The organism is Teretinema zuelzerae, assembly GCF_021021555.1.
GTDB lineage: Bacteria > Spirochaetota > Spirochaetia > Treponematales > Treponemataceae > Teretinema > Teretinema zuelzerae.
Window position 1 is genome coordinate 286,994 of sequence record NZ_JAINWA010000001.1, and the last position, 230,686, is coordinate 517,679.

The window sequence follows — 230,686 nt, forward strand, 5'->3', positions numbered from 1 at the left end:
GAATCCTTCGTAGAAGGAAAGATTTACTGCGCGAATTGCATTCACTGCAAACTCGTTCCGTCTCCGGGAAACTCCGTAGGGCAATTCTACCTGAGGGTGCGCTGCGACGCCGGCAAATGGAAAAAGAAGCTCGGCGAGGAAAAGATATATAAATACTTCACTGTTACCAGGCGCAGCATCGATTGTTGTGATTCATACGAACCCATGGGCGACGCAGGCGAATTCATCAGCGACCTGAAACGAACGCTTCCCATTCGGGACGAACTCTACCGCAAGGAATAGAACTATAATGAAACATCGGAAACAATTACTCCCGTTAGCCGCGGCGCTGGGAACCGCGCTCGCGGTTGTGTCCTGTTCAAGCGTGCCGGACGCCAGCGCTCTCCCGCCTGAAATGTCGGCGATCGAGCTCAGCCAAAAGGGGCAGGAAGCCCTGGACCGCAACAAGTACGCGGCCGCCCGAGTGTATTATCAGACGATAATCGACCGATACGGCACCGATAATTCGTTGTTGACGGGAGCTGAATTCGAAATAGCGCATATTTTCGTGAAGCAGAAAAAATGGGACGAAGCCCGGCCAATGCTCGAAGCGATTATCGCCAGGTACGAATCCGCGGGAGGAGCGGCGCTGCCCCCCGAATATCTCGTTCTCGCGCGGAACGATCTCGCAAAGATTCCGCTGGATCAATAAACAGGAACGAAATTTTAGAAAGATGCTGATTCGCGCAGTATGCAAAACGCCCCGGAAACGCTCGGTTTTCGGGGCGTTTTTTTTTATTTTCAGTACGTTTCGCCGTGAGGAAGGATGATTACGTTCAGCTGAACATCCTTCTCGAAGGCGAGGCGGCTCACGCTTTCGTTTGTCACCCTGCCCCGCGGCTTAGGATGGGGAGGGGCGTCGCCGATAAGGATGATTTTCCGGTCGGCGTCGGGATTCCACTTCAGGGCAAGCGCCCCGTCGAGGGCCTCGTACACCGCTTCCGGAATATCCCGGCCGCCCTGCACCCTGAAAGACACGAGAGACTTTTGGAAGGCCTTCAGATCCGTTGTAAACGGGCAGGCCGACTTGACGAGAAAGTCCTCGAAATAATCCTTGTACAACACCAGAGCGACCCGCCACGCCGGATATTGCGGCAATAGCTCTGCGAGCATCGGCTCCAACAGCTCGCGCACCTTCGCGATGTCGTCGATCATGCTTTCGGTCGAATCTATGACGAAAACGACGTCGAGAGACTTCTGGCCCGGAGGTTCGAGAATCGTTCGGATCATGGGGACGATATCGTCCGGGCCCTTCGCGTAGAGGGTTTTTCCCTTGAACCGGTCCGCAAGATCGGAAAAGGTAGAGACGGTGTCCTTCATGTACGAGACGCCGACTTCGGGAGAGGCTTTAACGACAGCTTTCTGCGTGACCCTCAACCGGAAGGGATTGTCCGCGAAGGCGCCGGAGTAGTCGCCCCAGGGTTTTGAAAACGCGCGGATATTGAGGAAGGTGCCGTCGAGGACCTGCACATCCCCGCTGCGGGTCCATTCGTACCCGTAGCGTATGATGTAGGGTATCCAGATATGGAAGGCAGTCCCTATCGGCGTGTCGCGTTCGGGCGTCGAATCGATGAGGCTGTAGATTTTCTTTTCCGGAGGAATGAAGCCGCCGTCCAGAAGGCGTTTTTCGTCTCCGTTTATCGGGTTCCACTCGAGAGCGCGGTAAGCGTAGTTGTCCGCACGGAGCTTGGGATCCCGGGTGGTCTCGGTAAGAAGGACCGCCTGTATGTCGCTCTTTGCCTTTATGTACAAATGATATCCGCCCTCGGGACTCTGGAGGATGCGCACATCATCCGGTCCGAGGGATAGATCCAAGGCCTGGAGAGACAGGGAAGCCAGAAAAACCGCCAATACGCACAGGGATTTCTTCATATTTCTAGTATCGGCCTCCTGCCCTTCCCTGTTTACCGCGAATTTACGCCTGAGCTTGCGTCGTTTATCGCTCCGGCGTATCATCTGGGGTATGGGAAAGACGAATAAGCCGCACAGAGCTGAGCATGCCCGGCGCATTCAGCCGTTGTACCGGAACGTGGGCGAATCGGGGGCCGGGGTGTCGCCGGGAACGCCGGTGTACATCGGGGACCGGGAGCCGGCGGAATCGACCTATACGCTGATACAGTACACGCCGCGCTCGGTGACGGTGGCGACTCCGAAGACGGTCGAAGAGCTCATGGCGATGATCGAGCCGGACGCGATAAACTGGATAAACGTGAACGGACTTGCGAGCGAGGCCGACTATAAATGGCTGTGCGCCCTGTTCAAGCTCGACCCGCTCACGATGGAAGACATGCGCAATACGGAGCATCGGCCGAAATTCGAAGACTTCGGCGAATACATCATGCTTATCACCAAGATGCTCAAAAGGCACGAACTGGGCGCGACCGAGTACGAACAGGTGAGCTTCGTATTGACGAAGAATACGGTCATCACCTTTCAGGAGGTGAGCGGGGACTGTTTCGATCCGGTGCGGGAACGCCTGAAAAGCGGCGCCGGAAGGATCAGGAGGCTGGGAAGCGACTACCTCGCGTACGCCCTCCTGGACGTCATCGTGGATAATTATTTCGCGGTCCTGGAGGACATCGGCAGGCGGCTTGAGCACTTCGAGGACGAGAGCACCCAGGACAGGGAGTCTACCCGTTTCATGGCGGGATTGCAAAACGTCAAGCGGGAGCTCAACACCATGCGGCGCATCCTCTGGCCGGTGCGGGACGTCGTGAACGCGGCCCTCCACAGCGAGTCCGCGCTGATCACGGACGAACTCAGGCCCTTTCTCCGGGATCTTCTGGAAAACTGCGTGCAGGTGATAGAAGCGATCGAGAACTACCGCGAAACCGCCTCGGGGATTCAGGAAGTGTTTCTTTCGACCGTCTCGCTCAGAATGAACGAAGTGATGAAGATGCTCACGGTGATATCGACCATTTTTATTCCGCTGACCTTCATCGCGGGCGTATACGGAATGAATTTTATGCACATGCCGGAGCTCGGCTCCCGATGGGGATATCCCGCGGCATGGCTCGTCATGGCGGCGATCGCGTCAGCCCTGATATTGTATTTCAAGAAGAAAAAATGGCTCTAGAAAAGCGCGCATACGTCAGGAGTTGAACATGGCCAGACCCAGGAAAGACCCGGTAAAAGAACAGCTGATCGCGGAACTCTCGGAAACCCTGCCCCTTCTTGATTCCGAAGGGCTCGCGTTTCTGCTCAGGCAAGCGCGGGTGCATCTGCATAATATGGAAGTAATCCGGCAGGAGGAAGAGCTCGCGAAGGAGCTTGAAGCCGGGGAGGGAACAAAAAAGGCGGGCGCAGGAAGGGCGGGAAAGGCCGCATCCGGAGCGGGAAAAGCCGGAACGGACAGAAAAAAAGCCGGCGGGAAGGCGGCAAGGGATCCGGAAAAAACCGCAGAAAAGTCCGATTTCAGAATAGAAAAGTCTCCGAGCGGGGCGAGCTATCATATTGTTTCCGGCGGAAAGTGGAAGATGTTCAGCGAGGCGGAAATGCTCGCAATGGTGAAAATCGCGCAATCGAAGGATCCGATAGCCGAAGTGTCGGCGCGGCTGTGGAACTGGCTCGACGCGGAGCGGCCGGACGCCTTCGAGGAGCTCGATATCGGGGGCGAACGGGACCCGCGGGTGAGGGAGCTCGTCTCGATCTTCCGGAAGAAATTCGCGGTGCGCAAAGCGTGAACCGGCAACCGCCGAAGGAAGCGTCTTGAATCCTTGAGCCCGATGATGGTATCATCGGTGTTACTATGGATAATAACGGAAAAAAACGGATTCTTACGGGAGACAGACCCACCGGCCGCCTCCATCTTGGTCACTATGTCGGTTCCATCGCGAACCGGGTCCGACTCCAGGACGAATATGAGTGTTTTTTCATCATCGCCGATCTGCATACCCTTACGACGAAGCCTGAGAAGGAACACATAGAAGAGCTGGCCGACAACGTGCGCCAGATGGTGCTGGACTACCTCGCCTGCGGCATCGATCCGGCGAAGTCCACCATTTATCTGCAGTCGGCGGTTCCCGAGGTTACCGAGCTGGCCCTCTTTTTCAACGACCTGGTGAGCGTGCCCCGCCTCCAGAGGATTCCTTCCATCAAGGAAATGGCGAAAAACGCCAACCTTTCCGAGTTGCCCTTCGGACTGTTAGGATACCCGGTGCTCCAGGCGGCGGACATCCTTATGCCGCGGGCGACCCTGGTTCCCGTCGGAAAGGACAATGAAAGCCATGTTGAACTCACCCGCGAAATCGCCAAGCGCTTCAATTTCATGTACGGGGACGTGTTTCCCTTGCCGGAAGTGATGGTCAGCGATTTCGGGTCGCTTGTGGGAACCGACGGCCAGGCGAAAATGTCTAAGAGCCTCAACAACGCGATATTCCTTTCAGACGACGAAAAGACGGTGCAGAAGAAGGTGAACGGCATGTTCACCGACCCGAACCGCACCAGCGCCGACGTCCCCGGCCGCGTGGAAGGAAACCCCGTATTCATTTATCACGACGCCTTCAACCCGAACAAGGAAGAAGTGGAAGACCTGAAAGCCCGCTATAAGACGGGAAAGGTCGGAGACGTGGAAGTGAAGCAGAAGCTCGCGGTCGCGCTCAACAACTTCCTGAATCCCATCCGGGAGCGGAGAAGCCATTTTGAAAAACAATCGGGCTACGTGGACGAAGTGATCTACAACGGAACGCTCCGCATGCGCGAAGAAGCCCGCGAAACGCTCTCCCTCGCCAAAAAGGCGATGGGATTGTCTTCTGTTTGGAACCGGATCAGCCGCAAGGCGGAAGAAACCCGGAAAAAACGGGAAAAGGGAGAATAACCGGTGGCGGGAAACACCTTCGGAACGCTTTTTAGAATCACTACCTTCGGCGAAAGCCACGGAGCCGCTCTCGGAGTTACGATCGACGGCTGCCCGGCAGGCTTGCCTTTGAGCGAGCTCGCGATCCAGAAAGAACTGGACCGCCGCCGCCCAGGAGCGCACGCGAAGGACAGCGACGGAACCGAGCGCAGCGAAAAGCTCAATCCGGCCGGAACGGCGCGCAAGGAAGCCGACGAATGCGAAATTCTGTCCGGCGTATTCGAGGGAAAAACGACCGGCACCCCGATCGCGGTGATCGTGCGCAACACGAACCAGCAGTCGGCAGATTACGGCGATATTAAAACAAAATTCCGCCCCGGCCACGCCGATTACCCGTTTTTCGAGAAATACGGGATCAGGGACTACCGCGGCGGCGGACGCTCCTCCGGACGCGAAACCATCGGCAGGGTGGCGGCGGGAGCCGTCGCCAAGAGATTCCTCGCCGGGCGCGGCATTACGGTGACCGCCTGGACGAGCGAGGCGGTCGGGATAGCATGCGAAACCTTCGACGCAGGGGAAATCGAGAAAAACGAAATGCGCGCCTGCGACGGAACGGCGGCGAAAAAGATGCTCGAGCGGGTGATAGAACTGAAGGCCGAGGGAAACTCGGGCGGCGGGGTGATCTCGTGCAGGGTGAGCGGCGCTGACGGACTCCCGGTCGGGCTCGGAGAGCCGGTATTCGACAAGCTCGACGCCGAACTCGCCAAAGCGATCCTTTCCATCGGTTCGATCAAGGGAATCGAGTTCGGAGCGGGCTTCGAAGCCGCGCGCATGACGGGCAAGGAAAACAACGACCCCATGCGCATGGACGGCGCAACCGGCAAACCGAGATTTCTAAGCAACAATGCGGGAGGGATTCTCGGCGGGCTTTCCACCGGGGCGGACATCGTGTTCCGCGCGGCGGTAAAGCCGGTATCCTCAATCAGCCTGGCCCAGCAAACGGTTGATTCTTCCGGAAACGACTGCGCCATCGAAGTGCGCGGCCGCCACGACGTGTGCCTGTGCCCGCGCATCGTGCCCGTGATAGAAGCCATGACCGCCCTCGTTCTGGCCGATCTCATCCTCCGCGACGAAGCGTCCCGCCTCTAATTCTCCGCCCGGCCGTACGGGACATTTTCTTTACGGTTCGGGCGAAAGCGTGCTATTCTTTATCAGTTATGAATATTCTAGAAGCGCAACAGGCCCTTCAGGCAGACATGATAGCGGACACCGCCCGGGCCGACATTGAAATCGCCTCCGCGTGCGGGGCCGACCTCATGAGCGACGTGATGGCCTTCGTGAAGGATCAGGTTCTCCTGATGACCGGACTCATCAACATTCAGGTAATACGCACCGCCATCCTGATGGATATTCAGGCAGTCTGCTTCGTCCGGGGGAAGACTCCGAACCAGGACATGATCGACATGGCGAAGGAAAACGGCATCGTCCTGCTGACGACGCGGCTTCCCCTCTTTCTGGCCTGCGGCCTCCTCTACGAAGCGGGAGTCCGCCAGGGCGGCGTGCGGGAAATCGGGTAGCGGGCAGTTATGACATACCGCTTCGACGTACCGGGAAACGATTTTACCCAGGCAGGAAACGCGTCGGCGGAGATGAAGAAAATTCTCCTCCGCCTGGGCGTAAGCGGAGACGTAATCAAGCGGACCGCGGTCGCCATGTACGAGGCTGAAATCAACATGGTGGTGCACGCCGGAGGCGGAGAGGCCGAGATACGGCTCGAACCGGGCGAAATCGTCATCGTCATGACGGATCACGGGCCGGGGATTGAAAACCTCGAGCTCGCCATGCAGGACGGCTATTCCACCGCTCCCGAACTCGTCCAGCAGCTGGGATTCGGCGCCGGAATGGGACTGCCCAACATGAAGCGCAATTCGGACGAACTGGCCATCGAGACGGCTCCCGGAAAGGGAACGACCGTCACCATGAAAATACGCATACCGGAGGCCGGATGAACCGCAGATGGCACTCGGTCTACCTCGACGAAGACGCGTGCAAGGGATGCACGATCTGCGTAACCACCTGCCCGACCGAGGCGATCCGAGTACGGGACGGAAAAGCCCGCATTATCGAGGAACGCTGCATAGACTGCGGGGAGTGCATCAGGCGATGCCCGCATCACGCCAAAAAAGCGCGGAGCGACGACCCGGCGATGATCGCGCCTGCGGACTCGGCTGCGGCCGCCGACAGCGGACTATCCGCGCTGTACGAGCTGAAAATCGCGATACCGGCGCCCTCCCTCTACGGCCAGTTCCCCGTAAAATATTCGATAAACGAAATCCATCGCGCGCTCATAGACTGCGGCTTCGACATGGTATATCCGGTGGCGGCCGCTACCGGCGGAATCGCGGGAGCTTCGGCAGCCTTCCTCGACCGCGCGCGCTACCCGGACCTCCCGCGGCCCCTCATCTCCTCGAGCTGCCCTACAATCATCAAGTTCATACAGATCCGCTTTCCTTCGCTCATAGAAAACATCGTGCCGGTAATCGCTCCCATGGAGCTTGCCGCCCGCATGGCCCGCGCTGAAGCGAAGCGGCTCTTCCCGAACCGCCCGAAAGCCGGCGTATTTTTCATCTCGCCCTGCGCGGGAAAAATAACAGAGGCGAAAAGCCCGCTCGGGGACGAGACCTCTTCCGTGGACGGCGTGTTCAGCATGGCCGACTTCCACCTTCCCATGCTCGCCGCCCTCCAGAAAGCAGGCGAAGGGGACGGAGCCCCGCAGCCGCTCAGCCTGTATCCCGAAGACATCGCCTGGTCCCGCGCAGGCGGGGAAGCCGAAGACACCGGAGCCGAGAAAGGAACGGCAACGCTCGCGGTGGACGGAATGGACCAATGCGTAAAGATCCTTGAAGCGGTGGAAGACGGAAAGCTCGACTCGGTAGACTTTCTGGAGCTGATGGCCTGCGCCTCAGGCTGCGTAGGAGGCCCGCTCACGGCCCTTACCCCGGCGCTCGGCAAACACATCGTAAGCGAACGAGAAAAAGAGCTCGCCGCACGCCCGGAAAAGACGGAACAAACCCTCGTCGTCCGCAGAGAGCTTCTCGCGGAAGCAGCCGCGATAACCGACGTTCGCTCGAAAGCGGACGAACGGTCCGCGACGGCCCGGCAGGAAGGAACGAAAACAGCCGAACCGGCGTCCGAGACGGCGCGGAATGCAGAAGCCGCGCGCGCGCGCAGGCTCGACTGCGAGCGATGCCTCCGCACCGAACGATTCCCGCCCCGCCCTGCCCTCCAGCTCGACAGCGACTACCGGCGAGCCGTAGAACTGATGGAAAAAATGGAAGAAATCCGCGCGGAGCTTCCGGGACTCGACTGCGGCTGCTGCGGAGCCCCCAACTGCCGCGCGCTCGCCGAAGACATCGTAAAAGGCCTTGCCCGCAAAACGGATTGCGTTATTATTCTAAAAGAACAATACCGCAAACTGCTGGAACGCCGCGGGGGAGAAGACGCATGAAACATGAACTGCGCCGCGAAATGAAGAGAAAACTCCAAGCTCTCGGCGAAGGAGAGGTATTCAGAGTCGGCATGAGCGAGGAAGTTCTTCCGAAAACGACAAAAACGCTGTTCACCTACCTGCCCTTCGGGAACGAGATAGATCCTTCCGGGCTCGCCGGCTGGGCCCTCGATGCCGGAATCGAGGTAGGAGCCCCCTGCGTGCGCGGAGAGGACCTCGAGTTCAGAAAAATCGAATCCGCTGACGGCCCCTTCCGGTCCGGAGGATTCGGCATCCGCGAACCCCTTGCCGACGCTCCCCTCCTGTGGAGTCCCGCGGCCGAAAACCGCGGAGGATGCCCGAAACTCGAGAGTCTCCTCCCCCTCGCCGTACTCGTTCCCGCGCTCGCCTTCTCCCGCTACGGGCACCGGCTTGGACGCGGGAAAGGCTGCTACGACCGCTTTCTCTCCGCCCTCCTGAAGGCGGCAGGCGACCGGAGAAAGGAAATAACGCTCATCGGAACCTGCCACGACTGGCAGATACTGAGCCATGTTCCCGCCGAATCCCACGACATCCCGGTCGATTGCCTTCTCACCGGCAGGGGATGTATAGTATGCGCAACAGAATAAGAAAAGGGGACCGACATGGGACACATTAAATCCGCGCTGGAAATAGCGCTTGAAAAAACAGCAGACATCGCGGTCGACAAAACCGCTATCGACAGCAGAGACCTGAAAAACCGGGGGAAAAAGGGAGCGAGCGAGTTCCTTTCCGCCCTGGCAAGCATAGCGGCCGCACGCTCAGCCGCAGCCGAGAAGTCAAACGCCGACGAACCGGCAGCCGCGGCGGCGGAAAACGCAGCGGAGACCGAACGCCCGGCAGTCGACTCGAACGCCGCCGATACCGGAGAACAAACAGCCAAAGCCGCCGCAAAATTCCTTGAAGCCCTCAAGGAAGCCGACGCAGAGCGTATGCGCCTCGTAGCCGAAGGCGCCGCCTCCATCTTCATTGCATCGCTTAATCTTCCTTCTTCTGAAGACGACATCACCCGATTCCAGTCGACCGGAATCGGGCTCGAGCTCCTTCTCCCCGGAGCCGGCATGGGACAACTCTTCGAGCAGCTCGCCCAGATACTCGAGCAATACCTCCAGGAGCGCGGACAAACCGAGCAGGCCATGCAGCAGCAATACCTTCCCCGCCTCCGCGCGAAGCAACAGGAAATGGCCAAACGCTACGGCCAGAACATGCCGCTCGACCCGCGGCAGGACCCCGAATTCATGGCTGCGCTGAACAAAAACATGCGCATGGTGGAGCAGCGCTACGAACCCGTGCTCGAAGAAGTGCGCTCCCGAATCCGCGAAGCGGTCGGCATGGAGGAAAACTGAAAACGCTTTTTTTTAGTTCGCACCCCGTTGACATTTTTTGCTAAAAGCGGTAAGTTATTCTTCGTCAGGAACGCGCAAGCGAACCTGCACATTCCCCTGTAGCTCAGTCGGCAGAGCAAGTGGCTGTTAACCACTTTGTCCGGTGTTCAATTCACCGCGGGGGAGCGACGGTCGAAAGACCTCAGGAAAACCCGATTCGTAAAAGTATCGGGTTTTTGCTTTTTAAACACATGGTCTAAAACCGAGGCAGACCGCCCGCCGGCGCATTCGCGCCGGCTCCATCAGGCGCGAAAACTTTATGCGCGGAGCCCCCGCGAACGAAGGTCCTTGCAGGGGCGGATAATAAACGGGAGCAAAAAAAGCCGCCCCGGAAATTCGGAGCGGCTTCGTGAATCGGGATATTTTTAACTACAATATCGATTACTCTTTCCGCAGCCTCATCCAGCTTGGCAATGCAAGCTTGAATTTGCCGCTCCCGCGCACCCACACGACGACGCTTTGCAAGACAATGAAAACGTAGAGGAGAAGTCCGCTTACAATTGCCTGAAAGTTGGAATTGACGCCCGCCGCGCGGATGAGTTCGTTGATAGTAAGAAGCGTGAGCGCGCCGATCGGAGAACCGAAGAGGTTTCCCACGCCGCCGGTGAGCATCGTGCCGCCGATGATGGAGGCGGCGATCGCTTTCATCTCGAAGCCCGAGGCGTTTCCGACGTTGCCCGCTCCCGTCGTCATAATATAGACGAAGCCCGCGATTCCCGAAAGCGCTCCGCACAGGAGATACGACATGAACTTCGTCTTGCGCACATTGATGCCGAGCATCAGGGCACTCTGACTGTTGCCGCCGACCGCGTAGAGGTTGCGACCGAAGCGGGACCACTTCATGAGAGCGACGAGGATGACGATGAGGACCAGTGCAACCATTGTGCCGAGTTTGATCTGGAGCGGGATGAAATTTCCCAGCCGGTTATTATTGCCGAGGAAGGGAATGACGATGTTGTAATCTCTGAGCGCGACGAAGCCTTCGTGCGACACGTTGATCGGGTCCTTGTGGATCGTGGTCAAAAGTCCGTTCGCGAGGAACATGCCGGCGAGAGTGATAATAAACGGCTGAATCTCGAGGTACGAGATAAGAAAGCCCTGCAAGACGCCGAACGCGAAGCCGATGGCAAGAGCGAGGATCATGGCGCCGCCGATGCTGCCGCCCTTCGATTGAAGGAAGACCGCGCAGCACATGGTCACGAGGCCTGTCACCGCGCCGACAGAAATGTCGATGCCGCCGCCGATCATGACGATGCTGATGCCGAGCGTCAGGATGATAAGCGGGGCGTTCAGGCTGAAAAGGTCGAAGAAGGTCTGGAACTGCAGGAAACTTCCCGGATAGCGCACAATGGCGAATCCATACATCAATACGAATATGACCGCGGCGATGATGAACAGCAGATTCGAATTCGAGAGCGCTTCCTTTGCCTCAGGATTTTTCAACGTTGCCACATTAAGCCTCCTTCTTCGCCGGCGCATCTGGCGCAGCGTTTTTTCTCGCGATGTCGCCGAAGGAACCACCGCCCGTCCGCATCCTCGCACGGGCGAAATACTCGCGGACTGCGGGAGAGGAGATTATCATGAGGATAATGATGAACACGGCCTTGAAAGCTTTGATCGTCTCGGTGCCGACCTCGAGTCTGAGCAGCGTCCTGCTCAGCATCTCGATAGTGTACGCGCCGATGATCGAACCGGTGATGCTGAACTTTCCGCCGGACAGGGCGTTGCCGCCGATGGCGACGGCGAGGATCGCGTCCATCTCGACGAACTTGAGGATGTTGACGCTGTCGTGGCGGCCGGCTTTAGTAACCGCGATGAAGCCTGCGACCGCTGTACAGATTCCGAGAAGCATGTAGGACAGGAATTTGATCCGTATCGGGTTGATGCCGTTAAGCCGCGCCGCCTTCTCGTTGATTCCAACCGTCTCCGAGTAGAGCCGGAGATTGGTCACCTTGAGGAAAACCGCGACGATCACGATAAAGATAGCCGTCAGAAGGATCGGCGTCTGTATCGGCAATCCCGGCATGATCCCGCCGATCTGGCTCGTCAGTTCATTGGCGAGAACGGGAGAGAGCTTGCCGTCGATCATAAACGAGATGGAGCGCCCCGCGGTAAACAGGATCAATGTCGCGACCATCGGCTGCACCTTGAATATTGCGACCAGAGAGCCGTTGAACGCGCCGATGACGATGCCGACGCCGCAGCTTATAAGGAAACCGAGAAAGATGGTCATCCAGGTGATCTCGCTCGATTGGAGGAGAAACTGGACGAACACGGCGGACGTGATCGCGGCGGCAACGCCGACGCTGATGTCCTGCCCGCGCGAGGACGCGGTGACCAGCGTCATGCCGATCGAAAGAATTACAAGCTCCGAAGCGCCGAAAAGCATGTTCGGAATGTTCCCGTACAGAGCCCCGTTAATCATCTTAACGCTGAAATAATCGGCTCCCTTGATCAGGTTTATCACGACAAGGATCGCAAGAACCGAGAGAGGGAGCAGGAGATGTGAAAAGTGCTGAGCGATTCTGTTCTGTTTCATTTGTGTCCCCCCGCTATGACGTGCATAACGTCTTTTTGCGTCAAATTCGCGCCGGTCAGCTCGCCGGCGATCTGGCGGTCCTTCATGACGATGAGGCGCGAACAAGTCCGGAGCATTTCCTCTATTTCGGAGGAAATGAACGTAACGCTGACGCCCTCTTCGGCGAGTTTGAGCATCAGTTTCTGGATTTCCACCTTGGTTCCGACGTCGATGCCCCGCGTCGGCTCGTCAAGAATCAGGTACTTGGGGTGCGTCAAAAGCCATCTGCCGAGGATAACCTTTTGCTGGTTGCCGCCGGAAAGCTGCTTGATGGGCGTATTGACGGATGCGGTCTTGATGCTCAGGCGCTTTACGTACTCGTCCGCGAAAGCTTCCGCCTGTTTCCGCGAAAAGGGCCTGAAAAATCCCTTCATGACCTGCATTGCGAGAATGATATTATCGCGCACCGAAAGGTCGGCGATGATTCCGTCGCCCTTGCGGTCCTCGGGGAGGTAGCCGATGCCCTGCCTCATCGCATCGATAGGCTCGTCGATTTTTGCCTTCTTGCCGTTGATTTTTATCTCGCCGCCGGTAACCTTGTCCGCGGCGTAAATCGCGCGAACGCTCTCGCTGCGGCCGGATCCGAGGAGCCCGGTGAATCCGTTTATCTCTCCCTTCCGTATTGCGAAGTCAAAGGGCTTCACTCCCGCATCGCTCGAAAGGCCAGAAGCCTCTAAAACAGGGACGCCGCCATCAAGCGTGCAGGTCTCGCCCTTTTTCAGGTTTTCCACGTCCTCGAGCGCCTTGCCCATCATCTTCGAGACCAGCTCGAATTGGGGAAGCGAAGCGGCTTCGTATTCTCCGATCAGCTCTCCGTTGCGGAGGACCGTGATTCTGTCGCTTATTTCATATACTTGATCGAGAAAGTGGGTGATAAAAACGATTCCCACGCCTCTCGACTTGAGTTCGCGCATAAGCTCGAAAAGTTTCCGTACTTCATCCTCGTCGAGAGAGGATGTCGGCTCGTCGAGGACGAGAATTTTGCAGTCCATGTCGACTGCGCGCGCGATCGCGATCATCTGCTGCACCGCTAGCGAACAGCTCGAAAGCTGTTGGGTCGGCCTCGACGGAATGCTGAGCGAGTCGAGCAATTTCTTCGCTTTCGCGTTCATGCTGTTCCAGCTGACGAATGCATGCCTGCCCCGGCCGATGAACATGTTTTCCGCGACGGTCAGATTGGGACACAGGGTTATTTCCTGGTAGACCGTGCCTATTCCATTGTCTTGCGCCTCTTGCGGCGATTTGAAGTGAACCGGCTTTCCTTCAACGGTTATTTGACCGGCGTCTTTTTCGTATACGCCCGTCATTACCTTAACAAGCGTGGACTTGCCTGCTCCATTTTCACCCATGAGTGCGTGGACTTCGCCTTTTCGCAACGTAAAGTTAACGTTCGACAGAGCCCGGACCCCGGGAAAGGTCTTGCAGATTCCCTGCATTTCTAGCACCTTATCCGACTGCAATTAGAGACCTCCTTCGGCTTACCGCGCATATTAAAAAAGCGGTGCGGCAGACCGCACCGCGCGATGCGGCGGCCGGAATCAACCGGAACGCCGCGCCGCCCTTTCAAAACGACTGATCGTGCATAAACGCCTGAAGGACGGTTACTTTGTGATCACGCCCTTTCCGGGATCGGCATTGAGGCCGAGTTTGGTGATGATGTCGTCGGTGATCGTCGCGGTGTCCGCGAAGATTTCTTTCTGGAAGACGATTCCGGTCGGTAGCGTACCGGACTTGATCCACTTGGAAATCTCGCCTGCCTGGCGGGGGCTGCACTGCACGTCGCAGTCCCAGTATCCGGCCTGCACGTTGCGGAGAGCGAAGCGGTTAAAGTCGAATCCGAGGATTTTGACCTTTCCGTCCTTTCCATGGGTAATGCCGGCAGCGTCGAGAGCCTGAACGGCGCCCTGGGCCATGCCGTCATTTTCGGCGTAGATCACGTTGAAGTCTTTCTTCGCGGCGATCGCGGCTTCCACCACTTTGCGGGCTTCTTCGAGGCTCCAGCTGTCTCCGCCGGTACCGTCGGCGACCAGGTTGATCTTGCCGTCGGCCTTGGCCTTGAGCACGGCGGCGGAGCGGCCGAGTTCGGCGGCCGAACCAAGCTGTCCGCGGATGAGGATGAGATTAACCGTGCCGAGATTCTGGGCGAGAACCCAGTTCATAGCGGTGTTTCCCTCGGTCGCCATGTCGGAGACGAGAGCTGCCTGAAAGTTCGAGGCATCGGTATCAATGAGGCGGTCAAAGAGGAACACCTTGACGCCCGCGGTCTTCGCGGATTTAAGGACGTTGTCCCATCCGGACGCGTTCGCGGCAGAAATAAGGAGATAGTCGACGCCGTCGCGGATGTAGCCCTGAGCGGCGGCGATCTGCTCGCTGTTGTCGCCGGTGTTTGTCTGCTTCGCGTCGTAGCCGTTCGCTTTCGAGAAGACGGCGTTCATGTCTTCGACGTTCGCCTGGCGATATCCGGACTCTTCCGGCGGCAGGTTAACGATACCAACCTTTATAAGCCCGCCAGCCCTCGGTGCCGCATCGCTCTTTCCGCCGGCGAATACCGGGGTTGCCATGACCATGGCCAAAAGGGCCAAAATGGCGATCTTCGTGATCTTTTTCATCTTTCTTCCTCCACTTTCATTACGTTACGGAGCGTATGCCCCTATATCCATTAGGGGGCCGTTTTGCCGCGGGCGCTACCTACATCCTTTCGCACTTAATATGATTTTTTTGGGCTAACAAGTTCACTCGCGGATATATCTAGACTTTTTTACGGGACTACTACGTTTTTATTCGATCTGCACCGGGCAGTCCGTTTTTTATTGCGCTCCCCGGCAGGTATGATACAATGAGGGTTCTGGAAGGGTATCGCATGGTTCGCCACGTCCGAACATTTTTTGTTATTCTCTGTATATTGACCATTTCCGCGTGCAAAGAAAGCAGACAGAACGACGGCGCGGCCGATCCTGTCGTGCTCGGATATTCCCAGCTCGGCGACGAGAGTACCTGGCGCACGCGGAACAGCTTTTCCATCACGACCGCGGCGCAAAAAGCGGGAATCAAGATCATGTTCGAAGACGCCATGCAGGATCAGGCGAACCAGATCAAGGCGCTCCGTTCCTTCATCGCCTACAAGGTAGACGTGATAGCGTTTTCGCCGCTCGTCGAGACCGGCTGGGACACGGTGCTCGGAGAGGCGAAGGCGGCGGGCATCCCGGTGATTCTCGTGGATCGGATGATCAAGACCTCCGACCAGAGCCTCTATGCCTGCGCTCTCTGTTCGGACTTCAGGCGCGAGGGCCGCAAAGCCGGGGAATTCCTCGTGAAAAAGTACAAAAACGTTTCGGGTCCCGTCAACATCGTGGAGTTGGCGGGGACGGAGGAATCGACCCCCGCCATAGGGCGTTTCGAAGGCTTCAGGGATATTATTTCCGCGCATCCGAAATTCAGGGTGATATTCAGCGAAGACGGCGACTTCATGGCCAGCAAGGGCCGGGAACTCATGAACAAGATACTGGATCTCTACAAACCCGAAGAAATCAACGTGATCTATTCGCACAACGACGACATGACCTTCGGGGCCATCGAGGTGATGCAGGCGTCAGGAATCAGGCCCGGAAAGGACATCGCGATCATATCGGTCGACATGACCCAGCGGAGCGTCGATTACCTCAAGCTTGGCGTCGTCAACTGCATCATAGAGTGCAATCCAAACAGCGGTGCGCAGGTGATGGAACTCGCGCGGAAAGTAGTCGCGGGGGAACCGGTGCCGAAAAGAACGTATATCGACGAGCAAACGTTCGACGAATTCGGCGCCGTGGGAAACATTCCCAACCGCGGATACTGACGGCGAAGGCATAAGATGATGCGCAGCGACAGTATCAGGAAAGCGCTCAAATTCACGAACATCGTCATGATCCTCGCATCCATCGTCCCTTTTATCATCAACACGCTTTACTACAACATCACCCTGAACCAGTACGAGGGCATCATCGAGAACGTATACAGCGCGAACAGCCTTTCCAGCAACCTCAAAAATGATATTTACACCACCATGTGGAACATTGTGACCGGCAAGACAACGTTCAAGGATAACACGCAGTACGCGCTCATCGGCCGGATCAGGGAAAACCTCGACGAGCTCGAAAAAAACGCGAACAGCGAGGACAACGGATATCTTGTGCAGGTCGCGCGCAATACCCTGGAAACAATGGAAAGCTATGTGAACAGTATCGGCGACAATATCGCCCGGGAACGTCCCGTCCGGGAGAACGAGGAATTACTTGGAGAGATCGCGTCTGTGAGCGATCTTCTCTACGACGTCATCCAGAAATTCGTCGCGGCGGAAATGGAGCTCGCGCATATCCAGAACGCGAAAATCCGGCAATCGATGGACTTGATGACGCTTACGCAGGTTCTCCTCTTCTTCGCTATTCTCATGTTCCTGCTGCGCAATTACCGGCAGCTCAACCGCAGAATCAACGAGCCGATCTGGCGGCTCAAAACCATGGCGTCCCGCATCGCCCAGGGAGACCTTTCGATCCGCGTCGAAAAACCCGAGATCAGCGAGCTCGACGAACTCACGGACAGCCTCAACACCATGGCAGAAAAGCTCATCAAGCTCATCGACCAGAACGTGCAGAAGCAGCGCAACCTCCAGAAGGCCGAGATGAAAGCCCTGCAGGCGCAGATCGCCCCGCACTTCATGTACAACACGCTCGGAACCATCCTCTCGCTCGCCGAGGACGGCCAGACCGAAAACGTCGTAACCACGACGCTTGCACTGTCGAGCTTTTTTCGGCTGTCGCTCAATAAAGGAAGGGACTGGGTCACGGTCGCCGAAGAGAAAGCCCACGTCGAAAATTACCTCGCGATACAGAAGATGCGGTACGGGGCCATTCTGGAATACGACTTCGATTTTTCCCCGGAGATACTGAAAGAATCGATGCTCAAACTCCTGCTGCAGCCCCTCGTCGAGAACGCGATATACCACGGGATTAAGAAGACGCGGCGGCGCGGTCACATCGCGGTGAAAGGAACCGCCGAGGGCGATTCCATGATCTTCACGGTCCAGGACAACGGACTCGGGATGACGCCTGAGGAACTGGAGAAGCTGCAAGCGAACCTCTTGAACTACGACGTGTCGAGCCCCGGTTCGGGTTTCGGACTCTACAACGTGTACAAGCGCATCGAGCTCTATTACGAGACCGGCGACGGACTGACGGTTGAAAGCGAATACGACAAAGGCTGCACCATCACCCTGCGGCTGCCCATAGTGCGGACGCAGGCCGCGCAGCCGGCGCCCGACCAGACTCAAGCGGCGCCGACGGAAGGAGCTTAAAAACATGTATACTGTTTTTCTCGTCGAGGACGAGCCCCTGATCCGGGCGAACATGCGAAACGCGATCGAGAACAGCGGCGAACCCTTTAGCTGCATAGGCGAGGCTGGAGACGGCGAACTCGCGCTTACGATCATACAGGACCTGAAGCCCGATATCCTCATCACCGACATCAAGATGCCCTTCATGGACGGACTCACCCTCGCGCGGCACGCGAAGGCGATTATTCCCTGGCTCCGCGTCATCATCGTGAGCGGATACGACGACTTCGACCTCGCGCGGCAGGCTATCGACATCGGCGTCGATCAGTACATCCTGAAACCTACGCCGAACAAGGATCTCTTCGCGGCGCTGCACGTCGCGAGCGAAAAAATCGCCGAGCATAAAAAACAAAGCGTCTCGTTCTTGAAGCACCAGTCGAACGACGAGATGGTGAAGAATACTCTCATCGGTTCGTTTCTGGAACAGCTCTGCAACGGCGAAATCGGCGCCGACGAGGCGCTGCGCCGCGCCGACGAACTGGAGACAGGACTCCTGAGCAAGAGCTACGCGGTGGCGATCGCGCAGTATGAGGGAAAAAACGGTTACCCAAATCGCCTGACGATCACGTCCAAGGCGAAATACGCGCTGAGGAATGACCCGGAGGTCCTTTTTTTCATGAGCGGCGCGGACCACGTCGTGCTGATCGTCAAGGGGCCGACGGACATCGACGCCACCGGGAAGGCCTACCACGCAGCCCAGACGCTAAAGCACGAGATCGAAGACGACGGGTCGACCAAGCTCACCGTCGGCATCTCAGCCGTGACAAACCGCATCACGGGCATCCACGACGCGTACCGCGAGGCAGGCGTCTTGCTGAAGACGTTCGCCCAGACACACCGCAGCCGAATATTCTGCTCGGGCGACCTCTGCCGCGGCGACGCATCCGTCGTCCCGGCCATCGACGACCTCTTCGACGCCGACGTGGAAAACAAACTCAAATTCGCCACTCCGCAGGACGTTCCCGCCATCGTCGCAGAGTTCGCGAAAAGCATCGACACCGACGAGATGCAGAGCCTCCTCTACCGATATTACATTCTCATGGATCTCACTGCGGCCGCGACGCGCATCATCCGCAACTTCAACCCGTCGATGGCACAGGCCGAGCTTTCCCGTCACTTCGCAAGCCGCAAGGACGTGTTCTCTTCGGCCATTTCCGCGCAGGAGTTCACCGATCTCGCGACAAAGATTTGCCTGAAGTTCATAGAGCTCCGCGACAGCGGCAACAGCTGCCATCACAAAAAAATCGTTCAGAAGGCCTGCGACTTCATCAAAGAAAACTTTAATACCCCCGATATTTCGCTCAATACCGTCGCAGCCCACGTCTCTTTAAGCCCGACGCACTTCAGCACGATCTTCGCGCAGGAAATGTCCGTGACATTCATAGACTATCTGACCGGGGCCAGGATGGAAAAGGTAAAAGAACTACTCGTGACCACCGACGAAAAAATCGTCAGCATCGCTTTCTCTGTCGGCTACAACGAGCCGAATTACCTCAGCTACATCTTCAAAAAGCGCGAGGGACTGACCCCGAAGGAATACCGGACAATGAAGAAGGCGAAAGCGGAGTGATTTTTTTTTGGGGGGGGTGATGAACGCCGTCGCTGATTACAACAGATCGAGCCAATCGCGCCGGCCGTCGCTCCCGCACAGGAAAGCCCATGCAGGGGCGGATCAGGTTTTCCACTCCAGATCAACCGAAACCGTTCGCCATTGCGTAATGAACATCGCGATATTTATTGCCATGATAAAGGGGGCGTACGCCAGGTAATACAGAACGAAAGACAGCGGATTAAAACGGAAACGGGCGATGGCCGAAAAAGAACCGTATACCGCGAAAGTAAATGCAAAGCCTGCCAGCGTGCTGATCAAGCCGTCTGAAAGCATCGCGTGATGGGAGAGCCACAAGAACAAACCCGCCGGAAATTGGAAGGATTGCGCGATCATAAATATCAACGGATTCAGGAAGGATAGTTTTCCCACTGTCAACGATGCGAAGAGCAGCAGCGAAACGACGGAAGGAAGCGCTATAGCGAGAAGAGTCGTCAAAATCGAAGGCTGCCGAAAAACGCTTTTCGCCATATAAAGAAAATTGTCCTTAAACCACAACACATTTATCAGCGTCCAGCGCTTTCGTTGCTTGATCCAGTCATCCAGCGTGTCGGGCATTCCGGTGCGCACTTTCAGGGAAAGGTCGTAGGCATAGCGGGCATGGAGACGGAACGCGCGCGCGCCGAAATCGCCGTCCTCGTGCACCACCCGCTTAAACCCGCCCAAACGATCAAAAAGGGACTTGCGGACCGCGAACGCCGCTCCGATCACTCCCGGAGAACGGTGGACCAGCCTCGAAAACAAAAGACTTGCCATGGCGAGACTTTGATATTCGTGGGCGATCATCGCCGAAAAAACCGACTCGACGATCACCTCTTTCGGCATGTCCACGATATCGAACTCGACTAATTTGGATGCCAACCGGCTGATGAAGGTCGGATCGCGCGGCAGTTCGATATCATTATCGAGAAAAAGAAACGCATCAGTCTCGATCGAAAAAGCTGCGCGGTTAAGAGCCTCGGCCTTCCCTACATGCTCATCGGGGAAGACTACCTTCGCCGAATCGCCCGCTTCGGAAAGCGCGTGACTGATGGAATCCGTCATCGGACCGTCGACAACAGCGACTATTTCCAGATCTTCATACTCGTTCAAACGCAGAGAACGAACCATAGGGACAAAAAACTTCGGTTCCTTGTACAACGGTATAAGCACAGATATTTTCATGAATGACGCTCCGCGGTATTTTCAGCACCCCTATAAAACAAAAATAGAAATATCTGGTTTCATTTTTTTGAAGCAATTGAGAGCGGGAAGGTCGACGCATACAGAACACATACCGAGGCAGAACGCCCGCCGTCGCTTCGCGCCGGCTCCATCAGGGGCGCCGTTCAACGCGCGGAGCCCCCGCGTGCGAAAGTCCGTGCAGGGGCGAATCAAGAAGACGAGTCGGCTCGATTCATAAATCACCCATTTTCGAGATAATTCACATTTTGCAGAAAGTGTAGCGGGATGCGGGGTAGGCTATACAACGCCTGCCCGTCCAGTGGATCCCATTCTTAAACTAAATCAATAAGGATTATTTTTTCGAGGGCGGCGAGAACGGTTTGCCAAGGGATTAATTCCTGTTCGAGGCGGGGAATGCCGTTCAAGGGATACGAATCTAGAGGGACGAGGCGGTTTTCGAGAAGGTCGCGATAAAGAAGGTTTTCATCGACGGTAAGCCGGGTGAGGCTGCGTCGGGCTGGGGCGGGTTCGGTGACCCATTTGTCGCGGTTGGCGAGAAGGGTTTTGCGGTCCATAAGGAAGGACCGGGCAGAGGGAAAGGCGGAGCGGAGTTGGTCGAGAATTGCGAAGCCGTTGGTGTCGAGATCGCCCCAATACCATATATTTTTGTCAGCTAGCCACCGGCTTTTCGCGAGGCTAGTGAAGCCGTAGCCCCGGCCGAAAATGACGGCGGTGTCGGGAAGGCTCGGCAGCGAGAGGGCGGTGATGTCGTTTTCGATGATGAGGATGCGGGACTGGGGCAGGGTTACGGAGGCGAACTCATCGGCGGGAACCGAGAGGTCGGTGTAAGGCGTGAAGGTTGAAAGCGGGTCAAGGATGCGGAAGCGGATGAGTTCCGGTTTGGCGCGAAAGCCGAAGCGGTCTTCGAAGGAGAGGGCGGGGCTCGCAGGCTGACCGTCGCCTGACACGCTGACGAGCGCTTCCGGGTCGAGCAGATTCCACCACTGTTTGAGTAATCCGCGGTTTCGCTCTATGAATTTGGTGTCTACCCCGGGTACCGGAACCTGACGAAGGTATAGGCCGGATTTCCGGTTAGCGAGATACCAATCTGTAAGGTTAAGGAGCATCTCGAGGATAGGCGCATTCTCCAGAAGGGTGAGAGGGCGTTTGCGAACCCAAGGTTCGAGGGCCGGATAGCGCACGAGCGCGAGAGCGCAGACGGCGCGCCAAAGGTCAAGCTCTTTCCGTTTGCCGAGATAGAGGGCAAGATCGTCGAGCTGGAAGAAGATTACCGCTTCGGGGATGCGGTTTTTTCCGAGCTGGCGGTGATCCCATTCCTTCCATACAAGGGTCAGTCCGCTCCTGGCTTCCTTGTCCGCATGCAGCGCCCACGCTTCGGTCCAGCGGCGGACCGTATCGAAGCCTTTGAGGGATTCTGAAGCGGTGGGACCCTTGAGGGGAAACCGAAGGTTGGGCGGTTCGGAAGCGGCATAATCGGGGCATGAGTTTTCACTCACCGGCTCGGGCACCGTGAAATATTTCCCTTTACGCCAAGCGTCGAGTAGTTTCGCCTTCAGGTCATCGGGGAAGGAGAGATTCACTGATCGTTCTCCGGAGAAGCTGATTCGCCCGAACCAATGTCGGAGCCCGCTTGCCCTGCGGCACGTTCCGCTTTCTTGGCGCGGTAAGCCTCGATCGTGAGGGTCTGAAGACGGGAGTCGCGGCCTTCATCGTTGTAGACGAAGCCGACGGTGGACACATAGGGCTCGATGATATGGATTTTTTGCAGGGGTGTGACGATGAGGAGCTGCAGGTTGAGTTCCTTAAAAAGGCGCAGTCCGTATCGGCTTGATTCGTCGGACCCCCGGCCGAAGGCTTCGTCGATCATGACAAAGCGGAAGCTGCGGGATTTGGTTTCGCCCCGCTCCAGGCCAAACTGGTAGGCAAGGCTCGCGGCGAGAATCGTGTAGGCGAGTTTTTCTTTCTGGCCGCCGGATTTTCCGCCCGAGTCGGCGTAATGCTCGAACTCGGTGTCGTCTTCCCGCCAGCGCTCGGAGGCAGCGAAGCCGAACCAATTGCGTACGTCGGTAACCTTTTCGGTCCAGCGGCGATCCAGCTCGGCATACCCTTCCCTGCCCCGGAACCGCTGGATAATTTCCTTCACCTGCAGGAATTTCCGCTCCCCATAGAGTTCGTCCTGGGTTTGGCCCAGAGTGCCTTCGGTGCAGGAGCGAAGCTGTGCCCGGAACTCCCTGATTTCCGCATCAACTGAACTTTGATGCTCGAGCAGAATATATCGCCCCGGATTGTAATCGATGGCGGCGAGAGACTTGTTGATGCGGTCGATACGCTCGCGGATCAGGCTTCCTTCGGCGTCGAGCTGGGCGCGGAAATTCGCTACCTCGCGGATGGTATTTTCGTTCAACAGGGTTTTAAACTTCGCCTCGAAGGCGGGAAGGTCGTCAGCCAGGAGCTTCGAAAGCATGGAGCGGTATTCCTCGCCTGCGGCCACTGATTCGTCCAGTTCCCGGGTTTCCACGGGATAAGCCAAGCGGAAATCTTTCATGCGGCCGACTATTCTACCGGTAAGGGTTTCAAGCCGTTTCCCTGCGGAATCAATTTTACCCTGAAGGTAATCCCGAAAGGTACGCTCCTGCAGATCAAGATTCATCAAGTTCGGAGAATGTTCGCCCGGGGCTTCTTTTTGCAGGGGCTCCAACAAGGAGGCTAGATCGTCCCGGGGAGCAAGAGCCGGGTTCTTGGGAATATAGGATTCGAGGGCGCTCAAAATCGAGGTTTCACAGGTTCCCAAATCGGCTTTTTTATCCTCCTCCTGCTGTTCCAGCCGGGAAAGGGCATCGCGCCGGGAGTTGAGCCGGTTTTCCTGCTCGTCCAAACGACTCTCGGTTTCGGCTAAACGACGGGTCAGATCTTTGAGGATGTCGGAAGAGCCTTCCAGGACACGAAGGGCTTTTTCAACTTCGGCGATCTTGAGAGCAGCTCCCTGCCAGTCGATATCCTCGAAGCGGAGAAAGTTTTCCAGGGCGGACACGGCGTCGCGGACGGAGCGGAGAACGTCGAGCTCTTCAAGGAGGGAGTTCCGTTTTTCCGCCAGGGCGGCCATTTCACTGGCCAGCTCCGAGGCGGTTTTTTCGAGGACCCTGATTTTTTCTCGGTTAGTCCAGCCGAGAACGTAGCGGCTCCGGTCCCGAAGGTCGTAGCGGTCGTCCTTCTCGTGCCGGGCGCCCCCTTCCTTGGTTTGTCCCGAAGGTGTCACCGCCTTCTCGTTCCGTCTGAAGTCCGTAAGGCTGCGGCAGCACACGTGGTCAAACCGACGCTCCAGCTGGGCGGTTACCCAGGGCGCAAAGGCAGGGTCGCGCTTCACATCGATCTTCGACGCGAGAGAGTCGGTACTGGCAGACATCCCGCCCGAGCCGCTCCCGCTGCCCATTTCCTCCCGCACCCGGAAGTACACCAAGCGGCCCCGCAAATTGGTACGATCCACGTATTCTGAAACCCGCTGATAGCGCTCCTCGCTCACCAACAAGGACAGGGCAAAGTTGTGCAGAACCCGCTCGGCGGCACCTTCCCACTCTTCCTCCCCTTCTTTTATGCGCAAGAGCTCGCCGCAAAAAGGCAGGGCTTCCGGCAGCAAATCCAGGGCGCGGCAAAGGTCGTCGCGAATCTCCACTTGCCGGGCGGGTATATTGCTCGCCCGCTTTTTCAGCGAGGCAATTTCCGCATTAACCGCCTGCTGTTTTTCCCGGAGCCCATGAATGTTTACATCTATCTCGGTTCGGCTGTTTTGAATCGCCGCTTCTTTCTCGGTAAGGGCCGCGTTCGCCTCCCGGGCAAGGCTGAGGTTTCGGGCAAAGGATTCCGCGTCGCCCGCTGCAGGAAGTTCCGCGACCTTCCGAAGATCGTCATACCGTTTCCTGTTTTCCTTCAGTTTGTCCCGGCTCGCTTCCAGCTGTATTTTTTGGGTGCGGAGCCGCTCAATCTCGTTACCACCCTGGGCGGCGATGGATTCCTTGATCCGCTCCCGCTCGAGCCGCGTATCGTTGAGCTCAGAGGTCACCGTTTCAAGGACGGTCCGCTTCGAATTGATTTCTTTTTCGAGCTGGGCGATTTTTTCGGCGAGCAGGTCGCGGCGGATAAAACCGTAATGCAGGCTCAATCCATTCCGGCAAGAAGTCAGGTTTTCCCTCAAGGCCGTTTCTTCGGCATGGGAACCAAGATCGGCTGCCAGGGGTTTCAGCCGGTTAATCTGATCACGGGCGCGAAGGATCGCCTCATGGGCCCGGTCAAGATCGTCAAAGTGATGAATAAGAGCTTCGATCTTCGGACCGCTTTCAAAGGCTTCGAGCATGTGGCGCTGGACGAAATCCGTCAGGTCGCCTACTGATTTCATGGACACTGTCTGGTGAAAGAGCTCCAAAGCCTGCTCGTTCTGAATGCCGAAAATACGCCGCCACTCAAGGCCGTAACTTTTAAAGTCGTCAAAAAGCGCGCAGGAAGGAAGAGATTTCAGGTTTTTCCTCAAAGCCCCGATTTCGCTTCCGAAGCCCGTGAAATGATCCCGCACATTCAAGTCAGATTCGGATACAAGGTAAAACCGCGCAGGCTGGCCCTTCACGTCTTTTTGCCAAAACACCTGGGCCAGGGTCACGGTCTGGTTGTAGCCCTCGTTCCGGAACACCCCGAGAATCACCGAATAATCCTGCGTTCCGCGCAGGGCCACCGAGCGCGAAGCAAGGCCTTCATCGCTCCGCTCGGACTTGAAATACCCGAGCACGTAGGAGCGCAAATCCCGCTCCTTTGTTCCCGCCCCGGCAGCCCGGTTATAGGCGATCCGGTTTGCCGGAATCAACAAAGTGGTCAGGGCGTCCACCAGGGTGGATTTACCAGAGCCGATGTCGCCGGTCAACAGGGCGTTTTTTCCCTCCAGGGGAAAGGTCCACACCCGGCCGTTAAAGGTTCCCCAGTTGTACACCTCCAGCCGGTCCAGACGGAACCCCGCCAGGGTGTCGCTTTCCGCAAAATCAAGGAAGCCGTCATTCACCGCGATCATTGTCCTGGCCTCCCTTTGTGCCGTAATCGAACTCGCCGTATTCAGCCAGGCGTTTGTCGAACTCCGAAAGCCATTGAGCATCCACAAAGACCTTCAAAACCCGGCGCACCTCGATCTTCTTCCCGTCATCTCCCAAATAGCGGATAAAACCCAGGTCGTGCACCCGGTTCAAATAGTTGTCGAACCGGGTAAGCCACTGAACCTCGTTGTTGCCCTTTTGCAAAAAGGTCTCGGTCAATTTTATCAGCTCTTCCCGGTCAAGGATCAGCCGGGGGTCTGACCCCGCCGCGTCGTGCTCGGCAAACTTCCGCCGGAGCAGGGCCAAAATCAGGCTCACGGGATAGCTCAGCTGCCGGCGCGGTATGAGCTTCGGAATATCCGCCGACTCCTCGTCGGCGGTGGACTTCAAAAAGCCGTAGCCCTCTTCCTCGGAAAGGACGAGGTCAAGGCCCAGGAGGTTGAAATGGTCCATCACCGACCCCTGACGCTTCAAAAGGCTTTGCCACAGGCCCTCGTCATCTTCCCGATACACGATACCTTTCAAAAGGCGAACCAGCACCCTGGAATAGTCAATGTCTTTTTCTTTCATTTTGAACTCCGGCAAAAGAGAATGAGCGGTGATCGCGCTTCACGCAGCACCTCGTTATCATCGACCCAGGAAACCCGCTCCCGGCCCGTCTCGTCGATAATGCTCAGCGGTCGCTCCGAGGCGATCTGTACGTAGGCCACCAGCTCGGATAAGCCTTCCTCCAAGGGAAAGCGCGAAAGCACCGCTGCAAGGCTTACCTGAGCCGAATCGGCCAGGCAGGAATCGATATTCGCCTCGAGCCGTGCGCGGTCCACAAAAGCCTGATCCAGAAGAAGGCTCATGTCCAACTCTTCCGAACCGGTTTCCGGCAAAGCGCTGTCCAGGGACACCGCCAAGGGGGCATGAAAAGGGGATAATCCATGGGCAGGGTTATATCGCAGCGACTCCCGGAAATTTCCATAAAAGCGGCGTCGCTCGGCGGTTCTTCCGCATGCCCTACCGCCTTGTGCTCGATGCTCCTCAGCAGGTCCATAATGCGCCGGTTTTCCCAAAAAGCCTTGTCGTCAAGATACCGGCGAAGCTGGCTCGAGAGCTGGGCCACCCGGCGCTGGGTTTGCTCCCCCGCGAAAATCCAGTCAAAATGCACCCGACGAAGCCGTCGGTCTTCAAGAAGGTCCCCCAGCTCGCGGATATTCCACGCCTTGTCCAACAAGGCTTCCAGCTCATCCCGGCTCGCGGGATGCATGATAAAATCCCAAAAAGCGCGAAAACTCATGCCCTCGTCGGAATCGGTAATCTCGTCGTGACGGTCAAGAATGCGCCTGAGAAGGTCGCTCTTTTCCCCGTCCCACAGGGTAATCTCCTCGCGGATGGACCGGTCCAGATCCATAAAGTTCCGCTCCACCGCGCGAAAATCCCCAAGCAAATCCCGGGCGGTCTGACGGAACTGCTGAAACCGCTCCCTCAGTTCCCGGTCGGTAAGCCCCGTAAACTCGCCCTTCTTCAGCCGCTCAATCTCGGCCTCGACCTCTTTCTTCTGCTTCTTCAGGGCCTTCATCCGGAGCTCCCGATTTTCCTCGGTCCCGTGTACCACCTGCCGCAAAAGGTCAAAACACAAATTGAGCCGCCCCTCGGTCCCGAGAAACCCCGACCCCGAAAGCTGCTCCATCCACGACAGGGCCTTCTCCGCCTCAGGCGTCAAATCGTAATGGGGAGTGTCCGAACCTTGGGGGTAAAATTTGCGAAGCCAGCCCCGGGAATCGGACGTCCACTCGGTCAAATACTCCGCCGCAGTACGCGGAAACGGATCCCCCTCCAGCCGCTCGGCTAATGTCCGCTGATAATCGTCCAGCGCAAGAATTAAATCGGTCTCGCTCACCTGCCGCACATTATTTTCCCGAAACGTCCGGTCCAAAAAAGAGGCCACCATAGCCGCATTGTCCGCCATAAAAAGCCGCCAGGCCGGGTGATTTTTCCTGTGATGCGCGAGGGTATCAAAATCTAATGCCATTCATGTTACCTTAAGTCGAGGATTATACCATAAAGAGGAAAGATTGAGGCAGGGGGATATTGATAAGGGATGAGGCAGAAGGCGTCATGCGGGTCGAACGGTGTACGGCGGAGCCGCCGCCGGGAGCGGACTTTTTACTGCGACTTAAAAAAACCCACCTTTTTGCACTGATTTTCACCGTTGACCCGGGTCTATCTTCTATGGATCGCAATCCCGATTGACCAGAAAGCTGCGCGAAAAGCATCGTGGTAAAAATAAGACCAACTGGAAAATCCCTTGGAGCCTTTCTCGGTTTCATGTAATTGTACCAGCTGTTGGAATTGAGATATTGGAATGAAATCTAGCATTTGGACCAATAGCATGTTAGTATTATTCAAGTCTGATTTCCTTCTGCGGTAACGGTTTTTGTATGGTAACTTTAATCATGCAATGGAAATCAAACTCTCTATTTCAAATTATTTTTTGGACACTGGTGTCATTACATTTATTTTTATAGCCCGCTTATTCAGGCCTTTTCTCTGCATACTAACCGAAAAAAACACTGTGCGAAGTTTACGCAGGTTCGACTGGTATAATTCTCATAGACCACTGGTATAATTCTTAAAGACCACTGGTATAATTCTCATAGACCACTGGTATCCAGAAATTTTCATCACTGTATCTGGTCTCCATTCACCGCGGATGAGGGATGTTAGAAAGGTCGTTAGGAAACCCGTTTATACAAGACCGAGGCAGAACGCCCGCCGGCGCATTCGCGCCGGCTCCATCAGAGGCGGAATTCAACGCGCGGAGCCCCCGCGTGCGAAGGTCAATGCAGGGGCCTAAATCATTCCGATTACCAAACCTCTCACCCTTTATAGAGATTTTTCACATTTTGCAGAAAGTGTAGCGTGATGTGAGACAACTTCATGGTAGAATAATATAAAAGGCATAACAAATTTCTACGGAGGATCTATGAAAAAGCTCGCACTGGTTTTAATTGCAGGACTCGTACTACTAGCGCAAAACATCTCTGCACAGGATCAACAAAACAGAAGCTTATACTTCGATATCGGCATGGGGACGGGCGCCGTCAGCTACGGAGAAGAACTCGACGATGTCATGAAAATCCTCGACGGACTCGGCGCGGACAGAACGACAATCTACGCGGATATAGCAGCCGGGATAGCGGCAACGCAAAAGATGTACGTCATTTTCTCCGCAGCCGCATTCGCCGACGGCTTGCACTATCAGAATGAAAGCATAATCATGACCTCAATATTGGCAAGCGGCGGAATACGCTATTATCCGTTCGTGACCGGCCTGCAGATCGGCGCTGAGATGGGAATGGGCACTATTAAAATCGAAGTTACAGGGGAAGAAGAAATCGAAAGCGATCCGGAGATTGGAGGAAAATTTACAGCCGCCTACGATTTCGATTCGACAAAAACCGGAGCTGCCTTGCAGATTGGAGTATCGCTTCTTTATAGCATTTTCGAGGAGGATACTATTTCCGGAGGGGCGCTGTTTGCCAAGTTCGCATACAAGTAAAAAGCAATGAGAATAGACGCTGTCGGCCTACGGGATACCCTTCTACGAGAAGGACGACTACGCCGGAAACACGAGCTCGAAAAGGTGGTTCATCGATCCGGCGGAATACGAGAAAACGATTCCCGTCAGGCTCGACTCGATGGAACGCATGATGCTCCGCTCGATAGTCGAGCGAACGAGGGTCTTCGACAAAACAAAACTGAAATGCAGAATGGACCGATTGCGAGCGAAGCTCAATGCAACCATCCTCCACGACAAAGTGCGGCCTGTGCAGAGCACGGTCTACACTTTCAAGGGCAGCATCTCCTACGAGGGCAAGGAAGACATCATCGACCTCCTGTGCTCCTGCATCGAAGAACGCGCGCGCGCGGCCGTAACCTACCGCTCGCCCTCCTCCGCCGAAGATAAAACCTACGACATCGAACCGCTCACTCTGGTGGATCACGGCAACGCCCTCTACGTGATCGTCGCCATCCCCAAGCACAACCGCAACATCCGCATACTCGCCGTAGACCGCATCAAAAAGCTGGTTAAAACCGGCGAAGTCTTCGAGATACCGGACGGTTTCGACCCCCACGCCTATCTCACCCCCTCATTCGGCATCACCGTGGAAGAACCCCTGAACGTACAAATCCGCTTTACAGCGGAAGCCGCCTTCTACATCCGCGAACGAGTCTGGGGCCAAAATCAAAGCATTCAGGAATGCAAAGACGGCTCGATCATCCTGTCCTTTAGCGCCTCCGGCATAAAAGAAATCGCCGCCTGGATCCTGTCCTGGGGCAAAGGCGCCCGCGCCCTCGAACCGGAAGCCCTGGTAGAGCGCGTACGGGAAGAGCTCGCAGGAGCGGCCGCGGGGTATGGGGAGGGGTGACTGAAAAAACTCAATAGCGGCAGGGCGGCAATTATGATGCCAAGAAATTGATCATGCTTTTCGTTTTGACGAAACATACCCCCTTTAACGCTTTTTAACTCGGATATATCGAAGAACCTGTATTCGACCTGCGAACCTGCGACCGACGATAAGGCAGCGGTTTAGTTCGTTCGAAAGTGCTGCGTAACTCCGCCTTGGATCTAAGTTCTTTCCATCCTTTCTCCCTTCCCCCGCCCCTGCATGGACCCTCTCCCGCGGGGGCTCCGCGCGTTGCCGTTGCGCGCTTCTTTTCGCGTTCTGCCTCGGTCTCCTGTCTTAAAAAAAGCAATTCTTTTTCTGATGTTGCGCGGCGGATGTCGTGGTACCATTCAGGGGAGGCGCTCGGGCGCGGAGGGGATTTCGCGGATGTATATTTTCAGCATACAGTCGGAGATCGGCATGGATGAAAAGGTCCTATTATCAGGCGAGGTTCACGGGGTTCCGGAGGATGTCGCGGAAGCGTTGAGCGCCCAGGACGGATTGATCGGCATCTGGAACGCTTTGACTCCGCTCGCGCGCAACGAGTGGATTTGCTGGGTCGAGAGCGTCAAGCAGGAAAAGACGCGGAGGGAGCATGTCGAGCGGCTGGCGGCCGAGCTCCGCGAGGGAAAGAAGCGGCCCTGCTGCTGGCCTGGTTGCCCGCATCGAGCGAAGAAGACGCAAAGGAAGGCAGGAAACCCGAATCAGGATGAATCAGGGACGAAGGCAGGCGACAACCGCGGAGAAAGCTCGAAGGAAGCAGATTCGATCGACCGGTTCATCGAAGCGAAGGTGCCGGATCGATATAAACCGGTCGTCGAAAAATTCCGCCGCTTTGTCGCCGGGGAGTTTCCGGAACTGCGGGAAGAAATGCGCGGAGGAACCGACAAGTATTACGGAGTTCCCGTATATCGATACAAGAGGATTGTCCTTACCCTCAGCCCGACTCAAAAAGGAATTACCTTTTCGTTTTCCGAGGGCAGGAAGTTCGAAGATCGGTACGGCCTGCTTGAGGGCGAGGGAAACAAAACGCTGAACCTGAGAATCGGCGGCGAAGGAGAGTATTCCGAGGACGTTCTGAGATATTACCTCAGGCAGGCCGTCGAGTTCGATTCCCGATAAGCGCCCGGCATCGCCCTATTCCCAGAGCACGGCGATCGATCTTTTTCCCAGGATGCGGTCGTCGAAAACGATCTTTCCGGCGCGTTCCGGGCTTCCGGCCGCGCCGAAGCATGCGTGGAGGGGCAGTAAATGTTCTTCGCGGGGATGGCAATACCGGGCGCCGGGAAAACGCTCCCATTCGATAAGGTCTTTTTCCGCGGCTTCTATTGAACCGGAGCGCGTACACGCTTCGACGAGGCGGTTTTGAAAGAGGTCGTTGCGCTCGTCGATTCCGTCGCCGCCGCTGAAAAACGCGTTCATGTTATGGAAAGAAAATCCCGACCCCACGATGAGCACGTTTTCGCTCAGCAAGGGTTTGAGCGCTTTGCCCATGTGAATATGACGCGCCGGATCGAGACCCGCGATAAGGGATATCTGCACCGTAGGGATGGGCGATTCAGGATACATGAGCATGAGCGGAATGAATACGCCGTGGTCGAAGCCGCGGCTTGTTTCGAGTTCCGATTCGATGCCCGCCGCGGCGAAGGAGTCCCGGATTGCACCGGCAAGAGACGGATTGCCGGGCAGCGGATAGCTCAACGAATATGCCTCCCGGGGAAAACCGTAGTAATCGTAGAGCAGCGGAGGATTCGCGCTTGAGATGATCGAAGGGACGCGTTCTTCCCAATGCGCGCTGACGACGATAATAGAGTCGGGCCTTCTGCGCGAGCGGGCGAATTCTTTCATGAAACGAACCATTTCAGCGTGCTGTGCGTCTCCCAGTATCGGAAGAGGGCCTCCTCCGTGGGAGAGATATATCGCCGATCCCTGTTTACCGTTGCCAGCCATTTCCGCGCCTCCTGTTTTCCGACGTTCGTGCCGCGCGCAAATGCATGCGCGCGGTTCCGACATGAGTATACTGCCGTTTCCTCTGAAAGTGCGGAGAATCGATGCATTCCCTGCAAAGACTCTCGTACGCGGGGGCTCCGCGCGTTGAGACCGCGCCGGTCTTTAAGCGTTCTGCCTCGTTTTTGATTTTCTGTACTTATGCCTTTCTCTTGCAGTTTCATAATCGAAGGCGAATACAAATCTGTTCATATATTAACTTGACTGCGCGTAAAAGCGGATTTATCCTGATACAACGATTTTCTGTGAAAAGCTTTTCATAGAAATGACGAGACCGATGGCATTTCGAGAGGAGCAAGTATAATGGTCAAAAAAAGAATCGGGGCGGCGCTGTTCGCGGTAGCGATAGCGGCGGGGCTCTGGGCCGCGCCGATATAGTCGAGGGGAAGATACAACACCGCGTAGCCGAACGGCTGCAGTGGTTCCGGAGAACAGAGATGCGGCATTCCCGGAGGAATGGCAATGAACTGATCTTCGACGAGCTCCGATTTCCAGTTGCCCAGCGAAACGCGGGTCGCGCCGCGAAGAACAATGCTTAACGACCAGGATTGATGAATATGCGGCCGGCTCGAATACTGGTTCATTCCGGTTTTCACTTCGATGCCGGGATTCAGGCGATTGAGGCTCATCTTCGCGCGGGCCGCTGTCGCGGCGGTAGTATGGAGGGGCATGGTTTTGATGCGCAACTGTAGCCGATAGATCCGCGAATGACAAGGGACAGGGATCGATGCGGAATGCCGGACGGACTCCTGGGCCGGCCGGCATTGGAGCGGAGAGCCCGGCGCCGACCGAAGGGCGGCGGTCCCCCGAAGTTGTTTGCTTTCCCCGGGCCGAGCTAGTACATTTGGTAGCATAAGGGAGAATATATGAAAAAGAGCGCGAAATTTTTGGCGGCGGCTGCGATGTGCATCTTGGGAGCGGGGGGCGCGTTCGCGCAAGCCTTCGCGGATATAGAATACGGGGCGGCGTTCACCGGATATAATAATGTCGCTATTCCGGCGGATACGGGGACGAAGATTTCATTGAAGGACGATACGAATTCTGCGCTTGCCCAGGCGCTGCGTTTGAGGCTCGGATATACGATAGCGGACCGGCATACGGTTTCGGTGTTGATCGCGCCGCTGACTGTCTACGGAACGGGCAAGCTCGACAGGGAGGTCGAGTATCAGGGGATCGTGTTTCCGGCGGGCGAAGAAGTGAGCTCGACCTATCGCTTCGATTCGTACCGACTCACCTATAGATATTCCATCATCGACTCTGAGGATTTCAAATTGGCTTTAGGCTTGAGCGGGAAGATCCGGAGCGCGGACATCGCGCTGATGTCGGAGAACGGGTACGCCCACCGCAGCGATCTTGGCGTGGTGCCGCTGGTCAACTTTTCCTTCCTGTGGAACTTTAACGGACCGTTCAGTTTGCTCGTCGACGGCGACGCGCTCGGCTCGCCTTACGGACGCGCGGAGGATGTGCTCGCGGCCATTCAGTATGCGGCCGACGATCGGGCGACGTTCAGGCTGGGATATCGGGTTCTGGAGGGCGGATCGGACGGCGGCGGAAACGTATATACATTCGCGCTGTTCCACTACATAACAGCCGGCCTTACGATCGGCTTGTAAGGCGGACCTGAGTGAAGACCAGAAACGCTCTCGTGATCGAGCATATCTGCATCGGCTTCAAGAATATCATTCAGAATACGAACTTTGCGGATTGCCACCAGAGTTTGAGTCCCTTCGGCATGAAATGGGGAAGAGGCATTCTCATCAAGGGAAGCAATTATCTTGAGGCAGTGACCGGGCCTTACGGGATTTCCCATTCATCGCTGAAGGAAAACCTCGGCAAAGACGAGCAGACGGCGGGAGCGTTTTATTTCGGTTTTAACCAGGCGAACAAAACCCTGTATCTGGAATACGCCTCCGACACGAATTTCGATTTTCACGACGAAAAAATCATCAACGCGATAATGGTGTCCCTCAAGGAAGAAAACGGCCCCCTCAAGGGTTTCAAACTTTCCACCGAGTCCTGAAGCGCGCGGGCCGCTCAGGGGCGATGAGCTTTCACGCTGTGCGCGCCGTCGCCCGGGGTGTAAGCGTTCACGCTGTGGGCGCGGGCCGCTCAGGGGCGATGAGCTTTCACGCTGTGCGCACGGGCCGCTCAGGGGGGATGAGCGTTCACGCTGGGCGCGCGGGCCGCTCAAGGGGGATGAGCTTTCACGCTGTGCGCCCAGGCCGATCAGGGGGGACAAGCTTTCACGCTGGGCGCGCCGAGGTTTTCATTGACAGACGGCTTTTGTGCGTGTATCGTGTATTTGTTGTTTACGGAAACATATAAAGAGGGTACGCACATGAAAAGAGTTAATTCGCTATTAGTCGTCGGTTTGGCCGTTACCGCGATAGCGCTCGCAGGTTGCGCGAAAACGCCGCTTGCGAAGCACGGAAAGCTGTCCGTCCAGGGGACGCAGCTGGTGGACGCCAAGGGGAAGCCGGTTCAGCTGAGAGGATTCAGCACGCAGCATATTGCCAAGACGGACATGTTCGTCTCCCCTCGGTATCTAAAAGAACTCAGAGACGATTTTTCAAGCGATGTGATCCGCGTAGCCATGTATACCAACAGGCGCGAATACGGCTATCTTCTTTCGCCCGAGCTGAAGGAAGTGGTCAAACGAGTGGTTAAAGACGCAACAGCGGAAGGAATGTACGCCATCATAGACTGGCACATTCTCGCGGACAAAAACCCGATGGATCTTGTGGAAGAGTCGAAAGCATTCTTCGACGAAATGTCGAAAGAATTCAGCTCGTATAAAAACGTCTTCTACGAACTGTGCAACGAGCCGAACGGAGACGACGTAACATGGGGCGATCACATCAAGCCGTACGCCGAGCAGGTGACGGAAGTGATCCGCAAAAATGATCCGGACGGCATCATTCTCGTCGGGACCCCGCGCTGGTCTTCAAGGCCGGACGAAGCGGCGGCCGACCCCTTGAGCGATCCCCAGACGATGTATGTATTCCACTTTTATCCGGACTTCGCCCGGGACGGCGCCCGCGATCTTATTGGGAGAGCTCACGAAACGATCCCTCTGTTCTGCACCGAATTCGGCGTGTCGGAATCGAGCGGAACGGGAAAGATATATCCCGCCGAGATCGGCAAGTGGATGGATTTCATGGACGAACGGGGCATTTCCTGGTGCAACTGGAATCTATCAGCCCTGCATGAAAAAAGCGCCGCCCTTCAGCTGTCGTTCAAAGTCGGAACCGAAATGCGCCTCCAGGACAAGCTGTCTCCCTCGGGCGAGCTCGTCCGCTATTACATGAGGCGCGGCCGGGTCGCGGAACAAGATCTTGCGAAACCTGACTTTCTCGGCGAAGAGATAGTGCGCTAACCGCGATTATGCATCCCCGAAAGCCCCTTCGGGCAACGGGGATGTTTGCGTTTTCGCCGGCGACCTCCTACAATTAAAGAATCATTTCTTTTTTTGAGGAGTCGACATGGCCAGGAAAATGTCCCTGCAAATCAAAATTTCCGCGATTTTTTCGGTTTTCATCACAATTCTGATCGGATTTATTATCCTCATCATCGGATTGCGAATGAGCCGGGAAGTCAGGCAGGTTGTGATAGCCGGCAATGAACAGATTTCCATCGCCCGGGCCCAGGAGCTCGGGGAAATGATGGACAAGTTGAAATGGCAGCTCAAAATCATATCTTCGCGCGATGTATTCATCAGCGGAACAGAAGAGCGCATTGTACAAGAGATGGGAGAACAGGGGAAATATATTTCGCCTGAGGTTGTCGGAGCATTCTATATCTGGCCGGACGGAAGATACGTCACGACGGGAGGAGCCTGGGGAAGCGTATCAGATCGGGACTACTTCCAGGAAGTGTTTATCAACGGCAAGCCTGAAGCAGTCGGCAAGGCGGTTATCTCACGATCGCTTCAAGTGCCTATTGTTTCAACAATCGTCGCGATTCCAGATGCCCAGGGAAAAAACAAGGCTGCTGTAGCATTTCAGTTCAAGCTTGAACAACTGTCGAACATAGTCGGGGGGATCAAGGTAGGAAACACCGGCTACGGCTGGATTGTCGACCGGGACGGCATGGTTATCGCGCATGAAAATCCGGAAGCGGTCATGAACCTGAATATCCTTAACGCCGATAAGGACGGATACCGGGGCATGGACGCCCTTGGAAAGCTCATGACCACTGAGCGCAAAGGTATCGGCACATATACAAACACGGAGGGTGAGGATATTACAGTCTTCTTTGTGCCTGTTCCTAACTCCGCGGACTGGACGCTGGGAATCAGCGTTCCCACCAGCGAAATAAACGAAGCGACGACTCGCCTCATCGCTCTTCTCGTCGCGGTAGCCTTCCTGGGAATCCTCGTCGCGGTGGCAATTTCTTTCGCCATCGCCCGATCTATTTCGAAACCGATCATTACAATCTGCAACGCTATGGGAGATTTCGCGAAGGGCGACTTCACCCTGGTTTCCGTCAACGAAAAAGACCGTCTGAAAATTAATGAGCGGAACGACGAGCTGGGGGATCTCGGGCAGAGCCTCGAACAGATGATCATGAGTTTGAAGAACGTCGTGACCCAGGTCATAGAATCCGCGCGCCAGGTTTCCAGCGGAAGCTCGCAGCTCAGCGCGAGCTCGCAGCAGATCTCGCAAGGCGCGACCGAACAGGCGGCGTCCGTCGAAGAAATTTCCGCGTCAATGGAAGAGATGAGCTCCAATATCAAGCAGAACGCGGAAAACGCGAAGATGACCGAATCAATCGCGCGGAAGTCGGCCCAAAGCGCAGACATGGGCGGAAAGGCGGTCATGCAGACGGTCGACGCGATGAAGCAGATCGCCTCGAAGATCGGCATCATCGAAGAAATCGCCCGCTCGACGAACATGCTGTCGCTCAACGCTTCGATCGAAGCGGCACGCGCCGGCGAGTTCGGCAAAGGATTCGCGGTCGTCGCCGCAGAGGTCGGAAAACTTGCGGAGCGGAGTTCACGGGAAGCGTCGGAGATCAACGCACTTTCCACCAGCAGTTTGAAAATCGCAGAAGAAGCGGGAGTCACGATAGCGGAGCTGGTGCCGGAAATCAGGCGCACTGCCGACCTCGTTCAGGAGATCAGCTCGGCGAGCAACGAGCAGGACGCCGGAGCGAGCCAAATCAACTCGGCGATTACGCAGCTCGACCAGGTGGTTCAGCAGAACGCATCGATATCGGAAGAATCAGCCTCGATGTCGGAAGAACTCGCCGGCCAATCTGAAGTATTAATAGAAGCCATCAGTTTTTTCAGAATGTCTGAAACTGAAAACGCGGGAGAGACCGCTCTCCGCGGCGACGAAGATTAACAAGAACGAAACGAAAACCCTACGGCTCCCGCGCATCGGCGGGGGCCGATTTTTTTTCCCGGCCTCTTCCCAGCGCTATTAACGGCACGCACAAAAGAGGGATCGCGGCAAGAATGGATAGATCGGAAAATGCGCCTATGCAGAGGAATCCCAGAAGGACCCCGAGTCCGAAACTGAGAATGACGACGCAATAATTGAAAAACGAGTCGAGATATTTCGCCTCTTTCGTCCGCAGGAAAAAGCCCGCGTTGATCATGGCGTTTTTCAGATTGCCGGTGATCATGGTCGTGGCCATCTGGTTCCCCTTCAGCCTGTCGAAGGCCGAAACCTGCATCGCGGCGACGAAGGAAATCAGGCAGTTGACGGCGAAATGCGGAACGCGGGGGCCGAGCAGTCCGATGAGCGCGCATAAAAAAGCTTCGATGACGAGTACGACTCTTAGTCTGAAAACGGCGGGGTCTTTTGTTCCGAATGCTCTGTGCTTGAAGGATTCGGCGACTAAAATACCCGCGGCGAAAGTGAGAACGGGAATCAAATACCGCAGCATGTCCCGGAAGGCTCCTCCGCCCATCGCGAGAAACATCAGCACGACGTTTCCCGTCTGAGCGTTTGCGAACACGCCGCCTTTGAGCAGGTACGAATATGCGTCGAGAAATCCGCCCACCAGAGAAAGAGCGACTGCGATTATCGTCCGCTCGTGCGGAGCGTGGACTTGCGGCGAGTTCATGAGCCTCAGTATACAGAAATCCGCGGATTCGGCAAAGAGCTCACACGTCGAAGAAACCGACCTGATCGTCGATCGTCTTCATGTTTTCCGCGTTGCGCGAGAGAAGCTTCATTGACTCTTCCGTATGATTTTTCACCGTGCGCGCTTTATCGACGACGCCGGACGCCGCGGAATTGACCTGTTCGGTCATGTCGAGCAGGCCGGAAACGCCGGAAAGAATACGCGAGTTCCCGGCGAGCATCTCCGCCGAACCGGACTGCACGTCCCGCGTTATGTCGTTCATAGCGGTGAGCGCGCGGAGAATCTGGGTGCTTCCGCTCGACTGTTCCTCGATGGCGTGCTTGATCTCTGATTCGAGGATCGTTACGGTTTTTACCGAGGAGATAATCGAGTCGAAGGACGAGCCGGTTTTTCCGGCTATCGAAACGGCTTGGTCTATCGTCTTCTTCAGCACCTGGAGGCTTTCCGAAATCACGCGGGATTGCTGGTTCGAAACCTCCGCGAGCTTGCGGATTTCGTCCGCGACGACGGCGAAGCCGCGGCCCTTGTCTCCGGCGTGGGCCGCTTCGATTGCGGCGTTCATCGCAAGCAGATTGGTCTGGGCGGCGATATTCTGAATGATCGAGTTCGCCTCGAACACGCTGTCCGATTGCGTGCTCAGCACCGTCACATGGGTTTTCAGGTCTCCGACCGTTTCATGTCCTGTTTTTATCACCGACTGGAGCTTGTCGAATTCATTCGAACTCCGCTCAAGGGACAGAGCTATCGATTGTATATTGGCGATCAACTCCTCGATCGCCGAAGAACTTTCGCCGACGCTTCTCGATTGGTCGGCAATTTTATCGTCCTGCTGTTCGACAGTGCTGCTTATCTGATGGATAGTCGCGGTTACCTCGCGGATTATCGCCGATTGTTTCGCGACCGATTCGCGGACTCCGACCGAATATCGGTTGATTTCGTCAGCGGATTCGTCTGATTCTTTCATCGCAGAAGAAAGGGAAGCGACGAGGGTTTTCGTTGATTCTACGCTCGACTTGATATCGCGGACGATGCGGGACAGTTTTTCCACGACCGAATTGAAGGCGCTGGAGGAATCGCCCAGTTCGTCGTTCGCGTACCGGGGAATCACCGTGGAAAGCCTGCCCTTCTTGAGCGACTCGGCGCCGGTCCGCAATTGCAACACAGGCATTTTTACCGATCGGGAAAACAACAGCGAAATGATGATGGTGTTGACCACCCCGAGGCCGCTGATGAGGCCGGTGTTCGCGATCGTTTCCTGCAGCGTCAAGCCGCAGATTACGCTCAGGAAAAGGGCTCCCATGTTGTTGAGAATCAGAGTGCCTATGATGATGAGGCATACGATGAGCAGTTTCGTGGTGAGCGGAATGCGGAGGGTTTTCTTCGGTTCGGGAAGCGCCATTATCTGGGGCAGTTCCAAAAAAGAAGCCGCCGCTCTTTCCGCGACCAGCCAGGTTATCGGGAGGGACATGAGGCCCGAAGAAAGGGACAGCATGTTGCAGACGATGAAATCCGCCGCCGATGCTTCCAGAAACATAAAGCTCGGTATGAATACGAAAAGGTTGAGCAGGACGACCCAGCCGAAGAGCATCACCGCCGAAAGCCGCGCCGGAAGAGCGTAGGCGTCCTTCTTCATCAGCGAGGTTTCAAAATCGGCGATCAAAATCTGATTGTCGCCCTTCAGAAACAGACTGATTCTTTTCAGCGTCCTCGATTGTACGAAGCAGGCCCCGGCTACGGACAAAGCCATCACCAGGGCGAACAGAGGAAGCGTCACGCTCATATGGTCTTTTACCAGACTGATGTAGTTGATGCTGTAGTACGCCATCGGTAAAGCCAACACAAGATACACGACCGAATACATTTTTAAAATCGACAGTTTAAATGCCCGAATAACACCAGTATGCATGCCTGATCCCCCGGTGCATCCATTCTACACTTACTTCCTGCAAAGCAACAACAGACTTTTTCGCCGGAACGGCAGAAAGCGGAATGCTCAGCCTAACTTAATGTACTTGGTGTACAGCTTGGTTTCCTCCCGTTGAATACGGTCCTTCAGGAGGGCAAACAGAGCATCGAACTCCTCGCGGAATCGGCTCGACAGTCCGTTTTCCAGCCATCCGTCGATCAGTCCTATCGCTTTTCCGGTTATCGCTTCCATCTCAACGCCCATGATTTTCAGCGTTTCCCGCAGATTCTCGTTTTTCTCCGCGGCTGCTCTCATCGGCGGATAAAACTCGCGGTCCTCCTTGCCCAGATGCAGCGTCAGTCCCTCCTTGATATCGCCAAGAAGCCGAGGTATCCCGGCGTCGGTTTCAGGCAGGGATTTAATCTCTTCCATCTTGGAAAGCAGCAGGGCGTGATCGGCGTTGAGTTCCTTTATAAGATTCAGTTTCATATCGTTTCCTCCATACATACGAGCGGGCCGTTTATGAAAGAATACGCTTTCCGCCGGAGCGGGTCTGTGACAGATGTCACGCTCCGGGCGAATTAAAACAACCAGGATCATTCCGGCGACTGATGTTTCTTTACTCCAGCTCGAGATATAAGTCCAGGCGCAGGTTGCCGCTTTTCTGCGGTTCGAGTTCTTCTTCGTACCAGCGGGCGCCCTCCTTCACCCGGTAGGCTTTTTCTGCGATCATCGCGTTCATGCGCTTCCAGCCTTCCTGGATGAATAGGCCGTCCGGATCGTTTTCGAAGCTTCCTTCGATGCCGGTTACGGCGAAGCGGCCGGCCTTCAGAACGATCGAACGCGGTTCTGCCGCCGCTTCCTCGGGAGAGAGGCTGACGAAAAACGAGTAGCCGGCGCAATCGGGACTGTTCGACATGGCTGAGCCGGCGTCGACATTATGCCCGAAAATCCGCCGCGGCCTGCCCGCCGCCGGATGAGAAGCGACCCATGCATTTAAAAGTTTTTTCGCCTTGTCTTCGGCGCCGGGATGAAACGCGGTGAACGGAAGAACGGTTTCTTCCGGAAAATCCTTGATGACGATGCCCATATAACACTCCTTGTATAGTACAATCTTGTCCAGCAACTTCAGGGCCGGCCGGCTCTTCCTGAAATCCCGGGGCGAAACTGAAAACGATTTCCTGAAAGCGCGGGTGAACGCTTCATGGCTTTCGTAGCCGCACGATAGCGCGATGTCCAGGATGGAAGCGGCCGATTCGGAGAGGTCCTCCGCAGCCAGGGCCAATCTCCGCCCGACCACGAAATCCCGATACGAATAACCGGTAACCATCCAGAAGTATTGCCTGAATCCGCGGACTGACATGCCCGCCTCCGCGGCGGCGTCCTCCTCTTTCAAGGGAGTTCGCAGGCGGCTTTCAATCAGGAAAAGAGCTTTCTGTATCTGTTCGTATAGCGTCATGACGATTCTTATACTACCGCGGAAACGGCGATGAGTCTTGATTTTTTCGGCAAAAGAAGCGAAACTGAAAAAAGCTTACAGCAGTCCTTTCATCCGCAAAAGGCCGAAGGCCGCGACAGTCGTCGCGTCGCGGATCGTTCCGTCGAGGATCATCCGCTCTACCTCCGCGACGGGAAAGGCGCGGCACACGAGGTCCTGTTCTTCCGGATCGAGATCCCGCTCGCCCTGCGCAAGGCCGGTCGCGAGAAATACGCGGTATTTTTGATTCGAGTATCCGTACGCGGTGAACAGCTCTCCGGCTTCAAGAACGCAAGAGGCCGAAAGTCCAGTCTCCTCCCGCAGTTCCGCGCGCGCCAGCTCGAGCGGGCTGTACTCCCCTTCTTCCTTCGACCCCTGGGGAAACTCCCAAAACCGCCCGCCGACCGTATACCGATATTGTTCTACAAGCGTGAGCCCCTCGCTCCCGAGCGGAACCACGACGGCGAAATCCGCCTTTTCGATCACGCCGTACAAGCCCTCCGAGCCGTCGGAGCGGAGTATCGCGTCCTCGCGCACGCGCATCCACCGGTTGCGGTACACCTCTTTTGTGGACAGCGTTTCTATCTCGCGCCGCTGCGCGTTTTCTGCGTTCATAAAACGCAAAGCCCCGAACGCGGGTCGTAGCCGCGGCGATACGAAGAAATGACGGCGCGGCGCACCCGCGAAACAGTGCGGCGCACGGCTGCCGGGAAGGGAACTCCGATGAGCAGTTCGCCCGAGAGGCTCGAGGCGAACAGATCGCCGGTGCCGGGATAAGAGACGGGGACGCGCTTGTGGGGGAAGAGGCCGAAGCGGCCGGACTCCGCGTCGTAGCAGGCGACCGCGGTGAACTCCGGTTTTCCGTGGACGGGCGCGCTGGTGACCGCGACGAGCCGGGGACCGAGCTTCGAGAGAGCGGCGCACCACTCCCTCAGCTCGCCCTCAGTCGCGGGAATCGAAGCGGGATCCGTACCCAGCAAAAGAGCCGCTTCCGTCAGATTCGGCGTGACCAGATCGGAACACGCGAGAAAACTCCGCATCCGCGAAACGAAGGAACCGTCGAAAAATGAATAGAGCTTGCCGTTGTCGCCCATGACCGGATCGGTGACGTTCAAACCGCCCTGGGAACGTACGAGTTTTTGCAGGGGCGCCAGCAGATCGAACTGGGCTTCGTCCGCGACGAAACCGGTCAGAAAGGCCGAAAATTCCAGCTCGAGGCTTTCCAGATGAACGATCGCCTTTTCCAGAAAATCGGTCTGACCCTGGAGCACCGCTCCCGGATAGGCGCCGTGGGTCGAAAGCAGGGCGGTCGGAAGCGAACACGCCTGAAAGCCCATCTTCTCCAGGACTGGAATCCCGACCGCAAGGGCGACCCTCCCCCATGCCGGTAGATCGCTCGCGATGAGCACTGGTTTGCGCGCTGTCTGACTACGGGGTAAAAACTCTTTCATGGAGGCAATGATAGGTCGGCGGACAGGCGAAGGTCAAGCGAAAAAACGGCGGACCTGAGGCGCTATCGAAACGAGGGGGGTTGGCGGAACGAGCCGAGCCGACGCTCTACAAACGAAAAGAAATACTGCACGGCAACTCCCATCGCTATGTAAATGATGAAAATGTCGATATAGGCTTCAATGTAATTGTAGCCGTAGGACGCTTCGATGCGGGCTATCGCGGTAACGTCCTGCAGAGTCATAAGGAAGGCCAGGGACGTTCCCTTGATCAGATTGACCGCCGTGTTCGACAGGTTCGGAAGGGCTACCAGAAATGCCTGCGGGAGCACGATGCGCGTCCAGGCCTGCAGGGGAGAAAGTCCCGCCGCGAGAGCGGCTTCGAGCTGGCCGCGCTCCACGGTTAAAATCGCGGAGCGGAATACCTCGGAAAGGACGGCCGCCGTGTTCAGCGTAAAAACGATGAGAGCGTACCAGAACGGCGAAATATCGAATACGCGTACGCTCCATCCGAAGCGGACGGCGGCGGAATTGACCAGGCTCGGCAGCATGCTGTACACGATGAGGATCTGGAGAATGATCGGCGTTCCGCGCACGAACGACACCCAAACTGCCGTGAGCTGATTGAGAATCCTGAGCCGGTGCATCCTGATCAACGCGAAGACAAGGCCCGCGGGAGCGGCGAGCAGGAGGGCGGAAAACGAAAGACCCAATGTGACGGGAACGCCGCGGAGCGCGAGCGCAAAGGTGCGAAGCAGAAAATCGACGTCGAGGTTCATCGATTCACGCTCCTTCTGCCGCGGCCCAGACGGCGCTCGGCGGCTAAAAAGCCGCGTTCGACGAGCACCGTCAAACCCCAGTATAACACGGAGAGGGCAAGGTAGGTCTCCAGAGCGCGGCCTCCGTAGTTTCTGGAAATGACGAGGAAGCCCTGGCCCATCGCGTCGATCAACCCGACCATGTAGGCGAGCGCTCCCTCCTTCATCAATATGATCAGCGCATTGCCGAAATTAGGCAGGGCGCTCACCGCCGCCTGCGGAAGCACGATTCGCAGCTGCGCCTGCAGCGGGCTCAAACCCGCGCTCACGGCGGCTTCGAACTGCCCCCTGTCCACGGAAAGCCAGGCCGATCGGAACACCTCGGAGAGGGAAGCGGACATGATAAGGGCAAAGGCGGTTACGACGAAGACGCCCTTATGCCAGAACTCGATGCGGAAGCCGAACAGAGAGCGCGCGAGTTCGGGCAGGCCGTAGTAGACCAGGAACAAGAGAACGATCGAAGGAGTGCAGCGCAGGACGGTCGTGTATCCGGCGGCAAGATTCTTCCACAGCGGGGAACGGGAAAGCCGCATCCGCGCGACGGCTAAACCGAGCACGCTTCCGGCGAACGCGGAAGCGATGGTTACGGCGAGCGTAACCGCGAGAAAGGGCAGCAGGGCGGGAATGACCGAAAATGCGAATGCGATGTCGAAGGGCCGATTCATATCCCGCTCCGTCCGTTATTGGTTGACGTACTGGAAAACGTCCTCGCCGAAATATCGTACGGAAAGTTCCTCAAGCGTTCCCCGCTCGCGCAATACGGCGATTGCCCGGTCGTAGGCGGCGGCGAGCTCGGTCTCGTTCCGGTTGAACAGCGGCCAGGTCGGAATTCCCTTATAGGGAACGTACGACAGACGGTCCGCAAGGGAATGGAAGGCGCCCGTTTCGGAGACGACAGATTTCTGATACGAAAGCTTGATGTCGAAGAAGGCGTCGTAGCGCCCTTCGAGCACCCACAGGTACGCGTCGTTGATGATGAATACGTCGGAGGGAACGAGCTTGATCGGCGCGTCCGGATTCGCCGCGTTGTACGCCCCGACTACCGCGAACTGGGCGCTCTGCGGCGATATGGGAACGAGCTTGCCGCTGTACTCTGCGAAGCTGCGGAGATCTCGGATTTTTCCTTCGTCGGCCTTGCGGAAGGTTATTCCGATGATGCTCGCGGCGATAGGATTCTCGGGAAACAGGAATTTCTTTTTGCGTTCTTCCGTTACCCAGGCGCCCTTGGTGCCCATCGAGTAGCGGCCGGACTCGATGCCGATCAGCAGGTCTTCGTCCGAGGTGCCGGCGAACTCGAACTCGTATTCTTCAAGCAGTTCGTCCACGGCGCGGAGAACCGCGATCTCGAAGCCCTCGGAGCGGCCGTTTTCATCTATATAACCGTAGGGTACATACGACTGCGTGTGGGCTGACAGAATTTTCCGGGGTCCGGAGGCCGACTCGGCCTTGCCGCCGGCAGAAAGAGAGCCGAGTACGAAGAGGCTTAAAAAGGCGACGCAAAGCAAGTTCAATGATTTCTTCATGTGTTTCTCCCTGACGTAACTATATCGATTTTTCGCTGAGCGAAACAGCCCCTTTCAAAGAAAATACTCGAAGCTGGGACACCGGGTTGAAACGATTAAAAAATAGTGCATCGAGCGAATTCGGACTATACTGAATGCGTGAGGTAATCGCTCATGATAAAAGTAGTTTTCATGTCGTGTTTCTTGTTCGGACTGCTCGCCGCTTCGCAAACGGCTTCCGCGATCGAGGCCGGGCGGTTTTCCCTGGAAGGCGGACTCTCGCCGAACACGGCGCTCGGACTGAACGTCTACGCGGAAGGAACGTTCCATTGGAACGACAGGTTCAGCTCTGCCCTGCTGTTTTCCCGCAAAGACCACACGAAGGTTTCTTCCGACCGCGAATACACGGAGATAGGCGGAGAGGAGTCGACCCGCGCCGCCTTCCAGCCCCTCTGTATTTCCATTCCCCTTTCTTCGAAGGACGGACGGAAAAGAGGCCTCGAGCTTTCCGCCGGGGGCGAATGGCAGTCCTCCAAGAGAATCGATCAACTGACGGAAATCTGGGTCGACGAATACACCGACGATGCGCTGACCGACCATCAGTTCGATATCGGAATCATCGTGAAGCGCTGACGGCCCGGGCGGAGCGATCCGCCCCTGCGTCATCCTTCGGACGCGCCGGCTGCGCGGAACGTCGTTCGCCCCGCCTTTATCTTTCTGCCTCGTTTTAAATTCCTCCCTTCGTTTTCCAAACTCCGCCGATCGTGGTATGCTGAACATCAATCGAGATTTCTAAAAGAAGGATGTTCACATGACGGAAATAATCGCGGGAGCCGCGGCTCTGTTCGCGCTCGCTCAATTCATAGTACTGCTGATTGTGCTCCGCAACACCGCCGAAGCCGGCAAGGGCGGATCGGCAAACGGGGAGCGGGCTATCGAGGAATTCGGAAGACGGCTCGACCGGATGGAAGGAATTCTGCGGGAGGAATTTTCGCGGAACAGGGATGAGTCGGCCCGTTCTTCGAAGACGGCGCGGGACGAGCTCAACGGATCGTTCATGCGCTTCGCCGCCCTGCTCGAGCAAAAGCTCGCCGGGGTGCAGGAGGCGGTGAACGTCTCGGCGAAGCACAACCGGGACGAGCTTGCGCGATCGCTTTCGTCGTTCGAGGAAAAGATCGGAGCGAAGGTGACCGAGCTCAACCGCGACACGAGGGAGAACTTCGACAAGATCCGCGACTCGGTGGAGAAAAAGCTGCAGGCGATCCAGACGGAGAACAGCGAGAAGCTCGAAAAGATGCGCGAGACGGTCGACGAGAAGCTCCACAAGACGCTGGAGACGCGGCTCGGCGAGTCGTTCAAGCTGGTGAGCGAGCGGCTCGAGCTCGTGCAAAAGGGCTTGGGCGAGATGCAGACGCTCGCGACCGGAGTCGGAGACCTTAAAAAGGTGCTGGCGAACGTGAAGACGAAGGGCGTTCTGGGCGAGTATCAGCTGGCCGGAATTCTCGAGCAGATTCTCACGCCCGCCCAGTACGAGCGGAACGTGAAAACAAAAAAGGGTTCGAACGACCAGGTCGAGTTCGCGGTGAAAATTCCGGGAAAGGACGAGTCGAACAGAACCGTGTGGCTTCCGATCGACGCGAAGTTCCCCACGGAGGATTACACCCGGCTGATGAACGCCTACGACTCCGGCGACGCGCCGGAAAAGGACGCCGCGGTAAAGGCGCTTCGAACCCGCATCATGGGCTTCGCGAAGGACATCAGTTCGAAATACGTCGATCCGCCGAACACCACCGACTTCGCGATCATGTTTTTGCCCTTCGAGGGGCTTTTCGCGGAAGTACTCAGAATCGCGGGGCTTTTCGAGGCGGTTCAACGCGAGTACCGGGTCGTCATCACCGGCCCCACGACGGTGTCGGCCTTTCTTTCGAGCCTGCAGATGGGATTCCGGAGCCTCGCGGTTGAAAAACGGACGAGCGAAATATGGGAGCTCCTCGGCGCGGTAAAAACCGAGTTCGGCAAGTTCGGGGAAGTGCTGGAGCGGACGAAGCAGAAACTCGATCTGGCGAGCAAGGAAATCGAAAACGCCGGAACCCGCTCCCGCGCCATCGAGCGGAAGCTCCGCGACGTCCAGGAACTTCCCGGCGCGGAACAGCCCCCCGCCGCCAAACTGCTCGCCGACGAGATCTGACGGTACGCGCGAGAGCTCACGGTACGCGCGAGATCTGACGGTATGCGCGAAATCTGACGGTACGCGCAAGCGCACACGGTACGCGCGAGCGCACACAGTACGCGCGAGATCTGACGGTACGCGTCGCAGCTTAGAGGCGGCCCATCAGGCGATAGGCGACGAAGCCGGCGACCTCCCTGAACACGCGATAGGTGTTGTCGAGCGCCTCCGTGTCGGGGAAAAACGCGTTCGGGAAGGGAACCGCCATCAGGTTCGTATCGACGGCAAAGGGCTCGAAGCCGATCCCCTGTTTTTCGAAGACGGCTCGGGAGCGCCGCATATGCAGGGCGGACGTAACTAGCAGGCAACGTTCAAGGCCCGAATCCGAAAGGATTTCCTTCGTATAAAGAGCGTTCTCGTAGGTGTTTCTGGAAGCGCCCTCGATGCGAACTGCCTCAGGGGGAACCCCCATGAGCTCGAGCATAGCGCGCATAAGCGGGGCCTCAGCCCTCGTCTGATAATCGGGATTGCCCGATCCTCCCGTCGCGATTACCAATGGCTCATGCCCTTCCCGGGCAAACGCATGATAGAGCCGCGCGGCGGCCGTCAGCCGCTCCATTGTCCGTCCCGTTTCGATATGCCAGCCCTCGCTCAGTTCTACGCTAACCGAACCGCCGAGAACCACAATCGCCTCGAACGGATAAGAGGAGCTTTCGCTCAGGGATGCGGGATCGGTACGCGGCGCTTCCCACGCCCGAACAAGCGCGTTCGAGACGGCGGGAAGAGAGGCGGCGTATAAACCGCACAAAAGCGCGAGAGCTCCGGCTGCAAGCGCCCGCGTCTTTCCGGCGAGCCGGGCGGTCTTCAAAACCGCCGCCAGCGCGATGATGGGAACGAGAAGTCCGATAGTCGCGGGAGACAACAGCGGATTGATCAATTTTGAAAAACGGAATAAGAGGGTCTGCATGACCGGAATAGTATCCCGGTCCGGATTCCAAGGCAAGAGCTTCCGATTTTCCGGCTAGCGCAACAAATGAGGGAAAGATCGCCCCGCGATACTGGCGTTTTTAGAGATGCTCGCCTATACTTTGAAGGAGTATGGGCGAGATTAACTACGACATTGCGGCTATCGTCGTTCTTTTATTCAATATAGTTTTATTCTTCTCTCGCCGCAGGCTCAACATTCTGCAATCAGCGGTCTTCCTTGCCCTGCTTCTGGCCACCCTCGGAGCGACTTCCGCCGACGCGGCAACCGTGCTATTCTATGTAAACACGGATATTCACAGTCCGGCAACGCAGTACGCCGTAAACACCCTTTATTACCTCTTTCAGAACACCATCGCTCCCCTGTTTTGCGTATTTCTCCTGGTAGTCGATAATTCCTGGTACGGATTCAGCATAAAAAGAAAAACAGCCCTTCTTCTTCCCTGGTTCGCGGCAATTGCAACGATCCTGTCCAACCCATGGACCCGGTTTGTGTTTTCCTTTACGGATGCTATGGAATACCGGAGAAACGACGGTCTTGTCTTTCTATACCTCATTTCGCTTATGTACGCGGTTATTTCCCTCGTCAGCCTCGGTCGAACCAGAAAAAAACTCTCGGGACGCACGGTACTCGCGTTGCTGCTGTTTCTGCCGTTCACCCTCGGCGCCTTCATTATCCAATTCTTCAATCCGCAACTGTTGATAATCAATTTCGGCATTTCCCTTTCCGAGCTCATTATTTTGCTTTCAATCAACGATTTCGACGTATTCATCGACGGACAGACAGGCTTATTCAACCGGGCAGGACTGGCGCTGTACCTCGAAAACATCGATCTCACAAAAGCAAAAGCGTCAGTGTATCTGGTGCATATCGACAACAAGCAATTTCTCGGCTACTCGGTGAAGCCCGAAGAGGCGATCGCCCTGGAAAAACGAATGATCGACGAAATTTTCAACGCGCCCTGCAGGAAAAAATTCATAGCGCGGTTCGATTTCGGAGAATACGCCCTGATTTGCAGACATCGCGATCCGGAAGAAATCACGGAAAACAAGGAACGGATGCGCCGCTGCTTCTCCCGCCCGTTCATCGTCGGCGAAAAACGCTATCCCCTGCACGCCAGGCTCTGCCACATATCGGTACCCGAAGACGCGTCGAACGGCCGGATCGTGTTCCAGGCTCACCGGAGCCTCTCCGTTTCGGATTGGAGCTATCCCCTGGACGCATGGCTGGGCCTGTCTGAAATCTCGCTGGCAAAACGCCAGATCTCCGTTTCAGAGGCCACCAAAGACGCCCTGGAGAACTTCGGCCTTACGGTCCATTTTCAGCCGATAGTAAGCGCTGAAACAGGATCCATCGTCGCAGCGGAAGCGCTGGTGCGTCTTACCAGCAAAACGCTGGGACCGATCGGCCCGGGCGAGTTCATCCCCGTCGCCGAACGCAGCGGCCTGATCCACGCGATAGGAGACTTCGTCCTCGACCGTTCCTGCGCTTTTTTATCCGCGATTCGCGCGGAAGGATTACCGCTTCGCTACCTCGACATCAATCTCTCTCCCGTACAATTCGCCCAGTTCAATCTGGCGGACCGCATATACGCTGCCGCCCGCAACTACGGGTTGAAGGGACAGGATCTCTGCTTCGAGATTACCGAAACTGCCGCGGCCCTCTCTCCGCTCGCTATGATGCGCACGACGGAAGAACTTCAGGCAAAGGGTTTCTCGGTGGCGATAGACGATTTCGGTGTAGGAAATTCGAACATAGTCAATCTGCTTCAGATACCGTTCGCGTCGATCAAGCTTGACAGAAGCCTCGTCATCGCCTCCAGCGAAAGCGATGCCGGCAGAGTAGAACTGTCAAGCTTCGTGTCGATCTTCAAAAGAATCGGCGTAGCGGTGGTTGCCGAAGGGGTCGAAACCGCCGAACAGCTCGAGTTTCTGAAAACCATCGGGGTCGATCACATTCAGGGATATTACTTTTCCAAACCCCTATCGGCCGGAGACTTCAAAGATTGGTGCAGGGGGAAACGCGCATGAAGTACATACTCGACTTCGATATCGCCGCGGTCTGCATTTCCTGCATTACCCTGTTCCTCTTTTATGAGCGCAAGCAGCGTCGTTTCGGACCGGGCGAAAGCTACGGAAGAATCGCCTGGACGGTCTTGCTCAGCTCCGTATTCAGCGCCGCAAGCTCCTACTTTGCCAACGCCCTTCCCGGAACTTCAGGAGCCGCGACGATGGCCACGGTCACCCTCTTTTATCTATTCCATAACTCGATCGCTTTTTTCGCCGCCGTGTACATCCTCAACTACGGCGGACTTCTTCCTGTAAAAAAAACAATGCGCGTCCTCCTCGCCCTCCCCTGGGCGATCGCAATCGCCGCCGTTGCCTCGAATCCTATTACACGGTTGATTTCGTACGTCGATTCCGCGAACGTCTACCGCCGCGGTCCTCTCTTTTTTATCCTCTATCTGTTATCGACCCTGTACTTTCTTATCATCATAGCGGCTCTTTTTTTCAAGCGTTCGCACTATCGAAAATCCCATCAGCGCGCATTTTTGGCGGCGGCTCTCGCGCCCGTCCTAGCCGCGCTGATCCAGGGATTCAACAGGGGCCTTATGCTCGAGTGTTTCGGCGCCTCAGTCAGCGCCCTGTTAGCGCTCATCACGATCCAGAACGCGAGCGAATTGATGGACGGACAAAGCGGACTCTATCATCGAGAATCGTTCATCGAATTCCTTGCGGGAGCTTTCAAGAAAAAAGAGCCGTTCACGGTTCTCATCGCGCACTCGCCAGAGCTCGCTGATCTTCAGGGCAGCCTGGAGATGCAAAACTACCGCGCCCTCGTTGCGCAGGTGTCGAAATGGATGTTCCAGGCGAGCGGAGCGGGAGCGGCTCCGTCGTGGGTCGGCACAGGCGTTTTCGGTCTTCTTTTCAGCAGGAGATTGAAGTCGAATCCTGTAGGAGATCTCGCTCTGAAAATTCTCGACCTGGCTGACGCCTCATGGAGCGTCGGGTCTTTGCATGTGAAAGTTCCCTTTAAGGTTACCATTCTGCAATGTCCTGAAGACGCCGCGGACATATCGGACGTTGTCGACTGCATAGACCAAATAGCCGAGGTTGCCCGGCATTCCGCCCACAAAAAGATCTACACGAAATTCGATTTTTCGGTCGGCAAGCACAAGAGAAGCTCTGCCGTAGCGGCTGCGCTGGAGCGCTGTCTGGAAAGAGAGAGCCCGGAGCTGTTTTATCAACCGGTGTATTCGATCGCGCGCAGCAAGCCCTTTGCGCTTGAAGTCCTGCTCGGACTCTCGCTCGTCAACAACGAACAGGCGTTCCAAAGCGAAGTCCTCTCGACGGCGGAGAAGATGGGAGTCAGCAGGCAGCTCACCGAATTGACGCTCAAAAAAGCGTTCGAGTGGCATGCGGCGAATAAACAGGAACTAGCGGGCATCGACCAGCTGCAGCTCAGGCTGGTCTCGTCCATGTGCCTCGATCTCGACTGGCCGAGGACGGTGCTGAAAACGGCTGCAGACGCAAGAATGGATCTTTCCAAAGTCTGTTTTGAAATAACCGAAACCACCGTATCGCGGTTCGGGAACGACCTCGCGATGAACATGGAACTGCTGACCGGCAAGGGAGTGTCTTTCGCGCTGGACGATTTCGGATCCGGCTATACCAATTTGGTCAAGCTCGCCCCGATGCCGTTTTCGATTATTAAATTCGACAAGAAAATAATCCAGCCGGGGCTGCAAAGCAATAAGGGCCGGCAGCTGTTGGAAGGCATGGTCGACATCTTTAAAAGACGCGAATGCGCGGTCGCCGCCGAAGGCGTTGAAACGGAAGCGCAGGCGGGCATGCTCGCATTGATGAATTTCGACCACCTGCAGGGGTATTTATTCGGCAAGCCGATGAGCGGGCAGCGCATCGTGGAAGCGTTGAAAAACGGCTAAACGCCGCTACGGGAGGATTCATGAAGGTTGCACGATACGCCTTGATAGGCGCGGGTTTTTGTTCGCTCGGATTCGGAGTCGCGGGAATCTTTCTTCCGGTTCTCCCCACCACGCCATTCCTCCTGCTGTCCGCGTCCTGCTTTATGAAAAGTTCGGACCGGCTGTACGCGTGGATCAGGTCGCACCCGATTCTGGGAAAATACATAACCGATTATCTCACCCACAGGGCGATCACGAAAAAAAACAAGATCGTTTCGATCAGCTTTCTATGGGCTATGCTCGGCGCGACGGCAGTGTTCGCGACAGAGTCCCTCGTCGTCCGCTTGATTCTCGCCTGCGTCGGAGCCGGGGTCACCATTCATCTGTCGCTGATGAAAACGCTCAAAGAAGCGGATGCCCCGAACACGCAGAACGAACCCGAACACGCAGAGTCAGAACAGACGGTAGCCGGCCCTCAAAACCGGCCGTAAAAAGCCCGCGGCGTTTTCTCCCTGAAACACCTGCACCCAGTCGGCCCCGATTTCCAAATGGATTCGTTTGGGGAGAAAAACCTGGGCCGCGAGTCCGCCTGAAACGCAGGGGCTGGAAAATTCCTCGACCGGACCCGGACTTCCCGAATAGTCGAAGGCATGGGAACTCACCGAGACTCCTCCGCCGGCGCGGGCCTGAAGATGAACCGTCTTATTGACGCGGTACTTGTACAGAAGCGTCATGTTCGAGACGAGATAATCGCTCGCCACTTCCGCCATATCGAGGCCGCCGGTGAGCCGGTGAGCCGACGAATCGAAGCCGAAGCCCAGAAAGCCCCAGGCCTTCTTCATGAAATACAGCGAAAAGGCCGTGTCCGCCCCGAGAAAGTACGTTTGGTCGCTCCACACTTCGGTGAACCAGGAGTCTCCGGCAAGATACACGGGTGCGTATCCGGCGGAGAGCAGGATGTCGACAGGGCGCTGGTACAGGATGCGGATCGCCTGCGGACGATTGATGTAGAGTCCGCCCGGATTCACGACCGAAATATCGAAGGTGCCCGGAACATAGGCTTCCTCGGGGAAGCGCACGACGACTTCCGACTCGCCTACCCGTTCCTGCTCGATTCCGACAATGCCCCGCCCGGGCTTGGCGTCTTTTTTTCTGAGCATGACCCGCGCGCCTTCCTGGATGCGCTGGCCCTTCACCGTTACAAAGGCGTTGAACGAATCCATGAAAATGAAACCCGGAGAAAGATCCTGGACCTCCGGCATCTCCGCGCGGAGGATCGACAATTGCTGAAAGCCGGTTTCCACCTCGCTCTGCCCTAAAAGATTGACCGTAACGATATTATAGGAATACTCCCCCGGCGGCAGGCTCAAGGCGAGGCTGGTTCCTTCCTGCCTGCTGCGGAGCAATTCGGTTCCGGCGGCGTCGAGCACGACGACCTCGTACTCCAGAGCGTAGGGATCTCCGTCCCAGGAAAGAGTCTGGGTATATACCGGATTTCCGTCCTCCCCTATTTCGTATTGATAGCCGACCGAGCTCGTATCCAGAAAATCCTGTTCGAGAGATTCTGCTGAGCCGGAAGGCCCGGAGGCGGCATCGCCGGCGAATAGAGGCGCCGAAAGCGCTGAGGAAAGCGCTGACAGGAAAACGAGGGCGGCAATACGCGCGTCAACGGCCATAGAGAGATCCTCCCGTTTTGGAAGCGGCTTGTCTGGCCGGCGGCAGGTCTACCGTGAAGGAAGTTTCCCCCGGCAGCCCCGGCTGTTCGACCACTCCGTCTTCCGCCGTCCAGCTCGCTTCAACCCGAACGCGGTTCTTTCCGCGGGATAGAGCGGTTAAATCCGAAAGAGTAAACCGGGTTTCCGTAATTCCGCTTTTCGTGAACGAGCTTTCGCGTTTTCCTTCCGGATAAATCGAAAGCGTGTATTGATTCGAGCCTTCCACCGGCGACCAGGCGAAATCGATTGTTCTCGAGTTTCTAAATTCCTGCACGCCGAACACCGCGCCGGCCGCCGGAGCCGACACGACGGGAGCCGGAAGGGGCGGAACCGGAAGCACCGTGAACCGCCGGGTTTCCTGCGCCGAAATATCGAAGCCGGCAAGCGTTCCGCCGACAGTCCAGAGATAGCTTCCGGGAACCAGACGGCGCGCGGTAAAGAGTTCTCCCTTCGAGGAACTCCGAGCGGCTTCCGTCTCCGATCGGCCATCGATACGGGTAAGCGTAAATTCCTGCGCTTCGGGAGGATTCGCCGAATTATAACGCAGCTCGACGCCGCGCCTCAGGGCTTCAAGGCCTTCGAAGACAGCGCCGTCCTCGGGAGATGCGAGCTTGAGATACTCAAGCCGCCGGTACGAAAGGAACGACTCTCCGATGTATCCGATGATCCTCGTCGATTCTTCGGACTCTGAAGCGAAGCCCTGGATGCGGACCGCGTACCTGCCGCTCCGGAAGTTTCCCATCGGGATCTCAAGCGCGTTTTCCGTAAGGTGCGTGCGTTCGAATACCGGTTCGGCGTAACCGTCCTCGGGGGAATAGAGGGCCAGGTTGCAATAATCCGCGCCGGGAACCGGATTCCATTCTATAACGGCGGAATCTCCTTCGCGCAAATACAGGAGGGACGAAACGGCGGGCTTGGTTACCGCGGTTCCGGGGAGCGGATCGAGTATCGTAAAGGAGCGCACGGGCGTCTCGATGAAGACGGAACCGTCAGCGTTGAGGGTGCGGATTTTCCAGTACCAGGTGCCGCTCTTCCATGCCCTGCCGAACAGGGTTTCCGCCGCCGCCTTCTCCTGCAGGAACACCGTGGAAAACGACGGATCATCGGACAGAACGAAGAAGGTGTCCGCCGCAATGTTCGACTTCCAGGTGAAGCGGATATTCGAAACAAGAGAATCCGCGATCCGGTAGCCCTCCGGCGGAAACACCGGCCTGAGCGCGATCGAACCGTCGATACCGATTATCCTGCGCGGCTCGCTAACCGGAGAAGCGTTGCCCTCGTTGTCGATCCACCGCACCGCCCAATAGCGGGTTCCCGGCTTCCGCAAAACAGCGGCGGCGTCGCCCGAGAGCCTGATGTAGGGAGTAAGGGAGGAAACCGTAAAGGACGCATCGGAAAAGGATTCAGCGTCCGAAACGACCAGCTCGTAGGAAACAGCTTCGGCATGGGGAAGCCAGGCGAAGGCCAAACCCTTTTCGTCGATCTCCTGAATTTGATAGAGAAGGCCGTTGAAGGGCGTGCTTGAAGCTATCGGCTGCATGGCGCCGCTCTTTTCTATCCGCAGGGTTCTCGCGACGGGCTCGGGAGCGTTCAGGGTTTCGGTATATCCGTGCACCGGCGTTACGCGCCAATACCACAGGCCCGCCCCTATCTCGGAAAGGGAAATATTCGAGCCTGAAACCCGTGTGCGGATTTTGCTCTTGGTAAAAGCGGGAGAGTCGGATAGTTCGAACACATAGGCCGAAGCTTCCTTCATAGCAGTCCACGCGAATCTGATTTCCGGGAGTCTCTTCCGGTAGCGGTATTCGGCTCCGTCTTCGGGGAAGGCCGGGCGGGGAAAGGAATCGAGCTCGTAGCTGAACTTCCGCGCAGGCGAAAGCCGGCCGGCCTCGTCTCGCACCCGCCAAAACCAGGTTCCCGGAAGCACCGGAAGAAAGGCGGATAGCCCTTCCGCCTGATGAGTCGCGGCAATAGCGGAAAAATCTTTCTCGGCAGAAATCTCTAGCGTAAACGCCGGAAGAGCTCCCGAGTCTGCGGCGGAAGATCCGGCCCCGCCGGCCTCCAGCTGCCAGACGAACTCGAAAAGCTGCGCGCCCGCCTGCTGCCCGGCATCGACTCGCGCGCCGGATTCGACTCGCGCGCCGCCGCCGGCAAACGTTGAACTTCCGGCGGCTCCGAGAATCCGGGCGTTGCGCGCCGGCTTCAGGGGAATGATGGGGCGGCTCACGAAGCGCGAGCTGCCGTCTGCGGCGTTCACCTCGATCGCCTGGTTTTCTTTCACTTCCTGCGTGCTTCCGTCCGCTCGGGTAAGCCTGGCAGTTCCCTTATTCACCTCGACGCCGATCACGTTGTTCGTCTCGTCGCGGCTGAAGGTCGCGCTCGAATCGGCGCCCACGGAAATAGTGCCGGCCTTTGAGGATATGACATAGTCCGACCCCGAGGCCGAACCGCCCACGGTGATCTCGCCGTCCAGGAATTCCAGGTTGCGGGTCGGTCCGCCGAAGTCGAGCTTGAGCATGGAGTTCGCGTCCAGCTCGAGCGAGGTTCCGTCGTCGAAAAAGATGGCGGCCTCGGAGAGCGTTCCGGTCCTCAGCGTGTCCGCGTTGTACACGGGGCTGTCGTTCCGCATCCGCTCCCAGCCGAGGGCGTCCGAGGGCCGGCGCGTAGCCGTCATCTTCTTGAAGACGACCGTGCCCAGCGGCTTTTCGTTCGCGCGGAAGGAGACGGTGCCGATATCGAGGGCGAACAGCCACAGAAGGGCGCAGGAACCGGCGAACGAAAGCGCCGAAACCAGGGCGTCGCTAGCCGACAATTTCATATTTTACTTCTTCCTTGTCCACTTCTATCTTTTTCCCGGGATCGGCGATTCCGAGCTTCTCTCTCAATTCGGAAAGAGACCCGGGTCCTTCATCCCCCTTCATCTTCACCACGGCATATATCGTAAGCGGCGCGGTTTTGCCCTTTACCGTTATCGCCGGCATGGGCTCCGCGATCACCGCGTCCTTGACCAGATCCCAGGTGTATTCGGAAATGAGCACATCGGTTCCAAAGGGCTTGTTGAGCGCCTCGATGCGGCTCGCGAGATTCACCGCGTCGCCGATTACCGTATACTCCATGCGCGAAAGCGAGCCGATCTGCCCGGCGATCACCGGACCGGTGTTCACGCCCGCGCCGTTATGAATAAAGGGCTTCTCGGGAGTGCCGCGGCCCTTGTTGAACTCGAGCAGCTCGTCGCGCATCATGAGCATCGCGCGCACCGCGGCGAGCGCGTCGTCCCGCGGAGTCCCGGCGGAAACCGGCGCGCCCCACACGCCCATGATCGCGTCCCCGATGAATTTGTCTACGACGCCGCCGGTCTTCTCGATGCAGGCGACCATGCGCGTCATGTACTCGTTCAAAAATTCGACGACAGCCTCAGGAGAGAGGCGCTCGGAAATCGCGGTAAACGAGCGTATGTCGGAAAAAAAGATCGTCGCGGTTTTGCGCTGTCCGCCGAGCTTGAGTTCGCCCTTGAGCGCCTGCTCGGCGATCTCCTTGTTGACGAACTTGCCGAAGGTCTCCTTTACCCGCTCACGCTCGGCGAGCCCCTTGCCCATTTCCACGAAGGACTCGGTCAAGAGTCCGAGCTCGTCGCGCGTTTCCGGCAGAATGTCGAGCTCGAAGTCCCCCTCCTCTATCCGGTGCGCCGCGCGCACAAGGGAGAGAACCGGTCGCGAAATCGACTTGGAAAAAAACCACACTGCCAAAACCGAGATAAGGAGAACCACGCCGGAAAGAAGAAAGTTGCGCCTGAGCACGTCCGTCGCTGCGCGGTACACGAGGGCTGTCGGAGTCGAGCTCGTTACCGCAAGCGCGCCGACGGAAAGCCGCCTGAACGCGCCGAGGTAGCGCGTCCCGTCCACGTCGCGGTAGCGTATCTGCAGATTGTCGGAAGGGCTTTCAAGCGCCTTTTTCACCAGCTCGCGGTCGGAAAAGTTCGCCCCCATTTTCACGAGGTCGAAATCCGGGTGCACGATGAGCCCGCCGTCCCAGCCGACCACGTAGTTGATTCCGGCTGAGTCGGTCTGCACCATCTGAAGGAATTCCTCCGTGGAAAAAACAATCACGAGGGCGTTGCGCGTGCCCATGTCGCGGTAGGGAACGAAGAGGGCGGCGGCGGGAATCCCGACCGAGGGGCTCGCGTTTGCCACGAGGCTTTCGCCTTCCTTCGCGCGTTCTATCAAGCCCTTTGCCGATTCCAGAAAGGGCTGCAAGGCTGCCGAGTCGAGTTCGTTCGCCTTGAAGAATTTGTCGTTGCGTATTTCTTTTTGTCCGGGAACGGAGACGAGGGCGACCGACGCGTTGCGGTCGAACCAGTTGGAGACGGCTGCCCGTTCGAGCGAGCGGTTGCCCGCGTTTTCGCGCAAAGTGTCCAGGAGAGAGAGGGTTCCGGAGTGCGTGGACTCGATCCTGCCGGTTATCTGCGCGGCGAGGACCTGGCTCACAGTGAGCGTGTTTTCCTCCGCCCGCGCCCGCGAGTCTTCGGAGAAGAACCAGGACGCGATTCCGGTCACGAGCGCCATCGACACCACCACGATTATCGATATGATCCCGATCAATTTTATTACCAGCGGAAACCTCACCCGCTTTTTTCGTCCGCCGCCCTTCTCGTCCCTTCCGTCTTTCATTCCCGTCCATCCTTCGCGCAAATAACGTTCACTTTTTTTTACCATAATCAAAATCGAGCCCGACAATCCCTCATCCTTCGAACATCATCGTTCGGAGGCCCCTCAATCGCTCGTCCCTGCAGAGGCGGAATCTCCCCTCCCTGACCGCCAGCGTGTTACGCTGATCTGCACATTCGCCGCCGCGGTGTTTCGCCGCATCGCCGCTTACGGATCCATAAGCGTCTGTATTTCAGCCTGACTCTTCGCCGTATTGAAAATCTTCAAATCGCTCATCGCCCCGTTGAAGGCTCCGAAGTAAAACTCAGAACCGGGTCCGGTCGCGCCGCTGTATGCGCCGGTTGTATTGCCCACCTGTACTCCGTTAACGAATTGAGATACTGTTTTGTTTTTATAGACCATCGCTACATGGCACCAGGTATCAAACTGGATGTCTGGCGGATTTGCAATACTGACTCCGCTACCGCCCTGTTGTGTAATCTGAGCAATAAACTTCCATGGACTTTCAGAGTTTTTACTAAGAATCACTCCGTAGTTGCTCACACCTGAACCCGACTTATAGAAAAGATATGTATAGCCTACATCGACTGAAGTAATCTTGAACCAGCCCATGATTGTAAAGTCGTTTTCGCCGGTAAACAGAACCGAGGAATCGGTAGTCAATAGTTTTTGATCTGCTGTCGTTTGATACGCGGCATTCGGAACACCATTCCTGTTGGGAATTAACGTTATCCCGGCACTTTTGGTAAAAGCCAGCTCGTTTCCGTTCAAATATCCTCCAAGAAACGGAGGGGACCGGGTGTCGCTTCCAAAGCACTGCAAGTAAGGATGGCCGTTATTGATCGCACCGGTCGTATCAATTCCCCATATCTTTGAATTATTTAATCCAGAATCGATATCCCAGGTTGCGCCGGTGAAGGTTGAGGGGTCAAGCATTTCTGTCGTTGTTTTCGGTGTACCTTTGTCGGTATCAGACATCCCGGTGGTAGTTGCGTTGTAGAAACTCTTAGAAATAATTGAGTTTTCATTATAACCAACTAAGCCACCAGTATTTGCAGAACCTGTAACTTTTCCAATGGCAAAGGATTTCTCTACAACCGGGATTATATTAGTTCCCGGATTTTTCCAGGTATGGCCGACTAATCCTCCAACATTTTCTCTTGTTGAAGTTACTGAACCGGTCGCGTAGCAGTTACTTATAAAATTCTCATTCCTACCGACAAGTCCGCCAACAGAAAAACTGCTAGCTAAAACGGGAACTGTACTGTAACTTTCAGAAATTAACCCTCTGTTGATGCCTACCAATCCACCGACATAGATTACGCCTTGAACAGGTGAGGAACCAGAAACCGAACAATGACGAATAACACCATTATTTTGGCCAGCAAGTATGCCGCAAGAATCGGAGGAGCTTTTAATGGAGGCATTCTCTATATTCACATTCTCAATCGTTCCATTATTAATACCAAAAAGACCGGCAGACGATTCATTATAATCAACAGTTAATCCACTAATAGTGAATCCGTTCCCGTTGAAAATTCCTGTAAATGGATCAGCTCCACTTCCCAGTGGGGTCCAATCATCCAGAAGCGTGATGTCGCCGCTTAGAGTGTACTTAGCGGAATGATCGCTCATTGCACCCGAAAGTGTTTCTGCGTACATATCCCCCGATGGCAGAGTAATTGTGTTCTGCGCACCGAGCGCATTCAGATAAGGATACCCATCGTTAAATAATCCATTCGAATTATCAGTATCGATCTCCCAGACAGTAACAAAATCCCAGCCGGTAAAGGCTCCAGAGTCTTTCATATCCGCCGTCGTTTTAGGTTCACCCTTACCGGTATCGGACATCCCGGAGGTAGTTGTATTGTAGAAACAATTAATTAATGAAGAGCCAGAAACACCAACAAGCCCACCAGTATCGTCAACACCAGAAACCTTACCGGTTGCATACGAGTTCTTTACAATACAAGAACTCCACACATCCCCGATAAGACCTCCAATTTGTTTTCCGTTTAGTGACGTTACTGAACCTGTCGCATAACAGTCGATGATTGTACCGCCGTTTGTCCCGACGAGACCGCCTACATACCAGGATGTGGCTTCAACTGGAATAGACGTATAGCTTTCTGTAATCGTTCCGGTATTTTTTCCAACCAATCCGCCAAGCCGGCCCATGGCCTTCACCGGTTTTAAACCAATTACAGAGCAACGACGAATTAGACCATTGTTCTGCCCGGCAAGTCCACCGCTGTAATCATTAGTTGTAATTACTGAAGGATTCTCTAGTTTCACATTTTCGATTATTCCGTTATTTACGCCGAACAACCCGACATTTTGTATTTCCAAGGATACGTTCAATCCGCTTATGGTGTGCCCGTTTCCGTTGAAGGTTCCAGTGAACGGCAAGTCTACGCTTCCCACAGGAGTCCACGGTGTGGAAATAGTGATATCTCCGTTCAATACATAATCAGCAGAAAGATCAGATAGAGAATCTAGAAATTCATCGGCAGTTACAGTGCCTGCATTTAAAGAAACATCGGAGGTTGGCATGATAGAGAGAAGATACGGAAATCCCGAATTTATAGCAGAATTAATCGCCCAAACGATTGACTTATCCCAAGCTGAAAATGCCGTTGCATTTCTCATCTCATCGACAGATTTCGGAGTACCGCGATCAGTGTCAGAAAGTCCGGACAACGGTTGATTATAATAACTGCCGGAGACGAGCCCGCCCTCGTCCTTTGCTCCGACTAATCCGCCGGAATTGGTACTTGCAGTTACAGTTCCAGATGCATAACAGTTTGCAATCGAACCAGTAGATGCCTGACTCGCGACAAGTCCGCCGGCAGTATTTTGTGCGCTTACATTGCTGCGGGCGTACGAATTCTCAACAATTCCCCAGTTACTGCCAACCAGACCGCCGGCAATAGTGGATGTTGAGGTAACAGTCGCAGTGGAGTAACATTCTGAAATTCTACTCTGAAAATCATATGTAGACTCAGCCCGGTTATTTCCGACCAAGCCTCCTACCCCATGATGCCCTGTTACGTACCCTGAAACAGAACAGCGTGTTATAGTTCCGCCGTAGTTCTCTCCAACCAAACCGCCGATTCCGTCGTCTGTTCCCCCGCCGGTGATCGAAACATTCGTCAGCCTCACCCCGGTGATGTACGCACCTTTGCCTATTGCGGCGAAGAACCCTGCATCGCCATTTGTAGTCGTCAAATTAAGACCGGATATTGTATGTCCGCCGCCGTCGAAAGTACCAGTGAACATAAATGACTGATCAACATACACTCGTGAAGGATCAGGACCGATGCTTCCCACCGGAGTCCAATTGCCTGTCCCGGTCAACATAATATCATCTTCCAGAATCACATTATTATTGAGCAGCTCATTGTTTTTTGCGGATAATGCGCCGGCCAGGGCAGTTGCAGTTTTGACGCGAATGGGAGATCGCATGGTAATGGAATACTTGACTGGAGATCCGCCGGAAGGAGAAGACACATCTAAAATCAATGTATTTGCACGATTTTCGCTTGTGAAATCATCCACAACATTAGCGTTCATCGGAAGCGACAAAGGCACTCCGGATATACAGGAGATAGATGAACTACCATTCCATGAATACATCATTGCTTGGCCGATTTCTCCCACGAGCGGGACAATTGTAACAGTGGTAGACAGAGCGGCATTGTAAGAGGATGGAACTCCCGAGTCATTTAAAGCGATTATTGATGAATTTCCTCCTGCCATGACCAGGATTGAAGAACCAGTTCCGGTGCTCGCAATTTCGGCTTCCGTAAAAGTACGAACCGATACTAACGATCCGTTTTGCACGACATGAGAGCTCGTTGCGTTGTCGCAGATATACACAGCCTCATACGCGTAACCGACATGGGTAGTGCCTAAAAAAAACTCAATAATGAGATAATGAGAACCGCTGGACAGGCCTGATTTATCAAGCTTTGCGCTTCGCATACCGACGGATGGATTACCGTACTCAATCGACGGCTCAGCCGATGCATTACCATCGAGATACCACTTGATCGAATCAGCCGCGAAATCAGGCCACTGAACAGAAAAAGACAGATTTCCGCTTCCGGTTTCGGTATTCAGGTACGACAGAACTATCGACACAGCTGCAGAACCGTCCTGAACCAGATTAACGTTGGCCGAACCCTGTGCAATCAATCTGTCGGAGGTATGAACTGTTGCATCTGAATACGCCCGGGCAGTCACCGTAAATGAACCGGCCGGCAGATTTTTCAGAACGCATGAATCAAGGGAGGTTATCACCACACTGGCTACTTCTTTGCCGGATGCATCGGAACAGGAGACGACATATGCTTTTGCGTTTGCTTCAAGAGAAGGAACAACTGTTCGGTCGTTTCGGGAAGATATTGAACCATCAGTGCGAGCCATCGCATCTTCGTAGACCAGGGAAACAGATAGAGAACCTGCGCCGCCGGACGAAGAATGATCCTTATCGATGAAAAAAAGAGAACAGGAGGAAGCCATCACACTTCCCGCTAACACAGCAATGAAAACAAAGGTCGAAACTGTTCCATGCATTTTGTGAGTATTCATCATTTTACTATTGTCCTTGCAAGTCTGAATCCGGAATCAGAGGCCGCAGTTGTCGCTGCCGAGGCGTCGCGATGTCCGATCGTGGACTTTCCCGCCGGCGGAAGGGAAGCAAACGAGCCGCCCTTCACAATGATCGCATACGAAGAAGACACAGTGCCAGAATACGTTGTGCCAATGTAATCGTTGAAAGGACCATCAGGAGGATTATTACATACATCGAAACACGCTTCCCACATATTGCCGCTCATGTCGTAGAGGCCCCAGATATTCGGCGCTAATGAGCCGCAGGGGGTTATTACACCTGTTTTTGAGTTGGCCCAATCGCTATACGTTGCAGAATTTCCGGCGGAAAAAACGGCACTGCCACCGCTTACGCTGTTAAATGGATAATACCCCCCGCACGAGGCCGCAAAATGCCACTCGCCTTCGGAAGGAAGGCGGTAACCGTCCGCAGCGAGATCGGCGTACGCCGCGGTATACAGAATGCCCGATTCGGCTAGAGCTTTCAGATACGAAGTACTCCGCAAAACAGAAGCATCAGTTTTATCGGTGGTCGACGTATAATAACAGGGAGTCAGTCCTGACATCTCGCTGTAGGCATTGCACCAGACGAGAGCATCGAAGTAGGACACCTGCGTAACCGGATAATCAACGCCGGCTGAACCACTCCCTCCCGCGGCACCCTCGTTCCCGATCACGTAGCCGTTAGCCAGAGCCCAATCGCGCACAGGCTTCCAGAGACTGTAACTCACCTCGTATTTGCCCAGACTGTACGGCCGTGTAAGCGTATGGTCATAGGAAGACGGAGCGCTTTGATAGAGATCGCTGTCATATGTCCAGGATACCTGGGCATATGACGCATTTTTCCCGTAAGGGAGAATCTCCACCATGTAATCGTTCGTTACCAACACAGACAGGTCTCCGGAGTATACGACTCCGTCATACTCAAATACTGCCGTTATGGTTTTACGACCCGCTCCATTCAAGCGTGGGCTAAAAATCAAGGTTCTATCGCTTGATAACCAATCCCGGGCATTCAGCAACCATTCGTAGCGCGCCCCGCCTTCCGGCATCGACAGCTCGAGGGTCGCATCAATGTCCATTGTAATAGAGGACACTTCGTTCCCGAATTGACGGAATGAAATATGTTGAAATTCAGGAGCAGAGATCGTCACAGCGATTATTGAAGCAGACTCGACCCACTTCGCGTAAAGGGCCGCGTCTCCGGTTACCGTCCGGCCTCCCGAGCCGAAGGTCCAGGGCGTTGAAAGAGAGGAGTCAGCGTACCAGCCGGAAAACGCGAAGCCCGAATACTCGGGATCGGCGGGGCGTTCAACCGTGCCCCCGTTCGCGACTATTAGCGGCTCGATATAGCTGCCGCCTGAAACGTTGAACGACACTTCCCAGGAGCGGATCACACGGACTACATAGGTTTGAGTTGTCTCGCCGTCGGGAGCAGTTACGGTTATGGTCAGGAGATTGGAACCGGAGGTTGCGAGCGCGGGAGACGCGACGAGCGGCGAGGCCGAGCCTTCGACCGCCATACCGGCTTCCGGAGCCCACTTCCAGCGATATGATTGGCCGGCGATCGCCCCGGAAAGAATAAACGAAATCGAGTCGCTGTCTCCGAGCGTGATCGAATACTCGAGCGTGCCGGAGGAAAGCGGAACCTGCACTCCTCCCGCGCTGAGAGAGGCAAGGCCGGCGGCGGACACTCCGAGCTCGTCCGCGGAATATGTTCGTGTTTCCTGCAGGGTTCCGTTTTGGTCGATCCAGCGGTTCGCCGCCGCTCCCGAACGGATATTGACCGCTTCAATGATTCTTCCTATCTGCGTTCCTCTTCTCAGAAACGAGACTGACAGGGTACACGCGCCGGCAGGAATTTCCGAAGCATGTAACGTAGCGGTTCCCTCGCTGTAGTCGGCGGAACCTACCCAGACGGCAGGATATGAGGAATCAATACTCCCGTCCGTACCGATAAAGCCGGCTGTAATCGAATCGATGTCCTTGTCGACGGGAAAAGCGATGTTCAAGTCGAGCGAACCGTTCCCGGTTCCCGCGTCCGCGAGAATAAGAGGAACTTGTACGGAAGCCGCCTGTCCTTTAACGACGGTCGCCGAAACCGTGCCGGATGCCAGAAGGCTGGTTTTCTCCGCGTCCGCGTACACGAAAGCGGACACCTCGGCTTTTCCCGGATACACGTCTTCTATCTGCGCTCCTGCCGAGGGTAAATCCGCGGAGGAGGCCGAATACTCGTGCGTTATTCCGGCCGAGTCCGTAACAGAAATTGAAACGGCCTTCATCTGCGATAACACGCCGGGTACAAGCGCCCGTGCGGAAAAGAGGGCATCGCCGGACGCGGCGTCGGTCAGGCGTATCGAAAGCGAGCCGGTTTCGCCCGCTCCGGAAGATCCTCCGCCTGAATCGATGAGCGATCCCGGGCAGGAAGCAAAGAGAAGAATCGCGGCGCACAGCGAACTGATGCGGATTGCCGCGGAACGGATCGGCTCTGCGCGGAACCGTGTTCCGGTTGTGTGTAGTTTCGTCATAGCGCGGTCCCCCGAATAACGACTTGATCTGAAGCAAGGCCTTCGCGGTCCACGGCGCGGAGCGTAAACTCGTATTCTGTTCCGCTTTCCAGGAGCTTGATGACCGTGCTTCCCGTTCCGGACGCCGTGCCTGAATCTGCGCCGACTTTCAGCGTTACGCTGCCGTACTTGATTTCTATATATGCAAGGTCCGCCGCGTCCGGCTCTGTCCAGCTCAGAGCGATTTTCCCGTCCCCGGCTAGAGCGGCCGCGTCCGTTACGGCGGGCGGCGCGACGTTCCGCCATGAAGCGTAGAGCGTCAAGCTCGACTCCAGGGCTTCTGTCGTATCGCCGTCGGCGTACGCCGCGGTGCCTTCCGCGCCGTCTTCGGGGCTCAAGGCCCAGCCGGCGAACTCATAGCCGCTCTTGCCGAAATCGCCGCCGACAGCAGTAAGCGAGACCGCTTCTCCGTACGCGAATTCTATAGCATCAGGGGCGGCGCCGGACGTATTTCCGTTTCCGTCGAAGCCGACCGAGGACGTTGCGTATATGTTAACCGTCAACGTACCCGAATAGGTCACCCCGCCGTCGACCACGGAACAGTACACCGTGTGGCGGCCGAGAGACGCGCCGGAGGTGTTCCACTCGAAAGAGCCGTTTTCTCCGCCCGAGGCGGCCGCTCCGTCGAGTCTCCAGGACCAGACCTCTCCTTCGGCCGGAGACGCGGCTGCGGATATAGTAAGCGTTTCGCCCCTCACCGCCGAAACCGCCGCCGGTTCGAAATTCAAGGCCTCGTATTCCGGTTCCGAAAGTGAAACCGTCGCCGTGGAAAGGGGCAGCCACTGCGCATATAAAACGGTATTCGAGGCTGGAAAAACAAAGGATTCTCCGGGATTCCAGGTTGTTCCGGTTCCGTCCGCCTTTGTATTCCAGGTCAGAAACACATGGTGCGGGTACTTCACGCTCGCGGCGTCGGAGATCGTGGCGACGGTTGTTTGGTTATAGCCGAATACAGCGCCGACGGTTCCAACCTTGTTTTTGTATTCGCCTGAAGCGTTCGTATCGTAGGCTAAATAGAGTTCGTTTCCCATGATGGAAATCGCAGGGCTTACTGCTTCCGACATTTTTCCTGATTCGTCGATCAAAGCAAGGGTAAAAGTATACGGATTTCCGATAATAACGTCGGAAGGAAAGAAATAACGCACATACTCGCCTGAGTCCGAATCCAGCAGGGCAGGAAACGGAACATCGGTTAAGCCCGTTCCTTCCCGGCTCACCTCTTCGGTCACCGTCCGGGAAACGTTTGTCGAGTCGTTTATATAGGTAATCTTAACAGACGCGATATCCGCGTTCAGGTAGTTTTCAGGAAGGGTGAAGCCGATGGACGCTTTATTTTCCGATGTAACGCCGCCGACAAGATTTTCGACGATTCCCGGAGGACTGTCGCAGCGGACGCTAAAGCGGGCCGGTTCGAACACCCTGTTTATCGAAGGAGAACGAAGTCCGAGGGTAAAGGGGATGGAGCCGTGCTCCGCGGCCTCGCTCGGGATAAAGGTGAATGATACCGTGGTGCGCTGGTTATCCGCTCCGGCTGTTCCGCCGGGAGCAGTCGCGCCGGAAGCGATCAGGCCGGAACCGGCTTCAAGGGTATATTCCAGATCGAGCGATTTTGGATTGTTAAGTCGTATGAATACGGTTACTTCCTCGCCGGAACGCACATCGTCGCCGATATCGCCCAACGCCCGCCGATACGAGGATGTATCCAGATACACGACTGACAAACCGGTTTCAATAAAATCCTTCAGGTTTGAATTCCAACCGGGAAGGGAGCAGGAACTAGAGAATCCCGCGAGCGCACAGAGCAGGACGACGATATATTTCCTTATATTATACATTTTCCAATCCATATTACGTAATGCGAACCATGGTACATTTTTTATCACGCTTCAGACTGATTATCCAGTTTTTGTACATATCTTACAGTGTAAAATATTTCCACTGAGGCGTATCCTGCAGAGTTTTACGCAAAACCGATCATATCATGTTTTCCCGTTTTTCATATACGGCTCGAGCCTGATTTTATCGCAAAAATGCGTGCGCATTCCGCTCCGTCTTGCCCTGAGGCCGGAGAAAACGGTATCCTGAACGACATGAGCGCTCATCTCGATTCCGGAACGATCCGGGCAATGGAACATCTTGCGTCTTTCAGAAAAAACATCATCGGGAACGATGAATCGGTGCCGGGACCCTACGGATCGCACCGGCTAGTATACGCCGACTGGATAGCGAGCGGGAGATTGTACCGCCCGATAGAAGAGCGGATGACGGAGCTTGTCGGGCCCTGGACGGCGAACACGCATTCGGAGTCGAGCCACCTCGGCCAGGCGATGACGATCGCGTATCGGGAAGCTCGCGAGCGGCTCAGAAAAGAAGTAAACGCCTCGGCGGACGACGTAGTTCTTCCAGTCGGATCGGGAATGACCGGAGCGGTGAGCAAGCTTCAGCGGATGCTCGGGCTCAAGATTCCGGAAAACCTTTCCGGCCGCCTTGCGCTTGCGGAAAACGAACGGCCGGTCGTCTTCATCACCCACATGGAGCACCACTCGAACCATACCTCCTGGCTTGAAACCCTGGCGGACGTTGTCGTCCTTCCTCCGGACGAACAGCTCCTCACCGATCCGCGCGAACTTGAAAAGGCGCTCGACAAATATCGGGACCGGCCGCTGAAAATCGGCAGCTTCACCGCAGCGTCGAACGTTACCGGAATCCGTGTTCCCTACCGCGAACTCGCCCGCATCATGCATCGGGCCGGCGGCTACTGTTTTGTGGATTTCGCGGCGAGCGCTCCCTACGACCGCATCGACATGCAGGGCGGAGACCCTTCCGAGCGGCTGGACGCGGTGTATTTTTCGCCGCACAAATACCTCGGCGGACCCGGAAGCCCCGGAATTCTCGCCTTTAATAAAGAGCTCTACCACAACCGCGTTCCCGACCAGCCGGGCGGCGGCACGGTGCTGTGGACGAATCCATGGAAAGAACATAGCTATATCGCGGATATCGAAAGCCGGGAAGACGGGGGAACTCCCGCTTTTCTGCAAACCATCAAGGCTGCCCTCGCCTGCTCCCTCAAGGAATCGATGAGCGTAGACGCCATACACAAGGCTGAATCTGTTCTCATTCCCCGGGCCCTCGAAGGACTCAAGGCGATTCCGAAGGTGCGCGTGCTTGCCGGCGATAAAACCGACAGAATCGGCGCTATTTCCTTCTATATGCAAGACGTGCATTTCAACCTCGCGGTTAGGCTGCTCTCGGACCGGTTCGGCATCCAAACACGAGGAGGCTGCTCCTGCGCCGGAACCTACGGCCACTATCTGTTGGCGGTGGACCGGGATACGAGCCGCCGAATCACCTGCAGCATCAACGCGGGCGACCTCACCGAAAAACCCGGCTGGATACGCGCATCCATCCACCCGACGATGAGCCTCGCCGACATCGATTTTCTCGTTTCCTCGATCGCGGAGACGGCTGAGCGCGCGGGCGAATGGGCCGCCGACTACCGCTTCCTACCGGACGAGGCCGACTGGCGCCATGCGTCCTGGGATAGCCGGAAGGCGGCCGCGATCAAAGGGCTCTGGAAGCCGTTCGACTAAGGCCGCCGGAGCGCCTCGCCCGCGCCGGAAAACGCTTTACAGATCGTCCTTAAAGGCCGCGGCCTTGGAATAGGCCGTGGATTTCGCCTCGAAAAAATCGGTCTTCACCAGGTTGGCGTTGCTGTAGCTGCTTATCCACGAAGTCGACTCGGGTTCGGTCCGCCCGCCTTCGTACAGAAGCCCGAGGCCGAGAGCGGACGAACGGAGATTCCCCAGATACCGGATGTATTCCCCGATCATCTGTTTGTTGAGTCCGGGTATTTCGTCGCCGATCGCGTACTCGCCCCACAGGATTTCCTCTTCCACTCCGGTTCGGATCATTGCCCGGTATTCCTCCTGCAGCGCTTCTGTAAAGAGGTCAGGCCTCTCCTTTCGCAACTCTAAAAGTATCGATCTAAAAAGATACAGATGGGTATTCTCGTCCCTGTTGATGTAGCGTATTACCTGCACCGAGCCGCCCATCTTTCCGTTCCGCGCCAGATTGTAGAAAAACATGAAGCCCGAATAAAAATACACGCCTTCCAGGATGTAGTTCGCTACCGCGGCGCGGGCCAGGCTTTCGGCGTCCTGATGAATCCTGAAATCTTCGTAGAGGTCCCCGATGAACCTGTTCCGTCTTAACAGGCGCTCGTCGTCCTTCCATTGGTACAGGATCGAATTCCGCTCCTCCGGAGAACAGATGGTGTCGAGCATGTAGCCGTAGCTCTGCGAGTGCACCGCCTCCTGAAAAGCGTGGATGGTGAGGCAGAGATTCACCTCGTTCGCGGTAATGAAGGTCCCCAGAGACGGAAGATTCGCGGTTTGTATGCTGTCCAGGAAAATGAGAAAGGACAGTATCCTGTCGTAGGCGCGGCGCTCGGGAACGGAGAGAGCGCGGTAGTCTTTCACGTCCTGCTGCAGGTTTATCTCTTCCGGTATCCAGAAGTTGTTCATGCTCTGCCGGTACCAGTCGCTCGCCCATGCGTATTTGAGATTATTAAAATCGTTGAGATTCGTCGTGTTCCCGCCGATCATTCGCCGCAAATCGGCGTCTATGTCTCCCTTCTCATTGAACAGGGGTTTGGGCGTCAGTTTTTCTCCCATCGGTCTCTCCTTTTTCCTGATCTTTTTTCTGTTACGTCCCCGAGCCCGTTCAACTCGAACAGGATTCGCACTCCTCTACTTCCAGGGACTGGGACCGCACATAGTACAGGGTTTTCACGCCCTCCTCCCAGGCTTGAATGTAGAGCGCCAACAGGTCGCGAAATGATTTATCGGTGGTCACATAGAGATTAACGGACTGGGACTGATCGATATGGCGCTGCCGCTTTCCGGCGGCCCGCAGGGACCAGCTCTGGTCGATCTGATGTGCGTTCTTGTAAAACCACATGGTAGACAAGCTCAGCTCCGGAGCGGCGCGCGGAACGGTTCTGCCCTTTTTTTCCTCCAGGAAAAACTTTTTCATCACCGGATCGACTCCCGCGGTAGTTCCCGCGATTATCGAAGTCGAGCTTGTCGGCGCAACCGCCATAATCCAGCCGTTGCGCAGACCTTTCTCGCGGACGAGGCTGCGAACCTCGTCCCAGCGAGGGCCTGCGTATCCGCGCTTGCGGAAGTATTCGCCGGTCGCCCAGTCCGATCCCGCGAAATGGGAATATGAACCGCGTTCGGCAGCCAGCTCGGCGCTCGCCCGTACCGCCGCGCGATTGATCCGCTCGAACAGGGCGTCTGCGAATTCGAGATGGGCTTCGCTCTCCCAGGGAATCCCGCGCTTGGCGAGCAGGTGGTGATACCCGCTCGTGCCCAGGCCGATCGCCCGCCACGCGGAATTCGTGATCTGCGCGTACGGCAGGGGATACATGGTCAGATCGATCACGTTGTCCAGCATCCGCACCGCGGCTGCGACCGTCCGCTCAAGCTGCACTGGTTCGTCGATATCGATGTTCCCGAGCGAGAGGGAGGCGAGATTGCACACCACGAAATCCCCCGCACGGGTCGTCTCCACCACCTGAACCGAGCCGCCTTCCTGCAGCGTTTCGCTCGAAACAGTTTCCATCGCGCTCATGTTCTGCGCGATCTCGGTGCACAGGTTCGAGCAGTAGATTATTCCCTTATGCGAGTTCGGATTCATCCGGTTAACGAGGTCCCGGTTAAAGACGAAGGGAGTGCCCGTTTCCACGGCGGAGCGGAGCACCAGGCGAACGATTTCCTTCACCGGCAGGGAGCGCCTGGAAATGCGGTCGTCCTGGACGCATTCAAAGTAGCGTTTTTCCCATTCCTCGCCCCAGAAATCTTCCAGGGCCCACCCCTTCGCGGTAAGTATTTCATGCGGGCACATGAGATGCCACAGAGAATCGATGGAGTCGCGCGCGAGGCGCCAGAACAGATCCGGATAGCAGACGCCCGGAAACACGTCGTGAGCCTTCATGCGGTCGTCGCCGTTGTTGGTTTTCATCTGGAGAAATTCGGGAAGATCCTTGTGCCAGACGTCGAGCCATACCGCAACGGAGCCCTGTCTCATGCCGAGCTGGTCCACCGCGACGGCAGTGTCGTTCGCGAGCTTCACCCAGCGGAGCACGCCGCCGGCCGCTCCCTTGAATCCCCGGATCGGGCCGCCGACCGCGCGGACTTTGCCGAAATACATGCCCATCCCTCCGCCGAATTTCGACACCTGGGCGAAGCTGTCGAGGCTGCGGTAAATGCCTTCGAGCGAATCGGGAACGGTGTCGATAAAGCAGGACGAAAGCTGATGAAAGGGCTTGCGCGCGTTGGAGAGGGTCGGCGTCGCGAGAGTAAGGCGCAAGCTGGAAAGCTCGTCGTAGAACCTGAAAGCCGCCTCAGTCCGGTCGGCGCCTTCCTTCATCGCAAGATGCATGGCGATTCCCATGAACATTTCCTGAGGCGTTTCAAGCGGAATTCCTTCGCGCGAGCGAACGACGTACCGGCGAACCAGGAGATCCAGGGAGCTCCAGGTGAAAAGCGAGTCCCTGGAAGGATCGATCCGGGCCCCAAGCTCTTCGATCTCCTCCCGGCTCCAGGATTCGAGGACATAGGAGCCGTACAAACCGTCTTCCGTCAGCTTCTCGATCAGCCGACGGAAAGCCGCTCCCGCTTTGCTTCGCGCATCGCCGTCCGCGGAAAAGTCTTGCTCTCCCCGGGTTTTCCGCACCCCTGCGTAAAAAGACTCGAGTTCGAGCCGCGCGGCTATGTACTCCCACTTCGGCGCGTCCATCGATGTCAGTTCGACCGCCGAACGGATCAGGGCCGAATAACGCTCGGAAGGGACCGAGGCGCCCGCTGAAAGAGACAGATATCGTTCCTTCAATCGCTCAAGGCTGTATAGAGGCTCCGGAAAACGCCGGGAAATGTCGGTCAATGCGGAGGCCGCGGCTTTTGCGTATCCGTCTAACCCCCGCTCGCTCTCTAAAAACCAGCCGAGAAAGGAGGAATCTCCCTCCGCGCCCGGTATATGTCCAGAAGAATTCATCGCGTGATCTCCTTTATTCCGAAGATAGCACACTACAGATAGAGCATCAATATGAATTAAACGCTATATCTAACAGAGAATTCAAATTTGTCGCAGAACAAACAATCAAGCCGAAAAAAAAAACGCCGCCCGAATCGGCGGCGTTTCAGCAAAACAAAAGGCGGCGATTATTTCTCCGCTGCGACCTTTTGGAAGCCTTTCAGGTGGGAGAACAGCTCGCCCGTATAGGGGTTCCGCTTCCTGGTAACGGCTGTCCAGATCATATAAACCAGCACCGCGACGTTGGACAACAGCGCGAGGGCGCTGACCGTCATCAGGGCGGCGGCCGAATGCGAAGACTCGACGGCAAAACGGGAGGTCGACACGAAGGTCGGGAAGGCCATCGTGAACATCATCCAGAACGCGAGCGTCTGGGCGCGATGCTGCAGCCAGGCGCCCTTCTTGATGAAGAAAGCGGGAATCGTGCAGGAAATGAGCAGAGCCGCTCCTGCATAGAACGAATGGTCACCGACGCAGTTGTAAACATAGGCGAAGTTCCACAAATCGTAGGCGATGACCCAGAACCACAGCATATCCGGCCACAGCATGTCCTTCTTCTTTCCCTTCGCAACGAAGATGCCGACCCATCCGGTAATCGTGATAATATTGATGAGCCCCGCGATGCCGTTCATGACGTTCCAGGGACCGCTGAACATAAAGACACCGTCGACGATGCCGTACGCGCCCATCTTCCACACTTCGAAGTCGCGGATGCACGCTTCAAGAATGTTAAACGCGAGAATCGCCGGGGGGAAAAACTTGGCGAAGCCGCTCTTCCCCACCTTGTCGATGTGGCGGATCGCGAGAAAACCGAGGCATCCTGCAAGAGCGGAATACACCTTGACCCAGTGAAACCAGGTTCCGGTGCTGGAACCGGCGCCGGCGGTCTTCGGCCATACGAAGATGGTCAGAATAAGGGGAAGCACAATGAACAGGGCGAGAGAGGCCGCCTTGCTTAAGCGGGCGATCTCGTTGAGCAAAATCAAGCCCCCCAGAACAGCGAACCACATGAGCACGGTATACCACTGCAGGGATTCAAAAAGAAACATACTGAAACTCCTTTCTGCCGCAATTTTCTGTTTACGGCGCATTTCATCATACCTCTCCCATTTGGTAAAAACAAGCTCATTTTTTTACTAAAAAACACAACATCTGCTTGATTCTTTTTTTGTTGACTTAAAAAACAAATAGATTAATACTACGTTAAGGAGGATTTTGCATGAAAAAGATTATGGGCGTACTTATTCTCGGATGCGTACTCGGCGCTCTGGGCGCGCAGGAATTCAAGAATTTTGAAAACTGGAAAACCTTTTCAGACGAGGCCGACGGCGGGGACTCGAAAATAGCGACTGAATCTTCATTTATCAAGTTGAACGGAAAGGAAGTACTCACCGTACGAGCGACCGGAAAAGTTACGACAAAATTCCAGTACGGATTTGCCGGTATGAATGCGGAACCGGATCCCAAGACCGCTGAAGTCCTGAAATCCGGTACAGGCGTTTCCTTCTGGACAAAGGGCGACGGAAAAACCTACCGCGTCAGGGTTGAAACCTCCAACATCACAGACTACGACTATTACGGCTTCGTTTTCACCGCGGCGAAAGGCAAAGACATCGAGATCAAGGTTCCCTACAAGTCCCTGAAACAGGAAGGCTGGGGAGGGAAGAAACCCTTTGATCCGACAAAAATCACCAAAATCAGTTTCCAGACGGTCGGACAACCCCTCGAATCCTTCGAGCTGATCCTCAGCGGACTTGCAGCGTACTGATTCCGCGTACCTATTTCTAGCTTCGTAAATCGAGACTGTCTCCCCGGAGGCAGTCTTTTTTTGTGTCCTTCCTCCTTTTCCCATGACAAATGGAAGTTTTACCTATAGAATTATCGTGACGAGGACAGCCCCATGACACATACGCTCATCGCTCTTCAATGGTTCACGCAGGTAAACATTTTTACGACCCTCTCGCTGATAATCGCCGTTATGGCCTTTTGCATCGGGTTTTACGCCTTCGGAAAAACCCAGAAAACGAAGGGCAGCGTGCTCATGCTCGGGCTGTGCGTAACCATCGGAATCTGGGTATTCGCTTCAGCCTTCATATTCAGCGCCGATCCTGAAGACAGCGTCTGGTTCTGGTACTACATCCAATCCTTCGGCTTTATTCCCATGTGGCCGATTCTCATCCACTTTTTTACCGTCATATCAGGACTCGACCAGATGCCCGGCCGAAAAACCGCGATAGCAGGAGTCGAGTTCAATCTCAACTTTCCGAATATATCCGTCATCGTCCAATACGCGATAGCCATTGCCCTTCACCTCTGGATACTCGCCGGAGCGGGAGAACCCGCGGCCTATGTCCCCACGCCCCTCGGGCTTCGCGACACACCGGCGATGGACAAGCTGTGCGTGCAGATCTTCGTCTTCATGACCCTCTTCTGGTACTTCGAAGGAACGCTTCTGGTCATCATATTCTGGAAAAAATCTCATAAAAAAAACGTCAGCGTAGACATGCGCAAGCAATCCGAAGTCATCACCATAACCGGAATCGGATTCGGCGGCGTAACGCTGGTATTGAACATCATCCTCCCCATCTTCGAGCTGCCCATACCCGCATTCGGCTCCCTATTCATCGGGATGTGGATTATGTGCATAGCCTACGCGGTCGCCCGCTACAATCTGGGGGCGAAGGACGAACAGATCATCGGGCAGAAAGCGTTCGATCTTTCCGAAGAGCCCATGGTCGTCACCGATAAAGAGCTGAATATCCTTTTCTTCAACCGCTCGTTCACCAAGAACTTCGGAGCACTTCCGGCGAACCATACCAGAAAAGTGCCGGACCTTTTTCCGAACGAGGAAGGCGAATATCCGGAAGAAGACCAGTTCCACAAGGAAGGGTTCATCGCGGCGCTTTCGGTCCCGGGATGGGACGGCATCCGCCGCTTTTACAATGTTCAATCGTCCTACATTTACAACAGGCGGGAGCTGGACAGGATCCTCTTCATCTTCAGCGATATAACCGAAATCACGAACCAGAAACAGATACTCGAATATCTGGTAGACGAACGCACCGCGGAAATCAACCGCCAGCTCGTCATCACGGAAAAATACACCCGGCCCTCGCTCGTCCAGGTCATCCAGGCCGGCGGAGACCCCACCAATTTCGAACCGGCGAACCGGAACATGGTGATCATGTTCGCGGACATCAGAGACTTCACCCTCGTTTCCGAAAAACTCTCGTCCTCGGATACGGTCAGGCTTCTCAACTCGTACTTCACCTGCATGAACGAATGCATCGTGCAGGAAAAAGGAGAGATAGACAAACTGATCGGCGACGGCATCATGGCTCTGTTCGAAAACTCGGACAGCGCGGTGCACGCGGCGATCAACATGATCTACAAGCTCCAGAATTTCAACGCGTCGCAATGCATCGTCGACTCGATCATACGCAACGGCATAGGCATCAACTACGGGCCGGTAACGCGGGGAAACATCGGGTCGAAGGACAAGCTCGACTACACGGTCATCGGCGACTCGGTGAACGCGGCGAGCCGCTTCGAATCGCTGACCAAACGCTATCGTCTGCCGATCGTGATTTCCGAAGACGTAGTCGGACAGCTCCGGCACAACTACAAGATCCGCTTCATCGACAACGTCCTGGTCAAGGGGCGCGCCGTTCCCACCAAGCTCTACGAAGTGTTCGACTACAACAACACGGAAATGATCGACATCAAGCTCGGCACAAAAAACAGGCTGGAAGAAGCCTTCGCGGCCTATGCGGAGGGAAATTTCACCTTCGCGCTCGAATTGTACCAGGAGCTGGAACGCCAAAACGGACAGAAGGATCCCCTCATCCAGTTCTACATACACCGAACCCAGGAGCTGGACGCGCTGCAAAAGCTCGGCAAGCTCGAATCCTGGAACGGCATCTACCAGTTCGTGGAAAAATAGACTCGCGACAACGCATCGCAGAAGAAAAGAGGAAACGCAGCTATGAATGAAAACAAGCCTACCGCCCGGCGCGTAATGATCATCTCTATCGTTGCCCTCGCCCTTTTCTATATCGCGGGCGACTGGGCCGTCTACCTCTTCGGGAAAAGCAAGATCGCACTCGCTCCCGCCTTCCTCTGCGCCGTCGCTACGGCCAAATACGCGGCGAGCTGCCTATCATTCGCCGTCGTTTGTTCCACGCGGGAAGACAGGCTCGACAACCGCGACTGGTTCTGGCTGTTCTTCGCCTTCGTCTTTCTCATACTCGCGGACTTCTGCATGGTCTTCCTCTATCCGGTTCTCGCAGCCCTGGACATGAATCCTCCCGCGGAGCTTCAGACAGCGGGAATCATCTGCTTCATGGCCGTGCAAACCTGCCTGATCGTCAGGCATGCCCGCAATGTACGGAATCACTACCGCATGATCAGGAACAGCCCTGAACGGAGCGTAGCGAAGTCTCTTTCCGTCGAGGCAGCCGTCCTCCTTATCGCGGCGATTCCGGTCGTCGCGGCCGCCTATGCGGCAAACAGGAACAGCCTCCCGGTAATGATCGTATACGGTATATACGTTGTCCTTTCTCTCGCGGCGGCCTGGACCGTCTTTTTTCACCGGTTCTTTCCCAAGAAAAACTCATGGATGATAGCCCTGGGCGTAAGCTGCTTCTTCCTCTGCGACGTAAACGTCGGGCTCTCGTTTCTTTCGCCCTTCGCAACCACACTGGTGTGGATGTTCTACACGCCGACCCTCCTCCTCCTGTCCTCGAGCGGAATCGACTTCGACAAGCGGAGAATCATTTCTATGCGGCGCCGGTATTTCAAGGCCTCATGATGCGCGTGTAATGCGTTAAGCCGGCTGTTCATTCGGTAAAAAACTCTAAAAATCATCCCGCGGCTTTTGCAATCGCTCTTTCCAACTCCTATACTGGAATCGGGTGCACCTCATCCTCATTCCGGTTTCTTAAAAACATACGGTTGATAAAAGTGACGAAAACAGTGAAAGCGCATACTGACAATGCCCTAACCGAGCTCAAGCGTATTCCGGTTCTCCCCCTGGCCGCAGTGATGGCGGCGATACTCGGCATTTCAGCCTTGACCGCATATGTCTATCTGGACGCGGTCGTCGCGGACTCAAAAGAAACCCTCATGGACCAGCTGGATAGATCCGCGAAGCTGTCGTCTAGCTATCTGAGAAACCGTCTGCGCTTCGTGCGCATTCTCGCGCAGGAAGCATCGACGGAACTTTCCGATACACCGACGGAACGCGAACTTCTCGACCTTTCACGCAAGCTCCAGCTTATCAACACCGCCGGAATCTTTGCCGACGTGGGTTTTATAGACTCCCGATACGACTACTACACGTGTAAAGGCGAAAAAATTCCTCTGGAGGAGCTCCCGGGGATAGAGAGGGCTTTCAAGGGCGAAACAGGAATTTCATTGCCGTTTCACGATGCGGCCTCGAATGAACGGCGGATTATCTTCTTTTCGCCGGTCGTCGTCGACGGCTCTGTCCGCGCAGTGATCGCAGGCAGCCAGCCGACAAACATTCTGGAAGAACAATTCACCCAGGATTTTATGAAAGGAATGGGCCGATGCTACTTTATCGATTTTCAAGGGAATATCATTCTATACTCCCGATCGTCTCCCTACCGCGATAAGAAAGCTCTCTTCGATATTCTGGCGGCCTACACGGAGGTTCCTGAAACAGGCTATGAGGAGCTTCGGAGGCAGGCTCTCGATTTTCGCGATTCGAACGACCGGATAACCTCCGTCGCGAACAAAAAAGGCGGCTCGCTTATCCTCGGGTATAAGTCCTTTCCCGATTATCCGGACTGGAAGATCCTCTGCATCATCGATCAGGACTCCATATTGCGGGGCAGTTTCACCCTGCTCGGGAAGATTTATCTATTCAGCGCCTTCCTGCTGACAGGCGTACTCATTCTTCTCGCGATCATCTTCCTGCAGCGGAGCAAGAGCCGCAGCCGCCTCTATCAGGTCGCCTTCATCGACGAGGTAACTGATGGATGGAACTACACCTATTTCAAGAAAAACGCGTCCTCTCTCATCGATGCGGACGACAGATACTTCATTTTCAGGCTCGATATCGCGCATTTCAAGTACATCAACCGTTCGCTCGGCAACGATACGGGAAACCTCGTGCTCAAGGCGGTCTACGACTGCATCCGCTCGCATGAGGGCTCTAATCCCTGCCTGCTCGCCTCCCGCGTCATCAACGACGAGTTCATCGCTTTATGCCGGGACGACGATCCTGCCAATCCCGATCCGGCGAAACAGCTGATCGCGGAGCTGAACCGGCTGCCGAAGGCCAGAGGATTCTCCTGCAACCTGCAATACTACATAGGAGCGAGCAGAGTTCCCCCGGGAGAAACAGATCTTGAGCGGACCACGGACTTCGCCTATGTCGCCCAGAAAAATTATGAGAAGGCGGCGGTAAAAAAACAATACCTGTTCGACACGGCCATGTTCAGAGCGTCCCACATGGAAGACATCATCGAATCCCATATGGAGGAAGCGCTTTTAGCGGGAGAATTCCGGGTATTCCTGCAGCCGAAGGTGGACATAGCCACCGGCAGAACAGTCAACGCGGAAGCTCTGATACGCTGGGACAGTCCCAGGTTCGGCTTTATGTCGCCGGACGAATTCGTCCCTCTTTTCGAGCGGAACGGTTTCATCCAGCGGCTGGATTTCTATGTTCTCGACACCGTCTGTTCCTGGATGAAGGAACGGATCAAGCAGAGGCTCCCCTATGTGCCGATATCGGTCAATCAATCGCGCCTCCATTGCTACAATAATGAGTATATTACCCAGGTGCTGGACATAACGACGAGGCATTCGGTGCCGTTCAGGGATATCGAGTTTGAAATCACTGAAAGCGTGGTGCTGGAGAACATCGAAACCCTCGCCCGGTATTTCGCGGCGCTCAGATCTCTCGGTTTCAAGATTTCCATCGATGATTTCGGCTCGGGCAATACGGCGCTGAGCTTCCTGAAAAGCCTCGACGTGGATATCGTAAAAATAGATAAATCGCTCATCGACGACGCGGAAAGTTCACACAAGAGGCGGACGATGATGAAGCATATCATCGCGATGAGCCATGAGTTGGGAATGGAAGTGGTGTGCGAGGGCGTCGAAACGAGGAGCCAGCTCGATATTGTGCGGTCGATGGGCTGCGATATCGTTCAGGGCTATTACTACTCAAAGGCCCTCTCCAAGGACGATTTTTTCACGATCATCAACGACGAGTTCGCCGAATCCCAGGCATCAATCTGTTAGTTAAAGTTGACATCATCCCTGGATAAGCTTATTATACAGGTATGGATATTACATCGCTTTCGACAAGCCTGAGTCGGCAGTCTGTACAGCAGTCCGCTTCCCTTCAGGTGCAGAAGATGGCCATGGACGGAGCCAAGGAACAGGGCGCCGATCTGGCGCGGATGATGGAGTCTACCCGCGCAATCACCGATCCCGCCCTGGGCAGCCGCGTGGACATTCTCGCGTAATAATCGGCTCCCGATGCACCGCACAGCGCGGAAGCATTCCGGAACCGCCGAAGCAGTCCGACAAGCAACAGCTTGCCGGGCTGCTTTTTTTTTGCCACGCGCTGATTTTCTCCGGACATAAAAAAACCGCCCGCCGGTAAACCGACGGACGGCCGCATCACGCCCCTGCTCGGGGGGGCCCGAGCAGGAACGGGTGATGGTTAGAGGTTGAGCCTGAGCGCCTGGTTTCCTGCGGTCAAGGGATCCATATCGACTATGTTACCGGCTGCGTCGGTAAGTGTAATCGACAGAGTACCTGTGATATCTGCAGTTACGTTAGCGCCTACGATGACATACAGGGTATATTCATTATCCGCGGTCTGAACCAGCGAGGCAGAACCTCCGGCTGACGGAGTACCTGACAAACTTGCCAGCATATTCTCTCCGCCGATAGTCACGGTGTAAGTATAACGTGCAGCCAAGGGATTTCCGGCATTGGCGCCTATCGCGATATCTACAATTCCGTCTGCAGGAACCGCGGCGGCGTTGAGTAGAACGTCACCATTCAAAGGCGCGACTCCGTCGACGAAGGAAAGCGCAGTCGACCAAAGCGAATCGAACCGGTCAGCGGCAGTCGCTTTCGCCCGGATTTGAATTGTTTCACCGGATACAATCAATACTCCAGGAGTTACCGTGTAGTAAGCTACTGTAGCGTTCTCTCCGGACATCACCGCGTTCACCGCAGCGATATCCTGCCAGAAGTTGTCGTCGTCGAGCTTGTACTGGAACGCGAAGGCATCCGCGTCGGCATTCTTGGCAACGGTAAGGTAGAAAGCGCCCTCTCCGTTATCGTAAGCGGAACGTCCGTCTGTAACCGTTTTATGCAGGGTATCCAGAGCCAGGGTCGGTGCGGCGAGAGCAGCATTTTTCGCAGTCGTGAACGCGATGGTTCCGGTCGTAGAATTGCCGACGCTGAAGCCGGTCGCGTGGAAAACCGTGTACGCGAGAGAATACGCGGTTCCGGCTTTGAGAGCCGCTCCCGGGGTCAGCGTTACTACGGTTCCGGCGGCGTTGTACGCTACAGCAAGGTCGATTTCATTCGCGCCTTGAGTAAGGGTATAATCCGCTGCGAAATCTCCGGTCGCAGACTGGTTTACGGCGCGGTCGAAGGTCAGCGTAAACGATGTAGTCGCAGGGTCGAGAGTCGTGGTCGGTACGCCGGCCAGATACAGGCTGCTGGCGGTGAGAACGAGCTTCGGAGTGGAAGCGGTGGTGAAAGCAACCGTGTCGGTAACAGAGATGATACCGTCGGCGCTTCCGTACACGGTGTATGCAAGAGTATACACCGTGCCTTCGATCAAATCGGTGACGGGATCAAAAGTGAAGGTGAGGTTGTCTGTAGTCGTTGCGGTAACCGGCACAATGGTCGGTCCGGCACCATATCTCAGCTCGAATACGGGAGCGGGAGAGGTTTGAACCGCGCGGTTGAACGTAATTGACGGATTGCCGGTAATGGCGAATTCAGCGTTGCTTACAACGGTAGTATAGGTCGATCCGGTCGCCCAGAGGTTCGAGTTTGTCAGATAGAGCATGTAGTCCGGAGCATACGTAAAGCGCATCTGAGCAACGTTGAATCCGTCTGGTGCGGTTCCGCTATAAGCGGCATCTGGATCGCCGGTAATACCGGAAGATACGCTATAGCGAATCTCGTATACATTTCCGGCCTCAAGCGCTACGGTCGGGGTCGCGGTGAGAGTTCTCGCGGTCGCGTCGAGCGCGATGGTCGCGGGAACAGACGCTCCGTCCGTCACGTTATAAAGCGAAGTCAGGCTTGCGTTATAGCGCACGGGAACCTGGTCGAAGGTGACGGAATAACTGGTTGTCGTATACGGAACATACGCGGGAGTCATGGAATCGTCGAGCCAGGAGCAGTCGGTAAGGCGGATTCCGCCCTGTACGACAAAGTCGATATCAGGATTGATGAGGGCGCTTCCATCGGTTGCTGCCCAATCGGTGATGTCAAGATTTACTGTAGCGCCCTTGGGGAAGGAAGCTACAGGAACAATCTCGGCAGAAAGTCCGTCGGCGGCGAGAGTAACGGAAGCAGCTCTGGTGCTCCAATTCGTTGCAGTGAAGGAAACGCCGTAGGTGCTTACGGTGGTCGCGTCGAGCGCCTTGCTGAAGGTCAGCGTTATGGGCGCGGGAGTGCTCGTCGCGGTAAGCGGATTCATCGGAACGACAGAACCGTCCACGGTGGTCTGGGGAGTCCAGCCGGTCACGCGGGCCCGATTATCGATCTCGGCGTAGATCGTGCCGAAATTATTGTAAGAATTCGCAACAAGGGTGGGGCCTACTTGCAAATATTCCAGATTATTGAAGTTCTTGCTGATCACAAGATACGCCATGCCACTGGCATCGCTCGCGCCACCGGATGTAGCGGATTGAATGGAAACGGTCGCGTAAGTGGTATCCGCATCGTCGGTATCGGCGAAGAATACGGGTAGGGGATTTGCCGATGTATTCGGTGCGACGACAGAATCGCTGAAGGTGAAGTTTCCGGTCGCGTCAGTCAGAGCGTATACGATTGTCTCGGTCAAACCGGTGGTGAATGTTCCATTCTTAAAGCGGAACGCAACCTTCGAACCTTCAGGAGGAGGAACGGCGCCGGCAGTGCCGTCGTCGAGGTCGCGGACGACAAGAATCCTGCCCTGAGCGCGGCCGTTCAAGGGATACATGGTGATCGCGCCCATGTCGTAGCCGCACTCGAATCCGCCGACTGTCGTATCGTACGAAACGTACACGACGGGATCGGTATCGTCGGAATCGGTATCGACGCTCACCTCTTTAACCTTTGAGGTAACATTGATCGGATATACATATGCATTTCCATTAAGGATGATAGTATACGTATCATTGGTAACCGCGGCAAACGTCGGAATGGTGATTTGCCGTACATACGGAAGATAGCCGTCTTTCTTGACGACGATGGTCATCTTGCCGTTGTCGAAAGCGGAATTGATCACTTCAAGCTCGAACTGCCCGCTGCTGTTAACAGAGGATGATTTCAAAGCCCTGCTTCCCACCGCAACAGAAGCGGTGTCCCCGTCGCTGAAACCGACAGACGCGCTGGTGATCAAATCGCCCTTGAAATCCTTCACAAGCCCGGTCACTACCACAGAAACCTGGTTAGGCGAAAGAGTCGTCGACGAAGACGAACCCGAATCTCCATCCTGCGAACAGGAAATGAACAGAGATGCCACAATTGCCGTAACGGCAAGAATTGTGCCAAACTTTTTCATAAAAGCTCCTTAAAGCTATACCCGCTTTCTGCGGGTATTCATAAAATCAAGCGCGGAGGATGGAACGGATGAGGTGGGAAAATGAATTGTCGAATACTTTTTGCCATATCAAAACCGTTACATAATAATCCGAACTTTTTTTTCGGCAACGCCGATGGGTATAAGTGTAAGCCAATGCAATTCAATTTTCATGGAATCGGTAAATAAAAAGTAAATTAATCAGATTTACACACTGAATAAATTGACACTATTTGAGATATTTGATTTTATACGGTGTTTTTTGCCTTCTCGGGGCGGATCTACTATACTCCGTGGAAAGAGGTATCCCATGGCTGAAAACAAACTGAATCCGAAACTCGGAATGGACGCGGCTTCCCTAAAAAAATCATTGGAAAATCATATACGCTTTACCCTCGGAAAAGACCAGTATACGTCGACCACCTACGACCGATACAGCGGTTTGGCCCTGGCGACACGAGACCGGCTGATAGAACGGTGGATTCAAACCCAGCAAACCTACTACGACAAAAACGCGAAGCGGGTGTACTACCTCTCCCTTGAATTTCTTTTGGGAAGAACGCTCGGAAACAGCCTGATGAACCTCGGACTCCAAAAAGAAGCCGAAAAAACCGCTCAGGAGCTCGGCTATTCGCTCGAAGAGCTGCGGGAAAAGGAATGGGACGCGGGACTCGGTAACGGGGGACTTGGAAGGCTCGCGGCCTGTTTCCTCGACTCCCTGGCTACTATGGAGCTCCCCGCCGTCGGATACGGCATACGCTACGATTACGGCATCTTCTTTCAAAGCATTCGCGACGGCTGGCAGGTGGAAACTCCCGACAACTGGCTCAGGTTCGGCAATGTATGGGAATTTCCCCGGCCGGAGTTCACCTGCGTCGTCCACTTCTATGGAAGAACGGAAGACTGGCTCGACGAAAACGGATGGAAACGCAAACGCTGGGTAGACGCGGAGGAAATCGTCGCCGTCGCCTACGACACGCCGGTTCCCGGATACGGAAACAACACGGTGAACAATCTCCGCCTCTGGTCAGCGAAGGCGTCCAGGGAATTCGACCTCAACTATTTCAACGGCGGAGACTACATTCAGGCGGTCGCCGCCAAGGCCACCTCGGAGAACATTACCAAGGTGCTCTATCCCAACGACAACGTGTTCGAAGGCAAGGAACTCCGTCTCAAACAGGAATACTTTTTCGTATCGGCGACCATTCAAGATATATTCAGACGGTACAAAAAAACGCACAAAACCTTCGACCAATTCCCGGATAAGGTCGCGATTCAGCTCAACGACACGCACCCGGCCATCGCTATCGCCGAACTGATGCGCATCCTCGTCGACATCGAACGGCTCGACTGGGACGCGGCCTGGAACATCACCGTGCAGACGTTCGGCTATACGAACCACACCATCCTGCCGGAAGCCCTGGAAAAGTGGTCGGTAGGCCTGCTCGGCCGCGTGCTCCCCCGCCATCTGGAAATAATCTACGAAATCAACAGCCGCTTTCTCGACGGCGTGAGGGAACGCTATCCGGCGGACCCTGATCTGTGGCGGGATCTTTCCATCATCGAAGAAGGCGAAGACAAGAAGATCCGCATGGCGAACCTTGCGATAGTCGGCAGCCATTCGCTCAACGGAGTGGCGGCCCTCCATACGGAAATTCTCAAAAAATCGGTCTTTCCGGGCTTCTATCGCCTCTGGCCTGAAAAGTTCAACAATAAAACGAACGGAGTTACGCAGCGCCGATGGCTGAAGCTCTGCAACCCGGAACTCTCGGCCCTCATCTCCTCGAAAATCGGAGAAGGATGGATCACGAATCTGGGAGAACTGCGCAAACTCGAGCCGTTCGCAGAAGATTCCGGTTTCAGGAACGAGTGGGCGCAGGTAAAGAAAAAGAAAAAAGAGCAGCTTGCGGCCTATATTCTGAGCAGGAATAATATCGAGGTGAATCCGGAGTCCCTCTTCGACATTCAGGTTAAGCGCCTCCATGAATACAAACGCCAATTGCTGAACGCCCTCCATGTCGTCACCCTCTATAACCGGATAATCGACAATCCCGCGGCAGACCATGTGCCCAGAACTGTTATTTTCGCCGGCAAGGCGGCGCCCGGCTACTGGATGGCCAAGCTCATCATCAAGCTCATCACCTCCATCGCGGACAAGGTCAATTCAGACCCGCGCGTGGGAGACCTTCTGAAAGTCGTGTTCCTCAGGAATTACGCGGTTTCCAACGCAGAAAAAATCATTCCAGCCGCGAACCTTTCCGAGCAGATTTCAACCGCGGGAACCGAGGCGTCCGGAACGGGAAACATGAAATTCGCACTGAACGGAGCCCTCACCATCGGCACCCTGGACGGAGCGAACATCGAGATCCTCGAGGAAGTCGGTAAAGACAACATCTTCATTTTCGGCCTCGATTCCACGGGAGTTTCGGCCCTCAAATCAAAGGGATACGATCCGTACTACTACTACAATAAAAACCGCGAACTGTACCGGATACTCAACCAGATACGGCAGGGATTTTTTTCGCCCGACCAGGTCGACCGCTTCGCTCCCCTTGCCGACGCGCTGCTGTCGAACGGTGACACGTATATGCTCCTTGCCGACTACGACTCGTACATCGCCTGCCAGGACCGGGCAGCGAAGCTGTGGAAGGATCAGGACGCATGGAACAAAAGTTCTATTCTCAACACGGCCCGAATGGGAAAGTTCTCTACCGATAGAACGATTGCGGAATACGCGAAGGATATCTGGAAGGTGCATCCGGTGCACATCGATTTTTAAAATACAAAACGCGCCGCAGCGGATGAAGGGAGTCGAACCCTCGTCACGAGCTTGGGAAGCTCGGGTAATAGCCGTTATACGACATCCGCTGCGGCGCGTCTTGCACGTTTATTCTGCGCCAAAGAAATTCTTTTGTCAACGCTCTTGTTCCTGAACCCGCGCCGGGGTATAGTAGCGTCCATGACGCCATCCCACGAATCGCACGCCGCCGCGGCATACGACCGCATGGAGGATTCCCGCGCGTTCGGCGCTCCGGTCTACCACATCGCGGAAACCGGCAGCACCATGCAGGACGCCCGCTTTTTTTCCGCTCAAGGCGCTCCCGACGGAACCGCGGTATACGCCGACTTTCAGAGATCGGGCAGGGGAAGAATCGAAGGAAGGGTCTGGGATGGTGAAACAGGAAAGGATCTGCTGTGCACGGTAATGCTCAAGCGGCAGCCCCCTCCGGGATTCACGCTCAGGGTAGGCCTCGCGGTTTCCCGCGTTTTTGAACGATATCTCTCTGGTTCCTGCTGCACGCAGATCAAATGGCCAAACGACGTTCTCGCCGACGGAAAAAAACTTGCCGGCATTTTATGCGAATCGGACGGCGAATATCTCTATATCGGTACCGGCTTCAATATCGGGAGAACCTCGTTCTCCGAAGAATTGGCGCGGAAAGCCTCGTCTCTCGCTCTTCTCCTCCGGGATACCGGAACCGGGGAAGCCGTGCGATCCCCGCAAACCGCTTCGTTTCCGCAGCTCCCGTCGATCAGGGAAGTCCTTGAAACCTGGCTAGAAGAACTGCGCCTCGTTCTTGAGGACGAAGAATGGAACCGCGGAGTGACGGAGCGGCTCTACCGCAAAAACGAAACGCTCAGGTTCCTGAACGGGGATCCTGAAAGAAACGAATATATAGAAGGAATTCTCGTCGGCATCGGACCGTCCGGAGAGCTGTTGGTGCGAGAGTCCGGCTCGGAAGAAAGCACTCCCCCGCGCAGGCTCTTTTCAGGAGAGATTCCCTACTGATCCGAACCGAATGAACCCCCTTGAACCTTTTCTTCCCTCCGCTATATTATGTATCCACTATGTTGGATTATCGTTTTATCAAGGAAAACCTTGAAGCCGTTAAGGCGAATATCGCGGCGCGCCACATGAAGGCCGACGCCGATGCCGTTGTTACATTGTTTGACAGGCGGACCGCGCTCGTCACTTCGCTACAGAGCCTTCAAACCCGGCGCAACGACAACGCGAAAGCCATGAAGGGCAAGCTTTCCGACGACGAACGCAAGGCGCTCATCGAAGAAGGCAAGTCGATCAAGGACGAAATCGCCGCGGCGGAAGCCGAGCTCGCATCAGCGGAAAAGGAACTTGAAAACGCCGCCCGGCAAATCCCGAACATGGCCCACCCCGACGCTCCCGTCGGCAAGGAAGACAAGGATAACACGGAAGTAAAGCGGGTCGGAACGCCGACCGCCTTCTCCTTCGAAGCGAAAGACCATGTACAGCTCGGCGAGGAATTGGATCTCATCGACTTCGAGGCCGGAACCAAGGTCTCGGGCGTTAAATTCTATTATCTGAAAAACGAAGCCGTTTTCCTCGAACAGGCTCTCATCATGTACGCCATGAATCTCCTGCGCAAACACGGCTTTACGCCCTTCATCACCCCGGACGTCGCCAAGGAAGAAATCCTCTACGGCATCGGGTTCAATCCCCGCGGAAACGAATCGAACGTATACAATATCGAAGAAGAAGGCACCTGTTTGGTGGCTACCGCGGAAATCACCCTCGGCGGCTACCATAAGGACGAAATTCTTCCCAAAGAAAAGCTGCCGCTCTTTTACTGCGGCCTGTCCCATTGCTTCAGGCGCGAGGCCGGCGCCGCCGGACAGTTCTCCAAGGGACTGTACCGCGTTCACCAGTTCAACAAGCTGGAAATGTTCGTGTACTGCCTTCCCGAAGAATCCGACGCCATTCATCAAAAGCTCCGCGAAATCGAAGAAGAAATCTTCGCAGGGCTCGGCATTCCCTTCCGCGTCGTGGACACCTGCACCGGAGACCTCGGTGCCCCCGCGTACCGCAAGTGGGATCTTGAAGCCTGGATGCCCGGAAGAAACGGCGGAGACTGGGGAGAAGTCACCTCGACCAGCAACTGCACCGATTTCCAGGCGAGAAGACTCAACGTTCGCTACAAGGACGACGACGGTAAAAACAAGTTCGTGCACATGCTGAACGGAACCGCAATCGCCCTTTCCCGCGCGATGATCGCCGTCATCGAAAACGGACAACAGGCCGACGGCTCAATCAAAATACCCGCGGCCCTGGTTCCCTTCTGCGGATTCGACGTCATCAAACCGAAAAAATAATCCTGTCCCCCGCGGCAAACGCTTCGCGGCGGAATAAACAGAAAAAGCCGGCTCGCGCCGGCTTTTTTTATATATCGCTCGTGATTGTCTTACAGTGCGAGTCTCTACCCGATCAGGAAATCTGGCTGAACTGGCCGGCTATGTCGGCTCGCCATTCAGCCTTCGTTTCGCGCTTCTCCCATTCGATAGTCCGCACAATCTTGAATTTCCGCAGGTCCGAAGGCGTTTCGAATACCATGACGGCGAAGCGTCCCTGGCCGATGTACACAATTTTTTCTTCGGGCTTGATGTTTTCAGCCCCTTGAAGAAATTCGATGGCGCAATCAAAGTGGATAGGAGAGCCTGATTCGCGGTCGGCCAGCGCCGACGTCACGTCCTGAATCGGCTGGCCGCAGCGGGCGCACTGCGGCGTCGGAAGAACAGGCAGCGGAATGATCTCTTCCCTCCGCTCGCGCCGCAGTTCGCGGCCTCCGTTCTGCGGTGAACGCTGCCGGGAAGATCCGCCTGAATCGCGCTGCCCCGGGGACTGCTTCTGCCTGCCCGAGTTTCGCTGCGGTTCTCTTGATCCTGCGCTGTACGGCGATCCCTGGTTTTTCGCAGTCCCGACCTGGGAAGAATTTCCCCTTCCATCGCCGGTTTTATTTGCGGACGACCGTTCCTCGCCCTGGCGGGATGATCTCCCCCGCCCTCTTCTATTATGACGATCCCGTCGCCGGTTTCCTTCAGATACGTCGCTCATGCATAGTGTCCTTCACCTCTAGAATACGATCGCTCAACACAAGAGCAATCCGCTGAATCGCTCCCTGAACATACCCATTGTCCTTGATCTTCTCTTTCAGTTCAAGAATTCTCGGGTCGGTAATAATCTGTTTTGTCATCAGTCATGCTCCGAAAAGGCATCTTTGAGGTGTTCAATCCGCAACTCAGCGTCTTTCAGGGGATCCGAAGATACCAGAATCACATCGAATTGAATGTACATACCCTTATATTGTCGATGCAGGCTCAGGAAATATTTAGCCGTTTCAATCATTCTGAGCCGTTTCTTCGGACCGATGACGATATCCAGATCGGCCGCTGCTCCTCGAGGCCACGTTTTGACCTCAATAAAGTACAGCGTATCAGCGTCGCCGCTGATTATATCAATTTCTCCGCGCCGTGTCCTCCAGTTTCGATGATGAATCGTCTGGCCGAGGGTTTCAAGATAGCGGGAAACGGCTTCCTCTCCCGCCATTCCCGTATCCCGCGCGCGGTAGCCGCTCATTGAAACTTGCGGTACTCCGCAGGGTCGATGGCGCGCGCAATGAACAGATTACGATTCTCCATGAGATTGACGATCTCGCCCTCGTTTTGCGTATACGGCTTCGCGAATTCATCGATCAACACCCGAATTTTCGGCCGCAGGGGGGCTTCCTTGTGGCTGTCGATGACCCGCGCGATTACCGAATTGTTCATGAGAACGATCGAGCCGATCGGATATATTCCGATGCTCTGAATCATCGCCTTAATGATGTCCGGATCGAACCTGCGGGCGTTATCCGCCAATAAATTCTTCATCGCCTGATAACCGACCATCGCGTCGCGCCAGGTTTTCGGCGAAACCATCGCCTCGAAGGCGTCCGCGACGGAAATAATCCGTGCGCCGATATCTATCGCCGCGCCTGCTATCCGTCCGGGATATCCTTCTCCGTCCCAGCGTTCATGGTGCTGAACCGCCGCCCTGCCGACCTCGTCGGCGTACAGCAGCTCGTTGACGATCATCTTGTATCCGTAAAAGGTATGGGACCGCATAGCCTGCGTCTCGGCCTCGTCAAGCTTCCCCTCTTTGCTTACAATGTTTTCAGGAACCTTGATCATTCCGACGTCGTGAAGCAGAGCCGCCGTCGCGATCTGCAACAGCCTATGGCGCGGAAGGCCCAGGTGCTCCCCGATGATGATCGATAAAATTGCGATGTTGACCGAGCTTTTCGCCATCCGGCTTTCTTCTACGTCTCCGCCTAAAATAAAGCCCAGGATTTCGCTTCTATCGGAAACAACCAAATTAAACAGATCCGATACAATTTTGTCGATTGAACGGGTGCGGATTTCGCTCTTGGACCGGAGATCTTCGAACACCGCATCCAGAGAGGAGATCAGAGCCGTATACCTTGAATACAGGGCGTCGTTCGCAAGCACCGAAGGAAGCTTCAAAATCTGTTCGCTCGTATACTCCAGCCGGTCGAGCTCGGGCTTTTCAACCGAGGAGGCGGGTTTCTGAACCGCGACAGGGGCTTTCTGCATCGAAACAGGCGTTTTCTGAGCCGCAGCGGGAGCGGGGTTCTCGGTTCGACGGGCGGCGACAGGCGCAGACTGCACTACTGCGCCGCCCGATCGCATCTCGTCTTCTTCATCGAGATCCTCAAGCTCTTCAAGCTCGTCGAGCTCAGTCGGTTCATCGATCATTTCCCCGGAAGAATCGGCCGAATCCGGCAAAACTTCTCCGGCTGTCAACACATACGAAATTTTCCATCGATCCAGGGCGTCGAGCTCCCGTTTCTTGATCGGGACACCCTTGCTCGCAAGCATGTTTTCCCCATCGTCGAAGAAAACAGGGGCGGAAAACCTCATTCCCTCTTCCAAATCATGGCGCATTACTTTTTTCAACATACTCAACCTCGTTCGCTTACTTTATTAAAACCATCTGCTTTGAATCGCTTCGTCAAGAAAAGAAAATACGGCCGCTATCGCCTGCCAGCATTCCTCCGGAACGCAGGAACCGATCTCGCGCGTCGAAAGAAACTGCGCAAGTTCGGAGTCCTCAACCAGGGGAATGGAATACTCGCGCGCAAGGGCGATGATGTCGTCGGCGCGCAGGCGAGTTCCAGAGGCCAGAATCAACGGAGCCGGAAGAGACCGGTCCCACCGCAGAGCTACAGCCAAGGAGTCGTCATCCGCAGTATTCATATATACACATCCACTCCGTCAGGCGCTGTTAATCCGGCGCTGTTATCGTACACGATATCGGCAATGCCGACAGCGTTCAGCAGCCGTTTTAAATATACTACACATTTATCAGAATCGACAGATGAAAGAACCGGATCGGACGAAACAGAGCAGCATTTTGAATCGAATCTGAAGGCCCAGGAATAATCGAGCACCTTACATATTACGGCATACTCGAGCGTTTTTTTTAGCTCAGCGTCAATCAAAAAACGAAAAGAGCCCTTCACCGGTATCGACTCCGCAGGGCTTTTTTTCAGGCGATATTCGAACGGAAGCAGAATCCAGTGATTCGCAGCGCTCCTTTTCCGGTTGAAAAACTCCAGAAAGATAGAATCCTTTTCATCGGCGGATCCCTGAAACCCGGCAAGAATGATAGCGATCAGCCGCTCGTCGAGAGGAATATCCTTTCCGTCTAGAAGCATCGCGGCTTCTGCGGCTTCCTTCGCCTGATCGGGATGTTTTGCGGCTATCTTCAGGTAAGACCGCATGCGGTCAGGATCGAGCCGCATGCCGGAGCGCGTCATGAGAGAGATAAGATGCGTTGACAGCTGATCGTTCGGGATGCCGGGCAATACAGGGCGGAACGTTTCGGTTTTAGAGTGAAGAGGGGTAAGAAACGCTTTCCCTGAACGCATCGAAACAAGAGCCTTAAACGCGGTTCCCGGTTCGGAGATCGCGCCGGGAAGCGAAGACGCCGTTACCAGACGCGAACCCAGTTTGATCAGCACCGTTCCGTTCTTCTCCCGGCCGATAATCGTAACGGAAACCTCGGAGCCGTCTTTGAGCGCAAGATTCGATGATTTAGGATCGGCGGGTACGGAAAAGCCGAAAGAAGACACCTTATGCATAGGAGATAATAAAAAAGCCGAACCCAGAGGTCCGGCTCATGATGCTGAAATTAAGCATGAAATCCGCGACGAAAACGGAAGACAATGATCCGTATGCCTCATCGCGGGTATCAAAGAAATCGGACAATCAAGCCTCGGTGTGTTTCTTAACAATGAGGGTTTTGATCTTTGCAGCCTTACCGATCTTCTCGCGGATGTAGTACAGCTTCGCGCGGCGTACTTTACCGGGGCGAACAAGTTCGATATCGGCGATGCGCGGCGAATGAAGGGGGAACACCCGTTCGACTCCGACGCCGTAGGAATTCTTGCGCACGGTAAAGGTCTTGCCGATGCCGGAATTCTTGAAACAGATTACGAGGCCTTCGTACAGCTGAATGCGCTCGGTCTTTCCTTCGACGATCTTAAAGTGAACCTTGACGGTGTCGCCGACTTTAAATGCGGGTACTTCAGCCTTTTTCTGGCTTTCTTCGATCGTTCGGATCAGATCCATTCCCATTTTGAAGCTCCTTGATGATTTTTTCCGCTTCCTCTGAAAGGGAGCCGGAAATCCGGGCCTGTTCTATCAGGTCCGGCCGCACGCGCAACGTTTTCTCGACGCGTTTCCGCAAACGCCAGCGGCGGATATTTTCATGATGCCCCGAAAGAAGCATCTCCGGGACAGACATATCCCGGAATATTTCAGGTCTCGTATACTGGGGATACTCCAGCAACCCGTCGGAAAAGCTTTCCTCCGCCAGGGATTCGCTGGAAATAACGCCGTCGATGAGCCGGTACACGGTATCGATGATCACGGTAGCCGCCAGTTCGCCCGACGACATCACGTAATCTCCGATGGAAATCTCATCATCAACCCACCCGTCTATTATCCTCTGATCGATGCCTTCGTATCGACCGCAGATAAAAACGAGCTCCTCTTCATGAGACAGCTCCTGTGCAAGCCTTTGAGTCAAAGGCGTGCCGGAAGGAGTCACGTACACAACCCGGGGCCGGTTTGAAGCCGTTTCAGGGGATTTGAATCCCGCTCCTACGGATTCGAGAGCCAGGGCAAGAGGTTCAGGAAGCATGAGCATTCCGGGAACATGCTTATCGTTGACGGCTCCATAGGGTTTATCATCGCAGGATTTATGCTTATTAAAGGCAAAATCGCGGATATTAACCAGATTGTAGGCAATAATTCCCTTCTTGACCGCCCGTGCCATAATCGAATTATCGAAAAAAGCCTGCGGTATTTCAGGGAATAAGGTCAGCACATGGAACTTCATGGAATTAATCCAGAATCCAGCGGTGCATCAGCTCAACGGTCCGCGCCTGCAAGTCAACCTTGCCGACGAATTCCTTACGCATGGGAACAAGACGCGTTTGTTTTCCGGATGGCGCGTCTTTTTTAGAGACGGAAGCATCGTGCGTCGACGCTTCAACCGATTCCGGAACAGAGCCCTCGAAGAGAGTAACCGCGAGAAGGTCACCCGCTCCGCCTTCCACTACATCTGTGATGTTTCCTATTGGAAGACCCTCATATACAAGAACACACTGACAAAGATCGCTGACATAGTACTCGCCCTCCGAAAGAGGACAAGCCAAGTCGCGCGGAACCAGAATTTGCGCGCCGGCGAGCGTTTTAGCCTGCTCCGGCGTATCGATTCCGCGAAATTTAATCAACAGACACTGGCTGTGGCCTTCCACGGCCTCGATGTCGTATGACTTCTCGGCGCCGGTCTTATTGATCCGCAGAACCACCGAAGAGAGATCAGCGAAGTGATCGACCTCTCCGGAAGAACTGTCAACTCGAACAAAGCCGTCCAGCCCGTGAGCCGAACGGACAACCCCTGTTATCATCAAATCCATCAGTCAAGAATTTCCAGAGAAACCCTTTTACCGGATTTGCCGGAAGAAGCGCTCAGCACGGTTCGCATCGCTTTGGCAATGCGTCCGTATTTGCCGATCACCTTGCCGATATCATCCGGCGCGACACGGAGTTCGAGGATGGTGGCTTTTTCGCCCTCAACCTCATTAACCGTTACCGCACCGGGATCGTCTACCAGGGATTTAGCAATATATTCAACTAAATCTTTTTCCACGCTCGGTGCCCTTCCCGTGTCTTACAGGCTGAAGTTCTTGCGGTTCAGGAGGCTGCGCACGGTATCAGTAGGCTGAGCACCGTTATTAAGCCACTTGCGAACCTTGTCGGCGTCGAAAGCAACCTGCTTTTCTTCCGCTTCGATAGGATGATAGATTCCCAACTCATCGAGAGTTCGGCCATCGCGGGGAACGCGGGAATCCTGCACAACGATACGGTAGTAGGGTCGCGCCTTGCTTCCGAATTTCTTTAATCTGATCTTTACGCTCACAATATCCTCCTGGGTAATTTTCGCCCATAATGTTCACAGTGTAATTGAACCATACTTATACCTGAAAAGGAAAAAACCGTCAATATACGCAAATTATCGCGCAATTTTTCAGAAGTATAGTATACTTTTTCCATGGGTAAGCGGAATACACACAACACAGACTTCATACTTATATCCGATAGAAAAAAAACATGGACAATCGCGTTTAAAATATCCCTGATTTATCTGTTATTCGGGCTCGGCTGGATTTTTATCTCCGATATTCTTTTTAACCTCATCGTTCCCGATCCACTTCTCAGATCTAAAATCGAGGTTTTCAAAGGAACTTTCTTTGTAGTCATAAGCGCCGTCATCATATATCAACTAATCGCGCCGCAGCTCGCTCGTTTAAGCGACAAGGAACAGGTAATCGCAGAAAGCAGAAACGAACTGAAGGCTCTCCTGTATTACGATCATCTGACCGGGCTTTCCAACAGACGAAAGCTCATAGAGCGGCTTCCCGATTACCTGAACGACTCCACCTCGAAGGGAAAAGCGCTCCTTTTCATCGATATAGACAACATCAAGCTCATAAACGATTCGCTCGGCCATGCATACGGCGATAAATTGATCGTGGAAACGGCACGGCTTCTTTCCGAGCATATACAGCCTCCGGATGAAATATTCCGCATCGGCGGAGACGAACTGATCATCCTAACCAAATTCCATCAGATTTCCACGCTGAAGGAAAAGGCGGAAGATCTTCTTCATCTATTCAACAATCCGCTTAATATCGACAAAAATCTCATCCACAGCACTCTGAGCATCGGCATATCGCTGTATCCGATTCATTCGGAAGATCCGGGGGAACTGCTCAAATGCGCCGATATCGCGATGTTCCAGTCCAAGAAAACCGGAAAAAACAGGGCGGTGCTCTACAACAACAACATGCTTTCCGCTATAAACGAACGGATGAACCTGGGCGAATACCTGCACGACGCCCTCGAACGGAACGAACTGGACGTCATGTACCAGCCGCAAATCAACACCGAGAGCCGCCGGATCACCGGATTCGAAGCGCTGCTCCGTTGGAATAACAGGATACTGGGAAAGGTCACCCCGGATAAATTCATCAGCGTGGCAGAGGAAACACATCTCATCATTCCCATCGGAGACTGGATACTCACAAAGGCATGCCGATTCATCAAGAAAATGCAGGGCCAGGGATATCCGCACCTCTGTATTTCGGTAAACATCTCAATGATACAGCTTCTCCAGGAGAATTTCGTCAACCGCGTACAGCGGGCTCTCGAGGAAACAGAGATCGATCCTGCGAAGCTGGAATTGGAAATCACCGAATCGATTCTCATGGAATCGCACACCATCATCACCACGCATCTGGCGCGCCTGCGCTCTCTCGGCATAGGAATCGCCCTCGACGACTTCGGCAAGGGATACTCGTCGCTGAGCTACCTTGAGCAATTGCCGATCACCACGCTGAAAATCGACAAGATTTTCATCGATGGAATCACGGATGCCGAAAAAGATACGTCGATCACCGGCAATATCGTAAAAATAGGCAAAAAGCTCGGTTTGTCGGTTGTAGCGGAAGGCGTTGAATCGGAAGTCCAGCTGGCGTATCTCGCCAATCAGCAATGCGATAAAATTCAGGGATGGATATTCAGCAAGGCGCTGTCCGAAGAAGACGCCGAGAAGTTCGTAATAGAAAATCTGGCGGAGATTACAACCTGAAAGACGGCAGGCAGCGCGGAGCTACTCGCTGAAACGCTTCAGAAAGGCCTTGGTTCGCTCGTTCCTGGGGTTTCTGATGAGGGATTCCGCGTCGCCCTCTTCGATAATAACCCCCGAATCCATAAAAATTACCCGGTCCGCAACATCGCGCGCAAACGACATTTCATGAGTGACGATCACCATCGTCATTTTCTCCGCAGCCAATTCGCGGATAACCTTCAGAATTTCGCCGGTCAGTTCAGGATCAAGAGCGCTCGTCGGCTCGTCGAAAAAGAGGACCTCCGGATCAAGCGCGAGGGCGCGAGCGATAGAAACGCGCTGCTGCTGCCCTCCTGAAAGCTCGAAAGGATAGGCATGGGCTTTGTCGGCCAAACCCATCTTCTCAAGCAGGACCATGCTGCGTTTTTCTGCTTCGAAGACGCTCCGCTTAAGCACGTGGATCTGCGCTTCTGTGATGTTGCGAAGCACGGAAAAATGGGGAAAGAGGTTGAAATTCTGGAAGACAAGGCCGACTTTCAGGCAGATCGACCGAAGAGTCGCGGCGTCCGCGTATATTCCGTCGCGAACCATCACCTTTCCGGAGACGGTTACGGAACCGCCGGTTACGGTTTCAAGATGGGTCACCGATCGCAGCAGTGTGGACTTGCCCGAACCTGAGGGTCCGATGATCGCAAGGACCTCTCCCTGCAGAACGGAAAATGAAATATCCTTGATGACCTCGAGCGTTCCGAAAGATTTTGATAAATGTTCTACCTTGATGATTTCCATGTTTCTGCCCTGCCCTGCTCTATAATTAGCGATAATACGAAAGTTTTTTCTCAAACCGGCTGAAGGCCGCAGAGACAACCCAATTCATCAGAAAATAAAAAATACCCGCAATAAAGATGGGCATGGTGGAAAACTGCCGGGCGGAAGCATTCTGAGCGACGCGGAAGAGTTCGGCGACGCCTATGGTCTGAGCGAGAGCGGTGTCCTTCACCAGTGTAATGACCTCGTTCGCGGTCGACGGAAGGATTCGTTTAACCACCTGGGGAAGCACAATGCGGAAGAAGGTCTGCGTCCGGGAGAAACCGAGAACCTTCGCGGCCTCGTATTGGCCTCGCGGAATCGATTCAATTCCTCCGCGGTAAATTTCCGCGAAGTACGCGGCGTAATTGATCACATAGGCAACGACTACCGCTATAAAACGGTCGTAGGATACCCCGAACAAATAATAAGGAGCGAAATACACGAAAATGAGCTGAAGAATCAGGGGAGTGCCGCGCATGATCAATAGATACCCGTTCACCAGGGCGCTGATTCCCCGGTTCTTCGACATGCGGCCGAAAGCTACCGGAAGGGCGAGCGGGAGGGCGAAAAGCAGGGTCAGAAAGAAAATTTCCAGGGAAACAAGAGTTCCTTGAAACATCGCTTCCAGCATCTTGAACACGGAGGGCTCCTCTTTTTAAAAAAACAAACCGGCTCCGGCGGAGCCGAAACCGGTTGTGAAAAAGTTTATTTTCCGACTATTGAGATATCGGCTCCGAACCACTGCGTAGCGATACGTGCGATCGTACCGTCGGCGGCCATTTCTTCAAGAACCGATTGAACCTTGTTCATGAGAGCGAGGTCGGCTTTGCGGAAACCGATGCCGTATTCTTCCGGCGAAAGTCCTTCTTCAAGGATGCGATATGATTTGCCCGAACGGTTGATGTTGTCGTTGGCGACCATCAAATCCATGATCACGGCGTCGACGCCCTTCACTTCAAGATCCATGAGCGCGGTAAGGTTTTCCTTGAACTCGACGACGCCCTTCAGGCTCGCCTTGAATTCCACGGAAGCTTCGAGGGCGTCCGCGGCGGAAGATCCTGCCTGGAGTCCGACGGTTTTGCCTGCGAGATCTGCAAGGGTGTTGAAGGAGGAATCCCCGCGCACCACGACGACCTGAGCGTTCTTCAGGTACGGCTTGCTGAAGGTCAGAGCCTCGGCGCGCTGAGGGGTGATGGTGAAGCCGTTCCAGATGCAATCGATCTTTCCGGTGTTGAGCTCCTGCTCCTTCGCGTTCCAATCGATGGGCTGCAATACGAGCTCGACGCCCATGCGTTTCGTCGCTTCGCGGGCGAGATCCACGTCGTAGCCGACGATTTCATTGTTCTCGTTCCGGAATCCCATGGGGGGGAAGGAATCGTCGAGACCGAGTACGAAGGCTTTTTTGTCCAGGACTTTCTGGAGCGACTTGTCCGCGGCTTCGGACTTTCCTGCGCAGGAAGTCAGCGCGGCAGCGGCGATTACGGCGCATGCCGCTAAAAGAATCAGTTTTTTCATGAGAGTGTCTCCTCGCGGGCAATAGTATACGTTTTTACATTCTCTGTAAACGGAAAAACTACCCGTTATCGCCCCTGAGCGTCCGCGCCAATTCCTTCCAGACGATTTTATCCTGTTCGGAAAGGGCTTCGAAATCGGACTGTCTTCCCCATGCCGAAAATTCAATGAAGTCGCGGCTGCGGACTAACAGGGTATCGAAGCGCTGGATCTGGAATTTCTCGAGCCAGGACGGAACGCGTCGCACGAGCGACAACATTTTCCGGTAATGGGGAAGGCATAAGCCCTCGGAGGCGGTAAAAAACGAAGTAAACGAGGCGTCCTCTGTTCCGGCCAAAAAACCGAGAAACTCTTTCTCTATGCGTTCGGTTTCCGCGCAGGCAGGGCATTTGCCCTTATAGATCCGCGGCTTGCGTTTTTTCAGGAGAGGGAGAGCGTCCGAAAGGATGTCGGCTCCCAAAATAGCCACAGCCAGGCCGTCCCTGAACGATTCAAGCCGGCTCGCGTGGCGGGTGCAAAACCCGCCGGCCTCGCGGTACAGCGCCCTGAAGCCCCGATCGGAGACGTGCTCGAACAGCATATTGTCGATATACCGCTCCGAACGTTCAGCGATAATGGTACACAGCGGGCATCCCGGTCGGGCGCACGCCTTCTCCAACGCAAACCAGTTTACGTGTTTTTCTGCGCTCATACCGTCTATTACGATTCCCAGTCGCAAACCATGCGCGAGGTTCTCACCTTGCCGACATATTCGCTGACCTTCATGTGTTCGGGATGAACAGCGTATAAATCCAGATCTTCCTTGGAATCGAATTCGGTTATCAGGACCATGTCCGCGCCCATGGACGACGGATATCCGTTAAGATGAACTTCAAGATTTCTGATGTACGGAATGACGGAAGGAAGGGCCTCGAGAGCCGCTTTTACGTACAGGCAGTTTTCTTCCCGCGTCCTGCCCTCGGCCTCGTCCTTGAACTGCCACATTACAATGTGCTTAAGCATTCGAACCTCCTGATGCTCGTATGAGTTTCAGTATACTGCCTTTGCGGCGAGAGGTCACTAGCGGCGGGAAAAACAGGAATCTCCGCGTCAATTTCCGCCGCTCGCATATTCCCGGATGCCCCGGTTCCAGCAAAACACGGCGATGCTTCCGGCGTCAACATTTAAAAGAAAAAAAAAGGCTCATCCCCGGAAAACCGGAAACGAGCCCTTGAAGAAATAACGCTACGCGTTATTTCTTCTTGGAGTTTGCCGCTGGTGCGGCAAACCTCCGCTATGCATTATTAACGCTGCGCGTTATTTCTTCATATGGAGAATTTCAGCAAAGATGAAATTCTCCGGAAGAAGCGACGTATACGTCACTTCTTCATTGCCTCGCTGATCGCTACCGCTACCGCGACGGACGCGCCGACCATGGGGTTGTTTCCCATGCCGATGAGTCCCATCATTTCAACGTGAGCGGGTACGGATGAAGATCCGGCGAACTGCGCGTCGGAGTGCATGCGGCCCATGGTGTCGGTCATGCCGTAGGAAGCGGGACCGGCGGCCATGTTGTCCGGATGCAGGGTGCGTCCGGTACCGCCGCCCGAGGCGACGGAGAAGTACTTCTTGCCGGCGTCGTTGGTTTCCTTTTTATAGGTACCGGCGACTGGGTGCTGGAAGCGGGTCGGGTTTGTGGAGTTTCCGGTGATGGAAACGTCTACGCCTTCCTTCCACATGATCGCGACGCCCTCGCGGACATCGTCGGCTCCGTAGACGCGGACGGCTGCGCGCTCGCCTTCGGAATACTTGAATTCCTTGACGATTTTAAGCTCGCTGGTGTAATAGTCGAACTGGGTCTGCACATAGGTGAAACCGTTAATCCGGCTGATGATCTGGGCGGCGTCCTTTCCAAGACCGTTCAAACACACCTTGAGGGGGGTCGAGCGGGCGCGGTTGGCGCTCTTGGCGATACCGATCGCGCCTTCGGCTGCGGCGAAGGATTCGTGTCCGGCAAGGAAGCAGAAGCACTTGGTCTCGTCGGAAAGGAGCATCGCGGCGAGATTTCCGTGTCCGATGCCGACCTTGCGGTCGTCAGCGACTGATCCGGGGATGCAGAATGCCTGGAGGCCTTCGCCGAGCGTGCGCGCGATGTCGGCAGCGTTCTTCTCGCCCTTCTTGATCGCGATGGCGGCGCCCACGATATAGGCCCATTTCGCGTTTTCGAAACATATCGGCTGGATGCCGGCGACTAAACCGCCGACGTCCACGCCCGCGTCGTCGCACACCTTCTTGGCGTCTTCGACAGAGTTGATTCCATATTTCTTCAACACGGGAAGAATCTGGTTTATTCTGCGCTCGTAGCTTTCAAACAGTGCCATAATTTCCTCCCTTCCTTACTCGTGCCTGGGGTCGACATACTTCGCGGCGTCGGCGAAGCGACCGTAGGTGCCCTTTGCTTTGGCGAGCGCCTCGTTGGCGTCCGTTCCCTTCTTGACCGCGTCCATCATTTTTCCGAGGTTAACGAACTCGTAGCCGATGATCGCGCCCTCTTTGTCCACGCCGAGGCGGGTGACATAGCCTTCCGCGAGCTCAAGATAGCGGGGACCTTTCGCCTTGGTGGCGAACATGGTTCCGACCTGGCTGCGAAGACCTTTTCCGAGATCCTCGAGCGAAGCGCCGACTACAAGACCGCCCTCGGAGAAGGCGGACTGGCTGCGGCCGTATACGATCTGGAGGAACAGCTCGCGCATTGCGGTATTGATCGCGTCGCATACGAGGTCGGTGTTAAGCGCCTCGAGGAGGGTCTTTCCGATCAGGATTTCTGAAGCCATCGCGGCGGAGTGGGTCATACCGGAGCAGCCGAGGGTTTCAACAAGGGCTTCCTCGATGATTCCGTCTTTGATGTTCAGAGTCAGCTTGCACGCGCCCTGCTGGGGAGCGCACCAACCCACGCCATGGGTAAAACCGGAAATGTCCTTGATTTCCTTTGCCTGCACCCACTTTCCCTCCTGGGGAATCGGTGCCGGACCGTGATAAGCGGCCTTGGCAAGAGGACACATGTGTTCGACTTCAGTCGAATAAACCATATTTGTCTCCTTGATCGAGAGTTTGAAAACCGTTTGTTGGTTTAAGTTTGGGTGTGATTGTATAAAAAAAGAGAGAGTTGTTCTAGGGGGAGCGTCTTTCTGCAGGGGAAAGCCTTCCCCTGCGCTCCGAAAGTAAAGCCCCCTTTATATACCTACCGGTAGGTATATAAAGGGGGCTTTACGTTTCTCCGCTACCCCTTCTCCGCCGCCTACTGAAAAACAACCTGTATTTTGCCGGCCGACGCATTCCTGACATACTCTTGCAAAGCGGATGCTGTCTCAATCCTCACCGAACCGGTTATTTCCACGTCCGAAGAAAACGAGTCAACACTTTCGGTAATGCCCAGAGAATCGGCGTCGCGCTTGTACCGTTCATACAAGGCATACGGTAAAGAGAGAATAAATGACCGTGTTTCGATTATTTCATGCGGCTCGCAGATATCGAGCACCGCTTTCACCGAATCGCCGTACGCCTTCACCAGACCGCCGGTGCCCAGTAAGGTTCCACCGAACCACCGGGAAACCGTTACCAGAATATTCGTCGCACCGGAACCCTTGAGCACGTCCAGGGATGGCCGCCCGGCGGTACCGGAAGGTTCTCCGTCGTCGGAACAGCCGAGAATTTCCCCGGACGAACCGATGACGAAGGCATGCACGACATGAGTCGCGTCGAAATACCGTTCCTTCTGCTTTTTCAAGAGTTCCCGGGCTTCCTCCTGCGAGGAAACCGGGAAGGCCTCCGCAAGGAAGCGCGATTTCTTTATATCCAGCTCGCAAACTGCGTTTTGGGATATTGTTTTCATTGTCCGCCACTATAACCTGAAACGAGCCTTTCGACACGCCCGGAAAAACAAGACGAGGGCGCTTACTTGCTCGTCATATTTACGACATCAGACCAATCCGGCGGTACGCCTTCCTTCACCAGCTTGTGCACCTTTTCAAGGAATATTGAAGACGCGGCGTCGTCCGGCTCGATCTCAAGGCATTTGGAAAACAGAATGATCGAATCGCCGAAGCGCTTCTCGCGGTATGCGTCGATCGCGGAGTTGAATTTCTCCGCCAGGGCGACCATGCGTCCGGAGGCCTCAGAACGGACAGCCATGATATTATAGAGCTGCACCGGCGTATTGATTCCGACTACGCGCACCCGATCGAGCTTTCTGCCGAGGAACATTCCGTTCGTCTGGTTCCAGGTGCTTTCCGAAACTAGAATCCAGGTTCCGTACGCCTTGTTTACGCCTTCCAGACGAGCCGCGAGATTTACGTCGTTGCCCATGATCGTATAGTTCATTTTATTGTCTGTGCCCATGTTTCCCACGACCATAGCGCCGGTATTCACGCCGATGCGGGTATAAATGGGCATGGGAGTTTCGTTCGCCGCCATCATTTCTTCGTTCAGCTTCTCTTCAGCCTGCTTCATTCTCACAGCCGCAAGACAGGCCCGGGAGGCATGGTCGGGCAGATCGATCGGAGCGCCGAAGAACGATACGATCGCGTCTCCGATGTATTTATCGATCGTGCCCTTCTGTTCAAGAACGATGTCGCTCATCACCGTCAGATATTTATTGAGAATTTCTACCAGATGTTCAGGAGTAACTTTCTCCGACAGGGTTGAAAAGCTCTTGATATCGGTGAACAGGGCGGTTATCTGTTTTTCCTGTCCGCCGAGCTTCAAGAGGCTCGGATCCTCGACGATCTGGTTTACGACGTCTGAAGACAGATACATGGTAAAGGCTTTGCGCAGAAAACTCTTCTCCTGTTCCGAGAATATGAACTTGAGGATGGAAACAAGGAGGAAGGTGACGACCACGGTCATAAGAGGAGCGAATACATGGATATACACGCGGAACAGGGCGAACGCCGCGGCGAAGGAAAGATATACGACGACGATGGACGCGAGGCCGAACAGTATCCTCCCTTTTAATCCTTTGATGCGCCTGTATGCGATTCCCGAAACGAGAGCGAGAACGAAAGACAGTATCCATGAAAACCATGAGGGGAACGGGTAGATGAATTCCTGTGTCATGATCGTGTTATAGATATTCGCGTGCGTACCGACGTTGGCATAGGATTTCTGGAAGGGATTGACGCCGAGATCGGAAGTTCCCACGCCGCTGTAGCCGATTATGCAAAAGGACCCCTCGCATTCTTTTTCGAGCCGGCTTATATGATCGCGGTATAGCGCGAACTGATCGCGGTACACCTGGAAATTCCCCATGATGTTGGCCGAAAGCTCATCGTAGCGGGAATCTCCCGTCGCTTCCTTGATGCGGTCGAACACGGTTTTGATCTCTTCATCGTAACCGCCGGTAAGATACTCCTCGTACATAGCAAAAAACTCGTCGCGCGCGGCGAAGTACCCGGAATAATCGTTCCTCGATTCATCCATCAGGGATTCTTTCCATGCATTCAAATCCGCGTAGGAGGACAGCAGCCATACGGCAGCCTCATGGTAGGGAAGAAAGCCCGAGGAATCGCGGATTCCGTATTCAGTGATGCGCGAAAGATTGTCGATCAGCTGCTCTTCGAGGTCGTCGGCGAGTTTCAGCGCGTACACCGAGATATGACGGAAGCTCTGATCGGTCGGATCGGAGACCGAGGTAAAAGCGCGTTTAAGCCAGTTTATGAGGAACCGGCCGTGATCGTCGAGAGGGATGGAAATATCGGAGCGCTGGCCGGATTCAGGGTTTTTCGGATCGAGGGCATTCCGGAGAATCAGGGTTCTGCCCCTGCGCTCCAGGAGTTCAGGCTTGAGGATGTCGAGCACCGGCGAAAACACCAGCTGCGCGACATAGGCGCCCTCGTGCTCTGCCAATAATTCAATGCGTCTGCGCACCCCGTCTTCGTCGATGATGACGTTCGGGAAACCGGCTCCTGAAGAGGCCTGAAGCAAGGGAAGGATAGCGGGAGCGATGCCGCGCTCGAAATCGCTGTCCCGGTAGGTATGCGCCGTTTCGCGGGCGATCTTCCCCCCCGGATCGAGAACATTTGTCCATAAACGGTTCTCGTACGCCCATTTATTGAGTATTTCCGTATCGTCGTTGGTGTTGATGCGCTCGGCGTTTATCGTTAAATAAGATTTTCCGAAAAATTTAAGGCTCCGCGCGAAATATTCGTCATTATCCTGAAAGATATTCGAACTGATGGACTCAGCAAGGCCGTTCAACCGTTCGTCGATATAGCCTGACATTTCCGTTCCTACATCGACGGCGTACTCGACGGGTATGGATCCAGAGGAGACCGCCCCGGAGAAATCCGAAAGATACTGCAGGATTTCCTGATGTACGCTTTTGTATTCGGCTGGAAACTCGGTTTTCACATAGTTGCGATTAACGCCCGTCTGGCCGGGAGAAAGATACTCGATATCGAATACGGCGTAGCGACCGCCGGACTCCCGCAGGCGAACAAGCGCGTTTCCGATAATATCCCGGGTCCAGGGCCAGGCGCCGATCTGCTCGATCGCCTCATCGTCGATATTGACGAGCAGCACGTCCTTGCGTTCCGAAACTTCGGGCTTTATCGCTAACAGCGTATCGTACATTCCATATTCGATTTTTACGCCTGATTCCGTCAGGGAAAGAGAGACGAATACCGCCAACGTAATGAAAGCAACCGCATATTCAAGCTTTTTTTTCAGATAATCGAGAATTCCGGCGATGATTTTCACCCTGTCCTCCAGGTCGTTTCGCGAACTTTCACTTAAGTATAACACATGAAATAAAAAGCAAGGCATGGTTGGAAATGCTTTATTTTTGCCTAAAATGAGGTATAGTTTATCGAAGACAAGGAGAACGCGGATGAAAAAGTCGATGATCCCCGTATACTGCGCCCTCGCAGGATTTCTAGCCTGTCCGGTATCAGCCGAAATCCTTACCTGGAGAGCGAGCACCGGCCAGCAATACGAAACGAAAAAGACTATTACAGAATACGTCACCATGATGGATACGGTGACGTCGAAACCGGTTCTTATCGTGCAGGATGCGGTGTACCAGGAAACAGCGGCACAGAACAAAAGCACGCTCAGCCACATCCGCGGCATCCCAACCTTCCCGCACAGCAGCGTGGACGCCGGAACCGAATGGACGGAAGAAGCTCTCATTACGCTGAATCTCGCGGGCTTCGGTTTCAAGGAGCCGCTTGAATTATCAGTTCCTGTTTCGTACGTATGCACCGGCATCGAGGAACTTGAGGGACGAACCTATTACCGCATTAAAGCGATGTGGGAGCCCGCGCACGAGCCTGACAGGGCGGCCGCGAAAAAAACAGGGATCAAACGTATACGGGGCCTCTCGACGATGGATATCCTCTGGGATACGAAATCCGGCAGTCCCAAACACATAGACCTTTCCGAAGAAACCCAATACAGATTCAACGACGGAAGCTCGATACTCCATACCCGGAAAATTGAAGACGAGTTTCGCACGGTTACCGACATAGTCCGCGAGAGGATCATTAATCAGCTTGAAGAACAGATCATCGCCCAGAAGGTAGAAAACGTCGAGGTCAAGCAAACAGACGCAGGAATCGTTCTTTCTATAGAAAACATCCAGTTTCAGCCCGATTCCTCCGAGCTTGTCGAGGCAGAACAGGCCAAAATAGGAAATATCGGAAAGCTTCTCGCGACCTTGTCGGACAGAAAACTCAGCATAGTAGGACACGCGGCGAATACGCCCGGTTCCGATGAACAGGAATTGGTGGATCTGTCCGCGGCAAGAGCGAGAAGCGTCGCGGATTTTCTGATCGCTTCAGGATTCCGCACCTCGGATTCCATCATCTCAAGCGGAATGGGCGGATCAGTCCCCCTCGATACGAACGACACGCCCGAGGGGAGAAGCAAGAACCGAAGGGTTGAAATCATCATCATGGATGCGGAGGAAGGATTATGAAAAAAAAGATCCTGGGGTGTTTGATGCTCGCGCTTCTTGCGCCCTTGGCCGCGCAGGACGCCGCGACGATCAGTTCGATTTTAGCGAAGAAATCCGTCAGCTACCTTGATTTCTCATACCTTTTGGCGAGCGAATTGGGCTTGACGGCGACTCCGTTCGAAGCTTGGGCTTACTGCGACCGCTACGGCGCGTTTCCCTTCGACGCGAAGGCCGGAGACCCGGTTACCGTAAAGGAAATCTCCTTTTTCCTCGTAAAAAACTACGGCCTTGGAGGCGGGATCATGTGGTCGGCGTCTCAAAGCCCGCGCTATGCATGGAAGGAATTGCGCAACAACGGATTCTGGGCGAGAAACATTGACCCGGGAATGATTCTTTCGGGCAGAGACCTCGTCCAAGCGGTAAGCAAGTTCTTTAATACATACCCGGAGGCCCGCTTGCGCACCCCGCCAACTCCGGAGGCTCCGTACGAATACCGGAACATACTGCTCGCAGACTCCCAGGAGGACCCCTTATGAAAAAAAGACTTCGCCTCATAACTCAAGCAATAGTCTTGGCATCGGCTATGATTCCTCTCTTTTCGGCTGATTGGGGACTGGAGCTGTCCAACGAAGGAGGCATTCAGGACGCCGGAGAGTTCAGTCTCATGACGGATCACAAAGAAACCTTCTGGATGACGTTTCCGTTCAACCGGAAAAACACGGCGAATCTGGCAATTGAAGGAAGCCTGTACGCCTCTCTTCCCGCAGGCTCCGAGGATCTCACCTACTTCGCGGATCTCGATCTGTTCAGATTTTCAGCATCCCCGGTGAATAAACAGGGATTCAAGTTCAGCTTCGACGCAGGGCGAATACCCATGTCGGACGCGACGGGATTCATACTCAACCAGAAAATCGACGGAATGGAGCTCCGGTTCAGCTTTCCGTTCGGAAACATCGATTTTTCCTCCGGATACACCGGACTGTTAAACGCACGCTCCAGCAAAAGCGTAATCACTGCAGACGACGGAATCGACGCGGTTTCCGACGATATATACGCTTTCGGTTCAAAACGGGTCATCGGAAAAGTAATCATCCAGATACCCCAGGCTATAGGAAATATCGATTTTGTAGCCGAGGGCGTCGGCCAGTATGATCTTAGACGCTACTTCACCTCTTCCTGGCAGGAAATAATAGATACTGCATACGGAACCATTTCATTGAGCGGTCCGATGATGAATAAAATGTATTATTCGCTCACCGGCACCTATCAGACCGGCATTCAGGAATTAGCCGACGATGGACAGGCATCCGAAAACTCCCTCCTGGCCGCGGCAAGGCTCGATCTGTTCCCCGCAAAGGGAAACCAGCTTTTCGCACAGTTCATCTACAGTCCCGCACCGAACGATTTCTTTTCCGGGTATATTCCGATCACGGTTCAAACCGCGGGAAATCTTTTCGCCGGCGGATATGCGAATCTCATGCGTGCTTCGGCCGGATGGAATTTCAACCCGGTTAAGAGCTTTAACCTGGATTTCGGCGGAAAGGTTTTCATGAACTCCGGCGAGACGGCCACGCAATCGGGAACATATAACGCAACAGAAATCACCGGAGGAGCGACGATAAAAGCTACCAGCGATCTCCGTTTCCGCTTCGACTCGTCAGTTTTGCTGCCGAATTCGCAAGATTTACAGTACGAAACATCTCTCAAGGCTATCCTTGAGTTATAATGTATCCAGGAGGGAATGCATGAAAACCAAACTGATAAGCGCAGGGATTCTTTTTGCTCTTGTTCTCGGGAGCGCGCACGCGCTGGACGGACAAATCGTCAGCATAAGCGGTAAAGTCGAAGCCCAGAATCAAAGCGGAACATGGATTCCCCTGAAAGCGGGAGATGCGCTCGTAGCGGGAACCATGATTTCCACCGGGTTCAAATCGGAGGCGACCGTTAAGCTGGGAGCTTCTGTTCTGACGATAAAGCCGTTGACGCGGATGACGCTGACACAGCTGTTGGAAAAAGAAGATACAGTGGATACCGAATTGTACCTCGAAGTCGGAAACGTAAAAGCCGAGGTTAATTCCCTGAACAACAAGAAAAACGGATTCACCGTCAGAAGCCCGGTTGCGACTGCTTCCGTGCGCGGTACAGTGTTTGAAATGGGAGAAGAACTCGTGATTCTTCAGGGAGCGGTTGTATTCACCTCTCCCGTCGGACAAAAACGGACCGGATCTGCCGGACAAGAGCTGAAAATAACGAATGATTCGGTATCCAGCCCGGTCGCGGCGCTGCAAACGCAAATGGCGACCATAGTCTTGTCGTCTACGCCGTCTACAGAAGTAAAATCGGCGATCAAGGCAACCTCGGTAACCGCAGAAACTGTTCCGCCGCCCGCGGTCAGCGCGGCGGCCCCGGTGGTGATACCTGCAAGCGCCTCTCTTGCGGTCAGCATCGATTGATGTAGACTGACTCCTGTAGAATTTGAAAAGGCTGACGGATGATCGCATCCGCCAGCCTTTTTTTTACCCTATTTCAGTTAATCAGAGATCATTCGTCAGGGCGCTACAGTCCAGGTATGCGAAGTACCGACGCCGTTCGCTTCCTGTCCGTCTTTTCTGACGGTAAACCGATAGTCAAGGACTGAACCGGCGCTGTAGCCAGACAAGACAGCCCGCCAGACGCCGTTCCCCACATGCTCCATGGAGGTGAACCCCGGAGAATAGAGCCACACCCATTCGAATCCGGCGCCTCCGTTGAATGTAACATGCACATCCGAGCCCTTCAGCTCTGCGGTCGTGGTGTAGGAGACGGGAGCTCCGTTAATCAAGCCGTTCGGAAGAGTGCCGGAAAACGAATATCCGCCGGGAACAACAGGATCATCGACTACAGTCGATTCCGATACAGTCCATACATGAGACGCGCCGACATTATTCGCTTCTTGTCCGTTTTTTCGAACAGTAAAACGGTACTCCAGCGCGGAACCGGGAACATATCCTTCAAGCTCGACCTTCCACACATTGCTGCCGGAATTCGTCATTACCGTATGTCCGGGGTTGAAGAACCACACCCATTCGAAGCCCGCTCCGCCGTCGAAGATAACAGTCGTAATGCCGTTGGAATACGAAGCAGTCGTCGTATATTCGACCGGCTGACCATTGATCAAGCCATTCGGCAGAGTTCCGGTGAAAGAATAACCCGGGGCGATAACAGGATCGTCGATAACAGGATCGTCGATGACAGGATCGTCGATGACAGGATCGTCGATGACAGGATCGTCGATGACAGGATCGTCGATGACAGGATCGTCGGAATCTTTGGGATTGTCGGTCCAGAAGTGTATGTTGTCCAGGTATATGACGTCTCCGGGAGCGAATCCTCCGGTCGAGACGAACATGAACATTTGCGTCAGTTGCGTGATGTTAAAATACTGGTTTTGATTCATGAAGGCGCTCAGCGGTATGGAAACTTCTTTCCATTGTCCATTCGCCGAGAAACCGTATTCGCTGTTAAGATCGACCCATTGCTCCATGATCGGGCCGGACTTCATGCCTACGCGGAACAATCCCGACGATGTGGTTTTGATCGCAAAACGAAGATACCCGTCGGTAAAGTTTTTAAGGCTTTTTCCGGTCAAAGAGGACATTCCCAAACCGAGCCATCCGGAATTTCCGGCTGTAAGCTTCAATGATTCGGAGCCTTCAAATTTTTCGGACTTCGTTGTTTCGATTTCAAGCGTTTCCGCCCATGCGTCGATCGAATTCCACTCGTCTTCCGCGACGAACTTGTTCGCAGAGAGAGTTTCGCTGAATAGATTTACGCTGTTCCCTCCCGGTGTCCAGGGTTTGTAGGCAAGATCATCCTTCGTATAGACGCGGATCCAGTCTACCATCATGGCCTGGGGGAACTGGGCGGTGATCATCGAGGGAGAAGAGAGGGGAGGATCGAAGAAGGTTCCCCCTACGGCAAGATTCAACAGAATATACATGGGAAACTGGAACTCGGTTTTAGCCTTGGGATCGGGAAGAGAGCCTTCCTCGGCCCAGAAATTGTCGAAGGTCCAATACACTTCTCCGTCGACGCTTGCGTATATGAATTGCTTGTCCCATTCAAGCATATATACGTGGTAATCCTCGGAGAGTTTTTCATCGAGAGTCAAACTTTCGCTGTACATGGCATGCCCTACGCCCGGCTGATCCCAGTGAGATGCCGCCGAAGCGGTGTTGTCCTGTCCTCCACGCATTTCGAGGATATCCAGTTCTCCGATGGCGGGCCAGTTCTGTCCGTCGAAATCCTGTCCGAGCATCCAGAACGCGGGCCAAACGCCGAGTCCTTCCGGGAGCTTCATACGGGCGGCGATTCTGCCGTAATGAACGCTGTACTTTCCCTGGGTATGAATTCTACCGGAGGTGTACGGCATGCCGTTATGATCTTCTCGCTTCGCGGTTATTACAAGATTTCCGCCCGTTACCTGCACGTTGTCCGGCCTGTCGGTATAGTACTGAAGCTCATTGTTTCCCCAGCCCCAGGCGCCGGTTCCCGTATCATAGGACCACTTCGTCATATCAAGGAAGTTCTCGTTGAACTCGTCATGCCAGGAAAGATTCCAGCTTCCTCCGTCTGATGGATCGAACGCCGCTCGGGCTCCCGAACTCCGCCCGCCGTCCGACGATGCTTCCAACGCGGGTTTACAGCCGCCGACCAGCGCAATAACACCGATAAGGCCCATTGCAGCAAGGCTTGTTTTTCTCATACATCCTCCAATAAAGTATACGTATACATCAGATACCTCAAAGCATCTGATATGAAATTCAAAAATTTCGATGCAGATACTTGGATTTATCCCGATTGATACTCTATTTTCACAGTCAAACTCATATTCTGTCAAGTTATTTTTACTTGCTTTCAAAAATCGTATACGCAGATTGGGAGCGTATACATTTATCCATATCCGCATATATAAAAAAAAGCCGCCCCCTGCGGGACGGCCTCGATACAAATCGACTCATGTTCTTGATGGGCAGACTACTTCTTTTTTTCCGTCTTTTTCGCCGGCGCTTTTTTCTCTGCCGGAGCGGAAGCTTCTGCGGGGGCATGAGATGACGCCTTTGTAGAAACCTCGACAGTTACGGACTCGACCTCCCTGTTAGCGAGCCTGACGCCCTGAGCCTTCAATCCCTTTTCGGGATATTCCTGCGCCTTGAAGTTCGACGACAGGGTTTTAAGCCGCGGCTTCGGTACATAATTCACCGTAAAGGAGCACTTGTCCTTAGTGCTGACGAACAGGACTTCCGCGCCCTCGGGTGCGATAAAATAATCCCGGTTAAGTATATAACCGGATATCCTGCAGCGTTTGATGCAGGGAAATCCCGTTTTCTGATCGCGGTATACTACCGTGAACAAAACCTTCGAGAGTTCCTCTTTTGCGGAAAAACCGCAGTACCACAATCCCTTATCGACGAATACCTTGTCCGGAACATCCATCACGGTATACACGCCGCTTCGCCTGAGAACAACGATGCGGTCGTACGGGGTCACCCTCATCAGTTCTTTGCCGGAAGCTACGGCGAGGCCAAGATATCCGGTTTCTTCATCGTAGCGGAGAGGCAGATCGCGAGTAACGGCTTCCTTCACGTCGACTTTGGTGAACCGGTCGACCTTGGTTCTCCTCTTCACCGCCTCGGGGTCGAGTTTTGACAAAAGACCGTCGAGAACCGAAACGGCGTACGCTACGAGATTCTTCAGGAGCTTGCCGATCTCTTTGATCCTGGCGTTGATTTCCGCCACCTCTGCCCGGTTTTTATTGATGTCGTACAGTGATATTCTGCGGATCGGTATTTTCAGAAGCCGTTCCACGTCGTCTTCGGTCACTTCTCTGATCAGCTCAGCGCTGAAAGGCTCGAAACCCTTCAGCACGGCGTTCAGGACGCCTTCGGCGGTTTTCATGGTTTCGATTTTCTTGTATATCCGTTCCTCGATGAAAATTCGCTCCAGGGTGCGCATGTGCAAACGCTCGGCGAGGGAAGCCTTTTCAAGCTCAAGCTCCTCTTTGAGAATCTTCACCAGTTTTTTGGCATGGTCCTGAATCACCTCGGTGATCGTAAGGACCACCGGGTAATTGTCCTTGATGACCAGCAGATTGCAGGAGATGGACTGTTCGCATTCGGTAAAGGCGTATAAGGCGTCTACGACGTCCTTCGCGTAGACTCCGCGCTGGAGCTTCACCTCGATTTCGACCTGATCGGTCGTGTAATCGTTGATTTCGGAAATCTTGATCTTGCCGCTGCGCGACGCGGCTTCCAGCGAAGCTATGACGCTTTCCGTCGTGCTGCCGAAGGGGATTTCGCGGATCACCACCCTCTTCTCGTCGGACACATCGAGCTTAGCCCGGATAAGAACCTTGCCCAGACCGTCCTGATATTCAGAGACGTCGACAAAGCCTCCTGAAGGAAAGTCGGGAAAGAGAGAAAAGGGCTTTCCCGTTAAACAGGCTTTTTCTGCTTCTATTATCTCGCGGATGTTGTGGGGAAGGATTCGGGTGGACATGCCGACGGCTATCCCTTCTGCGCCGATGACGAGAACGATGGGCAGCTTCGCGCGGAACGCGGTCGGCTCCTTGTTGCGTCCGTCGTAGGAGGGAACAGAATTGGTTATTTCGGGATTATAAAGGATGTCCTTTGCGAGCGGAGTGCAGCGGCATTCGATATACCTTGCGGCCGATGCGGAGTCTCCGGTGAGAATATTGCCGAAGTTTCCCTGCTTGTCGATGAACAGGTCCTTGTTCGCAAGCACTACCAGCGCGCCTCCGATCGAAGCGTCCCCGTGCGGGTGATACTTCATGCAGTGCCCGACGACGTTTGCGACCTTATGGAATTTTCCGTCGTCCATCTCGAAAAGCGAATGCATGATGCGCCGCTGAACCGGCTTCAAGCCGTCTTCAAGATCGGGTATCGCCCGGTCCCGAATGACGTAGCTGGCATATTCCAGAAAGTTTTTGTTAAAAAGGCTCTTTATATAATCCATAATTAGACGTCCACCTCAGCCAGGAGATTTTTCATGATGTATTCCCGACGATCGGGGGTGTTTTTTCCCATATAGAACTCGAGAATCTGCGGCACGTTCTTCAGCGCAGGCGCGCTGACGGGCAGAAGGCGTATATCGGCGCCGATGAACTGGCCGAATTCCTTCGGGCTGATTTCTCCCAATCCCTTGAACCGGGTCACCTCCGCGGACGAGCCGAGCCGCTTGACGGCGGCGTCACGCTCTTTCTCCGTATAGCAATAGCAGGTTTCCTTTTTATTTCTCACCCGGAACAGAGGAGTCTCAAGAATGTAAACGCGCCCGGATGCGACGAGCTCCTCGAAGAAGCTTAAAAAGAAAGTGAGCAGAAGATTGCGGATATGGAAACCGTCGTTATCGGCATCGGTCGCGATGATGATCTTGGAGTAGCGGAGCCCGTCGATATCGTTTTCGATGCCGAGAGCCATCATCATGTTGTAGAGTTCCGCGTTCTTGTAAATTTCAGCCCGCTTTTTTCCGAACATGTTTTCGCATTTGCCGCGAAGAGAGAAAATCGCCTGGCTATACACGTCGCGGCTGGAAACCATTGAACCGGAAGCCGAGTCTCCCTCGGTAATGAAAATCACCGAATTTTCGCCCTTTTTCCCGTCGTCAAGATGATATTTGCAGTCCTTGAGCTTCGGTATTTTCAGCGCGATTTTCCGGGCAGCTTCCTTCGCTTCCTTCTTGACGCTGTTCAATTCAGTCCGCAGGCGTTCGTTGGCGAGAATCTTTTCTTCCAGCTGTTTCGCGGCTTCCGGATTCTTGTGCAGCCAGTCGTCTACCGCGGATTTTGTTTCGGTTACGATCCATGAGCGGACTTCGGTATTTCCCAGCTTGTTTTTCGTCTGGCTTTCGAACACGGGAGACTGTATCTTCACCGCGATCGCCGCGGCCGTTCCTTCCCGGACGTCTTCGCTTTTATAGCTCTTCCTGAAATACTCGTTTATGCCCTTCAGGAAGCCTTCCTTGAAAGCGGACAGGTGCGTTCCGCCGTCAGAAGTATACTGCCCGTTCACGAAGGAAAAGTAGTTTTCGCCGTAGTTGTTCGTATGGGTGAAAGCGAACTCGAGCTGTTTGCCCTTATAGTATCCGACGGGATACAGATGTTCTTTGCCGACCTCTGCGTCGAGAAGGTCAAGAAGCCCGTTCTCCGAAACATACGACTCGCCGTTGAACTGAAGCTCGAGTCCTGCGTTCAAATACGCGTAATTCCATATGCGCCGTTGAAGGAATTCCATGTTGAATTCATAATCGCCGAACACGCTGCCGTCGGGAACGAACTCGACCATGGTGCCGTTTTTAACGCCCGGCTTCACCGTTCCGTTCCGCTGGCTCTTTAAAACGCCGCGTTCGAATACCGCTTCGGCGCATTTCCCGTCGCGGACCGCCATAACCCGAAAATGGCTGGAAAGGGCGTTCACCGCCTTCGTTCCCACGCCGTTGAGGCCGACTGAAAACTGGAAAACGTCGTCGTTGTATTTCGCTCCGGTGTTGATGACGGAAACGCATTCCACGATTTTACCGAGCGGAATGCCACGGCCGTAATCTCGTACAAGAACGGAATTGTTCTTTATGGATATATCGATCCGCTTTCCGTTACCCATGATGTATTCATCGATGGAATTGTCGATGACTTCCTTGACGAGTATGTAAATGCCGTCGTCGGGATTGGTGCCGTCCCCAAGCCTTCCGATGTACATGCCGGTTCTAAGCCGAATATGTTCGAGAGAACTGAGGGTTTTTATCTTTGATTCGTCGTAATCCGCTGTTTTTTTGGCCATAACAGCGGAAGTATATCAGAATTTCCTGTTCACGTCACGGGAGGAAATTTTTCCAATTCTTCTTCGAGCCCGGTTTTTCTCTCTATGCAGACAGCCCTGTCCTTTTTCGCATCCGCGATGCTGGAGGACAAGCCCTGTATCATTTCCTGATAATGAATAATTTTCCGTTCGTATTCGTGAACCGACTTTTCGAAGGACGCAATATTCTTGTCGAGCGAATCGATTTTCAGAGAGTTCTCGAGAATTTCGATTTTACGACGGATCACCGATATTTCCATGCGATATCGGGACACCTGTTCAAGTTGATGTGCGTATTCCCCCATATCGGAAAAACCCGAACCGTCGCCTGAGCCGCCCAGCAAGGATCTTCCATCCTCGTCCAGGAACTTATCGCTGTATTCGCGGGCCGATAAACCGGTGAGAGAATCGATTTTACGGTCCGTTTCGCGTATCCGGGTTCGAAGATCGTCCATTCTGCGGGAAGAATTATCGGCTGCTTCGTATCCTTTAAGGGTTTCGCGAACCTGGGCCAAATCGGACTCCAGGGTGACTGCGCGTTCTTCAAGATCACGCTCTCTTTGCACCGACTGAGCAGCCTTATCCAATGCGGCCGCCGATTCGCCGGACGGATACAACTGTCGTAGACGGATTGTCAGGCCTTCATCCCGCAGGACCGGGAGCAGTGCGTCCGTTAACAGGCCTTCGAGGCGCATCTGCTGTTGTTTGATCGCGGACGAAAGGCTTGTATTCTTCAACTGAAGAAAAATCTTGCCGATGAAACCGTTGTCGCCGTTTTCGAGTTGATTCTGTTCCTGTTTTTCAAGCAAAACCGCGATTTCGCTCCGGCAGAGGGAAGCCTTTTCAAGAGCGGCTCGGGAGGCTTCGCCGATAAAATCGAGAGATGCAGGATCAGCCGAATAATGATCGAGAACGAACCTTCCGAAAACGGAGGCGCTTCGCATCGATGCGGTACGGTCTTCCATCCTCGTTTTTTCAAGCTCTTTTTTAAACTGAAGCAGCTCCTGCAGCCTGTTCGCCGCAGTACGGATTTCCAGAACTGCGCAGGTGTCGGATTCGCGGGACGACATCAAGGATCGCCAGGAATCGGACCTCTCTTCGCTCAGGGCTCCGGCCATGCGGGAAGGATTAACGGAGTCTTCCAGCATCCGCGCGCCGAACTGCCGGTAAAACACGGAAAGCGAGTCCCTTTTTTCGTCAAGGGAAAGAGAGAGCGATTGAATGTTCTTTCTATATGAATCCATACATCTATAGTAATCATATATTATTTTCTTGACAATACGACAATTCAGAACCTACGATTAATCATCATCTATCAGCACACGTGATGCAGAAGGAGAGCCACATGGGATTTGCAACGGATTCAGTACGAGCTGTAGCCGTCTCCGGCCACGGTCAAACAGGGAAGACCACTTTAATCGAACAAATGCTGCTCGCTGCCGGAATGATTCAGAAGGCTGAAACAATAGAGTCGGGAAAAACAGTCTGCGACTACACTCCCGAAGAAATCGAACGAAAAATATCAATTTACGCGAAATTAACCCATCTCCGCTGGAAGGAGAAACTGATAAACGTCTGGGATACGCCCGGATCGTCGGATTTCACCGGCGAAGTCATCACCGCGTTCCGGGCCTCGGAACTCGCCGTTCTGATGATTAACGGAAAAGCGGGAATTCAGATTGAAACGATAAAACTCTGGAGAAATCTCGACCGCAGGAACAAAGCCCGTCTCGCATTTATAAACAACATGGACGAGGAACGAGCGGACTACCAGCGGTGCGTCCAGGATATACACAGCCGCTTCGAGGTCGAAGTGTGCCCGGTAACAATGCCGATGGGATCCGGATCGGGCTTCTCGGGCGTCATAGACGTATTGCGCGAAACAGCATGGATCATGGAAGGCGGAGCAGAGAAACAGGCACCGATTCCCGATGAATATGCAGATGCAGTCGCCAGGGCGCGCGAGGTTCTCGCGGGAGCCGCGGCCGAAGGCGATGAGGAACTGCTGGTAAAGTTTATAGACGAAGCGGGTCTTTCGACCGAGGATATGATTCGCGGCCTTAAACTCGCCATAAAGGACAATCGCGTAGTGCCGGCATTCGCAGGATGCGCCCGCACGGGATCTGGTGTAAACGCTCTTCTCGATTTCATCGCAGACATCGTTCCGTCGCCTGCTGGCGCCCTGGAAATGGTAAAGAAAAACGAAGACGAAGAACTGGTGGTGAAGATCAATCCGGCCCAGCCCTTCTCCGCCCTCGTCGTGAAAACATCCAACGATCAATTTTCGGGAAAACTTTCCTACATTAAGGTTGTGACCGGCTCTCTGGCTTCAGATTCGGAAGTATATAACTTTACCGAAGCAAAAAAAGAGAAAATCGGCAAATTGTACCGCGCTATCGGGAAAAAACTGGTTGAAACAAACGAACTTTTCGCCGGGGACATCGGCATAGCCGTCAAACTGCCGTACGCGAGAACGAACGATACTCTTTCGTCCTCGCCGGACGCCCTGCCTTTTATCAAGCTCAGGACTCCGAATCCCGTGTATTCGATGGCGGTCTCGGCCGCCGAGAAAAAGGACGAGGATAAACTGGGAGAACTGCTCGTCAGGGCTTGCGAAGAAGACAAGACGCTTTCCTATGCATACAACTCAGAAACAAAGCAAAGCGTTCTTTCGGGAATGGGAGACCTGCATATTACGATCATTTTGAACCGGATAAAGGCTCTCACGAAGATAGCCATTCAGACCGCGATGCCGAGGATCGCATACCGGGAAACCATTCAGAGGAAGGCGCAGGCCGAATATACGCACAAAAAGCAGACTGGAGGCCACGGCCAGTACGCGAGGGTTGTTCTTTCGATCGCGCCCCTGGAAAGGGGAGAAAATTACAGTTTCTCGAACGCAGTATTCGGAGGAGCGATTTCCAAAGGCTATATTCCGGGAATCGAGAAGGGCGTGAGGGAAGCGATGGACTGCGGCGTGCTGGCAGGCTATCCGGTCGTCGATGTGGGCGTTACCGTACTCGACGGAAAGGAACACCCGGTAGATTCTTCTGAAATGGCCTTTAAAATAGCCGCGCGCAACGCATTCAAGGACTCGATGCGCAATGCGGGTCCCATTTTGCTCGAACCCATCATGAATCTAACCGTGTTCGTGGATTCCCATTACCTCGGGGACATCATGAGCGATCTTTCCAGCCGACGGGGCCACATACTGGGACAAAGCGATCTGGGTGGAGGAATCGAAGAAATACGCGCGCAGGTACCGCACCACGAATTGCTTAAATACGCTATAGATCTCCGGGCGATGACGAGCGGAACCGGTTCGTTCGAAATGACCTTCGACCACTACAGCCCGATTTCCGGAAAAATCGCCGACGAAGTAATAGCCGCGGCAAAAGAGTTTATGAAGCACCAGGCGGAAGACGAATAACGGATACCCGGAATAACAATGCCTACATAATAAAACGCCGTGCGGAGAACTGTCTCCGCACGGCGATTTTTTTTATCGGCTGCTTAGAAATTTTTTCAGAGCATCAATGCCTGTCGTCCAGTTTGATGTACTCGCGGAGATCCCCGACCTGCTTGAACGCGGGACGGTAAATCCTTCCGCCGGAGATGTTTTCCTCAAGGCGGTGCGCGGCCCATCCGGCGATTCGAGAAATGGCGAAAATAGGCGTATAGAGCTCGCGCGGAATGCCGAGCATCGAGTATACGAATCCCGAGTAGAAGTCGACATTGGTGCAGATTTTCTTGCCGGCGCCTTTTTCAGCTTCGAAGATCCCGGGGAAAATACGTTCGATCATGCAGTACAAATCGAATTCATCAGAACATTTTTTGACAGCCGCGAGCTTCCTCGCCTTTTCCCGGAGAAGTGTAGCCCGGGGATCGGAGATGGTATAGACAGCGTGTCCCTGTCCGTAGACGAGTCCGGAACGGTCGAAGGCTTCCTTCCTGAGAATTTTCCGCAGATAGTCCCCGACTTCTTTTTCGCTTGCCCAGTCCGAGACGTTAGCCTTCAGATCGTCCATCATTTCCATGACTTTCATGTTGGCTCCACCGTGCCTGCGGCCCTTGAGGGAGCCTACTGCGGCGCCGATGGCCGAATACGTATCGGTGTCGGCAGAGGAGACTACATGCACCGTCAATGAGGAGTTGTTTCCTCCGCCGTGTTCCGCATGCAGAATAAGCGCAAGATCGAGCAGCTCCGCTTCCAGTTTATCGTAATTTTTGTCCGCGCGGATCATTCGGAGGAAGTTTTCCGCGGTCGAAAGATTGGGAAGAGGGTTGTGCAGATACATGCTCTTGCCGTCGTAGTGGCGGCGCTTAGCCTGATACCCGTAGGCTACCATCGCGGGAAAGCGGGCGATGAGCTGGATGCACTGAAGCAGGTTGTTGGCGGTCGATACGTCTTCCGGATTCGGATCATAGGAATAAGACACCAGTACAGAACGAGCCAATTTATTCATGATATCGGAAGACGGGGATTTGAGGATCATATCTTCAACGAAATTGTCAGGGAGAACGCGGTACTGGCCCAATAGGGCGTCGAACTCGGCCAATTGAGAGGCATTGGGAAGGTCCCCAAAAAGGAGAAGATAAATCACCTGTTCAAAACCGAATTGTTCGCTTATCTCAATATCGCTGATAATATCCTCAACGTCATACCCGCGGTAAATCAATTTTCCGGGAACCGCGACGGGTTTTCCGTCGATAACATCATACCCGTATACGTTGCCGATACGGGTCAGGCCGACCAATACGCCTTTGCCGTCCGAGTCGCGAAGACCGCGTTTGACATCGAATTTAGTATAAAGTTCCGGATCGATGTAATCATTCTTCTCCGCCAGGGCGGAAAGCTGGTTAATCATCGACGAGTCTACTTCTTCATACTGCATAATTTTTCCCTCCAGGGACGTGATACGAATATTTATACAGTAACTTCAAAAAAAACTCAAGCTTACATTTTCATCAAGAAGTAAAAAAGAACTGTATATCGGCGATTTCATGCATAATTATTCATAAAATTGCATAATGATCAGTTTTCAGGCTTTGACGAGGCGTATCAAACATGATATTGTCTCGATATGAAAACGACCCTTATTAAGGAAATTTTAGTTTCGGAGCCGGATGGGCGAACGGTAACCATCTACGGCTGGGTACGGACGAAACGGGAAACAAAAAATCTTGTTTTCGTACAGATCAACGACGGCTCCTGTTTCGCCTCCATTCAGGCGACCTTCGACAGAGATAACGGACTGCCGGCCGAGATTGAAAATGAGCTGAAGAAGATAACAACCGGAGCCTCTGTGCAAATCACGGGAAAACTGGTCCCGTCTCCGGCTTCAGGACAGGCGGTCGAAGTAAACGCTTCAGAGGTAACGGTGCTCGGCGAAGCTCCTGCCGAAACCTACCCTCTCCAAAAGAAAAACCATTCTCTTGAATTTCTGCGGGAAATAGCCCACCTGAGGCCGAGAACGAACACGTTCGGCGCGGTCGCGAGAATGCGGAGCCAGATGGCGTTCGCGATTCACAGCTTCTATCAGGAACGGGGATTCAACTACGTGCATACGCCCATCATTACCGCAAGCGACTGCGAAGGCGCCGGCGAAATGTTCCAGGTTACCACGCTCGATCTTGAGCGGATCGCCCGCGACGGCGCCGCTGCCATAGCGAAGGGCGATACGGGAGTGGATTTCTCGAAGGACTTTTTCGGAAAACCCGCGAACCTCACCGTATCCGGACAGCTTGAAGCCGAAACCTACGCAATGGCCCTGTCCCGTGTATACACTTTCGGACCAACCTTCCGGGCTGAAAACTCGAACACCACCCGCCACCTGGCCGAGTTCTGGATGGTCGAACCGGAAGTAGCCTTCCATGACCTTCACGCGAATATGGATCTAGCGGAAGACTTTGTGAAATACCTCATGAAGTGGGCTCTGGAAAAATGCGCCGAAGACATGAAGTTCTTCGACGAACGGATCCAGCCCGGACTGATTAAAACCCTGACCGAGGTGGCGAACGCGGACTTTGCGCGGGTGACCTACACCGACGCGATGGTCGAGCTTGAGAAAAACGCCGCCGCCTTTGAATTCAAACCCTTCTGGGGTTGCGACCTGCAGAGCGAACACGAACGATATCTGACCGAAAAAGTGTATAAGCGACCGGTTATGCTTTACAACTATCCGAAGGATATCAAAGCCTTCTACATGAAACTCAACGAGGACGGAAAAACCGTGCGAGCGGTCGACGTTCTGGTGCCCGGGCTGGGAGAACTCATCGGCGGATCGGAGCGCGAGGAGAACCTCGAAAAGCTCGAAAAGCGCATTACGGACATGGGCTTAAAAATAGAAGACTACTGGTGGTATCTGGATCTCAGGCGCTTCGGCAGCGTTCCTCATGCGGGTTTCGGGCTCGGCTTCGAGCGCCTTCTTTTATACATCACCGGCATGGGCAATATTCGCGACGTGATTCCGTATCCGCGGGCGCCGAAACTGGCGGATTTCTGATTTGAAGATTTCAGCCTTTCAACGCCGCACGCTGCGTGCGGCGTTTTTTATTATCGGAGCGGCCTGCGCGGCGTTCATTCTTTCGGCCTCGGCCTGGACGGCATACCGATGCGCGTCTCCTCTGCCGGCACCCGCCGGAACGGCGGCCGAGGATCTCGCGCGGGCGGTCTACCATGAATTGTCTCCTCAGTCTCCGTTCGGCCTCGCCCGATGGGACGGTAGAGGGTGGAACGCGGAAATTGAACCTAAGGCGGAGGCGATCGCGCAAAGGGTGAGCGCATCCGCGGCGATTCTCATCGATGCCGAAACAGGCGATATTCTCATGGAAAAAGACGCGGACATGATTATTCCGCCTGCCTCGATGACCAAGCTGGCGGCCCTCTACACCGCATTCCGGGCGATAGAAGCGGGAGAGACGACCTTCGACGCGGTCGTCGAACTTCCGCCGGAAAGCTGGGCGGCCAATATACCGCCGGGATCGTCGCTCATGTTCCTGGGCAAAGGGCAGACTGTAACCGTAAGGGAATTGATGGAAGGCATGGCGGTGGTCTCGGGAAACGACGCCGCGATAGCGCTGGCGGTGCATATTTCAGGATCTGTCCAAGCCTTTACCGAACGGATGAACCGCGAGATGGAACAACTCGGGCTGATTCAAACGAGATTCGAAGAACCTTCAGGCTTAAGCGAGTTCAATAGAACAACAGCAAGGGAATTCGCGGCTTTCGCGCGCATCTATATCCGCGAGTATCCCGAAGCCCTGCAGGCCTTTCATTCAAAGAAAAGCTTCGCCTATCCCCTCCCCCATAACGAACCGGATAATCCGAATAGTTCGCCCGTATTCCAGCGAAGCACGAACAGGCTTCTCGACGCGCTCGAGGGTTGCGACGGCTTGAAAACGGGATTCATCTACGAATCGGGGTACAACCTCGCCCTGACCGTCCGGAGAGACGGCACCCGCTTTATTTCCGTCACCATGAACGGAGCGGGCCGCGGTTCGGCGGAAGGAAATTTTCACCGGATCCAGGACGGAACCGAGATGATGGAGTGGGCCTTTGCGCATTTCGCCACTCTTCGGCTCGAAGAACCGGAGATTCAGGCTATCCGGGTATGGAAAGGCTCAAAAACGGGAATCAGGCTGATTCCCGGACAGTCGGCGGTCTTCACCGCGCCCGCGGGAACGGAGGCGAAACGGCTTGTTCCCCGACTGAGGATCCCGGTCTCGCTGGAAGCACCGATAGAGGCTGGCACGCCCCTCGGCAGAATCGAGTATTGCGAGGGCGAGAGAGTCGTCCGCAGCATCGAGCTCATCGCCGACAGGAGCGTGGAGAAAGCGAATATCGCGGCGAGGGCTGCAGACTCCGTCGCGATGCTCGTATGCAGGATGTTCAAGATTCGCTGAAAGCTTGAAGAGAGGGGCGTGCTGTCAGCGGGAGTTCTTCTGCAGGGTATCCACCGAGACGGGCGCATAGCCGGCTTCCATCAGGGCATTCACCAACAGATCTATTTTTTCATACAGATAATCGCTTCTGCTTCCGGCTACCTTTCCGATTCGAACAGGGATGATGGAACCGGGCTTTTTAGCTTTCATGATCGAATCGATAATATCCGCTGAATCAAGGTACAAGCCGGGCATGAGACGCTCGTGTTCGCGCGTAACCCAGTCGAGAACGGGAACATCGGGAAGAACGTACCGGTAGCCGGCCTTAGCCCCCGAGTCAAGGATCAGCGGGGAGACGGTATAGTAGGGAGCGTGCCAGAGCAGGGTCAGCTCCTGGCCCGTCGCGTTATAGAAATCGTCCTCGTTGCGCGAGAGCCCCCGAATGATGAAATCTTCGTCGATGCGGTAGCCGGTGCCGGAGAGGTCCCAGGAAGTGAAGAACAGCGAAGCGGTTTGATGACCGGCCTTTACTATTTCGTTCACCGCGCCCGGATGGCGGCGCAGAAACTCGCCGTTAATAAAAAAGGTCGCCCTGATGTTATAGGTGCTCAGGGTATACAGGATCTCGGGCAATCCCTCTACCGTATCCATCGCGTCGAAAACCAGGGCAGCGTGCCGATAGCCGCTTCTCAAACCGTGAGAAAAGACCCGGTCGTCGACGGAGGATCTTTTCGGGCCGCCGGAGGAAAGCGAATCCAGAACGATGCCGGGTTCAGTCAACAGCGGTCTCGTACCGCCCTTCCCCGCCGCTGAACGAAGATACAGCATATTATTGTAATAACCGGCAGAGGAATCTGCATACAGGCGCCAGACGCCGTTCGCTCCTGTGGCGGGCCGCATGCGGGCGGAAGCCGCCGGCTGCCATTTCATGTTCCCAAGGAACTGGAACCGGCCCAAGCGAGTCGTGTCGGCCAGCGGATGCACGCCCTGCTCGTCCCAGCCGAAGGCTGTTACAGAGGAAAGAAGAAGCAAGGACGCGGCGCCGGTCGTCGAATTCCATTTTCTGATCGTCTCCGAACCGCCGATATACAGGGACGATTCGTCCGCCCAGGCCGCGGATACGACGGGTTCGTCCTGCCAGACAGACACTTCCTTCCAGCCCGACGCATCGTACACCGCAAGCCCGCGCGCAGTGATGAACGCGACGGATCTTCCCTCCCGGGACGGAACCATTTTCACGGAATCGGACGGAATCGCGAGAGGAGAGAACAAGCGGCCGGTTTTGATATTATCGAGCTTCCATGCGCGCATCGTTTTTTTTCCGTCTTCGACGGCGCAGGTAAACACCGCCGGAGAACCGTCCTGATTCCAGAAAAGGCTTACGGAAGCGGTGTTTCCGGGAAGCTGAAGATAGGGCAAAGGCCTCGCGTCCAGGGACGGAACATAATCGTCGCCGGTCAAGGGGCAAAAGTAGACGTTTCTGGCGTCCTGGGCGAATAACAGGGATTGTCCGTCCGGAGACGGGCGGAAGGAATCTTCCGAAGGATTGAACGCGGAGGGGAGTTTTCCCGCCAGCTCGCCCAAGCCGAGAAGGGGATTATAGAGAGAACGCGCGAAGAGTTCGGCCGATTGAATCCGATAGACTGAGGTTCCGTTCGCGTACAGAAAGCGAGTCGGAGAATACCAGGCTACGGACGAGACGGAGCCTGAACCGAGCATGCGGAATTTCTGGTCGACCTGGGAGGACGTGAAAAACGCTTCAGGACGCGCGAAGTAGATCGTCCGGTCGAGTTCATAGAGAAATACGGAGGAATCAGGAGCCCAGGACACCGGAGGAGAACTGCGCTCTACGGAATCGGAGATCACGGAGCGGAAGGACCGTTCGGCGTCGAACAGCACAAGGCGTCCGCGGGCGGCTGAAACAGGTTCTACCGATACGATCCATCTGCCGTTCGGGCTTACCGACAGATCCGCGAGGGCGCCGAATCTCGGATATCCGCCCTGATGAAAAGCTGTTCCGTCCTGAACCCATCGGAATGAATCCGAGCGGGTATCGTAGCGTCCGGTCCCGAAACGGCTGCGGACCTGAAGAACCGAGCCGTCGGCAAGAACTTCCATCGATTCCGGATATATCGTCATCGGCTCGAGGGTGTCGATCGTCTCCTGAAGGGTCGGCTTGGCTACAGGATCGGAGGAAAGAGATCCAAGAGATTTGCGATACAGTGTTTTCGGAACCGAATTGCCCGGCAGTTCCGCGTGGGCGGCGAAGATGACTTCGTTTTTGCCGTTCAAATCCGGACCGGAGAAAAAAACCCCCGCGCAGAGGGGATGAACCGATAACAAGAGGACGAGAGGCATAAACCGTAATTTCATGTGCGAATCCTATTCTAGTTATGGAGAGTCTGGAGCGACGCAAGCTGAGACAGAATTTTTTCCAGATCTATCAGTTTTCGATCCAGAACATCTATCCGGGAGACGTTTCGGGAGCGGCGCAGTTCGTCCATTCGAAGGCACGCGTCCTGAACAGCTGAAGAAATATCTTCTTCAGGCATCAGGGAGCAGCCGCACCAGGGGCAAAAGTTGAAATTGCGTTCGACGGTCTTGCCGCAATCACGGCACACGATGACGGAATCCATACGCCCTCCTTTTCACTTTCAGTATAACACAGCCGGCTTCAAGAGGCTTTCACTTGAGGACCGAATGAGGATCTATCGTTTTGCCGTTGCGGTAGACGGAAAAATGAAGATGGCTGCCGGTAGAGTAGCCGGTGTTTCCGACCCGGCCGAGAATCGCGCCCTGGGTTAGCGACTGGCCGCGCTTTACCGCTATGCTGCTCAAATGCGCGTACAAAGACTGATATCCTGAATCATGGGTTACGATTACGTAGTTGCCGTAGACAGGAGAATAACCGGTGACCGCGACCTTTCCGTCCAGGGTCGTTTTAACGCGCGTGCCTGTCGGAGCGGCGAGATCGATGCCGGTATGGAATGTTCTCGCGCCGGTAAAGGGATCCTTCCGGGATCCATAGGGCGAGGTCAGTCTGCCGGTGATCGGATACACGAACAGCTCCCCCATCGCTCGGCGCAGATCCATGGTGGAAAGGGAGCCGCCGGGAATGAACAGCTTCTGATTCGGCACAAGAACTTCTGTTTCCAGATCGTTGGCGTCGAGAATAGCGGTAATGCCCAGAGAATGGCGGGAAGCGATGCTATGGAGGGATTCGCCCCGGGATACGGTGTGCAGGATGCCGTCCATAGAAGGGATTCTGAGTGTCTGGCCGCTTCTGATCCGGCGGGCGTTGTCAATTCCGTTGACCGAAAGAATCGTTCCGATATTGCGAAGCCCGAAACGGCCCATAATGCCGGAAACGGTATCGCCGTTCCGCACCTTATAGTTTTGATAGCTCACCGCCGTGAATGAAGATGGAAGGGCGGGAGCGGCTTGCGATGCCATGGACCCCATCGCCAAATCCGGAATCGCGAACAGGCGCAGAGCGGATTCGCCGGAACTCTCGGAGGGAAGACTGATATCGGCAAGGCGGTGATGGCCGTACCGATTCTGAATAAGAGGAACCGACGAGACCGAGAAAAACGCGAGAAAGAGAAAAAACACCGGAAAAGACCGCAAGACCGGCATGATCCGCTGTTCGGATTCAATAGATAAATCGTTTTGGAAGGCTATCGGCCGGGACGCTGAGGAGGCGCGGCGGATTCGGGTTCCTGCGAGGGCATTATCGGGCTGGTAAACAGTTATCACGTCCATAGAAAAAGTATCGACACAAAGACCGATGATTATTAGAATACTTTCAGCATGAAATCCTTACGCTCGCGCGCGCTGTATTTTTTCACCGTGGTACTCATCGCACTCTTCTGCAAGCTATTCGTCGTGGACGTCATGTATGTATCGGGTCCGTCGATGGAGCCTGCCCTTGTTCACGGAAACCTGGTGCTGGAATACAAACTCGCCTGGGGAATTCCCCTGCCGTTCGCGAACCGGTATCTCATGAGATGGGGCGAGCCGATCGAAGACGATGTGGTCATCTATCCCTGGAACGGACGATACGTCATCAAACGGTGCGCGGGAACCCCGGGAACCTCTCTGGTTTTTTCGCCTGATTCAGGATATAGTGTCGACATACGGAAACGTATTGTTCCGCTCACCGAAGAACAATATTTGAAACTCCATCAAACCAAGGAGATTCCTCCCGGCACGATATTCGCTCTGGGCGATAATCTGGATTATTCCCGGGATTCGCGGGATTATGGATTCGTAGCCCTGGATAGCATCCGCGGAAAGGTATTATGGAAGTAGAGCGATACATTTCGCGCGCAAGGCTCGCCGTCCTCTCGGCAATCGGGGCTTTTCTGCTCGGCGCCGTCCTTTTCAAATACGGAGCGGTAATGCTTTCGGGCAGGCCGCCCGTGGCCGAGCGGAAAATACAGACTGAACGGGGGTCGATTCTCGACCGCAACGGCAAGATTCTCGCCGTCCAGACGACGCTCTACAATATTGCGGTCACTCGATCGGCCGTGTCTGACGAGGATGTGTTCTCGCAGGCTCTCGCTCCGGTAACGGGGATGAATGCGGAAGAAATAAAGCGGCGTCTGAGCGACAATCCCGGCGATTTCCTCTACCTCAAGAAAAAAATCAGCGAAGGCGAAAAAAGCGCCATCGAAGCGGTCATCAGGGACGGCCGTTTGAAGGGAATCCGCCTCGAAGCGGTCGTCAGCAGAACGTATCCCGAGAACCAGCTCGCCTCCCATGTCATCGGATTTCTCGGCGACGACGGCAAGGGTTTGACCGGTGTCGAATACTCATACCAGGACATCCTGTCCCCCCGGGGGACTTTCCTTCGGCGCAGTCGGAAGCGTACAACGTAATGCTGACGATCGACGGCAATATCCAATACGAACTCGAAAAGATAGCACGGCAGACAATGGAGGAAACGCAGGCCGAAGGGGTTATGCTCATCGCGGCGGAAGCGAGAACCGGCGAAATTCTGGCATACGTCAGCGAACCCTCGGCGAACCTGAACGCCTTCGGCGCGAGCCTCCCGACGGAGCGTTTCGATCGTCCGGCTCTCTACGCCTACGAGCCGGGTTCGGTTTTCAAAATCTTTTCCATCGCAGCACTCATGGAACTGGGAGCGGCCGCGGATCAGGACATTTTCTTTTGCGACGGCGGCTATGAGCATGTCACCCCCAAAGGCGAACGGTTCACCATCGGATGCCTGGACAGGCACGGCTGGGTGAGCCCGCGAGACATCATCAGATTCTCCTGCAACGACGGAACCGCCCAGATCGCCGAAAAAGCGAAAAGCGCCGACTTCGAGGCTAAGCTCCGCGGCTTCGGCTTCGGATCAAAAACCAACATTCAGCTTCCCGGCGAAACAACCGGCATATTCAGCTCGAACAACAACTGGTCGCTCAGGTCCAAGCCGACCATCGCCATCGGCCAGGAAATATCGGTCTCCGCGCTTCAGATGGTTCAGGCAGCGACGGCGCTGGCGAACAAGGGAACGGTGCTCCGCTTGAGCCTGTTATCCCGCTTGTATACCCAGGACGGCGAGGCGGCGGCTTCGCACCGGACCGAATCGCTCGGCCGGGTGATCTCGCCGGAAACAGCCCGGCTCATGCTCGATTATATGCAGACGACTTCCGAGTCCGGGACCGGAACCCGGGCTTCGGTAGGAGACGTTCCTATGGCTGTAAAAACCGGAACAGCGCAAATGCTGGCGGAATCCAAGGCCGGCTACAGCAAAACGGACTACATTTCCAGCTGCATGGGAATATTTCCGGTGGATAACCCTGAACTAATATTGTATCTGGCGATTTTGAAACCGGTAGGCGAAACGTACGGAGGCCGGATCGCGGCTCCGGTAATCTCAAAAGCGGCGAACGCCATCATCGATTACCGCGGAATGGGACGGGAAACCGCTACGTCCGTGCGCCATTCAGGCCTTGTCCAGATTCCGAAAAACGCTCCGGTCGAGATTCGGGACATAGTCCCCGATATGACGGGAATTCCGAAACGGATGATAGCGCCCCTCCTTCAGCGGGAGGATCTTGAAGTCTGGATCACCGGAGACGGATACGTCGTCAGCCAAAGCCCGGAACCGGGAACGCCCGTTACGGAAGGAATGCGCATTGAACTGCACCTTGAATGACGACGGAGCCGATTCTATACTTTCTGAAAACTGCGCACTCCTCGCGAATCGATTCCCCGGCCTCGCGGCTCTGACGGGATTGGATTCTGACGAAGGAAGAGACTATCTTTCGAAGAAGATACCGGACGACTGGAAGCTGCTTGATACGCCTGCGGGCTGTCCGACCCTTTCGGCGAGCGGCGTCTATCTTCATTCACGGCATAATCCCCTGAGAGAAGCTGAGAAAACGCTCGCATCCGCCTCGGGCGGCCCGGAAGGTCTCTTATTCGCCGGCCTCGGACTCGGCTATCTCGCGGAAGCCTACGCTCGGGCGCATCCGGACGCGCGCATCGTCGTCGTGGAACCCGATATTTTCGTGTTGTTCCTGGCCTTGAAGGCAAGGCCGCTGGCTCATTTGCTCAACCACCAGCACCTGATGCTGGCGGTGGGACTGAGCCCTCAGGACGCCTACTCTCTTCTGGAAAAAACTTCGGCTCTCGAACTGAAGGCAGTCGAAAACCCCGCCCTCATGAACCCGTCCCGGGCGTGGTTCGCGGAGTTCAAAGAGATTTCGCTGAGGAACTCGCGCAAAAACGAAATCAACCGGAATACGCTTAAAAAATTCGGAGATCTTTGGCTGAGGAACATGGTTCGCAATTTGAGGAATCTGCGCGACGCCGAAGGCATAGATTCCTTCAAGGACGTCTTCAGCGGGATGCCGGCTCTGCTCGTTGCGGCCGGGCCGAGTTTGGATTCAGTGCTTCCCCGTCTGCCGAGCCTCGCGCGCTCGTGCCTGGTGATCGCAGTCGATACGGCGCTGAGAGCCTGCCTGCGCGCAGGAGTAGAACCGGACTTCGTGCTTCTCGTCGATCCTCAGTATTGGAACTGGAGGCATTTCGACGGACTCAGCGCTCCCCGCTCCGTTCTGATTACGGAGAGCGCGGCCTGGCCCGCCGTATACCGATTCCCCTGCAGGTCGATACGTCTGTGCTCGTCCCTCTTTCCCCTGGGCATGTTTTTGGAAACGCGCACCGGCAGGAAAGGCAGTCTTGGAGCGGGAGGATCGGTCGCGACGACAGCCTTCGATTTCGCGCTTCATGCCGGGTGCTCGCCTGTATACACCGCGGGCCTCGATCTCGGATTTCCGGAACTGAAAACCCACTTCAAGGGAAGCATCTTCGAAGAGCGAACCCATGCCGACTCCCGGAGGTTCACCCCCGCCGAGACCGCGGGGATCGGAGCGCTCTACGGCGCGAATCCGTACCCGGCCCCGGACTACAAGGGCGGGACAGTGCTCACCGATAAACGCTTGAGCCTGTATGCCTGGTGGTTCGAGAGCAAGCTCGCCGCCTGTCCGAATATCGCATGCAAAACGCTGACTCCGGAAGGGATGAAAATCCCGGGTTTTACAACCGCTCCGATCGACGAAGCGGCCGGCCTTCCGGACAGACGCGACGAAATCGATGTCATGCTCGACGCCTGTCTTGCCGACAATACAGACGGACTCAATGCCGAGACTTCAGACGAAAAAAAGCGAATCGCGCTTTTTGATGGCGCCGTGCAGGAGCTGCTCTGCGATCTCGAAGACATGAAAAGCCTTACCGAAAAGGGAATATCGCTGTGCCGGAAAACGATTCCGGCCGATCCTGCCGGTCTGCAAAAACTTCTTGCGGAGCTGGACGAACTCGACCGGATCATAATCCAGCACCCGGTTAAGGAGGTCGCGGCCATGGTGCTTGAATCCTCGCCCCCCGGGAGACTGCGGAAAATTCGCTTGCGCTGGAGGACACGGCGGCCCTCTACCGCGCGATTCAGAGAGCGGTGGAAAAAAACATCCGGTATCTGCGCACTTTTTATTAAAGATCGGAGCCGATCGGCCGATATTTTAATTGGTGGTTGCAAAAACAAAACGGCGAACTCGATTGACGTCCAGTCGCCGTTTAACGCGGACCCGCGGACCGTATCAATAGCGATACGGTCTTTTTTTTCGTCTGCGAAGGTCGATCTTTCCTACTTCGACTCCCAGGCCCAGGCCTCGGCTTCCGAAAAAAGCTTTCCCAGAACCACGACGTGCATGGCCGTTTTTTCGCTTTCAAAATACGGCTTCCACTGAGCGCGCGAAAAACGCTGTAGTACGCGTTCTCGCCCGGAAGCCGCGGACGTCTGAAGGCGGGCCGATTCATTGTTTATTTTTGCGGAAAGAAGCGAGCCGCATACGTACGAGGCGAGAAAAACAGGAAGAACTTCCTTTCCCGACACGCACAGCGGCTCGAGCAATTCCGCGGCTCCCGGGTAGTCTCCGGCAAGGCGGCGCGACAGGCCGGCGTACAAAGAGAGCCATTCCCGGTCATGCCGCGGCAGTTTTTCCGAGTCTCGACACAGGCTTTCGGCCCCTTCCCTATCTTTCGCCAGCAGTGCGGCTGTAACGAAACGCACTCGCAATGCATTGTATATGCGTGGTTTTTGCTGTTCAACGAGGGTTCTGAGCTTCGCGACGGTGTTGAAATCCCCGAGCAGCACCAGAGAATCGCACAACAGAGAGGCTGTTCCGAATCCGATTCTGTTGCGTTTGAACACTTCGTTCTCCAAATGCTGAGCCAGTGCGGGCCAATCTTCCCGTTCCAGCGAATACAGGGTTTTGCGGTTTCTCAGAAACAATGCGTTGACGGCCGCGGAGACGGAAAAGAAGAGGGGAAAGAAAAACCAGTTCTGTTTCCAGAACGCCCCGAGATACGATCCGTCCATAACAAAAAGCGGTAGAAAAAAAATAGTTAAAAATGAAAGAAAAAAGACGATATTAAAGATAACCAGCAGAAGCTTGAATTTCATGAAAAAACTCCCAGAAGTGGGTATGATTGTACAACAGGGGAAGCGATAAGTGAATACATTTAATGTAGTAGAACTGGAAGACGGCTATTTTTTTACCGACGACGTTTTCCTCGACAAAAAATTTCTCCTGACCACTCCCGGAGTTCCTGTTTCCGCGGAATTCAAGCGCGCGCTCAAGGATTGGGAGTTTATTAAAGTTTTCTCCGAAGGAATCCCTTCGGAACACCCCGTACTTCGTTCGGCTTCGGAATCAAAAGCCCCGGGGAAAACCGACGCGGCAGAAAAAAAAGAATCAGAAGAAACGAAGGAAGAAGAGAACCAGAGCGATGATTCCATTTTCGCCCGGGTTGTAAAATCCTACGACGAATACCAGGAATTCATCGCCCAGATATATACCCGATACGCCACGAAAAAAGAGCTTCCCCTGCAGGCGATTTCCGACAAGGTGAAGGAAATTTGCGAATTTATACGGGACAACCGCAGGTACGTACTGAGAATTCAACCCTCGGCCGAATCCCGGGACAAGAACTATCTCGTCGTCCACTCGATGCGTTCCACCGTATTCGCGATAGTCATCGGGCTCCAGCTGAAATTCCCCATACACAAGCTCATAGAACTCGGCGTTTCCTGCATCCTTCACGAAATCGGAATGATACGCCTTCCGCCGCAGCTCTACATGGGAAACAAGGTGCTCACTCCGGTGGAGAAAAACGCGATCTTCACCCATCCGGTCATTTCGTACAATATTCTCAGGGAATTCTCGTTTCCGCTGAATATCTGCCTCGGAGTCCTGGAACACCATGAACGGGAAAACGGCGAAGGCTATCCCCGTAAGCTGTCGAAAGAGAAAATATCGCTGTACGCCAAGATTATTGCGGTAGCCTGCTCGTATGAAGCCGTCACCGCGCCCCGCCCGTACAAGGAAGCGAGGGACGCCTACACCGGCATCATCGACATCATGAAAAACCAGGGAAAGCAATACGATGAAACCATCATCAGAGCGCTCTTATTTTCGATATCGCTCTTTCCGATCGGATTATACGTGCTTCTCTCGAATAATAAAATCGGACAGGTAGTCGATGTGAATCCGGAAAACCCCAAATATCCCGTCGTGGAAATTCTGGGAGAAACAAAGCCGGACGGCAGCCGGAAAATCGTGGAAACGAGCGAATACGGACTCACTATCTCCCGTCCTCTTACAAAGGAAGAAGGCGCAAAGCTCATTAAAAAGGACTGAGCGTCAATCCGAATCAGAAGAGCGTGACTTCCCCGGACTCGAAAATTCCCAAATCGCTTTGCTCGACTTCGAAGCCGCCGATTTCGCCCGCGGCTTGCTTGTGCGAGGTTATGGTGAAACGGGTTACCAGATCGCGCAATCTCGAATCATGTATTTGCCATGAGCTGATGCCCTTCTGGGAGAATATCGCGTTTCTGGTCGCGTGGAGCTCGATGGAGACGGCCTTCAATGCGGAAGAAGCGTTCTTGAAGGAATCTTTCGTGCCCCGGAACGTCGCGAAAAGCGACTCGATCTCTGCGCAGAGCGACTGGAAGGAATCGGGAAACACGCGCAGATCCATCACGGAGGAGGCCAGAGACCCCTGGCTATCCTTCATTCGGTGGAAAAACTCCGTGCGTTCCTGCTTGATGCGTTCCAGTTCCGTTTGATCTGCGGCGGCTGTCGTTCCGAACTCCCGGGTGACTTCCTCGATCTCGGCGATGAAGGCTTCCAGCTCGTTTCTGGTTTCCTGCACTCGGATATCGGCCTTCATGATGAGGTCGCTCATATAATCGACGGTGTCCTTCACGGCGCTGATAGCGGGATTCTTGGCGACTTCGATCTGCTGGGTGATGCGCACGTGCTGAAGTCGGGAGATGATCGGGCGTATCGTATCGAAGAGAGTCCGCAGGTGCTTGACCTCGGATAAGATAAAGGCCGAATCGCGCACCATCGCTTTCTGGCCGCGCTGATACAGCGATATCTGTCCGATGTAATCGGAAAAGCCCGAGGTCATGCGGTCCAGAAGAACTGGCAGGGACTTTCCGGAAGAGCCGTGAGGATCCAGATAGCGCGACAGGAAGGATTTCCGAAGGGCCTCGACCGAGGTGAGAATCTTGTGAACCGCGTCCCAATTAGCGGAAAAAATGGCGAGCGAGGCGTCGAGGTTTTTTTGCACGTCGTCGGCTATGCGGAGGCAGATTTCGATTAGTTCGATGTTCAGGGTGAGACAGTCGAGGGCATCCTCATCGGTTCCCGACGCCGAGTGAGCGCTCATCTCCGCCAGGGCGAGGAGAATCTGGTCGATCGACTGCCGGATGATATCCTGGAGCTGGATGCCGGACATCGCTTCATGGATGGGAGACTGGACCCGAGACGCCTCCGAGGACATCCGGTCCAGATCCGACTGAGCCTGGCCCAGAGACTCCTGCAGTTCGGGAACCGTATCAAGCGACCGCGTGCGGGAAGCTTCGGATGAGCCTGAAAGAAGGGCTTTCACGGAATTCTTGAACGCGATGTTTTTCTCGATGAGCCGTTGCTCGTCGAGCAGGAGCTCGTTGGAGAGGGAAATCATCCTGGCCGAAAGTTTTTTCAAATTTTCCGTGATGCAGGAAAACGCCCTTCCTTTCTCGCCTGACTTTATGGAAATGACCATCGCGTTGAGGGAAATGATTTCAAGTTCTTCCGAATCCGCGCGTATCTGGGCGACCCGTTCGTTTATAGCGTCAAGAGACGCCATTTTCTCTCCAAGCACGGTGAACAGATCCATATTGCGCGTATTCCAGCCGGAGAAGAATTCGGCCCCTCCGTCGGAATAGGCGGAAAAGCCCCGGTCAAGATCGTTCAGGAACGCTTTCAATCCGGGAAGAGAAGAGGATCCGGAGTTCTTGGTCACGGATAATAAACCGGGAAAGCTTTCGCCCAGTTTGGCATATATGCCCTCCGTAGCCTCGGAACAGTTCCGTATGGTATCCCGAATCGAATCAATCTTAATCACGCTTGCCCTCCGAGACTCATTGGCTGTTGAACTGCGCCCGCGGAACCGAAAACGGTTATGCGGTTTCTGCCGTTGCGCTTAGACTCGTACAATGCCTGATCCGCGTTTCGTACATAGTCGACGAACGACTCGCCGGCTTGAGGAATAGACGCGAACATGCCCACGCTGACCGTCAAAAAACCGGTTTCATAGACGCCGAAGGAAATACGCTTTTCAGATACGGCGCTCATGATCCTGTCGCACACGATCCGGGCGTTTTCCCGGTCCGTATCGGGCAGAACCACGACGAATTCCTCGCCCCCATAGCGGGCCGCTACGTCCGAAACCCTGAAAAGAGAGGCGGTTACCGCCGCGGCGACTGCGCACAGAGCAGAATCTCCCGCCTGATGTCCATATGTATCATTATAAAGTTTGAAGCAATCAATATCAATCATCAAAACGGAAAGATACGTCTTTCCCCGCAGGGCCGCGGCCCATTCCCTGTTGATCGAGTACTCGAAATACCGCCGATTGGCGATGCCGGTAAGAGGATCGCGGAAAGACAGCAGCTCCAGCTCGTCGTTGCGGTCCTTCAGGCTGAGCGCTGTTTCTTCGAGCTCTCCCACTTTTCGCTTAAGCGCGACGTAGGATCTGACCCGGTAAATAATAAAAAACAGGCCGATCAGCAGCAGGAGATATACCAGAAGAAAGTACCAGCGTAAAAACAAGGGCGCCTGGATTTGAAACGAAAACGTTCCAGATTCATGCATTTCAGGCGCGGCCGCGGGTTCGGCTTCCTGAAGATCGGCGGGCCCGCCCGGACGGGCGCGAAAGGTATACCGCCCCGGAGACAGATTCGTATATACCGCGAATCGCCGTTCGCCGGAGAACTGCCAGGACTCGTCGTATCCTTCCAGCATGTACGAATACGCATGGCGCGAAAGGGGAGAAAAGTCGAGGGCTGTATAGTAAAAAGAGATGTTTCTCTCGTCGGAGGAGAAAACCACCTCCTCCCGATTACCCGGAGTGAGCGGTCGGCGAATATTATTCACCGTCAGGGAAACCAGCGATACGCTCGGCTGCCGCGCGGAAGCAATCTGCAGATCTTCCGGCCTGCAATACACGATGCCGGAAGGGGTGCCGAAATACACGTAGCCGGCTGCCGTCGCGCCGGAAACGGTGTTGAATTGTTGGCTGAGAAGACCGTCGGAGGTTTTATACGTGGCAAAGGTCTTTTGCCTTTTATCGAAATGAACCAGGCCGTTTTGGGTCGCAATCCATAAAAAACCTTCGATAGAGGGGCTCACCCCCACGACCGTATCCGAAGGCAACCCGTCGCGCGAGATGAAATAGGAAAAAGAATTCAACTCGGGATCGAAAACAGAAACGCCCCCGCTCCGCGTTCCGAACCAGAGAATCCCGGATTCGTCCTCGTAAATCGAATACACGGTATTGCCGCTGATGCCCGCGGGGTTTGAACGATCGTATCGATAGTTCCTGAAACGGGGACGCCCGGTTCCTGTGCGGGGGATATCGTCGAGCCGATTCAAGCCCCGGTTCGTGCCGATCCACATGCGGCCCGCCGAATCCTGATGCATACAGTAGACCAGATTATCGCTGAGCGAAGCATGATCAGACGGATCGTTCATATACATCGACAGCAGTCCGGTGGAGGGATCATAGCGCGTGATGCCGCGGTCGTAGCTGCCGATCCACAGAGAGCCGTCGGAAGATTCTCCGATCGTCGAAACAGTGAGTCCCTGAGCCCCGGAAAGAGTATCGTTATACCATGACACGGGCGCCGAAACGCCGGTTTGCTCGTCATAGGCGAATAAACCCTTGTCTGTTCCCAGATACAGGGTATTTCGCGAATCTCGGTAGAGAGCGTACACGGTGTTGGAGGGAAGAGAGGAGGGATTTCGGGGATCGTGAACAAGACGGCGGAGTTCCCCTGATTCAGGGAAATACCGGGTCAGACCCCTGTTTACGACGGAAATCCACAAAGATCCGTCCGGATTTTCGAGGATCGCGTTTACCTTGCCGGAGGGAAGACCGTGTTTTCCTTCCGGATCGGCGATTATCGCAGAAAACCATGCCCGGGTAGGATCATGGACGTTGAGCCCGCCTCCGTTCGTTCCCAGCCAGAGAATTCCGGTGCGGTCCACGAACAGGGAATACACGATGTCGCTCGTGAGACGCTGCCCGTAGGCGGAATCCTGCCGATAGGAACGCACCGCGCCGGTAGCGGTATCGAGGGCCTGCAGCCCTCCGCCCCAGGTTCCGACCAGAATCAAACCGTCTTGAAACCGGGTTTCCATGCAGTAGCCGCGATTATCCTCAAGGGGAAACAGCTTCCATTCCCCGGTTTCCGGATGTACGCGCACGAGCCCTGCATCCCATTTCAGAATCCACCAGAATCCGTTCGCGTCCATGCGCAGTCCGTACACGATGCCCGAACGGGCGGGATTATCGGCTGTAAGCTGGGGCGGTATGCCGAAGGAATCAGAAGCCGGGTCCCAGACATACAGGCCGTCGTAGGTCGAAGCGTATATGGCGCCCTCGGGAGATTCCCACAGGTCGCGGATAGTGTTGTTCGCAATCGTCCGGCCGTCGCGATTCTCCGACCGGTACGAAACGAACGAGGGCGAGCCCGGGTTCAGGCATGCCAGGCCGTCGAGGGTACCAGCCCACAGCCGGTCGGAAGAATCTATCAACAGGGATGCGACCACGTCGTTTCCGACATGATAATTGCGGAATCGGCCGGTTTCAGGATCGAAACGGTCGAGGCCGGAATAGGTTCCGATCCATACGGAATCGTCGCGGCCGATGCGTATGGTTTGAATCAAATTCGATGAAAGAGTGTTATCCGAAAAGGGAACGGAGGGATACAAGGTATACTCTATGCCGTCGTAGCGGATAAGGCCGCCCTGGCTGCCGAACCACAGAAAGCCGTGGGAATCCTGAGCGATCGATGAAATCGATTGCGAAGGCAGTGCGTCCGATATGCCGAAAAAACGAAACGGCTGAGATCCGCACAGGGCATCGAACAACAGGAACGTTGACAGAAGAAAAACGAACAATAAACGCCGCGGGAAAGGCATACTGAAATCATACGCCATGAGCAACCCGATTGTACAGGCTTCGTCCGGGAATCAATAAAATGATTCTATTGACAGAAACAAAAAAGAGCGTTTACACTGCATTCACACAGCGCACACACAAGGAGAAATGCAATGGCGGACTATATGAAACTCAATCCCGATGAAAAGGGGTATTTCGGCGAATACGGAGGATCCTTCATTCCTCCCCAGCTTCAGGCGGAAATGGACAAGATCACTGACGCGTACTACTCGATCAGCAAATCCCACGATTTCATCTCTGAGCTGAGAAGCATCCGCAAGCACTTTCAGGGCCGCCCTACTCCCACCTATTTTTGCCGCAATCTGTCCAACAGGACGGGAGGCCGCATCTACCTGAAACGGGAAGACCTGAACCACACCGGAGCGCATAAGCTCAACCACTGCATGGGAGAAGGACTGCTCGCCAAGTATCTGGGCAAAAAGAAGGTTATCGCCGAAACAGGCGCAGGCCAGCACGGAGTAGCCCTCGCGACTGCCGCGGCCTACTTCGGTCTTGAATGCGAAATCCACATGGGCGAGGTAGACATCGCGAAGGAACACCCGAACGTGGTCCGGATGAAGCTTCTGGGAGCCACGGTAGTTCCCGTATCCCACGGACTGAAAACCCTCAAGGAAGCGGTGGATTCGGCCTTCGAAGCATACCTTAAAGATCCGGTGAACGCGATCTACTGCATCGGTTCCGTGGTCGGACCGCACCCCTTCCCCATGCTCGTCAGGGACTTTCAGCATGTGGTGGGAGTCGAAGCCCGCGAACAGTTCATTGAAATGACCGGCGAACTTCCCGACTCGGTTACCGCCTGCGTCGGCGGCGGATCGAACGCGATGGGCATATTTTCCGGATTCATCGAGGATCAGGAAGTACGGCTGGTCGGAGTCGAACCTTCGGGGCGGTCGCTGAAAATCGGAGACCACGCGGCGAGCCTCAGCTACGGAAAGCCCGGAGTCCTTCACGGATTCAGGAGCTACCTTCTTCAGGACGACAAGGGCGAGCCCCTTCCGGTGTATTCCATCGCCAGCGGCCTCGATTATCCGGGCTCCGGACCGGAACATTGCATGCTGAAAGACAAAGGTCGAGTCGAATATACCGTCGCCAGCGACGACGAATGCCTGGACGCCTTCTACACCCTTTCGAAAGTGGAAGGAATCATTCCCGCCCTTGAAAGCTCCCACGCGGTGGCCTATGCGATGAAATACGCGAAAGAGAATCCCCGGAAATCCATCCTGGTCAATCTTTCGGGCCGCGGAGACAAGGACATCGATTTCGTCGTGGACAATTACGGAATACGCTGAGCCGCGCTATCCACGGATCCCCGAAAAAACCTCTTTGTATAAAGAGGTTTTTTTTATCCTTTCGCGCTCGAACGCGGTTTTTCTTCGTATACTATCTGCATGGAATGCATATACGGTTCGAACCCTGAACAGGTGAAAAACGCCCTGATTCAGGATATGGCTGAAAAGCTGAAACTAAACATGCCCGTGCTCTTCCTCGCCTCGGGGGGATCCACCGCCGGCCTTGCCGCCGACGTGTGCAACGGACTGGCCGCCGGCTTTCCCAAAGACGATTCGCGCCTGAAATGGCTTCTCACCGTGACGCTCGCCGATGAGCGATGGGGAGCCGCCGGACACAGCGAGTCGAACTGGAAGCTATTGCTGGAAAAAGGACTTCCCGTTCACCGAATCGGAACCGTTCCCCTGCTGAAGGACGACAAAGACACGGGAGCCGCCGGCATGGAGGCCGCGGTGCGCGCCTTCGAAAAACTCCTCGGAGAAGCGGTGGAGCGGCGGGAGCGCGGAGAACTGCATATAGCAGGACTGTTCGGCATAGGAGAAGACGGACACACGGCCGGCATTCTTCCAGGAAGCCCCGCTTCCCTCTGCGCCGAGAAAAACAAACAGGACGGCCCCTGGGCCGCCGGTTATTCGTCGGCCCTGTTTAAAAGAATCACCATAACCCCCGCCTTCCTCTCTCATGTAGATCTCGCCTTAGCCTGGGCAGGAGGCGCGTCCAAAATGAGGGCGCTTGCGGCAATCCATTCGTCCGATTCATTCGAAGACGTGCCCGCGAAATACCTGCAGACGGCCAGAAGAAGCGCCGTATATACCGACCAGGAGAACCGATGAATGAAAAAACTTAAAAACACGATTTTGGTCATATTCGGCATAACCGGAGACCTTTCGAAACGGAAGCTTCTCCCCGCCCTCTATAATCTTGAGCGGGCCGGACTGTTACCGGAAGGATTCAGAATAGTCGGGGTATCGCGGAAGGGCACCGAGCCTCGGGACATCATCCGCATGCTCAAGCAAAGCGAAGCAGGAAAACAGGCGGACTGCCCGGACATCTGCGAGAAGCTGGAAAAAATTCTCTCCATAGTCGACATGAAGCTCGACGAGGGAGACACCTACGCCGGTCTGTCGCGCGAGCTGTCCCGCATCGAAGCCGAAGCGGGACGGCCGCTCAACCGCCTGTTTTATCTCGCCATTCCCGCATCCCTGTTTCCGAAAGTGACCGAACGGCTGGCGGAAGCTGATCTGAACATGCACGAGAACGGAATCTGCGAAAGCAGATATTTGATAGAAAAACCCTTCGGAGCGGACCTCGCTTCCGCGAAAAAACTGATATCGGACCTGAACGAGCGATTCGGCGAGGAGCGGATATTCCGCATCGATCACTACCTTGCCAAAGAAACGGTTCAAAACATCCTGTCCTTCCGGTTTTCGAACCCGCTTTTCAACGGAGCGTGGAATAACCGGCACATCAGCCACATCATGGTGACCGCCTCAGAGTCCATCGGAATCGAGGGGCGGACAGCGTTTTACGAGGGAATGGGAGCCATGCGCGATCTGGTGCAAAGCCACCTGCTCCAGCTTCTGGCCCTCGCGACCATGGAAAAGCCCAAAACAATGGAAGCCGCCGAAATTCACCGGGAAAAGGAAAAAATCCTCGCCGCAATCCGGCCCCCGGAACCGGAACGCATGAAGGAAGAAACCGTGCGGGCTCAGTACCGAACCTATCGCAAGGAAACCGGAATAGCCGATTCGCTCACCGAAACCTACGCCGCGGTGAGGCTGTCAATCGATACGCCGGAATGGAAGGGCGTGCCGATGTTCATCCGAACCGGCAAGGCCTTGAAGGAAAAGGTAACGGAGATAACGGTCGTGTTCACGGAAGGCGGGGCAGAAAGCCTTACGAGTGCGCGGGCGGACGCAGCCGGGGCAGAGATCAAGCGCAATTACCTGACGCTGAGAATCCAGCCGAACGAGGGCATAGCCGTAGATCTTGACATCAAAAAACCCGGCCTCGACGAGGCTACGCAGGCGGTCCAGCTTGATTTCTGCTACCGCGACGCTCCGGGCTTCGAACAGATAGACGCGTACGCAAGGGTCCTGTACGACGGCATGCGCGGCGATCGGACGCTCTTTGCCACCGGGGATGAAGTGCTCGCCTGCTGGAGAATCACCGAGCCGGTATTGCGCGCCTGGGATTCGCCCGATTTTCCGCTGCATTTCTACGATAACGGAAGCGCCGGTCCCGAGGCGGCCGACGAGCTGATACAAAAGACCGGCATCGCGTGGTTCACCGATTCGCATCAGGTATGCACGCCCCCGAAACCGTCTTTCCGTTGACCGGTCATTGGTTTAGCAGTACTTTTAAACTTTGAGAAAATGTCTATAGCCAAAGGGAGAAATGAATGAGCAAGGGAACAAAAACGCTTTTAGCCGTAGTGGCGGGCATCGCTGTGCTGGTTTTCGCCGGCGTGTCGTTTTATTCGGGAAATTATAACCGCATGGTCGCTCTGGACGAAGCCGTTTCAAGCCAATGGGGACAGGTGGAAAACGCCTATCAGCGCCGCTTCGACCTCATTCCGAATCTGGTCGCGACCGTTAAAGGCTACGCGGCCCATGAATCCGGCGTATTCACCGCGATCGCGGAAGCCCGCTCCAAGGCCGGCGGCGTGATGAACATATCGGACGAGGTTCTGCAGGACCCGGAAGCCTTCGAACGCTTCCAGCAAGCCCAGGGCGAACTGGGAAGCGCTCTCCAGAGGCTCCTCGTCATAACCGAAAACTACCCCGACCTGAAGGCGAACGAAAATTTCCTCGGCCTCCAGAACCAGCTCGAAGGGACGGAAAACCGCATCGCCGTAGAACGAAAACGCTTCAACGACATGGTGCAGCAGTACAACTCCTTCATCCGCCAGTTCCCGCGCGCGATCATCGCGAACATGGCCGGCTTCCGGGTCAAATCCTACTTCAAGGCGGTTGAATCCGCCAATCAGGCTCCGGAGGTGGAGTTTTGACGGCGGAACACACGTCCAAAGAGTCGGAGAGAAACCGAAATAGAATTCTTTCCGAGCTGAAAATGAACGAATCCGATCTGAAAACCGTAGAGCAAATCATAGAAGCCGAAGAGCGAAAGACCGACGGCGAAATAGCGGTAGCGGTGATTCCTGAAAGCTCCGATTACGCAGCTTTCGAGCTCCTCTTTGCAGTCGTCCTCGGCGCGGCGGTTTTCGCCGCGCTCATGCTGTTTCACCAAAAAATAGAGGACGCGCTTTCGGCGGCGTTCTGGCTGCCCTCGCGGGCGCTGACGACGGGCGTCATGGGACTTGCAAGCTTCGGATCCATAGCCCTCTTCTTCCAGCTGCTGAACCGCCCCGCGATAGACCGGATCATCGTGCCTTCCGCGGTCCGCAATACGGCCGTCAGAAGACGGGCGGTTCGCCGCTTCGTAGAAGGCGGCGTATACGCCACCGAACGGAGAACCGGCATACTGCTGTTTCTTTCTCTAGCCGAGCGGAGAATAGAAATCGTCGCGGACACGGGAATCGCGGAACAGATCGAACAAAGCGAATGGGACGCGATCGCCGCGGGGATCGCCGAAGGCGCGCGACGGGGGAAAACCGCCGAAGCGCTCTCCGAAGCGGTTACCCGATGCGGAACCCTCCTTGCCTCTCGCTTTCCCCCGAAACAACACAATCCGAACGAACTCGCCGACAGAGTCGTTCTGCTGGAGGCCGGATCATGACGCGCGCGAATGCTTCCCTTACAACGCGTTTCTCAGCCTTTTTGGCCGTTTTCGCGGTCGCCGCGTTCAGCCTGCTGGGCGCGGAAGCAAAGGTTCCCGAGTTGAAAAGCGCAGTCCAGGATCTGTCAGGGGTGCTCTCCGCGGGAGAACGGGCAGGATTGGAAGAATTCCTGACCGCTCTCGACCGGGACACCGGCGTTCAAATCGCGGTTCTCGTCGTCGATTCCCTTGAGGGAGAGCCGATAGAGTCGTTTTCCATGCGGGTTGCCGAAGCGTGGAAGCTCGGAGAAAAAGACAGGGACAACGGAGCCCTGCTTCTCGTCGCGGTGAAAGACCGCGCGCTCCGCATCGAAGTCGGGTACGGACTTGAAGAAAACCTCACCGACATGAGAAGCGGAGCCATCATACGCAACGTCATCGCCCCCCGTTTCCGCGCGGGAGAGTACGGAAAAGGCATTCAGGCGGGTGTGCTAGAAATGGCCGTCGCCGCGGCGGGGCAGGAAGCGGTGGAAAATCTGACCGGACGGAAGGTCGAGCCGGCGGCTGACGATTCAGGAGAAGAGGCCGGCGGAAGCGGATTTTCGGGGCTGCTCTTTCTTATTATTTTCTTTTTTATCATGACGCGCGGCCTCGGCAGGCGCGGACGCTACCGGGGAAGAGATTCGGGAGGCCTGTTTTGGGCCCTGCTCCTTGGAAACATGCTGTCAAACTCCGGCCGCGGCGGACGCATCGGCTCGGGCGGATCGCGGGGATTCGGCGGAGGATTCGGAGGCGGCGGCGGCTTCAGCGGAGGAGGCGGAGGGTTCGGCGGCGGCGGCGCCTCGGGCGGCTGGTAGCCCGAGGCGGCGGTCAGAGGATTTTCTGGTAGCACACCAGATCGAGCCATCTATCGAATTTATATCCCACTTCCCGATAGAGGGAGCATTGGAGATAGCCTGACCGCTCGAACAGAGCGCAGCTTGACGTATTTTCTCCGCAGATCTGGGCAATCAGGGCATGAAACCCCTGATCGCGGGCATGAGCCTCGATTATGTCGACCATTTTTCTTCCGATGCCCTTTCCGCAAAAAGAGGCATCGAGATAGACGGTTACCTCGGCGGTAAGGTTGAACGCTTCGCGGGCCTTATAGCGCGTGAGTATTCCGTAGCCGGCGAAGCGGCCGCCCGAGAACGCCGCGAACGATCGATACCGCCCGTCTTCGAAAAACAACAGCTGTTCCATCTCTTTCAACGTAGCGGGACTGATTTGAAAGGTCGCCGTCGAATTCGAGACATACCATTGGTATACGTCCAAGGCCTGCGGCAGCCATTCGGGCCGCATCCAGCAGATTTCAAGCTCTTTTGTTTCAGCGATCATTTTCGGATTCTCCGTTGCATGCGGACGCGTTTTTGAGCGCCACGATTTCATTTTCTGCGAGTTCGCGCCATTGTCCGCTTTCAAGCAGCGGATCAAGGGTCAAAGGTCCCATGGATACCCGCTTCAGAAACGCTACCTCGTTCCCTACCGCCTTGAACATCTTCTTTACCTGATGGTATTTGCCTTCCTGAATCGTGAGCAGGACTTCCCCGTTCCCTCCCGGCGCCCGGGCGAGCCGCGCGGGAAGGCACTGGTACCCGTCCTTGAACGACACGCCGGTTTCGAAGGTCCGGCGGTACTGTTCGAACAGGTCGTCGTCAAGCTGATCGCGGAGGCGCACATAATAGGTTTTGTCGACGCCGGTTTTCGGAGACGTCAAACGATGGCCCAGGGGGCCGTCGTCGGTCAGCAAAATCAGGCCTTCAGTATCTACATCCAGCCGTCCCACGGAGAAGAGCTCCATCCTGGACCAGGGGGGACTGAGCAAGTCCATCACCGTCGCGTGGTCGGGATCGCGCGTCGAGGTGATCACGCCGGAGGGCTTGTTCAGCATCAGGTAATGAAACTCCCGGAGAACCACCGGTTCGCCGTCTATCTCGATACGGTCTGAAAGGGGATCTACGCGGGTCGCCGCGTCTGCGCACACCGCGCCGTTAATGGTCAGCGAACAGGAATGAAGAAGGCGCTTTATGTCGCGCCTCGAGCCGAAGCCGTTCCCGGAAAGCAATTTATCGATGCGGAGAAAATGGTTTTTCATCACGATCGCGGACTCCGGCTTACCGTTTTACCCGGCCGGAGCCGTCTCCGGAGAGAAGGGCTTCGACTTCGGTCCGGGAAACCAGATTGAAGTCCCCGTGAATCGTATGCTTGAGACAGGAGGCGGCCGCAGCGAATTCCAGGGCGTACGCTTCACGCTGTCTGTCTTCCGACAAAACGCAGATAAGTCCGGCCGCGAAGGAATCGCCGCCGCCCACGCGATCGACGATATCGGTAATGTCGTAGGAGCGGGATTCGTAAAAACCCGTCGATCCGGACAGAACCGCCGACCAGCCGTTCCTGTCGGCTGAATGCGACTCCCGGAGCGTGACGGCGACCTTCTCGAGATTCGGAAATGAGGCTTTCACCAGCGAAACCAACTCCCGGTAGTACGCTTTGTCGAGGGATGCCTTGGAAACGTCGAGGCCGCTCGATTGCGTCGTCGATTGAGGCGAAGGCTCAGGAAGCTCGATCCCGAGGGCGAGCTGAATATCTTCTTCGTTCGCGATGAGCACATCGGCAAAGGACACGAGGCCGCGCATAACCTCCGGCGCGGTTTTACCGTACTTCCAGAGCTTTTTCCGGTAATTGAGATCGATGGAAACCGCAACGCCTGCTTTTTTCGCCGCTTTCACGGCTGCAAGCGAAGCTTCCGCCGCGCCGGCTGAAACGGCAGGAGTGATGCCGGTGAGATGGAACCAGCCGGCGCCTTGAAAAATCGCGTCCCAGTCGAAGCTGTCCGCGCCGACGAGGGAAAGCGAGCTGCCTTCGCGGTCGTATACGACCTGGGAGGCGCGCTGGTTCGAACCGTTTTCGAGGAAATAGACGCCCATGCGTCCGGGGAGCCGCTTGCAACGGGAAACGTCGACACCGTATTTACGCAGTTCGCCTATCGCGCCGTCGCCCAGCGGGCCGGGCGGAAGAGCCGTAACATAGGAAGCTTCCCTGCCGAGGCAGGCGAGCGAAACCGCGACGTTGGCTTCCCCTCCGCCGAAGGTTGCCTCGAGGGCAGGAGACTGGAAAAGGCGTTCATGGCGGGGCGATGCGAGGCGGAGCATGATTTCGCCGAAGGCGACTGTTTTGGACATACGAGCGGTTCCTCCCGAAGGGAATAGTAGACTATACCCGCCGCTCGGGTCAACGATATTCTCGGGGCCGCCTCCTGTGGTATAATGCTGCAGCCCCGCATGCATTCGGGAGGAGGTTGGTAATGGATTCTACATTGGAAAAGATAGCTGCGTCAGGTTTGATTCCCGTCGTAAAAATAGATGATCCCGAACAGGCAGTTCCGCTCGCCCGCGCTCTCGCGAAGGGCGGACTGCGCTGCATAGAAATAACGTTCCGGACGACGGCCGCCGCCGCCGCGATCGAAGCGATTCGCCGCGAAGTTCCGGAAATGCTCGTTGGAGCCGGAACCGTTATCAATACGGAGCTTGCCCGCATAGCCTCCGATGCCGGAGCTTCCTTCATCGTCGCGCCGGGATTTAATCCTGCGGTCGTCGAGTGGTGCCTGGAACGCGAAATCCCGGTGATTCCGGGGGTGAGCGGTACGGCGGGAATAGAACAGGCGCTCGAGATGGGAATCAAGACGCTCAAGTTCTTCCCTGCCGAGGTTTCAGGGGGAACGGCAATGCTCGACGCCCTCGCAGGCCCCTACCCCCAGCTGACCTTCATCCCTACCGGCGGAATAGACCTTGCGAACATGCCTTCCTACCTTGCGAAGAAGAACGTTCTCGCGGTAGGCGGAAGCTGGCTATCTCCGAAGAACCTCCTCGAATCGGGCGGCTGGGACGCGATCGAAGCGCTCGCCCGCGAAGCGGTTGCGGCGGTCCACGGCTTCGAGCTAGCCCACATCGGGATCAACCAGGACAATCCGGAGGCGGCATCCGCGACGGCGAATCTGTTTTCATCGTTCGGCTTCTCTCCGAAGGAGGGAAACTCGTCCATTTTCTGCGGAACCTCGATAGAAGTGATGAAACAACCCTTCAGGGGTGAAATGGGGCACATCGCGTTCCGCTGCAGAAGCATCGAACGTGCACTCGCATACCTCGAAACAAAAGGTTTCACGGGGGTTCAGGAAACGGCGAAATCAGATAACGGAACCCTCTCGGTCATCTACCTGGACCCTGAAATCGGAGGCTTTGCGGTTCATCTGCTGCGTTCGCGGTGAGCTCTGCCGTCGGGGCATTTTATTTCCCTAGCCAGAAACGGTTTTTTTAAGATATACTTATAAAGTTATGGATATAGATCAGTTTTTAAACGAATCCGGGGTCAAGCCTTCCACGCCCGCGGGGCAAGACCAGGTTTCTACAGATATAGTAGTTCTCAATCCCCAGGAACGGATGCTGGTTAACCGGGTATTCGAAAATCTCAGGGTTATTTCTCCGGAAACGATGGTGGGAGTCGCCACGCGCATCATGGATCTCGAGCGGCTTTCGGTTTCCATTTCGCGCTATCCTTCGATGCATCAGGGGGGATTCACCGTCGGAGCGCCGAGAAACACAGAAACCCTCGTCGAAACCCTGTGCACCTTCGGCGACCACGAACGGCTTCTCACCCTGCCGACGAAGGCTATTCTGGGAAAGGGCTTTCTGGTAGCCAAATTCCATGCCTTCGCCGCGATCACCAAGGTCGCCCTCAATTCCAACTTTTCCGACCGCGACATACAGGAGCTCCGCCAGGCCACGCTGAACATCATGTTTACGCTCATGGCGGAAGAAGTGTACATGTCGATTCTCGACGATCCGAACCTTAATACAGACGTCCGCAGGGACGTCGCCGAAGCACTGGCGGAACTATGGGAGCACCGGCTCGACCAGCACGCCATTAGCGTCGCCCCCGTTCTCGACGCCGTCTGGTCGGTGCGGGACCAGATCGCCCCCAATTTCGGCACGATGATCGGCACCAGCGAGCTGCTCCTGATCACCATCGCCCTCGACGAAACCTGGCAGAGCTTCATTTCCCAGCGCCTTTCGAATTCCGACGTGGGGGCGGCCCTGGAAGAATTCCTGTTCGGACTTTCCCACGAAGACATATCGTTCATCCGCAACGAGTTGAAAACGCGCGGAATATCGGCGGTCGGGCGGGACGAAATCCCCCAGATCCTCGGACACCGGGCGGCTCTTTCCAACGAGGACCCCCGCATTTTCTACCGCGCATACACGCAGCGGCGCAACAACGCGGACGCCCGCAAGAGGCTCAACGCGGCCGGTCCGCGAAAAACGCTGGAGGATCACTACATGCAGTACATATTCGAACAAAACCGGGAGAGACAAAAAAATGGCAAGTAACAGGACTCCCTTCCGCTTCGGAGAAAAACTGAGAACGGTGCGCGAACGAAAGGGCTACACCCTGAAGGTGGTCGCTCTGGCCGCCGGAGTGAGCGAAAGCTTGGTGTCGCAAATCGAACGGAACCGCGTTTCCCCCGCGATAGACACCCTGCTCGCCCTCGCGGACGCGCTCGAAATCGATCTTGAATACCTCTTCGAGGAATACCGCAGGGAGCGGCCCGTAAAGCTCATCAAGGCAGACGAGCGCAGGCAGCTCGACGAAAACGGGATCAAGTACGAAGAAGTCGCCCGTCCGATCGAAGGCGACGGAGCGCATGCGATCGAAGCCTACTACATCACCCTTCCGCCGGGAGCCGAAACGCGCAGGGGATCGTACGGCCATCTCGGCAGGGAATTCGGCATCGTTACGGAAGGAAGCGCCGAACTGCATTACGAGACGAAGGTGTATAAATTGGAAAAAGGCGACAGCATATCCTATTCCGCTACCGCTCCGCACACCCTCGTAAACTCAGGCAGCGAACAGCTCCGCGCGTTGTGGGTCGTCACTCCGCCTCAGCGCTTCAGCTGAACCGCCCCGCGTTACTTTTTCAGGAAAAGCGAAAATCCCCGTGCTACACTTCCTCCAGGCGTATAAAAAGACCAATAACGCCAGGAGGAAGAAAAATGTGTAAAATCAGATCGACCCTGTTGTGTGTTTCCGGAGCGCTTCTCGTCGCGCTTATCGGATGCGCGAGCCAACCCGCCCAGCCTGAACCGGCCGCCGCGGCCGAATCAGTCAGCCTCGCCGAGTTCGCCGCTTCCGGCCAGTATCAGAAGCCGATGGCATGGAAGGCCGGACAGTATGTGGAACTTGAGAACCTGAACAAGGGAAAGCGCGAATCAGTGTCGAAGACCGTCCTTGTCGGGCAGGAAAAAGGCGGATGGATCATCGAAACGGTGAACATCGATAAAAAAGGCAAGAAAAGCGTCTCCCAGACTCTCTTTTTAGGGATGGACGAAGCGATCCAGAACGGAAAGGCCGGCGGAGTAACCATCGGGTGGATGAAGATGACCGGCGACGACGGAACCGTTCAAACGATCGAAGGCGAACAGCTGATGTTCTACAATATTTTCGCGAAGTCTACCCTCGACAACCTCGTGGCGGACATTCTGACCTTCACGGACGGAGGAACAGTTTCCGTTCCGGCCGGAAAATTCGCGGGAACCAATCAGGTGAACGCCTCGATGAAAATCATGGGAATGAAGGTGGAGACCGAATCATGGTATCACCCCGCCGTTCCCGTGAACGGAATGGTCAAATCCCGGTCCAAGGACGGCAAAAGCGAAAGCCGCCTCGTGTCCTTCGGCTTCGACGCGAAGCCGGAAATGAAATAACGACTGGAACGAAGTAAAAAAAAGGGCTGCCCGGATTGCGTTCCGGACAGCCCTTTTTTATTGCACGCGTTTACTCTGCGCGATTATTGAAAGTGTTTTTTGAGGAAGTCCAGATCAAGTTCGGGATACAGGACGAACTTTCCGAGCAGGGCATTGACCGCGGACTGGGCTTCGGCGATCGCGGAAGGAGCTACGACGACCTTTCCCTTGCTGACCGCGCCCTTATCGGTAAGGCCGGGTTTCGCGTTTTTCAGGACAAGCGCGATGATTCGGGCGATTTCCTTCATTTCCGCTTCGCCCATGCCCAGGGTGGTGACTGCGGGGGTTCCGATGCGAAGTCCGCTCGTCCACCACGCTCCGTTCGGATCGAAGGGAAGGGAGTTGCGGTTGAGCGTAATGCCGCATTCGCTCATCGCCGCTTCCGCCTGCCGTCCGGTGAGACCGAAGCCGGCTACGTTGATAAGCATGAGATGGTTGTCCGTTCCGCCGGTTTGGAGCGTCATTCCCAGCTTCACCAGTTCCGCCGCGAGAGCGCGAGCGTTCGAGCGGACCTTCGCCGCGTACTCCTGGTAGGAAGCGGTGCGAGCTTCCTTGAAGGCGATCGCCTTCGCGGCCATCATGTGGGGAAGAGGTCCGCCCAACACGAGCGGGCATCCCTTGTTCACGTAGTCGGCGAAGGGAGCCTTGCAGAGAACGAGGGCTCCGCGGGGGCCGCGAAGTGTCTTGTGGGTGGTGGTAGTAACTACGTCCGCCCACTTGACGGGATCTTCGTCTCCGGTGAAGACCTTTCCCGCGACGAGACCGGCGAAGTGAGCCATGTCCACCATCAGAACGGCGCCGCACTTGTCGGCGATTTCCTTGAAGCGGCGGAAATTGATGGCTCGGGGATAGGCTGAATAACCGGCCAGCAAAATCAGGGGCTTGAGCTCCATCGCCTGCTTTTCGATTGCGTCGTAGTCGAGAAGCCCCGTTTCCTTCGAAACAGTATAGGAGTGCGCTTCGAACATGCGCGCCGAAACATTCTGGCGGTAGCCGTGGGTCAGGTGGCCGCCCGAATAGTAATCGAGGCCGAGGAGGCGCTGATTTCCGAGCTTGATCCGGAGATCGGCCCATTGGGCGTCTGTCAGATTGGAAAGATTGGTTTCGCCGAGGCTTTCGAGCACGGGGGCTTCGATCTTCGCAGACAGGATAGCCCAGTAAGCTACCATGTTCGCGTCGGCTCCGGAATGAGGCTGCACGTAGGCATGTTCCGCGCCGAAGAGAGCTTTTGCCTCTTCGCAGGCGACGGTTTCGATGTCGTCGATATTATCGCAGCCGCCGTAATAGCGGTGGGCGGGATATCCTTCCGCGTACTTATCGGTCAGGAGGTTGCCCATCGCGGCCTGTGTAGGCAGGGAGCAATAGTTTTCGCTCGCGATGAGTTTGAGGTGGCTCCGCTGGGCTTCGAGCTCTTTCACCACGGAGGCGGCGATCTCGGGACCGACGGAAGCTACCTGCTGAAGGTTGGCGATGTAAGACACGAAGGCAGGATTTACCTTGTCGGCCGGAACGGCAGAAAGATAGGCGTTAAGAGGCGATTGATTCATCTGATGAATTCTCCCTTTGCATTGATTTCCGCAAGTACAGCCCAGGCGCGCGGCTGAAAGCGGGAGCTTCCCGGTGGTTATATCCACCTTGATGCGCCAGAATTGAATTCATCCTACCCCTTTCGCAACGCCTTGGCAAGTAGCGCGAAATAGTGCGAAAAACCTTGATTCCGCGCCGGAGCGGTAGTACACTTGCGGGTATAGGGACGCGCGTACGACGCGGCCTGTAAGTCCACGTAGCGCCTGAAAATCAAGGAGGTTGCATATGCCGAAAGGAAAGGACAAGGGCGGAGCTGAGGCCAAAAAAAAGCCCCAGCATACGCTCAAGGAAAAAAGACAGTTGAAACAAGACAAGAAGTCCGCCAAAGAATAAAGCGATATAGTTTTATTCTACGGCTGAACGCCGCCGGCGAACCGTTGCATCGGTTCGCCTTTTTTTTGTTTTCATCTGTTGACATTATGGGCATATGCTCATAATATGCCGTCATGGCCAGACCCTGTTCTACCAGAATTATCAGCCGCTTCAAAAACTCCGTCGGACAAAAAGACGGACGGCTTCGGCCGCCCGGAAGCGTTATACCCATGACGCTGGACGAGCTTGAAGCGTTGAAGCTTGCGGATATCGAAGGACTGTATCAGGAAGCCGCCGCCCGTAAAATGGGAGTATCCAGACAAACGTTCGGAAGGATCATTGCTTCCGCGCGCAAAAAAAACGCTCAGGCCCTGGTAACGGGAGCCGGCATTCGCATCGAAGGCGGCGCCGTCCGCGTACGATCGCAAGGAGAAACGCTTATGAAAATCGCAGTACCGCTGGCCGGATCAGCCGTGGACAATCACTTCGGACATTGCGCCGAATACGCCGTCTACACAGTGGAAGATTCGAAAATCGTGCAGGAAGAACGGCTTCCCTCGCTGCAGGGGTGCGGATGCAAATCCGGGATCGCGCCGATTCTCGCGCAGAACGGAATATCGGTGATGATAGCGGGGAACATCGGCAACGGAGCCATCAATGTGCTGGCTTCCAACGGAATCAAGACCATCAAGGGCGCTTCGGGGGAGGCGCGCGCGGCCGCCGAAGCATGGCTTTCCGGCAACCTCGACGACTCCGGCTCAACCTGCTCGGGCCACGGCGAAGACCACGTCTGCTCGCACTAGGGCCGCAGTTACCAGTCGGCGGCAAAAAAAACCCGGCGATTAATCGCCGGGCGTATGATGAAAAACAAAGCGATCAGCCGAGAAACGAGCGAACCTCGGTCTTGGAAAACTGATACACGCTGCCGCAGTTATGGCACACGATCTCGAGCGGATCAGGACCGTTTTCGGCCATATCCTCCAATTCCTCTCTGTCGAGATGGCTCAGATGATTGGCGAAATTCTCGCGGGAACACGGGCAATCGAACACGATCTGCCGCTCAAGAGCGACGAGGGGCGCGCAATTTCTGAAAAGGCCGTGAATCACGTCGTCGCGGTCGCCGCCTTCTGCGAACCAGGCGCCGAGAGACGGAGCCGATGAAAAGGCGTGTTCGGCGGCTTCCACAAGCTCGGGATCGGCGCCCGGCATTGTTTGCAGGAACATCGCGCCCGCGCCGATAACGCGTCCTTCGCGGTCGAACTGGATGCCGGTATTGAAGGCGGTCGGGGTCTGCTCGGAAACGCCGAAATACTCGGCCAGATCAAGGGCGATATTACGGTGCTTGATTTCGATCGTGCCGGTCACCGGCTCGGCGAAGCCTTCCGGAAAACGGGTCATCGTGACGGTGCCGGGCCCGAAAAAGGGAGAAAGATCCCAGGAATCCAGCGGCTTCTCGATCGGAATGGGATCCTGCAGCAGAAAGCCCCTCACCCAGCCTTCGCTATTCGCCTCTATGCTGAAACCCGCCGCAGGGCCCCTCGTGTCGTAGCGGAAAACCGCCCGGTCCCGGCCCTTCATAGTCGGTATGAGAAGCGCGCCGCAAAGAGCTGCCTGGCCGAGAACCAGCGTTTCAAGAATGCCCAGATCATGCTGGGCGCGCAGCTGGTTGACGAATCTCGTGCCATGAAAAAAAGCTCCTCTCATGGCCCCGTTGTTTAAAAGAAAAATCGACATCCCGTCGGGCGTCAAACCCTGGAGATGCGTGTTTAAAACCGTATCTGTCAGCGGAACTCGTATCATAAATCAGAAGTATATAGAGAAGATACGCTGGACGCAATATGCAAAAAGGAATACACTCGGCTGAATATTATGACAACCGAAACAAATAAAAGAACCCTCGCGAAAACCGGATCGACGATGGACCGGGCCGCCCTTCCGCTGGTAACGCTTGCTATACCGATCGTATTCGAATCATTTTTCCGCATTCTGGTGTCTTCAATAGATACCATCATGTTAAGCTCCTATTCCCAGCATGCTGTTGCGGGAGTGGGTCTGGTATCGCAGTACATCTTCTTCCTGCAAATTCTGTTCAATATGATCTGCATCGGAACCAGCATCGTGCTCGCCCAGTATCTGGGAGGAAAACGCATCGACGAATGCAAACAGGTAGCCCAGGCAAGCGCCGTCATGGTGACGGGCGTCGGACTCTTCCTCACCACCGCCGTCATACTCGGCACCCCCACCCTTCTGTCGTTCTATGAAATCGAACCGCAGGTGCGATCCTTCGCCGCGACGTATTTCGTCATTTTCGGCGGATTCGGAGCCCTGTTCACTGCCTTCAACATGCTGCAGGGAACAATTCTCAGATCCTACGGCTATACCCGGGAGGCGATGTACGTCTCCTTCGCCGCGAATATCATTAACGTCGTTGGTAATTCCATCTCGTTGTACGGCTTTTTCGGCCTTCCCGTTTTCGGGGTCACCGGCGTCGCGATCTCGTCGCTGATTTCTCAGATCGCGGCATGCGGAATTCTCGCCGCCATCATCGCGAAGAAGAAGGACGTCCAGTTTCCGCTGAAGGGATGGAGCAAGGTTCCGCAGACGATTTACCGTAAAATACTCTCCATCGGAGTTCCGACCGCGGGAGAAAACCTGGCCTACAACGTCGCTCAAATAGTCATCATGGCGATGATTTCCACGCTGGGAACCTGGGCAATGTCCGCCCAGGTGTATACGCAAACCATCGTCCGCTTCGTCTTCGTCGCGGCAATGTCCATTGGAAACGCAGTCCAGATAAAAACCGGTTATTTCGTGGGAGCGAAGGAACCGGAAAAAGCCTACAGACGGCTGTACCGATACGTCGGCTTCGGAATACTCGTATCCCTTGCCATGATCACCGTCATCAATCTGTTTAAAATACAGATCATCGGACTTTTTACAGACGAGCCGGAAATCATCCGCATTACCGCCCAGGTGCTTCTTGTCGCGGTGTATGTAGAGTTCGGCCGAGCGATCAATCTGATCACCATACCCGGGCTCAAAGGAGCCGGAGACGTCAAGTTCCCGGTTTTCATCGGCATGCTGTGCATGTGGGGAATCGGAGTTCTGTGGGCGTGGATTCTGGGAATCCGATTGGGAATGGGCCTGCCCGGAATATGGATTGCCGTCGGTTCGGATGAGACGATCAGAGGCTTTATCATGCTGGCGAGATGGAAAAGCAAGCGGTGGATGACGAAGGCCATTTCCTGACAAAAAAGATTCATTTCCCTTGACGCTTGACAGTGCGCGTGCTACAGTTATCGCATCGAACGAGATCTTACTTATTTTTGTGTAATGTACCGACTGCTTGCTGTCTGCTTCTGTATCCTGCCTGTCCTGTGCTTGATTCAGCATACCTTGCGATCCCGGCCTTCATTATATAAAAAATGTGAAGCAAGACCGTTGATGTACCGCTTTTATATGGCGGTAGGACTACAGAATTACCGGAAATATCGGTAAAGGATTTTTATGTCTCAGAAGATTTATGTCGGAAACATGAACTACGCGACCACAGAGGCCGCCCTCACCAACCTCTTCGGCCAGTACGGCGAGGTTATCTCCTCCAGCATCATCAAGGATCGCTATACCCAGCAGTCCAAGGGATTCGGTTTCGTCGAGATGGCTGACGAGCAGGCCGCGGAAGCCGCGATCGCTACGCTCAACAACCAGGAGTTCGAAGGACGCCGCCTCCGCGTCAACGTTGCTGAAAACAAACCCCGCGAATCACGCCCCCGCTACAACAACAACGACCGCGGCGGATACGGAGATCGCTACTAATCAAACAGTCGGGCATGCATCTTGCATGACTGAGAAAAACCGGATCCTCGAAGGTCCGGTTTTTTTATTTTAAAGACTCATCGACGGGGAATCCCGCCATGCTATACTTACGAAATGAGCACAGAAGACACGTTAATGAATGAAAAGTTTTCCTCTGTTTTTACCGCCTTTCTCGATCCGGCCGTCGACAGGCCCTCCTTCATCGGTTCATGGCTACGCGCAAAGAGCATTCCCTACTCGGTAGTCGAAATAAAAGGTAAAAAGCATATTTTCATCAAATTCGGATCAGAGGCCTACGATCCGAGATTCAAGATGAAAACCCTCGTTGCCCACCACGACCGGGTAAACGATACCGAAGGAGCGAACGACAACAGCGCCGCGTGCTTCCAGCTGCTGAAACTTGCCGAAACCCTTTCGCAGGCGGCTGAAAGCGCCGGACCGAGGGTTCACAACACCCGGATTATTCTGACCGACGGAGAGGAAGCCGCCGGAACCCGGGGAATACTCGCTCAGGGTTCATTCGCGCTCGGTTCGGGCTTCAGGAAACTCGGGTTTTCGCAGGACGAGGTATTCGTTCTGGACGCCTGCGGACGGGGCGACACCCTCATCGTATCAACAGCGGGACTCGACAGGAAAATGGGCAAGGCGCTTGCGGACAAAATGATGAATCTCCACGCCTACGCCAAATCGATCGCGAGAAGCGCGGCGCCCGAGTCCTGGCTCGCGCTGCCGACGCCTTACAGCGACAATGCCGGCTTCCTGGCTGCTGGAATCGCGGCCCAGACGATCACGGTTCTCCCCTCCCGGGAGGCCACGGCCCTCCTTGCGGCGACGAGGGACTTCGCGTTGCAGGGAGCCGTCCTCGAGGCAGTCAGCCGAAACCGCTACGGCGAACTGAGCGCCGAGGCCGCTGCCGCGGTGCCGCAGACCTGGAAGCTAATGCACACGGCAGAGGATACCGCATCGACGCTCAACGCAGGGGCATTCTCCTTGATAGAGAGATTTCTCGCCCGATTGACCGAAACGCTTGAACCTGCGCTCTAAGCTGAGCAAACGCCTATTTCGCAGATAAAAAAAGAGCCGGTCTCGTCGACCGGCTCTTTTCAGTTATTCCGAATATCCTGTATCAGTTTCCGCGCGATTTACAGGCCGAAAATCTCCGCGTAGGCTTTAAGAGCCGGGTCCATATCGCCGGAAAGGACTTTCTTGGTCAGAACCTTGCCGAGCTGTACGCCTTCCTGGTCGAAGCTGTTCAGATTCCATACGAAGCCCTGGAACATGATCTTGTTCTCGAAGTGTGCAAGAAGGGCTCCGAGCGCTTCGGGAGTGAGCTTCTTTCCCCAGATGAGGCTGGAAGGCCGTCCGCCGGGGAAGTTCTTGTTCGGATTTGTGTCTTGTTTTCCGCAGGCGAACGCGACGATCTGGGCCGACAAGTTCGCGCAAAGCTTCTTCTGGCTCGTTGAGCCTTCTACGACGACGTCCGCGCCGGCCTGGGATTCCTGGAATCCGATGAACTGCAGCGGAACGATGTCCGTTCCCTGATGGAGGAGCTGGAAGAATGAATGCTGGCCGTTCGTGCCGGGCTCGCCGAAAATCACCGGACCGGTTGCGTAGCGTACAGCTTCGCCGCGGCGGTTCACCTGCTTGCCGTTCGATTCCATGTCAGCCTGCTGGAGGTGCGCGGGGAAGCGGGAAAGGGCCTGGCTGTAGGGAAGAATGGCGGTCGAGGGATAGCCGAGAACGTTCCGCTCGTACACGCCGATGAGGGCGTCGAGAAGGGCGGGGTTTTTGCGGATATCTGATTCCAGCGCGGATTTGTCGGCCGCATGGGCTCCGTCGAGGAAGGCGGCGAAGGTTTCGGGACCGAAGGCGAGCGAGAGGACGGCGCCGCCGACGGCGGAGCAGGAAGAGTAGCGGCCGCCGATGAAGTCGTCCATATAGAACGAAGCGAGATAGCCGGGATTGTTCGCGAGGGGGCTGGTTTCGCTGGTGACGGCGATCATGTGCTTTGACGGGTCGAGGCCGGCCTTTTTAAGGAGATCCTTTACGAACAGTTCGTTCGCGAGGGTTTCCTGGGTGGTTCCGCTCTTGGACACGAGAATAAAGAGCGTTTTCGCAAGCTCTACGGAAGAAGCCACCGCGACGGCGTCGTCCGGATCGACGTTGGAAATAAAGCGCGCTTCCATCTTTTTCTTGCCGGAAGCCTGCGCCCACTGCTCGAGCGCGAGATACATCGCGCGGGGACCGAGATCGGAACCGCCGATGCCGATCTGGACGACGGATGCGAAGCGGTCTCCCTTGGAGCCGACGATCTTTCCTGAATGAACGGAAGCGGCGAAATCAGCGATCTTTTTCTGCTCGCCTGCGTAAAAATCGCGGAGATTCTTCCCCTGGAAGAAGACATCCTTTCCGGCCTGGCCACGGGAGAGCTGGTGAAGAACCTTGCGGTTTTCTCCCGTATTGATCACCTCTCCGTCCAGCAGGGCCTGGTATTTTTCGATGAGCTGCTGTTCGGCGCTGAGCTCGGCAAGCACGGACAGAATCTGTTCGTTCACCTCTTTCGCTGCATAATTATACGCAAGGCCGGCGGCCATCGGGGTCTGGTATTCTTTCACGCGGGAAGCGGAAAGCGCCTGGGACAGATTCACCTGTCCCTTGAGGGATAAAAGCTTTTTGTACGCGTTGAGCGTATCAAGATTGTTCCAATTGATCATATTCTGACTCCTTCAGTATGTGATGATTGCGCAGAAATGGAACTTTAAGGACGCGAACGGCCCTATTCGTCCAATTCAGGGATTTTCAATTTAAGGGTATCGAGGAAGTCTTCGCCGGAGACGCCCTGGCGGAGGCAGATGAAAACGCAGTTGTCCCGGCCGGAAATTGTCCCGAGCACTTCCTCGAGATTCATGCTGTCTATCGCTCCGGCGACCACGTCGGAATGGCCGGAATAGGTTTTCACGACCACCATGTTGCCGGAATATTCGATGGAGATATAGCCCCGGAGGAAATCCTGAACGACGGACTGTTCCGATTCCTGCCGTTCCTCGTCGCCGGGGAGTGTATAGACGTAGCCGTTATGTCCGTCTGAAATTTTGCCGACTTTCAGCAGCTTCAAATCGCGGGAGAGCGTCGCCTGGGTAACCGCGAAGCCTTCTCGCGACAAATAGCCGAGAAGGGCTTCCTGCGATTCTATCCGGTAGGTTTTTATGAGTTTTCTGATCGTTTTAAGCCGGGTTAATCGTTCTTTCACTAGTTCCCTACCCTGGAAAATCGAATATTTATACCATTATAATGAATAAAGACAGCGGTAATGTCAAGCGAAGAGGATGCCGATACACATAGTGGAGCCCCATAGTGGAAGACGAAACACGAGCCGAACATACTGAAACCGACATCCTCTACATTCGTCAGGGCGACCAGAAAGACGGCTATGCCGAAGTGCGCGTGCAAACAGACAAGGCCGCAGCTTACGCAACCCTCTACCCCCCGACCCCGGGAGGAGCCTTTCTTACCTGGGGTACCGTTTCCCAGCGGATAGCGGATTTCGGAATCGTCCGAGGGGTACTCGAAGACAATATCCAGGAAGCCATATTCAAGGCGAACTCGACTCATCAACCGGTCAAAGACGTTCTCATCGCCCGGGGTGAGGATCCCGTTACGGAAATCCCCGAACATTTCGTGATACGGAAGGACCTTCTGGAGCGAAAGCCGGAAATCGATCCGGACTTGGCCCGCGTGGATTGGCATTCGATCAGCGCTTTTTCCATTGTAAACGCGAAAGATCCCATCGCCCGGCGCATTCCGAAGGTCGACGGAAAGAACGGCTGGAACATTTTCGGAGAAGAACGGGATTTTCCGGTCAAAAACATGTCTGCATTCTCCGCGGGCGGCGGAGTCATCGATCACCCCCAGGGCTTGTTCGCGGGAAAAAGCGGACGGCTTTCGATCGATTCGTCGGGATCGATCTCCATCGAAGAAGTGCTGGTGCTGAAAAAGGGCGTAGACTTTTCGACGGGAAACATCACCTTCCCCGGAGACGTGATATTGCAGGGAAAGGTCGCGGACGGATTCAAGATTTATACAGGCGGCTCGCTGATCGCGGCGGACGTGGTCGACGTGACGGAAGTGGTGACGAGAAAGGACTTTATCGTACAGGGCGGGATCGAGGGAAAATCGACGGGAGCCGCCCGAGTGGGAAGAAACCTGAAAGCAAAGTATATTCAGAACTGCCGGGTCGCGGTGCGCGGGGATATCGAGGTCTCGGGGAGCATCGTGCAGTCGAAGGTGTTCGCCATGGGCTCGATCCGCATGGGCGACGCGGGAAAGATAATCGGCTGCGAATGCATCGCCATCGGTTCGGTCAGCGCTCTGGACATCGGAAATCCGCGGGGAGCCCGGACATGGATACGATGCGGAACCGACTTCACCGTGCAGCAGGAGCTGGACATTGCCAACGAGCAGCTCAAGGTGATAGCCGTCAAACTCCAGAAAGCCGAAGAGATTTATCGGGACGAGCCGCTGGAGGACATCAAGAAATACATCGACGAGCTGAAGGCCCGAAAATCCGATATCATCAACCGCATCCCCACCTATCTGCCCCGGATCGACAAAAACGACGAAGCCGCGGTGATCGTAAAGGGAACCGCGTATCCCGGGGCCGAAATCGAAATATGCCACGTTCCCTACAAGGTGACGAAGGCCGTGAAGCAGACGGTGTTCAAACTCGACAAGCTTCGCGGAACCATCGTCACCGAACCGTACAAAAAATCCTGACGCCTTTTTTTTTAGCCCAAGGTAACCCAGGTTTTTCCGGTTCCGCCCTCCTCTGGACGGGCAAAATGGAATTCCTGCACCACGGGACTGGCGGCGAGAGCCTCGTGAACGGCAGTCTGAAGAACGCCGTGGCCTTTTCCATGCACCACCGAAAATCCCTGCAACCCCTTCATCGCGGCAAGATCGAGCTGTTTCTCGAGCGCTTTCATGGCCTCGTCATGCCTCATGCCTAAAAGCCGCAATTCGAAAGCCGGGGATTCCTCTCCGCCGAGCTCCGTATGCACCTCTACGACCGGAGCGCGGCCGGGGGAGCTGACGGGAACGGCGGTCAGCTCGTCCTCGGAAACGGTGAGGCGTATGGTTCCCGCGGAAACGATCCAGGAACCTTTTTTCGCTTCGCGAACTAATGTCGCGCGGGTTTTCCGCTCGCCGACGTAGACTTCCACTCCGGGCGCGAATTCGGGAATGGCTCCGCCTGGTCCCTGCCGGGATCCCTGGGGAAAAGCGGAATCCGCTTCGCGGAGTCTGCGGGTTTCGCGGCGTCCCGGCTTGCCCTTGCGGCCGCCGACCGTAGCGCCGGCGGAGGCGGAAGCGCTTTCTTCGCGAGCTTCGAGGCCGTGGCGCTCCGAGGTTTCCCTGCGCGCGTCCTTCACGGCGTTTTTTTCTTCCGCAAATGAATCGCGCTCGGCTGAAACGAGGGAATCGAGCTCCTTCATCCAGGATTTAACCTGCACGGTTTTCTCCCTCGTAAGCTCCCCTTCCCTGATTTCGCGGACAAGGTTTTCCAGCTGGCTCCTGCTTTCCGCAAGAAGCTTTTCCAGCCGGCCGCAGCCCTGTTCGCGAAGCTCGACCTCTTTTTGGCGGAGCTGCAGCTCGCGCAAATCGTTCTTGCGCCGTTTTTCTCGGAGCTGCTGTTCTTCTTTTTTACGGTTCTGCTCGAACCGGTCGAGCTCTTCGTGCTTCGCGGTCAAGCCGCGGATCAGAGCGGAAACGTCGGCGCGCTCTTCAAGGATATAGGTACGGGCCTGTTCGATTATGCGGGAGTCGAGACCGTTCCGGGAAGCGATGTCGAGGGCGTGGCTTTCTCCCGGCACGCCCATGAGGATGCGGTACGTAGGGCTTAACGTATTCTGGTCGAAATCCACGGAGGCGTTGACGCAGGCGGGATGGGTGTATCCGTAGTTTTTCAGGACGCCGTGGTGGGTGGTGACCAGAACGACGGACCGCGCGACTAAAAGCGCGTCCAGCACCGCCATGGCGATCGCCCCGCCTTCCTGCGGGTCGGTTCCGCTTCCCAGTTCGTCCAGAAGGACGAGGCTGCGCGGAGTCGCCGAGCGGAGGATTTCCGAGATGTTCTTCATGTGGCCGGAAAAAGTCGACAAAGACTGGTCCAGGGACTGTTCGTCGCCGATGTCGCATCCGATGTAGTCGAATACAGGCAGAACAGAAGGCTCGGCGGCGGGAAGCGGCCAGCCCGACTGGTTCAAAAGGGCGAAGAGGGCCGCAGTCTTGAGCGTTACGGTCTTTCCGCCGGTGTTAGGCCCCGTCACGATGAGCATGCGGCTGCCGGGCGACAGAACGAGATCGATCGGAACGGCGCGGGGGCGGAGAAGCGGATGGCGGGCCTGCTTCAGGCGGATGACGGGAACGTCGTCCGCCGAACCGGTGCCGTCCTGAGGCTCCTCGGCGTAGGCGCAGAGATTCGCGTTTCCCCATCGGGCCCCGGCTCCGACGCAGTCGAGAAAAATCGCGCGGTCGAGGGCGTCTGAAAAATCGCCGGCGAAGGGAGAAAGACGGGAGGCGAGTTCGCGAAGAATGCGGGCTACCTCGCGGGAGAGCCGATATTCTTCGGTGACCAGATCGTTGTTGCGGTCGACCACGTCCTCGGGCTCGAGATAGAGAGTCTGTCCGGATTGGGACACCTCGTGCACGATGCCCTTGATGCGTCCCTTGAAATTCGCGCGGAGGGCGAGCACCTGGCGGCCGTCGCGGAGGGTCGGAAGGGACGACTGCAGCATGGGCTTGAGATTGTCGTCGGCAAGGTAGCGGTGCACCAGTCGCTCGATGTCCTGCCTGATCCGCAGTATGCCCTGGCGGATCGCGCGGAGCTCCGGTAAATCCCGCAGTTCCCCGGACTTGTCGATGATGCGGAGAATTTCGGCGAGCGGAACGGATAAATCGGGAAGGGAGGCGGCCTCGTCCGACAGCAGAGCGTCGGAGAACGAAAGAGACGCGAGCGCGTCCCGCTGATGCGAGGAGGCGGTCTCCTTCCGCCGAGCCGCCCACGAGCGCAGGGATTCTACCGTCTCGCAAAACCTGAGCAGGGCGTAGAATTCCTGTACGTCGAAAGACGCGCCTTCAAGGCCGAGCCGCGGCAGGAGCGGCCGCACCGGAGGCCAGGCTGCCAGAGAGGGAGCGGAATCGGACCTGATGCCCGACAGCCAGACGCGCCCCAGAGCCTTCAGGGTGCGGACTTCCTCCGGATCGGCCGAAGGTACGCGCGCGAGCAGCGAGGATTTTCCTTCTTCGCTCATGCAAAATCCGGCGATCTCTTCGCGGAGCCGCGGATATTCGAGTATATCCAATGTTCGTTGATTCATTGTTCAATGCCTTCCGCCCCGAGGGCGGTTAATCGGTCCAGCGTCCGGTTTCCAGTTCGTCCCGGATGCGCTGCCAGCTCTCATATCGCTGTTCGTGAATGACTCCGGCGTAGACCGCTTCAAGGATCTTGCAGCCGGGCTCGTGTTCGTGGGTGCACGAATGCCCCCAGGAGCAGGTTCCCACCAGCGCTTCCATCTCCCGGAAATACAGTGCCAGATCGCGGGCTTCGATGCCGTGGAGGACGAAGCGCCTGACGCCGGGCGTATCGATGATCGAGGCGGATTTCCCGGACTCTCCCGGCGGAAGATGGAACAGCATGCCGCGGGTGGTGGTATGCGTGCCCCTGCCGTATTTCGCCGAAAGGCCCGCCGTTCTCAGGGACAGGCGGGTGTCCAGCGCGTTCAGAAGGCTGGACTTGCCGACTCCCGATTGTCCGACGAAGGCGGAAAGCCGCCCTTCGAGACGGGCGGCCAGAACATCAAGGCCGTCTCCGGTATGCGCGGAAACGCGGATGATTTCATACCCCAGGCGCTTCCAGTCCTCCATGCGTTCTTCCAGATCAGGATCCTGGGGAAGATCGCTCTTGTTTAATAGTATCAGCGGCTCGATTCTCTCCGCGTCCGCCTGGATCAGGGCTCTGTCAACGAAGCGGGGACGGAAAGGAGGCTCGGCGGGAGTGGTCACGACGACCGCGAGATCGAGATTCGACGCCAGCAGCTGGGGCGATTTCCCCTTCTGGTTCCAGCGCACAAAATGATTTTTTCGGGGAAGCAGATTGATGATCTGGCCTCGCTTCGGATCGTGTTCGTCGACCTCTACGGAAACACGGTCTCCCGGAGCGAGAGGATTATAATACCCTTCCGACTCGCGGAGAATCTTTCCCTTGATCGAACACAGGCGAACCATTCCGTCTTGAGACTCGACCTCGAAGGTGTTATTCGTGCCGCCGAGAACCATAGCTTCGATCACAGGACGCCTCCCCATTCGATATTGAAGAGCCGCGAGAAAGTGCGATAGCGGTCTTCGATCGCGGAGGAGACGCCTCCGGTGATGTAGCAGGCGACCTCGCCGTGGTCTTCAGCGCGCGGCGGAACGAGGCGCAGGGCCTGTTGAACGACGCCTTCCCGGGAATCGATGATTTCTATGCCCGGCCCCGCGGCTTCGCGGATTTCATCGTCGACATGCAGAAAGTGGGTGCAGGCGAGAATGATGGTGTCCACGCCTTCCCTCTTGAAGCGCTCGATCGAAGGAAGTACGGCGGCCAGCCTCTCCTCCCGGCTCGCGGTGATAAGCTCGGTTTCGATGCGCGCTATCAGTTTGGAATCTCCGATTCTGACGAAATCGCAGTCGCCGGCGAATTTGCGGATGAGCTCGTCGGTATACGGATCGACGACGGTGCGGTCGGTCGCGAGAAGTCCGATTTTCCGGTTTTTCGAACGGGCGGCGGCGAGCTTGACGGCGGGAACCGTGCCGACGAAGGGTATCGGAAACCGGGAACGGAGCGTTTCGAGGGCGGCGACGGACATCGTGTTGCACGCCACGACGACGACAGAAGGACTAAAGCGGCGAAGGAGATGCTCAACGGATTCTGAGGCGAATTCGATCACTTCGGCGCGGGTTTTCTCTCCGTAGGGAAAGTGGAGAGTGTCGGCGAGGTACACGCAGGAAGCCCTGTGCGCGTGGGAACGGAGCTGAGCGAGGTACGGAAGTCCGCCCGAGCCGGAGTCGAGAAAGGCATATTGGTACGATGAGTCGGTCATATCAGGATCCAAAAAGGGAATCGAAGGCGTCGCGCGCCTTTTCGGCTTTTTCGCCCGTCCCTTTTACGAGCGGAACATGAGGCTTTTTAAACGCGGGATTCAGGGAAAAGGAATCGCAAAAGTTCGCCCGTTCTTTATCGACGATTCCGTCCTCCGCGCGCTCGGCGCAGTCGTGAAAAGAACCGGGAGAATAGAACGCGCAATTGCGGCACGATCTGACATCTGATTCGCAGGCGGAACACCGCATCGAACGAGAAATCACTCCATCGGCGACTATAGCCGCTCCGCATTTCCAGCACATTGTTTCATAATAACCCATTTGACCAAAAACACGCAATGACCTACAGTGTAGAACATGTTCAGCACGCATCAGGTGATTCCGACCGCAAGCCTGTTCGAAATTCTCGCGTCCCAAAACGATATCCACAGCGTCGACTTCGGGAGCCTGTCCTTCGAAGGAACCGATCTTTCCGGGAAACGTTTTACCGGGTGCCGCTTTTCCAGATCGGCCTTCATCAATTCCCGCATGGACGGCTGCCGCATCCGCATGTGCTTTTTCGATTTTTCGCGCATCGAGGGGAGCACCTTCAAAAACTGCGACATCCAGTTTTCGAGTTTCGCCGGAGTCCGCCTGGACCATGCAGATTTCTCGGGATCGGACCTCCTCCACGACAATTTCAACGGGATTCTCTGCGCCGACAGCACGTTCAACGATTCGGACCTCTACAATTCGCGTTTCGTGCTCGCCACCCTCAAGAACTCGACCTTCCAAAACTGCAATCTGAAAAAAACGATGTTCTACCAGACGATACGCGAACAGGTTTCGTTCAAATCCTCCAATACGAGAGAAGCGCTTTTCATGAAAGGAGACAGCCCCGAATGAAAATCTATTTCCACTATTCGCTGGAAGGATTCTCGAACGGCTACCTCGTCGGAAACGAACGCTCGAAAGAAGCGCTGATCGTCGACCCGGGGGTCATGAACAGAGAGCTTCTGGATCATATCGAGGAAAACCGTTTCCAGGTCGCGGCGATTCTGGTGACGCACAGCCATGAAAGCCACTGGAAGGGGCTGGATACGCTGATGAAAATTTACGCTCCCAAAATATTCGCGGCGGACGCGGAATTGGGCGGCTGCAGAACCGAGCTCTTGCAGGGGGACGGAGTATTCACGGCGGCGGGCTTCGCTGTCCGGTATTTCGCCGCCCCCGGCCACTCGCCCGATTCGCTCATGTATCAGATTGAAAACGTGCTGTTCACCGGAGACGCCCTTTCGGCCGGACGGTTGGGCACGACGAACAACGATTACGGAAAACGGAACCTCTTGAACCACTTGAAAGGAAAGCTGCTGAATCAAAACGACGAAGTCATTCTGATGCCCGGCCACGGCCCCCCCACGACGGTCGGAGCCGAGCGGCTCTACAATATCGAACTGACTAGGGAATCCACCATCGAGTCGCTGCCCCTCAAGGATTTTACCACCGACCGGGAACCGTTCAGATACATGTAATCCCCGGCCGCGTTTCGGCCTTTTGTTCAGTCCGGGATCGGGGTAGAAACGAAAAGGCTCACCCGTCCGCCCTCTACTCCCCATCGCCTGAACACATACTCGTTAAGCTGTTCCGCCGCCTTCACGAAGCCTGACGCCTTCGTGCTTTCAATCCATTCGGCGGACTCACGGCTTCCCTTGTAGCGGAGGAACCTCTCCCTGAGATTGGAGACGAAGTACGGCTCCACCTGGGCAAGGGGTTGTTGAAGCAGATAGGCCATAAACTCGTTTTCCATCAGATAGCCGTCCGCGGGATCGTAGCCGAGGCTGTCGATCGCGGTGAAGTATTCATGGAGAAAGGCGATATCCCGCTCGTCCATCGCGGCGTAAACAGACGACACGAAGGATCGAAAATCGGGATCGATGAAGTACAATCCGTGGAAGCTCTCGTGCGTCATGAACAGAGTCCGCAGATAGCCTTTCGATTGGCGGGACAGGGAAAGCACCGCGCCCGAGCCGGCAGCCCATCCGTCCCCGGAGGGAAGAATAACGCCGTTCGCCTCCAGAATATCGCGAAGCAGCTCTTCTTCGGGATTAAGATTGAAGTTCTCGGCCTTTGAGCGGGTAAAAAATTCCGCAAGGCTTTCGGCACGATAATCGTGGGCGTTGAAGGCATGAAGGGAGCCGATCTCGTCGTTTGTCCACAGATGTCCCCGGTATCCTTTTTTCTCCACAAAAAACGCGAGCCGTTTGAAGAACCGGTCCTGAATGTAATAGTCGGCGGTATCGAAGATCAGAATTGAAGGGAAGCGGTCCCAGGAGAACGCCTCGTAGGCGGACTGCCTCCAGCGGTTTTGCGGCCACAGAAGAATCTGGCGGGGATCGGCCGGTACGGGCTGGAGCGCGGACTCGGGGAACAACACGGCTGTTCCGGGAACGAGGCGGACGCTTTCAATAAACGGAGACGCGGGGGTTGCCGGTTCGAATACAGACGGTTGCGCAAACGGGCCGCGGGTCAGCAGGAAGGAGGGAATCAGGGAGCGTCCGGGACGGGCGGTCCTGCGAAACGCGAAGACGGATTCGCCGAAGAGAAACGACTCGCGCTCCTGCCTCAGGCGCGATCCGATCGAATCCGCGGAGGGAGCGAAATCGACGACGACGGTGCTTTCGCCCTGAACCTGCAAAGCGGGATAAATCGAGCGGGATGGATCGAAGGATCCCCCCTGAGAAGAGAAGGACGCGCTCAGAACCGACGGTTTTTTCGACCAGCCGTACTCAGGCGCGGTTTCTGTTATCGAAACGACGCGGACTGCCGCTGAATCCTGAAAATCGGCCTGGATGACGACGGCGGATACAGGGGATGAGGGAGCTTCCATGCGCACGACGAAGCGTGACGCAGAACCGCTGACGCGGGCAACGGCGCGCGGAGAATCGATTGAACGCGGCTTTCCTGCGGAGTCGAAATCCTCCGGACCCGCGAAGGCGAGAAAAACGGAAGCTTCCTGCGGAGGAGAGATCTCGATTTCAGCCACTACGGCGCGGGGAGAAAAGCCTTCAGGGAAGCCGAACCAGGCCGCCGATCCCGAGGAGGCGAGCACTCCTTTTTTAGCCGAAGCGGTGATGGCCGCTAAAGGCAGAGTCTCTCCGCCGGAAAGGGACAGAGGCACGGCGGACGAGGGAAAACCGCAGGAGGCGGCGAGAAACGCCGTCATGCAGAGGGTGAGAAAAAAAAGGCGGAGGCGGATCATAGGCCCATGATGCTTTTGGCCATCAGCTTGGCTATCTCGTATTTCCGTTCGGGGGATAGCTCGGAATCCGGCCGGAGAAAGCTTTCAAAGCGGCCGGGGAAATCGTCCGGCACGGTTTTCAGCCGGTTCACCAGATTGAGATAGCCCCTGTGGGACGGCTCGAACTCGCCGTTTTCCATAAAAAGCGCCGCGCAGGCGAATTTGATGAAATTAGCCGCGGAAATCATGTTATGGAAGGAATCTTCCTGCATGAGGGAGGCTCCAAGGTCGGAAAGATAATGCTCCATGCTGGACCGGTAAAACGAGCCCATGCGCGTCCAGAACGAATCGGGCAGGTCCGCCAGGCGGACGGTGACCGTAGAAAGCCAGTCGGAACGCTGAAACAGGGGATGACAATGCGCAAGGCGGTAAAATACATAGGTTCCGCTGTCGCGGATCTTCCAGAGATCGGAGCCTGAGCGCAGGGCGATCGAGGCAAGCTCTTCGATGCGCTCCAGAGATTTATATTCGATCCGCACCGGAAGTTCGCCGACCAGGAAACGATCCTTCGTGCCGGTCGGCGAAGTCTCGAACACCGTGTGCTCGGGATAGGAATCCCGGCGGGTTTGGGGATTGGGAATATCTCCCCGCGTATACACATCCAATATGAGCGCAAAATAAGGATCGAGGGTGTCCGCGGTTGCGGCCTCGTTGAGGCAGATGCATTCGACGGACGTCCAGGCTGAAAGCGACGAGGCAAGAGTCTCCGCAAGTTCGCGTACCTTCGGTTTCATGGTATACTTCATGCCGTATTTTACCATATCAGCCGTCGGATGTGAATCGAAATGATGAAAAATCAATCTCCCGGAGATCAAGCCCGATGCATCCAGGCGATGACGCGCCCTTCCACCCTGAAGTCCTCAAGATCCGGACCGGTCAGAATGCGCACGGGATACGAGGGATTTTCGCTAATCAGATGAACCGCGGTTCCCGCCGGATCGAAATGCACCCGTTTGACCAAAAGGCGGGTATTTATCGAGACGACGAAGACTCCGTCTCCGCCCTCCTCGCCGGGGGCGAACAGGACGATGTCCCCGTCTCCGAGGCCGATTCCGGTCATCGAGTCTCCGCGGACTTCGACGGCGCGGACACGGTCGCTCCTGCGCGATCCGATCAGGGAGCGGGGAACCGGGAGGCGCTGGATTTCTGCGGCCTCGCTTATCTCGACTCCGCGACCCGCCGCGGCCTCCTGCCGTATAAAGGAAACTGAAACGGAAAAATCGCTGTCGTCTTCCGGGGTTTCGCCGGTTAAGAGCCAGGTAAGATCGACGCCGTACGCGCGGGCGAGGCGGACCAGCACGTCGCGGGAGGGCTCCCGCTTGCCGAGTTCTATATCTCCGGACACCACCGGATGAATTCCCAGAGATTCGGCGAAGGCCTTTTTCGTCAGCCCTGCCCGGCTTCTGATGCTCGCGTAGCGGCCGGAAATATCGTCCCTGAAAGATGGAGTTTTCATGTATTCCTCTTGACGGATAAGCATTATGCTTATATTATTAAGCACGACAGGAAGAATAATACTCTTTCTGCGTAGAAAAGGCAAGAAATATGGCGAATGAAACGGGATTTCCTTCTCCCGCCCGGGGATACGAGGCAAATACGATCGACCTGAATACTCTCATGGTCCACAACGCTCCCGCCACCTTTTTCATGCGGATGCAGGGCGGTCAGCTCATATACCGGGGCATTCTGTCGGGAGACATGCTGGTGATAGACCGCTCCCGGCCGCCCATGCCAGGGTGCCTGGTAGTATTCCGCCGCGAAGGCGAATTCGCCTGCAGGGAACTCAGAAGAGAGGGAGAACGACTCCTCCTCGCCGACGGCTGCGGAGAAGGAATCAAAATCGACGAGGAAACCGAAATTTTCGGCGTAGTGACGGGAGTGGTGCGAAACTTATGATTTTTCATGTGGACGCGAACAGTTTTTATGCCTCTTGCGAACGGATATTCAGGCCAGATCTGGAGGGAAAGCCGATAGTCGTTCTCTCGAATAACGACGGAATCATCATCGCCCTCAATGACGAAGCAAAGGGGGCGGGATTGCGGCGCGGAGACCCGTGGTTCAAGACGGCGGCCGAATGCGCGCGCAAGGGAGTCTCCGTTTTCAGCTCCAACTACACCCTCTACGCGGACATGAGCTCCCGGATCGTCTCCGTTTACAACCGCCTCTGCCCCGAAGTGGAAGTGTATTCCATAGACGAATGCTTTCTCTACTTTCCCGACTGGAAATGCCCCGACTATCCGGGAATCGCACATCGCATCCGCAATACGGTATACCGGGAAACGGGGATGCCGGTATCGGTAGGCATCGCCCCGACGCGCACGCTCGCCAAGATGTGCAACAAGCTGGCGAAAAAGAGCGGAGGGGTGTTCAGCTGGGAGGACTGCGACAAGGAGGGGGTTCTGGAAGCCTATCCGGTCGAAGACGTCTGGGGTATCGGCTGGTCGAAGACCAAAATGCTGCGCCGATACGGCATACGGACAGCAAAGGACCTGCGGGATTTTCCGCTGGAGCACGCGAAAAAACACCTTACCATTACGGGAATGCGGACAGTTCAGGAATTGCGCGAAATTCCCGCCCAGGATAAAGAGGAACGGGAAAAAAGGCAGAATATATGCTCCTCGAAATCCTTCGGAGAGCCGGTCAGTTCGCTTGCCGACCTCGAAGAAGCCCTGTCGGCCTATACCCATGAAGCCGTTTCGCGCCTGCGCGAACAGAAAAGCAAGGTGAAATACGTTTCCGTCTTTCTCATGACGAACCCCTGGGACGAGTCGGGGCCCCAATACACGAACCAGGCGTCGGCCGCCCTGGAAACGCCTACCTCCTGGCTGCCGGAAATTCAGGGCGCGGCCCTGGAGCTGCTCCGCGGCATGTATAGAAGCGGATACCGGTACAGAAAGGTGATGGTAAATCTTTTGGGTCTGGAGGACGACACGGTCCCGCAGGGCGAACTCTTCGACAGTCCCGAGCGCTCGCAGACCCTGAAGAACAATCAGTCCCTTATGGAATGCCTCGACGAACTCAATTCCCGGTACGGACGGGGAACGCTCAGGCTGGGAAGCAGCGCCCGCGCTCCGGGCGGATGGGGAATGCAGCGGCGCTTTCTGTCTCCCGCATATACGACCGACATACGGGCACTTCCCGAGGTTCACTGACATGGCGGAGATTCTGGTCGGAACCTCCGGATACGACTATCCGGAATGGCGGGGCGTTTTTTATCCCCAGGACTTGCCGAGAGATGAATTTCTCGCCTTCTATTCCGGTTATTTCAACGCGCTGGAAATCAATTACACCTATTACGGCATGCCCGAGGAACGCCAGATAGCCTCGATGGTGACCCGTTCCATGGGGCGCCTGCAATTTTCGGTAAAGGCGCATCAAAGCATGACGCACAACGTTACCGTATCGGGATGGCGGGATTCTTCGCGCGCGTTCCGGGAAGCGCTTCTTCCCATGACGAACCGGGGCCTCCTGAAATCGGTCCTTCTCCAGTTTCCGCAGAGTTTTCACTACGCGCCCGACGAACGCCGGTACTTGGATAATCTGGTGGGCGAACTGCAGGGACTTCCGCTTGTTGCGGAGTTCAGGCATCGCTCATGGCAGAATAAGCGGGTTTGGGAAGGACTCGAAAAACGGGGAGTCGGCTGGTGCATCTGCGATATGCCCGAACTCAAAAACCTCCCCTCTTCCCTGCAGATAGTGACCGGAGGCGCGGCCTATCTGCGCTTCCATGGACGAAACGCAGGCTCCTGGTACGGGACGAACGCGCGGGACCGCTATGAATACGACTATACGCAAAGCCAGTTGGAAACCTTTCTTCCTCTCGTCAACTCCGTAGCCGCGTCCTCCCGCCTCGTCCAGATATATTTTAACAATCACGCGAAGGGCCATGCGGTCGTGAACGCGCAAAAAATGAAAATTCTGACCCAGCAGAGTCCGGGTTGAATCGCATAGAGGGCGATCAGAGACACAAGTTCACAATTCTTGACAGATAGCCTTGTGTGCATTATATTTGCCATTAGCAACTTTTGTTATTAGCAAATATTGTCAACAGCAAATATAAACCAGTAACGAGAATCGCCGCACAAGGCGGGAGGCATCGGAGGCTCAATGATTGATCTTTGTTCCGTACGCAAAATACAGACGGCCCGCCGCCGCTTTGAAGTTCAACTTAAAACGACAACCGGACTCACCCTGAACGACGCCCTCTGCCTGTGTTCGATTTCTAAAGGAATCAGGGAGCCGGGAGCCCTTTCAAGGGAGCTCGAATTGTCGCCGTCCCGCCTTACGCGGATTCTGGACGCTCTGGAAGGCAGAGGAATGATCGAGAGGAAAACCTCTGACGAGGACCGGAGAAACGTAACGGTCGAACTGACGCCTGAAGGAACCAGACTGATTCAAAGCTATCAGTGCTCCGAGCTGGAACTGCCGCCCGAACTTGTATTTACGCAGGAGAAGGCGATACTTGAATTTAATGGGACGGAGTCCCGGGAGGAATAAATGGCAACCTATGTAATAGTCGGAGGAGTAGCCGGAGGAGCGGGAACCGCCGCCCGGCTGAGAAGGCTCGATGAAAAGGCCGAGATCATCATGTTCGAGCGGGGAGAACACATCAGCTTCGCGAACTGCGGACTCCCCTACTATGCCGGAGGCGTTATTACCGACCGTTCGCGTCTTTTCGTAATGACCCCGGAGAAATTCAAGGAAGCGCTTAATGTGGAAGCCAAGGTTCGCCACGAAGTAGTTTCGATCAACAGGAACGAAAAAACCGTCAAGGTGAAAAACCTCGCGACCGGAAGCGAATACGAACAGGCCTACGACGCGCTCATTCTCAGCCCCGGAGCCTCTCCCGTCAAACCGCCCATTCCGGGCATCGACGATCCCGACATCATGAGCCTCAGATCAGTGTCGGACATCGACCGCATCAAGACCCGCATCGACCGCGAGGACACAAAAAGCGCGGTAGTCGTCGGAGCCGGCTTCATCGGCCTTGAAATGGCGGAAAACCTTAAGGAACGCGGCCTGGACGTCACTGTCGTCGAAGCTCTCGATCAGGTGATGAACGTGATCGATTACGATATGGCGGCGATCGTGCAGCAGCATCTGCGGGATAAAGACATACGACTGAAACTAAAGGACGGAGTATCCTCGTTCGCCCGCAAAGGATCGATTCTGGAAATCACCCTGTCCTCGGGAACAGTCCTGAAAACCGACATGGTGATTCTTTCCATCGGAGTGCGGCCCGACACCGCTCTCGCCCGCGAAGCCGGCCTCGAAGTCGCTCAAAACGGAGCCATCAAGGTCGACGAGTTCTTCGCCACGTCGGATCCTTCGATTCGGGCGGTCGGCGACGCGATCGAGTTTAGAAGCCCGCTCACCGGACTGCCCGTCACCGTGCCCCTCGCCGGACCCGCGAACAAGCAGGCCCGCCTGTGCGCGGACAACATCGTGAAAGGAAACACGCGCCCCTACGGCGGAACCATCGCGACAAGCATCGCGAAAATATTCGACATCACCGTCGCTTCCACAGGACTCACCGGCAAAAATCTCGAGCGCGCGGGACTTCCCTGGGCCGAGGCGGTAACCCACTCGGGAAGCCATGCAGGCTACTACCCGAACTCCTTGCAGATCGCGGTGAAGATTCTCTACCATCCTGAAACAGGAAAGCTCTGGGGAGCCCAGGCGGTCGGTTTCGACGGAGCGGACAAGCGGATAGACGTGCTTGCGGCATACATCAAAAAAGAAGGCACGGTGCACGACCTTGCTGAATTCGAGCAGGCGTACGCGCCCCCGTTCTCGAGCGCGAAGGATCCGATCAACATGGTCGGCTTTATTGCGGAAAACGCTCTCGATAAGCTCACCCGGACGATAACCTGGAAGGAAGCGGAAGCGCTCAGGAAGAACGGAGCCTTCATGCTTGATGTGCGGACTAAGGAGGAATTCGACCTCGGTTCGATTCCCGGAGCCGTGCTCATACCGAATACAGAACTGAGAAACCGGCTTGCTGAAGTTCCGAAGGACAGGGAAATCGTCGTGAACTGCGGAATGGGCTTGCGCGGATATCTTGCAGAGCGGATTCTGCGGGAGAACGGGTACGCGCGCGTATCCAACCTTACCGGAGGATACAAGACATGGAAGGCTGCGACTCTTGAAGTCGAGTATCTGACGAATCCTCCCGCTCAGACAGAGGCCGCTCATGCACAGCCGGCCCTCTTCGATAAAAACGCACAAGTTATAGAGGAAGACGGAAGCCCGCGACGGCACGGCAACGAAAAGGCGATCGTGATCGACGCGTGCGGCCTTCAGTGTCCCGGCCCCATCATCAGGCTCAAACAGGAAGCGGGAAACATGGAAAGCGGCGACCGCATCCGCATCCAGGCCACCGATCCGGGATTCGCCCGGGACGTGAAAGCATGGTGCTCGCTCACCGGAAACGAGCTCATCTCTCTGACGTCCGAATCCGGAAAGATCGACGCCGTCATCGAAAAGGGCGGACCGAAACCGGTTCTTTCCGGACGTTCGGCCGCGGCCGCGCCGCTTTCCGGCGCGACCCTCATCGTATTCTCCAACGACTTCGACAAGGCTCTCGCTTCCTTCGTTCTGGCGAACGGAGCGGCGGCAACCGGAAAGGACGTCACCATGTTCTTCACCTTCTGGGGTCTTTCCGTCTTACGGAAGAAGCATCCCGGCCGGGTTAAAAAGGATGTGATGGGAAAAATGTTCGGCGCGATGCTTCCGGCCCACATGGGCAAGCTATCCCTTTCGTCGATGAACTTCGCCGGCATGGGGCCGGTCATGATGAAAACGCGGATGAAGCAAAAGCATGTCGACCAGCTTGAATCGATGGTGTCCCAGGCCCGCATGGCCGGCATCCGCATGGTCGCCTGCCAAATGTCGATGGACATCATGGGAATAACGAAGGAAGAGCTGATCGACGGCGTGGAAATCGGCGGAGTCGCAACCTACATGGAAGCGGCGTCCGCCAGCGGCGTGAATCTGTTCGTATAAAGGGGCGGCCCTACATTCTGTAGCGTTCCGCGCGTTCTTTCAGGACGCGCGAACGCTCGGGATCGCCCTGTTTCTCGGCAATGAGTGACGCCAGCTGAAACACGTCGTACCCGATTTCCGGCTCTATAGTCGCCGGATCGAATCCGTCGAGTATCTCTGAAGATTCCCCGTGCCGGCCCTCGTCGAAAAGTTTCAGGGCCCGCGACCACCGCGAGAGCGCCGTGGCGTTGTCGAAACCGCAGGCTCCGCGGCGGCATACGTACCAGCTGGGCATCATACCCTTTCCCTTCACGGCTCTTCCCGGCCGTTCCAGCACCGAGAACGATCCTTCAATCTGCTTCGCGATCTTTTCCGAAACAGTGAGCCCCATCGGTACGGAGAGGGCTTCCAGACGGAAGGCGGTATTCACCGTATCGCCGAAAATATCGAATATATATTTCTTCACTCCGACTACGCCGCCGACCACCGGGCCGATATCGATTCCGATGCGGACCTCCAGGGGATTCCGTGAGCCTTTGTTCCGCGCTTCAAGATAATCGAGCATGTCCAGAGCGGCGTTCACGATTTTCACCGAACACTCGTCGTCCTGGGTCATCATGCCGCAGCAGGCGAGGTACCCGTCTCCGATCGTCTTTATCCGCTCGCAGTTCCTTTTTTCCATGATTTCGTCGAAGGCGGTGAACAAATCGTTCAGCTCGCAGATCACTTCGTCCGGAGTGCGGCTTTCGGCCCAGGGAGTAAATCCGACGATGTCGGCGAAAAGGACGGCGGTTTTTCCGTACACATGGGGAGTTGCGCTGCCGGTATTTTTGAGCTCTCTCACAACGGCTGGAGGGAGTATGTTGTGCAGAAGCGACTCGTTTTTTTTCTGCTCCTGATCGAGCTCTGCAGTCCGTTCCTGCACGAGCCGGTTCAATTCCCGGGCGCGACGGTTCAATCTGCGCACGCGGAGAAGGGCTCCGAGAAAGCCGACCGCGATCAGAAAGGCGGCCAACAAAAGATAAAAGGGGACGGTTTGCCAGAAGAAGGGAAGCTTGCGGAAACGCATCTCGGCTCCCGCCTCGTTTACCACTCCGTCGTTGTTTTTCGCCTTTACCCGGAACCGATAATCGCCCGGGGGAAGGTTCGTATAGCCGATCTCCCTGGCGACGTCCGCGGAAATCCAGTCCTTGTCGTACCCTTCCAGCATATAGTCGAAGCGGACGCGCTGGGGAACCACGAAACTCAGAGCCGTGTAGTGGAAGGTCACGCGCCTGGACGAGGCGGGAAGAATCAGAGCGAACGTATCGTCGCGCCCCGGAGCCCAGTCGGCCGTATCCGCCGGTATAAAGGTTTCGCCGTCGAGGAGAACCTTTTCAATGCGGACGGGGGGAGGCAGCATATTGTGGGCCACCGACTGGGGGTTATAGATGGAAAGGCCCTTGAGGGTCGGGAAATAGGCGATGCCGAATTCGTTTATATAGGACCAGGCGTTTGCCGAAAGCTGTCCGGCGAGGCCGTCGAGGCGGTCGAAGCTCCGCGCCCCCGCGATGACGAAGCCCCGCTGAGCGGCTTCCGCGAGCTCTTCGGCGGAGACGAGGAACACCTTCCGCCCGGTAACGATCCAAAGCATGCCGCGCTTATCCTCGAGAATCTCGAAGACGCTTTCGGAGGAAAGGCCGAGGGCCGAATCCGCCGGGATGAAGGACTCGCCGGTATACAGGCTTAAACCGTCAGAGGTGCAGGCCCACACATTGCCGAGGCTGTCCTCGAGAACGCGGAACACGACATTGCCGGCCAGCCCGTTCCCGGTATTGAAGGTCGTAAAACGGCCGTTCTCCAGAACGGAGACGCCGCCGCCGTCGGTTCCCAGCCACATCCTGCCGGAAGAATCCTCCAGCGCGCAGAGAATGAACAGATTCGGAAGGCCGGAATCGGTTCCGTAGGGAAACACCAGTCCGTCCGCAACGACGACGGGACCGGCGGTCGTTCCTATCCACAGGCTTCCCGAACGGGTGCGCGCGGAAAACCTGACGCGGTTCGTCGGAAGGCCGTCTTTTACCGTCAGCGTCTCCACGCCTCCGTCGGGCCTGAAAAAGAGGAGGCCCTTATCGGAATAGGTGGCGAAAACCAGCGACGAATCGACGTCCATACGCACCTGGCGGATCCGGATGCCCTTGAGGCTCTTCACCAGATCGTCGACGGCCCGGCGGCGCGCCGGATCGCTGTGGTAGGGATCGGTCGACGAAGGAAAGAACGAAACGCCCTCGTCCGTGGCTATCCACAAGCTTCTCCATTTATCCTCGGTAACGCCGTTGACCGCGTCGCTGACCAGGCCGTCGACGCGCGAGATATTCATGAATTTGCCCTGGCTGAATTTTACCAAACCGCCGCGTTCGGTTCCCACCCAGACGTTCCCCTCGCGGTCGCGGCACAGGGACGACACGACATTGCTGGGCAGCCCGTCGGCTTCGGAAAAGGAGCTCACGGCGTCGCCCGAGAGGGTGAGAATGCCGCGGTCGGTCGCTATCCACACCGTTCCGCCGGATTCCGCGAAAAACGCGTTAATGCTCGAACCGCGGAGGAAATCGGGCTCGATGATCTTGCGCACCTCGTTGCGGGAAACGAGCACAATCTGGCCGGAGCTCGTGCCGAGCCACAGCTGTCCGCTTACGTCCATCCAGGCGGCGGAAAAAGACCACTTGCCGAGCCCCTGCTCGTCAAGATAGGGAACTGCGGCCTTCGGCGTGATGAGCCTGAGGCCGGGAATATTCGAACCGACGATGACAGTGCCGTCGTGGAGGGGAAGTATGAAATTCGCGATGCCGAAGGAGCGGTCTCCGGTTCCGGGAGCGGGCACGAAACGCCCGTCCTTCAAGCTCGAAACCCCGTTCGCGGTTCCCACCCACACTGTGCCGTCGTTTGCGAAGGCAATCGAACGAACCGAAAGATCGGGCAGACCCTCTTCAAGCCCGTAGCGGACGAAAACGCCGTTTCTGCGCTCGTAGAGGCCCGCGGTGTTCGTGCCTACCCAAAGCGCCCCGTCGGGAGCGACTTTCAGCACGCGCGCGGAGCGGCCGGTGAAGCCGCCTTCCTGCGGAGTCATCACCGTGAAGGTTTCGCCGTCGAATCGGACGAGCCCGTCGTATGAAGCGAGCCAGACATAGCCGAAACTGTCCTGGGCGACATCGAGGATCGTATCGGAGGGCAGTCCCTCGCGGTCGGTCCATACGGTCATGACATGACGGGAAAGGCCTGATTCCTGCTCGGCCGCTGAAAGCGGCGCAAGAACGGCAAAAAAGAGAACGCCGAGGATAACGGAAAAATGAAGGGCTTTTTTCATGCCCTCAGTATAGGACCTGCCCTTCGTTTGGACAACCTATTTTCTCGAACTTCCCCGCCGGCCGTCCTTCAATCTGATGTTTCGGGCCTTCTCCGCGTGGAGGGTTTCCATCTCGGGAACGCCTAGAATCCGGTACATCGAAGCGACCTCGTCCCAGCCCCGGGGATCTTTCGGCCACTTGTCGACCACGATCCTGAATACCTCCAGGGCTCCCTTCGCGTCGCCTTTTTTAGCCTGGAGCCGTCCTTCGATCAGGAGGCTTTCAACGTCGGGAGCAAAGGCCTGATTGGCCTGATGAGCGAGGGTGAAGGCGTTCGCAGTTTCCCCCATGCGGTCGAGGCACCACAACAGGCAGGACAGAAGAGCCCTGTCGTCGGGACGGGCGCGCAGGAGATTGCGGTAGATGATCGCGGCCTTGCCGTACTGGCCGGCCCTCCTGCGATACAGGGCGATTGCGCGGGAAGACTCCGCGGACGGCTCATGGGAAGCGACCAGCTCAAGCTGATCGGCCGCGTCGGCCCATTTCCCGGCCGAAGCGAGCGCGTCGGCATGCTCCCGGCGGATCGCGGAATTATCGGGCCAGGTTTCAAGATAGGCGCGCTGAGATTCAAGAAGGTCGTCGATCGAATCAAGCTCTTCGCAGCAGGCTATCAAGCCCAGGAAGGCTTCCTCGTTCCCGGGATCTCCGTCCAGCACCTTGCGGTACCAGCCGATCGCGAGCTCGGGAAGGGAAAGGCGGAAATACACCCGCGCGAGGGCGGAAATCAATTCGGGAAGCGGACCTTGCTCGAGCACCAGTTTTTGCAGACCGGGAAGGACGGTTTCAGGATTTTCGTCGAGGTTTGCGTCGCAGAGGGCCTGATAGTAGGCGATGAACTGAGGGTCGCAGCCCGCGCGCGCGGCTCCGGGAAGCTCAGCCTTCAGATCGGTCCACGCGCCCTGTTCGGCGAAGAGCATTAAAACGCCGTAGCGGGCGGAAGGGTTTTCCTTGTCGAGGGAGACAGCCTTGCGGAAATGGTTGAGGGCGCCGTCGAAATTCCCGAGATTCCGCTGGGCCTCGCCCATGAGCGCGTGGATCAACGGATCGCTCCCCCATTTCTTGATGTGAAGCCGGCCCGCGCGCGCGGCAGGAGCCCATTCGCCCCGGTCCACGTGGTTGCGCACTATCCTGAGGCTGATATCCTTTCCGGTCGGCTCGTCGCTTCCCGGGAAGCCTCCCAGACTCTCGATCAGCGGATAGGCGGCCTCCGCGTTTCCGGACTCGAAAAGGGCCGCGACAATATACCACTGCAGGGTCGGGTCGTCCGGAGAGAACTCGCCGGCCGCCTCGTACTGGCCGATCGCTTCCGCGTAGTAGCCCAGATCGCGCAGGCAGTGGGCAAGGTAGACTCGCGGCAAAACGCCGTCTATATCGTTGTTGATCAGATAGGTGAACATCTGGCGGGCCAAATCCGCCTCTCCCTTGCGGAGCAGGCGCACGGCTTCCACGAACAAAGCGTTGCGGTATCCCTGATTGAGCCGCTCGTCGTCCGGCGCGAGGGAAAGCGCCTCCTCGAAGACCGAACGCGCGAGCGAAGGGCGCTTGGCGCGCAGGCATGCGCTTCCAAGAAGGGCGCGCGCGTCGACGGAGTCGGGATTGAGCGATATGCTTTTGCGGAGCGCCCGTATCGCGCGCTCGGAATCTCCGGCGGCGAGGCAGGACCTTCCGTAAAAAAACCAGCCTGCAGGATCTTCGGGAACAAGGCCCAGATACGAGCGGAAATTTGCCATGGCCCGGTCCGGCAGGCCCTGGGCGTGAAGGGAGCGCGCGAGGTAGAGATACACCTCAGGATGAGCTTCGGATTCTTTAGACGGAAAGCCCTCCGCTACGCCGCAGGCCGCGAGTTTTTCAAGTATCGTCGTAGCTTTCGAATAATCGCGGTTTTGTCCGGCTTTCAGGGCAAGGGAGAATTGTTTTTTGAAGCTGTTATTATCCATACGCGTTGAGGGAGTATACCATAGATGAGTGCAAAAAAAAGGGCCGGGTCTCCGTTTAAGAGAGCCGGCCCCTGAAGATTCGGCGTTTTTTAGGCCGAACGATTCAGCTTGTCAGCTTTTTTTGCCGGCTTGCACCAGGGTGACCGCGGCGGTGACCACGATATCATCGACCGAGCAGCCGCGGGAAAGGTCGGAAATGGGCTTCGCAAAGCCCTGGAGGAAGGGGCCGTAGGCCTCGGCTCCCGCAAGGCGCTGAACCAGCTTATAGCCGATGTTTCCCGCGCCGAGATCCGGGAACACCAGGGTGTTCACCTTTCCGGTCACCGGGCTTCCCGGCGCCTTTTTCTGCGTAACCGAGGGGACGAGGGCCGCGTCGGCCTGAAGCTCGCCGTCGAACACGAAGTCGACCGAACGGCCGGAAAGAAGCTTCGCTGCTTCCTGAACGCGCAGGACGTTCTCGTCCTTGCCGCCCGAGCCTTTCGTGGAGAAGGAAAGAAGGGCGACCACCGGATCGGTTCCGATGAATCCGCGGCAGCTCTCTGCTGCGGAACAGGCGATGTCCGCCAGCTGCTCGGAAGACGGGGTCGGGATAACGGCGCAGTCCGAGAAAATCATCAGTCCGTCGTTGCCCCACGAGCGGTCCTTCATTTCCATGACGAAGCAGGAGGAAGCGGTCTTCGATCCGGGAGCGGTGCCGATGACGGTGAGTCCCGCGCGCAGCACGTCGCCGGTGGTGTTTTCGGCTCCGGCGACCATGGAGTCGGCAAGGCCCTTCGCGACCATCATCGCGCCGAACCGGAGAACGCCGGCCATATCGATGCGGGCCTGTTCGTGAGTCATGCCCTTCGCCTTGCGCTTTTCATAATAGGCGTCTGCGAACCCCGCCAGAAGCTCGGAGGAAGCAGGGTCTACGACGGAGATGCCGGAAAGGGAAACGCCTGCTTCGGAGGCGACCGCCGCGACTGCGGACTGGGACCCGAGAAGGGTCACCTGGGAAGCGATCTTGTCGTCGATGATTTTACGGGCGGCTTTTACGGTGCGCGGCTCCGTGCCCTCGGGGAGAACGAGGCGGTTGCCGTAACTGATCGCTTTCTGTTTCATGGACTCGATAAAACTCATGGAAAAACTCCTTGGAATAAAAAAAGAATTGGAAAACAAATGCTCAGACAACAATACTCCCCTGAAACGGTTTGGGCAAGGGAGGCCGTCCGTATTGACTAAGGAAGAAAACCTCTTTACGGTACGATTATGAGCAAAGCAGGCATTATCGGTTTCGGACGGTTCGGCTCGTTTTGGGCGACTGTTCTTTCGCACGGATACGAAGTGTACGGATACAACAGGAGCGCGCCGCAGAATCCGCCCTGCCCGATGGTGAGTCTGGAAGAACTGTGCGCGCTTCCGGTAATCTTTCTGTGCGTCCCGATGCGGACGGTTCCGGAAATCCTCGCTAAAATCGCCCCCATGCTTAAGCCCGGCACGCTCGTCGTCGACACCTGCTCGGTAAAAATGGAGCCGGTCCGCTGGATGCAGGAAGCCCTCCCGGAAACCGTCGACATTCTGGCGACCCACCCCATGTTCGGCCCGGAGTCAGCAAAGGAAGGCTTGTCCGGCCTCCCCCTCATGATGCACCCGGTCCGCATGAACCATGATCAATACGCCGAATGGAGCCATTTCTTTTCGTCTCTGGGAATCATGGTCGTGGAAATGACTCCGGAGGAGCACGACCGCCAGGCGGCGATGAGCCAGGCCCTCACCCACATGATCGGCAGAACGCTCAACGCGATGGGAGTCGAGGAAACGCCCATCGGAACCCTGTGGTACCGCAAGCTCCTCGCCATCTGCAAACAGGTCGCCCGCGACTCTCCCGAACTCTTCCTCGACATGCAAACCCTCAATCCGCACGCGCAGTCGATGCGCGATTCGTTCTCCCGCGCCTGGGACGACGTATGCCGGAGCTTGACCGACCCCGATAATCGGGGCTAAATTATCTCTTATGGTAGATAATTCCGACAACGACCTTCTCGACCTCGACGAAGAGGATTACGATACGGTTCTCGCACCGGACATAGAGTTTTCCGGAAAGATACATTTTGAAGAACCCTTCATGATCAAGGGAACGGTTTCAGGCCTCATCGACGCTTCAAGCGACCTTCTCATCGACGAAGGCGCGACGGTGAACGCGGACATCCACGCCTCCCGCATCATCATCAAGGGCGCGGTCGTCGGAAACGTAACGGCAGACAAAATGGTCCACGTTTTCAGCTCGGGCAAACTGACCGGAGACGTCACCGCCCCGGAAGTGGTGCTGGAAAGCGGCTGCTATTTTACCGGAATCTGCACCATGAACAGGCCGGGTTCATGATACAAAGACTGATATCCGTTCTGGCCGCCCTCCTGCTCTGCGGCGCTCTCGCCGCCCAGGACGCAAAGCCCGACGCCTTGGCGATGTACCGGAGCGGCAGCTTCGAACAGGCGATAGAAATCTGTCTCGCGGAAATTTCCGCCTCCCCGGCGAATCTGGAAAGCCACGTCGTCCTCTGCTGGGCCCTCGTCCAGGCAGGCCGCTACGAAGAAGCCCGCTCGTGGGCCGAAAAAGGCCGCAAAATTTCCTGGTACGATCCCCGCCTCATCGAAATCCAGGGAGAAGCCTACTATTATCTGGGCCGGAACGATCAGTCCATCCGCCTGTTCCAGGAATACCTGTCCTACGCGCCCAACGGCTCGAGAATATCGATCGTCTACTGGTTCATGGGCGAAATCTACCTCCGCCAATCCCGCTTCCGCCACGCCGACATGGCCTTCTCTACTGCCGTTCATCTGGAGCCCCTCAACTCCCGCTGGTGGGTTCGCCTCGGCTACGCCCGCGAAATGGCGCGCGAATGGAGATGGGCGCTCGAAGCCTACAACAAGGCGATCGAGCTCGATTCATCCCTTTCAGACGCAGTCAGGGGACGCGAGCGCGTCCTGAAGCAGCTCTAGGCCGTTCAGATGGATATCGTACATTTCGAAACCCTCGGGTGCAAACTCAACCAGATAGAAACAGAATCTCTCGCCCATGCCTTTAAAGAAGCAGGCTTCCGCGTCACGCTCTCGCATGAAACCGCAGAAACAGCCTTCAAACCGATCGAACCGATTCTCCTATCCGTGGTGAACACCTGCACAGTCACCGGCAAAGCCGAACAAAAGGCCCGCAGGCTCATCCGCCTGCTCCTGAAAAACCACCCCGAAGCCGCCGTCCTCGTAACCGGCTGCTACGCCGAAGTGGAAGCCGACGCCCTCGCCGAAATAGACCCCCGCGTCGTGGTGATTCCGGGAACCCGCAAGGGCGAACTCGCGGAGCTTCCCGCCTGTCTCGCCGCCGAGCTCGTCGTGCATCCGGAACTTTCCGTACCGAACGCCGTACGCCGGTTCTTCCTCAAGCCGGCCGAAGGCCCCGAATCCTCCTTCAAACTTTCGACCGACGCCTTCCTTCTCCACTCCCGCGCCTCGATCAAAATACAGGACGGCTGCGCGAACCGCTGCTCCTACTGCCGCATCCGCCTCGCGCGCGGAAAATCGGTGTCCCTCGCCGCGGACGAAGCCGTCGCCCGGGTAATCGCCATAGAAGAAGCCGGCTGGGGCGAAGTCGTCCTCACCGGCGTGAACCTCTCCCAATACAAAAGCGGCGGCGAAGACTTCGCTCGCCTGCTCGAACGCATACTCGCGAACACCAAACGCATCACCGTCAGAATCTCGAGCCTCTACCCCGAGCGCGTCGACGAAGGCCTTTTGCCCATCCTCAAAGATCCCCGGGTCCGCCCGCACTTCCACCTCTCCGTCCAATCCGGCAGCGACCGCATCCTCAGCCTCATGCGCCGCCCCTACATGGCGGAAACCGTCTACCGCGCCGCCGAAGGCCTGCGAAGCGTCAAAAAAGATCCCTTCCTTGCCTGCGACATCATCGCCGGCTTCCCTGGAGAAACAGAAGAAGACTTCGCCCTCACCGAAAAACTATGCCGGGACATCGGCTTTTCCTGGATTCACGCCTTCCCCTTCTCCGCCCGCCCGGGAACCGAAGCCTGGTCAATGAAACCCAAAATTCCTGAACGGATCGCCGGCGAACGGGTGGCGATTCTGACCGCGATGGCCGAACAAAACCGGGAAAAATACATACAGAGATGGATGGGTGAAAAACTGGATGCGATAGTTGAAGGCTCCGAACGCGATTCGAAATTGTCCGTATTGACCGAAAACTATATTTCAGCGCCTCTCGCTTCCGCTTCCGCGGAAAAGGGCCAGCGGATCACGATCGTCCTGCGCCCAGGCCCTATAGCCGAGCCCGCCGACTGACCGCGCCCGATAGCTGAACAAATCGGTTGAGCTTTCCATCCCGATGGATTACACTAATAGATACCTACAAAGGGAGGACAACCGATGAACCGCCGAATCTTCCTTAACGGCTCTGCCGCGGCGATAGCGCTGACCGCAGCCGTATTCTCAGTCTCCTGCAGACAGATGTTTACGACCTCGCTCGCCGCGCCGCTGGCGAGAGACTCAATTACCATATCGTCTTCGGCCTCCACCAGCGACATCCTCGAAATCGCCGAGACCCAAGGCCTTTCGGACGCCTCCTCCGCCCAGGCCGTCCTTTCAGCCCTCGGCGGCAAAACCGAAACGGAGATAACCGCGCTTTCCGCGGAAGACCGGGAAACAGTGCTTAATCTCGCGTCCGCCGCGACCATCAGCATGGAAACGCTCACGAATCTCGCGTCCGCCGCCACCGCCGATGAGGCAGACCCCGACGCGCTCATAGAAGACTTTTTCGCGGGTTTCGACTCCTCCGCCGATCTCCGCGCGGTCGAGACCATCCTCGCGGACACTGAAAACCTCTCCAACCTCGCGCCGGACGCCCTCATCACGGCCTCTGCCGTCGTCGTTGCCGACCTCGCCAGCGAGGTTCCCGCCGCGGATCTGATGACCCTCCTATCAGGCGGCACCCCGGAAACGGAGCTGACAGAAGCCCAGCAGGCCCGTTTCGATCTGGTTCTCGGCGTAAAAACGAATATCGAAAGCCGCAGCGACGAAGAACTTTCGTCGATAGAAGTGGGCGGCTTCAATCTCGCTGATCTGCTGGCCGGTTCCGGGGGAGATGAATAATGGACAAACGAACGCTCTGCGCCGCTGCCGTGCTGGCCGCCGCTTTTTCCTTCGCCTACGGCCAGTCGCCGGTGCGCCCAAAGATTGTCTCAGCCCGCCTCGCAGGCTTCGCCGGCCCCTTCGCGGCCCAGGAAGCCGGGATAGACACGCTTTCAACTAATCCCGCGATGCTCGCTTTCTCTGACAGCGTCTGGTCGCTCGGTCGGCTCGCAGCCCATGTGTCGGGCCCGCTTTTCGATCTCCCCGCCGTTTTCCAGGAAGACGACATTTCAGGCGCCATTCTCGACCTGGTCGGCGAAAACAACGGAATCTATATCGGAACCGAAATAACCGGCCCTCTTTCCATCGCGCACGTCGAACGCAATTTCGGCTTCGGCATTTTCAACAGAACCCTTATCGAAGCCGACATACCGAATCTATCCTACGGCAGCCTGATCGCCGGCGAAGAAGTCCTCATCGCCGGGGGATACGGATTAACGCTGTTCCGAAAAGACCTACATTCTCTATCCGCCGGCCTTCAGCTCAAAGGCTTTTTCCAAACCTACGCGACCCAAGGCGGTACGGCCCTGGGCATTCTCGATACCGCGGAAAGCATGGATCTCGCTTCGATCCCCACGCTTCTCGCCACAGGCTTCGGCCTCGACGCGGGGCTTTTATACAAGCTGGGCGACGGTTTTTCCGCCGGCCTCGTCTGCCGGGATCTGTATACGCCGGTGTTCACCACCGAATACGCCTCCCTGGACGATTATCTTGCCGGCAGCGCGGGCGACACGACCTACGCGCGAATCGAACCCGAACTCACAATCGGCGCAAGTTATAACCTGCAGCTCCCCGAAGACTGGATCACCATATCGCAATGGGGGTTCTATCTGGACTATCGCGATATATTGGGATTGCTCGACATAATTCCGGCGAATCCCGTACTCAACGTCGCGCTGGGAACGGAGATGATCCTCCTCGACGTAGTCAGTCTCCGCGCCGGAATCAACCAGACATACGCGGCTTTAGGCCTCGGACTGGACCTTTCTCTCTTCGCCCTGGACGTAGCCATGTACGGCAGCGAACTCGGCATCGACCCCGGCGCCCGTCCCCTTTTGAACATGGAAGTCTCGCTGGCTTTTGAATATTAATTCGCCTGTCGCTTGACACTTTACGGGAATTCCTGTAATCTCCTTTACATCAAATGATTTGGGCCACTAGCTCAGTAGGTAGAGCAACGCCCTTTTAAGGCGTGGGTCGATGGTTCGAATCCATCGTGGCTCAAACACTTTAATCCTTATGTTATAAGGATTTATTACCACCCGCAAACCGGGCGTAATACTGATAATTCTTCTTATGTGCAATGAATGTGCAATAAGCGCGTTCCAGAGCAACGCCCCACTAGGGTGCTGTTCACACATAACAAAAGTGATTGGTATTATGTCCGGTTTTATTTTAACCAAACGTGGTGATCTTCCTAACTATTATGTCAGCTTCAAAAACCCTCTAACTGGCAAATATGGTACAAAAAGATGTACTGGGACTTCTGATCGAAAACAAGCTGAAAAAATAGCCTATCAATGGCTTGTATCTGATTCTGATAATGATAATAAAAAACTTTCCACCAAGAACCTCCTTGATGCAATCAAATTCTCTGAATTAACAATTGATGACACAAAGCAAATTGTTGAACTCCTACAAATTAAGGGCTTAGTTGTTTCTGCTGTTTTAAAAGAAGACAAAAGCGATATACCATTGATCGCTTTTCTTGAGAATTTTTGGACAGCTGAGACATCACCGTATATTAAAGAAAAACTCAGAAAACAACATGGAATCCACAAACGATATATCACGAAACAATATGGAGCTATAAAGAACTATTGGAAGCCTTTCTTTAAGGATGTTAAACTTGGATCCTTAACCCGAGATGATATAAATAAGTTTATAGACTGGATGGGACTCTCCCCTACCCCTTCAACATCGCCAGGAAAGAATGCAATGATTAAGGCCGGAACATTAGCATTACGATGGGCAGCAAGAAACGGATATCTACCACATGATATTACACAGGGATTGATGTTTTTTAGTGGAGAAAATAATAAGAGAGAAATTCTAACACCAGAACTAGCAGCTGCTGTATTCCAACGTCCATGGAAAAATCCAACATCAAAACTTGCCAATCTCCTTGCGATGTGCACAGGAATGCGAGCAGGAGAGATTCAAGGGCTTAGAAAACAGGATTTAGGAAAATCATGTTTATACATACGCCACTCATGGAATTTTGATGATGGTTTGAAAACAACAAAGAATAATGAAAACAGAATTGCGGAAATTGTTTTCCCAGAGCTTATGGGTGCAATTATTGACCAAGCCAATTCAAATCCTTATGAGGAAGGCCTCGAGGGGTATGTGTTTTGGGCTTCTATCCCTAATAAACCATGTGAATCAAAAATATGGCTTGCAGACCTTCGAGAAGTTTGTAAAGAAATAGGCATTAATGACCCCTCATGGGTTACTTTCCATGCCTGGAGACACTTTTTTGCTACATATATGCATGGCAAAGTACAGGATAAAGTACTCCAAATGGCCACAGGCCATAAGACTAACGCAATGCTTCAACATTATGCAAATCACACTCGTTTGGAAGATATTAATGAGTTAAAGGAGGCTCAAAAGAGTGTTTTTGAACCAATATTAGGTAAAATTATCGATTTATAGTTATTTAGCTCCCTGATGTTGTCGACAAAGGAAACAATCAGGAGGCTAAATGAATTATTCCCAAGGTCAATTTATGCTCCAAGCATGCAAACAAGAAATGCGCTGTCCTAAATGTAAAAGAGGAACACTTACCTCAGCAGAGGATATAGACAAACACTTGATCTGTGATCAGTGTGATTATGTAGTCTGGAGCGGGTATGATGAGGTAATGCGAGAGTATCGTGAAACAAAAGCTTGATAATGAAGTATAAGTGGTGAAAATTAAGAAATTGAATAATATCTCCACTGGATGTAAAATACTTAAGTTGTTCAGTATAAACTAATGTTAGATTGACCCTTCGGGCGGAGGAAAGATGAATATAAACTATTCTGAAATATGGTATACATATTCAACATACTTTTCCGGTAATCAACTTGTCCCATTAAGTATTATTTCTGAAATATTACTACGAACTAACATTACAGATTGTATATACACAAACGAAGGAAATTACAGAATATTATCTGGTGATAAAGTCATAGAAAAAGAGATTGATACAGAATACAACCCAGAAATGACACGAGGTTCATTTTCAATAAAAGATTGGCCAGAAAATGATTTTACAAAGGAAGTTTTATATCAAAACTGTATAAACTCATTTTTCGAACGGAAATTATTAAATTACGATGGTAAATATGTAGATAATAGTTATATTCGGTTTTCAGTAGGAGAAGCTGTTTTATTATTTGAACACGATGATAAAATATTGTATCCATTTATCACAGTATATCCTACAGGAATTTTGATTCTTGAATTTAGAGGTATTTATAATAAGAGTTATGGTATAGATGACTATATAGACAATTGCGTTGATTTTTCTCGAAAAGTTTATTCGAAATGTTATACAAGCAAACAACTATCAAAATTATCACGAAATATAATTAATTGGACTGGAGAATGTTCGGAGATAATTGAAGATAGTGGTGAATTTAAGTTTGAACTTTTTGAGTTTATTGTTGGAGAAAAACATCGTACACTAACCACTATTGCCACAACAATGTTTGAAATAATAATAACATTGATGAATCATGTATTAAAGAAAAGTAGTCTTGAAATTGGAAATATATGGATTCATAAGCCACACATTCATTTATTGAAATACACAAATCAAAAAAAGTTAGCGAGCGAATGTGTTGAAATGAATTCAAAGGAACTAAAAAAAATATTACTAGATATTAGTAGATCATATGAAGATTATATTGAAACTTATGAATTGAAGAACTTAAGAAAATTCAATGATTTTGCTAGGTTTTATGCATCAAATTTAACTCTGACTGTTTGGAGTAAGGATGGCATAAAGAATGAGACAACTTCATTTGATCCAAATTTTAATCATTGTGTATACCATTCTGAAGTAACAGATCGTTTTTTGGATTATATCAATATGCTGTATGAACAGTCATTTAATTATATAAATAATTGCATGAGTTATGATCAGTTGCTTTATCATCAAACAAGTCATTATTTATTAGAAAATGATTTAATGCATATTTCAAAATATGGTGAGATTGAAGATATGATTTCATATGCAAAAAGCGTTTTACGTATAGAGGAAAAAGCAAATAATGCTTTAAACTTACTTGAGCTTAAAAAAAGCGAAATTGATTTTGCCAAAAACAAACAAATCACTGTCTTTAGTTATGTAATTACTTTCATTTTTGGAATAATTTCAACAGGAGCTCTTTCAAATGACCTAATAACACCATTGTATAAATATTTAGGTTTACCAGCAATTAATAATTGCTATCTGGAGAACTTGTTAATGTGGGGAATTAGTTTTTCTGCAATCTTAGTGAGTGTTTTTATTGCTTATCATTTGATAATACGGAACAAGAAAAAAATCTAACAACTGCTTCAACCTGATAATTCCTTTTGTCATGAAAATTGCAAGTCGCTTCGCTCGGCAATTTTCACGCCAATCCCTTCGGGCCGGAATTACAGGTTAAGCAAATGTTAGGCAGACCCTGCGGGCGCAGATAAGAATAGGAGATTTTCTTGGTAAAGTATCATGTTTTAACGCTTGTAAAAGATCTTGGTCATACTAAATCAGTTATTAACCCAATATTGTTTGAAACAGGTATTGGCTTAGTTTTATTTGATGCTGGTTATCCAAACCAAATAAAAGACTTTGAATCTGAATTCTCAAGATTAGGGTTTTCTATAAAAGATTTAGCTGTGATAGTAATATCACATCATGATCATGACCATATTGGTTCATTAAATGATTTAATATCTATTAATAAAAATATTCAAATATGGGCTAATGAAATTGAGGCAAGTTATATTTGTGGAAAGAATAAATCATTGCGATTGCTTCAAGCAGAAGAATATAATAAAACGTTAAATGATAATGAAAAAATATTTGGAGAACAGTTTGTTGCTTATTTGAAAACAATTGATACTGTACCAGTGGATAAGGTAATAAATGATAATGAAAGTATTTGTACTGGCTTAAAAGTAATAAATACATTTGGGCATACTCCCGGTCATATATCGCTATATTTAGAAGAAGAAAAAATTCTCTTTGTAGGGGATGCCTTAGCAATCGAAGATAATAAATTGATAATTGCAAATCGACAATTTACTCTTGATATGAATGAGACTGTAAAAAGTATCATGAAAATAATCAATATAAATGTTAGTAAAGTAATTTGTTATCACGGTAATCAATTCATTGGAAATGTGACAAATAGCTTAAATGAATTATTGAAGAATTTGCCTAACAACTAGTTCAACCTGACAATTCCTTTTGTCATGAAACTTGCTGGTCGCTACGCTCGGCAAGTTTCACGCCAATCCCTACGGGCCGGAATTGCAGGTTAACTAAATGTTAGAGCGACGCCTTCGGCGCGGCGAGAAAAGGAATAAATATGAACGGCGTTATTGAGTATTTACAAGACGAACATACAAAGCTTAATATTATTAAACTGATTAAAAATAATTTATATTTATATCATCAAATTAATACAAATGAGAAAATACAAAGTTTTTCTGGTTCAATATATAATTATTTTGTTTCTGAGTGTATTCAAAACAATCAATACATATCTCTCTCAAATGAAACAATAAACCGAATTAATGATATTTATATAAACCTTGTTAAAAAGTTAAAACAAATAAGTACAGACAACTACGATAATGAATTAATTGAATCAATAGTGATTAACCATAGAGAACAGTTATTAAAAGCATTATCTGAAAATGAGTATCACAAATGCGATAACCAACTGTATATTCCTTGTTCCGAATATTCCGGTTCTTTTCAATATACTTTATTAAGGCTAAACCAATTCAGATTGCTGGAACCAGTTATGGATATTGGTTGTGGAAAAGATTATGAATTATTAAAGTATTTAGAACATGCTGGTTATAAAGATATATTTGGTATTGATCAATATATTTCTGATAATAATTATATTGCATGCACCAATTGGTTTGATTATAAATTTGAACCAAATAAATGGGGTACAGTTATAGCTCACATGTCTTTTTCTAATCATTTTCGCCGTAGTTTAATAAATGAAGATATAAATCTAGAAAAGTATAAAGACAAATATGCAGAGATATTAAGATCACTTCAAATAAATGGATTATTTATATATACACCATCAATAAAGCAAATAGAAAATAGCATTAATAAAAGCTATTATTCAGTAGCATATTATGAAAATATGAATGATAGAAATCTAGATACTGTTGTTATAAAAAGAAATCTCTAACAACTGCTTCAACCTGTCAATTCCTGTTGTCATGGTTTGTGCTGGTCACTTCGCTCGGCACAAACCCATTATCAGTCAAGATAGTTTACGCCACTAGGAGGCGTAAACTATCTTGACTGATAATGCCCCTGCGTCAGTAAAAGTACATACTAAACTTGAGCGACTAGTTGAAAAAATATATGGTAGGTTTTTTACTGATGATTATGAGCAAGTAGCATTTCTATTTGAAGAGTATTGAAAATTAGCTGAAGAAACACACTGAATATTTAGTTTATATCTAACTTGGAATAGCAACAGGTGTTTAAAACACCTGTTGCCCTGCTGCTTATCAAATCTATTTTAAAAGCAATCGCGACACGATACTATCCATAATCGTCCAGCTCTTTAATGGCCTCCCTCATGTGGATAGTATCGAAAGAACAAGAAGCGAGCTAATAACGAAGGATAAACAATTAGCTTCACATGAAGCTTATTCCGCAAGAGCATACTATTTCATCACAGTTTTTAATTAGCTTCACATGAAGCTAATTCTCTACAAAGAGGAAGAGTTGTAATTGACACTGATATCCTACTGGCCCGCATACAGGGCAAGATAAAGGGTGTATTACAGAGTGGTTTATTTCGTTATAGAACATACATTTATTTGTATTACATTTCTTATCCTGTATTACAGAAGATATATAACTCTATACCATATATAAATTTAAGTGTATTACAAGCAGAAAACCAGACAGAATAATGCTAAATCAACAAAAAAAAGCCCTGAACCAGAGTGTTCAGGGCTTAATCGGTATCAGCTAATTAGCTTCATGTGAAGCTAATTTATGGCTTGAGAGAATTAGCTTCATGTAAAGCTAATTTATGATAGATTGTTTTTGGAAGTAATCGGTAAGACGTGAACGCAGGACTAAATCAACTGGCTCAAGAAAACGAACTGCAATATCATTACAAGGAATTCCTGTAATATCGAGTACTTGCTTTCTTAATACGACAGCTCGGAGAGAAGCAATTTCACTGGGAGACGAAAACTGAATTTTTATAACCAGCTTATCGTCTCCATCAATCAGCTCATTATCAAGGCATAATAATCGTGCACCTGAGAAAGAAATATTTTGAATAGAGCAATCTATTTTTTCTCCATGAAGCCACACTTCGTTATCCATCGGCTTTATGCGTAGCGCATCAATATTTTCTTTAGACGCACTAATACGTACATCAGCTCGCAGCTGTTGTACCTGTGAAATATCAAGAAGGGCTACCCAAAGTTCATGTAACGGAGTCGGTAATTTTTCTGGGGAATATAAAAATGTTAGTATTCAATGTTTTGTTTTGGTTTGCATTATTGACTCATACGATATTGGAATTAAAAACGAATCGTAACGAGTTCTAATTTTCAGATATATTGGATTGATGAACTGAACATTTTTTTCATTTGAAATAAACGAAATGTGTTTTTTCGAGAAAGCAAATAGAACCGAGGGCAATATCATATTCGCAGTATGTATTGATGAACTGGTGATACCAAGATGGGAGATGACATCAGGTGTTAGTAGAACATCCATGTGAAAGACTCCTTTGAAGTAATGAATCAACCGCTTCATACGAGATCTTGCCTTTTGCGAGCAAGAGTATTCCAAGCCGTGTATAAAATAAATCAGATAATGAATATGTATAATCAGGATAGTGTTCCCGAAGATATGAGACTGCGCGTTTTGTTTTATCAACCCGAGAGGCGAACTGCTTAAATAGAATTGTTACAGGTAAGGACAAGCCAGGTAATGAGCTTATCCCAGTTTCAGTATTTCTTACACAATATACTCTTCGATGGGCAGGGAAAGTGTAATACAGGAATAACACAGCATGAGGGGGATAGAGTAATTCAACACCGTTTGGTTTTTCAATCATGGTGTCCTCATGACCATCAGCATAGAGAGTATAAAAATGAGGTGTATTCAATATCTCAACACTCAGAATTCTATTCTTCATATAAATCACTATACAGCGAATAAGAAAAAGTGCAATACAATGACATTGACGCATACAAGAGGTTGTTGTTATACTAACTACAAGCTGAACTCAACGACAGAATCAATCACTCGATTTTTCTTACGAATCATTATTCGTGAGCATTGATTGATTTCCTCATCAGAGAGGTGTCTATGAGTATCAGAGAACGGCAGATCACTGACGAACTTTTTTATAAAAAGTTTGAACGAACTTATCAAAACCTTACATTAACCGGAAAAGCACCATGGCTCAAAGAAGGAAAGATTGAACGTGATATAGCGTACAATCCAACTTCCGGAGTTATATTTAAAGGCGTTAATGCACTCATGCTTGAAATGAGTGCTGCTGAGCAAGGATTCAAAGAATCCAGATGGTTATCAGAAAGCGAAGTAAATAATTTCAGATTACGAGTTCGCCCAGGAATGGAACCAACTCCCATTGCCTATGTGAACCGCTATGCTCATATAACCGACGTACATCCATCAACTGGAAAAGCATTCGACGAAAAGCATCCGAAGCAGAAATACTACTACATGTACAATATTGAACAACTGAAAGAGTGTTCGATGCTACGAGAATCAGGCTTAACACTTGATCGAGCACTGGTTCAAGAAAAGATTAAAACAGTTGTAGAGAATACCAAGACAAATCGGTTTCCCGAAATACTTGATAAAGTAAGTAGTACAGCAGAACAGAAAACAACGGATGATAAGTCACGGCTTATCGCTCAAGAACTTTCACGTTATCGCATGACTCAAGAATTCAAAGGCAATTTTATTCCACAGGCTCCACTACTTGCCATGAAAGATGCTTCAATTAAAACACACGGAGCTACACTTCTTACAACCTTATATCACGCAGAGGTTGCAAAAGATCGTTTTATCTCCCGAGGAATGAATCTTGAAAATGATAAAGTGCGAACAGTCGCACGAACTAGACAACAAGAACATCAACAAGGGCTTTCACTGTAAGAAATGTCACAATTTAAATAATTAGCTTCACATGAAGCTAATTATTTTTTATCTCACCTGAGCAAGCATTCTTTTAACAACTGTTCGATGGAGCAAAAATACAATGAGCGATTCTGACTTTAGAGAAGCAACCCGCGATACCTATACCTTCACCCCTTCAGTCGGAGCTGATGGTTTTATTGATTACACGGGAGTAGAACCGGATAAAGTTTACCTTGCAAACCGGAAAACAATACTGGAAGAAGAATACCCTTCCTATCTTCCACCAGTACACATACGAAGAAATACCAACTATGACATTCCTGCGTACAAGGTACGTGATAATGTGTATTTACTTCGTGAATCCGATGAATTACGGCGTGATGAGAATGGGAAACTCCAAAATCCACGTATCTATAAAGTCTCGCTTGATGTATATGCCGCCTTGGTAAATTATCATCTTGAGTTTGACCGTGCCGCCTTTTTAGCAGTCGCAAAGCAAAACGAAGAGTCACGTGTAAAAGCATTAAAAGAAGGAATAAATGAATACCCTGCAATAAGAGAAAAAGATATACCAATAATCCCTGGTAGATTTGATGTACGTTCAATAAGCAACACGTACACCCATAGATACCCGCATATAGAACATAAACCATCCAGGGTTTCCTTAAAAAGCACTAAAAGCGGACGAATGGGGGTAGAAGCCTTTTATTTCATTCAAGACATGAATAACGCGTATGGAGGAACGTTAAATCGGGGCGGCATATTTAGAATGCACCGTGAATGCCTTGATGATGTTAACCAGAAAATACTCGATATGGAGCTACAGAAGGCCGACTGGGAATCGACCTGGACTAAGGGTCGGGAAACCTCGTATGGGGATACAAATCTTGATGATTCCCTGCTGCAAACGTATGGCATACGGGTTAAACGACAGAACGGTGAGAATATATACAAAAAGGAGATTGAGGAGCTAAAAATAGCTCTTGATCGAGTTCATTCAGTATTTGGAAATATCTCTGATGTTTCACAAGCATGGGGGCTAAAAGTAAGCCATGCAGGAAACACAAAGATGCACGCTTCAAAGTATATCGGTCTTTTTACCCCGTACTATCGGGCAATCGGTATTTCCTTTGCTGGAGGTGAAGCCGAAGCAAGCCTGACGGCAATTCACGAATATGCGCACTTTATGGATCATTTGTCCGGCAAAGAACTAAATGCATGGCACGCTTCCGATATTCCAGGAACTCTTGAAAACCAAATTGCGGTGGAATTCCGTGGACAGATGATAGATGTAAAAGGCGCATATTGGAGCAGAACGTGTGAGTGTTTTGCCCGTGCGATAGAAGAGTATGCACAGATCACGCATATTCGGGACCAAGAGGTGGTTGACAACTTTTCGCTCGACTCTATAAACAAAATCAATGCAAAAATAGCGAAGCCCGGTAGTGTGAAATATCTTCCTTTCAAAGAAAATATAGAACCTTTGGTTACTAGGCTTTTAGAGCAGTATAGAGAGCGTTATACAAGTAAACAGCAAGAGGTGAGTAAGTCCGGTCTTGTTCTGGAAAATACTACGAGCAAAGCTATTCCTGCTATTCCTCAGGAAACAACTATTGAAGAGCTTGAAAAAGAGGTCTATAACCTGGCCGTAGAAAAAAACAGACTCGACACAGAAGCAAGAAGTATAACTGAAAAAATAAATGAAGAACGCAGAATTCTTTTCGAGCAGGAATTGAAAAGAATCAGTACAGAAATAGGAGCCATTGATAGGAAGCTATTATTGCAAAGTGAATCAGGCGGTGCTGAAGAACTGGCACGCAACCTCGAAGGACAGAAAAAGGAACTTACTGAAAGATACAATGCCGTTCGTTATGAGTTTACCCCTGAAAGCGAAAAACTTAGTGCGTATCGTGAAAAAGATTCTCAACTAAACTCTCGCTTACAAGATATAGAAAAAGAAGGTATGCGACTCACCCTCAAGTTGATGGAACTTGAGAAGAAGGAAGAGACGAGAAAAAAAGACAAAAGGGAACATTCGCTACTGACAGGGACTTTTACTCAGCTAGAATTATTTGAAAAGGCAGCAGAATATAGTGCGCAAAAGCGGGAAGAAGGGGGAAGTGTAACCGAAATAATCGAAGGAGATCCTACGGTAACGCGGGAGCACATAAGAGAAGCAAAAGCGGCACAAAGAAAATATACCAAGGGGATTCTCAAGGGAACAAAAAGCGGATTATGGACAGCCTTGAGGGATTTCAAAAAGCATGGTGTCTTTGATATTCAAGGCGCTCAGGTGGCAACCGGTCAAGACGGAAAAATTACCCGTGAAGGATGGGAGCAGCTTCACCAGGCATTGCATATTTACCGAGATAAACGATTTGAAACATTCCGGGTGCTTTTCGTCACCCCTGATGGGGTTATCACTGACCAGTTAGCGATTTCTAGCCATTTACCCACAAGAGTAGCTCTTACATCACTCAATGGTGAACTGGGAGATTACGTTAGAGACTATGCAGTACGAACAAATACCAAGATTGTATTTATCCATAATCATCCTTCAGGGAATGTATCGCCATCGTTGCAAGATGAAACAATGACCAAAGACCTTGAAGCAATATTGGTTGGTGCAGATGGACGGCCTCTTTTACTCGGACATATTATTCTTGACCATGACTCTTTTGGATTATACCAAGCGAATACCTGGGAAACAATGCGTTCTGTCACTCAAGGACATGATCCTCTACTGAAGACACGCTTGCCGGAATTTACACAAGAAAGAATCAACAATCCGGTGGTATTACGTGATATAGCTGAAGAAATAAATGAAAGTGACAGATGGAATAGTACTGACTGGGTTCCTGTAGCGTTTACCGGTGCCGATGCTCGTATCAGTGGTATTCGGTACTATTCTAAAGAATGGTTTGAAACCGTTTCTTCCAATGATATGGCGCGACAATTTCAGTCTGTGAGCGTTCAAACAGGTGCAATATGGGCATTTCCCATTATTTCGGATGAACTTGCTCAGGATACCCAATTATGTACAGCGGTTAAGGAGCACATGAAAGACGGGTGCTTCATGGATTTCTATATTGCAGGGGCAACGTCAGAAGATTTTGACCTGTATCATTACAGAAGCTCTTTTTTCTCATTTCCATTTATGACGAAATCGGAGATGAAAGAGCGAACGACGACTGAAGCAACATTCGCTCTTGAAGAGCAGAATGTCATCATAGATACAACGGATATGTCTGTGGCATCGAATGAACAGGAAGAACATGGAGGCCATGAACATGCTGAGAAACTCTTCCAAACGGACATTTCCCCAGGGCTTTCGACGGCGATTGCGAATATCTCAAAAGCGGATATTGGGAAACCGAATGAACGTATTGTAATCACCGAACAAACACCTTTTGTTTTTACGAAACTGGGACTTCCAAACAAGAGCATTGAGATGTACCAGGATAAAATTGCACGGAGTATAATGCTGCCCGTAACCGAACGACATGGGCATAATAACAGTATTACAAAAGAAAACGTATTAGAAGTATTTTCTCAGATTGCTAATCCACGGGCAATATTCCGATCCAAAGATTCGATATCGTTAATCGCCGTATATGATCTGTTAGATGTGAAAAACGAACCTATTATGATCTCACTAAAAAATGAAAACAGAACGATAGAGGCGAACCTTGTTACCTCTGTTTACGGAAAACCTACACGGGATATAGAATTTTGGATTGAAGGGGGACAACTTCTGTATGTCAATGACATGGAAAAAGAAAAAGCATTCATGCTGCCTTCGCGTCAATTGCGTATGAGCAACATAAATGCTTCTATCGATTTAAATATACTTTGCAAATCGGTGATTGTCAACAGTGGTTTTGTACAGGAATCAAAACAAGAATATACAAGAGGAAATGGAGGAAGAACGATGGAAGATAACAGAAAAGAAGCAAATTCATTGGAATCTTTTGTGTTAAGTAATGAGCAGGACAGAAAGCGTTTTTATGCAAGCATCGGTATTGACCCTGCTGAACCCTTGTTTCCCGATGGGAAATCATTACAAGACATTACTTCGGTTGTGGCGGGGCCGCAAGAATATGATGAATCTGGCTTTATCACCAGAAAAGAATATGTGCTATCAGCAGATGATGTGTTATATGCAGCATTTGTTTCTGATAAAGACCATGAACAGGGTACGCCACTTTCGTCTATACACGGACTTGACAGTTTTCTAGTCAAAAAGAACTTCAATCTCGATGGTATAGAACAAGGAAATTACTTATTCAATAAAGCACTCGCAGAAAGAGAGAGATTTCTCGAAACACAGGAAGACCTGAGAAACCATCAACAGTCTGAAGCCAAAGAAGCAATAGAAGAACCTAAAAAGTCGTATATTCAGCTACACACAGAACGGATTCTTGATTCTCTTAAGTCAAGTTCCGCCCCGTTCCTTGGTCAACCGGCTAAGAATGCTTCCATTACACTTGTACCACAAGCAATCCGTTCTGCAGAAACAGGAAGAGCGTTTCGTGGAATGAATCAAATCATTGCGCAAATTATGACACAGGAAGCAGGTGGAAAAGACTACGAGCTTATTACCTACGAACAGGCAAAACGGCATGGGGCAGGTATTAAGAAAGGTTCTGTAGGGATAAATCTTACTACATTTGATGCTGCAACCAAACATCAGAATGTCTATCGCTATTATCCTAAATCCTCTGTATATAATCAGGAAAAACTTCCAAAATTACCAGAACAGAACAAGAATCCTGAAATTATAGTCGAGTGTAATGATACAACACCAGATAAATATCTTGGTAAGTATCTAGCGGCAACATCTCTCGGCGCTCGATTCGAAACTACGAAAGATACGATGGAGGCATTTCAGAAAAACCTTGAGGAAGATCTCAAGCGATCTTACGATGAGAAGTGTTATACCAGAATTTTCGAGCTTGGGAATAAAGCGAGCGTGATTTGTCAAAATACCATGAGTGAAATTGGACAACAAGCACGTGACGCAGAAAAAATCAGGCAAAAGGTGAGTGAAAGCAGATCTAGATATGAGCCATATAACCCGGTTACAGGGGAGAAGTTTGTTGGTTTGGCCGCAAAAAAAGCTCAGCATGTTATGGGGATGAGCAATTCTCATGATCCACGATTCTTAGAGCTTTCCGATATATTGAAGGCCGGATTAAAACTAAAAGAGGCTGTAAAAGAGCCCTTGGTTATCTCTGATAATGGTAAGTCACGATTCTTCTATAATGCAAAAGATGTTGAAGGGGTACCACCTATCAAGATTAAGACAATCAGTCTGAATCAACAACGAAGTAAAACTGATGCGGAGCTGCAATTATGAGAAACGGACTTCTTATACTATTACTCATATGTCTTTCACTCTTAATCATTGGGTGTAAGAAATTTCAAAGTCGCTCTTCACAAGAAAATCCGTATGTTGGAACATGGATGAGCACATATGTATATAAATCTGGATATACAAACTCATATTTTATGCCAGTCGCAATTAAACTTGTAGAGCACGTGATGACTGTAAACGAGGACGAAACCTTTGAACAAAGTGTTAATCTACAATATGTCGATGATACAGTCTCCATATCTTCATATTCTGGTACATACACATTTTCAGATACTGAAATTACTCTTCATATGACAAGAGGATTCTCAGATAATGAGATTATTCTAGAAGACAGACTGCCTGGTAATGAATCATATCTAAGGCAGAAAAATAGCATAACAGCAAAGGAGGTGTACTTCTCAGAATCACCAGAAAGAGATGAGTATAATCAGTTAAAATATCCAATTCTTCTTACTTATACTAAAAAATAGCGTATAAACATCAAATTGGTGAATCTTAGAGCCCCCAACTTTAATTTTGGTACTATCATAAGAAAGGCCAGTTCAGAGGGACTGGCCTTTCTTGTTGATAACACTTACGAACCACCGGAATATCACTCAAATACCTATTACAGAAGTAAGAATTACAATAATACCCACAATGTGTCAAAATACGATACCCTTGTTGTTCATGTAATAGAATTCGCTCAATCAACAAGGATGAAAACATTCTGGTTTTTCAAAAGCAGTGTTTAATTAAACCCTACTTTTCTTATAGGAAGTAAGAATTTTAAAAAAGTACACTTGTTAACTAGGTCATACTCTGATTAGTTGAACAAATAAAGACCGTATCTTCTGAATATCAGTAAAAAGACTAATAAGATATTAGAAATATTCAAAATAGTGCAAATTCAAAGATCAAAATGTAAGAACATAGGTATAAGTCAACACAAAGAATGACCTATAAAAAAATTAGTGTCATTTTTTTATATCATGTTATACTGGTCAGTAGAAAAACCTTTGAAATATATGAATTCATCAAGAAAAATTATCTAAGGATATTATATGGTATAACTATTTATTAACTACTGATATATTGTGGTTCTTTACTAGTTCTTTTTACATATTAATGAAAACCATATTAACGTCCTAAAACAAGATAATATTGATTCTTGTCACGTACACAAGAAGTTTCTATATCGACAAGTAACTGTGAATCTATCACTCCTGACAAGCTACATACGAGAATTGATAGATTCGTAGTTTCTATCAATCTTGTTATATAAATTTATATTTATCATATTATCTTGTTGTTTTACATAAATGCATAATTTATAGCGAACAGCCAAACAGATGTTAGATTCACGCCTTCGGCGGGCGAAGAAATAGAAATTAATGTTTTTTAACATTAAATACTCAATTAAAGGAGGTGAAAAAATGGCATATCAGAAACCTGTTATTGTTGCACAGAGCACTGTGCAAATGGCCGAGTGTAGACCTAACTCTAAGCCGGCCGGACGACCTTGCAATCCGCCTGGACCTGGCGGTCGTTAAAATTGGTAATAGTGATGATGCAAGCAGTTGCATCATCACTATTCTATTCGGGAGGACAGTGTAATGTACTATCAAATAAAATCTAATATAATGTTCAGAAATTATGATAAATTCGGTTATATAACCGATAACAGAAATTATTGTTATAAAAAGAAATCTGGTAATAATTTTGTTGTCGGTGATAAAATTCTTTCAGAATCAGGAGCTTTATTTGTTAGCGTCTTGTCATTGCAGCCAAAAGAGATGTCAGAATTGGTAACCCAAATAATGAAATGTATAGCTGATGTTGAATATGATGTGATAAATAAAGATGCAAAAGAGTTTTACAGTTTACTTGAAGGTGAGGGCTTTATAGTCTCAGGTGAAACATTTGATGAGTGCAAAAAAAATAATACTAATGCGTTTAAAACAGTAATTTCAGAAAAAAATAAAACCAGTATAGATTGTATAAACAATAATATTCAGTTAGATACACAAGACTTTTTTAATAAATATTATGGTAGTAGTCCATTATTGAGAAGTATTCATATAGAGATAACTAGTGTATGTAATGAAAGGTGTATACACTGTTATATCCCAAATGAATTCAAAAATCATCATATGGATTTAGCTTTGTTTAATAGGATAGTTGAAGAAAGTACAGAAATGAAGGTGTTAAATTTTACTTTAACAGGTGGCGAGCCTATGCTTCACCCCAATTTCCTAGAAATTATCAGTACCTGTAAAAAAAGAAATATATCAATGAATATATTATCTAATTTAACAGTTCTTAGTGAGGAAATATTGGATGAAATAAAGTCAAATCCTCTCATAAGTATTCAAGCTTCATTATATTCAATTGATCCAGACGTTCATGATGAAATAACAACAGTAAAAGGGAGTTGCAGTTTAACTAAAAATGCAATTAAAAAGCTTGTTGATAATAATGTAAATATTCAAATAAGTTGTCCAATTCTTAAGCAAAATGTTCACTGCTATTTAGATGTAATAAATTGGGCGAGAGAAATGAATATTAATGTTTCTAGCGACCATAATTTGCTTGGAAAATATGATTCGAATACAGATAATTTAGATTGTCGTCTTGATTATGAAGATATCCGTAATATTCAAAAAAATATCAGTTATACTGATAGAAGTGATTTAGAAAAAGATATTGAGGAGAAGAAAGCGTTGTCTATGGATGATGCAATTTGTAGCGTTTGTCGCTATTCTTTCTGTGTTTCAGAAAAAGGAACTGTGTATCCTTGTGCCGGTTGGCAAAATTGTGTCATAGGTGATTTAAATAAATCAACATTAAGTCAAATTTGGTATGAATCTAAGGAAATAAGTTATCTGAGGAATTTGAAGATTAAGGATTTTAAAAAATGTTTAGGTTGTGAGGATAGAATTTATTGCTCTATTTGCATGGCACGAAATGCAAATGAGAACAAATCGCATGATCCAATGCAAGTCAGTAAATACCATTGTGATTTAGCGCGTTTAAAAAAAGAAATGTTAATGGAAAATAATCTAACAACTGCTTCAACCTGATAATTCCTTTTGTCATGCTTTTTGCAGTCGCTACGCTCGGTAAAAAGCACGCCAATCCCTTCGGGCCGGAATTACAGGTTAAGCAAATGTTAGTTGGACGCCTTCGGCGCGCGAGGAGGAAATAGTTGATTAGTCAAAATGAAGCAAATTATCAATTAAATATTGATAAGCAGAGGGTTGATGAAAACATTGTGCAATTTCCACTTAAGGGATCAAAAGTATCAGTAAAAATAGAATCTTTTGATAAGAAATTGTATTTCAATTTAGATGTTAATAATACCCCAAGTACTAATTCAAAAATTACCTATCAAACAAGAAATTTAGAATCCGTCATTCTTGTTCGTCTTGATATTAATAGTGCACATCGTAATCCAATAGTTGATAATCCACCTCTTCCACAATTTTTACCGTATAACGGGATGTTAATTAAAGGAACACACATTCACTTTTATGTAGAAAACTTTTTTGATAGTTGGGCTATACCGATAGAAGATATGCGGTTTAGTAATGGTGATTATGAATTATTGAATTATTTTTATAAAATAAGTTCAATAATAAAACCTCCAATATTTGAATATGGATTTGCAATATGATTAATAATCTTTTAGATAATTATCAAATATGGTTAAAAGATAACTTTATTGTTAATGACAATGAAATTATCACACCGTTTACAGATTCTCATAATGATTTGATTCATTTTAGAATTGATACGAGCGCAGATACAATGGTGATTACTGATGACGGTTATACTGTGAGTAATTTAAATATTTCTGGCTTTAATTTTACTGAATCACGTCAGTATTTATTTGAATCAATTTTAAAAATAAATGGGTTGTTTGTAGATGATCATGATGCTCTTAAAATGATTTTACGGAATGAAAGTGTTGGAATTCAAATGCATAATTACATTAATGCATTAAAAGAAATTGGTAATCTCTTAGTTCTTTCGCAACAGAACATTCGAAATTATTTTAGAGAAGATGTTGAACATTTTTTTCAAGAAAAAAACATACCGTTCTCTAAGAATGTGAGGCGAAAGGGGAAAAGTGGTTTAGATCATTATTTTGATTTTCAACTAGATAAAACTCCAATGAAACCTGAAAGAATAATCAGAGTTATTGGCTCAACAGATACAAAAAGCGTTCAATCACTACTTTTTAGTTGGAATGATATTAATATCAGAAATGATTTACAGTTAGTTACTTTCATAAATGATAAACTTAGACCTTTAAGCGATAAAATGGAAAAAGCGTTCAATCAATATAATGTTATTCCCGTTGAATGGAAAAAACGAGAATTGGCGCTAAATATTTTATCGGCTTAAAAAAAATCAACTAACAACTGCTTCAACCTGACTTATTTGCTTGTCACGGATTTTTGCACTTCGCTACGCTCGGCAAAAACCGCGCCAAGCAAAACGCAGGTTAAGCAAATGTTAGATAGATAAGAAATGAGGAAAATATGAAAGAGTTAGTAAGTAATGTTGATGCAACACCTTCAAAGCGATTGTATTTATCAATTATTGCTGATTATGATATCAATAAAGCTCTTTCAGAGTTAATTGATAATTCTCTGGATATTTGGAAGTTAAGTGGAAAGGATAAGGTTTTAAATGTTTTAATTGATCTTGATAAAACGCAACAAAGAATTCTTGTTAAGGATAATGCAGGTGGAATTAGTGAAAATGATTTATCCTTTATTGTATCACCAGGTCAGTCAAAAAATAATGATATTGATAATACTATCGGTGTATTTGGTGTAGGTTCAAAGAGATCGGTAGTTGCATTGGCACAAGAAGTGCGGATTAAAACTAGAAAGAGTAGTGATTGTTGGCAAATTGAATTTGATGATACTTGGATAAAAGAAAGCGATGATTGGACGCTACCAGTATATAAAATAGAAGGAGTTGAAAAGGGTTCAACCGAAATAGAACTACTTAAATTACGAAAATATATTAGTGATGAAGTTATTGTTAATTTTATTAAGCATGTATCAGAGACGTATGCCATTTTCTTGAAAAATCAGAATTTGTCAATTGTAGTAAATGGAAAGAAAATAAATCCAATTTTATTTGAGAATTGGGCTTTTCCTCCAGACTATCCTCCGCATAATTATGTTGGAGAATTACCGTTATCAAATGGAAGAAGAGTTGATGTTTTAGTCACCGCTGGTTTGACTTTAGAATCAAATCAAGCATCAGGTGAATATGGAGTATATTTATATTGTAATGATAGGTTGATTGTAAAAGGATTGAAGAATCATGAAGTCGGATTTCAGAAGGGTATTGCTGGATTACCACACGCAGATTTATCTCTCGCTCGGGTTATAATTCAATTAAGTGGAATACCTAGTGTTATGCCTTGGAATAGTAGTAAATCTGATATAAATACTTCTTCAGAAGTATTTATTTCTTTACGAGAATGGTTGACAACACTAATAAAAGATTTCACGTCTCTATCCAGAAGATTTAGTAAAGTCGAAGGCGGTTGGCCTGTAAATGTTTTTCAATATAATAATGGTAGCTTTATTGATAAAGATGTTACCAATTTAGCTCTAGCAGATATATCATACTTACCACCGTTGCCAGAAGTATCACCTAGATATGCAAATATTGTGCAAAAGAAAAATAAAACAATAAGTGAAGAAAAGCCTTGGGTTGTAGGTTTGTATGAATCAGTAATAGCAGTAGATTGGATTCTAAAACAACACTTCGCTCAAAAGAATCGTATTGCTTTGATCTTACTAGATAGTACCATCGAGATTGCTTTTAAAGAATATATTCTCAATGAATCTGGACAACAGTATAGTGAAAAAAAAATACTTGAGATATTCAGTAATCGCAGTGAGGTTGAAAGAATCATCTCTGAATCAATAAAACTAACAAATCCACAATGGACTAAGGTTAAGCATTATTATCAAAAACGTTGCGATTTAATACACCGTAAAGCTACTACTTCTATTTCTGATTTTGAAATATCTGATTTTAGAAAAACTGTTGAATCAATATTAAAAAAAATGTTTAAGCTTCAGTTTGAGAACTAACTACCTAGGTTCAAGCAGCAAGTGCAACGCTGAGTCTCTGCCTTAATATAGTTCTTCGGATGCATCAAAAATGAAAGGTTTTTATAATCGAAGTTTGACTGGTAAATCAATAGAAACCTTTTTTGAAACGCTTATTAGGTTTCTTCATTGGTACTGCAACTAGAAAAATAAGATGTCACTAGGTGGTATGAGTCCGATTCAGTATCGCTATATCCTGGGATGGGGGTATAGTTATCCAAGAGAACGTCCGTTCCCCCAAAAGAGAAAAACCCAAACCGGCGTTGAAAACCTGAATCAGTGTCGTTTAATACTGTACTTTGTTTTAAAATAAAAGACCCCCTGATGTTTAACTATCAGGGGGTTCTTTTATTGATACAGAGTCAAGAACTAATTATTTTGCTGCACATCTTCTGGTTTCAGACATAACTTGTATTGATATTGATTGAGTTCCATTAGGTCTTGTTATGGTCCCGTTAATAAACCCAAGAGTTATTATACTCGTAACCGATTCATCTATAGAGTTTACTAATTGTGCATCATTTAAGAAATAAGCAGTGGTGTTCCCTTCGTGATAGGTTGTATATTTCCATTCAAAGCCAGACTGATACCCAGGTCTATCCACGACTTTATATGAAAGTGATGGAATATAATTATTTGTATCTGCCTTGAAAGAAGACTGACTCATCCGTATTGGTGTTGACCGCTGAACCTTATTAAATTTAAGGCGACTAGATGCATCAATAACAAAACCAAATTCATCCTCTCGTGATTTTGGATCATAGACTGCCTTAAATGGGAAGGTTGTATCAAACAACGATAAATATATATCCATATCTATTGAAGTGGTAACGTTATTAACCGTTATAGGTACAGCCATTAGACCTAATTTTGCTAAATGGACATATTCACCTCCATCCGAATATTTTTGCCAATCGAGAATTACTCTACTACCATTCCATGTATAGTAAGTATCATGGGTAACCAAGTACTCCTTTACTATGTAATCCATTGGATGTGTAATATTCCATGAAGTAGATGAAGATTGTGTTAATGCTACAGGTATATTTGCATTTGAGGAGGTGAAATGAAGATTTGAAATTGTATATGTTGCATTAGTTTCAGTAACTCCTAAAGCAAAATTGACACTCTCGCCATCTCCCAAAATTAACATACCACTGGGTTCATCATATCTTGAAAACTTTCCTTGTTTTGAGATAACAGAAGGCTTAACTGTAAGATTTGAATAACCAAGATTTAAACTACAAATCTGAGTTCCAAATCTGTAATTATTATATGGATTTGTAGCACTTACAGTGAATACAGCCGAGCCCTCTTTTAGTGGTTTCAAGTAGATTTCCTTCTTGTTTTTATCAATTGTATATGATGCGATATCATTATCAATTAATAGTCCAATAGTAGCATTCGGAGGATTTACATCATATGAGATAGTATACAAAAGAGGATTCGTTGAATCATATCTTGGTTCTGCTTTGATAAGAGACTTATTTAATGTGAGCTTATAATCCCAGGCACAAGTAATATTTATACTTGCACTCATGCTGTTTGCTGTTCCTGAAAGCTTTGTAACTCCTTCGGTAAGGCCTGTAACGGTCACCGTTTTGGAACTTGTGTCAACAGCATACGTTACAAATTCATTGGAATTGGTCATCCAATTTATCGCAGCATCCTCAGGTATCAAGACATATTTGAAAGTCTTCTTTTGACCAGGTTGTAGACGCATGGACTGAGTATCAAAACTGAATTGTCTTGATGCAGCTATCAACACATCACATTTTGCTGTTTTCCCCTTGAACTCGGCCGTAACCGTAGTTTTTCCGGTAGACAGGGAATAAAGGGCAACCGTCTTCCCGCTTCCGAGAATTGAGACAATCTCAGCACCACCGACCTTATCAGCGCTCCATGTAATAGCTTTATAGTCCTCGCTTGTACCAAGATCTATATTTGCAGATATTTCAACCGTTTTTCCGGTCTCTGTCGATATATAGTTCTTGTTTAGCGAGATTCCAGCATTTGATCCTTCTACCTGTACATGTATGGTATAGATAGTTGATGTTTTTGGATGAGAAATACGTATTGACGTTTCACCTGCTTTTAACGGTTTTACGATGATATTTGATCCAGAGGTGCCTATAAGACTCGCAATAGATGGATCTGTAATTTTCCATTGTAGATTATACTGGTCTGGAGTCGAGATTCCTTCTCCGACAATCGAAGCACTCACAGATCTCTGAGAATCAGTAATTTTCATCGCAAGGACATTGGTTTGAGACGTAATATAAGGAGCTGTCATCTCAGTAGCTTTCTTAACATAAATCATTAAGTCGCTTTTAGCTCCGGAAGGGCTTGTAGCAGTAACAATCGCTGTTCCAGTTGCAAGAGCAGTTACCTGAGCGACCTTATTAGTGCCAGTGATTGTTACAATCTTTGAGTTGTCAGTAGCATAGGTAACTCTACCGGAATACTCTCCTTCGATGGCCGGAACCTGCATTGCAACAAATTGAGTCGTACCTTCAGCGATCGTCATTGATGACTGAGAAAAAGCAAATTGAGAATATTCTGTAACCCTGACAATTATCTTCCCATCATACGGAGATTTTGGATGCGTGATAGTTATTTCAGCTTTTCCTTCTTGTCGGGGCGTTATGACCGCTGTATTTGCAGAATAGGTAAGATCAATCACATTATAGTTATCTGCACTCCATACAAAGCCATATTTATCTTCAGCGGTACCGCCAACTAATGTAGCTGTGACAGTTTGTGCAGAATCTGCGGGTTTCATTGAAACGATTGGAAGAGAAGGGTTAATATAAAGGTTTGAAGATGGAGCCGGTTCATCAACAATTACCACCAATGGGAATGGATAGGATGCCTTTGGATGCGTGACGGTTAGTCGACACTCTCCAGGAGAAATACCTTTCACAACTGCATTTTGACCATTTGCGGTAAGTTGAATTAGGTCTCCACGATCAACTGTCCATACAAAATGTTGATTATCGACTTCTTGACCTCCCGCAAGTGTAACGGATAAGTTTTTAGAAGCGCCATCTTTAGTTACAGTAAGAATATTCTGGCCTGATGTGATATATGGATTTGAAGATGCGTCTTGGAGAGTATTCGATATAATTACTGTAATATCAAGCGAATAGACACAGGAGGCATGCTTCACTGTAACACGGGCGACGCCCGCAGTAATTCCTGATAATACCGCAGTTGTACCATTATCAACGATTTGCAAGACTGAAGGGTTGTCAGAAGTCCAAGCATAATCCGCAGCACTTGTTTCAGAAGTACCTGATAAACGAACACTGACCGTTTGTTGAGTACCAGTCACCATCCGAACAACGTTTTGTGTTGTAGTAAGATATGAAAGTCCATCAATATCTGCTTGAGTGTTCCCCACCAATACAAGAACATTTTTATCATAGGTTGAGTCTGCATGACGAACGATAAGACGTGCTTGGCCGGGGACTTTTGGAACAATGTAGCACTTATCTCCAAGTGGGCTTATCGCAGCAATAGAAGGATCATCGATATCCCAGGTGAATAGAGTTGACTCAACACCGTTTTCAAGTTTTGCAGTAATTTGTTCACCCTGAGCACCAGCAATTAGTCCAACTACGTCTTTACTTGTACTGATAAAGGGTTCTTTTTGATTGACTATGATATATTCATCACCAATTCGTACAGTAATCTTTAAGGTGTTTTCTGATTTAGGGTGTGAAACAGTTATCACTGCTTCACCATTACTTTTTGAAGTAATGGTTGCTGTTTTTCCATTTGGTATCACATCCATAATCGATGAATCACTTGATACCCATGAAATGTTGGAATATTCAGATAATGGAAGGTTTACCGGGGTTACCGATACAGTTTTATCCGCGTTAATATCCGTGAACTGAATAACATTCTGACCTGTAGAAAAATATATTGCGGGTGGGAGAACATCGAGGCTCGTTCCTTGTGGATACACAGTAATCGTAAATCGCACAGGGTTACTTCCGGGTAACGTTGCACTAATTATTGCCGTTCCACTTGAAACGCCAGTTACTGTACTCACACTCGTATTAGCACCAACTGCAATTGTTGCCACAGAAGGATTATTCGTTTGCCATGTTATAGACTCAGCTTCTTGTGGTGTTACATTCCGATAGGAGAGATATAACTCGGTATTTGTTCCAGCAATAAGTGAGTAATATGTTTTCTCTGAATAGAGAATTTTCATTGATTCCAGTTCTTCTACTGTTTCTGCAACATAACAGAGTATCTTTTTGGAGTTTTCTGCTTTCGGATGTGTGATATTAATAAAGGTCTGTCCATTACCTGTTGCAGTGACCAGTTGTTCTTTTCCAGATCCTGCTACGGTGACAACTCCTGTATCCTCGCTTGACCATACAAGAGCCGCTTCATCATTTGCAGTTACATTACCTTGAAGGGTAACTGCAATCTTCTGAGACGTTCCGCGAACAATCCCAAGGAGTGATTGCCCCTGGATAACAAGAGGTTCTTCAAAGGAGGCGTATGAAGGGAAAACCTTTACCAATACCTCTGTAGGGGTCAAAGCCTTTGGATGCGTGATATAGATAACAGCAGAACCTTCTTTTTTAGGTTCAATAAAGGCAGTTCCATTTGTTCGCTGTGTAATGATAGATGCGGTACGTCCCCAAACTCCAGTTGTTCCATTTGTTGTACGAAGAGAAATGATATCAGGATTATCAACTGACCAAACAAAATTTCTCTCATCTCCGGCTTCACCACCAACAAGAGAAACAAGGAGTTCGCTTTCATCGAGTCCCAGTTTTGTCCGGATATAATTCTGACTCGTCGTAATAAACGCACCAGAGTGCACTGCGCCATCTGCTTGATTCTCCACAAAAACCATGATTTCTCGCGGATATTTCGCGGCCGGATGCGATACAGTGAGCTTTGCTATTCCATTCTTCTTGCCATTCAGGACAACTTCATTATGATAAGAAGCAAAATCACAAATAGACGAATCATCAATCGTCCATTGAAATTGAGAAGGATCGAGTTCATCAACGCGAGTCGACCCCTTTAACGAAACCGATAAGTTTGCAGGAGTTGAACCATTTACGGTAACCTTACTCTCTATAACATCGATATACACATTCTCAATAATGGTAACAACGCGGACTTTAATATCAAGAGGATAAAGAGCTCGAGGGTGACTCACCCTGATGGTTGCCCGTCCATCTACTCGTGGGGATATTTCAGCATTAGCACCATTTGCAGTTAGCGAAATGGTATCAGTGGCACTTTCTTCCGAATCAAGCACTTCCCAGGTAAAACTATTTTGATCTGCTCCATCCCCATTGACAAGAGAGACAGAGACTTTTCGGTCTGCTCCATTGTGAGCAAGCGAGATAATATTCTGGCTTGTTGTAAGGTAGATCGCTTTTTCATTCTCCGGCTTGACAAATACTAGTAGTTCTAATGGATAGGTGCTTGAAGGATGAGAGACCGTAATTCGGGCAACACCATTTGCTTTCGCACTGATAATTCCATTCTGTCCGGAAGCCTCTACTGTAGCAATACTGGACTTATCAATACTCCAAGAAAATTGTGACATCTCAGCGGATGAACCCTTTGATAAAGATACCAGTATTTTCTTTGTGGTTCCTGCTTCCATTTCAACCACTGGCATGGTTGTGGATATATAGGGAGCGTTCTCGGTAATCGGATCAATACCAGACACACCAATGACGCAGGCGGCCGCCTGACCATTTGCTTTTGCGATGAGCACCGTATTTCCATTTCGAAGACCTGAAACGGTTGCACCCGAAGAGTCTCCATCAACTTTGATGACTGATTCATCATATGTGTACTCTATTCGTGCATTACTTTTTGCTTCAGTCGGATTTATGGAAAGAATTAAGTACTCAATTCCACCAATACCCAGAGAAAGAGTCGTTTTTGAAAATGCTAATGATTTGACAGTAACGGTTTCGTCTTTATCATTCGATAAGAACAAACTACACGAAGCAGTCAGAAGAGAAATGAGTACCACAAAAGCTAGAAAGGCGTTAGGTTTTGAATGTCTCATACGGTGAACTCCTTTTGTTCATTCATGTATGTATAAAGAGTGAAAACTCTTTATATTCTGTGTCTCTAAAGAGAAATCAAAATAAAGGTGAGGATGATAGAAAGAAATATGTGATTGTCGTTACTAGAATACAGAAGACCGCCTGTATCAGCGGCCTTTACGCATCATCTTTTATATACAGATGTAACAGGTGGAGATGAGATAGGAGGAAGGCGAATATTTTTATTAAGCATAATATTGATCTTTGTTCCGCTTTTCACCGTAAGAGTCGGTTGGATATTCATTGTTCGATCAATAATTTTGGCTCCCAGCTGGGTAATAACATTCTGGTTTGCAGCTATGAGATTCTGTGCTGTCTCATTTTGAGTAGAAGCCATGGTTGCAGCAAACTCACCATTAATCAATGTAAATGCAGAAATAATTCCCATCGCTTTCGCATATTGGAACAGATGCTCGTCAACCTTGCCCTTGGTTCCTGAATATCCTTGAGCATCTACGCTATTCATATTCCCAAGGGAAACCTGAAATCCGTCTGGCCTAATCAATGTATTCCATGCAATCTGAACCCTACTTTGCGCGAAAGAAACGGACGAGTTGTATGATGCTATAAGTATGCTCCCTTGCGGAACTAGTATTTTTTTTCTTGTGAGGGAATCATAAATGTTTTCCGTCACACGGGCTTGTACATCGCCGGGAAGATCGGTGTTAATACCAGTGATTAAGACTCCGGGAATCATTGTTCCATTCCAGAGCGTATCATTTCCAATAAAATATCCCGTAGTCTCATTCTCTCGGCCAGAACTATAAAACGATTGTTTGTCGTCTTGCATATTCTGTTCACGGTATCCCATCGATTCTCCGCTTCCTGTGCCGCCAGAGGAACCGATTCCCCCAAGAGCCGCGATCCGATTTGCCGTATATTCGTCCTGACCCATGGGAACAGAACCAAAACCAGAGATGGTTTGCATTAACGGATCTTGTCCTTGAGAATTTTCCCTATATGCTCCTTGAGTTTCTTGGCCGAGAAGTCTTCCTTGAACTACCGGAATAATTGCAGATCCATAGGCATTCAACGCACTTTCATCTACTTGAGCAGGTCTTCCCCCACTTGTCGGTTGTGACTTCTTCGTTTGCTGAGGGGGAGGTACATATACTGGACTTTCCTCCTGAATAGCCGGAGGAGACGAATTGCGTACTTCCGAACGTTCCTCGTAGGGCTTTGGTTGTACAGAGAAATCAGGTACAATCAATTCAGAAGCGACTCCGTCTTCCATCTTCTTCTTTTTTTTACTCTCGGAAGGGGAGATAATCGAAACAACAACAATGAGGGAAGCAAGTCCACCGGCCAACAACAAAATGAGTTTTTTGTTAATCCTCGGAACAACTGTTTTCGGCTCAACTGAAGCACCATCATTTTTCGAAGAAACATCTTCGGTATCTTTTTCTTCGTCCAGCGCTGCTTCTCGTGCAATTTCATCTTCATCCGAAAGAACAAGGCCGGTTTCTTCGTCGTATTTACTCATTACTTACCCCTTTTTCTTCTCGATTGTAATTCGCTCTTTTTTGTACTTTACTGTCACACGCTCGATAAGCTTATCAATGACAATCAAATTCCCCTGTGGGCGATAATTTACCACGTCGGCCTTATTTTCAAAGATCCCAGGTAATTCCATCTGTAAGACTTCTTCATCGAAGGTTATATAGGTCTTCTTTCCATCATCATAGACTCTTGTTGGAATCCATCGAGGTTTCTTGAAAACATTGAAAGTAATCTTGTAGTCAAATGATAAAAAACGTGGATCTATTGTATCCATCTCTGTTGCTACTTGAATTTCTTTGGTTATATCTTTAGCAAAGATCTGTGGCATCCCTTGATTGTGATATTTCCATTTCACAATAGGCATATACACGTTTGAATAACTTCTTAAAACCACATGGTATACTCTCATATTTGTATTTATGATGAGTGTGGCATCAAGTCCGGCCTGTTTCGGTTTAACATAGATATGCTGAACGACAACATTGTTCTGCTGATTAACACCTGCACCAATAATCCATCGCTCGGTATCTGAAACAAATGGACTATCGATGACTATCTCACCGGGCTGTAGGTGTATATCTGTTGTGCGTAGTATCTGACAATATACTTCATACACCTGATCTGGATCATAATCATAAATTCTCGCTGCGTGTGAGTACTCAGTTGGTTTGATAGTTCCCTCTTCAGTAGATTGTTTGACTGAATCAAGACCTGTAGTCCGTTTTACCGCTGGCTCAGGAGTCGGAATATACACAGGGCGATCAACATAGACTATTTGATTTTGAACATCGATGGAGGTTTTCAGTTCTTCAACTGCAACTTCTTCTTCGCTCTTTTCTTCCATTTCGACAAGTTTGTCTTTAACGACTTCGTTTCTCGGCTCCATGTCCATCGTTTTACAGGAAACTACCAGAACAATACTGGTAGCTAGTAAAAAACTGGCGCGGATCTCATGTCTTTTGTACATTACTGTGCTCCTTGTATGCGAGTGATTTCAGTGAGATTGTATTCTTCAATGTAAATACCTAATGGATTGAGTTTTTCCGCTTTCTTGGGCGGCGTCTTCCGGGTTGTCGTAACCAATGCGCGGAAACGTTTAGTTCCAGCTCCCCGTCCGGTTACAGTTTCAATAAAATCAACTTGATAGGTACTACCTGATACCCGTATTGTAGATTCTATTGTTACAACTCGTTTCTTGAATCCAATATCTGCGAAGGGATTATCCTCACGGATTGCAGGTGTCATTCGATCTGCACAGGAAGGAGTAATGATGTTATAGAGGGAGCTGATGTTCGCGGTGAGAACTTCTCCATCGGTGGGAAGCGTACGTAAGTTTTGGAGGAATGTTTCCACCTGGTAGATATATGCGCTTTCAGGGATGTTCATCGTTTGATAGGAATAGCTGGATACATCCCCTACATATTTTGCTTCGCCCCATGGTAGAACAGTAATTACAACCGGGATCTTCTTCGGTAGTGTCATTGCCCATGACAGTGACACTGCAAGAACAATGATCACAGCGAGTTCCACTATCGCTATAATAAGCCACTCTTTTTTGCCTTTACTCTCCCGAGCCACTAAATCGCAGTATAGTTTTTCATTTCGCTTCATAGGGTTATCAATATCAAATTCTGTGTAGATTACTTTCTTATGATGACTTGCCATTATTTCCTCCAGATGGTGGTGTAGGTGGTGTAGTACGTTGTGGGGATTGTTGTCCTAACGGAGTTCCACCGTCATACTTTTTGGTATCTTGCTGAACAGGTTTTTGCATTCCGCCTATTTGTGCTTTCCATGCAGAAGATTCAGCATTTTTAGTTTCTTGCTTATGTTGTGCATATCGTTCCGCTCCTTTTGCTTTATTCTCCTGAGCAAATTCACCGCTTGTTTTCCGATTCCCATCTTCTTTTGGTTTATTCCGAGCCTCAAGCGATGAGAATCGATTTCCGCCGCCACTATTGTTTCCGCCTCCTCCTTTACCATTCGTAAGACTCTTTGCAAGTCCATGAACACCGGACTTCACAGACTCTTTGGCAGAATCACCCATTGAGCGCGCACCTGCTGCAATTGAGCCAAGCTTTCCTTTTCCATCTGCGGCAGCGGCCTTTCCAGCACCAACAGCCTGATCAACCGCTGCTTTCCCTTGTACAGCGGTTTTGACTCCAGCAGAAGCTGCACCCTTAACGGCAGCTCCACCGGCTGCGGCTGCTCCTGCCATAGAGGCAGCAGTCCGAAGACCTTCAGCCATTGATAATTGAGGCGTGCCGGTCAACAGTGCTGTCGCAAGTGCGGGGCCGTTTTGACAAAGAAGCCAATGAAGGAAGATGGTGAATAGCGTATAGATGGTTTGGTCGATGAAGTTATCAAAGGGTCGAACCATGAGCGCAAGAAAACCATTTATGGCGAGCATGAACGTAAGGGTTACAAAGAGAAGTTTTAACGCTTGACCGACTATTGCTCCAACCAGTTTCTCTGTAAGGAACTTTGTTCCATCCCAGAGCATGAAGGGAAGCATAATACATCCAACGCTTGTGATAAGTGTGAATTCAATTGCACCAATGAAATATTGTATCGAACAGAAAATACCACCGAGGAGAACAGCAAATGCAGATAATGTAAGGAGAACAAAACCAGCAGGGTCTTTAGGAAGATAAAATACTATTGCAACATTTTCTAAGCATTGTATTGCTTGATACCAAATATTTTCGAAGGTAAGCATCAGTAAACGCATGACTGCGTTTGGTCTTATAAACATTCCAGGTCGTTTATCAGAGCCTTTATCAAAGATATCAAGTATGTATTTCTTTGCAACATTTCCCTTTCCCGTTTCCTCTTCGAGTACTTTAATAATATCCGAATATGCATCCGGGTCATTTGCTTTCTTTTCCCAGAACTCCGTTGCCTCACCATCAGAGGTAGTTTTCTGGATCATCGCTGCTACCTTCCCATAGGTTGAACCATAACTCCAAGCATATATAATTCTATTTATACCTTGAATCATTACGGGATAAGCATTAATGAAAATCAAAAAGAATATTACAGATGTGAGTGTTTTGATTAACTGCTCTGATAATCCTTCTCCTTTGGCAATGTACTTAATCGCAATAAGCCCGAGATTAAGTGTTAGGATAATCTTTGCAATAAACATCGCCTGTCCCATGAAATACCCTTGAAGACTAGAGAAGTCTTCAAGAAGTGTAAAAAAAGGTGCGTCAAGCCATTTAGGTTCCATTTATCCTCCTGTTAACTCTTGTACGATCCATAGAGACATCTCCTTTTGATGTTTTGTTTGATTAAAGAGAGAGTATTATTCCTATCTTGTTTTTCACCTATTGATGATGCTATAATTAGGTCTAAGTGGAGATCAACATGAATAAAAAGATATATATTATTATCGTACTGATGAGTCTTATTAGTTTTGTTTGCTTTGGGAAAGATATAATCGATACTGAAATTGGTATTGGCTTTCTCGATAATAATACAATTACTTTTTATTCCCTCAATACATCATCTTCTTCGTTTGAAGCAAGCAAAATCTCTGAATTTTCAATTCAATCAAAAGATGAAATTATCAGTATTTCTGGTATTGGCATTGGTGTTATGAGTAATAACACTATAAAGTTTTATTCCCCTAATAAATCCTTTACTGCTTTTGAAGAAAGTAAAATGGCAGACTTTTCCATTCCGCCTAACGATAAGATTATTAGCGTCCCCGGCATTGGTATCGGGGTCATTAACAATAACACCATTAAGTTCTATTCCCCTAATAAATCCTTTACTGCTTTTGAAGAAAGTAAAATGGCAGACTTTTCCATTCCGCCTAACGATAAAATTATAAGTGTCCCTGGCATTGGTATCGGGATCATTAACAATAACACTATTAAGTTTTTTTCACCTAATAAAACTTTTACTGCTTTTGAAAAAAGTAAAATATCTGATTTTACTTTTCCGCCTAACAGTATAATTATTAGCGTTTCAAATATTGGAATTGGATTTCTTGAAAATAATACAATTAAGTTTTTTTCCCCAAACAGATCATTTACTTACCTAGAAAAAAGCAGAATAACTGATTTCGATCTACCCAACTAAGTATCAATTCAAGTAACATGTATATTTCAGCAAACCATCATTATTGATGGCCTATATTTTGAATCCCTTCATTATTACTCGATCCAATCTTTTGAAAAACGACCTTTTTGTTCTACAGGCATATCAGCAGCCATATCCCTATCAGCTTGGTAACGTATATTCAACGCATTAAGACGGTTTGCTTCCATTTGTTGACCAATAAGTATTTGCATGAGTGCAGTCAGGGATTGTAAGACAGCCAAATTACTTTCAGATTTTTCTGCTTCTTTCATAATTGCATCCATCTCCTGTGCAGCAACCTTATTGTTTTCTTCGATTACATCTCCGATAACAGTCATTTGCTTTGCTGCCTCATTAATTCTACCTTTCCATGCAACGGCATATGCATAGTTAGCAGGATTAAGACCATAGTGACTCCACGCTCTTGCTTTTTCCCAATCACTCATATCTGAGGTCATATCATTTACAACCATGTCAATTGCTTCGCCTGGAAGTCTATAGAATTGACTTATCGGGACTTTCTTCCCACCGACTTCAACACTGATTGCTTTAAACCGATTCTCTGTCTTTCTCACAAAATCAATTTGTTTATCAACATACGAGACAGCATCGCTAAATGACTTAATCTCGCTCATATCCAATTGCTGCAATTGCTTCAATTGTGCCTGAGTGGTTACATAGGCGTACTCAACCTGCTTTATCGAGTTCAATACAGATTGGTACATTTGATATCCATTATGAATTGTTTCAAGAATATGTGCCGCATCGATTACAGGTGCACCTTGTGCTCTAACCGGCATAGTTGACATGATGAATAGTATTGTACTGATAACAAAATCCTTAATCTTTCTGTGATTCTGTTTTTTCATCATGAAGCCTCCTTCATGTACCGTGAATAATCGAGTCCTTTTACCTTCAAGATATCCGCTGCGTATTCGTATCCGCTCTCGTCTCCATGTTCAGCGACAAGCTTATCAAGAAGTTCATGATCTGGAGTTCCTATAAGTGCGAGTGTAATGCTATCACGCTTCAGATCAAGCTGAAACTTTCGACTTCCCATCGTTGAGGTGTATAAGTAGTCTTGTTTCATTATCCCATGAGAAAGAGAGCTGATTTCTGCATCAGTAAGACCAAAGGTAGAATAGGCATGATGCATGGCCGGTGTTTCAGCCTCCGGATCTGCAAGGAAAATCTTTGTATGGCACTGTTGTATGATCGTTGAACACAAGGACGAATTAACTGCATCAGCAACATCCTGTGTAGCAAATACAACAAAAACATTCTTCTTTCGGAGTGTTTTGAGCCACTCTTCGATCTTTGCTCTGAATATTGGATGACGAAGAAAAAGCCATGCTTCATCAAGGACAAGCAACGTGAGACGGCCAGTAAAGAGGCTTTCTATGTAATGGAAAATATATGATATAGCTGGAGCTACACACGATTCTCCCATTTGCATGAGATATTCCATTTCAAGTGTAATATACCGGCTATCAAGGGAGATTGAAGTGGAGGAAGCATCAAATATTGCTCCATACTTACCGCCAAGTTGATACGGACGTAATGTTTCGCGTAGTAGCGGTTGTTTGGTTTCAGGATCAAGATAGTTAACACTCTGACAAAATGTAGTAATCGTTCGATTCGACTTTGGAATACTGGCCATTCGTTCAATTGCATCGGTAATAGCACTACTCATCGAAGGAGTGACTGTTACTCCTTGAATCTCTACCAGAGACTCAATCCATTCAGTTGCCCAGGTACGATCAAGAATTGTTTCAAGGTGTGCTAACGGTTGAAAACACACACCATTCGTTCCCGGCTCATAGTAGCGACCACCGAAGGCCATGGTTGGCTGTCTGGCAGATCGTCCTTTATCAAGTACGATTACCTGGCTGTCAGTATATTTGAAGAACTGTAATTCTAGAAGGTTAAGAAGCGTTGATTTTCCGGCTCCTGTCGGTCCAAGTATGATTGTATGGCCAACATCACGAGGATTTAAGCTAAGAAAAAAGGGAGTCCCATCTTGAGTCGAGCAAGTGACATGAGGTAGATCAATTCCACTTACATTACCTGCATGTTCATTTTCAATCATTCCTGCCCAGATTGCAGACAAAGGTACTACATGACTAAAATTACTTGATACAACCGGTAGGGAGCGGATATTACTAACAACATCCCCTGGCATCATAGATTTCCATGCTTCGAATGCATTAAAGGTCTCTTCCTTTGCTACAAAACCAACACTCTGAACCAGTTTTTTGACTTCTTGAGCCTTCTTATGTGCTTTTTTTAAATCTGTATCCCATACCATTATATTTGAGGTATACAGGCCAAGAGAGACTTCATCTGTATCAAGAGCAATCTGAGCGGCCGCAGCATCTTCTTCCTTCACAATCGCGCCACCGTTTATTTGCTTTGGAGGCTCCTTTGTTGCAGAAGCAATAAAGGATTGGAACCAACCAACCTGATTTCCACGATGGTTTTGTTGAGCTTTTTCAGTCTTCTTTATCGCTTCCTCTTTATCAAGACAGATATATCGTGTGCTCCATCGATACTCCAATTTTGCCTTATTGAGCTTGTCGAATATAGCCGGATACGTACTCTGAGGAAAATCGACAATACCAATTACTGGTATATAGTTCTCCCCTAATTTCATAGTAAGCCCAATATCAAGGACTTCATCAGGAAGAAGCCGATCAATGAAAAAAGGATTATCAGGCAGAGTTAAGGAATGTCTATTATTAGATATAGTTGAATGAAGATACTCACAGGTCTGAAAATCACTCAAAGGAGCGATGAGTATTTTAGTAGCGAGAATTCCAACGATATCATCTGTAGTGGTTTCAAAATAGGAAATGTCTTCTTCAAGAGAGTTACTGTGTCCAGTTTCAGTATAAAAGAGATTCGTTGCTTTTTTTGTGATTTCTCTCGGAGGCCGATATGTGAAGGTTAAATAATATGAAGATTCAAAGTGCTTTCCGAAAGATCGAAAAGCTTCTTCTCGTTCTTTATCAATTAGATACGGAGCCAGATTCGTAAACTTACCACCAGGGTATTCTTGTGTTGAAAACCGTTGAACTTCCATTTGAATAGCCCAACCAGAACCAAGACGTTTCACTGAATTGCTCAAATGAAGAGAAAGATCATTGATATAAAAGGCGGCAGAGGACTCAAGGTCGGGTCCTCGAAAGGCAAAACTACGCTGGAGAAGTCCGTCTTTCTGAACAACGACTCCTTCTACGCTACTCGATAGATATCGCCATGGTAAGTGACAGCTCCAATAATCTGCATTTGTAGGTATTCCATTTTGTGCCATATGATTGCGTATCTCCTTTTTCCTTTTTCGCTCTCTAATGCGGACTACTTGTGAGCCATTCCGATAATGGAATGGCTCACAAGGGTGTTCATGGCACCAGATAGTCCTTTTGATTGACGTGTTCGATGAGAATGTCGATAAGATAGGGATCTTTTTTTGTCATTATTCGCATTGCAATGTACAAAGCGGCAATTATGACACCAAAGTAGTATTGCTTTAGGATATACATGGTAAATACACCTAGCAGCAATAGAATGAGCATCCCCATCGAGGGAATACCCAGTACAAGATCACGTTGCATAAGTGACCTGTGCACCGTAACAGAATAATCCCGAACAGTCATGTTAGGAGCCCATTTTCATCACGTTATCAACAATTGACTGTGATAACGCAAGAAGTCCAGAGCCGATCATAACCGCAATCATTTTCGCTTTCATCTTTTCATTGTCTTTGTTGTATGCATACGCAATGCAACTTCCGGCAAAGAAAATACCAACGAGAATACGGGCAAGATCTCCAGTAAATGCATTACGAACCTCTTCGAGGGTAGTCTGCACCTCATCTGGTATCACAACGGTGCTCGCATATAGTCCGGCACCAAGTACCAGTAAGAATGCAATCTGGCACAAAATCATGTGTTTTCTCTCAAGACGCTTTTCGTTCATCATTTCTCCAAAAATACGTTTGAGTTCAGCTCTCTTTCGTTCTCTTCGGATCAATGGTTGTTGTTTCTGTCTCTTTCCTCCTTCTGTATGAGTCCAGGGATACTCATGTTCTGTTGTTAGGAATTATTCAGCATTGAGCGTCGCATGGAGATAATCGTTATACTCACTCATTACAAATGCTTCGCTTGATCGCTGTTTCTCTATGGTATCGAGAAGCTTTGCAATTTGTCTTGTATGAAGAACTTCTTCTACCATAGGACCGAAACCTGCTTTTCTTTTGAGATGCACACACACCTGTATCGTCTCACTTACATCAGGAAGTGTTCCTGTAATTACTTCAGAAAGCATTCCACGGAAACGAGTAAGCATTGATTGCGCTGAGTCTGCATGAATGGTGGTAACATTCCCCGGATGTCCAGTATTCCAGCATTCAAGGAGTTCTCTTGCAACATCGCCAGATCGAAGTTCTCCAAAAATGATTCTTTTTGGAAACCAACGAAGAGCAAAACGAACAGCCAAAGCTGCTTGATCTTTTCTGATGTATAGTTGCGTAAGGTCTTCTGCATGGCATTGTAGTTCTGGAGTGTCTTCTATAATCAGAAATCTGTCATGAGGAGTAAACTCGCTCATTTTCTTGATACACGCATTCGTAAAGGTTGTCTTCCCTGATCCTGTCCCCCCACCGATGAGGATATTATCTTTCCTTTCTATTGCTGCAACCACCTCCTTATATTGCATGTCTGTCATTCGGCCTGTGTCTCGATACTCTTCTAAAGAAAAAATCTTTACCGGAGGTCTGCGGAAGGTGATCTCCGGGGATTTAACCCATGGTGGAATGACTGCTGTCACACGAAAATTATAGCCGGGAAGGATTCCTTCTAAGGTAGGATTTGACCATGTATCAATACTTGAATCTGCCATTGCAGAGAGATAATGTATGATGTTATAACGCGCGGTTTCATTAACCTGTATTCCTGAATCGATTCGCCCTTCAAGAAAATGCTCTGCCCGAACACTTCCATCTCCATAAATGAAAATGTCGGTAAGCTCCTTGTTCTCAAAGACAGGAAGAAGACTTTCTAGTTCACCATAAAGATTTGCTAACTGTCTTTCCCGTATTTCTTTTTGGGCGTCGGCGTTCATTTGTGTTCCTCAAAGAAGTCAGCAAGGAGAGACTCAAACATGGCCGGAGAGTTTTTTAGACTTGCTTGATAGCTCTTGAAAACACGTTCAAAGCGTTCTACAGCTGAAATAGAGGCTGCCTCTTTTAGCTCATTTGGAATTTCTGCATGATATGAAAGGAAATGCCTTGCGAGAAATGTGATATAGCTAAAAAGAACTTCCTGCTGACGGGATACAGTATTCATCGTATCATGCAGATGTTTTAATGATGCAAATATTAAGTCAGGATCTTCAATCTCCGGGCGGAGGGCTTGAGAAATAGCAAAACGAAAAAAATCAGATCTCGATTCCACACGATGACGTGCGCAATACGCATCAATTTCTTTCGCTTGTTGTATAGTTAGTCTGAATGGGTAAATATCTGTTGTTTTAGGTGCCATTTTACAGTCCTATAAGATTTGGAGTGAAGACCTCTACCTGTGGTACAGGAGAATCATCGGGATCGTCTACATAAAAAGAATCAGAAGGAGCTTCGCTTCCTGCGGCTTGTGAAGCCAGTTTCTGTACTTCACTATCTCTGATTCGATTGGTAAACCATGGATCTATTAAGCGTTCATCAACAACAACTTCAGAGGTCTTCTCAAGACAGGTAAACAGGGGAAGATCGTACCAGTGCCGTCCGGAGTTCCGAACTACGTTATGTGCGCATTGCTTCATCGCGCCTTTTTTATCAGTGAAGGCCGGAGGTAAGAGTCGTTGTTTAAAGGGAGACTGTTCATAATAGACACATTTCTTTGCGATATAGGGTGGTTTACCCTGTGTTAGAATTATCAGTTGGTCTGGAGGTAGTTTCATCACTTCATCAGGATTAATGAGATTTCTTTCTTGCTCGCCTCCAGAGATATTCAGATTATCAAGGCCAACAGAGAATCGAGTACCACTCGTTGAAGTACTCGATTTCCAGATTGATTCCTTACCAATCATTTCTGAGCAAACTTTTCCGCTTTCAATCTCTCCAGGAGCGAAAAGGAGGACATTCTTGCAGTGTGCAAAGAACTGATGGTTTCTCCCATAAATATCAATAAGCTGGCTAGGTGACTGTATAATAAGGAGAAAGTGAATACCGTAGCCCGCAAGAATTCCCATTGATTCTTGTAATTCACTAAACTTACCCAGCTTATCGAACTCATCAAGAACAATTAAAAGTGGAACCTTCAGTTTCCGCACATCATGACGCGTTTCTCCATCAGTGAATTTTCGGATAATAAGCATGATAAAAAGGCGTACCAAGGGAGCAAGACGACTCATGTGAGCATAGGGCATTGTCAAATACAGAGATATGGGAGTATCAGTCTTTTCAAACTCATCGATGTAAAAGTCATGGCTCATTGAGGACTCGCGTACTCGTGGGTCTTCAAACACCCGTAGAGATTTCTGTACCGTCGAAAGAACTGATTGCCGCTCACGGTCAGGCCGCTTCAACTGATCTCCCGCTGCCGTCACTACGCGCTGGTGTATCTCCTGTGTACAATGGACGCCTTCAATCATTTGCGTAAGTGAATACGTGTCATCCGCAGGATTTTCTGGATTAACCGCAGACAAGAACGCTTTAACGCCTGGAAGTGTTTTATCGGGATAATCAGAGGTAAGAACATGGAGAATAACACCTGTGAGAAAGGCTATGGCGGCTTCACGAAAATGTTCACTGTTCGCGTCTCCTGAAGACTTGCCCGCCTGTGGCGTAAGAACCGTATCGGCAATGAGGTTCGCATATCCATAGGCATCTTTCCCGCCGGGAATTTCCATGAGCGGATTAAAATTATGTCCCGATTCGCTTACTGGCGCATACCGATATACTTTTCCTTTTTTCGCTCGATATCCGCTGGTTTTTTCAAAGTTTTCACCCTTGAAGTCAAGTACGAGTACCGAGCCATGATAATACGTAAGTGTAGGGATAACCGTTGAAACACCTTTACCGCTTCGTGTCGGAGCGGCGAGAAGGGCATTTGTTATGCCGACACTCGTAATAAGGGGCGCATTTCGTTTCAGGTGAAGGGAAACGGAGCCCTTTTCTTTATTAAGACGCGCTTGCACCTGGGCATCGAAAAGCTGTCCATACACGACCCCTGCCTCGTTTCCAAGAAGGCCTTCTTTTTGAAGGTCTTTCTTTGTTCCCCATCGAGCTGTACCAAATATATTCTCAGCTGCCTGACGGAACCCACGGAAGTATGTAATGATCGTATAAAGAATAACCGCTGAAAATGAAATCACAAGCCAGGGAACTAAGGCTTTCTTTAATAGATAGGTTAGTTCAGCATCCTTAAAGAATGAAAAGAGCCAGAGCAGATACTTCCAGGGCTCATATAATGGATATGATCCGCCATTAAGCCACTCTTCACGAATGATTATGAAAGGATAGCCAATGAGTAGAGGATCATAGCCGATAAGGAAGGCGAAATACTGAGTTGAAATCCATAAGCCGGCAAATATGATTATAAATGCGAATATCTTATTAACCGCTGCGAACAGTTGTTCACGGTTCCCACTAGTCGGTTTTCCACGAAGGAATTCTGATGAGTTTGTAGCCATGTCACTTTCTTTTGTTTGAGTTCAGCTAAACAAAGAAGGTTCTTTTTTACATTACAAGTCTATTGGGTAAAAATCAAGAGATACGAATTCCATTCTCCCAGTATTCTTCATATATATTGCCATCTTCATCTTCGCGAATAGTTGTTACTGCTGGGCGACCAACAGCATGAAGCTTTCCATTTTTCCAGTATTCAAGATGACCATCAGTACAAGAAATTCCGGGTTCTTCACCACCGTCTAGCAACCCATTTTTAAACCTCATGATCATTTTTGGAAATAAAACATCTTCGTCTTGAATGTTTCCGTCCTCATCACGGCAAATCTTGTCTGTGTACTGTAGAAATCGTGCTTTAGTTTCCATGCTTGCTGCTCCTTTTCTCTTCAATTATTATAAGCCCTAAGTATACCATACTTATAGCGTTTTCTCAGGTCCTTCGCGTCCTTGTGCGTTACCTCGCACAGAGACGGCATATCCTTTTCTATAGTCATGTTGTTCACATTCTACGAGCAAATCGGTATGACTCTTCTTATTCATTGTCGGGGTTAGGCGACCTCGTTGATTTCTTTCAGGAATAACTTCAATTATTTGTCCTCCGGAAATCCTGGGTCTTGAGTAAAGCGGAATGAAGTATGCCTTTCCATTGATAGACTCAAGAACTAGTGCATGATTATCTGATACTTCATCTGTTTTGAATATCTTTGTCACAATACCAGAGACCTTTCCCTGGGAGCCATCATAGAGATTGAGATTTTGTTCTTCTGTATGTACAAGTGTCTTTCGCGCAGAAAGAAAAGCATTATATCGACCATTCGTTCGTAGTAATGATTCCCATTCGGGAACAAATATGTATTGACCATCTTTGAACTTACACAGATGTAGCGACTGAAGATGCGTGAGTCGCATACTGATACTCTCAGCATCTCGAGTAGTTAAACGTGGAACAATCTTGAGGTCCGTAAGTTGTTCTTTAATTTTGTCATCAAGGATGGTATACCGATTCGCAGTAAGTTGTCCTTTACGTTCCAAGGCCATATCTTCCTTCGTGCGAGATCCAATTAACGATGTGCAAATGTTCCGTGCATTCTCACGCATAAAAGTCTTAACCACATCGGGAGGGAAGAATACATCCTTTCCATCCTTATCTTTCCCATTAATCAGAAGGTGTACATGATGATGGGCTGTATCATAGTGATTTGCAGCTACCCAGAATAGTGAATAACCTGTTTGAGATTCAAGGGAAGCGATGAAGGTCTTTGCAAGAGTTTCAAGTGGAACCTTATTTGATGAAGGACTCAAAAATATTCGAAAATTCTTGTCTGTCATATTTTTTCTATACTCAACCTCTGAAGTACCGTATAGGGTCGGTGCGTTACCATCTTTCCCTTTCCCTTCCTTCACCAAATACCGATTTATTTGCTCTTTATGTGCCTCCATACTCTTCGAGTAATGCATTTTGACTGTGCATCTCTGTCGAGTATCTATCGAAGTTCTTGTGCCATATTTTCTTCCACCACTATCAGAACTACTTTTCTTCCCTGCGCGGTACTTCCGCAGAACATATAGAGCAGTCAGTCCGAGTGCAAGGCTGCTTCTTTTTTTCTTTGGAGATTTCCAGGTTGGACTAATCTCATAATCTTCAACACCAATAAAGTGTTTTGCCATACCTAGCCAACTAGCCCAAAGTGTCGATCGAGATCTCTGAGTTTATCACTAACATTTCCCCCTGATCGAAGCGCTTGTGAGCGAGCAGAAATATAAAGCTCCTTAGTTTCATCGTCCATGCGATACAATCCTTTGAGTCGTGGTATATCATCAGCTACTGGGTTAATTGGAGAATCACACTCCGAACAAGAACGTGTTGCTTGTGTGATTTGCTCATGATAACCACAGACAGGGCATATATATTCTTTGAGCAGGTCCTTTTTCTCGTCCAGTGATTTCTTACTAGTGAGTAATTGTGCTTGATAGCGCTGAATATAGACCTCTCGAAAGAATACAGTAAAGAAGTACCCAGAGAAATTTTTTATTTGCTTTGAGCTCTTGAGATAGTTATAAAACCAAATCAAGTACTCTTCTCCTACTCTGAAGCGATTAAGATAATCTGCTGCTGCGGGATAAAACTCAGAATCCAAAATCAATGTTGGATCAAGATTTTGCAACGTAGTACGAATAGCAGAAGCAGTATTTTGTTTATTATTTGGTTTAAGATATGAGTTTATATCTGGTATAGGTTTCCCCGTTTGGGGAAATGGATTTCCCGTTTTGGAGAAATGCATTTCCCCGTTTGGAGAAATGGATTTCCCGTTTTGGGGAAATGCATTTCCCCGTTTGGGGAAATGGAAGGATTGGAGATTTTCAACACTAGTAGTCTCATTTTCACAAGTCAATGAAGCAGTATCGATTGATTCAGTAAAGCAAACTGGTGTTTCGCTATTTGAATAGTGCTTGAAGGAATCTTCTGTGTCATCTTTTTGAGGTGTTTCATCTATTGGTAGTGGTGTAGATGGTTTTTTTGATACTCCTAAATACTTGTCAATCCAATACTGCTCATCTACTAAACAATACCAACAAGTCCGATCAAAACCCGTATTATTGAAATTCCCTTTAACAATCAATCCCCGCTCGCGCAGTTTATTGAGATAGGTTTCTATTTGCTTTTTTGAGTAATAAGGAAATTGTTGTACAAATGCTTGAATACTATTATATGTGAAGTAACGGTTAACAAGAGAACCGTTAATTTCTATCAGCTTTTGATTTTTATCATTCGTCTTATTATGGAGTATCCAATAACACAAATTTTGAAAAATCGTTGCAATATTGGCATCATGGAATAATTCAGCAACTTCAGTATCAAATGTATGTATCATTGCAATAATCCTTTAAGCCAAATTTTTGTATATCTCATAACTACGTCCTCTTTTTTGATTATAAAAAAAGTGCCGGGAGGTTTCCGCATCCTCCCGGCCGAGCTGAACTCAAACACCGGTGCAACCGGCACGTAGTTTTTCACCCATACGGGCTATAGGAAGTGATAGGAATCGAACCTATGATGCGACTGACTACAGCACGAACGCATGACATTCTGATGACCACTCATCACTACACTTCCAGATGAATTAAATTGCTTTTACATTATTTCGTTCGAAATCAAGACACAGTGGGCATTTCGCGGTTTCTGTTAATTCAAAAACACAATCAAGCGTGTAATCTGTTGTTTTCCCACATGCAAAATGAGTCCTTTTATAGTGAGGCGTAACCTCAGTTCGCACGACCATGTGTCGATAACGTTGTCCATAACCACGAATCCATTCTTTACTCATTTCAATACACTCCTTATAGTTATCTCCAAAGACCTACCCGATTTAATCGGGTATAATCTTCTGCGTTCTGAAAATCATTCATTTTTTCTGGATCGAAAGAAAATAAATCGTAGTAATATCCATACCCATTGAGGATGAGTTGTTCATTAATTGAAGGTGAATCGAAGGATTTATAAATATAGGCAAGAACTCTTCCATACCTATCTTTTTTGGCTGAGATAGAATCAAATACAAGTAGGACATCTCGTCTATAGATTTGATTAGTATAGGCTCGTGCTTCAGCTGCATAGTACTCAGGAGGATCTGTGAAAAGCTCCGGAGTATCGACACCAACAAGACGTACTCTTTCATTCCACTGGCACCCAGAAGGGCAATCTTCTCCAGTAAACTGCACCTGAATGGTGTCTCCATCAATAACGGCTGTTACCCTTGCTTCATACCATGTATTTGATTCAGCATGAAGTTCGACTTCACATGAAAAAAAAGTGAATGATATACATAAAAATAGAGATATATTCCTTAGTAGTTTAGAATTCATTGATTACCTTCAGTTAGTAAATATCCATAAGGAAAGATTCTTCTTCAGCCGGATAATCTGATGATGAAGGAGCCTCATTACTTATTTTTGGACTAGAGAGAAGTTGAACTTCGTTTATGATTAGTTCATTACTTGAGTATTTCTTACCTTCCTGCTCCCATTGATTTTGGCGCAGTTCAGCTTCTATACCAATGAGTGCACCTTTTTTGAGATAAGGATGTAGACCTTCTGCCATTTTCCCGAACACCACTAACTTGAAAAA

General features: G+C 52.4%; 191 protein-coding genes, 4 tRNA genes and 1 riboswitch (2 of these 196 cut by a window edge). Of the genes, 90 read left to right on the forward strand and 105 right to left on the reverse strand.

Annotated features, from left to right (window positions below):
- Together K7J14_RS01380 and K7J14_RS01385 are read left to right on the forward strand one after the other, a co-directional pair.
- Positions 1-282: the 3' portion of a hypothetical protein gene (locus K7J14_RS01380; protein ID WP_230752277.1), read on the forward strand. It extends 57 nt beyond the left edge of the window; only the last 282 of its 339 coding nucleotides appear in the window; its start codon lies beyond the left edge, outside the window; the stop codon is at positions 280-282.
- 7 nt (positions 283-289) lie between these two features.
- Complete coding sequence (locus K7J14_RS01385) at positions 290-691, forward strand: outer membrane protein assembly factor BamD (RefSeq protein WP_230752278.1); 402 nt, start codon at positions 290-292, stop codon at positions 689-691.
- An 89-nt stretch (positions 692-780) separates the two neighbouring features.
- On the opposite strand, the gene K7J14_RS01390 is transcribed toward K7J14_RS01385, so the two are convergent.
- Entirely contained in the window at positions 781-1,911 is a 1,131-nt protein-coding gene (locus K7J14_RS01390; RefSeq protein ID WP_230752279.1) for a vWA domain-containing protein, read from the reverse strand.
- 91 nt (positions 1,912-2,002) lie between these two features.
- On the opposite strand from K7J14_RS01390, the gene corA reads away from it, so the two are divergent.
- From corA to K7J14_RS01440, 10 genes are all read left to right on the forward strand, one after another.
- The gene (gene corA, locus K7J14_RS01395) at positions 2,003-3,115 is read left to right on the forward strand and encodes a magnesium/cobalt transporter CorA (protein ID WP_230752281.1); all 1,113 of its coding nucleotides are present in this window, start codon (positions 2,003-2,005) and stop codon (positions 3,113-3,115) included.
- A gap of 28 nt (positions 3,116-3,143) precedes the next feature.
- Positions 3,144-3,722: a hypothetical protein gene (locus K7J14_RS01400; RefSeq protein ID WP_230752283.1), complete on the forward strand. Its 579-nt coding sequence runs from the start codon at positions 3,144-3,146 to the stop codon at positions 3,720-3,722.
- 65 nt (positions 3,723-3,787) lie between these two features.
- Positions 3,788-4,855, forward strand: a complete 1,068-nt coding sequence (trpS, locus tag K7J14_RS01405; protein WP_230752284.1) for a tryptophan--tRNA ligase — start codon at positions 3,788-3,790, stop codon at positions 4,853-4,855.
- A gap of 3 nt (positions 4,856-4,858) precedes the next feature.
- The gene (aroC, locus tag K7J14_RS01410) at positions 4,859-5,983 is read left to right on the forward strand and encodes a chorismate synthase (protein ID WP_230752285.1); all 1,125 of its coding nucleotides are present in this window, start codon (positions 4,859-4,861) and stop codon (positions 5,981-5,983) included.
- Between the two features lie 68 nt (positions 5,984-6,051).
- Positions 6,052-6,411 carry a hypothetical protein gene (locus K7J14_RS01415; RefSeq protein ID WP_230752286.1) on the forward strand — a complete coding sequence of 120 codons (360 nt, stop codon included), beginning with the start codon at positions 6,052-6,054 and terminating at the stop codon, positions 6,409-6,411.
- A gap of 9 nt (positions 6,412-6,420) precedes the next feature.
- Complete coding sequence (locus K7J14_RS01420) at positions 6,421-6,843, forward strand: ATP-binding protein (protein ID WP_230752287.1); 423 nt, start codon at positions 6,421-6,423, stop codon at positions 6,841-6,843.
- Positions 6,840-8,342, forward strand: coding sequence for a [Fe-Fe] hydrogenase large subunit C-terminal domain-containing protein (locus tag K7J14_RS01425; protein WP_230752289.1), 1,503 nt, complete (start codon positions 6,840-6,842; stop codon positions 8,340-8,342). The genes K7J14_RS01420 and K7J14_RS01425 overlap by 4 nt, the downstream gene beginning before the upstream one ends.
- Positions 8,339-8,950 carry a 5-formyltetrahydrofolate cyclo-ligase gene (locus K7J14_RS01430; protein WP_230752291.1) on the forward strand — a complete coding sequence of 204 codons (612 nt, stop codon included), beginning with the start codon at positions 8,339-8,341 and terminating at the stop codon, positions 8,948-8,950. The genes K7J14_RS01425 and K7J14_RS01430 overlap by 4 nt, the downstream gene beginning before the upstream one ends.
- Positions 8,951-8,965: 15 nt before the next feature.
- Positions 8,966-9,706, forward strand: a complete 741-nt coding sequence (locus K7J14_RS01435) for a DUF6657 family protein (RefSeq protein ID WP_230752293.1) — start codon at positions 8,966-8,968, stop codon at positions 9,704-9,706.
- Positions 9,707-9,798: 92 nt separating this feature from the next.
- Positions 9,799-9,871 (forward strand) — tRNA-Asn (locus K7J14_RS01440).
- Positions 9,872-10,126: 255 nt separating this feature from the next.
- Here K7J14_RS01440 and K7J14_RS01445 read toward each other — a convergent pair.
- The 4 genes from K7J14_RS01445 to K7J14_RS01460 form a co-directional block, all read right to left on the reverse strand.
- Positions 10,127-11,197: an ABC transporter permease subunit gene (locus K7J14_RS01445; protein ID WP_230752295.1), complete on the reverse strand. Its 1,071-nt coding sequence runs from the start codon at positions 11,195-11,197 to the stop codon at positions 10,127-10,129.
- 1 nt (position 11,198) lies between these two features.
- On the reverse strand, positions 11,199-12,284 hold the full coding sequence (locus K7J14_RS01450) for an ABC transporter permease (protein WP_230752297.1): 1,086 nt from the start codon (positions 12,282-12,284) through the stop codon (positions 11,199-11,201).
- A complete protein-coding gene (locus K7J14_RS01455) occupies positions 12,281-13,783 on the reverse strand; it encodes a sugar ABC transporter ATP-binding protein (protein ID WP_230752299.1) in 1,503 nt (500 codons plus the stop codon). Before K7J14_RS01455 ends, K7J14_RS01450 begins: the two co-directional genes overlap by 4 nt.
- Positions 13,784-13,924: 141 nt before the next feature.
- Positions 13,925-14,932: a substrate-binding domain-containing protein gene (locus tag K7J14_RS01460; RefSeq protein WP_230752301.1), complete on the reverse strand. Its 1,008-nt coding sequence runs from the start codon at positions 14,930-14,932 to the stop codon at positions 13,925-13,927.
- A gap of 293 nt (positions 14,933-15,225) precedes the next feature.
- Between K7J14_RS01460 and K7J14_RS01465 the strand changes: the two genes are divergently transcribed.
- Genes K7J14_RS01465 through K7J14_RS01475 form a run of 3 tightly spaced genes read left to right on the forward strand, consistent with a single transcriptional unit; the run spans position 15,226 to position 19,261 of the window.
- Positions 15,226-16,158: an ABC transporter substrate-binding protein gene (locus K7J14_RS01465; RefSeq protein WP_230752303.1), complete on the forward strand. Its 933-nt coding sequence runs from the start codon at positions 15,226-15,228 to the stop codon at positions 16,156-16,158.
- Positions 16,159-16,173: 15 nt separating this feature from the next.
- On the forward strand, positions 16,174-17,652 hold the full coding sequence (locus K7J14_RS01470) for a sensor histidine kinase (protein WP_230752305.1): 1,479 nt from the start codon (positions 16,174-16,176) through the stop codon (positions 17,650-17,652).
- A 4-nt stretch (positions 17,653-17,656) separates the two neighbouring features.
- Positions 17,657-19,261, forward strand: a complete 1,605-nt coding sequence (locus K7J14_RS01475) for a response regulator (protein ID WP_230752307.1) — start codon at positions 17,657-17,659, stop codon at positions 19,259-19,261.
- Between the two features lie 102 nt (positions 19,262-19,363).
- Here K7J14_RS01475 and K7J14_RS01480 read toward each other — a convergent pair whose 3' ends face one another.
- From K7J14_RS01480 to K7J14_RS16300, 7 genes are all read right to left on the reverse strand, one after another.
- Positions 19,364-20,464, reverse strand: coding sequence for a glycosyltransferase (locus K7J14_RS01480; protein WP_230752308.1), 1,101 nt, complete (start codon positions 20,462-20,464; stop codon positions 19,364-19,366).
- Between the two features lie 332 nt (positions 20,465-20,796).
- Positions 20,797-22,065, reverse strand: a complete 1,269-nt coding sequence (locus K7J14_RS01485; protein ID WP_230752309.1) for a Wadjet anti-phage system protein JetD domain-containing protein — start codon at positions 22,063-22,065, stop codon at positions 20,797-20,799.
- The gene (locus K7J14_RS01490) at positions 22,062-25,535 is read right to left on the reverse strand and encodes an ATP-binding protein (protein WP_230752310.1); all 3,474 of its coding nucleotides are present in this window, start codon (positions 25,533-25,535) and stop codon (positions 22,062-22,064) included. Before K7J14_RS01490 ends, K7J14_RS01485 begins: the two co-directional genes overlap by 4 nt.
- Positions 25,519-26,124, reverse strand: coding sequence for a DUF4194 domain-containing protein (locus K7J14_RS01495; RefSeq protein WP_230752311.1), 606 nt, complete (start codon positions 26,122-26,124; stop codon positions 25,519-25,521). Before K7J14_RS01495 ends, K7J14_RS01490 begins: the two co-directional genes overlap by 17 nt.
- Positions 26,121-26,405, reverse strand: a complete 285-nt coding sequence (locus tag K7J14_RS01500) for a DUF3375 family protein (RefSeq protein ID WP_408033963.1) — start codon at positions 26,403-26,405, stop codon at positions 26,121-26,123. The genes K7J14_RS01495 and K7J14_RS01500 overlap by 4 nt, the downstream gene beginning before the upstream one ends.
- The gene (locus tag K7J14_RS01505; RefSeq protein WP_230752312.1) at positions 26,402-27,574 is read right to left on the reverse strand and encodes a DUF3375 domain-containing protein; all 1,173 of its coding nucleotides are present in this window, start codon (positions 27,572-27,574) and stop codon (positions 26,402-26,404) included. The genes K7J14_RS01500 and K7J14_RS01505 overlap by 4 nt, the downstream gene beginning before the upstream one ends.
- A gap of 191 nt (positions 27,575-27,765) precedes the next feature.
- The gene (locus K7J14_RS16300) at positions 27,766-27,936 is read right to left on the reverse strand and encodes a DUF4372 domain-containing protein (RefSeq protein WP_408033970.1); all 171 of its coding nucleotides are present in this window, start codon (positions 27,934-27,936) and stop codon (positions 27,766-27,768) included.
- A gap of 592 nt (positions 27,937-28,528) precedes the next feature.
- On the opposite strand from K7J14_RS16300, the gene K7J14_RS01510 reads away from it, so the two are divergent.
- The gene (locus K7J14_RS01510) at positions 28,529-29,104 is read left to right on the forward strand and encodes a hypothetical protein (protein ID WP_230752313.1); all 576 of its coding nucleotides are present in this window, start codon (positions 28,529-28,531) and stop codon (positions 29,102-29,104) included.
- Between the two features lie 57 nt (positions 29,105-29,161).
- On the opposite strand, the gene K7J14_RS16050 is transcribed toward K7J14_RS01510, so the two are convergent.
- Positions 29,162-29,296: a hypothetical protein gene (locus tag K7J14_RS16050; protein WP_269062368.1), complete on the reverse strand. Its 135-nt coding sequence runs from the start codon at positions 29,294-29,296 to the stop codon at positions 29,162-29,164.
- 19 nt (positions 29,297-29,315) lie between these two features.
- Between K7J14_RS16050 and K7J14_RS01515 the strand changes: the two genes are divergently transcribed.
- Entirely contained in the window at positions 29,316-29,975 is a 660-nt protein-coding gene (locus tag K7J14_RS01515) for a WYL domain-containing protein (RefSeq protein ID WP_230752314.1), read from the forward strand.
- 438 nt (positions 29,976-30,413) lie between these two features.
- Positions 30,414-31,115, forward strand: coding sequence for a YdeI/OmpD-associated family protein (locus K7J14_RS01520; RefSeq protein ID WP_230752315.1), 702 nt, complete (start codon positions 30,414-30,416; stop codon positions 31,113-31,115).
- Positions 31,116-31,130: 15 nt separating this feature from the next.
- Here the strand turns inward: K7J14_RS01520 and K7J14_RS01525 are convergent, their stop codons facing one another.
- Together K7J14_RS01525 and K7J14_RS01530 are read right to left on the reverse strand one after the other, a co-directional pair.
- A complete protein-coding gene (locus K7J14_RS01525) occupies positions 31,131-31,943 on the reverse strand; it encodes a DODA-type extradiol aromatic ring-opening family dioxygenase (RefSeq protein ID WP_230752316.1) in 813 nt (270 codons plus the stop codon).
- Positions 31,944-32,257: 314 nt separating this feature from the next.
- Positions 32,258-32,686, reverse strand: a complete 429-nt coding sequence (locus K7J14_RS01530) for an AraC family ligand binding domain-containing protein (protein ID WP_230752317.1) — start codon at positions 32,684-32,686, stop codon at positions 32,258-32,260.
- 180 nt (positions 32,687-32,866) lie between these two features.
- Here K7J14_RS01530 and K7J14_RS01535 point away from each other — a divergent pair, with 180 nt between their 5' ends.
- From K7J14_RS01535 to K7J14_RS01550, 4 genes are all read left to right on the forward strand, one after another.
- The gene (locus K7J14_RS01535) at positions 32,867-33,613 is read left to right on the forward strand and encodes a hypothetical protein (RefSeq protein ID WP_230752318.1); all 747 of its coding nucleotides are present in this window, start codon (positions 32,867-32,869) and stop codon (positions 33,611-33,613) included.
- An 11-nt stretch (positions 33,614-33,624) separates the two neighbouring features.
- Positions 33,625-34,020, forward strand: a complete 396-nt coding sequence (locus tag K7J14_RS01540; protein WP_230752319.1) for a hypothetical protein — start codon at positions 33,625-33,627, stop codon at positions 34,018-34,020.
- 318 nt (positions 34,021-34,338) lie between these two features.
- A complete protein-coding gene (locus K7J14_RS01545) occupies positions 34,339-35,376 on the forward strand; it encodes a glycoside hydrolase family 5 protein (RefSeq protein WP_230752320.1) in 1,038 nt (345 codons plus the stop codon).
- Between the two features lie 106 nt (positions 35,377-35,482).
- Entirely contained in the window at positions 35,483-37,345 is a 1,863-nt protein-coding gene (locus K7J14_RS01550; protein WP_230752322.1) for a methyl-accepting chemotaxis protein, read from the forward strand.
- 19 nt (positions 37,346-37,364) lie between these two features.
- Here K7J14_RS01550 and K7J14_RS01555 read toward each other — a convergent pair whose 3' ends face one another.
- The 9 genes from K7J14_RS01555 to K7J14_RS01595 all read right to left on the reverse strand — a co-directional run bounded on the left by K7J14_RS01555 (position 37,365) and on the right by K7J14_RS01595 (position 45,265).
- Positions 37,365-38,072: a YoaK family protein gene (locus tag K7J14_RS01555; RefSeq protein WP_230752324.1), complete on the reverse strand. Its 708-nt coding sequence runs from the start codon at positions 38,070-38,072 to the stop codon at positions 37,365-37,367.
- 40 nt (positions 38,073-38,112) lie between these two features.
- Positions 38,113-39,999, reverse strand: coding sequence for a methyl-accepting chemotaxis protein (locus K7J14_RS01560; protein WP_230752326.1), 1,887 nt, complete (start codon positions 39,997-39,999; stop codon positions 38,113-38,115).
- 87 nt (positions 40,000-40,086) lie between these two features.
- Positions 40,087-40,488, reverse strand: a complete 402-nt coding sequence (locus tag K7J14_RS01565) for a hemerythrin domain-containing protein (RefSeq protein WP_230752327.1) — start codon at positions 40,486-40,488, stop codon at positions 40,087-40,089.
- Positions 40,489-40,618: 130 nt separating this feature from the next.
- Positions 40,619-41,458: a helix-turn-helix domain-containing protein gene (locus tag K7J14_RS01570; protein WP_230752329.1), complete on the reverse strand. Its 840-nt coding sequence runs from the start codon at positions 41,456-41,458 to the stop codon at positions 40,619-40,621.
- Positions 41,459-41,533: 75 nt separating this feature from the next.
- The gene (locus tag K7J14_RS01575) at positions 41,534-42,091 is read right to left on the reverse strand and encodes an NUDIX domain-containing protein (protein ID WP_230752330.1); all 558 of its coding nucleotides are present in this window, start codon (positions 42,089-42,091) and stop codon (positions 41,534-41,536) included.
- A complete protein-coding gene (locus K7J14_RS01580; RefSeq protein ID WP_230752332.1) occupies positions 42,088-42,927 on the reverse strand; it encodes a bifunctional hydroxymethylpyrimidine kinase/phosphomethylpyrimidine kinase in 840 nt (279 codons plus the stop codon). Before K7J14_RS01580 ends, K7J14_RS01575 begins: the two co-directional genes overlap by 4 nt.
- A gap of 62 nt (positions 42,928-42,989) precedes the next feature.
- Complete coding sequence (locus tag K7J14_RS01585) at positions 42,990-43,703, reverse strand: amino acid ABC transporter permease (protein WP_230752334.1); 714 nt, start codon at positions 43,701-43,703, stop codon at positions 42,990-42,992.
- Positions 43,700-44,407 (reverse strand): amino acid ABC transporter permease, encoded by a 708-nt coding sequence (locus tag K7J14_RS01590; protein ID WP_230752336.1) that lies wholly within the window; start codon positions 44,405-44,407, stop codon positions 43,700-43,702. Before K7J14_RS01590 ends, K7J14_RS01585 begins: the two co-directional genes overlap by 4 nt.
- A 15-nt stretch (positions 44,408-44,422) precedes the next feature.
- Positions 44,423-45,265 carry a transporter substrate-binding domain-containing protein gene (locus tag K7J14_RS01595; protein WP_230752338.1) on the reverse strand — a complete coding sequence of 281 codons (843 nt, stop codon included), beginning with the start codon at positions 45,263-45,265 and terminating at the stop codon, positions 44,423-44,425.
- A gap of 153 nt (positions 45,266-45,418) precedes the next feature.
- Here K7J14_RS01595 and K7J14_RS01600 point away from each other — a divergent pair, with 153 nt between their 5' ends.
- Positions 45,419-45,877: a hypothetical protein gene (locus K7J14_RS01600; RefSeq protein ID WP_230752340.1), complete on the forward strand. Its 459-nt coding sequence runs from the start codon at positions 45,419-45,421 to the stop codon at positions 45,875-45,877.
- 178 nt (positions 45,878-46,055) lie between these two features.
- Positions 46,056-47,432, forward strand: a complete 1,377-nt coding sequence (gene rmuC, locus K7J14_RS01605) for a DNA recombination protein RmuC (protein WP_230752341.1) — start codon at positions 46,056-46,058, stop codon at positions 47,430-47,432.
- A gap of 130 nt (positions 47,433-47,562) precedes the next feature.
- Here the strand turns inward: rmuC and K7J14_RS01610 are convergent, their stop codons facing one another.
- A complete protein-coding gene (locus K7J14_RS01610) occupies positions 47,563-48,378 on the reverse strand; it encodes a YdcF family protein (RefSeq protein WP_230752343.1) in 816 nt (271 codons plus the stop codon).
- 131 nt (positions 48,379-48,509) lie between these two features.
- Here K7J14_RS01610 and K7J14_RS01615 point away from each other — a divergent pair, with 131 nt between their 5' ends.
- Genes K7J14_RS01615 through K7J14_RS01625 form a run of 3 tightly spaced genes read left to right on the forward strand, consistent with a single transcriptional unit; the run spans position 48,510 to position 52,812 of the window.
- A complete protein-coding gene (locus K7J14_RS01615) occupies positions 48,510-50,426 on the forward strand; it encodes an EAL domain-containing protein (RefSeq protein WP_230752344.1) in 1,917 nt (638 codons plus the stop codon).
- Positions 50,423-52,342, forward strand: coding sequence for an EAL domain-containing protein (locus tag K7J14_RS01620; protein ID WP_230752346.1), 1,920 nt, complete (start codon positions 50,423-50,425; stop codon positions 52,340-52,342). Before K7J14_RS01615 ends, K7J14_RS01620 begins: the two co-directional genes overlap by 4 nt.
- A gap of 20 nt (positions 52,343-52,362) precedes the next feature.
- Positions 52,363-52,812, forward strand: a complete 450-nt coding sequence (locus K7J14_RS01625) for a YbaN family protein (RefSeq protein ID WP_230752348.1) — start codon at positions 52,363-52,365, stop codon at positions 52,810-52,812.
- Here the strand turns inward: K7J14_RS01625 and K7J14_RS01630 are convergent.
- The 6 genes from K7J14_RS01630 to K7J14_RS01655 all read right to left on the reverse strand — a co-directional run bounded on the left by K7J14_RS01630 (position 52,774) and on the right by K7J14_RS01655 (position 67,716).
- Positions 52,774-53,997, reverse strand: coding sequence for a hypothetical protein (locus K7J14_RS01630; RefSeq protein WP_230752350.1), 1,224 nt, complete (start codon positions 53,995-53,997; stop codon positions 52,774-52,776). The two genes, K7J14_RS01625 and K7J14_RS01630, sit on opposite strands and share 39 nt — an antisense overlap.
- Positions 53,987-56,854 (reverse strand): FecR family protein, encoded by a 2,868-nt coding sequence (locus K7J14_RS01635; RefSeq protein WP_230752352.1) that lies wholly within the window; start codon positions 56,852-56,854, stop codon positions 53,987-53,989. The genes K7J14_RS01630 and K7J14_RS01635 overlap by 11 nt, the downstream gene beginning before the upstream one ends.
- Complete coding sequence (locus K7J14_RS01640; RefSeq protein WP_230752354.1) at positions 56,838-58,703, reverse strand: adenylate/guanylate cyclase domain-containing protein; 1,866 nt, start codon at positions 58,701-58,703, stop codon at positions 56,838-56,840. The genes K7J14_RS01635 and K7J14_RS01640 overlap by 17 nt, the downstream gene beginning before the upstream one ends.
- A gap of 204 nt (positions 58,704-58,907) precedes the next feature.
- Complete coding sequence (locus K7J14_RS01645; RefSeq protein ID WP_230752356.1) at positions 58,908-63,296, reverse strand: LamG domain-containing protein; 4,389 nt, start codon at positions 63,294-63,296, stop codon at positions 58,908-58,910.
- Complete coding sequence (locus K7J14_RS01650; RefSeq protein WP_230752358.1) at positions 63,293-65,842, reverse strand: SUMF1/EgtB/PvdO family nonheme iron enzyme; 2,550 nt, start codon at positions 65,840-65,842, stop codon at positions 63,293-63,295. The genes K7J14_RS01645 and K7J14_RS01650 overlap by 4 nt, the downstream gene beginning before the upstream one ends.
- Positions 65,839-67,716 (reverse strand): InlB B-repeat-containing protein, encoded by a 1,878-nt coding sequence (locus K7J14_RS01655; RefSeq protein WP_230752360.1) that lies wholly within the window; start codon positions 67,714-67,716, stop codon positions 65,839-65,841. Before K7J14_RS01655 ends, K7J14_RS01650 begins: the two co-directional genes overlap by 4 nt.
- Before the next feature lie 255 nt (positions 67,717-67,971).
- Here K7J14_RS01655 and K7J14_RS01660 point away from each other — a divergent pair, with 255 nt between their 5' ends.
- A complete protein-coding gene (locus tag K7J14_RS01660) occupies positions 67,972-69,471 on the forward strand; it encodes an aminotransferase class V-fold PLP-dependent enzyme (protein WP_230752362.1) in 1,500 nt (499 codons plus the stop codon).
- A gap of 36 nt (positions 69,472-69,507) precedes the next feature.
- On the opposite strand, the gene K7J14_RS01665 is transcribed toward K7J14_RS01660, so the two are convergent.
- From K7J14_RS01665 to K7J14_RS01675, 3 genes are all read right to left on the reverse strand, one after another.
- Positions 69,508-70,554 carry a ribonucleotide-diphosphate reductase subunit beta gene (locus tag K7J14_RS01665; protein WP_230752364.1) on the reverse strand — a complete coding sequence of 349 codons (1,047 nt, stop codon included), beginning with the start codon at positions 70,552-70,554 and terminating at the stop codon, positions 69,508-69,510.
- Between the two features lie 49 nt (positions 70,555-70,603).
- Positions 70,604-72,937 (reverse strand): ribonucleoside-diphosphate reductase subunit alpha, encoded by a 2,334-nt coding sequence (locus K7J14_RS01670; RefSeq protein WP_230752367.1) that lies wholly within the window; start codon positions 72,935-72,937, stop codon positions 70,604-70,606.
- Positions 72,938-73,104: 167 nt separating this feature from the next.
- A complete protein-coding gene (locus tag K7J14_RS01675) occupies positions 73,105-74,025 on the reverse strand; it encodes a DUF5692 family protein (protein WP_230752369.1) in 921 nt (306 codons plus the stop codon).
- Between the two features lie 170 nt (positions 74,026-74,195).
- On the opposite strand from K7J14_RS01675, the gene K7J14_RS01680 reads away from it, so the two are divergent.
- The 5 genes from K7J14_RS01680 to K7J14_RS01700 all read left to right on the forward strand — a co-directional run bounded on the left by K7J14_RS01680 (position 74,196) and on the right by K7J14_RS01700 (position 80,475).
- A complete protein-coding gene (locus tag K7J14_RS01680) occupies positions 74,196-74,744 on the forward strand; it encodes a CIA30 family protein (protein WP_230752371.1) in 549 nt (182 codons plus the stop codon).
- A gap of 132 nt (positions 74,745-74,876) precedes the next feature.
- Complete coding sequence (locus tag K7J14_RS01685; protein ID WP_230752373.1) at positions 74,877-76,919, forward strand: adenylate/guanylate cyclase domain-containing protein; 2,043 nt, start codon at positions 74,877-74,879, stop codon at positions 76,917-76,919.
- Between the two features lie 42 nt (positions 76,920-76,961).
- A complete protein-coding gene (locus K7J14_RS01690) occupies positions 76,962-77,786 on the forward strand; it encodes a hypothetical protein (protein WP_230752374.1) in 825 nt (274 codons plus the stop codon).
- 152 nt (positions 77,787-77,938) lie between these two features.
- Positions 77,939-80,248, forward strand: a complete 2,310-nt coding sequence (locus K7J14_RS01695; RefSeq protein ID WP_230752376.1) for a bifunctional diguanylate cyclase/phosphodiesterase — start codon at positions 77,939-77,941, stop codon at positions 80,246-80,248.
- Between the two features lie 41 nt (positions 80,249-80,289).
- On the forward strand, positions 80,290-80,475 hold the full coding sequence (locus tag K7J14_RS01700; protein ID WP_230752378.1) for a YjfB family protein: 186 nt from the start codon (positions 80,290-80,292) through the stop codon (positions 80,473-80,475).
- A 200-nt stretch (positions 80,476-80,675) separates the two neighbouring features.
- Here the strand turns inward: K7J14_RS01700 and K7J14_RS01705 are convergent, their stop codons facing one another.
- Positions 80,676-83,753 carry an RHS repeat domain-containing protein gene (locus K7J14_RS01705; RefSeq protein ID WP_230752380.1) on the reverse strand — a complete coding sequence of 1,026 codons (3,078 nt, stop codon included), beginning with the start codon at positions 83,751-83,753 and terminating at the stop codon, positions 80,676-80,678.
- A 328-nt stretch (positions 83,754-84,081) separates the two neighbouring features.
- Here K7J14_RS01705 and K7J14_RS01710 point away from each other — a divergent pair, with 328 nt between their 5' ends.
- Positions 84,082-86,550 (forward strand): glycogen/starch/alpha-glucan phosphorylase, encoded by a 2,469-nt coding sequence (locus K7J14_RS01710; RefSeq protein ID WP_230752382.1) that lies wholly within the window; start codon positions 84,082-84,084, stop codon positions 86,548-86,550.
- A gap of 17 nt (positions 86,551-86,567) precedes the next feature.
- Here K7J14_RS01710 and K7J14_RS01715 read toward each other — a convergent pair.
- Positions 86,568-86,639: transfer RNA gene (locus tag K7J14_RS01715), tRNA-Gly, on the reverse strand.
- A 91-nt stretch (positions 86,640-86,730) separates the two neighbouring features.
- Here K7J14_RS01715 and K7J14_RS01720 point away from each other — a divergent pair.
- Complete coding sequence (locus K7J14_RS01720) at positions 86,731-87,561, forward strand: biotin--[acetyl-CoA-carboxylase] ligase (RefSeq protein ID WP_230752384.1); 831 nt, start codon at positions 86,731-86,733, stop codon at positions 87,559-87,561.
- 59 nt (positions 87,562-87,620) lie between these two features.
- Positions 87,621-88,898 carry a serine--tRNA ligase gene (gene serS / locus K7J14_RS01725; protein ID WP_230752386.1) on the forward strand — a complete coding sequence of 426 codons (1,278 nt, stop codon included), beginning with the start codon at positions 87,621-87,623 and terminating at the stop codon, positions 88,896-88,898.
- Positions 88,899-89,010: 112 nt separating this feature from the next.
- Here serS and K7J14_RS01730 read toward each other — a convergent pair whose 3' ends face one another.
- From K7J14_RS01730 to rpsP, 11 genes are all read right to left on the reverse strand, one after another.
- The gene (locus K7J14_RS01730) at positions 89,011-89,637 is read right to left on the reverse strand and encodes a hypothetical protein (protein WP_230752388.1); all 627 of its coding nucleotides are present in this window, start codon (positions 89,635-89,637) and stop codon (positions 89,011-89,013) included.
- On the reverse strand, positions 89,621-89,776 hold the full coding sequence (locus K7J14_RS01735; RefSeq protein WP_230752390.1) for a hypothetical protein: 156 nt from the start codon (positions 89,774-89,776) through the stop codon (positions 89,621-89,623). The genes K7J14_RS01730 and K7J14_RS01735 overlap by 17 nt, the downstream gene beginning before the upstream one ends.
- Complete coding sequence (locus tag K7J14_RS01740; protein ID WP_230752392.1) at positions 89,776-90,159, reverse strand: YraN family protein; 384 nt, start codon at positions 90,157-90,159, stop codon at positions 89,776-89,778. Before K7J14_RS01740 ends, K7J14_RS01735 begins: the two co-directional genes overlap by 1 nt.
- On the reverse strand, positions 90,156-91,541 hold the full coding sequence (locus K7J14_RS01745) for an HD-GYP domain-containing protein (protein ID WP_230752394.1): 1,386 nt from the start codon (positions 91,539-91,541) through the stop codon (positions 90,156-90,158). Before K7J14_RS01745 ends, K7J14_RS01740 begins: the two co-directional genes overlap by 4 nt.
- Positions 91,542-91,565: 24 nt before the next feature.
- Complete coding sequence (locus tag K7J14_RS01750) at positions 91,566-91,838, reverse strand: EscU/YscU/HrcU family type III secretion system export apparatus switch protein (protein WP_230752395.1); 273 nt, start codon at positions 91,836-91,838, stop codon at positions 91,566-91,568.
- A complete protein-coding gene (locus K7J14_RS01755; RefSeq protein ID WP_230752397.1) occupies positions 91,835-92,725 on the reverse strand; it encodes a hypothetical protein in 891 nt (296 codons plus the stop codon). The genes K7J14_RS01750 and K7J14_RS01755 overlap by 4 nt, the downstream gene beginning before the upstream one ends.
- Positions 92,726-92,852: 127 nt before the next feature.
- Positions 92,853-93,215, reverse strand: coding sequence for a 50S ribosomal protein L19 (gene rplS, locus K7J14_RS01760; protein ID WP_230752399.1), 363 nt, complete (start codon positions 93,213-93,215; stop codon positions 92,853-92,855).
- Entirely contained in the window at positions 93,172-93,987 is an 816-nt protein-coding gene (gene trmD, locus K7J14_RS01765) for a tRNA (guanosine(37)-N1)-methyltransferase TrmD (protein ID WP_230752401.1), read from the reverse strand. Before trmD ends, rplS begins: the two co-directional genes overlap by 44 nt.
- 4 nt (positions 93,988-93,991) lie before the next feature.
- Positions 93,992-94,570 (reverse strand): ribosome maturation factor RimM, encoded by a 579-nt coding sequence (gene rimM / locus K7J14_RS01770; RefSeq protein WP_230752403.1) that lies wholly within the window; start codon positions 94,568-94,570, stop codon positions 93,992-93,994.
- Positions 94,570-94,803 carry a KH domain-containing protein gene (locus tag K7J14_RS01775; RefSeq protein WP_230752405.1) on the reverse strand — a complete coding sequence of 78 codons (234 nt, stop codon included), beginning with the start codon at positions 94,801-94,803 and terminating at the stop codon, positions 94,570-94,572. The genes rimM and K7J14_RS01775 overlap by 1 nt, the downstream gene beginning before the upstream one ends.
- Positions 94,804-94,824: 21 nt before the next feature.
- Positions 94,825-95,073, reverse strand: coding sequence for a 30S ribosomal protein S16 (rpsP, locus tag K7J14_RS01780; RefSeq protein WP_230752407.1), 249 nt, complete (start codon positions 95,071-95,073; stop codon positions 94,825-94,827).
- Positions 95,074-95,205: 132 nt separating this feature from the next.
- On the opposite strand from rpsP, the gene K7J14_RS01785 reads away from it, so the two are divergent.
- On the forward strand, positions 95,206-96,804 hold the full coding sequence (locus K7J14_RS01785) for a putative bifunctional diguanylate cyclase/phosphodiesterase (RefSeq protein WP_230752410.1): 1,599 nt from the start codon (positions 95,206-95,208) through the stop codon (positions 96,802-96,804).
- Between the two features lie 21 nt (positions 96,805-96,825).
- Here the strand turns inward: K7J14_RS01785 and K7J14_RS01790 are convergent, their stop codons facing one another.
- From K7J14_RS01790 to K7J14_RS01830, 9 genes are all read right to left on the reverse strand, one after another.
- The gene (locus tag K7J14_RS01790) at positions 96,826-97,572 is read right to left on the reverse strand and encodes an amino acid ABC transporter ATP-binding protein (RefSeq protein ID WP_269062369.1); all 747 of its coding nucleotides are present in this window, start codon (positions 97,570-97,572) and stop codon (positions 96,826-96,828) included.
- A gap of 25 nt (positions 97,573-97,597) precedes the next feature.
- Entirely contained in the window at positions 97,598-98,224 is a 627-nt protein-coding gene (locus K7J14_RS01795) for an amino acid ABC transporter permease (RefSeq protein WP_269062401.1), read from the reverse strand.
- A 74-nt stretch (positions 98,225-98,298) separates the two neighbouring features.
- Positions 98,299-99,108, reverse strand: a complete 810-nt coding sequence (locus K7J14_RS01800) for an amino acid ABC transporter substrate-binding protein (RefSeq protein ID WP_230752414.1) — start codon at positions 99,106-99,108, stop codon at positions 98,299-98,301.
- A gap of 58 nt (positions 99,109-99,166) precedes the next feature.
- Positions 99,167-99,796, reverse strand: coding sequence for a DUF6062 family protein (locus K7J14_RS01805; RefSeq protein WP_230752416.1), 630 nt, complete (start codon positions 99,794-99,796; stop codon positions 99,167-99,169).
- A gap of 8 nt (positions 99,797-99,804) precedes the next feature.
- A complete protein-coding gene (locus K7J14_RS01810) occupies positions 99,805-100,107 on the reverse strand; it encodes a Dabb family protein (RefSeq protein ID WP_230752418.1) in 303 nt (100 codons plus the stop codon).
- A gap of 356 nt (positions 100,108-100,463) precedes the next feature.
- Entirely contained in the window at positions 100,464-101,465 is a 1,002-nt protein-coding gene (locus K7J14_RS01815; RefSeq protein ID WP_230752420.1) for a GGGtGRT protein, read from the reverse strand.
- Positions 101,466-101,480: 15 nt separating this feature from the next.
- Positions 101,481-102,173 carry an iron-sulfur cluster assembly scaffold protein gene (locus tag K7J14_RS01820; protein WP_230752422.1) on the reverse strand — a complete coding sequence of 231 codons (693 nt, stop codon included), beginning with the start codon at positions 102,171-102,173 and terminating at the stop codon, positions 101,481-101,483.
- Between the two features lie 209 nt (positions 102,174-102,382).
- On the reverse strand, positions 102,383-102,976 hold the full coding sequence (locus K7J14_RS01825) for an IMPACT family protein (protein ID WP_230752424.1): 594 nt from the start codon (positions 102,974-102,976) through the stop codon (positions 102,383-102,385).
- 62 nt (positions 102,977-103,038) lie between these two features.
- Positions 103,039-105,840 carry a CHASE2 domain-containing protein gene (locus K7J14_RS01830; protein ID WP_230752426.1) on the reverse strand — a complete coding sequence of 934 codons (2,802 nt, stop codon included), beginning with the start codon at positions 105,838-105,840 and terminating at the stop codon, positions 103,039-103,041.
- A 130-nt stretch (positions 105,841-105,970) separates the two neighbouring features.
- Between K7J14_RS01830 and K7J14_RS01835 the strand changes: the two genes are divergently transcribed.
- The 4 genes from K7J14_RS01835 to K7J14_RS01850 are packed head-to-tail and all read left to right on the forward strand — an operon-like array spanning position 105,971 to position 109,491.
- The gene (locus tag K7J14_RS01835; RefSeq protein ID WP_230752428.1) at positions 105,971-107,059 is read left to right on the forward strand and encodes an OmpA/MotB family protein; all 1,089 of its coding nucleotides are present in this window, start codon (positions 105,971-105,973) and stop codon (positions 107,057-107,059) included.
- Positions 107,056-107,574 carry a hypothetical protein gene (locus K7J14_RS01840; RefSeq protein WP_230752429.1) on the forward strand — a complete coding sequence of 173 codons (519 nt, stop codon included), beginning with the start codon at positions 107,056-107,058 and terminating at the stop codon, positions 107,572-107,574. The genes K7J14_RS01835 and K7J14_RS01840 overlap by 4 nt, the downstream gene beginning before the upstream one ends.
- Positions 107,571-108,764, forward strand: coding sequence for a hypothetical protein (locus K7J14_RS01845; RefSeq protein WP_230752431.1), 1,194 nt, complete (start codon positions 107,571-107,573; stop codon positions 108,762-108,764). The genes K7J14_RS01840 and K7J14_RS01845 overlap by 4 nt, the downstream gene beginning before the upstream one ends.
- A gap of 19 nt (positions 108,765-108,783) precedes the next feature.
- Positions 108,784-109,491, forward strand: coding sequence for a FecR family protein (locus tag K7J14_RS01850; protein ID WP_230752433.1), 708 nt, complete (start codon positions 108,784-108,786; stop codon positions 109,489-109,491).
- 95 nt (positions 109,492-109,586) lie between these two features.
- On the opposite strand, the gene K7J14_RS16485 is transcribed toward K7J14_RS01850, so the two are convergent.
- From K7J14_RS16485 to K7J14_RS01870, 4 genes are all read right to left on the reverse strand, one after another.
- On the reverse strand, positions 109,587-111,782 hold the full coding sequence (locus K7J14_RS16485) for a glycoside hydrolase family 16 protein (protein ID WP_230752435.1): 2,196 nt from the start codon (positions 111,780-111,782) through the stop codon (positions 109,587-109,589).
- A gap of 272 nt (positions 111,783-112,054) precedes the next feature.
- Positions 112,055-114,052 carry a DNA topoisomerase IV subunit A gene (locus K7J14_RS01860; protein ID WP_230752437.1) on the reverse strand — a complete coding sequence of 666 codons (1,998 nt, stop codon included), beginning with the start codon at positions 114,050-114,052 and terminating at the stop codon, positions 112,055-112,057.
- A gap of 2 nt (positions 114,053-114,054) precedes the next feature.
- A complete protein-coding gene (locus K7J14_RS01865) occupies positions 114,055-115,872 on the reverse strand; it encodes a DNA topoisomerase IV subunit B (protein ID WP_230752439.1) in 1,818 nt (605 codons plus the stop codon).
- Positions 115,873-115,901: 29 nt separating this feature from the next.
- The gene (locus K7J14_RS01870) at positions 115,902-117,134 is read right to left on the reverse strand and encodes a hypothetical protein (protein WP_230752441.1); all 1,233 of its coding nucleotides are present in this window, start codon (positions 117,132-117,134) and stop codon (positions 115,902-115,904) included.
- Between the two features lie 101 nt (positions 117,135-117,235).
- Between K7J14_RS01870 and fusA the strand changes: the two genes are divergently transcribed.
- Positions 117,236-119,320 (forward strand): elongation factor G, encoded by a 2,085-nt coding sequence (gene fusA / locus K7J14_RS01875; RefSeq protein WP_230752444.1) that lies wholly within the window; start codon positions 117,236-117,238, stop codon positions 119,318-119,320.
- A gap of 103 nt (positions 119,321-119,423) precedes the next feature.
- Here fusA and K7J14_RS01880 read toward each other — a convergent pair whose 3' ends face one another.
- On the reverse strand, positions 119,424-120,785 hold the full coding sequence (locus K7J14_RS01880) for a citrate/2-methylcitrate synthase (protein WP_230752446.1): 1,362 nt from the start codon (positions 120,783-120,785) through the stop codon (positions 119,424-119,426).
- A gap of 189 nt (positions 120,786-120,974) precedes the next feature.
- Between K7J14_RS01880 and asnS the strand changes: the two genes are divergently transcribed.
- Together asnS and K7J14_RS01890 are read left to right on the forward strand one after the other, a co-directional pair.
- Complete coding sequence (asnS, locus tag K7J14_RS01885) at positions 120,975-122,396, forward strand: asparagine--tRNA ligase (RefSeq protein ID WP_230752448.1); 1,422 nt, start codon at positions 120,975-120,977, stop codon at positions 122,394-122,396.
- Position 122,397: 1 nt separating this feature from the next.
- Entirely contained in the window at positions 122,398-123,795 is a 1,398-nt protein-coding gene (locus tag K7J14_RS01890) for a D-alanyl-D-alanine carboxypeptidase family protein (RefSeq protein WP_230752450.1), read from the forward strand.
- Positions 123,796-123,819: 24 nt separating this feature from the next.
- Here the strand turns inward: K7J14_RS01890 and K7J14_RS01895 are convergent, their stop codons facing one another.
- From K7J14_RS01895 to K7J14_RS01905, 3 genes are read right to left on the reverse strand one after another with little or no spacing between them, the layout of a single operon-like run.
- Complete coding sequence (locus K7J14_RS01895) at positions 123,820-126,147, reverse strand: polysaccharide deacetylase family protein (protein ID WP_230752452.1); 2,328 nt, start codon at positions 126,145-126,147, stop codon at positions 123,820-123,822.
- 14 nt (positions 126,148-126,161) lie between these two features.
- Positions 126,162-126,410: a zinc ribbon domain-containing protein gene (locus K7J14_RS01900; RefSeq protein WP_230752454.1), complete on the reverse strand. Its 249-nt coding sequence runs from the start codon at positions 126,408-126,410 to the stop codon at positions 126,162-126,164.
- Between the two features lie 49 nt (positions 126,411-126,459).
- Positions 126,460-127,536: a peptidoglycan DD-metalloendopeptidase family protein gene (locus K7J14_RS01905; protein ID WP_230752456.1), complete on the reverse strand. Its 1,077-nt coding sequence runs from the start codon at positions 127,534-127,536 to the stop codon at positions 126,460-126,462.
- Positions 127,537-127,584: 48 nt separating this feature from the next.
- On the opposite strand from K7J14_RS01905, the gene lepB reads away from it, so the two are divergent.
- The 4 genes from lepB to K7J14_RS01925 are packed head-to-tail and all read left to right on the forward strand — an operon-like array spanning position 127,585 to position 132,032.
- A complete protein-coding gene (gene lepB / locus K7J14_RS01910) occupies positions 127,585-128,085 on the forward strand; it encodes a signal peptidase I (RefSeq protein WP_230752458.1) in 501 nt (166 codons plus the stop codon).
- Positions 128,076-128,654, forward strand: a complete 579-nt coding sequence (locus tag K7J14_RS01915; RefSeq protein ID WP_230752459.1) for a penicillin-binding protein 2 — start codon at positions 128,076-128,078, stop codon at positions 128,652-128,654. The genes lepB and K7J14_RS01915 overlap by 10 nt, the downstream gene beginning before the upstream one ends.
- The gene (locus K7J14_RS01920; protein WP_230752461.1) at positions 128,654-129,940 is read left to right on the forward strand and encodes a penicillin-binding protein; all 1,287 of its coding nucleotides are present in this window, start codon (positions 128,654-128,656) and stop codon (positions 129,938-129,940) included. Before K7J14_RS01915 ends, K7J14_RS01920 begins: the two co-directional genes overlap by 1 nt.
- A complete protein-coding gene (locus K7J14_RS01925) occupies positions 129,921-132,032 on the forward strand; it encodes a motility associated factor glycosyltransferase family protein (RefSeq protein ID WP_230752464.1) in 2,112 nt (703 codons plus the stop codon). The genes K7J14_RS01920 and K7J14_RS01925 overlap by 20 nt, the downstream gene beginning before the upstream one ends.
- Here the strand turns inward: K7J14_RS01925 and K7J14_RS01930 are convergent.
- A complete protein-coding gene (locus K7J14_RS01930) occupies positions 131,930-132,748 on the reverse strand; it encodes a hypothetical protein (protein WP_230752466.1) in 819 nt (272 codons plus the stop codon). The genes K7J14_RS01925 and K7J14_RS01930 overlap by 103 nt on opposite strands.
- A 49-nt stretch (positions 132,749-132,797) precedes the next feature.
- On the opposite strand from K7J14_RS01930, the gene K7J14_RS01935 reads away from it, so the two are divergent.
- Positions 132,798-133,985: an HD-GYP domain-containing protein gene (locus K7J14_RS01935; RefSeq protein ID WP_230752468.1), complete on the forward strand. Its 1,188-nt coding sequence runs from the start codon at positions 132,798-132,800 to the stop codon at positions 133,983-133,985.
- Positions 133,986-133,998: 13 nt separating this feature from the next.
- On the opposite strand, the gene K7J14_RS01940 is transcribed toward K7J14_RS01935, so the two are convergent.
- Together K7J14_RS01940 and K7J14_RS01945 are read right to left on the reverse strand one after the other, a co-directional pair.
- The gene (locus K7J14_RS01940; protein ID WP_230752470.1) at positions 133,999-135,741 is read right to left on the reverse strand and encodes a hypothetical protein; all 1,743 of its coding nucleotides are present in this window, start codon (positions 135,739-135,741) and stop codon (positions 133,999-134,001) included.
- A complete protein-coding gene (locus K7J14_RS01945; RefSeq protein WP_230752472.1) occupies positions 135,738-138,821 on the reverse strand; it encodes a ligand-binding sensor domain-containing diguanylate cyclase in 3,084 nt (1,027 codons plus the stop codon). Before K7J14_RS01945 ends, K7J14_RS01940 begins: the two co-directional genes overlap by 4 nt.
- Before the next feature lie 132 nt (positions 138,822-138,953).
- On the opposite strand from K7J14_RS01945, the gene trpB reads away from it, so the two are divergent.
- The 6 genes from trpB to K7J14_RS01975 all read left to right on the forward strand — a co-directional run bounded on the left by trpB (position 138,954) and on the right by K7J14_RS01975 (position 144,722).
- Positions 138,954-140,150 carry a tryptophan synthase subunit beta gene (gene trpB / locus K7J14_RS01950; RefSeq protein ID WP_230752473.1) on the forward strand — a complete coding sequence of 399 codons (1,197 nt, stop codon included), beginning with the start codon at positions 138,954-138,956 and terminating at the stop codon, positions 140,148-140,150.
- A 99-nt stretch (positions 140,151-140,249) separates the two neighbouring features.
- The gene (locus K7J14_RS01955) at positions 140,250-140,981 is read left to right on the forward strand and encodes a 6-phosphogluconolactonase (RefSeq protein ID WP_230752476.1); all 732 of its coding nucleotides are present in this window, start codon (positions 140,250-140,252) and stop codon (positions 140,979-140,981) included.
- Positions 140,982-142,484: a glucose-6-phosphate dehydrogenase gene (gene zwf, locus K7J14_RS01960; protein WP_230752478.1), complete on the forward strand. Its 1,503-nt coding sequence runs from the start codon at positions 140,982-140,984 to the stop codon at positions 142,482-142,484.
- 65 nt (positions 142,485-142,549) lie between these two features.
- Entirely contained in the window at positions 142,550-143,158 is a 609-nt protein-coding gene (locus K7J14_RS01965) for a LemA family protein (RefSeq protein ID WP_230752480.1), read from the forward strand.
- Complete coding sequence (locus tag K7J14_RS01970) at positions 143,155-143,886, forward strand: TPM domain-containing protein (RefSeq protein ID WP_230752481.1); 732 nt, start codon at positions 143,155-143,157, stop codon at positions 143,884-143,886. Before K7J14_RS01965 ends, K7J14_RS01970 begins: the two co-directional genes overlap by 4 nt.
- A complete protein-coding gene (locus tag K7J14_RS01975; RefSeq protein WP_230752483.1) occupies positions 143,883-144,722 on the forward strand; it encodes a TPM domain-containing protein in 840 nt (279 codons plus the stop codon). Before K7J14_RS01970 ends, K7J14_RS01975 begins: the two co-directional genes overlap by 4 nt.
- 13 nt (positions 144,723-144,735) lie before the next feature.
- On the opposite strand, the gene K7J14_RS01980 is transcribed toward K7J14_RS01975, so the two are convergent.
- From K7J14_RS01980 to K7J14_RS01990, 3 genes are read right to left on the reverse strand one after another with little or no spacing between them, the layout of a single operon-like run.
- Positions 144,736-145,242, reverse strand: a complete 507-nt coding sequence (locus tag K7J14_RS01980) for a GNAT family N-acetyltransferase (protein ID WP_230752485.1) — start codon at positions 145,240-145,242, stop codon at positions 144,736-144,738.
- On the reverse strand, positions 145,232-145,999 hold the full coding sequence (locus tag K7J14_RS01985; RefSeq protein WP_230754747.1) for a pseudouridine synthase: 768 nt from the start codon (positions 145,997-145,999) through the stop codon (positions 145,232-145,234). The genes K7J14_RS01980 and K7J14_RS01985 overlap by 11 nt, the downstream gene beginning before the upstream one ends.
- A 19-nt stretch (positions 146,000-146,018) precedes the next feature.
- On the reverse strand, positions 146,019-147,086 hold the full coding sequence (locus tag K7J14_RS01990; protein ID WP_230752486.1) for a sugar kinase: 1,068 nt from the start codon (positions 147,084-147,086) through the stop codon (positions 146,019-146,021).
- Positions 147,087-147,208: 122 nt separating this feature from the next.
- On the opposite strand from K7J14_RS01990, the gene eda reads away from it, so the two are divergent.
- From eda to K7J14_RS02010, 4 genes are all read left to right on the forward strand, one after another.
- Entirely contained in the window at positions 147,209-148,168 is a 960-nt protein-coding gene (gene eda / locus K7J14_RS01995) for a bifunctional 4-hydroxy-2-oxoglutarate aldolase/2-dehydro-3-deoxy-phosphogluconate aldolase (RefSeq protein ID WP_230752489.1), read from the forward strand.
- Between the two features lie 67 nt (positions 148,169-148,235).
- Complete coding sequence (locus K7J14_RS02000) at positions 148,236-149,288, forward strand: hypothetical protein (RefSeq protein WP_230752492.1); 1,053 nt, start codon at positions 148,236-148,238, stop codon at positions 149,286-149,288.
- Positions 149,278-149,856, forward strand: a complete 579-nt coding sequence (locus tag K7J14_RS02005) for a helix-turn-helix domain-containing protein (RefSeq protein WP_230752493.1) — start codon at positions 149,278-149,280, stop codon at positions 149,854-149,856. Before K7J14_RS02000 ends, K7J14_RS02005 begins: the two co-directional genes overlap by 11 nt.
- Positions 149,857-149,951: 95 nt before the next feature.
- A complete protein-coding gene (locus K7J14_RS02010) occupies positions 149,952-150,662 on the forward strand; it encodes a hypothetical protein (RefSeq protein ID WP_230752495.1) in 711 nt (236 codons plus the stop codon).
- An 83-nt stretch (positions 150,663-150,745) separates the two neighbouring features.
- Here the strand turns inward: K7J14_RS02010 and K7J14_RS02015 are convergent, their stop codons facing one another.
- Positions 150,746-152,248 (reverse strand): glycine hydroxymethyltransferase, encoded by a 1,503-nt coding sequence (locus tag K7J14_RS02015; protein ID WP_230752497.1) that lies wholly within the window; start codon positions 152,246-152,248, stop codon positions 150,746-150,748.
- 32 nt (positions 152,249-152,280) lie between these two features.
- Positions 152,281-152,354: riboswitch (ZMP/ZTP riboswitch) on the reverse strand.
- Positions 152,355-152,734: 380 nt separating this feature from the next.
- Here K7J14_RS02015 and K7J14_RS02020 point away from each other — a divergent pair.
- Positions 152,735-153,403, forward strand: coding sequence for a NifB/NifX family molybdenum-iron cluster-binding protein (locus tag K7J14_RS02020; RefSeq protein ID WP_230752499.1), 669 nt, complete (start codon positions 152,735-152,737; stop codon positions 153,401-153,403).
- A gap of 73 nt (positions 153,404-153,476) precedes the next feature.
- Here K7J14_RS02020 and K7J14_RS02025 read toward each other — a convergent pair whose 3' ends face one another.
- Complete coding sequence (locus K7J14_RS02025; RefSeq protein WP_230752501.1) at positions 153,477-154,400, reverse strand: Hsp33 family molecular chaperone HslO; 924 nt, start codon at positions 154,398-154,400, stop codon at positions 153,477-153,479.
- 69 nt (positions 154,401-154,469) lie between these two features.
- On the opposite strand from K7J14_RS02025, the gene K7J14_RS02030 reads away from it, so the two are divergent.
- From K7J14_RS02030 to K7J14_RS02040, 3 genes are all read left to right on the forward strand, one after another.
- A complete protein-coding gene (locus K7J14_RS02030; protein WP_230752503.1) occupies positions 154,470-155,849 on the forward strand; it encodes an MATE family efflux transporter in 1,380 nt (459 codons plus the stop codon).
- 258 nt (positions 155,850-156,107) lie between these two features.
- Positions 156,108-156,416: an RNA recognition motif domain-containing protein gene (locus K7J14_RS02035; protein WP_230752504.1), complete on the forward strand. Its 309-nt coding sequence runs from the start codon at positions 156,108-156,110 to the stop codon at positions 156,414-156,416.
- Between the two features lie 114 nt (positions 156,417-156,530).
- Positions 156,531-157,460 carry a M28 family peptidase gene (locus tag K7J14_RS02040; RefSeq protein WP_230752506.1) on the forward strand — a complete coding sequence of 310 codons (930 nt, stop codon included), beginning with the start codon at positions 156,531-156,533 and terminating at the stop codon, positions 157,458-157,460.
- A 98-nt stretch (positions 157,461-157,558) separates the two neighbouring features.
- Here K7J14_RS02040 and K7J14_RS02045 read toward each other — a convergent pair whose 3' ends face one another.
- Together K7J14_RS02045 and K7J14_RS02050 are read right to left on the reverse strand one after the other, a co-directional pair.
- Entirely contained in the window at positions 157,559-159,130 is a 1,572-nt protein-coding gene (locus K7J14_RS02045) for a glucose-6-phosphate isomerase (protein WP_230752508.1), read from the reverse strand.
- 62 nt (positions 159,131-159,192) lie between these two features.
- Positions 159,193-159,666, reverse strand: coding sequence for an arginine repressor (locus K7J14_RS02050; RefSeq protein ID WP_230752510.1), 474 nt, complete (start codon positions 159,664-159,666; stop codon positions 159,193-159,195).
- Positions 159,667-159,770: 104 nt separating this feature from the next.
- Here K7J14_RS02050 and K7J14_RS02055 point away from each other — a divergent pair, with 104 nt between their 5' ends.
- Positions 159,771-161,189 carry a DUF342 domain-containing protein gene (locus K7J14_RS02055; protein ID WP_230752512.1) on the forward strand — a complete coding sequence of 473 codons (1,419 nt, stop codon included), beginning with the start codon at positions 159,771-159,773 and terminating at the stop codon, positions 161,187-161,189.
- A gap of 11 nt (positions 161,190-161,200) precedes the next feature.
- Here the strand turns inward: K7J14_RS02055 and K7J14_RS02060 are convergent, their stop codons facing one another.
- From K7J14_RS02060 to K7J14_RS02075, 4 genes are read right to left on the reverse strand one after another with little or no spacing between them, the layout of a single operon-like run.
- Positions 161,201-163,789 carry an endonuclease MutS2 gene (locus tag K7J14_RS02060; protein WP_230752514.1) on the reverse strand — a complete coding sequence of 863 codons (2,589 nt, stop codon included), beginning with the start codon at positions 163,787-163,789 and terminating at the stop codon, positions 161,201-161,203.
- A 28-nt stretch (positions 163,790-163,817) separates the two neighbouring features.
- On the reverse strand, positions 163,818-164,756 hold the full coding sequence (gene rsgA / locus K7J14_RS02065; RefSeq protein WP_230754749.1) for a ribosome small subunit-dependent GTPase A: 939 nt from the start codon (positions 164,754-164,756) through the stop codon (positions 163,818-163,820).
- A complete protein-coding gene (gene murI, locus K7J14_RS02070; protein ID WP_230752516.1) occupies positions 164,756-165,550 on the reverse strand; it encodes a glutamate racemase in 795 nt (264 codons plus the stop codon). Before murI ends, rsgA begins: the two co-directional genes overlap by 1 nt.
- A gap of 1 nt (position 165,551) precedes the next feature.
- Entirely contained in the window at positions 165,552-165,851 is a 300-nt protein-coding gene (locus tag K7J14_RS02075; protein ID WP_230752518.1) for a hypothetical protein, read from the reverse strand.
- A 54-nt stretch (positions 165,852-165,905) separates the two neighbouring features.
- Between K7J14_RS02075 and K7J14_RS02080 the strand changes: the two genes are divergently transcribed.
- Both K7J14_RS02080 and K7J14_RS02085 read left to right on the forward strand, forming a co-directional pair.
- Positions 165,906-166,433, forward strand: a complete 528-nt coding sequence (locus tag K7J14_RS02080; protein WP_230752520.1) for a pentapeptide repeat-containing protein — start codon at positions 165,906-165,908, stop codon at positions 166,431-166,433.
- On the forward strand, positions 166,430-167,059 hold the full coding sequence (locus tag K7J14_RS02085; protein ID WP_230752522.1) for an MBL fold metallo-hydrolase: 630 nt from the start codon (positions 166,430-166,432) through the stop codon (positions 167,057-167,059). Before K7J14_RS02080 ends, K7J14_RS02085 begins: the two co-directional genes overlap by 4 nt.
- Positions 167,060-167,085: 26 nt before the next feature.
- Here K7J14_RS02085 and K7J14_RS02090 read toward each other — a convergent pair whose 3' ends face one another.
- The 3 genes from K7J14_RS02090 to K7J14_RS02100 form a co-directional block, all read right to left on the reverse strand.
- Positions 167,086-168,786 (reverse strand): hypothetical protein, encoded by a 1,701-nt coding sequence (locus K7J14_RS02090; RefSeq protein ID WP_230752525.1) that lies wholly within the window; start codon positions 168,784-168,786, stop codon positions 167,086-167,088.
- Positions 168,783-169,559 carry a DUF4037 domain-containing protein gene (locus K7J14_RS02095; RefSeq protein WP_230752527.1) on the reverse strand — a complete coding sequence of 259 codons (777 nt, stop codon included), beginning with the start codon at positions 169,557-169,559 and terminating at the stop codon, positions 168,783-168,785. Before K7J14_RS02095 ends, K7J14_RS02090 begins: the two co-directional genes overlap by 4 nt.
- A 77-nt stretch (positions 169,560-169,636) precedes the next feature.
- Positions 169,637-170,281 (reverse strand): XRE family transcriptional regulator, encoded by a 645-nt coding sequence (locus tag K7J14_RS02100; protein ID WP_230752529.1) that lies wholly within the window; start codon positions 170,279-170,281, stop codon positions 169,637-169,639.
- Between the two features lie 89 nt (positions 170,282-170,370).
- On the opposite strand from K7J14_RS02100, the gene K7J14_RS02105 reads away from it, so the two are divergent.
- The 5 genes from K7J14_RS02105 to K7J14_RS02125 all read left to right on the forward strand — a co-directional run bounded on the left by K7J14_RS02105 (position 170,371) and on the right by K7J14_RS02125 (position 175,830).
- Positions 170,371-170,721, forward strand: a complete 351-nt coding sequence (locus K7J14_RS02105) for a LexA family protein (protein ID WP_230752531.1) — start codon at positions 170,371-170,373, stop codon at positions 170,719-170,721.
- A complete protein-coding gene (locus K7J14_RS02110) occupies positions 170,718-171,977 on the forward strand; it encodes a Y-family DNA polymerase (protein ID WP_230752533.1) in 1,260 nt (419 codons plus the stop codon). The genes K7J14_RS02105 and K7J14_RS02110 overlap by 4 nt, the downstream gene beginning before the upstream one ends.
- Before the next feature lies 1 nt (position 171,978).
- Complete coding sequence (locus K7J14_RS02115) at positions 171,979-172,767, forward strand: DUF72 domain-containing protein (protein WP_230752535.1); 789 nt, start codon at positions 171,979-171,981, stop codon at positions 172,765-172,767.
- 165 nt (positions 172,768-172,932) lie between these two features.
- Positions 172,933-173,322: a MarR family winged helix-turn-helix transcriptional regulator gene (locus K7J14_RS02120; RefSeq protein ID WP_230752537.1), complete on the forward strand. Its 390-nt coding sequence runs from the start codon at positions 172,933-172,935 to the stop codon at positions 173,320-173,322.
- On the forward strand, positions 173,323-175,830 hold the full coding sequence (locus K7J14_RS02125) for a CoA-disulfide reductase (RefSeq protein ID WP_230752539.1): 2,508 nt from the start codon (positions 173,323-173,325) through the stop codon (positions 175,828-175,830).
- Between the two features lie 10 nt (positions 175,831-175,840).
- Here K7J14_RS02125 and K7J14_RS02130 read toward each other — a convergent pair whose 3' ends face one another.
- From K7J14_RS02130 to pta, 3 genes are all read right to left on the reverse strand, one after another.
- Complete coding sequence (locus tag K7J14_RS02130; RefSeq protein ID WP_230752540.1) at positions 175,841-179,152, reverse strand: adenylate/guanylate cyclase domain-containing protein; 3,312 nt, start codon at positions 179,150-179,152, stop codon at positions 175,841-175,843.
- 36 nt (positions 179,153-179,188) lie between these two features.
- Positions 179,189-181,129, reverse strand: a complete 1,941-nt coding sequence (locus K7J14_RS02135) for a tetratricopeptide repeat protein (RefSeq protein ID WP_230752542.1) — start codon at positions 181,127-181,129, stop codon at positions 179,189-179,191.
- A 111-nt stretch (positions 181,130-181,240) separates the two neighbouring features.
- Entirely contained in the window at positions 181,241-182,248 is a 1,008-nt protein-coding gene (gene pta, locus K7J14_RS02140; RefSeq protein ID WP_230752544.1) for a phosphate acetyltransferase, read from the reverse strand.
- 129 nt (positions 182,249-182,377) lie between these two features.
- Here pta and K7J14_RS02145 point away from each other — a divergent pair, with 129 nt between their 5' ends.
- The 11 genes from K7J14_RS02145 to K7J14_RS02195 all read left to right on the forward strand — a co-directional run bounded on the left by K7J14_RS02145 (position 182,378) and on the right by K7J14_RS02195 (position 192,721).
- Positions 182,378-183,112, forward strand: a complete 735-nt coding sequence (locus K7J14_RS02145; RefSeq protein ID WP_230752547.1) for a prephenate dehydrogenase/arogenate dehydrogenase family protein — start codon at positions 182,378-182,380, stop codon at positions 183,110-183,112.
- Positions 183,113-183,122: 10 nt separating this feature from the next.
- On the forward strand, positions 183,123-183,491 hold the full coding sequence (locus K7J14_RS02150) for a bactofilin family protein (protein WP_230752549.1): 369 nt from the start codon (positions 183,123-183,125) through the stop codon (positions 183,489-183,491).
- Entirely contained in the window at positions 183,488-184,108 is a 621-nt protein-coding gene (locus K7J14_RS02155) for a tetratricopeptide repeat protein (protein ID WP_230752551.1), read from the forward strand. Before K7J14_RS02150 ends, K7J14_RS02155 begins: the two co-directional genes overlap by 4 nt.
- A gap of 9 nt (positions 184,109-184,117) precedes the next feature.
- Positions 184,118-185,458, forward strand: a complete 1,341-nt coding sequence (gene mtaB / locus K7J14_RS02160; protein ID WP_230752553.1) for a tRNA (N(6)-L-threonylcarbamoyladenosine(37)-C(2))-methylthiotransferase MtaB — start codon at positions 184,118-184,120, stop codon at positions 185,456-185,458.
- Positions 185,459-185,542: 84 nt separating this feature from the next.
- A complete protein-coding gene (locus tag K7J14_RS02165; RefSeq protein ID WP_230752555.1) occupies positions 185,543-186,265 on the forward strand; it encodes a hypothetical protein in 723 nt (240 codons plus the stop codon).
- Positions 186,265-187,395: a conjugal transfer protein TraF gene (traF, locus tag K7J14_RS02170; protein WP_230752557.1), complete on the forward strand. Its 1,131-nt coding sequence runs from the start codon at positions 186,265-186,267 to the stop codon at positions 187,393-187,395. Before K7J14_RS02165 ends, traF begins: the two co-directional genes overlap by 1 nt.
- A 60-nt stretch (positions 187,396-187,455) precedes the next feature.
- Positions 187,456-187,528, forward strand: a tRNA-Lys gene (locus K7J14_RS02175).
- A 156-nt stretch (positions 187,529-187,684) separates the two neighbouring features.
- On the forward strand, positions 187,685-188,962 hold the full coding sequence (locus K7J14_RS02180) for a tyrosine-type recombinase/integrase (protein WP_230752559.1): 1,278 nt from the start codon (positions 187,685-187,687) through the stop codon (positions 188,960-188,962).
- A gap of 353 nt (positions 188,963-189,315) precedes the next feature.
- Complete coding sequence (locus K7J14_RS02185) at positions 189,316-190,848, forward strand: hypothetical protein (RefSeq protein ID WP_230752561.1); 1,533 nt, start codon at positions 189,316-189,318, stop codon at positions 190,846-190,848.
- A 149-nt stretch (positions 190,849-190,997) separates the two neighbouring features.
- Entirely contained in the window at positions 190,998-191,732 is a 735-nt protein-coding gene (locus tag K7J14_RS02190) for an MBL fold metallo-hydrolase (protein ID WP_230752563.1), read from the forward strand.
- Between the two features lie 140 nt (positions 191,733-191,872).
- A complete protein-coding gene (locus K7J14_RS02195) occupies positions 191,873-192,721 on the forward strand; it encodes a hypothetical protein (protein WP_230752564.1) in 849 nt (282 codons plus the stop codon).
- Between the two features lie 854 nt (positions 192,722-193,575).
- On the opposite strand, the gene K7J14_RS02200 is transcribed toward K7J14_RS02195, so the two are convergent.
- A complete protein-coding gene (locus K7J14_RS02200; protein WP_230752567.1) occupies positions 193,576-193,884 on the reverse strand; it encodes a PilZ domain-containing protein in 309 nt (102 codons plus the stop codon).
- A gap of 376 nt (positions 193,885-194,260) precedes the next feature.
- Complete coding sequence (locus K7J14_RS02205; RefSeq protein ID WP_230752568.1) at positions 194,261-194,707, reverse strand: hypothetical protein; 447 nt, start codon at positions 194,705-194,707, stop codon at positions 194,261-194,263.
- A gap of 173 nt (positions 194,708-194,880) precedes the next feature.
- Between K7J14_RS02205 and K7J14_RS02210 the strand changes: the two genes are divergently transcribed.
- From K7J14_RS02210 to K7J14_RS02240, 7 genes are all read left to right on the forward strand, one after another.
- Positions 194,881-195,699: an ArdC-like ssDNA-binding domain-containing protein gene (locus tag K7J14_RS02210; protein ID WP_230752570.1), complete on the forward strand. Its 819-nt coding sequence runs from the start codon at positions 194,881-194,883 to the stop codon at positions 195,697-195,699.
- A 103-nt stretch (positions 195,700-195,802) separates the two neighbouring features.
- Positions 195,803-201,040 (forward strand): MuF-C-terminal domain-containing protein, encoded by a 5,238-nt coding sequence (locus tag K7J14_RS02215; RefSeq protein WP_230752573.1) that lies wholly within the window; start codon positions 195,803-195,805, stop codon positions 201,038-201,040.
- Complete coding sequence (locus K7J14_RS02220) at positions 201,037-201,528, forward strand: hypothetical protein (RefSeq protein WP_230752575.1); 492 nt, start codon at positions 201,037-201,039, stop codon at positions 201,526-201,528. Before K7J14_RS02215 ends, K7J14_RS02220 begins: the two co-directional genes overlap by 4 nt.
- 1,125 nt (positions 201,529-202,653) lie before the next feature.
- On the forward strand, positions 202,654-204,120 hold the full coding sequence (locus K7J14_RS02225) for a radical SAM protein (protein WP_230752576.1): 1,467 nt from the start codon (positions 202,654-202,656) through the stop codon (positions 204,118-204,120).
- A gap of 125 nt (positions 204,121-204,245) precedes the next feature.
- Entirely contained in the window at positions 204,246-204,713 is a 468-nt protein-coding gene (locus K7J14_RS02230; RefSeq protein WP_230752578.1) for a DUF6978 family protein, read from the forward strand.
- On the forward strand, positions 204,710-205,447 hold the full coding sequence (locus tag K7J14_RS02235) for a DUF1829 domain-containing protein (protein WP_230752580.1): 738 nt from the start codon (positions 204,710-204,712) through the stop codon (positions 205,445-205,447). Before K7J14_RS02230 ends, K7J14_RS02235 begins: the two co-directional genes overlap by 4 nt.
- Before the next feature lie 137 nt (positions 205,448-205,584).
- Positions 205,585-207,165, forward strand: coding sequence for an ATP-binding protein (locus K7J14_RS02240; protein WP_230752582.1), 1,581 nt, complete (start codon positions 205,585-205,587; stop codon positions 207,163-207,165).
- A gap of 391 nt (positions 207,166-207,556) precedes the next feature.
- On the opposite strand, the gene K7J14_RS02245 is transcribed toward K7J14_RS02240, so the two are convergent.
- From K7J14_RS02245 to K7J14_RS02265, 5 genes are all read right to left on the reverse strand, one after another.
- Positions 207,557-213,247: an Ig-like domain-containing protein gene (locus K7J14_RS02245; protein WP_230752584.1), complete on the reverse strand. Its 5,691-nt coding sequence runs from the start codon at positions 213,245-213,247 to the stop codon at positions 207,557-207,559.
- A gap of 164 nt (positions 213,248-213,411) precedes the next feature.
- Positions 213,412-214,770 (reverse strand): TrbI/VirB10 family protein, encoded by a 1,359-nt coding sequence (locus K7J14_RS02250; protein ID WP_230752586.1) that lies wholly within the window; start codon positions 214,768-214,770, stop codon positions 213,412-213,414.
- 3 nt (positions 214,771-214,773) lie between these two features.
- Complete coding sequence (locus tag K7J14_RS02255; RefSeq protein WP_230752588.1) at positions 214,774-215,754, reverse strand: TrbG/VirB9 family P-type conjugative transfer protein; 981 nt, start codon at positions 215,752-215,754, stop codon at positions 214,774-214,776.
- Entirely contained in the window at positions 215,754-216,452 is a 699-nt protein-coding gene (locus tag K7J14_RS02260; RefSeq protein WP_230752590.1) for a type IV secretion system protein, read from the reverse strand. Before K7J14_RS02260 ends, K7J14_RS02255 begins: the two co-directional genes overlap by 1 nt.
- Positions 216,436-218,019: a type IV secretion system protein gene (locus tag K7J14_RS02265; RefSeq protein WP_230752592.1), complete on the reverse strand. Its 1,584-nt coding sequence runs from the start codon at positions 218,017-218,019 to the stop codon at positions 216,436-216,438. Before K7J14_RS02265 ends, K7J14_RS02260 begins: the two co-directional genes overlap by 17 nt.
- 137 nt (positions 218,020-218,156) lie before the next feature.
- Here K7J14_RS02265 and K7J14_RS02270 point away from each other — a divergent pair, with 137 nt between their 5' ends.
- A complete protein-coding gene (locus K7J14_RS02270; protein ID WP_230752594.1) occupies positions 218,157-218,876 on the forward strand; it encodes a hypothetical protein in 720 nt (239 codons plus the stop codon).
- A 74-nt stretch (positions 218,877-218,950) separates the two neighbouring features.
- On the opposite strand, the gene K7J14_RS02275 is transcribed toward K7J14_RS02270, so the two are convergent.
- The 14 genes from K7J14_RS02275 to K7J14_RS02335 all read right to left on the reverse strand — a co-directional run.
- On the reverse strand, positions 218,951-219,748 hold the full coding sequence (locus K7J14_RS02275; RefSeq protein WP_230752595.1) for a hypothetical protein: 798 nt from the start codon (positions 219,746-219,748) through the stop codon (positions 218,951-218,953).
- Positions 219,745-222,189 (reverse strand): TraG/VirB4 family ATPase, encoded by a 2,445-nt coding sequence (locus K7J14_RS02280; protein ID WP_230752597.1) that lies wholly within the window; start codon positions 222,187-222,189, stop codon positions 219,745-219,747. Before K7J14_RS02280 ends, K7J14_RS02275 begins: the two co-directional genes overlap by 4 nt.
- Positions 222,190-222,277: 88 nt before the next feature.
- Positions 222,278-222,532 (reverse strand): VirB3 family type IV secretion system protein, encoded by a 255-nt coding sequence (locus K7J14_RS16315; RefSeq protein WP_408033964.1) that lies wholly within the window; start codon positions 222,530-222,532, stop codon positions 222,278-222,280.
- A 1-nt stretch (position 222,533) separates the two neighbouring features.
- Entirely contained in the window at positions 222,534-222,857 is a 324-nt protein-coding gene (locus tag K7J14_RS02285; protein ID WP_230752599.1) for a TrbC/VirB2 family protein, read from the reverse strand.
- Positions 222,858-222,977: 120 nt separating this feature from the next.
- Entirely contained in the window at positions 222,978-223,997 is a 1,020-nt protein-coding gene (locus tag K7J14_RS02290) for an ATPase, T2SS/T4P/T4SS family (protein ID WP_230752601.1), read from the reverse strand.
- Positions 223,994-224,416, reverse strand: a complete 423-nt coding sequence (locus K7J14_RS02295; protein ID WP_230752603.1) for a hypothetical protein — start codon at positions 224,414-224,416, stop codon at positions 223,994-223,996. The genes K7J14_RS02290 and K7J14_RS02295 overlap by 4 nt, the downstream gene beginning before the upstream one ends.
- Position 224,417: 1 nt before the next feature.
- Complete coding sequence (locus tag K7J14_RS02300) at positions 224,418-226,565, reverse strand: type IV secretory system conjugative DNA transfer family protein (protein ID WP_230752605.1); 2,148 nt, start codon at positions 226,563-226,565, stop codon at positions 224,418-224,420.
- Positions 226,566-226,638: 73 nt separating this feature from the next.
- Entirely contained in the window at positions 226,639-226,926 is a 288-nt protein-coding gene (locus tag K7J14_RS02305; protein WP_230752607.1) for a hypothetical protein, read from the reverse strand.
- Positions 226,927-226,977: 51 nt separating this feature from the next.
- Positions 226,978-228,228, reverse strand: a complete 1,251-nt coding sequence (locus tag K7J14_RS02310; protein ID WP_230752609.1) for a DUF3363 domain-containing protein — start codon at positions 228,226-228,228, stop codon at positions 226,978-226,980.
- A gap of 2 nt (positions 228,229-228,230) precedes the next feature.
- A complete protein-coding gene (locus K7J14_RS02315; RefSeq protein WP_230752611.1) occupies positions 228,231-229,433 on the reverse strand; it encodes a hypothetical protein in 1,203 nt (400 codons plus the stop codon).
- 156 nt (positions 229,434-229,589) lie between these two features.
- Positions 229,590-229,675 (reverse strand) — tRNA-OTHER (locus tag K7J14_RS02320).
- Positions 229,676-229,682: 7 nt separating this feature from the next.
- Positions 229,683-229,886: a hypothetical protein gene (locus K7J14_RS02325; RefSeq protein WP_230752613.1), complete on the reverse strand. Its 204-nt coding sequence runs from the start codon at positions 229,884-229,886 to the stop codon at positions 229,683-229,685.
- A 19-nt stretch (positions 229,887-229,905) separates the two neighbouring features.
- Positions 229,906-230,424: a thermonuclease family protein gene (locus K7J14_RS02330; RefSeq protein WP_230752615.1), complete on the reverse strand. Its 519-nt coding sequence runs from the start codon at positions 230,422-230,424 to the stop codon at positions 229,906-229,908.
- 13 nt (positions 230,425-230,437) lie between these two features.
- Positions 230,438-230,686 carry the 3' portion of a single-stranded DNA-binding protein gene (locus tag K7J14_RS02335; protein WP_230752617.1) on the reverse strand. The gene runs 150 nt beyond the window's last position, so the window shows 249 of its 399 coding nt (coding positions 151-399); the start codon falls outside the window, past its right edge — the gene reads right to left on this strand; its stop codon occupies positions 230,438-230,440.

Bases quoted from the DNA above. Each gene is read 5' to 3' on its own strand.
- K7J14_RS01415 (WP_230752286.1), top strand. From the start codon at position 6,052: ATGAATATTCTAGAAGCGCAACAGGCCCTTCAGGCAGACATGATAGCG.
- K7J14_RS01745 (WP_230752394.1), bottom strand. From the start codon at position 91,541: ATGTTGAAAAAAGTAATGCGCCATGATTTGGAAGAGGGAATGAGGTTT.
- K7J14_RS02130 (WP_230752540.1), bottom strand. From the start codon at position 179,152: ATGAAAAAAGCCCTTCATTTTTCCGTTATCCTCGGCGTTCTCTTTTTT.
- K7J14_RS02100 (WP_230752529.1), bottom strand. From the start codon at position 170,281: ATGAAAACTCCATCTTTCAGGGACGATATTTCCGGCCGCTACGCGAGC.
- trpB (WP_230752473.1), top strand. From the start codon at position 138,954: ATGGCGGACTATATGAAACTCAATCCCGATGAAAAGGGGTATTTCGGC.
- K7J14_RS02300 (WP_230752605.1), bottom strand. From the start codon at position 226,565: ATGGCTACAAACTCATCAGAATTCCTTCGTGGAAAACCGACTAGTGGG.
- K7J14_RS01675 (WP_230752369.1), bottom strand. From the start codon at position 74,025: ATGTTTCTTTTTGAATCCCTGCAGTGGTATACCGTGCTCATGTGGTTC.
- K7J14_RS01565 (WP_230752327.1), bottom strand. From the start codon at position 40,488: ATGAAACTGAATCTTATAAAGGAACTCAACGCCGATCACGCCCTGCTG.
- mtaB (WP_230752553.1), top strand. From the start codon at position 184,118: ATGGATATCGTACATTTCGAAACCCTCGGGTGCAAACTCAACCAGATA.
- K7J14_RS01495 (WP_230752311.1), bottom strand. From the start codon at position 26,124: ATGAAAGAAAAAGACATTGACTATTCCAGGGTGCTGGTTCGCCTTTTG.
- K7J14_RS01845 (WP_230752431.1), top strand. From the start codon at position 107,571: ATGAAAAAAAGACTTCGCCTCATAACTCAAGCAATAGTCTTGGCATCG.
- murI (WP_230752516.1), bottom strand. From the start codon at position 165,550: ATGACCGACTCATCGTACCAATATGCCTTTCTCGACTCCGGCTCGGGC.
- K7J14_RS02330 (WP_230752615.1), bottom strand. From the start codon at position 230,424: ATGAATTCTAAACTACTAAGGAATATATCTCTATTTTTATGTATATCA.
- K7J14_RS02165 (WP_230752555.1), top strand. From the start codon at position 185,543: ATGAACCGCCGAATCTTCCTTAACGGCTCTGCCGCGGCGATAGCGCTG.
- K7J14_RS01390 (WP_230752279.1), bottom strand. From the start codon at position 1,911: ATGAAGAAATCCCTGTGCGTATTGGCGGTTTTTCTGGCTTCCCTGTCT.
- K7J14_RS01945 (WP_230752472.1), bottom strand. From the start codon at position 138,821: ATGCCTTTCCCGCGGCGTTTATTGTTCGTTTTTCTTCTGTCAACGTTC.
- K7J14_RS01750 (WP_230752395.1), bottom strand. From the start codon at position 91,838: ATGAATACTGCGGATGACGACTCCTTGGCTGTAGCTCTGCGGTGGGAC.
- K7J14_RS02325 (WP_230752613.1), bottom strand. From the start codon at position 229,886: ATGAGTAAAGAATGGATTCGTGGTTATGGACAACGTTATCGACACATG.
- K7J14_RS01585 (WP_230752334.1), bottom strand. From the start codon at position 43,703: ATGAACCTCGACGTCGATTTTCTGCTTCGCACCTTTGCGCTCGCGCTC.
- K7J14_RS02155 (WP_230752551.1), top strand. From the start codon at position 183,488: ATGATACAAAGACTGATATCCGTTCTGGCCGCCCTCCTGCTCTGCGGC.
- K7J14_RS01990 (WP_230752486.1), bottom strand. From the start codon at position 147,086: ATGTCCAAAACAGTCGCCTTCGGCGAAATCATGCTCCGCCTCGCATCG.
- K7J14_RS02030 (WP_230752503.1), top strand. From the start codon at position 154,470: ATGACAACCGAAACAAATAAAAGAACCCTCGCGAAAACCGGATCGACG.
- K7J14_RS01730 (WP_230752388.1), bottom strand. From the start codon at position 89,637: ATGAGCGACGTATCTGAAGGAAACCGGCGACGGGATCGTCATAATAGA.
- K7J14_RS01545 (WP_230752320.1), top strand. From the start codon at position 34,339: ATGAAAAGAGTTAATTCGCTATTAGTCGTCGGTTTGGCCGTTACCGCG.
- K7J14_RS01955 (WP_230752476.1), top strand. From the start codon at position 140,250: ATGGAATGCATATACGGTTCGAACCCTGAACAGGTGAAAAACGCCCTG.
- K7J14_RS01550 (WP_230752322.1), top strand. From the start codon at position 35,483: ATGGCCAGGAAAATGTCCCTGCAAATCAAAATTTCCGCGATTTTTTCG.
- K7J14_RS01580 (WP_230752332.1), bottom strand. From the start codon at position 42,927: ATGAAAGAGTTTTTACCCCGTAGTCAGACAGCGCGCAAACCAGTGCTC.
- K7J14_RS02255 (WP_230752588.1), bottom strand. From the start codon at position 215,754: ATGTACAAAAGACATGAGATCCGCGCCAGTTTTTTACTAGCTACCAGT.
- K7J14_RS02265 (WP_230752592.1), bottom strand. From the start codon at position 218,019: ATGGAACCTAAATGGCTTGACGCACCTTTTTTTACACTTCTTGAAGAC.
- K7J14_RS02205 (WP_230752568.1), bottom strand. From the start codon at position 194,707: ATGAAGAATAGAATTCTGAGTGTTGAGATATTGAATACACCTCATTTT.
- K7J14_RS01450 (WP_230752297.1), bottom strand. From the start codon at position 12,284: ATGAAACAGAACAGAATCGCTCAGCACTTTTCACATCTCCTGCTCCCT.
- pta (WP_230752544.1), bottom strand. From the start codon at position 182,248: ATGAGTTTTATCGAGTCCATGAAACAGAAAGCGATCAGTTACGGCAAC.
- K7J14_RS16315 (WP_408033964.1), bottom strand. From the start codon at position 222,532: ATGACTGTTCGGGATTATTCTGTTACGGTGCACAGGTCACTTATGCAA.
- K7J14_RS01600 (WP_230752340.1), top strand. From the start codon at position 45,419: ATGATAAAAGTAGTTTTCATGTCGTGTTTCTTGTTCGGACTGCTCGCC.
- K7J14_RS02250 (WP_230752586.1), bottom strand. From the start codon at position 214,770: ATGAGTAAATACGACGAAGAAACCGGCCTTGTTCTTTCGGATGAAGAT.
- K7J14_RS01665 (WP_230752364.1), bottom strand. From the start codon at position 70,554: ATGGGAGAAAAACTGACGCCCAAACCCCTGTTCAATGAGAAGGGAGAC.
- rmuC (WP_230752341.1), top strand. From the start codon at position 46,056: ATGACGGAAATAATCGCGGGAGCCGCGGCTCTGTTCGCGCTCGCTCAA.
- K7J14_RS02080 (WP_230752520.1), top strand. From the start codon at position 165,906: ATGTTCAGCACGCATCAGGTGATTCCGACCGCAAGCCTGTTCGAAATT.
- K7J14_RS01865 (WP_230752439.1), bottom strand. From the start codon at position 115,872: ATGGCCAAAAAAACAGCGGATTACGACGAATCAAAGATAAAAACCCTC.
- K7J14_RS02035 (WP_230752504.1), top strand. From the start codon at position 156,108: ATGTCTCAGAAGATTTATGTCGGAAACATGAACTACGCGACCACAGAG.
- K7J14_RS02150 (WP_230752549.1), top strand. From the start codon at position 183,123: ATGGTAGATAATTCCGACAACGACCTTCTCGACCTCGACGAAGAGGAT.
- K7J14_RS01595 (WP_230752338.1), bottom strand. From the start codon at position 45,265: ATGAAGAAATCATTGAACTTGCTTTGCGTCGCCTTTTTAAGCCTCTTC.
- K7J14_RS01655 (WP_230752360.1), bottom strand. From the start codon at position 67,716: ATGTATAATATAAGGAAATATATCGTCGTCCTGCTCTGTGCGCTCGCG.
- K7J14_RS01575 (WP_230752330.1), bottom strand. From the start codon at position 42,091: ATGAACGCAGAAAACGCGCAGCGGCGCGAGATAGAAACGCTGTCCACA.
- K7J14_RS01965 (WP_230752480.1), top strand. From the start codon at position 142,550: ATGAGCAAGGGAACAAAAACGCTTTTAGCCGTAGTGGCGGGCATCGCT.
- K7J14_RS01840 (WP_230752429.1), top strand. From the start codon at position 107,056: ATGAAAAAAAAGATCCTGGGGTGTTTGATGCTCGCGCTTCTTGCGCCC.
- K7J14_RS01645 (WP_230752356.1), bottom strand. From the start codon at position 63,296: ATGATGAATACTCACAAAATGCATGGAACAGTTTCGACCTTTGTTTTC.
- K7J14_RS01515 (WP_230752314.1), top strand. From the start codon at position 29,316: ATGGACCGATTGCGAGCGAAGCTCAATGCAACCATCCTCCACGACAAA.
- K7J14_RS02280 (WP_230752597.1), bottom strand. From the start codon at position 222,189: ATGGCACAAAATGGAATACCTACAAATGCAGATTATTGGAGCTGTCAC.
- K7J14_RS02210 (WP_230752570.1), top strand. From the start codon at position 194,881: ATGAGTATCAGAGAACGGCAGATCACTGACGAACTTTTTTATAAAAAG.
- asnS (WP_230752448.1), top strand. From the start codon at position 120,975: ATGAAAACGACCCTTATTAAGGAAATTTTAGTTTCGGAGCCGGATGGG.
- K7J14_RS02310 (WP_230752609.1), bottom strand. From the start codon at position 228,228: ATGGCAAAACACTTTATTGGTGTTGAAGATTATGAGATTAGTCCAACC.
- K7J14_RS01640 (WP_230752354.1), bottom strand. From the start codon at position 58,703: ATGAAAGACGGAAGGGACGAGAAGGGCGGCGGACGAAAAAAGCGGGTG.
- K7J14_RS01475 (WP_230752307.1), top strand. From the start codon at position 17,657: ATGTATACTGTTTTTCTCGTCGAGGACGAGCCCCTGATCCGGGCGAAC.
- K7J14_RS02040 (WP_230752506.1), top strand. From the start codon at position 156,531: ATGAGCACAGAAGACACGTTAATGAATGAAAAGTTTTCCTCTGTTTTT.
- K7J14_RS01860 (WP_230752437.1), bottom strand. From the start codon at position 114,052: ATGGATTATATAAAGAGCCTTTTTAACAAAAACTTTCTGGAATATGCC.
- K7J14_RS01825 (WP_230752424.1), bottom strand. From the start codon at position 102,976: ATGAAAACAATATCCCAAAACGCAGTTTGCGAGCTGGATATAAAGAAA.
- K7J14_RS01985 (WP_230754747.1), bottom strand. From the start codon at position 145,999: ATGAAAAACCATTTTCTCCGCATCGATAAATTGCTTTCCGGGAACGGC.
- K7J14_RS01700 (WP_230752378.1), top strand. From the start codon at position 80,290: ATGGATATTACATCGCTTTCGACAAGCCTGAGTCGGCAGTCTGTACAG.
- K7J14_RS01490 (WP_230752310.1), bottom strand. From the start codon at position 25,535: ATGATCGCGGTGAATGACGGCTTCCTTGATTTTGCGGAAAGCGACACC.
- K7J14_RS02245 (WP_230752584.1), bottom strand. From the start codon at position 213,247: ATGAGACATTCAAAACCTAACGCCTTTCTAGCTTTTGTGGTACTCATT.
- K7J14_RS01795 (WP_269062401.1), bottom strand. From the start codon at position 98,224: ATGCTGGAAGCGATGTTTCAAGGAACTCTTGTTTCCCTGGAAATTTTC.
- trmD (WP_230752401.1), bottom strand. From the start codon at position 93,987: ATGAAGTTCCATGTGCTGACCTTATTCCCTGAAATACCGCAGGCTTTT.
- K7J14_RS01755 (WP_230752397.1), bottom strand. From the start codon at position 92,725: ATGCATAAGGTGTCTTCTTTCGGCTTTTCCGTACCCGCCGATCCTAAA.
- K7J14_RS02090 (WP_230752525.1), bottom strand. From the start codon at position 168,786: ATGATCCGCCTCCGCCTTTTTTTTCTCACCCTCTGCATGACGGCGTTT.
- K7J14_RS01720 (WP_230752384.1), top strand. From the start codon at position 86,731: ATGACGCCATCCCACGAATCGCACGCCGCCGCGGCATACGACCGCATG.
- eda (WP_230752489.1), top strand. From the start codon at position 147,209: ATGGATTCTACATTGGAAAAGATAGCTGCGTCAGGTTTGATTCCCGTC.
- K7J14_RS02220 (WP_230752575.1), top strand. From the start codon at position 201,037: ATGAGAAACGGACTTCTTATACTATTACTCATATGTCTTTCACTCTTA.
- K7J14_RS01920 (WP_230752461.1), top strand. From the start codon at position 128,654: ATGCTGACGATCGACGGCAATATCCAATACGAACTCGAAAAGATAGCA.
- K7J14_RS02295 (WP_230752603.1), bottom strand. From the start codon at position 224,416: ATGGCACCTAAAACAACAGATATTTACCCATTCAGACTAACTATACAA.
- fusA (WP_230752444.1), top strand. From the start codon at position 117,236: ATGGGATTTGCAACGGATTCAGTACGAGCTGTAGCCGTCTCCGGCCAC.
- K7J14_RS02290 (WP_230752601.1), bottom strand. From the start codon at position 223,997: ATGAACGCCGACGCCCAAAAAGAAATACGGGAAAGACAGTTAGCAAAT.
- K7J14_RS02120 (WP_230752537.1), top strand. From the start codon at position 172,933: ATGATTGATCTTTGTTCCGTACGCAAAATACAGACGGCCCGCCGCCGC.
- rimM (WP_230752403.1), bottom strand. From the start codon at position 94,570: ATGGATTTGATGATAACAGGGGTTGTCCGTTCGGCTCACGGGCTGGAC.
- K7J14_RS01680 (WP_230752371.1), top strand. From the start codon at position 74,196: ATGAAAAAGATTATGGGCGTACTTATTCTCGGATGCGTACTCGGCGCT.
- K7J14_RS01815 (WP_230752420.1), bottom strand. From the start codon at position 101,465: ATGGCACTGTTTGAAAGCTACGAGCGCAGAATAAACCAGATTCTTCCC.
- K7J14_RS02215 (WP_230752573.1), top strand. From the start codon at position 195,803: ATGAGCGATTCTGACTTTAGAGAAGCAACCCGCGATACCTATACCTTC.
- K7J14_RS01835 (WP_230752428.1), top strand. From the start codon at position 105,971: ATGAAAAAGTCGATGATCCCCGTATACTGCGCCCTCGCAGGATTTCTA.
- K7J14_RS02005 (WP_230752493.1), top strand. From the start codon at position 149,278: ATGGCAAGTAACAGGACTCCCTTCCGCTTCGGAGAAAAACTGAGAACG.
- K7J14_RS02180 (WP_230752559.1), top strand. From the start codon at position 187,685: ATGTCCGGTTTTATTTTAACCAAACGTGGTGATCTTCCTAACTATTAT.
- K7J14_RS01435 (WP_230752293.1), top strand. From the start codon at position 8,966: ATGGGACACATTAAATCCGCGCTGGAAATAGCGCTTGAAAAAACAGCA.
- K7J14_RS01385 (WP_230752278.1), top strand. From the start codon at position 290: ATGAAACATCGGAAACAATTACTCCCGTTAGCCGCGGCGCTGGGAACC.
- K7J14_RS01820 (WP_230752422.1), bottom strand. From the start codon at position 102,173: ATGGTTTATTCGACTGAAGTCGAACACATGTGTCCTCTTGCCAAGGCC.
- K7J14_RS01800 (WP_230752414.1), bottom strand. From the start codon at position 99,108: ATGAAAAAACTGATTCTTTTAGCGGCATGCGCCGTAATCGCCGCTGCC.
- K7J14_RS01430 (WP_230752291.1), top strand. From the start codon at position 8,339: ATGAAACATGAACTGCGCCGCGAAATGAAGAGAAAACTCCAAGCTCTC.
- K7J14_RS02305 (WP_230752607.1), bottom strand. From the start codon at position 226,926: ATGGAAACTAAAGCACGATTTCTACAGTACACAGACAAGATTTGCCGT.
- zwf (WP_230752478.1), top strand. From the start codon at position 140,982: ATGAAAAAACTTAAAAACACGATTTTGGTCATATTCGGCATAACCGGA.
- corA (WP_230752281.1), top strand. From the start codon at position 2,003: ATGGGAAAGACGAATAAGCCGCACAGAGCTGAGCATGCCCGGCGCATT.
- K7J14_RS02185 (WP_230752561.1), top strand. From the start codon at position 189,316: ATGAATATAAACTATTCTGAAATATGGTATACATATTCAACATACTTT.
- K7J14_RS01930 (WP_230752466.1), bottom strand. From the start codon at position 132,748: ATGAAATTCAAGCTTCTGCTGGTTATCTTTAATATCGTCTTTTTTCTT.
- K7J14_RS01505 (WP_230752312.1), bottom strand. From the start codon at position 27,574: ATGGCATTAGATTTTGATACCCTCGCGCATCACAGGAAAAATCACCCG.
- K7J14_RS02270 (WP_230752594.1), top strand. From the start codon at position 218,157: ATGAATAAAAAGATATATATTATTATCGTACTGATGAGTCTTATTAGT.
- K7J14_RS01670 (WP_230752367.1), bottom strand. From the start codon at position 72,937: ATGAATTCTTCTGGACATATACCGGGCGCGGAGGGAGATTCCTCCTTT.
- K7J14_RS02145 (WP_230752547.1), top strand. From the start codon at position 182,378: ATGAGCAAAGCAGGCATTATCGGTTTCGGACGGTTCGGCTCGTTTTGG.
- K7J14_RS01635 (WP_230752352.1), bottom strand. From the start codon at position 56,854: ATGAAATTGTCGGCTAGCGACGCCCTGGTTTCGGCGCTTTCGTTCGCC.
- K7J14_RS02075 (WP_230752518.1), bottom strand. From the start codon at position 165,851: ATGTGCTGGAAATGCGGAGCGGCTATAGTCGCCGATGGAGTGATTTCT.
- K7J14_RS01880 (WP_230752446.1), bottom strand. From the start codon at position 120,785: ATGCAGTATGAAGAAGTAGACTCGTCGATGATTAACCAGCTTTCCGCC.
- lepB (WP_230752458.1), top strand. From the start codon at position 127,585: ATGAAATCCTTACGCTCGCGCGCGCTGTATTTTTTCACCGTGGTACTC.
- K7J14_RS02010 (WP_230752495.1), top strand. From the start codon at position 149,952: ATGTGTAAAATCAGATCGACCCTGTTGTGTGTTTCCGGAGCGCTTCTC.
- K7J14_RS01740 (WP_230752392.1), bottom strand. From the start codon at position 90,159: ATGAGCGGCTACCGCGCGCGGGATACGGGAATGGCGGGAGAGGAAGCC.
- K7J14_RS02115 (WP_230752535.1), top strand. From the start codon at position 171,979: ATGGCGGAGATTCTGGTCGGAACCTCCGGATACGACTATCCGGAATGG.
- K7J14_RS01900 (WP_230752454.1), bottom strand. From the start codon at position 126,410: ATGGATTCCGTCATCGTGTGCCGTGATTGCGGCAAGACCGTCGAACGC.
- K7J14_RS01690 (WP_230752374.1), top strand. From the start codon at position 76,962: ATGAATGAAAACAAGCCTACCGCCCGGCGCGTAATGATCATCTCTATC.
- K7J14_RS02135 (WP_230752542.1), bottom strand. From the start codon at position 181,129: ATGGATAATAACAGCTTCAAAAAACAATTCTCCCTTGCCCTGAAAGCC.
- K7J14_RS02275 (WP_230752595.1), bottom strand. From the start codon at position 219,748: ATGATGAAAAAACAGAATCACAGAAAGATTAAGGATTTTGTTATCAGT.
- K7J14_RS02225 (WP_230752576.1), top strand. From the start codon at position 202,654: ATGTACTATCAAATAAAATCTAATATAATGTTCAGAAATTATGATAAA.
- K7J14_RS01420 (WP_230752287.1), top strand. From the start codon at position 6,421: ATGACATACCGCTTCGACGTACCGGGAAACGATTTTACCCAGGCAGGA.
- K7J14_RS01570 (WP_230752329.1), bottom strand. From the start codon at position 41,458: ATGACGCTATACGAACAGATACAGAAAGCTCTTTTCCTGATTGAAAGC.
- K7J14_RS01785 (WP_230752410.1), top strand. From the start codon at position 95,206: ATGGGTAAGCGGAATACACACAACACAGACTTCATACTTATATCCGAT.
- K7J14_RS01510 (WP_230752313.1), top strand. From the start codon at position 28,529: ATGAAAAAGCTCGCACTGGTTTTAATTGCAGGACTCGTACTACTAGCG.
- K7J14_RS02315 (WP_230752611.1), bottom strand. From the start codon at position 229,433: ATGATACATACATTTGATACTGAAGTTGCTGAATTATTCCATGATGCC.
- K7J14_RS02125 (WP_230752539.1), top strand. From the start codon at position 173,323: ATGGCAACCTATGTAATAGTCGGAGGAGTAGCCGGAGGAGCGGGAACC.
- K7J14_RS02060 (WP_230752514.1), bottom strand. From the start codon at position 163,789: ATGAATCAACGAACATTGGATATACTCGAATATCCGCGGCTCCGCGAA.
- K7J14_RS01810 (WP_230752418.1), bottom strand. From the start codon at position 100,107: ATGCTTAAGCACATTGTAATGTGGCAGTTCAAGGACGAGGCCGAGGGC.
- K7J14_RS01520 (WP_230752315.1), top strand. From the start codon at position 30,414: ATGGATGAAAAGGTCCTATTATCAGGCGAGGTTCACGGGGTTCCGGAG.
- K7J14_RS02110 (WP_230752533.1), top strand. From the start codon at position 170,718: ATGATTTTTCATGTGGACGCGAACAGTTTTTATGCCTCTTGCGAACGG.
- K7J14_RS01630 (WP_230752350.1), bottom strand. From the start codon at position 53,997: ATGGCCGTTGACGCGCGTATTGCCGCCCTCGTTTTCCTGTCAGCGCTT.
- K7J14_RS01870 (WP_230752441.1), bottom strand. From the start codon at position 117,134: ATGGATTCATATAGAAAGAACATTCAATCGCTCTCTCTTTCCCTTGAC.
- K7J14_RS02260 (WP_230752590.1), bottom strand. From the start codon at position 216,452: ATGGCAAGTCATCATAAGAAAGTAATCTACACAGAATTTGATATTGAT.
- K7J14_RS02095 (WP_230752527.1), bottom strand. From the start codon at position 169,559: ATGAAACCGAAGGTACGCGAACTTGCGGAGACTCTTGCCTCGTCGCTT.
- K7J14_RS01610 (WP_230752343.1), bottom strand. From the start codon at position 48,378: ATGCAGACCCTCTTATTCCGTTTTTCAAAATTGATCAATCCGCTGTTG.
- K7J14_RS01975 (WP_230752483.1), top strand. From the start codon at position 143,883: ATGACGCGCGCGAATGCTTCCCTTACAACGCGTTTCTCAGCCTTTTTG.
- K7J14_RS01560 (WP_230752326.1), bottom strand. From the start codon at position 39,999: ATGCATACTGGTGTTATTCGGGCATTTAAACTGTCGATTTTAAAAATG.
- trpS (WP_230752284.1), top strand. From the start codon at position 3,788: ATGGATAATAACGGAAAAAAACGGATTCTTACGGGAGACAGACCCACC.
- K7J14_RS01650 (WP_230752358.1), bottom strand. From the start codon at position 65,842: ATGACGAAACTACACACAACCGGAACACGGTTCCGCGCAGAGCCGATC.
- K7J14_RS02000 (WP_230752492.1), top strand. From the start codon at position 148,236: ATGGATATAGATCAGTTTTTAAACGAATCCGGGGTCAAGCCTTCCACG.
- K7J14_RS02045 (WP_230752508.1), bottom strand. From the start codon at position 159,130: ATGATCAATTGGAACAATCTTGATACGCTCAACGCGTACAAAAAGCTT.
- traF (WP_230752557.1), top strand. From the start codon at position 186,265: ATGGACAAACGAACGCTCTGCGCCGCTGCCGTGCTGGCCGCCGCTTTT.
- K7J14_RS01790 (WP_269062369.1), bottom strand. From the start codon at position 97,572: ATGGAAATCATCAAGGTAGAACATTTATCAAAATCTTTCGGAACGCTC.
- K7J14_RS01590 (WP_230752336.1), bottom strand. From the start codon at position 44,407: ATGAATCGGCCCTTCGACATCGCATTCGCATTTTCGGTCATTCCCGCC.
- K7J14_RS01705 (WP_230752380.1), bottom strand. From the start codon at position 83,753: ATGAAAAAGTTTGGCACAATTCTTGCCGTTACGGCAATTGTGGCATCT.
- K7J14_RS01915 (WP_230752459.1), top strand. From the start codon at position 128,076: ATGGAAGTAGAGCGATACATTTCGCGCGCAAGGCTCGCCGTCCTCTCG.
- K7J14_RS01685 (WP_230752373.1), top strand. From the start codon at position 74,877: ATGACACATACGCTCATCGCTCTTCAATGGTTCACGCAGGTAAACATT.
- K7J14_RS01400 (WP_230752283.1), top strand. From the start codon at position 3,144: ATGGCCAGACCCAGGAAAGACCCGGTAAAAGAACAGCTGATCGCGGAA.
- K7J14_RS01710 (WP_230752382.1), top strand. From the start codon at position 84,082: ATGGCTGAAAACAAACTGAATCCGAAACTCGGAATGGACGCGGCTTCC.
- K7J14_RS01470 (WP_230752305.1), top strand. From the start codon at position 16,174: ATGATGCGCAGCGACAGTATCAGGAAAGCGCTCAAATTCACGAACATC.
- K7J14_RS01480 (WP_230752308.1), bottom strand. From the start codon at position 20,464: ATGAAAATATCTGTGCTTATACCGTTGTACAAGGAACCGAAGTTTTTT.
- K7J14_RS02105 (WP_230752531.1), top strand. From the start codon at position 170,371: ATGGCGAATGAAACGGGATTTCCTTCTCCCGCCCGGGGATACGAGGCA.
- K7J14_RS01425 (WP_230752289.1), top strand. From the start codon at position 6,840: ATGAACCGCAGATGGCACTCGGTCTACCTCGACGAAGACGCGTGCAAG.
- K7J14_RS02240 (WP_230752582.1), top strand. From the start codon at position 205,585: ATGAAAGAGTTAGTAAGTAATGTTGATGCAACACCTTCAAAGCGATTG.
- K7J14_RS02015 (WP_230752497.1), bottom strand. From the start codon at position 152,248: ATGAATCAATCGCCTCTTAACGCCTATCTTTCTGCCGTTCCGGCCGAC.
- K7J14_RS02200 (WP_230752567.1), bottom strand. From the start codon at position 193,884: ATGGATAACGAAGTGTGGCTTCATGGAGAAAAAATAGATTGCTCTATT.
- K7J14_RS01460 (WP_230752301.1), bottom strand. From the start codon at position 14,932: ATGAAAAAGATCACGAAGATCGCCATTTTGGCCCTTTTGGCCATGGTC.
- K7J14_RS02235 (WP_230752580.1), top strand. From the start codon at position 204,710: ATGATTAATAATCTTTTAGATAATTATCAAATATGGTTAAAAGATAAC.
- K7J14_RS02025 (WP_230752501.1), bottom strand. From the start codon at position 154,400: ATGATACGAGTTCCGCTGACAGATACGGTTTTAAACACGCATCTCCAG.
- K7J14_RS01625 (WP_230752348.1), top strand. From the start codon at position 52,363: ATGAAGGTTGCACGATACGCCTTGATAGGCGCGGGTTTTTGTTCGCTC.
- K7J14_RS01735 (WP_230752390.1), bottom strand. From the start codon at position 89,776: ATGACAAAACAGATTATTACCGACCCGAGAATTCTTGAACTGAAAGAG.
- rplS (WP_230752399.1), bottom strand. From the start codon at position 93,215: ATGGATCTGATCCGAACGATCGAAGAAAGCCAGAAAAAGGCTGAAGTA.
- K7J14_RS16485 (WP_230752435.1), bottom strand. From the start codon at position 111,782: ATGAGAAAAACAAGCCTTGCTGCAATGGGCCTTATCGGTGTTATTGCG.
- K7J14_RS01535 (WP_230752318.1), top strand. From the start codon at position 32,867: ATGAAAAAGAGCGCGAAATTTTTGGCGGCGGCTGCGATGTGCATCTTG.
- serS (WP_230752386.1), top strand. From the start codon at position 87,621: ATGTTGGATTATCGTTTTATCAAGGAAAACCTTGAAGCCGTTAAGGCG.
- K7J14_RS01660 (WP_230752362.1), top strand. From the start codon at position 67,972: ATGAGCGCTCATCTCGATTCCGGAACGATCCGGGCAATGGAACATCTT.
- K7J14_RS02020 (WP_230752499.1), top strand. From the start codon at position 152,735: ATGGCCAGACCCTGTTCTACCAGAATTATCAGCCGCTTCAAAAACTCC.
- K7J14_RS02085 (WP_230752522.1), top strand. From the start codon at position 166,430: ATGAAAATCTATTTCCACTATTCGCTGGAAGGATTCTCGAACGGCTAC.
- K7J14_RS01805 (WP_230752416.1), bottom strand. From the start codon at position 99,796: ATGAGCGCAGAAAAACACGTAAACTGGTTTGCGTTGGAGAAGGCGTGC.
- K7J14_RS01905 (WP_230752456.1), bottom strand. From the start codon at position 127,536: ATGGACGTGATAACTGTTTACCAGCCCGATAATGCCCTCGCAGGAACC.
- K7J14_RS02285 (WP_230752599.1), bottom strand. From the start codon at position 222,857: ATGATGAACGAAAAGCGTCTTGAGAGAAAACACATGATTTTGTGCCAG.
- K7J14_RS01980 (WP_230752485.1), bottom strand. From the start codon at position 145,242: ATGATCGCTGAAACAAAAGAGCTTGAAATCTGCTGGATGCGGCCCGAA.
- K7J14_RS01895 (WP_230752452.1), bottom strand. From the start codon at position 126,147: ATGAAATTACGGTTTATGCCTCTCGTCCTCTTGTTATCGGTTCATCCC.
- K7J14_RS01615 (WP_230752344.1), top strand. From the start codon at position 48,510: ATGGGCGAGATTAACTACGACATTGCGGCTATCGTCGTTCTTTTATTC.
- K7J14_RS01620 (WP_230752346.1), top strand. From the start codon at position 50,423: ATGAAGTACATACTCGACTTCGATATCGCCGCGGTCTGCATTTCCTGC.
- K7J14_RS16300 (WP_408033970.1), bottom strand. From the start codon at position 27,936: ATGCTATTGGTCCAAATGCTAGATTTCATTCCAATATCTCAATTCCAA.
- K7J14_RS01555 (WP_230752324.1), bottom strand. From the start codon at position 38,072: ATGAACTCGCCGCAAGTCCACGCTCCGCACGAGCGGACGATAATCGCA.
- K7J14_RS01500 (WP_408033963.1), bottom strand. From the start codon at position 26,405: ATGAGCCTTCTTCTGGATCAGGCTTTTGTGGACCGCGCACGGCTCGAG.
- K7J14_RS01850 (WP_230752433.1), top strand. From the start codon at position 108,784: ATGAAAACCAAACTGATAAGCGCAGGGATTCTTTTTGCTCTTGTTCTC.
- K7J14_RS02195 (WP_230752564.1), top strand. From the start codon at position 191,873: ATGAACGGCGTTATTGAGTATTTACAAGACGAACATACAAAGCTTAAT.
- K7J14_RS01525 (WP_230752316.1), bottom strand. From the start codon at position 31,943: ATGGCTGGCAACGGTAAACAGGGATCGGCGATATATCTCTCCCACGGA.